This window comes from Pedobacter sp. BS3 (assembly GCF_008274585.1).
GTDB lineage: Bacteria > Bacteroidota > Bacteroidia > Sphingobacteriales > Sphingobacteriaceae > Hufsiella_A.
Window position 1 is genome coordinate 57,672 of record NZ_VTRT01000004.1, and the last position, 230,686, is coordinate 288,357.

Genomic DNA, 230,686 nt, shown 5'->3' on the forward strand with positions numbered 1-230,686 from the left:
AGCAGGTTGACAGCCAGTTGCTGGTTGAGAATGTCGTCATCTTCATCCAGCAATGTTGCCGGAACATACATTCCCGCGTTATTTATCAAAACATCCACCTGCTTAAAATGTTGTTGTACCAGGTTTACAAACTGCTCCAATTGTTGTTTTTTAGCACAATCGGCCGGAAAGCCAATTACTGTTGCCTGATTATTTATGGATAAAAGTTCATCCTTTAGCCTTGCAATTTCTGCCTCGTTCCGGGCACAAAAAGCCAGGTCATATCCTTGTCGTGCCAATTTTACGGCAATGGCCCTGCCCATACCTTTGGTTGCCCCTGTAATAACCGCGTTCATAAAAATTCAATTTATATACTATCAAAAACTTATTTTTACCAAACTAATGTTAAGTCAAAATTCAAAATTAAAAATTAAAAAATCCGGCAAGGGGTTTATTGATGTATTGATGAAAATTAAAAATATATTAATAATCCGGTCGACAGGCCAACCTGTATTTTTGAACGTTTGAATAAATATTATTTTGTTGACATTACACTAAAAAAAGATGTTTTACAATTTCGGAAGATATATTCTTTTACTCAAATCTGTTTTCAGGAAGCCTGAAAAGTGGAAAATTTACTGGAAGCAGATCATCAGCCAGATGAATTACATTGGTGTAGGTTCGCTGGGGCTTATTGCCATTATATCTACATTCATCGGGGCGGTTATGACCCTGCAAATTGCGTTTCAGTTAGTTAGCGATTTTATACCGAAAACGATAATCGGCTCGGTAAACCGCGACTCTACCATCCTGGAACTGAGCCCTACCATCAGCGCTATTGTGCTTGCCGGTAAGATCGGTTCGTCCATTTCATCAGAGATTGGAACCATGCGAGTTTCAGAGCAGATCGATGCCCTGGAAATTATGGGCATCAATGCGCCGGGATACCTCATTCTGCCTAAAATTATCAGCGGGGTCACCATGGTTCCCTTGCTGGTTATTTTTGCCATGTTCCTGAGCATTACCGGCGGTTACCTGGGCGGTACTATTTCCGGCGCTGTTACTCCCGCAGAATATATGCAGGGTATTACCACCGATTTTAATCCGTATACCATTAACGTAGCTTTGGTAAAGGCGGTTGTATTCGGGTTTTTGATCACATCGGTATCAGCATATCATGGCTTTTACGTTAAAGGAGGCGCATTGGAAGTGGCCCAGGCAAGTACCAAAGCCGTTGTAATTAACTGTATCTCTATTTTAGCTGCCGACTACGTAATTACGCAATTGATGTTATGATTGAGATTAAAGATATTTACAAATCATTTGACGACCATGAGGTGCTGAAAGGTATTTCGGGGAAATTCGAAGCAGGCATAACCAATCTCATTATTGGCGGTTCCGGTTCGGGAAAAACCACTTTACTGAAATGTATGGTTGGTTTACATGCGCCTACACATGGTACGGTTCTTTACGATGGCCGCGATTTTACCCGGATGAATTTTGAGCAGCGCATCGATATCCGTAAAGAAATCGGGATGCTTTTCCAGGGGTCGGCGCTGTTTGATTCCATGACGGTTGAGGAAAATGTGATGTTCCCTCTTAATATGTTCACCGAACAAAAGCATAAGGAAAAGCTTGACCGTGTAAATTTTTGTTTAGAGCGGGTTAACCTGGAAGGTAAGAATAAGCTTTATCCTGCCGAATTATCTGGCGGGATGAAAAAGCGGGTAGGTATTGCACGGGCCATCGCCATGAATCCCAAATATCTGTTTTGCGATGAGCCAAACTCCGGGCTTGACCCTAAAACATCTATTGTGATCGATGAGCTGATCAAGGAAATTACCGAAGAATATAACACCACTACCATTGTGGTTACCCACGATATGAACTCGGTAATGGGCATTGGCGATTATATCATCTTTTTACACGAGGGTAAAAAATATTGGGAAGGCTCAAACAAGGAAATTGCTCATACAGATAATAAAGAGCTCAATGACTTTGTATTTGCCAGCCGGTTTATGAAAGCTGCAAAAGAGAAGTTTTAGAATTAAACGATCATATTAAAAGCTATCCTTCGCTCAACTTATTGTAATATATAAATGATTCAACTGCTTACGCCACAACACTGGAAAGATTACGAACTGATTGATTGTGGAGATTTTGAAAAACTGGAACGTTTTGGCCATATCATTCTTATCCGGCCCGAACCGCAGGCAGTCTGGGGCAAACAACTATCCGAAAGTGAATGGCAGCGCTTGCATCATATCCGGTTTAAAGGCCGTTCGGCAACAGCGGGCGACTGGATAAAGAAAAATCCGAAAACTCCCGATCGCTGGCATATTTCCTATCGTAACAACGATGTTGAGATACGTTTCAGGCTGGCGCTAACATCCTTTAAACACGTGGGCATTTTTCCGGAGCAGGCCGTTAACTGGGATTATATTTTGTCCTGCATCAAAACGTTTAAAACATCGCAGCCGCGGGTGCTGAACCTGTTTGCCTATACGGGTGGCGCTTCGCTCATTGCCCGTGCTGCCGGAGCCGATACCACGCATGTTGACTCCATTAAACAGGTAGTGACCTGGGCCAATGAGAATCAGGAATTATCCGGCTTAAAAGATATTCGCTGGGTAGTTGAGGATGCCCTGAAATTTGTAAAACGGGAGCTGAAACGTGGTAAAACCTATCATGGCATCATCCTCGATCCGCCTGCATACGGACACGGGCCTAACGGCGAAAAATGGAAGCTGGAAGACAATATCCGCGAAATGATGCAGGATGTAGTACAGTTGCTTGACCGTGAAGAGCACTTCCTCATATTAAACACCTATTCCTTAGGATTTTCGTCGGTTATTGTTGAAAATCTTATCCGGCAGGCTCAGCCACAAGCTGATCAGTTAGAAACCGGGGAGCTGTATTTACAGGCAAAAGCCGGCAGTAAATTACCGCTTGGCGTATTCGGAAAATTCTGTAAAACGGGCAGTAAATAGATGAATTTTTTATCGTAAACTTGCCGGTTAATAACAACATCGTTACAATAGCAATAAACAGCATGATCAGGACTAAACGGTTACTAAAAAATATCATTTTAGCAACAGTCGCAATTGTACTTTTTACCAATTGCAAGGGCAATAATACGGCAAAATCTGCCGGAAAAGTTAAAAATTCTGCCGATAGTACCAAAGCAGATACCGTACAGGCTGCTGCACCGGCAAATTATCCGCCTATTGACACTGCCGATTATAATAAACGGGTTAAGGCCCTGGCTAACGGCGATACTACCGGAAAATGGCCCGTAAAAAATCAGCCATACCCGCTTCCGGGCGCTATACTTCCGTTTAAACGGATTGTTGCCTATTACGGAAACCTGTACTCCAAGCGTATGGGTATTTTAGGAGAGCTTCCGCCTACAGAGATGCTCGCAAAATTGAAGACTGAAATAAGGAGATGGGAGAAAGACGATCCGCAAACACCAGTGCAGCCTGCATTGCACTATATTGCCGTAGTGGCGCAGGGCGATCCCGGCAAAGATGGCAAGCACCGTTTCCGCATGCCCGATAAGCAGGTAGATTCTGTGCTTTCGATAGCTAAGCGTATCAATGCTATTGTGTTTCTGGATATACAGGTGGCGCTTAGTAACATTCATACCGAATTACCACTGTTAGAAAAATATCTGAAATTACCCAATGTGCATTTAGGCATAGACCCTGAATTTTCGATGAAAGACGGTACGCTGCCCGGTAAAAAAATCGGGACGTATGATGCGGCTGATGTAAACTATTGTTCTAATTACCTGGTAAACCTGGTAAAAAAATACAACCTTCCGCCAAAAGTTTTTGTGGTTCACCGGTTTACCAAAAAAATGCTTACCAATGCCGAGAATATCAAGCTGCATCCTGAAGTGCAGATGGTGATAAATATGGATGGCTGGGGCGAGCCTGATCTGAAAAAGGGAAGCTACCGCTATTTTGTACGCGATCATCCGGTGCAATTCACCGGGTTCAAGCTTTTTTATAAAAATGATCTGAAGAAAGCACCTAACCGGATGATGACTCCCGAAGAACTGTTAAAACTTACACCAAAACCGATTTACATTCAATATCAATAGTTCAATAGACCCGTCAAAAACCAATGGCGGGTTTATTCGTTTTTACAGGGATATGGAAATGCAGAGAGCAACATTTGGAGCAGGCTGCTTCTGGTGCACCGAAGCTGTTTTTCAAACGTTAAAAGGTGTGGAAAAAGTTGTTTCGGGGTATATGGGCGGTCATAAAGAAAACCCGACATACCCGGAAGTATGTACCGGAGATACCGGCCATGCAGAAGTGATAGATATAACATTTGATCCCCAGGTGATCAGCTATGAGGAGCTTTTGCTGATATTCTTTAAAACCCATAATCCAACCACGCTTAACCGGCAGGGTAATGATGTGGGTACGCAGTATCGCTCGGTAATATTCTATTATTCCGATGAGCAAAAACAGCAGGCTGAGGATATGATAGCGCAATTAGAACAGGCGCACGTATTCGATCAGCCCATTATGACCCAAATAGAGCCTGCAAGTATATTTTATAAAGCCGAGGATTATCATCAGAATTATTTTAACGATAATGCCGATAAGCCCTACTGCTCGTTTGTTATCCAGCCTAAGCTTAACAAGTTTGCCCGCGAGTTTGCCGACAAAATAAAGCCGGAATTATTGTAAATTTCAATCAGGCCGTACCAGTTATAATTTTTGTCTTTGTTTTTGATAATTGTAGCAGAAACTGGTTACAAAATTGTTGAGGAAATTAATACCGGCAGTTTCAATTAACTATGCCAACTGCCGGTTATTTTAGATTTAAGCATGCTGCTCCGCATGCACGCCTTCGGCGAATTCCTCGCACATCTTTCTGTTAAAAGCCGGTAAGTCTGCCGGAGTTCTGCTGGTAACCAGGCCGTGATCGGTCACCACTTCCTCATCAGTCCAGGTTGCACCGGCATTAATGAGGTCTGGTTTGATCGATGGATATGAGGTTACACGACGTCCGTGCAATACATCCGCAGTAATTAACGTTTGCGGGCCATGACAGATGGCTGCAACCGGTTTTCCACTTTCAAAAAACTCACGTACAAAGCGTACAGCATCCTCATTTAGCCGCAACTGATCCGGGTTCATTACTCCTCCCGGAAGCATTAAGCCGTCATATTCGCTGGCGCTAACTTCGGAGATATGCCGGTCTACCGGAACTTCAACAGACCAGTTGTGATTTTTCATTGCCCTTATTTTATCCCGTTGGGGAGATACCACCTGAACGGTAGCGCCTGCCTGTTCCAGCGCTTCTTTCGGGCTGGTAAGTTCATCTTCTTCAAATCCGTTTTCAGACAGAATTGCAATTTTCTTTCCACTCAGCTTTTCCATGTTTTTCAATTATTAAGGTATATAGAATAATAATACAACTGCATGAAATTTGTTTAAGGATTTATAAAATAGGAGCAATTTGGCGGTATTACTGCGCCGGAATTGTACCAATGTAACAAAAACAATATATTTGGACAAAGGAGGTTAAAGTTTGAAAAAGAGGATAGCCATATTCGCGTCGGGTTCGGGGTCTAATGCCCAAAAAATTATGGAATATTTTAAGCGGCATCATGAAGGTGAGGTTGTTATTGTTTTAAGCAACAATCCCGATGCCTATGTATTGCAGCGTGCCGATAATTTTGAGATACCCTCGCATGTGTTCGACCGGCAAGAGTTTTATCATACCGATAACATTGTTAACCTCCTTAAAAACCTGCAGGTTGATATTGTAGTGCTGGCCGGATTTTTATGGCTGGTTCCCGATAATCTTTTAAAAGCATATCCAAATAAAATCATCAATATTCATCCGGCATTGTTGCCTAAATATGGCGGCAAAGGCATGTATGGCGACCATGTACATAAGGCAGTGCTGGCTAACAATGAAGAAGAAACAGGCATTACCATTCATTTTGTGAATGAAAATTTTGATGAAGGTGAGTTTATTCATCAGTCGCGATGCAAAATTGATAAAACTGACGACCTGGAAATGGTGAAGTTTAAAATTCAGCAGTTGGAACATACGCATTACCCCAAAGTGGTGGAGTCGCTGCTGAAGAAAATGAAGAGTTAGAGTCATATCAGAATAATCTACCCACTCTAAGATTACTTACCTAACAGTTACAAATTATGGAGTATTAGTAACAATAACAGTATATTTTCGTCAAATAGCCATCATAAAACAGTCACGTTATTTTAAATGTTAATCGTTTGATTAATTTTGTGACGTTAAATTTTTGTTAACAAATGGCTATAAAACTTACCCCCATCGATGTAGTTGATGACATAAGTCGCGAAGATTTCATAAAAAACTACCTGAACCCACGCAGACCTTTAGTTATCCGGAAAATGGCCCAGAAATGGCCGGCTTTTGAAAAATGGACATTCGATTACCTGAAGGAAGTAGTTGGCGACAAAACGGTGCCATTATACGATAGTTCTAAAGCTGACCCGTCTAAACCTATTAACGCATCGGCGGCCGAAATGAAGTTTGCCGATTACATCGACCTGATACAAAAAGAACCAACTGATCTCCGGATATTTCTATTTGACCCGATAAAACACGCTCCACGGTTACTGGAAGATTACCGGGCGCCTAAAGAATTGATGGGCGGTTTTTTAGACAGCTATCCGAATATGTTTTTTGGCGGACAGGGGTCGGTAACATTTTTGCACTATGATATTGACCTGGCGCATATTTTTCACACGCACTTTCATGGGCGCAAGCACATCATGTTGTTTGATTACAAATGGCGTGAACGTTTATACTGCATTCCCTTTGCAACGTATGCCCTGGAAGATTATGATATTGAAAAACCTGATTTTGATAAATTCCCGGCATTAGATGGTATTGAAGGCGTAGAGGCATTTTTAGAGCATGGCGATACCCTGTTTATGCCTACCGGGATGTGGCACTGGATGAAATACCTGGATGGTTCGTTCTCTATTTCATTACGGGCCTGGGATAAATCGCTGGCAGTAAAAGCCAAAAGCCTGTACAACCTTACGGTACAACGCAAGTTCGACGACATCATGAAGAAGAACTTCAGTGTGAAATATATGAACTGGAAAGAACAACTGGCAATAAAGCGGGCAGAAAAAGCAATGAGATTAGGTAAGCCATAAATAAATATGGCAAAGCATTGTCAATATTTACAAACTTAATATTACCTTGGTGCATTGGTTAAACCACACTGAGTGTACAGTATAGTATAATTGCCATAGTAATGCATGGGTTTCAAACTAAGCCCGGTTGATGTAGTAGATACCATCAGCCAGTCAGATTTCATTCAGAATTATCTTAAACCGCGTCGTCCGGTTGTAATTAAAGGACTAACCCGCAATTGGCCTGCCCGTGAAAAATGGACACCCGACTATCTCAAACAAGTGGTTGGCGATAAGACCGTCCCATTATATGATAACTCAAAAGCCGATCCGGCAAAGCCCATAAACGCAGCCGCGGCACACATGCTTTTTAGCGAATACATGGATCTGATTCGTAAAGAGCCCACCGAACTGCGGATATTTTTCTTTAATATTTTTAAACAGGCTCCCGAACTTTTGAACGATATAATGCTGCCAAAAGATTTGATGGGCGGTTTCCTGGAAAGTATGCCGGCTATGTTTTTTGGAGGCTCAAACTCAGTTACGTTTTACATTACGATATCGACCTGCCGCACATTTTTCATACCCATTTTATTGGCCGTAAACACATCATTCTGTTTGACAATAAGTGGAAAAAACGTCTTTATTGCATTCCAAATGCCACCTATGCGTTAGAAGATTATGATGTTTCAAAACCCGACATCACCCGTTTTCCTTCGTTGAACGGGATAGAAGGTTATGAAGTATTTCTGGAACATGGCGACACGCTGTTTATGCCTACCGGGATGTGGCATTGGATGAAATATCTGGATGGCTCGTTCTCGCTGAGTCTGCGTGCCTGGGATGCATCCTGGAGCCGGAAAGCCCAGTCGTTATACAATCTGGCTGTAAAAGGAGGAGTAGACAGCATGTTAAAAATGGCATTTAAAAGTAACTATGCACAGTATCGCGAAAAGCTGGCTGTTAAACGTGCAGAGCGAGCGTTTGCGAAGGGAGAGCCTAGATAGTTTTTCATACTCGATGGCGCTAAGCTCCGGCTTAGTGCTTTAGCTCTCAAGTCTCCGGCTTGCTAAGTAAATTATTTATCTTTACTTACCATGTCAGAGAAATACAAAATAGCCTCATCAGAAGGGTTATATTTTGTAACCCTAACCGTTGTAGGATGGATAGATCTATTCACCCGGAAAGAATATGCAGATATCGTTATCCGGAATCTGAACTATTGTACGCAATATAAAAACTTACGGATATATGCTTTTTGTATCATGCCCAGTCATATCCACATGATTGCGGATGTATCGACCGGTCATCTTTCAGACGTATTGCGGGATTTTAAAAGTTATTCAGCAAAAGAAATTTATCAGGAAATAAAGGATAATCTGCAAGAAAGCAGAAAAGATTGGTTGATCTACCAGCTACAGTATTTCGCAAAATATAAAGCAAGTAACAAGGAATTTCAGTTATGGCAGCATCGAAATCACCCGTTAGAACTTGTGAGTAATAAATGGATAGATCAGAAAATACAATATATTCACAATAATCCTGTAGCTGCCGGTATGGTGACCGAACCAGAGTATGATGTATACAGTAGTGCTAATCAGTTCACAGCCTTAAAATTGTATGAGTTGTAAGCCCCGAGGCTTAATAGTTTCCGGACGAAGCTGGAGCTTCGCCCGATCGATTCGATGGCGCTAAGCTCCAGCTTAGTGCTTTTACCCTTAAGCCTCCGGCTTATTAACTAAATAATTAAATTTATCTTAATTTTTCCTGATGCTGTATGAATAACTGTAACACTACTTTAAAACGCCTATTTTTATACCTGATATTAATCATTCCGTTAATGGGATCGGCACAAACCCGCACTGATAAAAAACTGCAAACCGCCCTGGAAGCACTGGTGAAGAACTTTCATGGTGATGTGGGCATTTACGTAAAAAATTTAAAAACGGGCAGTATTGCTGCTATACATGCCAACACGATTTTCCCAACGGCCAGCATGATCAAGGTTCCCATTATGATCGGTATTGCCGATAAGATTGAACGCGGTGAATTGCATTATAACGATAAGCTGCTTTATCGCGATAGCCTGAGCTATAACAAAGATGATATTATCGGGTGCCTGGCCGACAGCACCTTTATTGATCTGAGCAAGGTACAGTTGCTAAGTATTACCACCAGCGATAATACCGCAAGCCTGTGGTTACAACAGTTGGCCGGCAGTGACAATATTAACAACTGGCTGGCAGCGCATGGATATGAACATACACGTGTTAATTCTCATGCTACAGGAAGAGAGCAATACCGTGAAAAATATGGATGGGGACAGTCTACACCCCGCGAAATGGCCGGCCTGTTTGAACAGATACGCAACGGTCACGTGGTTAGTCCGGCTGCCAGTGAGCGAATGTACCGTAACCTGATACGTATTTACTGGGATGGCATTGCCCTGTCGCAGATTCCGCCATACATCCAGGCAGCATCGAAGCAGGGTGCTATCAATGCATCCCGGTCAGAAACGGTATTGGTTAATGCACCTCACGGCGATTATGTGTTTAGTGTCATCACTAAAAACCTTCAGGATCAGTCATGGCACGCAGCTAATGAGGGCTGGCAGCTTATTCGTGATGTTTCAGCATTATTATGGCATTATTTTGAACCAGATTCCAACTGGAAACCTTCGGCCGGCATGGAGAAATTTTCGGTGTATGATGTGCCGTAAAAGGATAAAAGTAGAAACTGATAGCGTGTTACAAATCCAGCACAATTCTGATATTATTTTTGAGCGTTTGAATTTGTTCTCTGGTTAACCGGCCCAGTTTCTCTATCAGCCGTTTATTATCAATAGCACGAATCTGGTCAACAAGAATGTCACTTGGTTTATCAAGTTGATTTTTCTCCAGGTTTACCCGTAATAATTGGATATCGGGGTTTACATTCGATGTAACCGGACATACCAAGGTTGAAGGATGAAATTCATTTAAGAGGTCGGTTTGGATGATAACCACAGGCCTTGCTTTACCTGGTTCGGTACCTCTGCTTGGGTTCAGGTTGGCAAGCCAGATATCGTGCTGCTTTAATGTTCATCAATTAAACTTTCAAACTCATACAATACATCCATGGCATCTTTGCCGGTCAATTTTGATTCCCTGGCAAGTTGCTTTTTTAAAAGTTTCCGTTTATTAAAAAGATTATACATATTAACCGCTTCGTTAATATACCGGTTCCTGGCAAGCTTTAGTTGTGATATAATCTCTTCGGTTTCATCAAAAATCTTATCGTCAAGTTTTAATGATAGCGTTTTCATTATACATCTTTTTTACAAAAGTATATGTAAATAGTATATACCTCAGAGCAGCTTTACCGGTGCTCCGTTACACCTACCTGCCGGCAGTATTCTAACACCGGGCAAACAGAGCACTGTGGTAACCTGCCGGTACAAATATGTTTACCAAAAGGCATAAGCAGGCGGTTAATATCGATCCATCTGTTTTCAGGAATAATTTGCTCCAATTGTATTAACGTCTGTTCAGGCTGCCGGGTGTGTACCAGTCCCCAGCGGTTTACCACCCGGTGAACGTGGACATCCACACTGATGGCCGCCTTGCCCGAAACAATGCCCAGCGCCAGGTTAGCGCATTTAGGGCCAACGCCTCTTAGCGCTGTAAGTTGTGCAAAATCATCCGGTAATTTACCATGATAGCGTTCTTCTGCAATACGGGCAATAGTCAGTATTGTATGTGATTTTTGTTCGGCAAAAGTAGAACGGGAGATAATACGCTCTAAATGAGCCGGTGCAAGTTTAGCAATTGTATCAGGAGTGCGGGCGAGCGAAAATAATTGTTCGGCTACCGGGATAGTTGTTTCATCCAGTGTGCGGATGGAAATAATGCATGCAATCAGTTGCTCAAACAGGCTGGTATAACCCCGTTCATAAAGCTCAAACATAGCAGCCCTGGGATAAACGGCCATCGTTTGGGCAATGCGGTTCAATACGGTAGCGAGGTCGAACGGATATTTCATCACTATCCGGATAACCTGAAATAACCCGGATATGTTTGATATTACAGAGCGGGGTATAACAATATTTATAACCAGAACAGGCAGATCATGTTTAGGAAACAACCGGAAGCTCCCGGTAAGCAAATGAAAAGTTAGGTGTTAATAATTTTACTGCTGAATACTAACCTGCGTTGGGAACGCAAAATCAGAACCGCGTTTTTTAACCGTTTCTATGATCTGGTAATTGATCTCCTCCCTGATCTTCATGTGTTCGGCATAGTCTAAGATATCCGTATGGTAAAGCACCTGCAGGTTTAACGACCAGTCGCCAAAATTATCGAAATTAACCAGGGCATCATTACCCGTTTGGGGATGCTGGTTGATTTTTTCAACCAACTCACTGCATATTTGCTGGATGGTCTCAGGCGGCGTATCGTACGTTAAGCCGATGAAAAATTTAACCCGGCGGGCATTGCGCAATGTTTGGTTTTCAAGCGCCGAATCGATCATCCGCTTGTTAGGCAGCGATATAATTGTTTTTTCGGATGTACGAATTTGGGTGCTTCTGAAGCCTACTTTCTCAACTGTGCCTTCAATGCTGTCAACCTTAATATAATCGCCCACAATAAACGGCTTATCTATAAAAATGGTGAACGAGCCCAGCAGGTTCTCAAGCGTTTCTTTAGCAGCCAGTGCAATGGCAATACCGCCTATGCCCAGACCGGCAATAAGCGTGGCCACATTCAGGTTAAATACAGAACCCAGGATCACAAATATCCCGATAATGCAGGTTACGATCTTAACCAGTTCTTTCAGGTATTGTATCAGCTGGCTTTCTGCCCTTGAGCCGGATTGTGCGGCCCTGTTGGCAAATACGTGTGCAATAAAATCAATAATGCGCAGAATGATCCAGAACAGCGAAACAATAATGAGAAACAGGAAAAGCTTGTCAATAACATCAATAAGGGTTACCGAGTAGGTGATGGTTTTCTTATCAACAACCGTGTGCCGGCGGAATATGATTTCGTCCAGCGGATAGCTGAGCTGGTTGATGGCCAGGTAAATAACATCCAGCAGGATAAATAATTCGATAGGTTTTAGCAGCAGCGATACAAAAGTTTGTGCTTTAACTCCTTCTTTAAAACGCCCGAACAACCGGTAGAGCAGCTTGCTGATGAGCCTTGAGAATATGCGTTTAAGAATAATTCCTACCAGGAGGATGCTCAAAAACAGCACGTAGCTTTTCAGGGAGTTCCCCCAGATTTCATGCTGCCAGAATGTGTTGTCTAAACGGAACATAAACAAAAAAACCTCCTACAGGATAACTATAGGAGGCTGCAATATAAAAAATTATCTTATACTCTTTTTGATTTGATACGGGCCGCTTTACCGGTAAGGTCACGCAGGTAGAACAGTTTTGCACGACGAACTTTACCGTAGCTGTTCACTTGTATTTTATCAATATTGGGCGAATTTACCGGGAAGATACGCTCAACACCAATTCCGTTTGATACTTTGCGCACAGTAAATGTTTCTGTAGCGCCAGCGCCGTTACGTTGAATAACAACACCTTGATATATCTGAATACGTTCCTTGTTTCCTTCGCGTATTTTATAATGAACGCTGATCGTATCGCCCGCTTTAAATGCCGGAACTTCCTTTTTTTCGATAGCCTGTTCTTCAACAAATTTTACTAAATCCATGATTTTAAGCAATTAAACTGATTTTTAACCCGTAAAAATCGGATTGCAATATTAGGCAATATTTTTGGCAATAAAAAACCTTTTTTATTTTTTCCGGGGGCGCTTTCTGAGATGCTGTACGCTTTATTGCCGGATTACAATTGCAGGTGTATGTACTGGTTTACATCAAGCCATTTATATCCCGGATTGCGGGGGATCCGTCTTGCTCAACTTTCAACCCCGACTGGTCGGAGGGGGGACGCTGTGCTTAACTTTCAACTTTAACCTTTTAATTTCAACTTCCTAAGGGTAGCATAAAATAAAAAGAAGAACCTTGCTGATCATTGCTTTCGGCCCAGATTTTACCATCGTACTGTTGCAGGCAATTGTGGCACAATAGTAATCCTAATCCGGCACCTTTACCCATACCGTTTTTTTGCTTGTTTATCGAATTAAACAATTGCTCAATTTCATGAGCAGACATGCCTATGCCATTATCGCTAACGCAGATGCGGATGGTTTTTTTATGGCAGCTGGCAGAAACTTCTACACGCACAGGCGGCTTATTGAACTTAATGGCATTGAATAATAAATTGCGCAACACAAACTCAAAAACCGGTAAGTTCAGCTTAACCCGCATGTTATGATCAATACGGTTCTCAATAACCGATTCATTATCAATGAACAGTTGCTTAACCGAAATAATGATCAGATCGGCCTGAAGCTTTAGCAGTACAGATTGGCTAACCTGGGGTAATTTTTGGGTAAGCTGCAGGTTTACCCATCCCAGCATGGTATCTAACAACGCACCCGATGAGTTGATGTGCGCATTTAATACCCCCACAATATCCCGGCACGTTTCGTTCAAATCATCAGCCTTTAATGTTTCAAGATAAACAGCAAGCTGGTTAAGTGGCGCTTTAATATCGTGTGCGATCATGCCAAGCAGCAGCATGTTTATATCGGGCCCTGAAGAACGTTTTTTATGGAAGTTAATCATGATTCTCGTCGTTAAATTCATTAAGAAGCTGGCGCAGCGTTTTATTGCTGGTATCAAAATTGTCCAGCCCGCCCGGCGCCAGGCCGAATATCCGTTCAAGCTGAACAACTTTCTGGTGAGGAATGTCGCGGGATTCCGTTATCCTGATATTGCGGTAATTAGCAAATGTATTTGCCGATACCCCGATTACTTTGGGGATTATTTTCAGTGCTTTATGGTAATCTTTCATGGGAAGATTGGAGAGTAAAGCGTTAATGCGGTATTTATTCATAAGCACAAAATTTTGTATTATTACCATAGAATTTTGGGAAACTACAACAAATTTTTGTAATATAAATACAATTGTATGTAAAGTTTACCAACAAAAATAAATATTACAATCATATAAAGAATTTATTTCTATTTATTTATGCCGCTCAAGGACCTTATAGACGAAATACTTAAAGAAAAAAACCGCTCGCTAAGCTGGCTTGCATCCGAAATGGGTAAAACTTTTGATGGATTAAAACGCAGCCTGGTGAGAGAATCTATTAAGTATGCCGACCTGAAACGTATGGCCGAAATATTAGAAATATCGCCCAGAAGCTTCTTCCCGGATGTAACCGAAACACCCCAGCACGTGGTTGCCGAGGAATATGTACCTTATTCGAATCTGAGGAATGAGTTGGTATCGTACCAGGAGTTGGTAAAAATGTTGAAAAGCCAGGTTCAGGATAAAGAGCGGATCATAGAGCTGCTTACCCGCTCAAAATAATTATCCGGCAGGGAAGGCGGGAATTTCTCAATCCAGCAAATCCGGACGGCGGATGCGGGTGCGTTCAAGCGCCTGTTCATAGCGCCAGTTGTCAATAGCAGCCTGGTTGCCGCTTAGTAAAATATCAGGCACTTTATGTCCGTTCCAATCGGCAGGACGGGTGTAAACCGGGGCATCCAGCAATTCCCCCTGAAAAGAATCAGATAAGGCGGATGTTTCATCAGATAACACACCGGGGATAAGGCGTACAACGGCATCAACCAGAACTGCGGCAGGCAATTCGCCGCCAGAGAGCACATAATCGCCAATAGAAATTTCGCGGGTCACAAATATATCACGTATGCGCTGGTCAATGCCCTTGTAATGGCCGCATAAAATGATGATATTTTTCGCAATGGAGAGGCTGTTGGCAATGCTTTGATTCAGCGTTTCGCCATCAGGTGTCATAAAAATTACGTCGCTGTAGTTTCTTTCTGCTTTAAGCGATTCTATACACCGGGCAAATGGCTCGATGGCCATCACCATGCCACTGCCGCCACCGTACGGATAATCGTCCACGCTTTTGTGCTTGTTAAAGGCATAATCGCGAAGGTTATGTACGCAAATCTCAACCAGCCCCTTTTTTTGTGCACGCTGCAAAATAGAATGAGCAAACGGACTTTCGAGCAGGCCAGGTAAAACGGATATAATGTCAAAACGCATAGAAGCGGTTGTTAGTTGGTTTATTTGTTATACTGTTGCGTGTTGTGAGTTACGGGTTATGGGTCTGGTAATCTCGTAACCCGTAACATATAACTCGTAACTCATTCAGCTTCCCAAATACACATCCAGTAGGCCATCGGGTAAATTTACGTGTAAAATACCGGCTTCTTCATCAATCTCATCGATAAAATCATTGTTTAACGGAAACATGATTTCACGGAACTGGTATGCTACCACAGCTACAAGCTGCTGCGGATATTCATGTATGGCAATAATTTCGCCTAATTCGCCGTGGTTGGCATCATGTACTATAAAACCTTCCAGATCGGTATAGCGAAACTCATCGGCGTTACGTTGCGGCTTTTTTGAATTGGGCAGGTAAATGCTTTTTTTTACCAGTTGTGCGGCTTGGTCAATTGTCGTAATATCCTCTAAATATAGATAGGCGGTTTTATTGGCCTGCATTTTAACGGCTGACGTAAAAAATGGAACGAGCTTGCCATTTATCTCTACAAAAATAGTATCGAGCTCCAACTCTTCCGGCTCGTCATATTCAAAGTAAGCTTGTACCTCGCCTTTCAGCCCGCGTGTTTTGGTAATATAACCAATGTAAAAACTGTCTTCTGTTTTCATTCGCTTTTAATCGATGAAGCCATTATCAATGGCCTTAAACAATAATAGCGAAGGTCTTTTGAAAGAACTTCGCTATTATATGTAAAAGAATACGCTGTTATTCAGCGGTCTCTTCGCCTGCTTCGGCAGCCGGAGCTTCCTGGGCTTCTGCTGCAGGGGCTTCGCCTTCTGCAACTTCTTCCTCAGCAGGAGCTTCAGCTTCCTCTGCCGGAGGTGTATTTTTAGCAGCTATGGCAGCAGCTTTTTCTTCTTTCTTTTTGGCTTCAGCAGCTAAAGCAGCTTTTTTGGTTTCTTCTTTCGATTTAACCAAACCGTCTTTTTTGCTGTTGATGCGACCTTCTTTAGCAGAAAGCCATTCGTTGAATTTTGCTTCGGCCTGCTCTGCAGTTAAAGCGCCTTTTTTAACGCCGCCTTCTAAGTGTTTTTTGTATAAAACACCTTTGTATGATAAAATAGCACGGGCTGTATCGGTAGGCTGTGCGCCGTTATTTACCCATTGCAATGCTTTATCAAAGTTAAGGTCAATGGTAGCCGGATTGGTGTTTGGGTTGTATGAACCTAAGCGCTCAATAAAACGACCATCTCTTGGAGCACGTGAATCTGCTACCACTACATGGTAAAAAGGCTTCCCTTTTTTACCGAATCTTTGCAATCTGATTTTAGTTGCCATTCTTTTTTAATGATTTATGTATCCAACATAGTTCCCGGAGCACATGCTGCGGGGCTGCAAAGATATAAAAAAATTACTATTAAAAAGCCAATTGCCTATTTTTGCCGGCATGTCTCAGGAGAAGCTCAGAATCGCCATTGATATGGACGAGGTAATTGCCGATGTTATCAATAAATTTTTAAGACTTTATAACCGTGATTATAATGTACCGCTGGATATCAAGTTAGTTCCCGGCAAGGAATTTTACGAAATATTACCCGAAGAGATCAATCAGAAATACTACGAGTATATTCATGAGAAAGGATTCTTCCGCGATCTTGAACTGTTTCCGGATGCTTATGATGTGATTAAGGCGCTTCACGATAAGTACGAGGTGTATATTGTTTCTGCCGCCATGGAATTCAGGAACTCGCTGGAAGATAAATTTGACTGGCTGGCCGAGCATCTTCCTTTTATTGACTGGAAGCATATTGTGTTTTGCGGCAATAAAATTGTTGATGCCGATATTATGATTGACGACCGTATTAAAAACTTTATTGATTTTAAGGGCCGGAAGCTATTGTTTACATCACCGCATAACATGCTTATTTCACATTATGAGCGTGTGAATAACTGGAAAGAAGTGGCTGCGAAATTGCTGTAAAGCTGTTCGTTTAGCGTATCGCCAGCAACATAATCGACATAAATTCGATTACCTTATTAGTATCCATATTAAGATTGCTTCACTCTACCACGATCCTATACTTCAGTTCGCAACGGCGAAAATAGCGGCGTCATTGCGAGCGCAGCGAAGCAATCTTTATATTGTTTATCGAATCCGTATTAATCAGCAATTAACGCTTTTTTGCGGTAGCAACAACGGCAATGCCGGCTATTAAAACCACAGCGCCGGCGTAAGGCGGCCAGTTTACTGTTTTCTGCTTATCAGCCGAAACTTCGAGCGGGCCGGCATCAATCACTTTTTCTTTTTTGGTATAGGTAAATCCACCCCAGATCAGCATGACTATGCCAATTACAATTAATACAACTCCAAATGTTCTCATAATTTTCAGGTTTATTGTAACTATTAAGCACGCAAAGCGAAGTTTTGTTTGATTTAATATAAAACCAGCATCAATTAGAAATCAAATTGTACTGTTTCCTGAACGTTATTGTTTCAACTTTCCGGATTGATAAACGGCCTCACCATTCACAATCTTCCAGGTCAGGTATAGCTTTTCGCCCCGGTATTTGTTGGGATTACCTGCAATTTCGCGAATCAGGTCATCGTCGTCAGGTATCAGAACCGGTGCCCGGTAAGCGTTAATTTCTTTCCGGCTTAATATCAGGTAGCGGGCTTTGGGATATTCTGTAATTCCTTCGAAAAATAAATCGAATTTTCCGCGTTGGTTCAGGGCATCCTCATAGCGTGCAAGCCTGGTTTGCGATTGAGCTGTCGCGACGTTGGTTTCTGTAAAAGGCAGCGAAGCGATATCCTGTTCTGTACCTTGCTTCTCCTCGGCATAAAACATGACATCATTCCGGTAATATTCTTTTATGATGCGGTATGGCTTGTCAGATGGGGTTGCCTTGCTGTTTTCTGAGTAAAATATTACCCGGTTATCTTTTAAATAATAACGCCTTTTGCTATAACCGAGCTCTGCTTTATCACATGTTTCCTCGTATAAAACAGGCGCATTATTGTAGGTATAACGCGTAACGTAAAACGACGAATCTCCTAATGTGTACACTAAACTGGAAGTTTTTTCGGCCTGGTTTAATGTAGCGTTTACAGAATCTACATAGGTATTTATAGTTGCTTCGTTAAGGCTTTCGTTGGCTTGTAACTCTGCCTGCGGATGATTAGGCTTAAAGTACTTGCAGGATAGCCCCAAAAACAAAACGATACATCCTGTTAACCATTTTATAGTAATATGCGTAGAGTGTTGCTTCATTGCCAAATATATTTCTAACAATAAAATATAAGAAAAAGTTATGCCATTTTTTAGGGTGGAAGGCGGAGGGCGTGAAGGTGTAAGGTTTTTAGGGGCGAAGCAGGTTATAAGTTGTAGGTTATACATTTTACATTGTAGGCTGATAACAAGCGACAATATAACAATGCAACAATCAGACAATCTTAATACTTGATTCTACAAATCCACAATATCAGATACCTTGCCTTTTGTGCCAGAGCTTTGCGTTGGCGGGAGCGCCTTTTCCGGGCTAAGCTCATCTTCCTTTTTCATCATATCCCAGATACTGGTATCGCCTAAAATTTTAAGGGTAGCATCACGAACTTCACGCATTACATCGCGTATGCCGCAATAATCTTCGGTGCATTCCTCGCAACGTTCATAAAAGTTTAAGCTTACACAGGGTAGCAGGGCAATGGGCCCGTCAATAACGCGGATAATGGCCGACATTTTAATTTCCTGCGCAGGTTTCATCAGGTAATATCCGCCGCCGGCGCCTTTTTTACTTCCTAAAAAACCACTGCGTTTTAGCTCAAGCAATATGGCTTCAAGGAATTTTTTAGGCAGCTGCTCCTGTTCTGCTATATCTGATATCAGCATGGGCCGGTTACCTTCGTTCCGGGCCAATGCTATGAGGGCCTTAAATGCGTATTTTGCTTTCTTGGTTAACAACTTTCAAACGGTTTAATAGTTAAAATTAGGAAATAAACGTGAAATAAAAATACCGGGAGTGTCAGAAATCTGATGAGGAGCGGTTGACCTCGCTGTTTTTTGAGGCAACCAGCACTTCTGTGATCTTGTTAAGCTGCTGTACTTTTTGTTGAAAATCGCCTGATAATTGTTCGCGGATGGCGGCGAGGTTAGCTAAAACATCGTCAATTTCATCGGGAAAAGCTTTGGTTAACACCTCTTTAACGCGTTTTGCTATGGTGGGTGATTTCCCATTGGTTGAAATGGCAATTTTTAAATCACCTTTCTGAACTACCGAGCTTAAATAAAAATCGCATAGATCGGGAGTGTCGGCAACATTGGTAAGAATGTTATGATGCCGGCAGCATATTTTTATCTGCCGGCTTGCATTTTTATCATTCACGGCTACAATAACCAGGTTCACATCCTGCAGATCCTGTTCTGAAAATGATTTTTCAGCGTATGGGATCTGCCTTGACCGGAGAAACTGCAAGGTTGCCGGTGCTATTTTTCCGGCCACCAGCTTTACGGTTGCTGCCGGCGAATTGCTGAATATGGCTTGTAATTTTTCCAGTGCCACATTGCCTCCGCCCACAATTAAAAACCGGATATTTTCCGGCTTTAAAAAAACGGGGAACAGCGTATTTTTATGCAGGGCGTCTTTGTTCATCACCCTTTGTATGTTTAGCTTACTGCCAATTGTGCCTGCCGGTATTCAACAGCCTGTTTCTTAAACAGCCCGGCTTGTTCCAGGTAATATGTTGCAAACTCTTTAGAGGGTTCATTTTCATTGATCTGGTAAACCATCTTGCTGAATGAAACGGGCGAAGATATCTTGCCGGTGGCTATCAGTTGTTCATCGTAATCTTTAATAATACCGGCCTGTGTATTGGTTTTAATGCCTTCGGCAGTTAATATGGCTTTAGCGCAATGAATAAATGCGGCATAGCTGTAGTAAATGGAATCGGCATAATCTCCAGCCTCAAGACTTTCTTTGGCGTTAGTTAATTTGTCTTCAGCGTCGTAAAGCAGGGTAGCAATCAGGTCGATCATTACACCGGCACATTCTCCTACACCAATTTCGGGTTTGTAGGCTTCGGTATGGCCCCAGTCAATAAAATCGTCGGCTGTAACGGTTTCCTGGTTTGCCAGCGGGGTCAACAAATCGTAAAAATAAATTTTGCCCTGCCGCTGATAGTATTGATTGAATAATTCGTTTTCGTAAGCGTTAGCCTGGTAATCGTCTAAAATAGTACGCAATGCATGAGGCCCGCGTTTACTTGGTAATTTGATCACTTTATCGGCAGCTACACCATGTCCGTCGCCGGTAGAGCCGCCGCCCAGCAAAACCTGTAAGGCCGGCGCTATCATTTTACCTATTTTCATGCTCGAACCATGAAACCCGATGGAGGCCAGGGCATGCTGTCCGCAAGCATTGATACAGCCGCTTATCTTAATGGTAATATCCCTGTTATAGATCAGGTCGGGATATTCTTCGAGAATAACCCGCTCAAGCTCACGGGTAATGCCGGTACTGTTTGAAATACCCAGGTTACAGGTATCGGTTCCGGGGCATGAAGTAACATCGGCTACGCTTTCAAAGCCCGGATTTGCCAATCCCAGCTTATTCAGCTCTTCAAACACATACAGCAGGTTTTCTGTGCGTACATATTTCAGTAAAATGCCCTGCGAGTGTGTAAAGCGTATATCGTCTGCCGCTACATGACGTACCAGGTTGCCCAATTTGCGTGCAATAGGGGTTTTGATGTCACCGTTTTGGATCTTTAATCCAATGGCGTGATAACCTTCCTGCTTTTGTGCAAAAACATTGGTTTTTAGCCACAATTCATATTTCAGCGGATCGCTGCATTGGGCTTCGTATATAGTTTCCGGCGGAAGTTTTACAGGCGCTGTTTCACGGTTAATTTTGTAAACTTTACTTTTTAATGCCAGGCGCTCGCCTTCGGCCAGGCGTAACAGCTCTTCTATGCCAATATCCTGTATAAGGTATTTTAAACGGGCTTTATTACGTTTGGTACGCTCGCCATAACGGTCAAATACACGGATAATAGATTCTGCGAACGGAATGATCAGGTCTTCGTGCATAAACTCGCTCACCAGGTTGGCAATGTACGGCTGTGCGCCCAAGCTTCCGCCCACAAAAACTTTAAAGCCGCGTACTTCCTGACCGTTTTCTATCTTAACTTTCGGGATGAAACCGATATCGTTGGCATAAACAAACGAAGTATCTTTAGAAGACGATGAGAATGTAATTTTAAATTTACGTCCCATTTCCTGGCATATCGGGTTACGCACCAGGTACTCGAAAAAGCCCTGGGCGTAAGGGGTTACATCAAACGGCTCGTCGGGGTCAATACCAGCCATCGGCGATGCCGTAATATTTCTAACGGTATTGCCGCAGGCTTCCCGTAAGGTAATACCATCCTGTGCCAATTCTGCCCATAATTGTGGTGTACGGGCTAAGCTTACAAAGTGTATCTGTATATCCTGGCGGGTAGTGATGTGCAGATTTCCGGTAGCATAGCTATCAGAAACATCACATATACGACCCAATTGATTAACATTAACCTGGCCATGTGGTAATTTGATGCGAACCATTTGTACGCCGGGTTGGCGCTGACCATAAATACCACGGGCTAAACGTAAACTGCGGAATTTGTCATTATCTATCTTGCCATCCTGGAAGAGACGTATATTTCTTTCAAGGGCAATGATCTCTTTTTCAACTATCGGGTTTTCTAATTCCGTTCTGAAACTTTGCATTTTCTATAGAATTACTATTGTAATAGGATGCAAAGCTACATATTAATCATATTTTATGAAAATATAATCTGCTATTTTAAAATAAAATGATCGTGGTCACTATAAATATAAGTGGCTGTAAATCAATGGTTAATATTCATTTTTTGACCGGGTAAATATTTTTTTGACAAAATATTGTAGATTCGGTTGAAATTAAATTGACTGAACAATGGCGGCATCTGTAAACATTCCACGTCTTAACCTGGACGATTATATTAAAGGCACTCCGGCGCAGAAGAAGCAGTTTTCTGACGATATTGGCAAGGCATTTACCGAAATAGGGTTTGTAACCATTGCTAATCATGGGTTGCCTCAGCAGTTGCTGGATGATCTATACGATCAGGTGAAGAAGTTTTTTGCGTTACCGGATGAGGTAAAGCGTTCGTACGAAAAACCTGAATTGGCCGGTCAGCGAGGGTATACCAGCAAAGGACGGGAAAAAGCAAAGGATGCCAAAATACCGGATCTGAAAGAATTCTGGCAACGGGGACAAACAGTTAAAGATAACGACCCGGTTAAAGATGAATATCCAGATAACATTCTTGTTGCCGAGCTGCCGCGTTTTAACGAGGTTACCCAGGAAGTTTATGAGCGTTTGGAATATGCCGGTATCCATTTGCTGCGGGCTATTGCGGTTTACCTGGGACTTGATGAGCATTATTTTGACGATAAGGTACATAACGGGAACTCTATTTTGCGGGGTATCCATTACTTCCCGATAGAAGATCCGGATGCTTTACCTCCGGATGCGGTGCGTGCCGGTGCGCATGAAGATATCAACCTGATTACACTGCTTATTGGTGCAAGCGCTGATGGTTTGGAGGTGCTTACGGTTGACGGGCAATGGTATCCCGTTAAGGCTAAGGTAGAGGATATTGTGGTTAATGTGGGTGATATGTTGCAGCGTCTTACCAATAACAAGCTGAAGTCCACCACGCACCGGGTGGTAAATCCGCCGCGTGATCTGATGAAAACTTCCCGTTATTCCGTTCCGTTCTTTCTGCATCCCAAAGCCAAGATGGAGCTAACTTCGTTAAGCTCGTGCATTGATGAACAGCATCCTAAATTATACACCGATATGACTGCCGGAGAATACCTGGATGAACGATTAAGAGAGATTGGGTTGAAGATGTAGTGTTCTGAGTTGAAAGTGGTAATGGGTTGAAAATGCTTGCCGAAGATGGTAAAATATGTTTTACCGATATAGCTGCCACCGAGCAGCTTTTTCGCTTGAACAATGGTGATAAAACAGGTAAAGAAGTAAAACAGTCCTGGTGTATATTTGTAGAAATTAAATATATCATAAAGATGGAGACACTTTTGTTGCAGACAGAATCAAAAAAAGACCTGAAGGTATTGGCTGACCTTGCAAAAAAAATTGGTATTAAAACCAAAGTGCTCACTAATGAGGATTTAGAGGATATTGGCTTAGCTAATGCGATGAAGCAAGGACGCACAAAGCAATATATTGATACAGAAGAATACCTGAAAAAGCTTAAATCTAAATGAATCTGAAGATTGACAGACGCTTTGAAAAGGATACGGATAAAATAAAAGATTCTAAAATTTTAAGCAGGATTGCTGTATGTATTGAGCAGGTGTCTCAAGCTAGTTCTATAAGTGATATTCCGAGCGTTAAAAAACTGACAGGTTTTAAAAATCATTATCGAATAAAAATTGGTGATTATCGTGCGGGTATTTTAATCAGCGATGACGAAGTATTGTTTGAGCGCTTTCTTCATAGAAAAGATATTTACAAATATTATCCATAGTTTTAGTTGCTCTTTTTAATATGCTAAACCATGAAGCTCTCAGTACTGGTACTCATTAATGCGCTTACAGTAGCCATATCGCTGGCTATTGTGAATTTTTATTTTCAGCATAGCTGGTATTACCTGCTTATTACGTTCTCGATAAGCCTGGTGAGCAGCTTCATTGTGTTCTACTATTTAATAGAACGGTACATTTATAGTAAAATAAAGCTGATCTACAAGCTGATACATAATCTTAAACTGGGCAAAGACCTGAAAGATGCGCTGGGCGATTATGTGGCGGGAAGCACTGATCCGCTGAATGATGTACAGCAGGAAGTAAAGGAATGGGCCAGGGATAAAAAATCTGAAATTGAGGCACTCAAAAACCAGGAGCAGTTCAGGCGTGAGTTCTTGTCTAACATATCGCACGAATTTAAAACGCCTTTGTTTGCTATCCAGGGCTATATTGAGGCCTTGCAGGAAGATGGTTTTGCAGACGAGGAACAATCAAAGCAGTTTCTGGAGAAGGCTTCCCGTAACCTGGATCGCTTGAGCTTCCTGATCAAAGACCTGGATGCTATCTCGAAGCTGGAAAGCGGTGAGATCCCGATCAATTACGAAAAATTTGACCTGGTGGTTCTCATTAAGGAAGTCATTGAATCAATGGAGAGAAGCGCCAGCGAGCATAAGATCTCACTTGTTTTTAAGGATAAGTATCAATATCCTACGCTGGTTCATGCCGACAGGGAAAAAATACGCCAGGTGCTGGTAAATCTTATAGATAATTCGTTTAAATACGGTAAGGAGAATGGCTCAACATTCATAAAAATTTTTGAGCTGCATGATCAGATCCTGGTTGAGGTTACCGATAACGGCTCGGGAATTGAAGAGAAATATTTGCCCCGTTTATTTGAACGTTTTTACCGTACCGAGAAAAGCCGCTCGCGGCAAATTGGCGGCTCAGGACTTGGCTTAGCCATTGTTAAACATATCATTGAAGCGCATCAGCAAACTATTTCGGTTAGAAGCACCGAAGGTGTAGGTTCTACATTTGGTTTTACGCTTGAGCGTGTTATGCAGCCGTTTCCTATTAACTAAGAAACGTGTTTAAATTTCATGTATGTGGTTATTGTGGATGGACGGTGGAGACACCGTCCATGGCCTCAGCCGGGGCTGGTGTCCCCACCAGCAGCAATAAAACATTGATTTATGAAATTTAAACACAATAAGCATCTGTTGAGAGTTTTTAAAGCTAAAAAAAACAGATTTCCATTCTGCCAACAGTTGGACAAAATATGATTTTTATATATTTATGGTCGAACGCATGTTAAGTTAATATTAACTTAACATTGGGATTGTACTTTTGTCCGGATAGATTAATCAGATATTATGTCGTTAAATAGCATCTTTCAATATTTTGTTCCTAAGGACAGGGTATTTTTCCCCTTATTTGAGCAGGCCAGCAGCAATCTTATTCGTTTAGGCGAAACATTGCAGGAAGCCGTTACTGCAAAAGACCATGCACATCGTATCGAGTGCATCAGGCGTATTGAAGATCTGGAGCATAAAGGCGATGATATCACCCACCAGATACACCTGGAATTAGGTAAAAATTTTATTACTCCTTTTGACCGTGAGGATATTCATGCCCTGGCCTCGGCTATAGATGATGTTGCTGATTATATCCACGGTTCGGCCAACCGCATTGAGCTGTACAACGTCACGGAGATGACCGAGCCGATCATTAAAATTGCAGAGCTGATTTTACAGGGCTGTGTTGATATTGACAAGGCTGTACGTGAGCTGAAGAATTTTAAAAATATACGCATAATTACCGATTCATGCGTCCGTATAAACAGTATGGAAAACCAGGCGGATTATATTTTTGATCGTGCAGTGGCTCAATTGTTTGATTACGAGGAGGATGCTAAGGTTATCATTAAATATAAAGAGTTGCTGGCTGCCATGGAAACAGCTACCGATAAATGCGAAGATGCCGCGAATGTACTGGAATCTATCCTGGTTAAAAACGCATAACCCTCGTTAACGTATGGTCACTTCTTTACTGGTAATTGTTATTATACTGGCTGTTGCATTTGATTATATTAACGGCTTTCACGATGCGGCAAACTCCATAGCAACCATTGTTTCTACCAAGGTTTTAACACCGTTTCAGGCTGTTTTGTGGGCAGCCGTTTTCAATTTCGCCGCTTATTTTTATTTCACCGATCATAAGGTAGCCAATACCATTGCTAAAACCGTTATAGAGCATTACATCACGCTTCACGTTATACTGGCCGGATTAATTGCTGCCATAACTTGGAACCTGTTTACCTGGTATTATGGCATTCCGTCCAGCTCATCGCATACGCTTATTGGCGGTTTTGGCGGAGCAGGTATTGCCCATGCTATTATATTGGGCGATAGTGGCCTGGATGCTGTAAATATGGGCTATGTAGTGAAGATCGTATCGTTTATTGTGCTGGCGCCCTTTATCGGGATGTTTATATCGGTAATTATTACACTTATTATCATTAACATTTCTAAAAATGCCCGCCCGGCAACGGCCGAAAAATGGTTCAGGCGCCTGCAGCTGCTTTCTTCGGCAGCATTAAGCTTTACCCACGGTGGTAACGATGCCCAGAAGGTAATGGGTATTATTTATGTATCGATGATAGCCTCTAAAGTTATTACGGCTAATGCCCCTATGCCTGAGTGGATACCGATAGTGTGTTACGGAGCTATAGCAGCAGGAACGATGACCGGCGGATGGCGTATTGTGAAAACTATGGGTTCGCGTATTACCAAGGTTACCCCACTGGAAGGAGTGAGCGCCGAAACGGCCGGAGCTATAACCCTGGGTATTACCGAACACTTTGCTATACCCGTATCCACTACACACACCATAACCGGTTCTATTATCGGGGTAGGTTTAACCAAAAGGGTTTCGGCAGTGCGATGGGGAGTTACCATAAACCTGTTGTGGGCCTGGGTGCTTACTATACCGGTGTCCGCTTTGCTGGCAGGTATTATGTATTTCTTTATGAACCTGTTTATCTGAGAGATTACTACGGGGCTGACCAAAAATCAAAAAGCAGCGTCATTTCGGCGATCCCGAAGTCTCGTATTCGCGTCAATTTAAGGGTAAATCCTCCCCCTGCCCCTTCCGCCAACTGGCGGAGGGATATACAAGCGCCTTAACCTGCCTAACTTTTGTAAAATTAGTATCGAACTGTGCCTGTCCTCCGCCAGTTGGCGGAGGGCGTGTTAGCAATGTGCGCAGGAAGGGGGAGGTACTTTTGCCATTATTGAACGTGTTTCTTTCTTAACTTAACGCCTATGCGAAGTCTCGGGAGAGGAGACCACGAAGTAGCTGCGAAGCAAAATCTTCTTCCTAAGCGCTTCTGGCAGAGATCCCTCTCCCCGATCCCGTATGTACGGGAGGGGTCGGGATGACGAGAGCTCTTGGTCAGCCCCGCCTTGAATACTTACTTCTTAGCTGCAGCCTTATTGGCTTTATAGCGCATATCTGGTGTTCCGTCTTTTTTAGCCGGGCCGGTTGTCGCAGCCTGTTTGTTTGCTTTGTAGCGTTTGTCTGGCGTGCCATCTTTTTTTAGCGGGCCTGCTGCGGTTGTTTTGGTTGTAGTGGTAGTTGTTGTTTTAACCGCGGTAGCAGGGGCCTTTTTGCTGGCAGTTGTTGTTGATTTTTTAGTAGTTGTTACCTTTTTTACTTCCTTTTTGGCAGTTGGTGCTGTTTGTGCAAATGTTGTAGAAAATGCAATAGCCGTAACAGCAATTAAGCTTAATAACTTTTTCATATTGATTTTATTTAAATAGTTGATCCAATTTAAGCTGCTTATATGAAGAATGTATGAATTTTATAAACCGCTCCCTGACTTTGAGTTAAATGGTAAATCCGTTGGGAATGACCGCCATTTTTTTAACAACCACAATTCCGTCCTGGACTACGTATTTTTCGTAGTCGCCGTTTGCTAAATGAGGGCCTCCTTTAATGGTTACATCGTTGCCGATAGCGCAATTTTTATCCAGGAGGGCATTTTCAATATAACACCGTTCTCCCACACCAATAATGGGCACATTATCGTGCTGCGCTTGTTGTAGCTGCTCTAAAGTTTGATAATAATCGCTTCCCATAACATAGCTGGCAATAATAGTGCTTTCTTTACCAATGCGTGTGCGAATACCGATCACGCTGCGTTCTACCCGGCTGGCATTGATAATACAACCATCGGCTATTAAGGCCTTATCTACAATAGTGCCCGATATTTTAGAGGGCGGAAGCATGCGTGCCCTTGAAAATATGGTATGTTTATCAAACAGGTTAAAGCTGGGGATATCATCGGTTAAACCGATATTGGCCTCGTAAAACGATGGGATCGTTCCAATATCCGTCCAGTAACCATCGTACTGGTAGCTGATTACCTTATGGGTATTAATGGCCGATGGGATGATCTCCTTGCCAAAATCGGTATGCGGATCGTTAGTGAGCATATCATACAATACATCGCGGTTAAAGATGTATATTCCCATTGAAGCCTGGTAAATGCGTCCCTGTGCCTGAAGCTCTTCATTTACTTCCGAAGCCAGGTATTCGAATCCGGATTTTGGCTTCTCTACAAAAGCGGTAATAATATGGTTCTCATCACTTTTCATGATGCCGAATCCCGGAACGTCGCGTGCTGTAACAGGAATGGTGGCTACCGAAACATCGGCTTTATTCTGCTCGTGGAAATTCATCATATCGGTAAAATCCATCTGGTACAGCTGGTCTCCCGAAAGGATAAGCACATATTCAAAATCAAAGGGCGCCAGGTGATGCAGCGATCGTCGCACGGCATCGGCTGTTCCCTGGAACCAGTTGGTGCTTTGCGGTGTTTGCTCGGCGGCAAGGATATCTACAAAGGCGCTGCCAAAAATGCTGAAATGATAGGTGTTTTTTATGTGCTTGTTTAATGATGCCGAATTGAACTGTGTAAGCACAAATATGCGGTCTATGCCCGAATTTAAGCAGTTGGATATCGGTATATCTACCAGGCGGTATTTTCCCGCTATAGATACGGCTGGTTTTGAACGGGTAGCGGTTAGCGGATAAAGGCGGGTTCCCTGGCCTCCGCCCAGGATTACTGAAATTACCTTTGACGTCATACTATTTAGATTTAAAAGATTGATATAATTGGATATATTGGTTTGCAGAGCGTTTCCACGAATAATCTAAGCCCATCATTTTACGACGAAGCAATTGCATTTTAGGATGGTCGGCATGCACTACAACCGCACGGTCTATGGCATAGCATACGCTTTGTACCGAAGCATCGTCAAAACAAATTCCGTAGCCATCATCCAGCTGCATATCAATAACGGTATCTTTCAGGCCGCCGGTGCTCCGTACTACCGGCACGGTTCCGTACCGGAGGGCATATAACTGGTTTAGTCCGCAGGGCTCAACCCGCGAGGGCATCAGTAAAAAATCGGCGCCGGCATATATCTGATGCGAAAGCGCTTCGTTATAACCAATGTAGACGTTATAATGTTTGGTGAACTTTTGGGCCAGCTGCAGCAGGTTGTGCTCAATGTGTTGCTCGCCGGAACCCAATACCAAGAAATTAACTTCGCCGGGGTATTTTGTCAGGCTGCTGAAGATGATCTCGGGCAGCAGATCGGCGCCTTTTTCACCAACCAGCCGGCCTATAAAGGTTATTAACGGTTTATCGGCATCCAGGTTAAACTGGCTGCATAAAGCTTGCTTGTTTGCCGTTTTGCCGCTTAAAACGGTTCGCTGATTATATTTTTTTACAATCATGGTATCCGTTTGCGGATTCCATACATCGGTATCAATACCATTAAGGATACCGTAGCCCTTCTGACCTTCGAGCTCGAATAAAAATTCCAGGCCGTTAGAATGATGATGAAGCTCCTGCAAATAACTTTCGGATACTGTTGTATATGCCCAGCAGCATTTTATAGATGCCGCAAGCGGATTGATGCAGCCGCCCCAATCTAATAAGCCGGTTTTGCTCAGATCGATATCGGGCAGGTAATGTAATTTATCCCAACCCATCCAGCCCTGGTATTGTCCGTTGTGGATGGTGCAAATGGTGGGAATGGTTTTTAGGCGTTCGTATGGCTTCGAGTAGCTTGCCAGAAAGGGAATAAGTCCGCTATGATGGTCGTGGCAGTGGAGTATGTCCGGCAGTTCCTGGCGCTTGCTAAGCCATTGAAGCGCTGCCAACTGGAAGGCGACAAATTGCTCCGTTTCATCGGGATAACCATATACTTCGGTACGGTCTAATAAGCCTGGAATATGTACCACGTATAATTCAAAGCCCAATTTGTTTTCGCGTTCTTTTAGAATGTGAAAAGTGTAAGGCGTATTACCGAGGGATATCTGATCTTCATAAGCAACATCAAATGTTCCGGATTGCACAAAGCTGCGTTCGTAATAGGGCATTACCACGCGGGCATCAATGCCGAGTAAACATTGGTATTTGGGCAGTGCGCCTACCACATCACCTAATCCGCCTACTTTTGCCACCGGGTAGCACTCTGCGCTAAAATGAATAACCTCCATAATTATTGGAACATGCTTATTGGCGTATAAGTTAGTAACAATTAAAACTAAATGGCAAATTATTCGGTGGTTTTTTTAACTATAGAGCTTTTACATCAACCGCTTTATAATGTAGCCGTTATCAATTTTTTGAAATCCAACTTTTGGATAATAATCTATAGCTGATGGTGCGGCAAGCAAAATAAGCGTAGTTTGATCGCCGATTTTTTTTCTTGTTATAGCGATCAATTGTTTACCGATACCTTCTTTCTGGTATTCTTTTCTCACTGCAAGATCAGAGAGATAGCAGCAATAACAATAATCGGTTAATGAGCGTGATATGCCCACAAGCATATTATTATGCCAGGCTGTTACAACCAGGTTTGAGTTTTCATACATGCGGGCTATCCGTTTTTTGTCATCGGTAGGCCGGTTAATACCTGAGCTGTTGTACACGTCAATGATTTCGTTGATATCGGGTGTTATATCGGTTTTATAAGTTATCTCCATGTTATTTTTCTATCAGTTTTTTAACAGATAGCGTATGCTTATCGGTCAGATCCCATCGCTGGATTTCCTGGTTTACCAGTGCGGGATATTTTTTGCGGATATCACGCAATGCATTTCCAACCGTCTTACGCAGATATTCACTATTGCTGGTTTTATGCGGACTGATCAGCGCAATAGCTACTTGGGGATTATCTTTAAAATACGGGCGATTGGTCCAGATACGCAAGCCTTCAATTACAGCCCGGTTCGTGTTTGGATTTGGGGGAGCAAGCCAGTGCTTGATTACCGGCAGGGATTTTTCATAACCTGTAACACGGCAATAATGGTCGATAGCTTTGGCCAGCATTTCCTGTACCCGCCAGTTTTCGTCTTTGCTTACCGTATGGTACAATATATCTAAAGCTTTTGTATGCTGTACAGAAAGTTGTCCCAGGAGATAAGTGCCCAGCATACGGGTTTGATAACTTTCATCCTGTAAGAAGGTTTTGGCCAGGTCAAAGTGACTGAGGCTCTGATCTGCCAATAACTGGTTGCCGGCCTCAACAATGTGTTTAAAGCCATGCTCAGTTTGTTTTAACCGGTCAAGAAGCTGCTTCATTTACGGCAGGGTAAGATCGTCAATAAGAATTTTCGAATGAGGATATTGCTGTAATAAACTTTCCTTTCCGGCCAGTTCAAAATCTGCAAAGTCAAATCCCGGCGCTACGGTACAGCTTACCAACGCATAACCGTTGGCGTGTTTTAACCGTGCGGCAAACCAGGTATTGGCAGGTATTATGACTTGTGGAACCTCGCCTTGTTCCAGGTTGTTGCCTAATAATATGCTTGTTGACTGACCATCCGTCAACATGATAATTTCCACTGTTGCACCCTGGTGGAAAAACCATAATTCATCGGATTGAATGCGATGAAAGTGTGATCTGTCAGCATTCTCAAGCAAGTAGTAAATGGCGGTACTTACGTTCCGTGTTTTGTTACTACTGGTCAATGTATCGCTACATCGATAAGTTTCCCGGTAGAAACCACCCTCGGGATGTTTTTGAAGCTGTAACTGTTGGATTAGGGTTTGGGCGCTCATTGGTTGAGTTTTATTGATTTAATGCGCTTCCAGCCAGTTGTTTCCCTGGCCAATTTCAACCAGTATGGGTACTGTAGTTTCAATGGCCGTTTTCATACGGTATTCAATAATTACCTTCATGATCTCAATTTCACTTTCAGGAACATCGAAAACCAACTCGTCATGCACCTGCATGGTCATACGCGAATCGAGCTTTTTATCGGCAATGTCCTGGTGAATTTTAATCATGGCAATTTTAATCATATCAGCAGCCGAACCCTGTATCGGTGCATTAATGGCATTTCGTTCCGCAAACCCACGGACTGTTGCATTGGCCGAATTGATATCCCGCACATAGCGGCGACGTCCACGAATGGTTTCTACATAGCCGTTCTCCCGGGCAAAGTTCATCGTATCAGACATATATTGCTTAATGCCGGCGTACTGGGCAAAATAGCTTTCTATGATCTCGGCGGCTTCCTTGCGGGGTATGCCCAGGTTTTGCGAAAGTCCGAACGCCGATTGTCCGTAAATGATACCGAAGTTCACTGCTTTGGCGTTACGGCGCATTTCAGGAGTCACCTCCTCTAAAGGGATATTGTAAACCCGTGCGGCGGTGGCTGTATGGATATCCAGGTTTTTCATGAAGGCATCCATCATGTTCTCATCGCGGCTTATTTCGGCGATCAGGCGAAGCTCAATCTGCGAATAATCTGCCGAAAGAATAACATGCCTTTCATCGCGGGGAATAAAGGCTTTGCGCACTTCGCGTCCGCGGGCTGTACGTATCGGGATATTTTGCAGGTTGGGATTATTGGAGCTTAACCGCCCGGTTGAGGCTACCGCCTGGTTGTACGAGGTATGTACCCGCCCGGTTTTCCGGTTGATCATCGCCGGAAGGGCATCTACATACGTGGATTTTAATTTTTGCAGCTGCCTGAATTCAAGAATATCCTGAACAATATCGCTTTTATGAGCCAGCGCCAGCAATACATCTTCGCCGGTTTGGTACTGGCCAGTCTTGGTCTTGCGGGCGTTCGGGTTTAGCTTTAGTTTATCGAATAGCACTTCGCCCAATTGTCGTGGCGATGCAATGTTGAACCGGACGCCGGCCTTTTCGTAAATGGTTTGTTCCAGCTGGGCGCTGTCGCGTTCCAGCTCTTTGGATAGATCCCGTAAGGTTGGCTCATCTATTTTTACACCTTCGTATTCCATATCGGCCAGCACATAGATCAGCGGATTTTCTATTTCTTCAGCCAGCTTATCGGCTTTTGCAGCTTGCAGCATAGGGACGAATACCTGGTGCAATTGTAGGGTGATATCTGCATCTTCGGCGGCGTACTCCTTTATTTTTTCCAGCTCCACATCACGCATGTTGCCCTGGTTCTTGCCTTTGGCTCCAATCAATTCAGTGATAGAAACCGGCGTATAGCCCAGGTAGTTTTCAGACAGGATATCCATGTTATGCCGGGTATCGGGGTCGATGAGATAATGTGCCAGCATGGTATCAAACAGCTGGCCCTGAACTTCAATACCGTACCATTTCAGCGCCAAAATATCAAACTTGAGATTTTGCCCTATTTTTTTGATAGCCGGATTTTCGAACAAGGCTTTAAATTCTTTCACGATGTCGCTGCATTGCTGCTGGTCGGCCGGAGTGGGCACGTACCATCCTTCACCCGGACGGATGGAAAAGGATAAGCCCACCAATTCGCAGTCGTTGACATCGGTTCCTGTAGTTTCGGTGTCAAAACAGAAGGATGGTTGTGCGCTCAGTAGATCTATCAGCACCTTACGTTTTTCAGCAGTATCAACCAGCGAATAATTATGCGGTGTGTTGTTTATGTTTTTGCCGGCAACGGGCTCGGCAACAATGGTTTCTGTTTGTATGGTAACTTCGGCCGGACTGCCAAACAAATCCATCTGGCCGGTAACCTGGTTTACCCTGACCTCGGTAACGTTAAATTCTTCGCCAAATACCCTGCGGCCAATAGTTCTGAATTCCAGCTCGGCAAATAAGGGTTCCAGCAGTTCACGGCTGGGCTCTTTCAGACTTAGCAGGTCTTCATCGAACATTACTGGTACATCCAGTAAAATGGTGGCCAGCTTTTTTGAAACTAATCCCTGTTCGGCGTACGTTTCTACGTTTTCACGCATTTTACCTTTCAGTTCATGGCTGTTGGCTATTACATTCTCTACCGAGCCATAGGTTTTTATGAGTTGCTTAGCGGTTTTTTCGCCAATGCCGGGTATTCCGGGAATGTTGTCTACCGCATCGCCCCAAAGGCCGAGGATGTCAATAACCTGGTCTACGCGTTCAATCTCCCATTTGGTCAGCACTTCGGGTACGCCGAGAATTTCAACGCCGTTGCCCATACGTGCGGGTTTATAGATAAAGATATTGTCTGAAACCAGTTGTGCAAAATCCTTATCGGGAGTCATGCAATAAACGGTATAACCGGCTTGTTCCGCTTTCTTTGCCAATGTACCGATGATATCGTCGGCCTCGTAACCATCAGAAACGATAACCGGTATCTGGAAGCCTTCAATAAGTCGCACCACGTAAGGTAAGGCTTTGGAGAGGTCTTCGGGCATGGCCTCGCGGTGGGCTTTATAACCGGTAAAATCAGTATGGCGTTCGGTAGGCGCTTCGGTGTCAAACACTACCGCCATGTGGGTTGGTTTTTCTTTGCGGATGACTTCAAGCAGGGTATTGGTAAAGCCCATCACGGCAGAAGTATTTAATCCGCCTGATGTAAAGCGTGGATTTTTACTTAATGCAAAATGCGCCCGGTAAATCAGCGCCATTCCATCTAACAAAAAAAGTTTCTTCATGTGTTTTCGTTGCTTGCAGCAGAATGGATAGGGGATAAGCCCTTATATTCCCTGCTTACTGTATTTTCAAAGGTAATTAAATCAGTTTACCGGGAAAATCTTCTTTTGAAGATTTTAGCTGTGAGGTATGAGATACGAAGCCGGAGCTTAGCTCAATTAGGTCTAAAAAGCCAGGAAACATTGTCAGGGGCTGACTAAAGTCTTTTTAAACAGCCCGTTGATTGTTCTTAATGGAACCTTCCTGTAATCTGGTATCTCCCTTCGCCAATCACCCTCACATCCTGTTCTTTTTGTATGCTATACAACGAATCAGGGTAATAATCCAATGTTTCGTTTGAGGAATACAACAGGTTTTTTACTACATTCCGGATGGATATGTGTGTGATTTTGCCGCTGTTTCTGGAAATAATAACTTTCCGGGTACTGAGATCATCATTTAAGGCAGTGTATGTAACCTGGTGGTCGGCTGAATCAACACGGTACTCACCCCGCCAGGCCGGTTTGTTAATGTCAGACTGGCTGAATAATTCCAGCTCTGTTGCCCAGTTGCGAATATGCAGTTCCTTTTGTTCCGCTTCTTCGTTACGTAAAACGCTTTTGGTTACTAACGGATTGGCCGCGTTTAGTCGTGTTACTTCCTTATCGAAATAATCTTTCAGGCTGAAATATAGATCAGGCATCGTGCCGGCCTGCTTTTCTTCAGGCTGGCACGATGCAGCTATAAAAATCAGTATACTGGTTATAAACTGCGGAACGTATTTCATTAAACTAAGACATTACCCGACATTTTTTCGGGTACAGGTACATGAAGCAACTTTAGAACGGTTGGTGCAATATCACCTAATTTCCCGTCTTTTATAGCGTGGTATTCGCTGTCAATCAAAATACAGGGAACCAGGTTGGTAGTGTGCGCCGTGTTTGGCGAACCGTCGTCATTAATCATATAATCAGCGTTGCCGTGGTCGGCCAGGATTATAAATGAATATCCCTGCTCTATACCGCATTCTACCACCTGTTGTGCGCAACGGTCAACTTTTTCTACCGCTTTAACCACAGCGTCGAACACGCCGGTGTGCCCTACCATATCCGGGTTGGCAAAGTTCAGGCAGACAAAATCCGGTTTCCCTGTTTTAAGCTCTTCACAAATCGCATCAGCAATTCCCTGGGCGCTCATTTCCGGCTGTAAATCGTAGGTAGCTACTTTAGGAGACGGTATCAGGATGCGTTTTTCGCCGTTAAACTCTTTTTCGCGGCCACCCGAAAAGAAGAAAGTAACATGCGGATATTTTTCAGTCTCGGCAATACGAACCTGAGTTTTGTTGTTTTTCTCTAATACTTCTCCTAAAGTTTCGGTAAGGTCGTCCTTGGTAAATACTACCTGCACGTTTTTGAAGGTTTCATCGTAGGTAGTCATGGTAATATAGTGCAGATCCAGCGGCTCCATCTGGTATTCGGGAAATGCCTTTTGGGTAAGCGCTATGGTGATTTCCCGGCCACGGTCTGTACGGAAGTTGAAGCAGATCACTACATCGCCCGGCTGTATCACGGCTACTGGTTTACCATCGGTACCGGTTTTTACAATAGGTTTCACAAACTCGTCTGTAACGCCTTCCTCGTAAGATTGCTGAATAGCTAACGCGATATTTTGGGTGGGCTTTCCTGTGCCGTGAACCAATAGATCATAAGCCTGCTTAACGCGTTCCCAGCGGTTATCGCGATCCATGGCATAATAACGGCCAATGGCCGATGCCAGTGTGCCGGTAGCATGTTGCAGATGTTCTTCCAGCGAATTGATATAACCTAAACCAGAGTTGGGATCCGTGTCACGACCATCTAAAAAGGCATGGATAAAAAGCTTATCAACGCCTTTTGCTTTAGCGGCATCGCATAAGCCGAATATGTGTTTAATGTGCGAGTGTACACCCCCATCAGACACGAGGCCGATCAGGTGCACCTGCTTATTATTCGCTTTAGCGTAATCAAAGGCATCATTCAATGTTTTGTTGGCAACCAGCTCGCCGTCGTCTACGGCTTTATGTATACGGCCCAATTCCTGGTAAACCACCCTGCCGGCGCCCAGGTTCATGTGGCCGACCTCAGAATTGCCCATTTGTCCGGCCGGAAGCCCCACGGCTTCGCCCGATGCTTCGAGTTTTGAGTTGGGATATGTTTTTAGTAAATGTTCAAAAAAAGGAGTATTTGCTTTTTGTATAGCGTTTGAGTTATCGTTTTTGCCATATCCCCAGCCATCGAGGATCATGAGCATGACTTTCTTATTTTCCACAGCGCAAATATAACATCTATTTGGCAGATGCTGATAGCCGGGCCAGGTTATGGTGCCGATGCGAAACGGATCACAACCGAATTTTACTTATTCGGTACAATAAGCACTGGGCATTTGGCATGGCGTGAAACGCTTTCGGATACGCTGCCGGTAATAAAATGATCGAACCCGGTACGCCCGTGAGTGCCTAAGATGATCAGGTCGGCGTTACACTCATCGGCCATATTCAGTATCTCATCCCTGGTATTACCCAGCTTTCGGAACGTTGATATCTGCAAATTTTCATCCCTGTATTTTTCGGCCATTCTATCCAGCAGTTTCTGACTGCTTTCTTCCTGTGCAGTGATCAGCTCAGGCATGATCATGCCTGGCTCATTCAGAAGCGGATCGCCTACATTCATCACCGGTGTCTGCACCTCGTTTACGTGTAATAAAACCACATCGGCATGTACCATTGTGGCCAGTGCAAAGCCATACGCGGCTGCTTTTTCTGAATAGGGGCTGTCTTCAACCGCTATCAGAATTTTTTTGATATGCAATCTATTATCCATGATCAGGAAACAATTAATCAGATAATTAAGTTTTTAAAGAACGCGTAAACTGCGTTTTTTTCTGTTTTTTTGTAATTCAGGCTTATTCAATGGAAACAGTATATGGTGTATGCAACCTGGCCGTAGTTCCGGTGCGGGCACAACCTTCTGACCGCAGTGAAATGACTACTCAATTACTTTTTGGCGATTGCTTCCAGGTTATTGAACAAACGGATAAATGGGCATATATTCAGCATGCGTATGACGATTATACCGGCTGGATAGACCGGAAACAGTTTGTTACCGTTAATTTACATGAATATATGCAATGGAAAACCTGTGAATCTGTTACCGGCCTGTTCCGGGAACAACATCTTCAAACGGTAAAAGGCCGGTTACAACTTGTGCCCGGATGTACGTTGCCGTATGATGATTTTAAACTGGGTGAGCAATCTTACAGCTACAGCCGGGAACTGGTTTTGCCATCAACGGAATTATTTGCTGAAAAGATAGAAGAATATTCTGCCTTTTACCTGAACTCGCCTTATTTGTGGGGTGGTCGCTCGCCTTTTGGTATTGATTGTTCCGGGTTTACGCAGGTAATATTTAAGCTGTTAGGTATCAGGGTAAAACGTGATGCAAGCCAACAAGCGGAGCAAGGTGAAACAGTAGATTTTCTTTCGGCTGCCCGAACCGGAGACCTCGCCTTTTTTGATAACGATGAAGGCCGCATTGTTCATGTAGGCATCATGTTAGGTAATTCAGCCATCATACATGCGTCGGGCAGGGTGAGAATAGACGCCATTGATAACCAGGGAATCTATAACGATGAGTTAAACCGGCATACGCATAAATTACGGATTATTAAACGGTTTTGCTAACAGATAATTGACAATTGACAATTGATAATTGACAGTTGATAGTGGAGAGTTGACAATGGACAATGGATAATGCTTGGATGGTTATAGCTTATAGCAACTCCGGGGCAGTTTAACAATATAACAATTTTAGCCATTTAACAATCTTACATCTAAAATCTCATGTCTCACATCTCAATGTCAATTAAACGTTTTTTCCCGCAGGACGTCTTATGTAAAAATGCAATTGATTATGAATTTGAAAGGCTTACTTATCGTTCTGTTTACTTTTGGGGGATTACTTGCTGAAGCACAGCAAACCATATCGCCGGTAAAAATGCAGTGGAAAGTGGGAGATACTACCCGCGAAGCGCTGGTCTATCTTCCTCCTGATGCTAAAACAAAGCCTTCCGCGTTAATTTTTGATTTTCATGGTCATGGCGGGACAATGGCGTTCGCCTACAGGAAATTTAGCATACAAAAAGTGTGGCCTGAAGCTATTCTGGTTTGTCCGCAGGGGTTAAATACACCGGGACAGTTAACCGATAAAGAAGGGGAAAAGCCAGGCTGGCAGAAAGGGAAAGGCGACATGGGCGATCGTGACCTGAAATTTTTTGATGTAATGCTGGCTTCGCTTAAAAAGGATTATAAGGTTGATGATAAACGTATTTATGTAACCGGACACTCGAACGGCGGTCACTTTACATATTTGCTCTGGGCCGAACGTGGCGATGTATTCGCTGCTGTAGCTCCCTGTGCTGCCGCCGCTATGGGGTTGGTTCGTAGCCTGAAACCTAAACCCTGTTTTCATCTGATGGGTGAAAAAGATCCTCTGGTAAAACCGGAGTGGCAAAAAATTACCATTAACGCCGTTTTGAGGCTAAATAGTTGTGCCGATAAAGGTGTACCGACCGGAAAATATACTACCTGGTATAAGTCGGCTACGGGTAATCCCGTGGTTTTATATGTTCATCCCGGTGGCCATGAATACCCGGTTGGCGCCAGCCAGGCCATTACTGATTTCTTTAAACAGTGCAGTAAATAGAAAATAAAAGAACACAGGATATCAAAGCCATCGATTCATAGTCACGCTGACCCTTGAGGTTAGCGCTGTAGCCACAAAGAGCCAATTCTTCGACAAGCTACCATTGACGCTTTTTGTAACATTCTGATTATAAGATTTCTGCACTCGTTCCGAGAGCTCGAGAACGAAAAACAGAAGCGTCATTGCGAGGAGGTACGACGAAGCAATCTTTTCTGTAATGTCATTTCATAGTGATTTATATGAAATATATTACTCTTAAGAATGGCTATAGCAGACTTTTCAGATACCCTGCTTGCTGTTTAATTACTGCTACCGCTATTATGGATATTTATAATCTGTGCGGCTTTAGCATTCTGGCAGGCAGTTACAAAATCATTCCGTTCTTTATAATCAACCACCACCCGGTTATTGTTTGTCAGGTAAGTAGCAAAATTACTTTCGGTACGGTTAATGGGTTCGATAGAAGTGCCGTCGTCAAATTTGATGATTGTGCCGCAGCCGGCTGAGTTATTGATGACCATAACGGTTCCCTGCTTACCCGTAAAGGTTTCGCCGGTTTTCTTACAGGTAGAAAATGCCAGGAGGACGGCTGCGCCCAAAAAATAAACTGATGTTTTCATAATAGTGCATGTTAAAAATTAAAAAGTTAAAATTCAAAATTCAAAAATCCCAAAAAGGACTTATGAAATTTCAAACCGGGAAATTGCCAGTTTGTGTTATGTCAACAAATGAAGGTGTCAATAACCTCTTGTAGTTTTTTAATTTTAACCTAACACTGCCTGGACTTCCCAGATGATTACTTTTTTATCATCACTAACGGAAACAAGCTGGGTTTTATTGGATGTCCACAGCAATTTATTTACAGAGTGGGTATGCGAAGGGTATCCTTTTTCTATGCTGATCACTTTTTTCAGCCTTAATTCGGTATCCCATATTTTGATGGATTTATCGCGGCTGGCTGTGGCAAACAGGGGCAGGGCGGGGTGAAATTTAATATCGTAAATGGCAAACAGGTGTGCCGGTATGTCTTGTAAAAGCGAAAAGCTGGCTGTATCCCACAGCTTGAGGTGCGCATCGCGGCTGCCTGAGATCAGGGTTGTACCGTCGGGAGAAAATGCAAGTGACGTTACTGGTAAGGTATGTTCTTTCAGCTCGCAAACCAGGCTGTAATCTTCGGTCTGGTAAATGCGGATATAATTATCCTTACAGCCTAAGGCAATCCACTTTTCATCAGAACTTATGGCGATGGTGCGGATAGTATCGGAGCTTGCAGCAAACTGATACAGCAATTGGTAGTTTTCCAGGCTCCATACAGTTACTGTTCCGTCCTCAGAAGCTGCCAGAAATTCGTTTTTGTAATTGATAGACCGGATATCGAATACCGGGAGAGCATGCCGTTTTAAGGTCATGCCGGGTTTGCTATCTTCAAAATTATAAATCTGTATGCTTCCGCTGCGTTCTCCTACCAGAAGAACAGGTTTATTTGCCGGTGCATGGAGCGCATATACTGAACTTTGAACGGGCATCAGTACCCTGGAGAAACCCGGTGTGTCCAGGTTCCACTCTACAATACCTTTATCGTTGCCCGCGGTATAAAAAACATGCTGATTGTGTGCCTGTTCCACAGTATAAACCGGGTTCTGATGTCCCGGCAACGTAGCGATACAGTTTACATCAACAATCATTTAACGGTGACGTTTTTCGAGATTTTCGGCAATGGTTCTCAGGCTGATATTTTTTTCGCGGAGCAAAACAATCAGGTGAAAAACCAGGTCTGAGGCTTCATTGATAAAATCGGTCTCGGTTTCGTTAAGCGCTGCAATAACCGTTTCAACACCTTCTTCGCCAACTTTCTGGGCTATTTTATTGAGGCCTTTTGTGCGAAGCTTATTGACATACGAGCCTTCCTGCGGATGCTCATATCGACTGTTGACAATCTGCTCAAGCTCGAAAATAAAGTTCTGGTTATACTCTGTTTTGAAACAGCTGCGTGAGCCCGTGTGGCAAGTCGGCCCGATTGGGTCAACTTTAATGAGCAGCGTATCGTTGTCGCAATCAATGCTGATACTTTTTACGTAAAGAAAATTGCCGCTTTCTTCGCCCTTTGTCCACAAACGGTTTTTAGTACGTGAAAAGAACGTTACCTTGCTTTCTGCCCTGGTTTTTTCGTAAGCCTCGCTGTTCATATAACCCAGCATCAGCACTTCAAGGGTTTGCTCGTTTTGTATGATTACCGGAACAAGTCCGTCGTTATTTTTGTTGAAATCAATTTTCATGAATGGTAAATTCAAAAGTAAAAATTAAAAATTCAAAAGTCGGGCAAAGCGGAATTTCGGCTACTTAAAGTTCAAAAGTTAAAAACCTAAATCCGCACCTGTATGCCATTCGCTTTTAATTCTGCTTTCAGGTCGGGAATTAATATTTCGCCATAGTGAAACACAGAAGCTGCCAGTGCCGCATCTACATTTGTTTCGCGGAACACGTCTGTAAAATGCTGGCTATTACCGGCTCCGCCGGATGCAATAAGCGGAATGGATATTGCATCATTTATTTTTTTTAATAGTGGATTGTCAAACCCCGCTTTTGTGCCATCATGGTCCATCGAAGTGAGCAAGATTTCCCCGGCTCCGCGTTCTTCGGCTTCTTTTATCCAATGCTCTGTTTCAAGTTCGGTGGCAATTCGTCCGCCGTTAAGGTGAACAAGATTTTTTCCATCCACGTGTTTCGTATCCACCGCAACTACAACAAATTGCTTACCGAATGCCGCAGCCAGTTCGTTAATCAGGTTGGGATTACGTACCGCTGCGGAATTGATGGAAATTTTATCAGCACCTGAATTAAGCAGGACATCGGCATCACTTATTTCGTTAATGCCGCCTCCAATAGTAAACGGGATATTAACATTGCGGGCTACTGCCTTTACCAGCTCCACCATCGTCTTGCGGCGTTCGTGGGTGGCGGTGATGTCCAGAAAAACCAGCTCGTCGGCGCCTTGCTGCGAATACTGCCAGGCCAGTTCAACCGGGTCGCCGGCATCACGCAACTCCACAAAGTTCACTCCTTTAACAGTACGGCCTTCTTTAACATCCAGGCAGGGGATGATACGTTTTGCGAGCATCTTTTTATAGCTTGTGATTAGACCAGCTTCCGACACGCTCAGCCATCGGCCCAAAATCACAAATTTATGTTAGAAACTGATCAATGATTTCAGGTTCCAGTCTTTAATTTCCTCAATGGTTATGCGGTTCTCGTAAATGGCTTTGCCAACCACACAGGCTTCTACTTTTATTTTTTGCAGGGCCTTAATATCTTTCATGGAGCTGATACCACCAGACGCAATCAGCTTGATAAACGGAGAATGGTCTAACAGCTTCTGGTACAGCTCAACGCCTGCACCGCCCAGCTTTCCATCTTTATTGATGTCGGTGCACAGGAACCTGAAAAAGCCCAGGTTCAGGCAGCGGTCAACATAATCCATCAACTTAATAGGCGAGCTTTCCATCCATCCGGAATATTTGATGACTTCGTCGAGCACATCGATAGCAATAACCACACGGTCAGAGCATTTGTATTCATCGCAAACCGCGTCGCTCAGCTCATCCAGGAAAGCAGGATTGGTAATGGCCTGTGTGCCTACAATTACGCGGTGTATGCCCGAATCAATCAGCTCTTTTACCTTGTCAATACTTCTCACGCCACCGCCATATTGTACCTTCATTTCGGTTTTATGGATGATATCAAACAGGTAATCCTGGTTGCTGAAATCGCCTTTGGCGCCGTTCAGGTCAATGATGTGTACAAATTCAGTCCCGTTAGACTGGTACTTTTCAATCATTTCTTCCAGGGTTACATCGTAAAATGTAACCTGGTCATAATCTCCTTCACGAAGCCGTACGACTTTTTTGTCAAGGATGTCAATTGCTGGAATGATATACATAATTGCCTTTATATGTTTTCAAAATTTTTAAGCAGCGTTTCTCCGGCCTCGCCCGATTTCTCCGGGTGAAACTGAACGCCGTAAAAGTTATCTTTTTGTATTGCTGCAGAAAATGGTATCCCATAATCTGCATCTGCAATAGTAAAATTAGGATTAAATTCTATAAAATAGGAATGCACGAAATAAAAGTACGTTCCGGGTGCAATATTACTAAATAAAGCGCTTGCTTTTGGATAATGCACCTTATTCCAACCCATGTGTGGCACTTTTAGTTTTATTTTTTCGCTGAAATGCAGTGTGTTAAGCGGTATAATTCCGGTGAGCCTGGAGTTACCTTCTTCCGAAAAATCGGTAAGTAACTGCATACCCACGCAAATACCAAGTACCGGCTTATCAAGCTGTTTGATATATGGAATAATGCCGGTTGTTTCCAGCTTGTGCATCGCGGCTCCGGCATGACCTACTCCGGGAATAATGTAACGATCATATCCCTGTAATTCTTCGGGACGGTTAATCATGCCATACGCAATGCCCAACCGTTGCAATGCCGCGGTTAATGAGAAAATATTCCCGGCTCCGTAATTGATAATGCCTGTCATTTCTTTTTAAGTATTGCGTATTGAGATGTGAGACATGAGATTTTAGATGTGAGATTGTTGAATTAATTCAGGTTGCTATTAGCTATCAGCCATTAACCATTAACCATTAACCATTAACCATTAACCTTTAGCCATAAACTATAACCATCCAAAGATTGTCCATTATCCATTTTCAACTATCCATTGTCCACTGTCAATTATCAAAGCTTCCACCTTTTACAAAACTCCCTTCGTACTGGGTAACTGCATGTTATTTACATCACGCTTTACCGACATTTTTATTGCTTTGGCGAAGGCTTTAAATATGGCTTCAATTTTATGATGCTCATTCTGTCCTTCGGCCTTGATGTTCAGGTTTGAACGCGATGCGTCTGAAAATGATTTAAAAAAGTGAAAAAACATTTCAGTGGGCATTTCGCCGATTTTTTCGCGTTTAAATTCGGCATCCCACACTATCCAGTTGCGCCCGCCGAAGTCGATAGCTACCTGCGCCAGGCAATCGTCCATGGGCAGGCAGAAGCCGTAACGCTCTATGCCACGTTTATCGCCCAATGCCAGAGAGAACGCTTCGCCTAAAGCAATGCCGGTATCTTCAATGGTGTGGTGCTCATCGATGTGTAAATCACCGTTTACACGGATATCTAAATCAATACTACCGTGACGGGCAATCTGGTCGAGCATGTGGTCAAAGAAATGAATACCGGTAGAAATATTGGCTTTCCCTGAACCGTCCAGGTTGAGCTTAATGGCAATCTGGGTTTCTTTGGTGTTCCGCTGGTGCTCAACAGAGCGGTTGCCGCCCTTTAAAAACTCGTAAATCTTTTTCCAGTCGGTGGTTTCTAACGCGATAATATCTTCGGTAATGTCCTGACCTGTAAACTCATAGGCGCCCAAATCGCTTTGTTTGAGCCAGATAGCTTTTGCACCTAAATTTTTAGCCAGTATCACATCATTCATGCGGTCGCCAAGCACAAATGAGTTGGCGAGGTCGTAAGCCTCGTTGTCCAAATAGTTGGTCAGAAGCGCTGTGCCCGGTTTGCGGGTAGGCGCTTGTTCGTGCGCAAACGTCCGGTCGATAATGATATCCGAGAATATTGCACCTTCGTTCTCAAACGTTTTTACGATGAAGTTGTGCACCGGCCAGAAATTCTCTTCGGGATGCGAGTCGGTGCCCAGGCCATCCTGGTTGGTAACCATCACCAGCGTAAAATCAAGCTCGTGTGCAATTTTTGGCAAATACTGTAAGGCGCCGGGATAAAATTCCAGCTTGGCGAACGAGTCGACCTGCTCGTCTTCCGGTTCTTTTACCAGCGTGCCGTCGCGGTCTATGAATAGTACTTTTTGCATTGCTTTTCTTTTAAAGCGACAGGTTTTTTAGTGTATTAATGAGCGTGTCGTTTTCTGCCGGAGTGCCCACGGTAATCCGCAGACTTCCTTCGCATAGCGTTACTTTAGACCTGTCGCGTACAATAATGCCGTTACTCACCAGGTAATCATAAATTGCCTTTGCATCGGTGGTTTTTACAAGTATAAAGTTAGCATCCGATGGGTAAATATGCTGCACTATATTCAATTTTGACAATTCTAAAGCTAATCGCTCACGCTCGCTCACCGTTGTTTTTATCCATTGGTTCACCTGCTCAATATTGTCTAAGGCTTCGAGTGCGAGTTTTTGCGATGCCAGGTTAATGTTATACGGTGGTTTTACCTTATTGAAAACTTCAATGATTTCTTCGCTGGCGAAGGCCATTCCCAGGCGCAATCCAGCCAGTCCCCATGCTTTGGATAAGGTTTGTAATACCACCAGATTGGCATATTCGGTGAGTTCCTGGATGAAGGTTTTTTGCCGGGAATAATTGATGTATGCTTCATCAATTACTACGATACCATTGAAGTTGGCCAGTATGGTTTCAATATCTTCACGGTCTATTGAATTTCCGGTGGGATTATTGGGCGAGCAAATAAATATCAGTTTAGTATTAGCATCGATAGTCTCCGCAATGGCTTCTAAGTTGAGCTGGTAATCGGCCGTAAGGCTTACTTTCCTAACCTCAACATCGTTAATGTTGGCCGAAACTTCGTACATACCGTAAGTGGGTGGTACGGTTATCACATTGTCAATTCCCGGACGGCAAAAGGCTCTGAACAGGATGTCGATGGCTTCATCGCTGCCGTTGCCCAGGAAAATATTACGGGGCGGAACACCTTTTATCTTGCTGATTTTTTGCTTTACTTCCAGTTGCAATGGATCGGGATAACGGTTATAGGCATCCGGCAGGGGAGAGCCAAAGCTGTTTTCGTTGGCATCGAGATAAACGGATGCCTCGCCCTGGAACTCGTCGCGGGCGGATGAATACGGGACAAGCTTTTTGATGTTGTCTCGTAAAATGTTATTTATATCGAATGACATTTTTTCTTTTTTAATGGGTTCTTATGATTCCGGCGTGGACAGACGGATGCTTACCGCGTTTTTATGCGCCTGCAAGCCTTCCAGCCCGGCCAGGATTTCTACGGTTGGCCCGATGTTCTTAATGCCATCGGCGGTAATGTGCTGAAACGTAATCTTTTTCAGGAATGAATCAACCGAAACGCCTGAATAGGAGCGGGCATAAGCGCTTGTGGGCAAGGTATGGTTTGTGCCCGAGGCGTAATCACCGGCGCTTTCCGGCGTAAGATGTCCTAAAAATACAGAGCCGGCATTGGTGATTTTTCCGGTAAGCTGCTGCCACTTGTCGGTTGCCAGAATGAGGTGTTCGGGAGCATAGGCATTACTGAAATCCATTGCTTCATCCAACGTAGCGGTAATTACAGCATACGAATTTTGAATTGCTTTAGCGGCCACATCCCGGCGGGGAAGCGTTTGCAATTGCTTCTCCAATTCCGGTTGTACCCGGTCTAAAAGCTGTTGCGATGTAGTGACCAGCACAGCCTGGCTATCGACACCGTGTTCGGCTTGTGCCAGCAAGTCGGCAGCTACGTAAGCCGGATTGGCCTGTTCATCGGCTAAAACCAATACTTCTGACGGGCCGGCTGGCATATCAATAGCGGTATGCGTTTGAATAATGGTTTTGGCCATGGTAACGTACTGGTTTCCGGGGCCGAAAACCTTATCCACTTTGGGAATGCTTTGCGTTCCGTAAGCCATCGCGGCCACGGCTTGCGCTCCGCCAGCCAGGTAAATGCGTTCAATGTCAAGCAACTGTGCGCAGTAGGCGATAAATCCGTTTACCAAACCATCTTTTTGCGGCGGCGAGCACACGATGATTTCCCTGCATCCTGCAATGCGTGCCGGAATGCCGAGCATTAAGAAGGTGCTGGGCAGTACGGCGCTACCGCCGGGAATGTATAAACCTACCCGCTCTATGGCCCGGGTTTCACGCCAGCAGGTTACACCGGGCATTGTTTCTACCGGATTTTCCCTAAGCAACTGGCTTTGGTGAAATTTCAGGATATTCGAATAAGCGATTTTCAGCGCTTGTTTCTGCTGTTCTGAAACCGTGGCGGCCAAACGGTCAAGCGTATCCCGGTCAAGGTATAATTGCTGTAATTCGATGCCGTCAAACTGCCGGGCGAAGTCTTTTAGCGCATTATCGCCCTGTTGTTTTACAGTAGCAATAATCTGTTCTACGCGGCTGCGGATATCATTATTTTCGTCCGTATTGCGTGCGGTAAGCTGTTGTATATCCTGCGCAGACAGGTTGTTATATAAATAGCTTGTCAGCATGGCTTTACAGGATTATTTTTTCGATGGGCATTACCACGATGCCTTGTGCCCCGGCATTTTTCAGGCTGCTGATGCGCTCCCAGAAATCCTTTTCGGGAATAACGGTGTGCACGGCGCTCCAGCCTTCTTCGGCCAGTGGGACAACTGTTGGACTTTTAATGCCGGGCAACAGCGTTTTAATGGTATCCAGGTTTTTATTTTCGGCATTGAGTACCACGTACTTGGTTTCTTTGGCCCGTAATACCGATTGTACACGCTGGATAAGCTCCTGCGTAAGCGGATTATTTTCTTCGCCTTTACGGCCAATCAGTATGGCTTCTGATTTCAGTACATCCGCAAAGGCTTGTAATCCGTTGCTTTTTAACGTGCCGCCAGTTGATACCAAATCGCAAATGGCGTTGCTCATGCCTAATCCGGGAGCAATTTCTACCGAGCCGGAAATGGTACGGATATCGGCTGTTATGTTATTCTTCGCCAGGAATCTTTTAAGTATCGATGGGTACGAGGTGGCAATGGCCTTACCGTTCAGGTCGGCTATGGTTTTGATATCGCTGTTAACCGGTATCGCCAGCTTTAATGAGCATTTGCCGTAGCCCAGCCGTTGCAGGTAGGCTACATCCACTTCGGTTTCTTCAATAACGTTTTCGCCTACGATTCCCAAATCGGCAATGCCATCCTGAACGTATTCCGGGATATCGTCATCGCGAAGAAAAAGAATTTCTAACGGGAAATTAGATACAGGAGATATCAGCGAGCTTTTATAGTTTTCAAAGCTAAGACCGCAGTTTTTTAGAAGTTCCACCGATTTTTCATTTAATCTGCCGGACTTCTGAATAGCTATTTTTAATGTTTTCAATGTGTTTTATTTAATCAGACCAATAATTTATTACATACTCTTGCTTCACGTAGAAACATACAATTTTACCTATCGCCCACCGGGCGATGATGAAAATGTACGTGATGTGTGAACAGTACTGGCATGTTATTTGGTTCCTGATTCAATGTCGGGAGCGCAAATATACGCCCACGCCATCCAAAAACAAAATTAATTTTAGAATAACCCTGTACAAAACACAAAAAGTGTCCATGAAAAAGAACATCCTGATTTTATTTGCCGCCTTTGCCTTGCTGGCAATAGTAGCTTCCTGTAAAAAGCCCAAATCTGATATTGGCGGTATTTTGTTCAAAGAAAGCCGAAATAAGATTTTTAAACGTGTTGATTTGGATGATTATGCTGCTGTGTTCGACAGCGTGTTAAAAGCGGAGAAAAAAAATCTTACCAATCCAGTTACTATCCGTAAGTTCTACCAGGATAATGAGAACGATGCGTATTTTATTGCGCATTTTGCTCCGAAAGAGCATTTAAAAACTTTGCTGGATTATTATGCGAAGGCTCCCGAACATGGTTTGAGCCCGGATTATTTCAATTACACTGAATTGAAACCCCTGATAGACAAATTGTATGATAAGCATGCTATTAAAACCGTGAATGAAGCTTACCGGGTTATTGCCCACACGGAATTATTGGTAGCTAACTCGCTGCTCAATTACTCATCGGCAATACAATTTGGTGTGGTAAACCCGCGAAAAACGTTTTCACGATATTATATGAAGACCGCCCGTCCCGACAGTGCGTTTTATCAGCAGGTATTTACCGTTCAGGATGTAAAATCATACCTGGATAGTATTCAGCCGAAAAGCTCAGCGTATATAAAAATACAGGACGCGTTGAAGAATAATACCGTTTATCAGGGGCTTACTGCTGAAGAAACACGTAAAACGTTCGAATTGGCGCTTGAGCGGTTGCGTTGGCGTAATAAACCTTCGGCCAAACGTTATGTGTGGGTAAATATTGCCGATTTTACCCTGCACTATTTTGAAAACGGTGCGGAGAAATTATCGATGAAAGTATGCGCAGGCAAAGGGCCTGACCAGGAAGACGGTCCGCATAATCACCAAACCCCGCAACTAAGCAGCGAAATTTATAATGCGCAGGTAAACCCGGTATGGAATATTCCGCAAAGTATTGCCAAGAATGAAATCCTGGAGCATGTGAAGGCCGACCCGTATTACCTGGTAAACAACGGCATTAATGTGTATGCTAAAAGCGGCGAAAAACTGGATGCGGAATCGATAGACTGGTCGTCGGTCTCAGCTTCGGATATGCCATACAAGTTTAAGCAGGCGCCGGGCAATGAAAATTCGCTGGGACGAATTAAGTTTCAGTTTCCTAACGGAAGCAGCGTTTACCTGCACGATACTCCGGCGCAGGAACCGTTTAAAATGCAGGTACGGGCGGTAAGTCATGGGTGTGTGCGGGTTGAAAAACCGCTGGAGCTGGCACGGGCATTATACGGTGATGGTAAGAAATTTCAACTTATTGAGAAGGAAATGAACGAAGATATTCCTACCGTTAACGATATCGCTTTAACGCCCAAAGTCCCGGTTTACCTGGATTATATGCCGTGTTTTGTGGATAGCCGGGGAAATATCAGGATTGTGCCTGATGTGTACAAGCTGGATGCCATTTTATATAACCGAATGAAGCAAGTGCTTTATTAGTCAGTATTAAATAGTGAAATTTGCGAATGGAATCGCAAAATTTATATTAAATTTGCGAATGGAATCGCAAATGTTATGATAAAGAGAACGCTTGAAGCTAGCCTGACAGAAAGACTGAACGATGAAAAAGCCATTATTATACTTGGCGCACGGCAGGTAGGCAAAAGTACCCTGGTTAATGATTTTCGTGATAAAATGGCTTCTCCGGTAATGTATTGGACGGGTGATGATGCCGACATTCGTCAAATGCTGAAGGAGCCGACATCTGCCCGGCTGAAACAACTGATTGGAAAAGCCGCGACTTTAATCATTGACGAGGCTCAGCGAATAGAAAATATCGGGGTATGTATTAAGTTGATTATAGATAATATCAAAAATATTAAGGTAATTGCTACCGGCTCATCCTCGTTTGATTTGGCTAACAGGATTAATGAACCATTAACCGGAAGGAAATGGGAATACCGATTGTATCCCTTATCATTTTCAGAGATGGTTAATCATCACGGTTTATTGGAAGAAAGAAGAATGTTAAATCATCGTTTGGTTTACGGCTATTATCCTGAAATTGTGAATAATCCCGGCGATGAGATGCCCCGGCTGAGACAGTTGGCAGACAGCTACCTGTATAAGGATATTCTTACCTGGGAGCGGCTGCTTAAGCCGGAAAAGCTGGAGCGTTTGATACAGGCGTTGGCCTATCAATTGGGTAGTGAGGTATCTTATAATGAGCTCGGCCAGCTTTGCGGCCTGGACAACCAAACCGTTGAGAAATATATCCAGCTGCTGGAAAAAGCCTATATTATTTATCGTTTACCTTCATTTAACCGGAATTTACGTAATGAACTGAAAAAGAGCCGGAAAATATATTTTTATGATAACGGTATCAGAAACGCAGTTATAAACCAGTTTAGTGCGATAGAAACCCGTCAGGACACCGGCGTTTTGTGGGAAAACTTTATAATGAACGAACGATTAAAGTATATTGATTATCATGCTGTTTATTGCAACCGGTATTTCTGGCGTACGCATGCCCAGCAGGAAATAGATTATGTTGAAGACCGGAACGGAAAGCTGTACGCTTATGAGTTTAAATGGAATGCCGGGGCAAAAACGAAGTTTCCGGGTTCTTTCATGTCAGCATACCAGCCTGCTGAAGCATTAGTAATCACTCCCGATAATTTTGTTGACTTTGTAAGCAATGGAGGTTGAGAATTGTATTTTCTTTATTAATATAATGATAACATCAACTTTATCTGATGGTAGCTAATTTGCGAATATTTGAAGTTGATAAGTTTTCTACCTGTAATTTTAATATTTTTGAATTGCCTGTTTTTAATAACGCTGAGTAGTTGACGCTTTTCACTGGAATGGCAGCAAAAAATATATGGAATCAAAAGCACACACAGATTTGTGGAATTTATTCATCGATGGCGATGATAAGGCTTACTCACAGCTATATCTGCATTTTGCTGACGTATTATTTGCTTTTGGTTCAAGATACAGCTTTGATAAGGAACTGGTGAAAGATAGCATTCATGATGTATTTGTTGATTTATACAGATACCGGAAAAATCTGTCGATAAATGTTAATGTAAAATCGTACCTTCTTACATCGTTAAAGCGGAAAATCGCTTACCTGTTAAAGAAGCAGGCAGGCAGCGATTATAACGAAAATGCGTTTTTAATTACTTTCTCTGTAGAGGATAAAATTATTGACAACGAAAGACAGCGTGAAATACTCTTGAAAGTGAAAAAAGAACTGGATCAACTTCCCGACAGGCAAAAGGAAGCGCTTTACCTTCGATATAATACAGAACTGGAGTATGAAGAAATAGCCGGAATCATGGATATATCGGTTGCAACCTGCCGCACCATGGTATACCGGGCATTGAAACAACTTCGCGAACGTATGGAAAACGTTGGAGGTTATCACATGTTGCTGTTTTTATTGAGAACCTGTTGTCCTAAGAATTAATCTTCCGTCTGCCGGACAGCTACGTCAAGTAATTCTCTCCCAATTAATATATTTTCAATTCACTGAAGGCGCTCTGCCTGGAGAATTGCAGGTATTAGCATTAAATTTCAAATTATTTTGAAATTTAAGCGCTCTAAAGTCTATAAATTACAATCCCGGTACTTTGTGAGGTTAAAATAGATGTATGAAGTCAGGCGAGAAGAAGGCAGAAGATATACTAACAGGTAATATTACTCCCGGCGATCAGGTTTCACCACGTCAGCAGGAAATAGCATCCGGTATTCAAACCGTATTAAAATACGCCGGTACAGAGAAATTAACATCTCAGGAAAAGCAGCTTTTATGGAACAGTATAGAACGTAGAACCCAAGGTTTGAGCAAGTCGCTATATACTGTTTGGGTAAAAGTGGCAGCCGTGGTTTTACTGGTTTTAGGTATAGGATTATGGCAGTACGCTGAACGCTCCGGCAATAAACAACATGTGGTTCAAACGGCAGATACTATAAAACCAGGTGGCAATAGAGCCCTGCTCACACTTTCTGACGGAACCCGGATTGCCCTGAATGACCTGAAGGATGGCGTTGTAAAGCATGAAAAAGGAGTAAGGATTATAAAAGTTAAAGGCCAGGTGAAGTATGAAATTATTCCCGAAGAAATAAATGAACCAGCTACCTATAATACAATAACTACACCGCTTGGAGGACAATTTAGCGTAAAGCTACCGGATGGTACTCAGGTATGGCTTAATGCGTCGTCGTCTTTACGTTACCCCACACGGTTTAGTGCAAATAATCGTACAGTAAACTTGCAGGGCGAAGGATATTTCGAGGTAGCAAAAGATAAATTTCGCCCATTCAGGGTAGAAACATCGAGACAGACGATAGAAGTACTGGGTACGCATTTTAATGTACAGGCTTATACCAACGAGGAAATAACCAGAACTACCTTAATAGAAGGCTCTGTAAAAGTTTTAGTTACAGAGGCCGGAAATCATTCTTCATTTCTCTTAAAACCAGGCCAACAGGCAAACCTTGGTAAAACAATGTCAATTGCGGCAACAGATACAGTTGAAGCTATTTCCTGGAAAAATGGCCGGTTTTATTTTAATAGCAGCACTTTACCGGAGGTGATGCGGCAACTTGAACGCTGGTATAATGTTGAGGTTGATTACACACAGGCGCCTGCCATACACTTTAACGGCGTGATATCACGTTATGCCGACCTGGGTAGTGTATTAAATATGCTGGAATTTACCGGCGGGATAAAGTTTGAGGTGCATAACAGAAAAATCAGGATAATAAACCCAATTAATAACCCTTAAAAATAGCAGCTATGGAAGAAAAATACATGTAAGTCTATGATGCCAATAAGCCGGAAGTGTCGCATACTTCCGGCTCTGTAAGGCCCTGACGATAATAAACGATTAGAGTTAATTAACAAATTCAATAACCTTAATTCTTACAAATCTATGCATTTTGATGTTCACTGTCAAAGCAGGAACCGACTTCCTGTTTGTGAAAGAACACGTGGAATTTCTGTAAAAACCAAAGTGTTTTTAATTATGAAATTAACAGTTATCTATTTAACCATTCTGGGTTTGCAGGTTAGTGCCGCAGCTTATTCGCAAAAAATAACCATCAACGCAGAAAACGCATCGTTAGAATCTGTATTAAAGGATGTAAAGCGACAGAGCGGCTACTTTCTACTGTACAAAATGGAGCTGATGCAGCATACCAGGCCAGTATCAGTGTCGTTTAAAGATCTGCCGGTAGAGCAGGCATTAAAGCAAATATTTTCCGGACAGCCATTAGAATTTTCTGTGAGCCAAAAGACCATATTGGTAAAATCAGCGGAGGCTAACCTGGCGGAATCTCTGCAAAAAAGTATTCGGGGAAAAGTAACTGATGAAAAAGGTGATCCTCTGGTTGGGGTATCGGTAAAACAGAAAAGCGCCAATCGGAGTACTTACACGAATGCTAATGGTGAGTTTCAGCTCAGTAATATTAATGATGATGCCATACTTATTTTTACGATGATTGGCTATAAAGCCCGTGAAGTTACAGTAGGAGCACAGCAAATGCTGAATGTTGTTCTGGCTGCCGAATCGCAGGCACTTGAACAGGTAGTTGTAGTAGGTTACGGTGAAGTAAAACGCCGAGATCTTACTGGTGCTGTAAGTATTATCAAACCTGAAGATTTTGCCGATTTGCCAGGAGTGCGGGTTGATAACTTATTGCAGGGTAAAATAGCTGGTGCCGATATTATTTCGTCAGACGGCGAGCCCGGTTCCGGTACAACAGTGCGCATCCGCGGGACCCGCTCTATTAATGCTGATAATGAACCCTTGTACGTAATAGACGGTATTATTGATGCTGGTGATCTGAATGACCTTAACCCGGATGATATCGCATCAATTGAGGTATTAAAAGACGCTTCATCTACTGCCATTTATGGTTCAAGAGGGGCCAATGGCGTGATACTGATAACAACTAAACAAGGAAAGGTTGGTAAGGATGTGGTAACATTCAGGACAGACGTGGGTATGGCGCAACTACCCAAATTCCTGGATGTAATGAATGCCTGGCAATGGGCAGATATGGTGAACGAAAATGCCCGTCTGGCTAACCCAACAAACCCTAACCTGCGTTATGATCTGGACACCATTCAAAATACAAACTGGGTAAAAGAGATTACACGTACGGCTGTATATAATACCAATACAGTTACAGCGTCTGGTGGCAGCGATAAACTTCGTTATTACTTTTCGGGTAACTATGCCAACCAGCAGGGTATTATCAAATCATCGGGATTAGAGCGTTACCAGGTCCGTTTAAATCTGGATAAGGATTTTTCCAAGCGTTTTCGTGGCGGATTGCGCATCAATTATTCAAATATTGCACGGGCGCTCAACTCCATTGATATTGGCTCAAACTCGGGTTATAGTTTGTCTGCATTGACCATGCCTCCGGTTATGACAGTATATAATGATGATGGCGATTTTGAAGCCTGGAATCCGGCATATGGAAATTACGTTAACTCACCGGTATCTATTGTAGATATGGTGAAAAATCAGTTGAAGCAAAAAAGCTTCTGGGGTAATATGTTCCTGGAATATGATATTGCAAAAAATCTGAAACTCAGAACAGCGTTCAGCGCAACTTCTGCTGATACACGCATTAATAAATATGAGCCGGGAGCATTGCCCGCCCGTAATGCTACCAATAGTGGTGGCCGGGCTACAAAAACCTCAACCGGCGATCAGCAGATACTTAGCGAAACCACACTTACCTTTGATAAACGCTGGCAACAACACCATGTAAATCTGATGGGAGGATGGACTTATCAAAGTCGCGTTACTGAGCGCATGTATGCCCAGGGACAGGGATATTTTGTAGATGCCCTTGAAGATAATAGTTTACAATCGGCCGATAAAGCCAATACATCCATTACTTCAGATCTGGTAGATCGCAAAATGCTGTCAGCCATAGGACGGATTAACTATGACTTTAACCGGAAATATTATATCACAGTTACCGGGCGGGCCGATGGAGCCTCAAACTTTGCTGCCGAGCATAAATGGGCATTTTTCCCTTCTGCCGCAGTAAAATGGAATATGGCAGAAGAACCCTGGATGCGGAATCTTAAAAATGTACTCAGCCAAACATCTTTCAGGTTAAGCTACGGAGCCTCAGGTAATCAGGGAATAGCCCCTTATCAGTCATTGGCAAGTCTGAATGTAGAAAATAACGGCTACATTTTTGATGGCTCGCTACCTATTGCTTACCAGTTTGGTAACCTGACCAACAGCGGTCTTACCTGGGAAACTTCGAGGGAATGGAATGCCGGACTGGATTTAAGTTTTTTAAATAATCGCATTAATCTTACTGCCGATGCGTATCGTACCACCACTAAAAATCTGCTGCTTGAAGTTCAAATGCCTCAGCAAACTGGTTATACATCGCGGCTGGTAAACATCGGTAAAACTCAAAATAAAGGTCTTGAGTTTTTACTTAATACGGTAAATCTTAACAAAGGAGTGTTCCGATGGGAAACTACCATAACTACTGCCTTTAATCAACAGAAAGTACTTGATTTAGGTCCTTTGGTGCGGGTAACCACGCTGGTTAACTATACCGCTAAACAATGGCCAATGTATGCTTACCAGGTTGGTATGCCGGTATCGTCATTATTTGGGGCTGTATATGCCGGTGTATGGCATTCGCAGGACGAAATTGAGCAAAATAAAACGGATAAACAGTATGTTTCTGCCACTACGGCTTATTATGCGCTGGGTCGTCAACGGTATGTGGACCAGAACCATAACGGGCAGCTAGATGATGGTGACATGGTGTACCTGGGACATGCTGAACCAACCATGTATGGTGGGTTTAATAACAGCTTCAGCTATAAAGGTGTATCGTTGGATGTTTATTTTACTTATCAAACAGGGGCTAAAATGTACAATGCCACCGAATTCAATATGGGTACGGGCACTATTCTTACCAATCAGTATACCTACATGCTTAACCGTTGGCATCCGGAGAATAATCCGAATTCAGATCTGCCGCGTGTAAACTCAAAAGATCATATACCCAACAGCCGTTTTGTGCACGATGCATCATATTTGCGCTTTAAATCCTTCAGGGTGGGATATACCTTTAATACTAAAAATATGCCTGTTAAAGGATTTAAGGGACTAAGTTGCTATCTGACGGGTACTAACCTGTTATTATGGACAAAATATAATGGTTATGACCCGGATGTAAGCGCTACAGTTAAATCCAGCGCAGCAACTACAGCAACCAATAATTCTACCGTGCGGCGTAATGATGACGGGGCTTATCCCAACAATCGCACACTGGCATTAACTGTATCGGTAAAACTCTAATGCAACAATCATGAAAAAGATATTTTATGTATTCATATCCATCCTTACAACAGGTTTGATCTCATGTAAAAATACGCTGATAGAAAATCCCAAGGGCTTTGTGTCGCCTGTTAATTTCTTTAACAGCGAAAAAGAATGTCAGGCTGCCGTTAACGGTATATATGACCGGCTTTATGATATTTATGGCAATCTGGCTGTATTTACAGCCCTGGAAGTAGCTTCGGATTTAAGTGTGAGAAAAGTTTCAACCAATAACGAGGACGGAACTTTCACTTATACACCTAATGTACCCGGTGCCGGTGCTATTGTATGGCAGTATGCCTATAACGGTATCATGTATGCTAATAATACCATTTCCGGAATAAAGCGGGCACCCATATCAGATCAGGCTAAAAGCAGATATATTGGCGAGGCTATATTTCTACGGAGTTTGTACTATTATACATTAACCAGCATGTTTAGTGATGTGCCGTATATTGATTTTGCGTTAGAATCTGAAGAACTGGTAAGTAAAGCCGGGACTATGAAACGTACAAATGCTGATTCTATCCGCACGGCTCTCATGGCTGACTTAGAGCATTATGCTCCGTCGCTTCTGCCAACAGTTTCAGGTGCCGATCTGGGCCGTGCGACACAGGGAGCCGCCTATACTTTATTAAGTCATATAGCGTTGTTCAATAGAAATTGGAAAAAGGCAGAATGGGCTTGTCAGCAGGTAATAGATAGCAAAAAATATAAATTGGTAAATAACTGGGGAGATATTGATTCCATAGCCAATAATCCGGAGTCAATTTTCGAAATACAATTTACCTATAGCGCTACAGGGCTTAAACGTACGCACAGCATTTACAACTCATTCATGCCTTATCCACGTAGCGGTAGTACCAGTAAATACGACGGTGTTGATATGGGAAGCAATACACCTACAACCTATGGTCACATTGTGCCCACCCAACGCCTGATATCCTATTATTCTGCTAACGATAAACGTAAAGACCATATATTGGCCTATAAGTATAAAGGTGTAGAGTTTAACCGTTCGAAAAGCAGTGCTCACCTTCCCTGGTTTGGTCCAAGATTTTGGGATTTTAAGGCTGTAGCCAGTGTTGGCGGACGCAATATGATTATGTTCCGTTATGCCGATGTACTGTTAATGCAGGCCGAGGCACAGATTGAACTGGATGAGTTTGATGATGCTAAGAAGAACCTGAAACTGATTCAGGATAGGGCAAATATCAGCGATATTACAGCGTCGGATAAGCCGGGTTTGAGAGAGCAGTTACGCAGGGAACGTGCCCGTGAACTGGTTGGCGAATATGGCCGGAGGATAGATTTAGTGCGTTGGGATATCTTTTTAGAATCTATTAAGTCCGTAAAAGATGATTATGCCGATCCGGCCAATTATGTAGAACAATACAAGCAATATTATCCCATACCGGCCCAGGAAGTTGTTAAAAATCCTAACTTAGAGCAGTACGGGCCTTATAAACAATAGTTATGATTAGAATCCTTCGTGTATTTATTCTTTTAACGGGTTTATTGTTCTTTGGTACCGTTAACGTAAGCGCACAACAAAAACCTCTTAAAATAGTAGATTATAACGTATTAACCGGGTTCCAGAAAAATCCCGCCCAGGCAGCAGTTTTTGTTGCCTGGGTAAAGACCATACAGCCGGATATTGTTGCTATGGAAGAGCTGAGTACGTTTACCCAGGATTCGCTGGAACGGATGGCAAACCGATACGGGCATCCGTATGCCGTTTTACTGGCCAAAGAAAAAGCCGCTCCGATAGGCATTACCTCTAAATATCCGATTGTGAATGTGCAGAAAGTTACCGATAACATGCATCACGGGTATATTTATGCGCAGGTAAAAGATTATCATCTGTTGGTTACGCATCTTTCGCCGTTCTCTTATGAGAAATGTAAACAGGAAATCAGTACTATCATCGTGAAAGCAAACGCATTGCCTCAGAAAGATAAGATCCTGATTATGGGCGACCTGAACTCATTTGCGGCAACAGACAGCGTTGCCTATAAGGAGAAAGGTTATAAACGCAGGTATGGTGTAATACAGCTACTCTTAGAGGCCGGTTACACCGATGCGTATCATGCGAAGCATCCGGCTACGGCGTTCAGCTATCCCACTAAAAAATATACCGGCGGCAAAAAGCAATTTTGCCGTATCGATTATATCTTCTTAAATAAAGCTGCCCGAAAAAAGTGCCTGGATATTCAGATTGTTAAAGATGCCGTTACCGATAGCCTGTCAGACCATTATCCTTTGCTGATGGATATGAAACCCTAACGAAACCGCTGAACTAATGCGGCAGCTTTTCCCTGATTAGACCATATACCCAGGTTCCGGCAATGGCACTTAACAGCGTAACAATAACTACTGTTGCGCCTGTGCCAATCTGGGCGAAGATCGGCCCGGGACAGGCCCCGGTAAGTGCCCAGCCAAAGCCGAACAGCAGTCCGCCATATACCTGACCTTTATCAAATTTTTTGGGATGAAAGGTTACCGGCTCGCCATAGATGGTTTTGACCTTAAATTTTTTGATCAGCCACACGGAGATCATCCCGGTAATTACAGCGCTGCCAATTACGCCGTACATGTGGAACGACTGTAGCCGGAACATTTCCTGTATGCGGAACCAACTGATCACTTCGGCTTTGACGAGTATAATGCCGAAAAAAATTCCGGCAATCAGATATTTCAGGAGGTGATACCATTTGTGTTCCAACTGGCTTTCGTTGATACACATGGCATCCAATGAGCGCACGTCTTTTTCAGATGACAGCTGAGAGTTGACAGATGACAATTGAGAGTTGACAGATGACAGTTGAGAATTGATAGTGGATAACGATTGATTTCTCATAATTATTTACTTTTATTATTTCGTTACTAAATTTTTAATGTCGTGTCTAAAGGTGTCTTAAATTCAAAATCTTATGCTTTTGCTTTAGATGTAATCAGGTTTTATAAGTTTTTAACTTCTGAAAAGAGAGAGTTTGTTCTGTCCAGGCAATTGCTGCGTAGCGGCACTGCTATCGGGGCATTGATCCGTGAGGCTGAACATGCCCAAAGCAGAAAAGATTTTCTCAATAAAATAAACATCTCTTTGAAAGAAGCTAATGAAACTGAATATTGGATTGACTTACTAAAAGACTCAGAACTTATATTATTAGAAGAATATGCCGACATTTCTCAAAAAATTAAAGAGATACTTAGATTATTAATCAGTACGGTAAAAACCACAAAGCAAAACTTAGACAGGTGACAGATGACAGTTGACAGATGATAGATGACAGTTGACAGATGATAGATGACAGTTGACAGGTGACAGTTATCCATTGTCCATTATCAGTTGTCCTCTGTCCATTATCCATTATCCATTATCCTCTGTCAGTTGTCCACTCTCCACTCTCCACTCAAAGAGAAAGTATTAACGGCAAGATCAGATTGGCCACGATGAAGCCACCGATCATAAAGCAGCAGGTGGCAATGAACGAAGGCCATTGAAGCATCGATAATCCTATAATAGAATGACCGCTGGTGCACCCACCTGCGTAACGTGTTCCAAAGCCTACCAGGAAACCGCCTGCTATCATCAGCAGAAAGCCTTTTAATGTAAAAATGGTCTGCCAATTCATAAGATCCAATGGCACCAGGTTACTATGATTGGTAATGCCGTAACCGGAAAGCTCGGCGTTTAGCTTAGGGTTTATCCTGACAGGATCCGGATCATTGAGATAATGTGCAGCCAGAAATCCGCCGACCAGGACACCGCTCACAAAAAACAGGTTCCAAGCCTCTTTTTTCCAATCGTATTTAAAAAAAGGGATGTTGGCAGGCAGACAAGCCGCACAGATATGCCGGAGCGATGAGCTGATACCGAACGCTTTATTCCCAAGAATTAATAAGGCAGGAACTATTAAGCCAATTAGCGGGCCGGCAATATACCAGGGCCAGGGTTGTTTGATGATGTCTAACATTTTTAGGAAGTCAAAATTCAAAATTCAAAAGTTAAAAGGCTGTACGCGAAGCCAGTCTGTAACTGAATAATTAAAAAGATAAAATTAAAAAATAAAAAACCATTTTAGCTTGACGGTCTTTATAACCCGTAATATATAGCCTGACGGAAAGCTAAGCAGCTTTTTAGTTTGTGTGACTTCACTTCATTCAAAACTTTCAACCTTCTGGTAAGGCACACACCCGGTATCTGTACAGCTACTTTAGTAAGGTAATTTTATTCCTGCCGAGTTTGGTTACACCGGTTTCTTCCAGTTGTTTCAGCAGGCGTGAAACTACTACACGTGCCGTACCCAGCTCGTTGGCCAGCTGTTCGTGGGTAATGTAAATGGTTGTGCTTCCTGTAAGCTCTTCTTTCTTCTTCAATAGAGTAAGCAGGCGTTCGTCAACCTTTTTAAAGGCAATGGCATTGACAATATCCAGCAATTCTTCAAACCGTTTATGGTACAGCCTGAAAATGTAATCCAGCCATTGCGGGTATTCGCGGATAAATAACGTTACTTTTTCTATGGGCAGGAAAAGGATCTCGGCATCTTCCTCCACTTCGGCCTTTACTTTACTGGTCTCGTTATGTAACCCGCCCAGGAAAGACATGATGCAGCTTTCGCCGGCTTTAATATAATAGAGCAGTATTTCTCGGCCGTCTTCTTCGGTACGGATTACGCGGATAATACCCCTGGTTACAATGGGAATGGAGCGAATGTGCGCATGCTCGTTCAGGATGACATCACCTGCCTTATAATTTTTACGGATGCCGTTGGCATATAGTTTTTCAATCAGCTCAGGTGAGAATTGCGCTCCGGGAATATCGTTTAAATATGCCATTTTACAAAGTTAGCACATATTGTCTTGCGAAGTGTTGACTTATTCTACACAAAGTAGAAGTTGTCCGCATGCATTACAATGCGATTTGTTTTTATATGGTTGATTTGTAGTTGTTTATGTTGGTTTTCTCTTTTTGGTACGGTTATTTAACAATGTAGGATAATTATTAAGTACATAAAAATCCTATTAAGATGAAAAAAGTAATTTTAGCGGCTATCGCATTGACATTTGCAGGGTTAACAACCACATACGCACAAACACCGGATAATCCGGCAACAGATAACGGAACCATGCAGCAGCCCCCTGCTGACCAGCAGCCAACCACACAACCGCCAACTCTTCCCCCTGCTGATACAGCTCAACCGCCTGCCGGTCAACAGGCAACACCTCCGGCTACCCAGCAGGATGTAAGAACACCGGTTGACCTGGCTGCCCTGCCCGATGGTGTGAAAAAGACCCTGACCAACGACCTGTTCAAGGAATGGGTTCCTTCGGCCGCCTATAACGTTAAAACAGCCGATGGTAAAGAGTACTATTATATTGAGGTTAAAAAAGGTAACGATACCAAGAGCATTAACCTGGATAAAGATGGTAAAGTTGTAAAATAAGCCCAGCAAAAAGCCGTTGTGATATAAATATAAACGGCAATTGTATTAAATAAAATACACGATATAAAAGCCGGAGATATCTCCGGCTTTTATATTTTTGTACTCTTACCCTGAAACGCTATGGCAAACATCCTGCTGGTTGAAGACGATACTACTTTTGTTAAAATACTGGAAGGTTTTTTGCAAAAGCACGGCCATAGCGTACACACGCAAACAACGGTTAAAGGGGCGTTGGCTTCGCTCTCATCTGCCGATTACCAGTTGCTGTTATTAGATTACCGCCTTACGGACGGTACGGGTCTCGACGTGCTTCATGCGGCACAGGAAAAGGCGCTTCATTTGCCCGCTATTATCATGACCAGCTTTAACGATGTGCGTATAGCTGTAAAAGCAATGCGGTCGGGTGCTTTTGATTACATCACCAAACCGGTAAATCCGGATGAACTGCTAATGGTGCTTAATGATGCATTGAACAAGAAAGAATCCAGCATTGTTAAGAGAGCTCAGGCAAAAGGCCCTGATTTTATTGAAGGCGAGAGCCGGGCATCGAAGAAATTCTACGAATACATACGTTTGGTGGCGCCCACCAATATGTCTGTGCTGCTTCAGGGCGAAAGCGGAACCGGTAAGGAGTACGCGGCATCGTGTATCCATCGCTTCAGCGAGCGGGCTTCGGGGCCATTTGTTGCTATAGATTGTGGGGCTTTATCAAAAGAGCTTGGCGGAAGCGGGCTTTTCGGCCATGCCAAAGGTGCTTTTACCGGTGCTATAAGCGATAAAAAAGGTCAGTTTGAAGCCGCAAATGGCGGAACATTGTTCCTGGATGAAATTGGAAACCTGTCGTACGATGTGCAGGTAAAGCTGCTGCGGGCCTTGCAGGAAAAGGTAATACAACCTATCGGCAGCCTCAGGCAGGTTAAGGTAGATGTTCGCATTATAGCCGCTACTAATGATGATTTGCTCAGCAGCGTAGCTGCCGGGAGCTTCAGGGAGGATCTATACCATCGCTTAAATGAATTTAAAATACAGGTTCCGCCACTGCGAAACCGTGAAAGCGACCTGATGCTTTTTTGCGAACATTTTATCAGGCAGGCTAATGCCGAACTGAAACGTCATATCAAGCGGCTTTCGCCGGAAGTTATTAACGTATTCAAAAATTACGACTGGCCGGGCAATCTCCGTGAGCTGCGTAACGTAATTAAACGCATGGTGCTGCTGTCGCCCGGAGACGAAGCCGGTATAGAAAGCCTTCCGGATGAGATGATACTCGCTTTAAAAAAGGAGCCAAAACCCGACGGCTCTGACCTGAAAGCCATTAATGAAGCTAATGAGAAGGAATTAATTCTGAAAGTACTGCACGAAGTGCGGTATAATAAAAGCAAGGCTGCCCAGAAACTGAACATCGACCGCAAAACGCTTTACAGTAAAATGGCTAAATATGAAATAGAGTAAGCAAATTGCCAATCTGTTGATCTCTTTTCCCCGGCCTGTCCCCCGACAGGCCGGAACGAATAAATGTTGGTCTGTCGGGGGACAGACCAAGGGGCAAGATGTCTTCCCCGTCTATTAATTAAACTGTTATTAAAAAGAACAGAAGCTAACTGTTTTCAGCTTAGCTTTGTAACGCTTACTCTGGCAAGCTCTTTCATGCCAAATCTGCTTACTATTTAGCCGTTATTCCTGATACTTTGTACAACGGAAGCAGCTATCTTCAATCTGAAAAACAACCGGTTGCGTAAACCCCTTTAACTAACCTTTATGAATAAAAAAATGAACCGAATCAAACATTTTGCGACCTGTGGCATTGCTTGCCTCGTCGCGTTAGCATTATCTAACTGTAAAAAAGGAAATGATGCTTCAACTGCCGAAATTGTCAATCCATCGCTGAAAAGCGGTAACGAAACCAAATCCGTTTTATTTAATGGCGATGCTGCTAACGGATCAAGCAATGTCTGGAAGGATATCAATATTGAAGGAACAGGATCTGTAACTACCATTAATGATGAGACCGGAACATTGTGCTGGAAATTTCTGAAACCAGCCGATTCACACCGGACAGAAGGCCACGGCGCTAAAAATTACCAGGCTGATGAGGACGATGTGATCTATATTGGCTGGACAAGTAAATTATACATGCCGCTAACATTGCAAACAGACGCTGTGTTTCAATGGAAATCGTACCCTACGGCTGGTGCGCAGGCCAATCACCCCATCATGCTGCGAACCAAGAACGGCAATCTGGAGCTACAGTATTTTGATATTAATCATAATGCAACAGTGCTTTGGTCAACATCGCTATCAACAAGTACCTGGCTGAAATTTGTTATCCGGATGAAAATCTCATACGATGATTCAGTCGGTTACGTAGAATTCTGGTATAATGGAGTGAAACAAACGCTGTCTAACGGTAATCAGCGGGTGTACTGCCGTACACTTGACAGCGATTATTGCGATCCCAAATGGGGTGTTTATGGTGGCGACGCATCGCAGGTAACTAACATTGTAAAGAAAATACGCATTGGCACATCGTATTCCGACGTAGCGCAATAAAAATTTCAATGCAAACCGGTTGGCAATAACTATCCCGCAAGGGCTTCTTATTAAAAGAACAAACGGTTGGAACAGGTATAGATAGCCTTTCCAGCCGTTTTGTGTTATCTTCGGGCGCTCAAAATGCAGACCGGTCTGCGTGTAGCTTTTGAATTTTTACTTTTGAATTCTCTGTTTTTTTACTTAGTAAAATGCCAATAGAAGATGCATTTTGTTGATTACTTTTGACTATTGTTGCACTTTATACTGTTTTCTTTAATGAATATTACTGTTTTTTCGGGCCTGAGAATATTTTTTATTTTGATTATCGTTGTCTGCTCGCAGCAATTACATGCACAAACCCGTTCTATTTATCACAAAGGCTGGATAGACTTTAACAAGAATGGCAGGAAAGATGCTTTTGAAGATCCAACGCTGCCTGTTGACCGGCGGGTAGATGATCTTCTCTCGCAAATGACACTGGAAGAGAAAACCTGTCAGATGGCTACCTTGTACGGTTACGGACGGGTGCTAAAAGATGAAATGCCTGCCGCCGATTGGAAAAATGCCGTTTGGAAGGATGGCATAGCCAATATTGATGAAGAATTAAACAGTGTTCCCAACAATAAAAAAGCGGCTACAGCTTACTCCTATCCTTTTAGTAAACACGCTGCGGCTATCAATACCGTGCAAAAATGGTTTGTAGAGCAAACCCGTTTAGGCATCCCGGTAGATTTTACTAACGAAGGTATTCATGGCCTGTGCCATGAAAAAGCCACGCCGCTTTGCGCCCCCATTGGCATTGGCAGTACCTGGAATAAAAGCCTGGTGAACCAGGCCGGGATTATTGTGGGGCGTGAGGCAAAGGCGTTGGGTTATACCAATGTGTATACACCTATACTCGATCCTGCCCGCGATCCGCGTTGGGGAAGGGTGGTAGAGTGCTATGGCGAAGACCCTTTCCTGGTTGCCGAGTTAGGTAAACAGATGGTATTGGGTGTTCAAAGCCAGGGCGTGGCGTCCACCCTAAAACATTATGCCGTGTACAGTGTGCCCAAAGGTGGTCGCGATGGTAATGCCCGTACCGATCCGCATGTGGCTCCGCGAGAGATGCACCAGATCTATCTCTATCCGTTCAAACGGGTTGTACAGGAGGCGCATCCATTGGGTGTAATGAGCAGCTATAACGATTGGGATGGCATTCCCATAACAGGAAGTCATTATTTTCTTACGGATTTGCTGCGTAACCAGTTTGGATTTAATGGTTATGTCGTTTCAGATAGCAAAGCCGTAGAATTTATCGCTTCCAAGCATCACGTGGCTGCCGATTTTAAAGGCGCTATTGAACAGGCTGTCAATGCGGGATTAGATGTATGGACGAATTTCAGGCAGCCCGAAGATTATATTCTTCCCTTACGGGAGCTGGTTAAAGAAGGTAAAGTATCCCAGGAAACGCTTAACAAACGGGTAAAAGAAGTATTAACGGTTAAATTCAAATTGGGATTGTTTGATCGTCCTTTTGTTGAAGATCCGCAGCAGGCTGATAAAACAGTTCACACCAAAGCCGATGATGATTTTGCCTTGCAGCTGAACCGGGAATCGCTGGTATTGCTGAAAAACGAAAAGAATATATTACCTCTTAACAAGCAGCAAACCCGGAAAATACTGGTAACAGGTCCGTTGGCGGCAGAAACCAGCTACATGGTTAGCCGGTACGGTCCGGGTAATAATCCGTCTACGTCCATATTAGAAGGTATAAAACAATATGGAGGAAATCATATCAGGGTAGATTATGCCAAAGGTTGCGATATTGTAAACCCCGGCTGGCCCGGAACGGAAATTATACCAACTGCATTGACAACTTCGGAACAAGCTTCCATAAACGAGGCGGTAGCCAAAGCCAAACAATCAGATATCGTGATCGCTGTGGTAGGTGAGGATGAAAAGCGGGTGGGAGAAAGCCTTTCGCGTACCAGCCTTGATCTGCCTGGCAGGCAACAACAGCTTTTACAGGCGCTTTACGAAACCGGTAAACCGGTAATTCTCGTACTGGTAAACGGCAGGCCTCTAACTATAAACTGGGCAAACCAGTACTTGCCGGCTATCCTCGAATCCTGGTTTTTAGGCCCGTCGGGAGGAAAGGCTGTTGCCGAAGCGATTTTTGGCGATTACAATCCCGGCGGAAAACTTCCGGTTACCTTTCCCAAAACTACGGGAGAACTGGAGTTTAATTTCCCGTTTAAGCCTGGTTCGCATGCCGATCAGCCATCATCTGGCGAAGACGGATATGGCTCAACACGGGTTAACGGGGCGCTTTATCCCTTTGGCTACGGCCTGAGCTATACCACATTTCAGTACAAAAACCTGAAAGTGACTCCCGAAAAACAAACCCCAACCGGCAATGTACAGGTTTCGGTTGAGGTAACCAATACCGGCAGCCGTAAAGGCGATGAAGTAGTGCAGCTATACATTCGCGATAAGCTGAGCAGCGTAATTGTCTACGATTCACAGTTACGCGGCTTTGAACGCATCACGCTGCAACCCGGCGAAACCAAAACCGTAACGTTTACCATTCATCCCGAACACCTGATGCTGCTTAACCGCGATATGCAATGGGTAGTAGAACCGGGCGAATTTGAAGCGTTAATAGGAAGCTCTTCCGAGGATATCCGGCAGAAGCAAACTTTTGTTATTACAGGTAAATAAACAGTAATGCATCAGGTTGTGTATATTTAAATTTCTTTGCAAATGCGATGAAGAAGTATGCTGGTAATAAGGTAATTACAATAAGCGATATCGCTAAAGAGCTGTCTGTGTCCAAATCAACGGTATCCCGGGCATTGCAGGATCATCATTCTATCAGCGATGCAACGAAACAGGCGGTAAAGCGGCTTGCGAAGCAATACAATTACCACCCTAATGCCATTGCATCAAGCCTGTTTAAAAAATCAACCAAAACCATTGGTGTTATCGTTCCTATTATATCGCATTACTTTTTTTCCACAGTTATATCGGGTATCGAAGATGTGGCGTACAAAGCCGGGTACAAGGTTATTATCTGCCAGTCCAATGAATCGTATAAACGTGAGGTTGATTTAGTAAAGACATTGTTGTCTGCTCATGTTGACGGTCTGATTGTTTCGGTTTCCCGCGAAACAAAAAATGCAGGTCACTTCCAGCTTTTTTTAGATAAGGGGATACCGCTGGTGTTTTTTGACCGGCTTCCTGTAGGTATTAAAAGCAACAGCGTTTCGGTTGACGATTATCAGGGAGCATACCATCTTGTAGAGCACCTGATCAAACAAGGTTTTAAAAAAATAGCACATTTTGCAGGTCCGCAGCATGTTATTGTGGCCAAAAACCGCTTCCTCGGCTATAAAGCCGCCTTGCAGAAACACCATATCCCATTTGACGAAAACCTGGTTTTTGAAACCGGCTTCGAGCGAAAACATGGCGCCAAAGCTGCTGAGCTGCTGCTATCCCGCGATACCCTTCCTGATGCGGTGTTTGCAGTTTGCGATCCGGTAGCAATCGGGTTGATGTTTGTGCTAAAACAACATGGAATAAAAATACCCGGTGATATGGCAGTCGCCGGGTTTAACGATGAGCCGATCGCTACCGTAATTGAGCCGCAGCTTACCACGGTAGTGCAGCCGGCTTTTGACATGGGTGTTTCGGCAGCAACCATTTTTCTCAAAAAAGTAACAGAAGATGCGGATGCTGATTTCATTGAAAAAGTACATCACACCGCATTAAGGATACGCAATTCGAGCTTGCGGCTAACTCCAAATCCCTCCTGAGATAGCGCTCGTTCAAAAAAGTGTGACCCCAGCTTGTATATCGCATTAAGATACCGGATTCCCGAGTACTCCTAGGATGTACCGACATCTTTAACAATAGACCCATTGACTTTTCAGCCCTTATCTGCACTATACGTTGTCCTCTCACTGCCTTTGTTAATCATGGAGGTGGATTTACCTTAACTGCCTATGTGGGTATTTGGAATAAAGTGTAGAACAGGCTTATATTGACCTTGTACCGGATGATGTATATTTTGAGCTTTTTAATAATCTAGTAAGATCATTCAGCTTTTTGCAACCGGTTGTAAAAAAACTTAAAATTTATCCAAATAAACCCAAGAAGATTTATTATTCAATCATATATACATTATATGTGAATATACACGGCAGATAATGCTAAAATAGCTGAATACTTCGCCAATTGATAAAAATAACAATTGCCGATTATTTGCTCAATTGCGATAACCAATTAACACACGTTTTCACCAATTAAAAAATGTTAACTAATGATGAGAAAATTGACGCTTTTTCATAGATGAAGAATGAGCATCTGGGATTTTAATTTTAGTAGAAATCAACCGGTTGCGTTAGCAGTCGGGTAAAACCAATTAATTAAATTAATATGAATAAAAAATTTACACGAGCTTTTTTGCCACCAGAGAAAGCTTTTGCATTGAATGCCGGAAGGCTAAGGATCTTCCTGCTTATGGCGGTATTGCAACTGCTTATTACGGCAGTTTATGCCCAGTCAACTATTAAAGTTACCGGAACTGTAACTGATTCTAAAGGCGAACCGCTGCCCGGGGTTAGTATAAAGGTAAAAGGCACACCTGCCGGTACTTCAACAAACGCTAACGGTAAGTATACCATTACAGTTCCCGATGCTAAATCGGTACTCACCTTTACCTATGTTGGTTTTGTAACTAAAGAAGAAAGTGTAGGCAGCCGTACCGTTATTAATATTAAACTAAGCGAAAATGTAAGCGATCTGGATGAAGTTGTAGTAACGGGCTACGGTAGCGCTGTAAGAAAACGCGACCTGACCGGCGCCATTGCTTCGGTATCATCAAAAGATATCCAGGAGCGGCAGCCTGTAACCTTATATGATGCCCTTCAGGGACAGGTAGCAGGCGCCCTGGTAATGAACGATAATGGTGATCCAACCGGCGAAGGAACCATCCAGATCCGGGGAGCGTCAACCATCAATGCATCTGGTACCGGCCCATTATATGTTATTGATGGAGTAATAAGCGATGACGCCAATTTTGTAAATCCGGCTGATATTGAAAGCTTTGAAGTGTTAAAAGATGCTTCTTCTGCTGCTATTTACGGTGCACGTGGAGCTAATGGGGTTATTATTATAACTACAAAAAGAGGCCAGGAAGGCAAGCCCAGTATAACAGTGCAATATACCCATACCCTGGGCGAATTGGCTCATAAATTACCTGCTGTTACGGCGGCAGATTTACGTTATTACCGGGCGCATCGCGACAATAAAACGACCGGTGCAGTGGCTGACTCGGTAAACCATTACATGAACCAGGATAATGATTTTCAGGACGAGATGCTGAGAACAGCGCACAAGCAGGTTGCTTCGCTGACATTACGGGGTGGGCAAAAAGGCTTAACCTATTATAGCGGTGTAAATTATACAGACGACCGTTCTATTGTTATTAATAGCTGGGCTAAAATGCTGCAGACCAAGCTTAACGTAGATTATCAAGCCTCGCCGAAGCTGAAGATCAGCAATAATTTAGCCTTTGCTTATCAGAGTGGTAACGATATCCCGGTGGGTACTTCTGTTAACGTGCTGTTTGACCGTAACCCCTGGACCAGCTTGTACAACCCTGACGGCTCGATGTCAAGTTATGTAGAATCCAAACGGAATCCTGTGGCGTATGCGTTATATGAAATTCATAAGCGTAACTACTTAACGGCGCAGTACAACATACAGCTTAATTATAAGATATATAAGGATCTGCAATTCACCACGTTGTTTAATGCTAAGGCCAGGAATAATCAATATACCAATTTCTCGCCCAAGTGGTTAACGTCAAAGGGCGAAGGTAATGCAAGCGGTACGAATGAACTTAGCAAAGATTTCAATTGGGAATACCAGGCATTCTTTAACTATAATAAAACCCTTGCCGGAAGCCATAATATAACCGGTATGTTGGGCTTCAGTGCTGACAGGCGGCGTTACGATGATTTCTATTTTGCCATGTCGCAATACCTGAACGAAACCATTTACACCTCAAATGCCGCGGGTCTGCTGGACCTGGCTAAGACCACTACATTTGCTACTGCCAATTCAGATGCATCGCTCTTTGGCCGCTTAGGTTATAATTATAAAGGCCGCTACTTGGTTGAGGGTACATACCGTCGTGACGGTTCTTCCCGTTTCGGTTCCAATAATAAATACGGAAATTTCTTCTCAGGATCCGCCGCATGGCGTTTCTCTGACGAAACATTTATGAAATGGTCTAAATCATTCCTGGAAGATGGTAAGTTGCGCTACAGCGTTGGACAAACCGGTAATGATGCTATTAATGATTACGGTTCTGTATCGCTCATCAATTTTGGCGATGAGTTTTATAACCTGGTAAGCATGGGAGCATTAAGTACTACCATGGGAAACACCAATATTAAATGGGAATCAACAACACAACAAAATCTTGGTCTTGACCTTAGTTTGTTCAAAGGCAAGGTGAGCGTATCAGTAGATGCATACAAAAAAGTTACTTCTAATTTGTTGTATGACAAAAAGTTACCTGCTGAGACAGGGTTTGTCAGTACTTTTATTAATTTAGGTACTATTACCAATAAAGGATTGGAGATAGCCATTGGCGGAACACCTGTAAGTAAGAAAGATTTCCAGTGGAGCACCAATGTCAACGCATCGTTTCAGCAGGGCAAAATTACTAAGCTGGCTGACAATAGCTCCTTTTTATCGGGTGATAAATGGCTGATACAAGAAGGCGGTAATATCGGTGATATGTACATGTTCAAAAATCTGGGTGTGTATCAATACGATGTGTCTAACGCCTACGATGAACATTGGAACCTGCTAACCCCCGTAGGCGTATCAAGCGATGGCAAAGCGGCAGAAGGTTACCTGCTTAACGGACAACCTTATACCGGTGTCGTGCAGCAAATGAAAGATGGAAGCTCCGGTCGGGTATTAACTGGTGGTAATACCATCTGGCAGGATACCGACCATAACGGGGTAATTGATAATAATGATAAAGCCATTTTAGGTAATGGTGTGCCTAAATACTACTTCGGGTTTGTCAATAATTTCAGGTACAAACAGTTTTCGCTCAATGTTATTTTTAACGGCAGCTTAGGTTACCAGGTATACAATAAGGTAGCTAATGGACAGAACAGGAACAGTTCAACCTATTCGCCGCCGACACCAGATGCCATTTACAATTCCTGGCAAAAGCAGGGCGATATTGCTAAATATCCTTACTTCCCGAATAAAGACACTTATGGCGACATGCGTTATGGCATAAACAGCTTATATCTCGAAGATGGTGATTTTATCCGCCTGAGCAGCGCTAAGCTGACCTATACGCTGGATAATAAAATTGCCAAAAGATTTAAGGCAAAATCTGCTAATGTATACGTTTTTGGCCAGAACCTGGCTACCTGGACAAACTACAGCTGGTTTGACCCCGAGTTTAGCTCTAAAGGTTTAAACATTGGTGAGGATAGCGGTAAATATCCCAAAAGAAGAGAAATTGGTTTAGGTGTCCAGTTAATTTTTTAAAGTATTTGATATGAAAAAGATAATATTCGGGACTGCCATCTGCAGTATGTTAATTGTACTGGGCAGTTGTAAAAAATTTTTAGACGAGAAGCCGTTAAGTGCGGTTTCACTCGAACAATATTTCCGGTCGGCACAGGATATTACCTCATCGGTAGCCGGTGTATATGCTGCCTTTCAGCAGGAAATGACCGGCGATGGTGATAATAAATCAAAAATATCAACGTATGGTGGTAAATATCATTATTGGGGAGAATCCCGCTCAGATGATTTTGAGCGCAATGGCTATTACAGCACGCTTGACGTAGAAACTACGTTAAACCAGCTCACCTCCGATAATGATATGGCCGATTGGACAGGTTTGTATATTACTATAGGTCGGGCCAATACCTGTATCAAATACATTCCTGGAGTCCCTAAGTACGATGCTACCGTTTCGCCAGTAACTGTAAATAACAGCCTGGCGCAATGCTATGCCATGCGGGCCATGTGCTATTTTTACATCGTACGGCTCTGGGGCGATGCGCCGATCTGGCTGGAACCTTACGAAGACCAGGCTGAAAATCCGGAAAAACCGAGGGAGAGTAAAGACAAGATCCTGGATGAAGTGATTTTGCCCGATCTTCAGAAAGCGTATGAATTGATTCAGAAAAATCAGACAGCTAATGTATGGTATATTAATGAGCCTGCTATTTGTGCCATGCTGGCCGACGTATACATGTGGAAGAGAGATTTCCCGAATGCGAAAGCCTGGATGGATAAGCTGTTCGCGACTAAAGGCCCGCAAGGAACAGTTTATGGTACGACCGGTGCTACGCTGGAACCGCAGGCAACCTGGAAAAAGCTGTTCACTGCACCTAATACAACAAACGAGAATATCTGGAGCATTAACTGGGATTTTACTTCAAACGGATGCGCTTGTATACCAGTATCTATTCAGCTGAGTAATAATCACCAGAAAATAGACTCGGTACTTCACACTACCTGGAAAAAGAACCTGGTTGATACACGTGTAACCAAGTCCATGGATACGTTACAGGGAAATGGTCACTGGGATAAAGTGCTTAAATATTATGACCCGGTAACAAATGGTACAAAATTTCCGGCAACTGCCGATAAGATGAACGTTTACCTGGTAATGTACCGCTTAGGCGATATCTATTTGCTCTATGCCGAAGCATTGAACCAACTTGATAAACCCGGGGATGCCATTACTTTCTTAAATTTCATCCGAAAAAGGGCTATCCTTGCTTCAAATTATGTACCTTATACAACGGCCGATTTTGCAACCAAAGAAGATTTGGAAGATGCTATACTGAAAGAACGTCAATATGAATTACTGGGCGAAGGTAAGCGTTGGTTCGACTTGATACGTACCAACCACGTTGAAAAAGTAATGGATCCTATCTTATCTTTACGGCAGCAAAAATACGGTGTACCTGTAGTTGGTTTTGGTACCGATACCAGGAGGTATTTGTGGCCCTTATCTAAAGACGTGCTTAACGCCAATTCATTGTTAACCCAAAATAAACCCTACAATTAAAAGCAAAAGCATTATGAAAAAGTTACCAGTTTTATTGATCGCTGCTTATGCAATGGTGTTAGCAGGATGTTCGTTATTCGGGTTGGATGTGCAGAAAGATGCCAAACACCCAAAAGCAGATACTATTGATGCCCATTTATATAAAAACGCCTGGGAGTATATCAAATCAAGAAGTATTGAATCAGCTACAGATACGCTTTTTAAACCGTTTTATACTGGTATTATTTACAGCGGTATAGATACCAATGAATACAAAAAAGAAAACAGGACATATATCTTGTTGAACAGTGAAGCTGTATACAAAAAGAACAGTGCGTTGTCATTTTTTAACAATGTTCCGGGAAAAACCGGTTTGACAGGCAAAAACGATTGGCGTAATTACGATAAAGATGTGGTTAAGGCATATTTACAGTACCTCATTATAGAAGGGCAGTATGCACACGAAAATATACCCATCACCAGGCTTGATGTAAAAACCACCTGTCCGGCAGGAACATACCCGTCAAACCCCAATTCAATTATGAATCTCAGGGTGTACAATGGCGAGTACCCAGGTGCAAACCAGCAGGATTCGCCGATAATTATTAATGAGAATCTTGCGGCACCGACTAATTTCGTGATTACATCCGATTTACGCCCGACTAATGGTATCATCCAGGTAGTCAGGTGCTGGGTAGATCCCAATGCCCCAGTAATTGAGTAATTGTTTTAGGTGTTGATAAGATACCTAAAAACCGATCGTCATTGCGAACCGAAGGGCTGCTTGAGAAATGGCGTGAAGCAATCTTGAGAGTATTAATAGATTGCTTCCTCACTTCACTGCGTTTCGTTCCTCGCAATGACGATATTTTTAATTTAGTAAAGTGTATTATAAAGTGCCATGAAATTTATTTATTGCGTGTTGCTATGTGTCGGTGTTTTACTATCAAATGTATTTTGTAAGAAAAGCAAAGGTACCGGACAGGAGAATGGAGTTGATAATTCTGAAACGCCGATCCCTCCGAAAAGTACAGCTTTGGTTTACATCGGCTCAAACCAAAAGCTGGCATACAACACTTACGCCAATGAGGGCGAAACAAACAGTGTAAATACTGTTCCGGACTTTTCACATGCCGGTTACAAGGATGGTGGTGTTTCGTTGCCCGATATTCCGGTAAAGAAAACAATTAGCGCCATTTCCGGCGATAATCTGCAGCATATCCAGGATGCGATAAATGAAGTGCAAGATCTTCCTGCCGATGCCAATGGCTTTCGCGGAGCCGTTTTGTTGCAGGCTGGTACGTACAATGTAGAAGGAACGCTGGTCATCAGCAAAAGCGGTGTAGTGCTGCGGGGTGCGGGTCAGGGTGCTGCAGGAACAATTATAAAAGCTACCCAAAAAGCGCAGCATACCCTCATCCAGCTTAAGGGTTCGGGCTCCGGCTTAGCAGAAGTAAGCGGAACGCGTAAAAAGATAACCACAGATTATGTCCCTACAGGAGCAATCAGCTTTGCTGTAGAATCAGCTGCCGGTTTTGCCGTTGGCGATCACATTGCCGTATATCGTGTACCTAACCAGGCATGGATTGATGATCTGCAAATGGCGCAATATGGCTGGGTGACAAAAGATTATGATATCAGTTTTGAACGCAAAATAGCTGCCGTTAATGGAAATATCATTACCATTGATGCGCCGGTAGTTGACCCTATTCAATCCAAATATGGCGGCGGATATGTTTATAAAACCAACATCAACGGCAGAATCAGTAATTCTGGCATTGAAAACCTGCGGCTGGTTTCATATTACGATGGCGACGAGGACGAAAATCACGGCTGGAAGGGTATCGAGCTGATCCGTGCCGAGAATTGCTGGGTGAAACAGGTAACCGCCCAGTATTTCGGTTATGCCTGTGTTTCCATCAGCAAAGAATCGGTGCACAATACCGTAGAAGAATGCGCTATGCTCGATCCAAAGTCTATAACAACCGGTGGACGGAAATACTCATTTAACCTGGAGGCGGGAGCGTCGTTTAACCTGTTTCAGCGTTGCTTCACACGTGGAGGCAGGCATGATTTCGTAACCGGCTCACGCGTACCTGGCCCTAATGTGTTTTTAGATTGCTATGCTACCGATACACAATCGGATATTGGGCCGCATCACCGCTGGGCGACCGGTGTGCTGTTTGATAATATATATGGGGGACAAATTCATGTGCAGAACCGAAAGGCAATGGGATCTGGTCATGGTTGGGCCGGTGCGCAAATCCTATTCTGGAATTGTGCGTCCTATAAAAATGATATTAAGGTAGAAAGCCCTAAAGGAGCCCGTAATTGGGGCATTGGCTGTACAGGGCTTCAAAAAAATGGAGCCGGATATTGGGAAAGCTGGAATACTAATGTGCTGCCTCGAAGCCTGTACCTGGCACAACTCAAAGACCGTTTGGGCGAAAGCGCCGTAAATAAAATAACGATAGCAGCCCAACGCAGCGGAAATATTTATAATTTATTAAAATCATGGGCTGGGGAAGGTAAATTGTCCAATTAGAAATAACGTTTATAGCGTACATTTGAGTTTGTCTAAAAGTTCCCGTCATCCCGAGGCATAGCTGAGGGATCTCCGTCAGAAGTGCTTAGGAAAGAGATTTTGCTTCGCAGCTACTTCGTGGTCTCCTCCTAAGGTCGTCGAAATGACGGTGCTTCCTGACTTTTTAGACATCCTCATTAATTTTAAGTAAATCCATTTTGATACATGCGTAAATTTCAGATTATCAGCTTTATTTTCGTTTTAACAATACAAACGCTTTTTGCCCAGCAAAGCCGGCGGTTAATACATAATTGGCAATTCCTCAGGCAGGATCTGGGCGGTATTTGGGAGGCAGTGCGTCCTGTTGGATCGGGAAACCCGGAAAGTGTTCCGCTGTGGCAGGATGTTACCTTGCCGCATTGTTTTAATGCTACCGACGCCGTTGATCCCGATGTAAATTATTACCAGGGCCCAGGCTGGTATCGTACTGGCTTGACAGTAAATAATCCGTATTCTGGCGGGCGTACCTTACTGCACTTTGAAGGTGCCGGACAAAAAACAGAAGTGTACATCTACACTACCAAAGTAGGATCGCACGTTGGCGGATATGATGAATGGACAGTAGACATTACCGATGCTGTAGAAGCGTTCAAAAAAACGGATGTTTATCAGAAGCAGTTTAAAGGCAAAATTCCCTTATCCATTCGCTGCGATAACTCCCGCGATCTGGAAATGATTCCGTCAGACCTTTCTGATTTTAACCTGTACGGAGGCTTATACCGTTACCTCAACCTGGTGTATGTGCCGTCCTTGTCGTTTGATAAGCTGTTTGTACATGCCGAAACCGATGCTGCGGGGAAAAATGGCAGCTTGTCAGTCAGAGCCCGCTTTTACAATCCGCTGAATGCGAAAAGTGCTCATGTTGCCATTCATGTTATTGACCCAAATGGGAAAACAGTGGCTGTTTCAGAAAATACCCTCGACAATCTTTCGGGAGATATAACACTGAAAAATATCGCAATCAAGAAACCGGCATTGTGGCATCCCGACCACCCGGAATTGTATACCGTTGAAGCCCGTCTTTCTGCTGCATCCGGTGAGGTCACCCAACGGGAGAAAATCGGTTTTCGCAATTTTCAATTTGTGGATTATGGTCCGTTTATGCTGAATGGTAAGCGTTTGCTGCTTCGCGGAACACACCGGCACGAAGACCACGCAGGAGTGGCTGCCGCTATGACCGAAGATATGATACGCACCGAAATGAAGATGATGAAGGAGATGGGCGTTAATTTTATCAGGCTGGCACATTACCAGCAATCGCCCATTGTGCTTAATCTATGCGATAGTTTAGGCATATTAGTTTGGGAAGAAGAACCCTGGTGCCGGGGTGGTTTAGGTGGCGACGTTTACAAAAATCAGGCCCGTAGGATGCTCACCAACATGATAGAGCAGCATTACAACCATCCATCAGTAATTATCTGGGGATTAGGTAATGAGAACGATTGGCCGGGAGATTTTCCGGAATTTGATAAAGAGAAGATACGGACCTTTATGAAAGAGCAGAATGATTTAGCTCACCGGCTTGACCCATCCCGTAAAACGGCCATTCGCCGCTGCGATTTCTGCAAAGATATTGTCGATGTATATTCCCCGTCCATCTGGGCCGGCTGGTATCGCGGCATTTATACCGAATACAAAGAAGTTTCAGAGCAGGAATTTAAAACCGTAAAGCACTTTCTGCACGTGGAGTGGGGCGGTGACAGTCATGCCCGCCGCCATTCCGAAAATCCCGATAAGGCATTAATGAATATTAAATCCGGTGACGGGGCAGATGAACGTGCGGGAGATGCCTCTTTATATGGCGGTGCTGCCCGTGTTTCAAAAGATGGCGATTGGAGCGAAAGTTACATCTGCAACCTAATAGACTGGCATTTGAAAGAACAGGAAACCATGCCCTGGCTTACCGGCTCAGCCTACTGGCCGTTTAAAGATTTTTCAACGCCGGTACGTCCCGATAACCCCGTTCCGTATGTAAACCAGAAAGGCGTTATTGAACGCGATTTCACCAAAAAGGAAGCATATTACGTATTCCAGTCATACTGGACAGATAAGCTGATGGCGCACATTTACGGGCATACCTGGCCGGTACGCTGGGGCGATGCCGGTGAAGAGAAATTGATTAAAGTTTACTCCAATTGTACCGAGGCAGAGCTGTTTTTAAACGGCAAAAGTTGTGGGATAAAAAAGCGTAACAGCCAGGATTATCCGGCTGCAGGCTTACGCTGGAACCTGGTGTTTAACCCTGGCGAGAATCACGTAAAAGTTGTAGCTAAAAAAGGCAAAACAGTGGTTCAGGATGAAATAACATTCAGGTATCAAACCGAAAAATGGGGAAAACCGGCTAAAATGACCTTACAGAAAATCGCTGATGAGAACGGCATTGCCACAGTAGAGGTAAAGCTGTTTGATGCCAATGCTGTTCAATGCCTGGATGCCACCAACTGGGTACGGTTCGGTTTGGCCGGAGACGGTAGCTTGATTGATGACCAGGGCACTTCGGATGGCTCACGGAAAGTGCAGTTGTATAATGGACGTGCAATTATCCGTGTAAAAACCAATGGTGGAAGAAGTACAGTGAGTGTGCAGTCGGAAGGTATTCCAACTGCGTTTGTGAATTTGTAATCCAAACAAACTTCATAGGTTTAAAATTATTGCGATGAGTGAAGCCACGGAAGATACCAACAAAACAATGAACAACCTGAAAATTACCCTGCTCAGTATTTTTCTCCTTACGGGATACCGGGCGATGTGCCAGGCAGATGATTCTGCGCTAAAACTTTGGTACACAAAACCGGCCACGGCCTGGGAGGAGGCATTGCCGTTGGGTAACGGTAAAACCGGTGTTATGGTGTTTGGAGGAATTTCTAAAGAGAGGTTCCAGCTAAACGATGCGACCCTGTGGTCCGGTTATCCGGCTTCGGGGAATAACCCCGATGGCCCGGTTGTTTTGCCGCAGGTAAGGCAGGCTGTAGCCGATGGCGATTATGACAAGGCCGCCATATTATGGAAGAAGATGCAGGGGCCTTATTCCGCACGTTACCTGCCTTTAGGCGATTTGTGGCTGTCATTTCATCTTCCCGATACAACCGTTACGTCCTACTACCGCGATTTAAACCTGAACAATGCGCTTGCTACGGTAAGGTATACAGCGAACGGCATTACCTATACCCGTGAAACGTTTATCAGCTATCCCGGTAAGGTAATGGCTATACGTATCACGGCCAGTAAAAAAGAAGCATTGAATTTTACCATCGGTTTAACCAGCAAGCTACACTTTACTACCTCAGCTGTCGGAAACGATTACCTGGTATTGAAAGGTAAAGCGCCCAAATTCGTAGCCAACCGCGACTACGAGCCTTTCCAGGTAGTATACGATAAAGACAATGGCGAAGGCATGAACTTTCAAATTCACGTTAAGGTTAAAACCGAGGGCGGGAGTATGCAGGCTGCCGATAGTACGCTAAACATACAAAATGCCAGTGCCGTTACACTTTACCTGGCCGAAGCCACCAGCTTTAACGGGTTTGATAAGTCTCCCGGTTTTCAGGGGAAAGACCCGGCCCTTGAAGCAAAAGCCAATTTGAATCAGGCTGTCGCGAAATCTTTTGAACAACTAAAAACCGGTCACGTTACCGATTACCAGAAGTTATTTAAGCGGGTGATCTTTAAGCTCGATGCCGATAAGCAGGCGATGAATCTGCCGGTTAATGAGCGCTTGTTAAGGTTCAAAGAGCATCCTTCCGATCACCAGTTACAGGTATTGTATTACCAGTTCGGGCGTTACCTGATGATTGCCAGTTCGCGTCCCGGTTCGCGGCCTACCAATTTGCAGGGCATCTGGAATGACCATGTACAGCCGCCCTGGGGTAGTAATTATACGACCAATATCAATACCGAAATGAATTACTGGCCGGCCGAAAATACCAACCTTTCAGAATGCCATCAGCCTTTGTTTGACTTTATGAAAGAGCTGGCAGTGAACGGAGCTAAGACAGCAAAAGTAAATTACAACATCAGCGAAGGCTGGGTGGTACACCATAACTCTGATCTGTGGGCTAAAACTTCGCCTCCCGGAGGTTACGATTGGGATCCTAAGGGAAGTCCAAAATGGTCGGCCTGGCCTATGGCTGGTGCCTGGCTTAGTACCCATTTGTGGGAGCATTACCGTTTTACGGGAGATACAGCATTTCTGAAAAACGAAGCCTACCCGCTCATGAAAGGTGCTGCACAGTTTATGCTGCACTGGCTGGTGAACGATTCTAAAAGCGGGTATCTGGTAACCAATCCCTCTACATCGCCGGAAAATACCATAAAAATTAAGGGTAAAGAATACCAGCTTAGTATGGCTACCACGATGGATATGGCTATTATCCGTGAGCTGTTTAACGATTGTATAGCGGCTGCTAAAGTATTAAATAATGATACTGATTTTAGCGGGCAACTGGCAAAGGCCAAAAGCAGGTTATACCCCTATCATATCGGCCGGTACGGACAAATACAGGAATGGTACCAGGATTGGGATGATCCCAAAGATACGCACCGGCACATTTCACAGCTTTTCGGACTTTATCCCGGTACACAGATTTCGGTATTTAATACGCCGGAGCTGGCCGCCGCGGCTAAACAAACGCTGATACATCGCGGCGATGTCAGCACAGGCTGGTCTATGGCCTGGAAAATAAACTGGTGGGCACGTATGCAGGATGGGAATCATGCTTATAAGATATTGAGCGCCGCATTTAATTATGTCGATCCGCACCAAACGCATGGCAATATGAGCGGGGGAGGTACCTATCCCAATTTGTTTGATGCTCACCCGCCGTTCCAGATTGACGGTAACTTCGGCGGGACAGCCGGTATCACGGAAATGTTGCTGCAAAGCCATGAGGGTGAGTTAAACCTGCTGCCGGCCCTGCCGGATGCCTGGTCAAACGGCTCTATTGCCGGCATTAAGGCACGGGGGAATTTTACGGTGGACATCGCCTGGGCAAAAGGAAAGCTGGTAAAAGCAAAAATTTATTCCGCTAACGGAGGCGATTGCCGGTTAAGAACAGCTATTCCGGTAAAAGTCAAAGAAGTTAGCACACTTCAACGCGATGCAGGTGCGCTTAACGCAGCTGTTGAAGTTCCGCCGTATCAAAAAAATCCATCGGCAAAGCTCCTGCAACTGGATGTCCGCAAAGGTTATGTCATTGATTTTAAAACCGAAAAAGGAAAGTCGTATACCATTGTTCCGCTATAATCTTAGGCTCACTTAGGCTCATCCGGATTTGCAATCCGGATGCCAATAACTGCGGATTTGTAATCCGCTTAAAAAATTAAATGAGCGCCATGAGTAACTTGATATATCAATTATTGTATACTTCGGCCAAGCTTCGTGAATACACGAAGCTTCCCTTATACCGGTTCGTGAGGACACGAACCGGGGCGTTGGCTCATCCGGATTTGCAATCCGGATGCCAATAATTGCGGATTTGCAATCCGCTTAAAAAATGAAACAAGCGCTTATGAGAAAATTGCAGCTTCATATATCGATTATTGTATTCCTGCTTGCCCAGGCTTTAAGCGGTTGGGCACAGCCCATAAACTGGACGGAAGTTGCTCCGGGTATATGGAAAGGCGTTGTTGGAACGCCCGAAACATTCAACCTGCTAACCGCTTCGGGCGCAAAGCCCAATGTCGAAGCGTTGAAGAAGCTTGGCGAAGCGGCCTTCCCATTGCCGCAAAACGATATCGCGGCCCAGGTAACCGATGGAAAAACGTATGTACGTTTCCCCCTCGAAAAAAATGAGCAATTGTTTGGTTTTGGCCTGAATTTCCAGACCGTATACCAACGTGGCAAGGTGCTGGAGCTGCATGTAGACCATTACGGCGGTAAAGATAATGGGCGCACCCATGCACCGGTTCCGTTTTATGTATCGTCAAACGGGTATGGCGTATTTATAAATGCTGCACGGTATATCAAAGTTTGGGCCGGTACGGGAGTCCGCAAAGACAGCCCGAACTTTCCGGAGCCTAAAGACCGTACAACAGATAAAAGCTGGAAATCAAGGCCGTATTCGGATGCGGTTGAAATGCTGATACCCGCAGCAGGTACAGAAATTTATGTATTCGCGGGCCCCAAGCCTCTGGATGCGGTGAGGCGGTACAATTTATTTAATGGCGGAGGCTGTCTTCCCCCGCGTTGGGGATTGGGTTTTGTACAGCGTATGATGACCCGTTATACTGCGGCGGACGTTGAAAATGAAGTAAACGCATTTGCCGAAAAAGGTTATCCGCTGGATGTGGTAGGTCTTGAGCCGGGCTGGCAAAGCAAGGCTTACCCCGGTACCTTTCAATGGGATACTACCCGCTTTCCACAGCCGGCTGCGTTTATAGGCAACCTGCTTAAAAAAGGCATCCGCTTAAACCTATGGATAAACCCATACATTTCGCCTGACGCACCGTTTTATAAAGAAATCCGTCCGTTTACGGCCTCGCATACCGTTTGGTTAGGCTTAGTGCCCGATTTTACCATGCCGCAAGCCCGGAAACCTTTTTTCTCGCAATTGCAGAAAGACCAGGTAAACATCGGCGTAAGCGGTTATAAAATAGACGAGGTAGACGGTTACGATTATTACTTGTGGCCCGATGTTGCCATGTTTCCGTCCGGAAACAGCGCCGAGCAGATGCGGCAAACTTATGGCTTGCTGTTGCAACGCTACAGCACAGAGATGATCAGGCAACGTAACCAGCGGACGTACGGCCTGGTTCGGGCATCCAATGGCGGCGGCACCTCGTTTCCCTATGTAATCTACAACGATTACTATAACCACGAGGACTTCATCACCGCCTTAATTAACAGCGGCTTCTGCGGCGTATTGTGGACTCCTGAAGTACGTGCATCCAAAACCGGCGAAGAATGGTTGCGCCGCATCCAGTCGAACGTATTTTCGCCCATGGCCATGATTAATGCCTGGTCAAGCGGCACCAAACCCTGGACATATCCCGAAGTAGAAAAACAGGTAAAAGCCTTCGCCTTGCTGCGGATGCGGATGATGCCCTATTGGTACAGCGAGTTTGCGAAATATCATTTCGAAGGTACGCCGCCATTCCGGGCGATGAATCTGGAAGACGGGTTTATGCAGCGTCCGCAGTCGGAAACATCCGGGAAGGTAAACCTGGAAGAGAACCCGTATGCCGAAGCCGCCACTAAAGAAATTAAAGACCAGTACATGGCCGGCGAATACCTGCTTGTTGCCCCGATGTTTGCCGGGCAAACCAGCCGGAAGGTCGTTCTCCCCAAAGGGAAATGGTATGATTTTTATACCGGGGCCTTTGCCGGCGACGGTGAAGTAATAACTGTTACGCCGGGTTTGGATAGAATACCGGTTTTTGTGAAAGATGGCGGTATTATTCCCATGATGCCCCCTGTATTGCATGCACCTAAAGCCGGGCAAAAAGTGGATATAGAAATTCGCTATTACGGCGAAAAACCGGGCGTATACCGTTTATACGATGATGACGGTGAAACGTTCGATTATGAAAAAGGGCAATACAACTGGCGTGAAGTTAAGGTACGGCGGATTGGAAATGCCATACAGGGAAGCATATCTCCGGCCGTAGGCGGCAAGCCCAATACCATTGGTAAAGTTACATGGACATTAATGACAAAGTAAGATGAAGTATTTTTTTGCAATTATAAGTTTGATGGTTTTCGCCGGAGGTTTAAATCCGGTCGATGCAAAATCGTATGAGCCGAAAGTAGCCGGTGTATTGCGTAAACAGATATTGGAAGAAGCAGCCTGGGCCTTAATGCAGCAGCCGGTTACCGTAACAGCACAAACATCGCCACGGAGTGCCGGCGGCAAGCACGATTTCTTTTCGGAAGGCGATTACTGGTGGCCCGACCCGCAGAACCCTTCAGGGCCTTATATCCAGAAAGACGGGATGACCAATCCGGATAATTTTGTAGCTCACCGGCAGGCCATGATTCGTTTCAGCCGGATTATCGGAGCGCTGGCATCGGCCTACAAGCTTACCGGCGATAAAAAGTATGCTCTCCATGCTTTGGTGCATTTAAAAGCCTGGTTTATTAACCCCGAAACCCTGATGAATCCCAACCTGGCCTTTGCCCAGGCCATACAGGGAAGGTTTACTGGTCGCGGAATCGGTATTATTGACACCATTCAGCTGATGGAAGTGGCGCAGGGTGTGCTGGTAATGCAGGCAGCTTTCAATACATCCGATTTAAACGGCATAAAAAAATGGTTTGCCGATTATCTCACCTGGCTTACCACGCATCCCTACGGAAAGGATGAGATGAATGCCAAAAACAATCACGGCACGTGCTGGGTAATGCAGGTTGCCGCTTTCGCGAAGCTGACCGCTAATAAAGCATTGCTCGATTTTTGTCGTGAAAGATATAAAACCGTGCTGTTGCCTGATCAAATGGCGGCGGACGGAAGCTTTCCTTTAGAGCTTGCCCGTACCAAGCCTTACGGCTATTCCATATTTAACCTGGACGCTATGGCGACGATTTGTCAAATACTTTCAGATAAGCAGGAAAACCTGTGGAATTATACAACCACGGATGGCAAAACCATAAAAAAAGGTATTGAATTTCTTTATCCATACATTGCCGATAAAAGCAAATGGCCGTTTAAGCACGATGTGATGTACTGGGAAAACTGGCCTGTGGCACAGCCATCGCTGGTGTTTGGCGCTAATGCCTTTCATAACGGGCAATGGTTTAAAACCTGGGCAAGGTTGGATCATGATCCTCAGGTAGAAGAAGTTATCCGGAATTTACCGGTAAGGCATCCGCTGATATGGTTTTATTAGTGCTCATTCGGATTTGTAATCCGGATGGTAATAACAGCGGATTTATAATCCGCATAAAAAATCTTCAATGAAAAATACAATACGGCTTTTAGTTTTAGTATTACTGCTGAGTTCGGGATTTACCTGCTTTGCCCAGGTAAAAGGCGATGAAGATGCTGAAATGTTTAACAAGGCCAAAGTTCGTGATCAAAAAGCAATTGATGAGGCAGAGGATGGTTGGTGGACAGCATCGATGAAAACTCATGATGAGCGCATCCAGTGGTGGCGTGAAGCCCGTTTCGGGATGTTTATTCACTGGGGCGTTTATTCATTGCCGGCCGGCGAATGGAAGGGCAAAAAGGTAAACGGTTATGCTGAACACCTGATGCGGAAAGAAAAGATATCCCGTGAGGAATACCTGAGCCTGGCGCATCAATTTGATCCGGTGAAATTTAATGCTGACGAATGGGTGAAGGAAGCCAAAAAAGCAGGGATGCGGTATCTGATCATTACAGCTAAACATCACGATGGCTTTGCGATGTATAATTCTTCGGTATCTGATTTTAATGTGGTTAAGCAAACCGCCTGGCACCATGACCCGATGGTGGATTTATCGGCAGCCTGCAAAAAATACGGTATCAAATTTGGCTTTTATTATTCGCATGCGTTTGACTGGGAGCATCCCGATGCGCCGGGAAATGATTGGGAATACAAAAATCCGGGCGGCGATTTGGGTTTATACGGTGGCACAAACTGGTATGATGTTCACCCGGAATTGTTAGCTAAAGCACAGCGTTACGTCGACCAAAAGGCCATCCCCCAGATCAGGGAACTGCTAACCCGGTATCATCCTGATATTTTATGGTTTGATACCCCGCAAAAATTGCCGCTGTCCGAAAATATCCGCATTCTGAAAGCCATTCGTGAAACTGATCCTAACGTGGTGGTTAACGGACGTTTGGTGCGAAGCGCCACGGCAAATTTTGGCGATTATAAGAATACGGCCGATCGTCCGGCAGAATTTTACCCGGTTAAAGGCGACTGGGAAGCCATTCCTACCACCAACGAATCGTATGGCTATTCAAAATATGATAATTCGCATAAGCCGGCCTCGTTCTTCATTCAACTGCTTGCCAAATCGGTGGCGAAAGGCGGTAACCTGCTCCTAAATATCGGCCCGAAAGGCGATGGTGAATTTGATTCGAAAGATACCCGTATATTAGATAGTATCGGGCTGTGGATGAGCAAAAACAGCAGCAGTATTTATGGTGCTGGAAAATCGCCCTTACCGTTACAAAATTGGGGAGTAACCACGCTGAAGGGTAATAAATTATACCTGCATATATTTAACTGGCCGGTCGATGGTAAATTGTATGTCGGCGGATTAAAGACAGTGATATCAAAAGCCTATTTACTGGAAGATGAAAAGAAAAAGCCGCTTATACTGAGCCGCTCGGGGGAAATAGACTGGCAGATCACGGTGCCCAAACAAGCGCCCGACCAGATAAATACCGTTATTGTCGCCAAACTGCAGGCTCCCGTCCAAACAGATTCACTGCTGTATGTTGCGCCCAATGTTCCGGTAACCCGTTTGCTGGCATTTGACGCCCAACTGAGCAAAGGTTTTAAATTTGGTGACGGTAAAGCCAGCCGTTATTATGTTGAAAATTGGCAAAATACCGGTCAAACCGTTCAGTGGCATTTCAGGACAATCCAGCCACAACGATTTAAGGTGATGATAAAATACCTTGCGGGAGGCGATGCCGGAGGAACATATCGCTTAAGCTTAGGTGATTTAAAAGCCAGTAAAGTTGTATCGCAAACACATAATGGCAGTGCGATCATAACAGATCCGGTTGGCCGGGTATCGCTCAAAGCGGGAGTACATACCCTGCTCATCAAACCTGAGCAGATTACGGGAAAAGAGTTAATGAAATTGCTGGAAGTTCAGTTAATTCCGGTTAACGGCGCTAGGGCTGACTAAAAAGTTCTCGTCATCCCGAAACGTAGCTGAGGGATCTCCGCCAGAAGTGCTTAGGAAGAAGATTTTGCTTCGCAGCTACTTCGTGGTCTCCTCCTAAGGTCGTCGAAATGACGCTGCTTTTTGACTTTTTGGTCGGCCACGTAATAACCCGTGGATCCGCTTGAATAAATTAAAATTATATTTACGCTCATCAGGATAATAATAACAGTGGATTTGAACTAAATTAGAAAATTAAAACAAACACATATATGAACACCAAAATCGCTTATATCAGCATTATTTTATTCTTTTCCGGGTTCGTTTCCTTTGCTCAGAAGATCAACATCAAAAAGGCTTTTGAGCATGCCGAAAAACAAACTTCGCTGATGCTGCAGGAAATTGAGCAAGTAAAAAAGAGTGCTAAAACCGGACTGGTATCGCCACGTACCCTGGAAAATGGCGAATTAAAGCTGGTGGCTTCCAAAGACTGGACCAGTGGATTTTTCCCCGGCGAATTGTGGTATTTGTATGAATATAACCAGCAAACAAAATGGCTGGATGAGGCTAAAAAATTTACGGCCAATATTGAAAAAGAAAAAACCAACGGAACCACGCATGATATGGGCTTTAAGGTGTACTGCAGTGTGGGCAATGGCTATCGTTTAACGCACGATGCGCATTACCGGGATGTGCTTATTCAATCGGCAAAAACATTATCTACGCGTTTTAATCCAAAGACGGGAGTGATACGCTCCTGGGATCACAATCGTGATAAATGGGTGAACCCGGTTATCATTGATAACATGATGAATCTGGAACTGCTGTTTGAAGCCACTAAGCTCACCGGAGATTCTTCGTTTTACCGGATAGCGGTAAGTCACGCCAATACAACCATGAAGAATCATTTCCGGGCCGATTACAGCTCGTACCATGTGGTAGATTATGACCCGCAAACCGGTGCAGTATTGAAGAGAGGAACTCATCAGGGCTATAGCGATGAATCGGCCTGGGCACGCGGACAAGCCTGGGCGTTATACGGTTACACCATGTGCTACCGGTACACTAAAGATCCGGCTTATCTTAGCCAGGCGGAGCATGTAGCCAACTTTATCCTGAACCATCCCAATATGCCTGCTGATCTGGTACCTTATTATGATTTTAATGCTCCCGGTATTCCGGATGAACCGCGTGATGCTTCTGCAGCGGCCGTCATAGCATCCGGTTTATACGAGCTGAGTGCATACAGTAAACAGGGTAAATTTTTTAGCGGGAAAGCTGATAAAATGCTATATTCTCTTACGACTAAATACACAGCTCCGGCTGGGTCAGCTAAGGGATTTATATTGCTACATAGTACAGGTTCTAAACCTGGTAATTCTGAAATTGATGTTCCGTTAAGCTACGCCGATTATTATTACCTGGAAGCGTTACTGCGGAAAAAGAACCTGCAGAAATAAGATTGAAGCCGCATTGCCGGTTATGAAGTGCGCTGGAGCGAAGCTCCGCCTTCGTTCAGATATGTTTAACCTCCAGGTTTTTACAATTTCAACGCAATCAACGTCCGGAGTGCTGTTGGTGTTAAACCTCTTTTCCGTCAGCCCCGGCGTTACAAACGCCGGATAATGATGCACTCGTTATTGTAAACGAGCGCAATTGTGCCTTACAGGTAAAAAGCACTAATCCATTCTTCATTCTCCATTGTCCATTCTCCCTTGTCCACTGTCCACTATCCATTCTCCATTCTCCCTTGTCAGTTGTCCACTGTCCATTCTCCACTGTCCATTCTCCACTGTCCATTCTCCACTGTCCATTCTCCACTGTCCACTATCCATTCTCCATTGTCCATTCTCCACTGTCCACTAATCCATTGTCCATTGTCAGTTGTCCACTGTCAGTTGTCCACTGTCCCTTGCTCACCGACCATTTACGTTAAAATAACTTATCGATATACCAAATAGGTAAAATTTTCGGCCTTTTTATTTGCTGATCTTTAGGTACTTATTAACCATTTAAATTAAACGCACAATGAAAAAACTGTTACTTCTATTAAGCGTGGTTGTGTGCTGGAAAGCCTCAACGGCGCAGGCAACCTTCAGTGAAGATTTTGAAAGTTATACTACCAATGCCGCCCTGGACGGGCAGGGCAATTGGGTGACAAATCCTAAGTATACAGGGGCAGCATCAATCAAAGTAGATGCTCCGGGACTTACGGGAACCCGGGCTGTATACATAAACCCTGGTGGCAGTGCTGGCGATGGTCCAGTAATACCATTCAATAATAGCAGTCTGAATTTGGCTAAAAATGGGACAGGAACAATCTACGTCTCTTTTTTAGTAAAGTTCAACGCGTTGCCTGGAAACGCCAACGGCAGTTATTTCTTTTATTTGGCCGATTTTACTGCTGATCCACTTAATACTGATGGTAGAGGCAGGATATATGTAAAACCTGATCCTAATCCTACGAATAAATTTGCCTTTGGGGCAATTGCAAGTAGTAATGAAGTGGCTGATATAACGTTTACTTCGTACAGTTATGAGGTTGGAAAAACTTATCTGATTATTGAAAAATATGAAAAGGGATCTTCAGCCAGTGTAGCAGATAAAGTAAGTTTATGGATTTATGGTGCGAATGACACCCAAAGCAGTTCAGAATCAACTCCTACTGTTTCTAACGCAACCGAAGCTAAAATTACTAAAAAAGATATTCAAGGTGTAGGATTCAGAACGATGGAGAGTTCGTATAATATTATTGTTGATGATATTAAGGCGGATCAGGATTGGAGCTTTGTACGGACTCCTGTTCCCCTGCCCGTTAAGCTAACCTCATTTACTGCAACACCGCAAAATAATGCCGTAAAGCTGAGCTGGACAACCGCTTCTGAGCAAAATAATTCGCACTTTGATGTGTTGCGGTGGACAGATGATGGCAGCACTGAGGTGATTGCAACCATACCCGGTAATGGTACAACAAACAGCATATCACAATACAGCTTTACCGATGCGAATCCGCTGCCCGGAACCAATTATTACCAGCTGCAACAGGTAGATTTTAACGGCCGGTCAGAAAAATCGGAGGTTGCTTACGCGAAAATAGCATTTAGACAAACTGCACTTAATATATTCGCTTCCGGTCAGGATACAAAAGCTACGGTTTATTCAAATTCAGCTGATAAAGCTACTTTATATGTTTACACAACCGCTGGCTTACGAATTATTACGCAACCAGTTGTGTTGCAAAGGGGCTATAATACCATACCATTAAACGCATCGCTTAGTAACGGGGTGTATGTGGCAACGCTGGTATCCGGAACAGAAAAAATAAGCACCAAATTTATTTCGCAATAAAACCATATACGTTCAATTTATAGATAAAGATGAAGACAACAAACTGTTCCATGCTACTATCGCTTGCATTTGCAACGCTTATATCATTTAGTGCGTGTAAAAAAGGCGGAGGCTCAAACAATACTAACCCTGATCCAACGCCTGACCCTCCGGTAGATAAGCCGGTCTGTACATCCTGCAAAAGTATTTCTTCGGCAGCAGAGCTTTCTGCACTAACCTTGCAGGCGGGCGATACGGTTATGATGAAATCCGGTACCTGGACTGACCAGCGGTTGGTGTTTAAAGGTACGGGTACAGCGCAAAAGCCTATTGTATTGATTGCAGAAAAAGCCGGAAAAGTTAACCTGAAAGGAGCTTCATCGTTATCAATAGACGGTCAGTGGCTGGTAGCCGATGGATTGAGCTTTAGTAATGGCAACTTAGGAGTTTCAAAGCTGAACGTAGTTGATTTTACATCGGCTTCACGCAACTGCCGGTTAACCAACACGTCTATTGTAGATTATAACCCGACAGATCCTACCATTGACTATCGTTGGGTATCTGTTAACGGGAAAAATAACCGGGTAGACCACTGCTACCTGAAAGGTAAGCAACACCAGGGGCCTACTATGGTAATATGGGGCATGAGCAGCGCCATATCGCACCGGATAGATCATAACTATTTTGGCTCCAGACCCGATCTGGGCAATAATGGCGGTGAATCGATCCGCGTAGGTACAAGCGATTATTATCTTAGTGAGGCCCTGGTGGTGGTTGAAGAGAATGTTTTTGAGCACTGCAACGGTGAAACGGAGATCATTTCCAATAAGATGAGTAAGGATACTATCCGCAATAATTTCTTTTTTGAAAGCCGGGGTTCGTTAAGCCTGCGTCATGGCAATGGATCATCCGTATATGGTAATTACATCATCGGTAATAACGTAAGCAGTGTGGGAGGAATACGTATCGTGGGAGAGAGTCACATGGTGTATAATAATTATATCCAGGGCGTGGCATCTACCGGGCAAACCTGTGCCATTGCCGTTCTGGATGGCGTTCCAAATTCGCCGGCAAGCGGATATTTCCAGGTTAAAAATGCCAAAATAGTAGGCAATACGATGGTAGCTTGCGCCCAGGGCTTTGATATCGGGGCTGGTAAAGGTGGCAATGACCGTACTGTTCCGCCGGCCGACTGTGTTATTGCCAATAACCTGGTTTCGTCAAGAAGCGGTATTGCCATCGCCTATACAGATCCGCCGCAAAATTTTACGTATCAGGGAAATATTGCCTATGGCATGGGTAATGGGCAAACATTGGCCCTGCCGCAGGGTATACAGCAAACAGATCCCAAAATGACGCTGGTTAGCGAATTTAATACGTACGTACCCGGCGCAAATAGTCCCGCTATAGGTGGGTTCCAGGGAAGCTATTCCTTTTTTCAATCGGCAAATATCGGTGCAAATCCATTGGATGACCTGCATAAATCGTTGCTGAAAATCCAGGGAATTGGCCCTTCATGGATGACCTTTCCGGCGTTGGTTATTAAAAATTAAGGAATAATCAATCGAATAAAGAAAGGAGGAGAGTGTCTAAAAAGCTAAAAACACCGTCAATTTTGATTCCCAAGTCCGGGTTATCAGCAATATTACCGCGAAAAAGCAGTTCCCCAGTTAAAAGAATTAATGACAAATTACGGTCCATTGGGCATTTTATGGTTCGATACGCCTGGTGGCATGTCAAAGGAACAAACACAGGCATTGGTCAATGAGCTTAGACAGTTACAACCTCAATGTTTGTTTAGCAGCCGCGTTGGGCAGGGTTTGGGTGATTATCGTGACTATGGAGATTCGGAAGTGCCTCCAGCTCCGATAAGAGGAGCATGGGAATCTATTTATACACATAATGATTCATGGGGATATATCAAGCACGACATGAATTTCAAAACACCGGCAGAGATCATTCATTTATTGGCTGATGTAGCTTCAAAAGGCGGTAACCTGATGCTGAACATAGGGTCCGGACGGAGAGGGTAATATTCCCGGATATTCGGTCAAATTTCTTCGGGAGACCGGAAAATGGCTGGACAAGAACGGCGAAAGTATTTACGGAACAACTTACGGCCTTATTCCACCCCAGCCTTGGGGGGTAAGTACAACCAAACCCGGAAAGCAGTTCTTACATGTCTGGCGAAGACCGGAAGATGGCCGGTTAATGATTCCCGGAATTAAAAATATCCGGGTAAATAAAGTATATACCCTGGTTGGCGGGCAAATGCTGCAAATACACCGGGAGGACGATAGACTGTTCATCAATATGCCCTTAAACCATGATTTTGCAGACGAGGTGATCGTGATGGAATATCAGGGCACCCTTCCTGATTATTCATTAAGCAATCCTGTAACCGTAAGTGCTCAATATGCGGATAATAGGATTGATGCGGTGTTTGCCAAAACGTCCGGTAATGCCACCATTAAAAGTTTTACCTATAGTCATTACTTTGGCGACTGGAAACATACTACCTGCGTTACCGGATTGAAAGATAGTACAGATGCCGTGAAGTTTAATCTATATATAGACAGCCCGGGAGATTACCAGGTACAACTTGACTATCAGTGCGGTAAAGAGAGCGCTATGCAGCAGGGCTGTGTAATAGTTGATGGTAAAAACTTTTATTTCAGGATATTACAGACCGCGGATTTTGATAAGCATGCCCCCATGCAGTTTATCAGGCAAATGGTAGCCACCATATCAGTTACGGGTGCGGGCAATTACAAAATAGTTATAAAACCCTTGCAAAATGGAAAAGATCTGTTCAATCTGAAAGCGCTTTATATACTTCCCGTACATTAACTTAACGGGTTTGTCTTGGCGCTCAGCTGCTTGTACAATATAGCTTAGTAGTTAGCTAAATGCTATGAATAATCTACTGATTAATCTGTCTTTTTTTACAACACGCAATAACAATAACCAATTTAACCCTTTATGGGGTATTAAAACCTATTTTATGAAACAAATTTACTGTCAACATTTTAAGGAGATGAAAAAAACTATTTGGCGGACCATTTGCATGTCTTTAATCTTTTTAGCTGGATTTATGATGCAGGCGCATCATAGCATGGCGCAATCTATGGTGCTTGATGGTGCCACTGGTTCTGTTACCCAAAATGAGATTGATAAATTTAAGGCTTATATGCAGGCCAAAGTATCTGCGCCAGACTACAATGGAGGAAATATCTGGGTGTATGGAAACTCAGGAAAGGCGCTTGAGGCCTGCGGTTTAATGTATGAAACTACAAATGATATAGACATCCTGAACCGGATGATCTATTATGCAGACGCTGCACTGGCTGGAAGGAACGACCTGGCATCTGCGGTAAACGGCGGACAAAAGGTAACCTGGACAGGCGCTATAGATCCCATCTGGCCGTCCGGCGCTGTTGATGTTAGTCCGGCAGGAGCTGGAGTAGAGCAGGGCGAAGTGCTTTCACACATGCTTTATTGCGCTAAGCTTATTTTACAGAATCCATCCATCTGGAATATAATAGTACCGGATAGCGACCCTAATGGGTTTGGAAGCACCTACAAGCAACGGGCAGTAAAGTATGTAACCGAAGCGGATTATGTGATGGACAATTAGATACTTCCCCGCTTTATTAAAACCAGCGAGAATAACCATTTTTATTTCCCCGGATCTCCCAATACCTATAAGCCTAATGATCCTGCACCCTGGAACCAGCTTTTTATGCTTACCGATGGCTTTATCCGCCTGATACAATGTCACGTATTATTAAACGACAATCCCTCAAGGGTCGCTCAGTTTGATAGTATCGTCCAATCGAATATAGACTGGTTTTTTCAGAATGCATCAGATCAGGTATCACCTGGCGGCTCTGCTATCAAACTATGGTTGTACGCGATAGGCGGAAGCGTGGAAGATGCCAATCATTTTGCGTACGAAGCGCAAGGCTTGTGGATTGCCTATGAAAGCGGAAGATATGGCGTGAAATTTAAAGATATTGTGCCCTTTGCCAATACTTATGTAGATATGATACTGGGCATATACGATAGCAGTACAGGTAAATATGCCGGCAAAGTTGACGGAACAACCGGTTCCGGAAATTCCGGAGGTGATAACTACGTACGTGATGAATACATTTACCTCACGGAGTTCAGGCCCGATCAGTTTACCCGGTTTGCAACCATTAACAGCGGTAAAATAGCATCTTCGCATCAAATAACGGCCCGCCTGTTGTGGGAAAAGAATCGCCGATATCAGGCACAAGCTAACCAGGTGGATTTGCCGGCACAGGCATGCGTAGTAACACCGGGCCATAAAAGTACCCAAGTGGTTTTTGGCGATGTCACACTCCAATGGACCGGTAGTATCAATACCGCATCCTATAACGTGTATGTTGGAACCAGCCCGGATAATTTGCAATACCAGGACGAAGTTACAGGGACAAGCCTGGTTATTCCGTCATTACCTGCCAATACAAAATATTACTGGCGGGTGGATGCCATAAATAACATGGGTGAAGTTACAGGGGAAGTGTATTATTTTACCACGTATGATCCTGATAATATACCTCCTGATCCCACTCCCGATCAGATCAGGGTAACGGGTAATGGCGGTACCATGACGGCTCAGTATGGCTCATCGTCGGTACCAGCGGGGACAGCATTGCCGGTTTTGCATGATCTGGATATTGCGACCAAATTTTTTATAGCTGGTAAAACTGCTCTATGGATACAATATGAATCTACAGTTCCCGCGGCCTTATCTACGTATGTTATCGTATCCGGGAATGACCGCCCTGCACGTGATCCTAAAAGCTGGACTGTGAAAGGATCTAATGACCTGGTTACATGGGTTACCCTTGATGAACGCGAAAATGAATCCTTCAATGCCCGGGGGCAGGCAAATTATTACATCGTCAATGATGAAACAAAATACAAATACTTTAGGCTATATATTACCGAGAACGCCGGTGAGGAGAATACCCAACTGGCAGAATGGAATATTTATCAATCTAAAACCCTGCCGGTAGAGCTGCTCACATTCAATGCTAGAAAGCAGCAAAATGGTGTGCTTTTGAGTTGGCAAACAGCTTCCGAAGCAAATAATGATCAGTTTATACTCTATCGTTCGGGTGATGGTAAACAATTCTCTCCGATAGACACCATTTCTGGCGCAACATATTCCGCTCAAATGCTTAGCTACTCATTTCTGGATAAGGATCCGCTTGCAGGTAATAATTATTACCGTTTAGTACAGTACGACCTGAACGGCAGCGTAACAGATTTAGGAACGCGGGTAATTTCATTCGGTATCAAAGATGCCCGGCTGGTGGTTTATCCCAACCCTTTCAATGGGAGCCGGTTAAAATTCCGATATAAAGCCGTAGATGCACATTTAACAGTCAGGCTTACCGATCTGACCGGTAAAATAGTTTACAGAAAGATCATTCCGGTAAACGATCTGGAAGAGTATGTAATCGATTTTCCTGTGCAACTGGCTGCCGGCTTCTACATTTTAAACCTGCAGGATGAGCATGGTGACTTCGGTGAACAAGCACAGGTAATTGTACAAAGGTAAAATATAAAAGGCCTCTGAAAAACAAAGAAAGGTGCCTCCTACATTTGTCTTCGACAAACATAGGAGGCACCCTCTTCATTAAGGCTTCGTAGCTTCACTATTCGGCGGCAGCCTGTTCATTAACAAAGCCTTCTGCTACTTTGGTTAAAGCCACATCCGTTTCTTTTTCATTATCCAGCGTTTGCTGTAATAAGGAAGCAACTTCGGTATGGCCCATGGTATCGGCAAACGTTTTCAGCGTGCCGTATGTAGCAATTTCATAATGCTCGGCCTTTTGTGCAGCCAGAATAAGCCCGGCGTCGCGTACCATGGTACCTCTTTCGGTATCTTCCATAATGCTTTTGGCTTCTTCAATGAGTCCTTCCATTGCATCGCATTTTTTTGCCACAGCTTTTTCACCCAGCAAAGAAAAAATCTGTTCCAGGGTATCAATATGGGTTTGCGTTTCGCCCGTATGCTTTTCAAATGCTGCGGCCAGCTCTTCGCTGGTAGCCGCTTTCTGCATTTTGGGTAATGCCTTTACCAGGTGCTTTTCTGCCCAGTAGATATCCTTTAGCTCGTCTACAAAAAATTTGTGAAATTCAGAATCCATGTGTTCTGCCGAGGCCTGGCCTCTTTGTTTACTTTTAGTTTCCATATAGTGAGATGTTTTGTGATAATAAAACTCTCTTGGCGGCAATTTGTTCTGTCAAAGAAGTTATTATTCTTACTTTTATAACATGGACGAAACCCAGCCGGCAAACCTTACTACTGAAAATATGCCCTCAATTTCCGGTAACGAGATACATTCCAGGCTTTATGATCATTTGCCGGTGGCCGTTTATACCTGTAATCGTTTAGGATATATTACGTTCTTTAACAAAGCGGCCGAAAGGTTATGGGGCCGGACTCCCGAAATTGGTCGTGATTTGTGGTGCGGCTCCTGGAAAATATACACAACGGAAGGAATACCCATATCGCTGGACAATTGCCCGATGGCTGTAGCACTAAAAAAAGGTATTCCCCTTGAGGGCGAGCAGATCATTATAGAGCGTCCAGACGGTGTGCGGGTTAAGGTCAGGCCGTACCCGGTTCCGGTTTTTGATGATCATGGCGAATTGACCGGAGCGGTAAATACCTTAATTGATGTAACCGAACTGGTGGATAACGAGGGCAAACAGGCGGTGCTGGCAGCTATCGTCAACACGTCTGATGATGCCATTATCAGCAAAACGCTTCAGGGAAACATTATAAGCTGGAACAGGGGGGCAGAGCAAATATTTGGTTATACGGAAGCCGAAGTGTTAGGCAAGCACATTTCCATACTGATTCCTGAGAATCGTTTGCAGGAGGAAGATGTTATTATAGGCCGCATTGCGCAAGGCAAAAAGGTAGATCATTTTGAAACCATACGTCTCACCAAAGCAGGGCGGGAAATTCCGGTATCGCTTTCTGTATCGCCTATTATGGATCGTAGTGGTAAAATTATAGGTGCCTCTAAAATTGCACGCGATATCAGTGTTCAGAAGTCGGCGCAGGAAGCCGCCGAACGCCATATAAAAAACCTGAGGACCATTAATGCGATGGCTAAAATGGTATCGGAAGAGCTCAACCTGAAACAATTGCTGCAAAAAGTTACCGATGCTACCACACAACTTATCGGGGCAGCTTATGGCGTGTTTTTTTATAAAGCTGTCGATACCGCCGGCGAATCGTCTGTATTATATTCTTTATCCGGTGTGCCGGTACCTGCCGTTAAAAAACTCGATCTTCCGGTGAGCATGGAATTTCTTCAGGATATATTTCCGGATGAGACCGTTGTGCGGATAAATGATATCACCAAAATAGTACCAAATGGGCGTAATGCCTCTTATTACGATATGCTTAGCGGGCAGCTGCAGATTGCCAGTTACCTGGCTGTGCCGGTTGCAGACCGGTTAGGTACGATAGTTGGCGGTTTGCTATTTGGTCATCCCGATGCCGGTGTATTTACCAAAGAGCATGAGATGATGGTCACCGCTATTGCCTCGCATGCCGCTATTGGTATTGATAATGCCCGGCTTTACGAAGAAGTGAAAGCGTTAAACGAGAAGAAGAATGAGTTTATAGGCCTGGCCAGTCACGAATTAAAAACACCTTTAACAAGCATCAGCGGTTACCTGCAAATACTGGAGCGCCAGAATACAGATGTGTTGGGTAAAAATTTCATGTCGAAGGCCATGCAGCAGATCAGGAAGCTGACAGCCCTCATATCCGATTTGCTGGACGTGTCTAAAATAGAAGCCGGTAAATTACGTTTATCCAAAGAACGTTTTGATATCAGAAGTTTGCTGGAAGATACCATCGATCTGGTACAATATACTCAAAACAGCCATAAGATTACGCTGGATACAACCGTAGAAAAAACGATACTATATGCCGATGCCCAGCGTATAGAACAGGTTGTGGTTAACCTGTTAACCAATGCCATTAAATATGCCCCGGCGGCAACTCATATCACGGTACTGCTGGAGCGCCAGGATCAGGAGGTCAAGGTAGGCGTTAAAGATGCGGGCCCCGGTATTGCACCCGATCAGTTGAGTTTGATATTCTCCCGTTTTTACCGGGTAGAAAATTCCAATGCTACGGTCTCAGGTCTGGGCATAGGATTGTATCTTTCCCATGAAATTATAGAGCGTCACCAGGGCCGGATCTGGGTAGAAAGTGAGCTGGGTAAAGGCAGTACATTCTGGTTTGCTTTGCCTGCTTAAGTAAGCTGTTACAAGCACAAATGCACGACAAATTTCTATAATAGAAACGCCTTTGTCCTGCCCCCCCCGTATGTACGGGAGAAAGATCTATAGTGTTAACCTATTTAAAATGGCTCTCCTCGTTCTCCATAATAGTATCTGGTATATCTTCAAAAACAAAAGGTGTAAGTGGGGGTTCTTACTTAAAAGTTTTTTAGCAAATGAAATTTGAGTGCAGACAAGGTTGTATGCCTAACCAGCGGGACATTATTTACGACAGGAAAACCAGCCTGCAGATACAGGTATTTAACCAGCGGGATGAGTTGTTTGTTCCAGGGAAAAATGAAGTGCATTTTTATGGCGACAATTTCGGGGATATACTGGCATTTGAAACCATAGGATACCGTAATGAGAGTGAGGCATTGATCAGGGATGCTATTAAATGGTATGCAGCCTATCTGGGGTGCCCCGGGATGATAATTTATGCAGCCAATCCGTTATATTAATAAAGCGGCTACAGGGATTCTGTCTCTACGTCGATACCGGAATATCAATGGGTTCTCTCCGGCAGCTGCACGTCATTTTTCTTTTTCTCCGGCGGGGTAGAGGTAATTTCGCCGAACTCATTCACATAAGCCAGCATGTTTTCAAGACTGCCGTCTTTGGCATTTTTCTTACGTTCTTCCTTACGCTGCTGTTTTTCTTCTTTCTTTTTCTGTTTGTTCTTTTCTAACTGTTTTTTCATGAAGGTAGCTTGCGATTTGGCCATAATAATAATTTTGTGTCATGTTAAATAGCACGCCGGATGCTTCTTTTAGCTGCATCAGGTTGTGCTGTTACCGGTGTATAATAAATAAAAAGCATTTCCCTGAAAAGAGAAATGCTCACGATTAATAAGATATAGTTGATTAAGCTACCTTTACATTTACCGCATTTGGGCCTTTACGGCCTTGTTCTACTTCAAACTTAACCGAATCATTCTCACGAATGTTATCGATCAGGCCTGATGAATGAACAAAGATTTCTTTGTCACCATTTTCAGGTGTAATAAATCCGAAACCTTTGGTTTCATTGAAAAATTTTACTGTTCCTTTTTGCATTATATATTATTTTAATAGTTATAAAGGTAAGTTAAATTACAGACAAACAGCACTATATTTTAATAAATATTTTCAGGGTACCATAAAAGGATACTGATATGACAAGCTGCCGCCTTGCCTGTTATGCTTTTTTTAACCTGATCACACCGGTACAGTGCAGCAATTTCAGCACCGGGTATACCGGATCGAACTCGAACCACCGGTGAGCAAAATTAGCACTGTTAGGATGCCGGTGATGGTTATTCTGAAACAGTTCGCCCAGCATCAGGAACCCCAGGGGACTGGTGTTCTTTGAATGATCGTCATTATTGAAATTTGAATAACCATATTTATGACCGCACCAGTTTACAATAGCTCCGTGCAAAGGCCCCATCAGGAAATGAATAGGCAAGAGCAAAAACATCCACCAGTAACCCGCAAAAGCTATATAAAAGCAGGTGTAGGCTGCTCCAAATATAATTCGCGATGGAATACTTGAGCCTATCCGGTCAATCAAACGCCACTGCGGATAATTCCCCGCAAGTTTTATGGCTGGATTTAATGAGCGCTGCATGTGATCGCGGAATGTAAGTACCGTTGCCCTGGTCATTTGGAAAACATCCCTGAAGAAGTGAGGTGAGTGCGGATCTTTTTCGGTATCGCTAAAAGCATGGTGATCCCGGTGCATGGTTGCATAGGCAAAAGGCTTAAGAAATGAAGAACCCTGGAACAGGTAGGTGAGTAGATAAAAGGTTTTTTCCCAGAAGGTGTTCATGCTGAAAACTTTATGGGAAGCATACCGGTGAAGAAAAAATGTCTGTACAAATAACGACAGAAACCAATGCCCGATGAAGAAAATAAGAATATACATACTAATAAAACGGGAAATAAATGATGAATTACAGAAAATGGGGCTGACTTTTTGGTCAGCCCCATCTTACCGGATGAGCTTTAATATGCAGCGGCAAAATTCCGCCGCTTATGTTTAAAATTCTTTTTAAAAGCCGGTTGAGTTGCATGCTGAGGTTTTGCCGGCGTTCTAAAAGGCAGCAGGTAAGGATGCTCGTTTACTACGGGGATATTCTGAGCCGTTAATTTGTTAATATCCCTGAGATATTCCTGTTCTTCCTGGTCGCAGAATGAGAGCGCTGTTCCATTATTTCCGGCCCTTCCGGTTCGCCCGATACGGTGAACATACGTTTCGGGCAGGTTAGGCAATTCAAAATTAATCACATATTGCAGTTCCTCCACGTCAATGCCCCGGGCCGCAATATCGGTAGCTACCAACACCCTGATGGTGCCATCCTTGAAGTTTTTTAACGCCTTTTGACGGGCATTTTGTGATTTATTCCCGTGAATGGCATCTGCACCGATTGCCGACCGGTTTAAGAGCTTAGCCAGCTTATCGGCCCCGAATTTAGTGCGGGTAAATACCAAAACGCTTTTCATTTCCCTGTTTCCCAGCAAATGGATGAGCAACGCCGCCTTGTCCTTTTTTTCTACCGGGTAAATAGCCTGTTTAATGCTTTCGGCAGTAGACGACACCGGAGTTACCTTAACTTCCACTGGGTTACGGAGTATGGCATTGGCAAGTCCGGCAATTTCATTGGGCATGGTTGCCGAGAAAAATAAGGTTTGCCTGCTGTGCGGGAGCTTGCTAATAACCTTTTTAACATCATGGATAAAGCCCATGTCAAGCATGCGGTCGGCTTCATCCAGTACAAAAAGCTGGATATGCTGCAGGTTTACTACGTTTTGGGATAACAGGTCGAGCAGTCTGCCCGGCGTAGCAACCAGGATATCGGTGCCGGCCTTGAGTGCCGTTATTTGTGAATGTGCCGATACGCCTCCAAAAACAACCTGGTGTTTCAGTCCGGTATGCTTTCCGTACGACGCGAAGCTTTCGCTGATCTGGATGGCCAGTTCGCGGGTAGGGGTTAAAATCAGCGCAGCAATTTTCCGTTGATGCGCCGGTACAGCAGCTTTTGATTCGAGCAGGTGCAATATCGGGAGTGCAAAGGCGGCGGTTTTACCGGTTCCGGTTTGTGCGCAGCCTAACAGATCTTTTTTAGTTAAAATTACCGGGATAGCGGCTTTCTGGATAGGGGTAGGATGTACATATCCTTCGGTCTTGAGTGCCTTCAGTATGGAAGCACTAAGATTTAAATTTTCAAATGACAAATTATTCGTATTAAGTTAAAAATGCTAACTACCGGATGATATGATACATGAGGGAGTTAATTATTGACTTCCTTATGAAAGCCGGTAAAGGGATAGAAGAATCGACTTCTGCTAAACATTTATTGCCAAAGGTAAACTTAAATAGTTGTAATACTGCACAATTGGTGATTTTTATTTTCAATCAGCCCTTTAAGAGTTGAAAGTTTAAAGTGTAGATAATGACGGGATGAACGAGCGGCAGTGCCCGGAATGTCTACGTTGCTCTATACATAACTAATCGATGAAATACAGGGCTTGCCAGGTGCGCTGTGCTTGTCGGCTTGTCTGTAACGTTGATGAGCTTATAAGTTGATGGGGTTATGGCTGTACGCTAGCCTATAACCAAGCTCAACTTATTATTGATACTAATTCTGAATTGGTTTTATTATCCCGAAAACTGAATTAACTGGATTTTTGCATCCTCAAGAATGACTTTAATAGCACTAATTTCTTCTTACCCTCTTGTTTTATAGCCTGGAATATGAAGGGGAGTGATTCTTTCCAGATCTTTAGACATATCGGTGAACCTGCTTGCAGGGACAGTTCGCAATAAAGTGCTTTTTACCTTAAGAAGTTGAGCCTTTGAAGTTGCCGTCCTCTTTCCCATCTTGCTTTCAGTTAGTCTCTGCGAAAATCTTTTCATAGCTCTTTACAATTTTAATATGTTCTTTTTCTCTTTCAACAGGTATAACAAATATAACGCTATTTCTTCTATTACCAAAAACAGTATATCGCTCTTTAAATGATCTTCTTAGTATTTCCTTTGATATCTGATAACGTTTGTTGTTTTCATTATTTGTTTCATATAAAAGATTAGCAGCCACAAATCCCCAGGTATTTATATTAAAACGCTGTCGAACATCTACCATAATGTCCAGTATAGTGCCTCCGATAGAACTAAAAGCATTCTGTTTGGTAAGCGTTCTGTACCTTAAGTCCTGTATGCTATCTGCTGAGTTAATTTTGGGTGTCAGCTTTATTTTAGGATAGTAATCAAGAGTAAGTAATCTATTAGGATATTCTTTTACAGATACAATGTATTTTATGCAGCAACGGCTGTTATGGGAGTAAAATTTATAAATCAATTCTTTTATAAACGACTCGTGGATATTATACTTATTTCTGCGGATTTGTATTAATTGGAAGCCGAGGCTGCTGTCAAACATGCTCTAATCTACATATTTAATTTCATTTATAAACTTATAACCCTATAACCTGCTCAACTTTCTCCTCAGCCTGAATAGTTGAAAATTTAAGGTCAAAAGTTTAAAGTGCAGATAGTGCAAGATGAGTCAGAAGCTATGATTATACTTCATCTATAAACTTATAACCTTATAAACTTCTCAACCTTATCCCCAGCAGCCTCGCAATGATGCGGAGAATGAGTAGCAGTGCGTGTAAAGTTAATGAGGTTATGGTCGGTACATCAACTTATAACCCTATAACCTTCTCAACCTCAACCTTGTCCTTAGCCTTATCCTCAACCGGCCAATAACAAAAAATAGTAGGTAAAACTTACCTAAAGTAGTATGGTTTTTAATCCGTTTTTATATATTTGTTTTATAAACCTCCTCATGCTCTTATATCAAATCCTATAGCGACCATGAACTGTTAGGCTTATTAAAGTCGGGAGACAAGCTTGCGCTGGACGAGATCTACAAGCGTTATCATGGCATTCTCTACAGCCATACCTACCGGCGTTTTCCCGACAGGGAAGAGGCCCGCGACCTGGTGCAGGAGCTGTTTATCTACCTTTGGAATAACCGGGAAAGCCTGCATATTACCACCAGCTTATCATCCTACCTCTATACCTCAGTACGCAACCGTATTCTTAACGCTTACCGCAACCAGAAAGTCCGGGAGGCCTATATTCATTCCCTGCAGGACTTTATAGCTGCCGGCGAGAATATCACCGAAGAAGCGGTACGCCATAAAGAGCTGATCCGGCTGGTAGAGCAGGAAGTTGCCGCTTTGCCGCCTCAAATGCGCCTGATCTTTGAGATGAGCCGCAACCGCGAGATGAGCCATCAGCAGATTGCTGAGGAATTGAATATCAGTCCGCAAACGGTGCGTACGCAGGTGAGAAACGCCTTGCGTATCCTGCGTGTAAAGCTGGGCGTACATATTTTTTTAATTTTTTTCTGATAGCCTATACCCCCTCCGCTTACCTGGCGTGTCATAGTAGTATAAAGCCGATATAAACCTTATGATGCAGGACGCAGAAGAGCTATTGAACAAATACAATTCCGGGCAGGCAACCGAGGCCGAGCGGGCCCTGGTGGAAAGCTGGTACCTGCATTATAAAACAGGCCCTTCTGACCTGACACCCGAACAGCTTCAGCAGGAGCATGAAGCCGGTTTGCGGGCGCTGAATGCCCGGCTGCACCGGCAGCAGACGGCTCGTTTATGGCCTCGTATTGCTGCAGCCGCTACGATCCTGCTGGGCATAGTCTGGGGATGGCAACATTATCGTCCGGTTGATAAACCCGTTGTTGGTCATCCGGTGCAAACCGCTGCAATTAAACCCGGCAGCAATAAAGCGATCCTGACCTTAAGCGATGGCAGTACGATCAGCCTGACCGATGCCGGCAACGGAGAACTGGCAGAACAAGCCGGCACCAAAATTATCAAGCAAGCCGACGGGCAGCTATTTTATAAAACGGATAAGGCGGCTCTCACTCCCTCGGAGAGGGCGGGAGGTGAGGCTTCAATACGCAATATCCTGACGATTCCCCGTGGCGGGCAATACCAGCTCCAACTCCCGGATGGTACTAAAGTTTGGTTGAATTCTGCTTCGTCATTGCGCTATCCGTCTAAGTTTGACAATAGCGAGCGCCGTGTGGAATTAAGCGGTGAGGCTTACTTTGAGGTGGCTAAGAAGGTGGAAGGTAGTAAGGCAGAAGGGAGGAAGGTTCCGTTTATCGTAGTGACAGAAAACCAGGAAGTAGAGGTGCTGGGTACGCATTTTAATATCCATGCTTACCCGGATGAGGAAAAAGCAAGCACAACCCTGCTTGAAGGTAGTGTAAGGGTGCGTGTACGGCATACAGCATATTCCGGTTTGCTCAGGCCCGGGCAGCAGGCGCAGGTAAAACCTTCAGAACCTGTTCAGATCCGGTCTGTCAATACCGATGATGCTATTGCCTGGAAGGAAGGCTACTTCGTTTTCGAGGACGCAGATATCAGGACGATTATGAATAACCTGGCCCGCTGGTATGACGTGGAGGTGGTGTACCAGGGCGTAGTTACCAACCAGACCTTTGGTGGGGCTTTTCCCCGCTCGGCGGCGCTTGGCGATTTGCTGAAATACCTGGAAACGTACGGGAATATCCATTTTGCTATCGAAGGAAGGAGGGTACGGGTAATGCCTTAACTTCTACATTTCTCTTTACCTGAAAGCCGGGAGCGTTGGCCCGCCCCCGGTCAGCCGTCATCTTCAGACGGTGCCAGGTAATTTCTCAGTTGAGTGAAACAACCAATTTTTGATTAAACCTGACGTTCAAATGTATAAAAAATTTACTGCATTCGGTTGCAGCTGTTTTTCGTATGCTTCATTAAAAATTTTACTAAAAGTGAAGTTAATAACTATTATCCTGCTCAGCGCTTTTCTACAGGTACAGGCATCCGGCTATGCCCAGACGGTAAGCCTCTCGGTAAACAAAGTGAACCTGAAAGAAGTATTCCGGCAATTGCGTAAGCAAACCGGCTATGGTTTCCTGTACCGGGAAGCCGATCTGAAAGATACCCGGCCGGTGAGCCTGGAGCTGAGAAATGCGCCTTTAGATGAGGTGCTGGAACGCTGCCTGGCTAACCAGCCTTTAACCTATCATATCGAGAAGAATTTTGTAATGATCCGGCGCAAGCCGGATTTGGGTAGTGCTGTTACTGTACCAGGTATTATTATACAAGGGAAGGTTACGGATGAGAAGGGTGAACCGCTTGCAGGTGTTAGCATACGAGTAAAAAATATCCGACAAAGCACAGTTTCTAATACAAAGGGCGAATATAAGATCAATGTCCCCAATGAAGATGCGGTTTTAGTATTCAGCTATATAGGGTTCGAAGTACAAGAAAGAAAAGTGTTAAAAAGCACGGTTATAAACGTTTCTTTAAAGGAAAAGAATACCGGGTTAAATGAAGTAGTCGTTACGGCTTTGAATATCAGCAGGGAACAGCGTTCGCTGGGTTACTCTGCCCAGGTGATAGATAGTGTCGCGTTAAATGTAGCTCCTACAGATAACTGGCTGAATGCATTAGAAGGAAAAGTAGCTGGATTGACCTTAAACAGGGCAGACGGGCCCATGGGTAGTTCGGATATTATCCTGAGGGGCGATAAGTCGTTGCAATTAGGAAACAGCGGAGCGTTAGTGGTAATAGATGGAGTCCCCGTCAGCAACAAGATTACAGCCTCCGGAGCGGGAGCCTATGTCTCAGACAATGCTCCTATAGATATGGGAACCGGCATAGGAGATGTAAATCCCGAGGATATAGCCTCCGTTTCTGTACTGAAGGGAGCGGCGGCAACGGCGTTGTATGGTTCAAGAGGGGCCAATGGAGCAATAGTTATTGTGACCAAGTCAGGAAGCTCACAAAAAGGTTTGGGAATATCATTTAGTTCCAGTACTGCTATAGAAAATGTCAACAGGCTTCCTGACTATCAGTATGAGTATGGAGCTGGTGCCAATTCAGGAATAGATTATTACTCTTATGGAACTTCCGACAGTGGTGCAAACACTTCAAATGCCAATGCCTCATGGGGCCCCAAGTTAAATACCGGTGTAAAATATTACCAGTACGATCCTGCAACGCAGGGGCAGGGAGCGGAACCAACTGACTGGATAGCCTATCCTGATAACAGGAAGAATTTTTTTCGTACCGGGTTCAAAACCAGTAATACTATCTCAATAGAAGGAGGAAGTAAGACCACTAAGGCAAGGTTCTCTGTTGCCAACCAGCAGAATACGTACATATTGGAGAATGTAGGCTATCAAAGAACGAGCGTGAATTTATCGCTGGACCAGCAGATCAACAAAGACATGAAGATTGCTACCAAGGTAAATTATTACAATAAATCTTCAGATAACCTGCCAACAACGGGCTATAGCAATAAATCGGCTTCTTATTTTTTACTGTGGACAACCCCCAACGTAGACACAGAGTGGTACAGGGATTACTGGAAGATAACAAACGGCATTAGGCAGGTGGATATAGAGCAGAACAGGCCCTTCAATAAAAATCCTGATAACCCGTATTTTGCTCTTTACGAGATACTAAACCCCATGAAGCGGAATGGACTGTTCGGGAATATCAATTTCAGTTATAAGATATCTCCCTTCCTGAATTTTACCGCTAAAACTGCTATAGATATGTACGATGACGTATTATCTAACAGGTTTCCCAAAAGTAGTGATTCATATTCACAAGGCTTTTACCGGGAGCAAAATGTGATCAGGTATGAACGGAATTCGGATTTCCTGTTGAGTTATAACAGACCGTTCAACAGAGATGTTAAGTTCGGGTTATCCGTTGGCGGAAATAGCATGAGCTCTTCTTATAATAGAACAAGAGCCTACGTAAACCGTTTGCTAATACCAGGACAATATACACTGGCAAACAGGGTAGACAGACCTGTTATAGATGCATATAAGGAAAATAAGGCTATCAATAGCCTATATGCTTTTACCAACCTGTCGTATAAAGAATATATATTCCTGGAGCTAACGGCAAGAAACGATTGGTCAAGTGTTTTTGCATCAAATAATAATTCTTATTTCTATCCTTCTGCCAATTTGAGTCTTGTGCTGAGCGATATGTTCAAGGTCAACTCATCGGTATTGTCTTTTGCCAAATTGAGGCTTTCTTATGCAGAGGTAGGAAGTGATACAAATCCTTACCGGATAGAGAAGTTCTATTCGGCAAGTAATTTTTCTTCCAGTATAACCAATCCTACCAGCCTGCCTAATTATGAACTAAAGCCAGAACGAACAAAAAGTTATGAGACAGGTTTAGAAGCAAGGTTCTTAAGAAACAGGATAGGCTTAGATTTAACCTGCTATCTGGCTGATACCTATGATCAAATTTTGAGTGTTCCGGTTGAGCCTGCCAGCGGCTACTACTATTACTACATGAATGCTGGTACGGTACGTAACAATGGTGTGGAGGTGCAACTATGGGGCAAACTTTTGGAAAGCAAGAAGGGGTTGTCCTGGAAAATTAATTTTAATGGGGCCATAAATCGCGGAAAGATACTGGAACTTAAAGAGGAGATCGAATCATTAGGACTTTATGCAATGGGATCTACAGGTGTTTCTTTACAAGCGGTAAAAGGCGGTTCTATAGGCGATATTTATGGACTGGCTTACCAGCGAAATGAGAATGGCGATATTGTATATGCGAACGGTGTACCCCAGCTAACTACAGAAATACAGAAAGTAGGTAATGCCGTACCTAAATTTAAAGGAGGTATAGGACAGGAGTTCAGGTATAAAAGCTGGACCATGAATATCCTTTTTGATGGCGAGTTCGGACACCAGAAATACAGTCTCTCAAACTCAATGTTGATGGCGAGAGGAAACTCAAAAGCGACCTTGCCAGGAAGAGAAGAAGGAGGGATTTTGGGTAAAGGTGTGGTACAAAATGATGATGGAACATGGCGACCGAACGACATTGTGGTGTCGCCATCGGTTTATTATGCTGCTCATTATGACAGGACCAACGCCGAAGCCAATGTTTTTGATGCCTCCTATATAAAATTCAGGGAGTTCAGGATAGACAAATCCTTCAGCTCCAAAAGCCTGCAAAAAGTAGGATTTAAAAAAGCTTCCATAGGCTTATATGGCCGCGATCTGTTTGTATGGACTAAATGGCCGGGTTTTGATCCGCAAAACGGCACACTTAACGATGGAACGATTGTACAGGGAATAGAGATTGGGCAGTTACCATCTACCCGAAATATGGGTGTGAACATCAGGTTCTCATTATAACAAATTCAAAACAGAGAAGGCTAATAAAAAATATATGAAAAAGGTAATATATGCAGGAATAGCGATACTGATATTAAGCTACGGATGTACAAAGGATTTCGATAAATTGAGCCAGAATCCCAATGCGATTAAGCAAGGGTCGGCGGCAACTCTGCTGTCGCAGACAATTTACAACGGATTGATTTCCCGTATACGGGCTGCGAGAGCTGTGGGTAATGAGCTGATGGGTTATACTGTTTATAAAAATGAAAGGGCATATACCCAAAGGTTCGATATCAGAAATACGTTGGGCAACGACCTGTGGAACAGGCATTATACTACACTTACCAACTTAGAGGACATGTACAACAGGGGCATGGCCGAAGGTAATGCAAATTATCAGGCAGTGGCACTAACGTTGAAGGCATGGCTGGTATCGGAACTGACAGACACCTTTAGGGATATTCCTTATTTTGAAGCAAGTAAAGGAGATAGTCTGAATTTCCTGCCGGCATACAATACCCAGGAAGAAATATACAAAGATTTGCTTGAAAACCTGGATAAGGCCGCTCTGATGTTCGACAACAGTAAAACCATGTCGGCCGAAGGCGATATCCTTTACGGCTCAAAAGGCAGCAATGCTTTACAGGTAACGGCATGGCGTAAATTCTGCAACTCTTTGAGGTTGCGTTTGTACTTAAGGGTAAGTAATGCACCCGAATTTGACGGCCCTGCAAAAATCAATGAAATTGTAAGCAACTCTTCTGTATTTCCCATCTTTACCACTGCGGCAGATCAGGCGTACATTCCGTTTACCAACCAAGAGCCTTTGTACAATCCTTATTATAATGCTACCAGTGGCGATTTTGGCGTACTCTATGCTCCGAGTACTACTATTTTACAAATGATGCAGGATACCGCCGACCCTCGCCTTTCGCAATATTACACCAGGGCTGTAAGCACATGGACCGGGATAAAAAGCGGTTTCCCATCGGGAGTTTTAGGCCAGGTTACTGAGGGCGGTACATCTTACGTGAATTACAATCTGCACGACTCACCAAGATTTGGCGTAATTATGAACTACGATGAAGTTCAGTTCATTTTGGCCGAGGCAGCTTTAAAAGGCTGAATAAATACCGGCACATCGGCCGAAACGTATTATCTGCAGGGCATTCGCAGCAATTTTGAGTTTTGGGGATTGACACCGTCCTCTACCTATCTTAACGGTTCGGGCGTAGCATTTGATAATACCCTGGAGATCATTATGAAGCAAAAATACCTGGCTTCGTTCTACAGGGGATTAGAAGCTTGGTTTGAATACCGCAGAACAGGCTTCCCGAATCTGATCATAGACCCACGGGCAGATAATAATGCTGTTGTTCCAAGCAGGCTGGTATATCCTGCGGTTACGCAGATGTATAATCCTACCAACTATAGAAAAGCGGTAGAAAGAATGGGAGGAGATAATATTAACATCAAATCGTTCTGGGAAAAACCATAAACGAAGATTGGTGAAGTACGAAGAATAATTAACAACCAAAAGATTATGAAAACTATCCATTACCTATTATTAGCATTACTGTTACTGGCAATATCATCATGCTTTAAAGAAAAGGATACATTACTGGGAGTACCTACAAAAAATATGTCGATACATATTTTAAGACAAATGGATGATGGGGGAGAAATATTGCTTACAAAAGATAATGTTGGGGCAGCACCCTTATCAGGCACGGTGATATCCGATGCGCAGGCCGGTAATATAGAAAAAGGAAAATTTGTAATTGTGCAGAATAAAGAAGGTGTAACTGCCGGTATAACTGTTTCTTTACAGGGAATGCCAGATGTAACATATATCCCTGGCGACTCATTAGTTCTCGATGTTTTGGGCAGCACATTAAAAAGAGTAGGCGGGCAACTGGAAATTACCAATGTTCCCCTTGCAAAAATCTCTAAAGTAGCTGCCGGAAAAACAGTTAGTCCTCTATTAGTCTCATTAGATGAGTTGGCTCGTAATTTTAACCAATATGAAAGTATGCTGGTTACCGTGGCAGGGGCGGATATTGTGTTAGATGCAGGAGAGCCTCAAACTTATGCCGGAACCAAAAAAATGGATGATTCTTCTAATGAACCAGGAACAGTTAACCTGAATACGTTAAGTACAGCAGTTTTTGCAACAGAAGAAATACCCTTGGTGGCCAATTTTACCGGTATAGCCGTTCGGATTAACAATACGCTTAATATGAGGATGAGAAGCTTGGGAGATGTGAATGTGCCAAACGGGCAAAAGCAAGAGACGAAACTTATCATAACAGGCTATGTAACCAATCCGTCGGGAAGCGACGCTAATAACGAATATGTACAGCTGATGGCAACAGAGGATATTAATTTTGCGGAAACCCCTTATGCTGTTATTAGCTGTTATACTTCATATACGGGAACCTGGGAAACCAGCGCTCCCGTAAAGGGATGGGTCACCGGCACGGTGGACAGTAAAAAAGCAGGAGACCCTACTTCCCAAACTACTAAATTTAATATTACAAGCGGAGAAGTTAAGGCAGGTCAATTTTTCTATGTGGGCGGTGCGGTAAAGAAAATCAATGGCAGTAGCTCTACCGATATTAGCGAAACCGCAGTAGTAGAGGCCAATCGGGCAAAATGGATGAGGGTATTAAGTTATGGGTCAACCCCTTGGGTGGGTGATGATGGTGTTGGAGGAGGCATATTTGGTGCTTTGTGGGGCAATAGTGAAGCTCCGCAGGGCATAGCCGTTTTTAATACCACCAATGTAACCTCGGCCACCGTACCTGTCGATGTAGTTTTCTTCGGTACTTTCCCCACCAGCAGTACAGACCAAAAACGGCTTTATGACAATTCGGGCAGTACCGAACTTGGTTACCGCATTTGCAATACCGACAGGTATTCAGTAGCAAATGGCGAGTTTTTCGCCAAAGGCGGCAACACCTATCTATATGCCCCTGCCACCAGTGCCGATGCAACGGCAACCGCTAAATTTTACCGGTTAGGAGGAGTTTATGACAGGGTATTTAAAATGTGGATAATGCCAAGAGAGGTTACCGAAATTACCATGACTACTTCTTCGTCACTGTCGTTGATAGAGACAGGCACAGGATTAACCACTCTTTTATCGAAGTAAAAAAGTAAACCATGAAAACAAACGGTCTAATTGTGAGCCTTTTAATTGGTATTCACTTAGCTGCCTGTGCCAAACATGCACAAACGCTGGAAACAGATCAAAAAGGAGAAAAGGCAGAAGCTGTTCCGGAATTTTTTTATGAAGCTCATCGTGGCGGGAGGGGATTGCTGCCAGAGAACACCATCATCGCGATGAAACATGCTGTTGATTTGAATGTGACGACACTGGAGATGGATTTGGTGATCTCCAAAGACAAAAAAGTGGTCGTATCACACAATCTGTACTTTAGCGCTGATTTCACTACAACGCCCGAAGGCAACGCCATAACTGCCGCCGATGGTCGGAGCCGTCTGTTATACAATATGCCTTACGACAGCATCAGAAAATATGATGTTGGATTAAAGCAGGATCCCCGATTTCCAAACCGTAAATGCGTAGCGGCAAAGATACCTTTGCTTGCCGATCTGATAACCGAAGTAGAAGCTTATGCAGCAAGCAAAGGCAAAAAAATGTTCTATGATATGGAAATCAAGTCTTCCGAAGCCGGGGATAACATTAAACATCCGGCGCCGCAGGAGTTTGTTGATCTGGTTATGGCGGTAGTTCGTGATAAAAAAATTACAGAGCGTACTGTTATTCAGTCATTTGATATCAGGCCCTTAAAATTATTAAAGGAACACTATCCCCAGATCAAACTGTCATGTCTGGTAAATAAGTCGAACGCTACAGATGTAGACAAACGTTTACAGGAACTGGGCTTTAATCCCGATTTCTATAGCGCCGACTATACCACCATTACAGCCGATATGGTAAAAACCTGTCATGACAAGGGTATGAAAGTGATAGCGTGGACAGTAGATACCGAACAGGATATTAACCGGTTAAAAGCATTAGGAGTTAACAGTATTATAACGGATTATCCAAATCTGTTTAAGCTGGTGGATGTAAGTGTTCCGAAAGGGCAAAAGCATAATACTAAAGTTATTATTACGGGATATATAAGCAATCCGGCCGGGGCCGATGCCAATAACGAGTATGTACAGCTGATGGCAACGGAGCATATCAATTTTGCGCTTACGCCTTATGCCGTAATTACTGCCTACAGTTCGTCATCTGGAAACTATGCAACCAGTGCTCCCGCAAAGGGTTGGATTACCGGTAAAGTACCGAGCAAAACTACAGAAGACGACCCTACCTCCCAAACTACCAAATTTAATTTAACAAAAGGAGAAGTTCAGGCCGGAGAGTTTTTTTATGTTGGAGGGGCAAATAAGAAGATCAATGGATCGGCTTCTACAAATATTGATCAGGCCAGATGGATAAGGACATTAAACTATCAGCAAAAAACAACCTGGTCTGGTGATGATGATGTTGGAGGGGGTAAATTCGGAGCGCTGTTCAGTAACGGAGCTATGCCACAAGGCATAGCCGTTTTTAATACCACAAACGTTACCGAAGCAACCGTACCTGTTGATGTGGTGTTTTTCGGGACTTTTCCAACAAGCGAAAAAGACCTGAAGCGGCTTTATGATAATTTGGATGGTAAAGCGCTGGGATACAGGATCTGTAATACAGACAGGTACTCCACAACAAATGGTGAGTTCTTTGGCAAAGGTGACAATATCTACACGTTCAGCCCTGCAAGTAATGCCGATGCATCGGCTCAGGGTAAATTTTACCGCTTAGGAGGGATCTATGATCTAACAACCAGGGAATGGACAAAGCCAAGAGAAGCCATAGAAATTATTATGGAAAACACATCGCCACTTTCATTAATAGAAACCGGGGCAGGGTTAACCACTCTTTTAACTAAATAAAAAATGAACGCTGGCGGGTTATAGATCTGGTTTACCCCTATAGCCCTGTCAGCGTTTCACAGGCCAATATTTTAGATTTTGTTGTGCACAAGATGAAGTAGAGCACTATCAATAGATCAATTCACATTTAACCGTTAAGAATCATGAAAAAGAACCTGTTTTCATTGCTGCTCATTTTAGCAATGACCATCGTAACGAAAGCACAACCGCAGGATACAAAAGTTATCATCACAGGGTACGTAACTAATCCGGCCGGGGCTGATGCAAACCGCGAATATGTACAGCTCATGGCAACCGAAGACATTAATTTTGCCGAAACTCCTTACTCGGTTATTACTTGTTATACTTCGTACTCCGGAACTTGGGAAACCTTTGCTCCTGTACGTGGATGGGTTACGGGCAAAATAGATAGTAAAAAAGCTAATGATCCAACCTCACAAACCACCAAATTTAATCTCACAAAAGGAAAAGTTAAGGCAGGCGAATTTTTCTATGCGGGGGGAGCAGGCAAAAAGATTAACGGGGCAGCCTCTACCGATATTAGCGAAAAAGCACCCGTAGCCGCCAATCAGGCAAAATGGATAAGAACATTAACCTATGGCGCAAAAACATGGTCTGGCGATGATGGTATTGGAGGCGGGATATTTGGAGCCTTGTTTGGCAATAGCGAAGCTCCGCAGGGCATAGTCGTTTTTAATACTACCAATGTTACCGAGGCAACTATACCTGTCGATGTGGTTTTCTTCGGTACTTTTCCCTTAAATAAAGTTAACCAAAAGAAACTTTATGAGCGTATTGGAGGCAAGGAGCTTGGATACAGGATTTGCAATACAGACAGGTATTCCGTTTCAAAAGCCGGTTTTTTTGCCAAAGGCAATAATACATATCTATTCCCCCCGGCAAGCAGCTCCAATGCGGCCGCACAGGGCAATTTCTATAAGCTGGGCGGAGTTTACGATATAAAATCGAAGAGGTGGACAGACCCAAGGAATGGAGCGGTTATAGTTGCAATGACCAATGATACACAGCTTGCAGAAATAGAAAAAGGCAAAGGCACAACAGAGATCAGGGGCTTGGGGAAATAGATTAATATTTCGCTTTATAAATTAATTTTCATTCACTTTAAATTAAAAAATTATGAAAAAACTATTATTTTCTTTATCGCTTCTTATAGTAATGGCAGCTGTATTGAAAGCGCAGCCACAAGACACAAAGGTTATTATTACGGGCTATGTAGTAAATGCCAGCGGGAGCGATCCCAGTAATGAGTATGTACAGTTGATGGCAACAGAACATATTAATTTTGCCGAGACTCCCTATGCCGTTATTACCTGTTATACCTCATTTTCGGGAAATTACGAAACCAAAGCTCCTGTGCATGGTTGGGTTACGGGCTTAATACCAAGTAAAAGTACAGGTAAGAAAGACGCCAATGGTAACCCGGTCGAAGACCCTACTTCCCAAACCACTAAGTTCAATTTAACAAGCGGAGAAGTGCAGCCCGGTGAGTTTTTCTATGTAGGTGGGGCAAATAAGAGAATTAACGGCAGCAGTTCTACAGATATTAGTGAAACAGCCGCAATTGAAGCTAACCGGGCAAAATGGATCAGGGTATTGCCTTATCATAATACATCAACATTACCCCCCTGGTCGGGTGATGATGGCGTTGGTGGAGGTATATTTGGCGCATTGTTTGGCGATAGTGATGCGCCTCAGGGTATAGCTGTTTTTAATACCACAAGTGTTGATGAAACAACCGTACCTGTTGATGTAGTGTTCTTTGGAACTTGGCCTACGGCAGAGGCAGATCAAAAGAAACTTTACGATAATTCGGGCAGTACCGAGCTTGGATACAGAATTTGTAATACAGATAGGTATTCAACCGCAGATGGCGCATTTTTTGGCAAAGGAAATAATAAATATCTATTTGGTTCAGACGGTACGGTCAACAAATTTTATCAATTAAAGGGAGTTTACAATGTAGCTACCAAATCATGGACAACGCCAAGAGCGCTCAACACCATTACCATGACAACCACCTCCCCACTTTCGCTGATAGAAACCGGCTCAACAACGTTACCTGTAAACATTGTTTCCGTTAAGGCAGAAGTTTTGGCAAAAGCTGTGCGCCTGCATTGGACTACCGCCTCCGAAACCAACAACGCCTACTTTGAAGTTTTGCGTTCCAACAACCAGACAGATTTTGTGAGTATAGGCAAGGTAACGGGCAACAATGCCGCCCACGATTATGTGTTTACAGATTACAGTCCACTGCCCGGTACGGCTTACTATAAATTACGGCAGGTAGATTTAGATGGAACGGCAATAGAGTTCGATATCATAGCCGTTAAGAATGGCCTAAATCCCGATAAGTTAAATATGGCGGTGAACGTTGGCGGCAATACGCTCAGGGTGTTTACCCAATCAGTCGAAAATACCGAAGCACTATTGACCGTTACCGATATCTCCGGCAAAAAAGTGTTGGAAAAGAAAATCCGTTTGGTTAACGGCAATGCAGTTTACCAGGAGCCATTTAACCAACCACAAGGCATATACGTTGTTTCATTGAAAACCAGCAAAGAACAAGCGGTACTGAAATTTGGTAAATAAGAATACCATAGACTTACGAAGTTTTTTAAACTTCGTAAGTCTAACCTATCCAATAGCTGTATTTTTTTACTTAAACAGATGCTGGCCTTTACTTGGGCTCGTTATGGTCGTAATAACATCTTTCTGATCAGCTCTTTTTAAAATCAATAATCTTCATTTAAAAGAGAAGAACACCAGTTGTAATTTAATGAATTCTACAATGATAAAAATTAAAAAAATAATTCTGCCTCTATTGTTTCTTGGTTGTTCGGGGGCAATAAAAGCTCAGTTTTTAAGTCCCGATGCCAGCTTTGCCACAGGAACCGGCTTTAACGGAACGGTATGGGAACTCTCAAAACAGTCGGATGGAAAAATTATTGCCTCCGGGGAGTTTACGAGTTATAACGGAACTACTGTAAACAAGTTGACCAGGCTGGCTGATAATGGCAGTCTTGATGCCATCTTTAACACCAATCTTGGCACCGGCTTCAACAATACCGTTTATACCCACTTGTTACAGTCTGACGGGAAAATTGTGGTAGCTGGCGATTTTACCGCTTTCAATGGCAATACCAGGAACAGGATTGTCCGTTTAAACGCCAATGGCACTATCGATAACACATTCAGCATCGGCACAGGCTTGGATGCCGAAGTGCTGAAAGTAGCGCTTCAGAGTGATGGGAAAATCCTCGCTGCAGGCAGTTTTACCACTGCTAACGGCGTATCTTCTTCTGGTATTGTGCGGCTGAATACCAATGGAAGCAGAGATAACACTTTTTCGGTGGGTAGCGGCTTCAATGTAAATGACGGGGGCATTGGTAACCGCCCGGTAAGGGATATCGCCCTACAATCTGACGGCAAAATAATAGTGGCAGGGGAATTTACCAGCTATAATGGAACGTCCGTTAATCGTTTGGTACGCCTAAACACCGATGGCAGTATAGACAATACGTTCACATCAAAGATAAAGTTCGACGATGTGGTATATGGCGTTAAGGTACAGCCCGATGGCAAAATACTGGCTGTTGGCGCTTTTTCAACCTGCAATAGCGAACATGCCAGTTACAAAATAGCGAGAATTAATACAGACGGAACACTGGATGTTGATTTCAACACCAATATAGGTACGGGGTTTTATGCCCGGATAGGGGCAGGAACGGGTACAGGCTTTTTTAAAGACGAAGAAAATCCGAGAACCATCGTCCTGCAAGCCGATGGCAAAATACTCATAGGAGGCGATTTTGTATATTTAGATGGCGTAAACAGCAGGCATTTTGTTCGGTTAAATGCAGATGGTACTTTGGGTACTCCCAACACAAATCCGTCGGGTTTTACCCTGTACCAATTAAAAATACAGGCCAACACCATAGGCAATTCCTATATTATAAAAACCAGTAATGGAAAATTAATTGTAATGGATGGCGGCTATGAGGCTGAAGAAACGTACCTCCGTAATTTTATAAACAGTCTTGGGGGTAAGGTTGAAGCTTGGTTTCTGTCGCACCCGCACCAAGACCATGCAGGCGCTTTTAACGAGATACTAAAGAACCTGCAGGGCATAGAAATTAAAAACATATACCATTCAAAACCACCTGCAAGCTGGGTAACATCGGCATTCTACCAGGATTTGTACAACTCCATAGACAATGCGGCGCAAAATGGTGTCAACGTAGTAAACTATACTACAATTCCCAATGAGGTGATAACTATAGACCAGGTAAATTTTAGGATACTTAGCGTGGCCAATCCAGAGTTGAGCACAGCGTCCACAAGAATTAACAATTCATCAATGGCCATAAGGGTATGGGATGAGCAAAAATCTATTGTGTTTTTGGCCGACTTGCAGTTGGAAGGAGGAAACAAGCTGTTGAACAGCCCACAGCGCCAATATTTGGACTGCGATTACTTGCAGATGTCCCATCATGGCAATGACGGGGTAGGCAAAGCGTTTTACCGTTCCGTTAGGTTTAAGGCTTGTTTGTGGCCTACCCCCGGATGGTTGTGGGACAATCAGGCCGGTAGTGCAGGGTTTAACACCGGAGGCTACGATACGCTGGAACAAAGAGAGATAGTAGATAATGAACTTGGCATACGGCGCAACTATATAGGTTCCAAAGGATTGAATATAATCAAGTGATTGTCTTATAAATGATATAGAGTATGAAAAAGAATATAGTATTGATGGTGTGCTTTTGTTTGCTGGTGTATGGAAGGTTACATGCGCAACAATCGGGATTTAACAATAGCGTATATACTATTGTTGCAAACGGAAACAAGCCTATTGTTGGTGGCAAATTTACAAGTGTAAGAGAAGAGGAGCATAACCGTATTGTTCGTTTGCAAGAAGATAACACACCATGGGACAATACAAGAAAGCAGGATACAAAAGTTATCATTACAGGGTACGTAACTAACCCGGCTGGTGCTGATGCCAACCGCGAATATGTGCAGTTGATGGCTACCGAATACATCAACTTTGCGGCAACGCCCTATTCCGTTATCACGTGTTATACCTCTTATTCCGGAAACTGGACAACCAAAGCTCCGGCGCAGGGCTGGGTTACAGGCACCATACCAAGTACACAAGCGCCGCCAAAAGATGTCAATGACCCCACCTCGCAAACCACTAAATTTAATATAACAAGTGGGGAAGTTCAGGCAGGTGATTTTTTCTATATTGGAGGGTCAAACAAGAGAATTAATGGGGGCAGTTCTACCGATATCAGCGAAACAGCCACCGTTGTAGCCAACCGGGCAAAATGGGGCAGGGTAATCACCTATGGTTCAACGCCATGGACAGGTGATGACGGTGTTGGAGGAGGTATATTTGGAGCATTGTTCGGCAATAGTGAAGCGCCGCAGGGCGTGGCCGTTTTTAATACCACAAACGTTACCGAAGCAACTATGCCCATTGATGTGGTGTTTTTTGGCACTTCGCCCACAACTGAGACCAACCAAAAGAAACTTTACGATAATTCGGGCAGTACCGAGCTTGGGTATAGAATATGTAATACAGACAGGTATTCGACCGAAAATGGCGAATTCTTTCTCAAAGGCAGCAATACGTACCTGTTTGGCCCCGAAACCAGTGCCGATGCAACGGCACAAGGTAAATTTTATCAGCTAAGAGGAACTTACGATGCAATAGCAAAAAAATGGATAGAGCCAAGGATAGTTACAGAAATTACCATGACAACTACTTCCCCGCTTTCGCTGATAGAAACAGGATATACATACACAACGTTACCTGTAAACATTGTTTCCGTTAAGGCAGAAGTTTTGGCAAAAGCTGTGCGCCTGCATTGGACTACCGCCTCCGAAACCAACAACGCCTACTTTGAAGTGCTGCGTTCCAACAACCAGGCAGATTTTGCAAGCATAGGCAAGATAACGGGCAACAATGCCGCCCATGATTATGTGTTTACAGATTACAGTCCGCTGCCCGGTACGGCCTACTATAAATTACGGCAGGTAGATTTAGATGGAACGGCAATAGAGTTCAATGTTATAGCTGTTAAGAGTGGTCTAAATCCGGATAAGTTAAATATGGCGGTGAATGTTGGCGATAATATGCTCAGATTATTTACCCAATCGGCCGAGAACACCGAAGCGTTATTGACCGTTACCGATATCTCCGGCAAAAAAGTGTTGGAAAAGAAAATCAACCTGATCAATGGCAATGCTGTTTATCAGGAGCCATTTGACCAGCCGAAAGGAATATATGTAATTTCGCTAAAAACTAATAAAGAACGGGCAGTATTAAAATTTGGAAAGTGATTTTAGGTACTATTGACAAAAGAATTTATAGTTTTTTTCCGAAACGGTATCACACTGCGGTTCCGTTTCTATTATAACCATGCTCAATGCACTGTATTATTAATCGACCTCAGGAGATGAAAGCTAATTAAGACAACTATTGTACGATGTAAGTTTGCTGCATTTGTTAGTAAAAAGATATTGAAATGACTACATCTAAGCCATATTCTCAACCCGGTGATGAACCTATGGTCCGCTTATTTAGTGATATTGATTTATCGCTAACATAAAGTTAATGACAACCGGCAATAAGATAAGCACAGAGATCCTGCCCGGCTTTGAATTAAGGTGCAATGAAGTTTTTGCAGATTAACTGATTATAAGGGCCGCTCTTTCCTTATCTTTGGACTGTGTCGCATCCGCTTATTGAGCTTCAGAATGTTACCCGGCAATATACTCCCGAAATTCCATCAGGAGTAAAAAATGTATCTGTTGCTGTCCGGAAAGGCGGTGTAACCGCTATTATCGGTGAAAGTGGAAGCGGGAAAAGTACATTGCTAAAGCTGATATATGGTCTGTTGGCTCCCGATGAGGGTGATCTCCTGTATGAAGGCGCTCACATCAAAGGTCCGCATGAAAAGCTGATACCCGGGCACGATGCCATGAAAATGGTAAGCCAGGATTTTAGTCTGAACATTTACGCCAAAGCTTACGACAATATTGCGGCTTTGCTGCCCAATACAGATGTGCCTGCTAAACAGCAACGCACCTTAGAGGTAATGGAGCTGCTACGTATTGATCATCTACGGAACAAGCGTGCCGTTGATTTAAGCGGGGGAGAGCAGCAACGTGTGGCCATTGCCCGTGCCGTAATAACCCGACCGGAAGTGATTCTGCTCGACGAGCCGTTTAGCCAGGTTGATGCCATACTAAAAAGCCAGTTACGTGCCGATATTAAAAGCCTTTCGGCGCAGTTAGGCATAACCATTATTATGGTAACCCACGATCCTGCCGATGCGCTTTCCATGGCCGATGAGCTATGGATATTAAAGGATGGACGTTTACTTGAATCAGGCGCTCCGAAACAGTTATATTATCATCCGCAGAACAGCTACACAGCCAGGCTTTTAGCCGGAAGTAATATCCTCAATCAGAAGCAGGCAGCTTCTGTTGGTATTGATACACATTCAGCAGAGATCAGTATCCGTCCCGATCAGGTTGTATTGGGTGATGATACATCATCAGAAAACCTGTTTACCGTCAGGCAGCAACTGTTTAAGGGTTTCTATTATGAGCTGCTGCTTGAAAATTCAATGTGCCGGCTCAGGGCTATATCCTTAAATGAAATAACTGTGGGAGCGCCTGTATCTATAATTATAAACGGCTATACGGAATATAACTGATTCTGCCTGCGCTCGTTTGCAAAACGAGTGCATAAATCTATGGCGTTTGTAACGCCTGTAAGTGCCTAAAAAATTCCAATTAGCGAAGTTTGAGCGAGGCTGAACAACGAAAGGCGAACAACGATAAACGAATAACAATCACACCAGGTATTCAAACAAGGTCTGATCCTGGTTTATTTCCTTAAACTCAAATTTATGGGTACTCATCCGTTCAATCAGGGATGTATAATCCGCGGCAGATTTAAGTTCAATTCCCACCAGTGCCGGGCCACGTTCGCGTTCTGTTTTTTTAATAAATTCAAAGCGGGTAATATCGTCTTGTGGCCCCAATACCTCGTTTACAAATAATTTGAGCGCACCGGGACGTTGCGGAAAACGGATAATGAAATAGTGTTTCAGTCCTTCGTACAGTAGCGAAAGCTCTTTGATTTCCTGCATCCGGTCGATATCATTATTGCCTCCGCTGATAACACAAACCACATTTTTACCCTTTATTTTATCCCGGAAAATGTCCAAGGCGCTAACGGATAGCGCTCCTGCCGGTTCGGCAACAATGGCATCTTCGTTGTAGAGCTTTAATATGGTAGTACACACTTTCCCTTCGGGAATTAGGGCGATATCGTCCAGCAGGTTTTTACAAAAATCAAATGTCAGTGACCCGATGCGCTTTACCGCCGCTCCGTCTACAAAACGGTTAATGGATTCCAGTGTAACCGGTCCGCCTACTTCCAACGCCCGTTTTAGCGATGGAGCGCCTTCCGGCTCAACGCCCAGAATTTTTATATCAGGTTTTACCTGCTTGAGGTAGCTGCTCACTCCGGCAGCTAAACCGCCGCCGCCAACCGGCACAATAACAATGTCCGTTTCCGGTAAATCTTCAATGATTTCTATACCAACCGTACCCTGACCTTCGATGATGCGATAATCATCGAAAGGAGGGATGAACGTCATACTGTTGGCGCTGGTATATTCCAGTGCATCTTGCAGACAATCGTCAAACGTGTCGCCGGTAAGGATAATTTCAATATGATCGCCACCAAACATTTCGGTTTGGGTAACCTTTTGCCGGGGCGTGATAGTAGGCATAAATATAATGCCTTTAATACCCATCTGTTTGCAGGAGAAAGCTACTCCCTGGGCATGATTGCCGGCGCTGGCACATACCACGCCATTAGCAAGTTGTTCCTGACCAAGCTGGCTGATCATGTTATAAGCTCCCCGTAGCTTATAGGATCGTACAACCTGTAGATCTTCACGTTTCAGGTAAACTTTACAGTTATATTTTTCAGACAGCCTGGGGTTATAAATTAACGGTGTATGTTTAACCACTTCTTTTAACCTTTCTGCCGCTGCCGGGATGTTTAGTTTTTGCTGCATGGGGGCCTGTTTCAACGCAGACAGCGTTCAAAACGCTGTCTGCGTTAAGTGTTATATATTCTTTGCCAGCCAGTCGCCAACTTCGCTGGTTTTGTAGGCTTTGTTTTTACCGGCAAGGTCTTCGGTTACAATACCTTCGGCCAGCGATTTGTTCACTACCTGCCTGATGGCTTCTGCTTCTTCTTTTAAGCCGAATGCGTCCTCAAACATCATAGCAGCAGAAAGTACGGTTGCCAGCGGATTGGCAATGTCTTTTCCGGCAGCCTGCGGATATGAACCGTGGATCGGCTCATAAAGCGAGGTGTGAACACCTACAGAAGCGGATGGCATTAAGCCCATGGAGCCTGAAATCACCGAAGCTTCATCGGTTAAAATATCACCAAACAGGTTTTCGGTAATAATGACATCGTAAGCGCTTGGCCATTGTACTAAGCGCATGGCTACAGCATCAACAAATTCATAGCTTACTTCAACTTCGGGATAATCTTTTTCCATGCTTTGAACGGTTTCACGCCATAAGCGGGAACTTTCAAGCACGTTAGCTTTATCTACACAACATAATTTTTTACGACGGGTTAACGCCATCTCGAAACCTAATTTAGCTAAGCGTTTTACTTCCTCGCGGGTATAGGTACAGGTATCGAAAGCGGTGTTGCCGTCATCTTTCCTGCCGCGTTCTCCAAAGTAAATCCCACCGGTAAGCTCACGTAAAATAATCAGGTCTGTACCTTCAATGCGTTCTCTTTTTAACGGGGAGTTATCAATCAAAGAGGGGAATGTAAATGTGGGACGAACGTTGGCAAACAAACCCAGCTTTTTACGCATTTTTAATAGTCCCTGCTCCGGACGTACAGTGGCTTTAGGGTCGTTGTCAAAACGGGGATGGCCAATGGCTCCGAATAAAACGGCATCGGCAGCCATACATACCTCGTGGGTTTCATCGGGATAAGGCTCGCCTACGGCATCAATCGCGGCAGCGCCGGTCAATGCAGATGTCCAGTTAATTTCGTGATTGAATTTTTTTGCTACGGCATTTGAAACCTTTACGGCCTGGTCAATAACCTCGGGGCCTATGCCATCGCCTGCTAAAAGCGCAATGTTTAACTTCATTTTGATTGTTTTGTATGATGTTTAAATAATATTCAGCATTTTTTGGGTGGATTTGATAGCCGAGACCGTTTGATCTGAATCCAGTCCACGGGTAATAAAGGTGCGGTTGCCCGTTTCCCAGGTAATAATGGTTTCACATAAGGCATCGGTGGCGCTTCCGGGCGCTATTCTGACCATATAGTCAACCAGTTTAGGTAAACTACGTCCTTTTTGGTTATATACCTTGCCTAAAGCGTTCATAAAGGCATCGAACTGGCCGTCGCCCTGGGCGTGCTCTTCGGTAATTTTGCCGTCTATCTTTACAGAGATTGTCGCGGATGGGCGTAGCCCCTTGGCATGGGTAAGCACGTACGATTCTACACTGACTTTTTCCTCGTATAAACTGCTATCCAGCACATCTGATATGATGTAAGGCAAATCTTCCTTGGTTACCGTTTCTTTCTTATCCCCCAGCTCGATAACCCGTTGTGTAACTTTTTTCAAATCTTCTTCATTCAGCTTCAGGCCAAGCTCCTGCAGGTTTTTTTCAATATTTGCCTTGCCGGATGTTTTTCCGAGGGCATATTTACGTTTCCGCCCGAAGCGTTCGGGTAGTAGATCATTGAAATACAGGTTTTTTTTATTGTCGCCATCGGCATGAATACCGGCCGTTTGGGTAAACACGTTATCGCCCACAATGGGTTTGTTGGCCGGGATCCGTATTCCCGAAAAGGTTTCAACCAGCTTGCTGACCTTGTAAATGGATGATTCCCTGATGCCGGTTTTTACTTCAGGTAGAAAATCATTAATGGCGGCTACAACACTGGCCATTGGCGCATTGCCCGCCCGCTCGCCCATGCCGTTAATGGTTAAATGCAGGCCGTTTGCACCGGCTTTAACCGCTTCCAGCACGTTGGCAGTACCCAGGTCGTAATCGTTATGGGCATGAAAATCTAAATGAAATAGGGGATATGCTGTACGTAATTGTGAAATATAGTCGGATGTTTCGGATGGTGTTAATACACCCAGTGTATCGGGCAATAATACTTTACCGATGGGTTGCGTTGCCAGGAAGTCGAGATATTGCCTTACATACTCCGGCGAGTTACGCATGCCGTTGCTCCAATCTTCGAGATAGACGTTGGTGGCAATCCGATGCTGTTGCGCCAGCTTAATTACCTGTGCAATCTCCTCAAAGTGTTGCTCCGGTGTTTTTTTGAGCTGATGTGTAAGGTGGTTGAGCGAACCCTTCGTGAGCAGGTTTTGTACGCGTACGCCGGCATTGACCATCCAGTCGATGGAAACGCCTTTATCTACGAACGAAAGTACTTCGAGGCGGTCGGTATAGCCGTGTTCTGCGGCCCATTTCATAATGGTTTTTACGGCTTCAAATTCGCCTGCCGATACCCGGGCCGAAGCAATTTCTACACGGTCTACACCCAATTCCTCCAGCAATAGCTGGGTAATGGTTAGCTTTTCTGAAATGGAAAATGATACGCCCGACGTTTGCTCTCCATCGCGGAGCGTCGTATCCATAATTTCAATTTTCCGTTTTTCCATGAGCCTGGTTTGTTGTCTGTAAATTATACCATAAAAGCGTTCCGGCATTTTGAAACGCTTTTAGGATGATGAAAGAAAGGGATAATTCGCCTGCTGCTGTTAGATGGGCAGGTGTGAGGCGAACTCCTGTATTTCTGATTTGATATTCTGCAAATAGTCGATATCATCAAACCCGTTCATCATATTTTCTTTTTTATAGCTGTTAATATCGAATGATTCGGATTCTCCCGTGGCAAGAAGCGTGATTTTTTGCTCCGGAAGATTAACCTCGATCTCCGTTTTCGGATCGTCATAAACAGCTTTGAAGATTTTTTCCAGAAATCCGGCGCTTACCTGTACGGGAAGCACGCCCACGTTGAGGCAGTTATTCCTGAAAATATCTGCGAAAAAGCTGGATACTACGCAACGGAAACCGTAATCGTAAACCGCCCAGGCGGCATGCTCCCTGGATGAGCCGGAACCAAAGTTCTTTCCGCCAACCAGTATCTTTCCGCTGTATACGGGATTGTTCAGCACGAAATCTTCTTTCGGCGTATTGTCCGGGTTATACCGCCAGTCGCGGAATAAGTTGTCGCCAAAACCAACGCGTTCAGTTGCTTTTAAGAAACGGGCCGGGATAATCTGGTCGGTATCCACGTTCTCAATCGGTAATGGAACCGCCGTGCTTGTTAATATTGTGAATTTATCGTATGCCATAATAAGCCTCACCCTAAATCCCTCTCCCAAGGAGAGGGACTTTCCGGGATTATATTTTAATGTTAATGATTATGTTACTAACTTTAGCTATCTATAACGCTTTGAGCTTTTTGCTTTCCGCTTTTTATTATACTAATTCTCCTTCTTCCATTAATTCCCTTGGGTCGGTTACTTTGCCGGTTACGGCAGCAGCAGCGGCAACCAACGGACTTGCCAGCATGGTGCGGGCTCCGGGGCCCTGGCGTCCTTCAAAGTTACGGTTTGAGGTGCTTACCGCGTATTTTCCGGCAGGAATTTTATCATCGTTCATGGCCAGGCAGGCTGAGCATCCGGGCTGGCGAAGCGTAAACCCGGCCTCGGTAAGAATATCCAGTAAACCTTCGTCCTTGATTTGTTGTTCAACAATATGAGAGCCGGGAACCAGCCAAACGGTTACATTATCAGCTTTCTTTCTGCCTTTAACCAGCGATGCAAATGCCCTGAAATCTTCGATACGGCCATTGGTACAGCTACCCACAAACACGTAATCTACTTTTTTGCCGATCATGGCATCGCCCTCGTGGAAGCCCATATAACCTAACGATTTTTCGTAGGTAGCGGCTCCGCCTTCTACTTCTTCGGCTTTAGGAATATGATGCGAAATGCCCATCCCCATACCCGGATTGGTTCCGTAGGTGATCATCGGTTCAATGTCGGCGCCGTCAAAAACAAACTCCTTGTCAAAAACAGCATCGTCATCGGTTTTCAGGGTTTTCCAGTATGCCATCGCTTTATCCCAGGCTTCGCCTTTAGGCGCAAATTCACGACCTTTTACATAATCAAATGTAGTTTGGTCGGGAGCGATCATGCCGCCGCGTGCACCCATCTCAATGCTCAGGTTACAAACCGTCATACGGCCTTCCATGCTCATATTACGAAATACCTCGCCCGCATATTCTACAAAATAGCCGGTTGCCCCGGAGGTAGTAAGCCTGGAGATGATGTATAATGCAACATCTTTTGGTGTAACGCCTTTGCTTAACGAGCCATTAACCGTAATGCGCATTTTTTTTGGTTTGGGTTGCATGATACATTGCGCTGAAAGTACCATTTCAACCTCAGAGGTTCCGATACCGAACGCTATGGCGCCAAATGCCCCATGCGTAGAAGTATGCGAATCGCCGCAGACTATGGTTACGCCGGGCAGTGTAATGCCGTTTTCGGGGCCTATAACGTGCACAATACCGTTTTTAAAGTGCCCCAATCCCCAATGCATGATGCCGTATTCTTTGGAGTTTTCTTCCAGCGCTTTCAGCTGGTTGGCAGAAAGCGGATCCTGGACCGGTAAATGCTGATTCTGAGTAGGCGTATTATGGTCGGCAGTAGCAAATGTACGTTCCGGATATAATACCTTAATACCCCTGGTTTTTAACCCCAGGAAAGCAACCGGGCTGGTTACTTCGTGAATTAAATGACGGTCTATAAATAATACGTCGGGGCCTCCCTCTATTTTACGCACCACATGCGCATCCCACACCTTATCAAATAACGTCTTGCTCATTTTTGTTATATTTCTCTATTGTTGTTAATGCTTATTGTTAAGTCAAAAGTAAAAAGTCAAAATTAAAAACAGGTAACACGTTTAAAACCAGATATATCAAAAATGTACTAATCAGACAATTTATAATTGACTTAGAGCCGGTTTAAATTTCATATAAAGATTTTACAGGCTTTAATTAATGGACGGTGAAGACACCGTCCATGGCTTCCTGCCGCTGCTGGTGGCGACTACCAGCAGCTCCGTATATCTTAACTTTTTCATTTTTAAACAGGCTCTTAATACTATTATATAAATTTGTTTACCGCGTCTAAGTAGGCTTGCGCCGATGCCTGTACAATATCGGTATGGAAACCATAGCCTAAATAGGTTTTTTCGTTGTAAACCAGTGTCATGGTTACTTTACAGTTATCGGTGCTGCCGCCATGTATGGAGTCGATATGCAATTCTTTGAGATTAATATCTTTCCCGATAATGGCATTTACGGCATTGATAGTAGCGTTTACCGGCCCGTTACCGGTTGCCGACGCTTCCTTTACCTCATTTTTATATTCTATCCGGATGGTTGATGTTGGAACTAACGGATGCCCGCATTGCACCTGTAAAAGCTTAATGTGGATTCCATCCTTATAGTTGTTAGTACCTTCGCCCATCAACGATAACAGATCATCATCGTTAATCTCTTTCTTTTTGTCTGCAAGAATAAGGAATCTTTCGTAAACCTCGTCTAAATTAATTTTATCCGGTACATAACCTAAACGCTCTAAATGGTGTTTCAGTGCGTGGCGGCCACTTCTGGCAGTCAGGATAATTTCAGACTGGTCAATGCCCACATCTTCGGGGTTAATGATCTCATAGTTTTCCCTGAATTTTAATACACCGTCCTGGTGGATGCCCGAGCTGTGCGCAAAAGCGTTTTTACCTACAATGGCTTTGTTGGGCTGAACAGGCATACGCATCATGCGGCTTACCATGCCGCTTAGCTGGTGGAATTTTTTGCTGTTGATGTTAGTGTATTTACCCAGCGTAGTGTGGGTTTTTAATATCATGGCAACTTCTTCCAGCGACGTGTTACCAGCCCGCTCACCGATGCCGTTTATGGTACACTCAACCTGACGGGCGCCGTTCTGGATGCCGGCAATGGTGTTCGCGGTAGCTAAACCTAAATCGTTATGACAGTGAACAGAAATAATGGCTTTGTCGATATTCTTAACATTATCCATTAAGAACTTGATTTTTGCGCCATACTGATCGGGCAGGCAGTAACCGTTCGTGTCGGGAATATTTACTACTGTTGCTCCCGCGGCAATAACGGCTTCAACCATTTTTGCCAGAAATTCGATATCCGCCCGGCCCGCATCTTCTGCATAGAACTCAATATCCTCAACAAACTTCTTGGCATATTTTACCGCATCAACACCCCGTTGCAGGATTTCTTCGCGGGTACTGTTGAATTTGTATTTAATGTGCATGTCCGATGAGCCGATACCGGTGTGTATCCGTGGTCTTTTGGCGTATTTAAGCGATTCCACAGCAGCGTCGATATCTTTGGTATTGGCTCTTGTCAAAGCGCAGATAACAGGCTCACTTACCGCTTTAGACAATTCTACCACGCTTTGGAAATCTCCCGGACTAGAAATAGGAAATCCTGCCTCAATAACATCAACACCCAGCAGTTCAAGCTCTTTTGCTATTTCAATCTTTTCGCTTGTGGTTAACTGGCAACCAGGTACCTGCTCGCCATCTCTTAACGTGGTGTCAAATACATAAATACGGTTCGGATCGTGTATCATAGTTCTGTTTGTATTTTTAAGGCCCAGGGCCGGTTTTTATACTTTATTCAGAAGTCGCTTGTTAAACGCGACCTGTTTGTTTCAATGTTAATTTACCTGCTGAAAATCTGCCGGTTCTGTTTCCGGTACGTTGATATCTTCAATTATTTTTACTGTTCCTTTTTCCAGCACAATTCTTTTTTCCAGTGTGTCCGGCAAAGCCGATTCATAGTGACCTACGTAAATCAGGGTCATGCCATTGCTGCACAGCTCGTCGACCAATTGGTTGAAGTATCGGGTTTGCTGCTGGTCTAATCCCTGGCAGGGCTCATCTAAAATCAGTAATTCCGGATCTTTGATAATGGTTCTTGCCAGCAGTGTCAGACGTTGTTTTCCTAAAGGCAAGGTGCCTAAAATTTCGTTTTTGATATCTGTAAGTCCGAAATAAGCTACCAGCTCATCTACTTTCTGGGCTTTACTGTAAGGTAATTCCAGCGTTAAGCCAAAATTATCGTACAGGCCGGATGCAATGCTTTGCCATACGGTGGAAGATGAGTCAAAGTACCAGTGAAACTCGGGGGAAATCAGGCCGATACGTTGTTTGATATCCCAGATACTTTCCCCGCTTCCTCTCGGCTTACCAAAAAGATAAAGCCCATCGGTATAAGCCTGCGGATGATCACCGTTCAACAGGCTTAACAGGGTTGACTTCCCGGAACCATTATGACCTTGTAAAAGCCATTTTTCTCCTTTGTTTACCTCCCAATTGATATTCTTTAACACTTGCTTTTCACCATAACTAATGTTGATGTTCACCATCTTAACAATATGGTCTGATGAATAATTAGGCGGTACTTTTAAGAAACCGGGAATCTCACGCAATGGCTGGTCGGCTTCTAATTGTAATTCTTCTGCCGAAGCGACTTCAACTAAGGTTCCTTCTAACAAGGCAAAACGATTTATCGCCGAAGGTGCATGCTCATCGTTGGAAATCAATATCAGCGTAACGCCTTCCGCGGCCGCCTCATCTAACAGTCTATTCAGAACTTTACGGGAGTTTACGTCTAAACCGGTGTAAGGCTGATCGATGATAAGCAATTGTGGTTTTAGCCATAACGCTTTTATCAATTGGAGTTTTTTATGCTCGCCGCTTGATAGCTCAATCAGTTGTGAATCCCGTTGTCCGGAATAGCCCAGGGCATCTATCAATACTTCCGCCTCTGTAAAATCAAGATTATTTTCTTTGCCAAAAAGTTTTAATTCGGCTTTTACCGTTAGCGTTTCTTTAAACTGGAGATTGGTGTAACGCTGCTGATAATAGAAATTGGCAACGCCTTCTAAATTTTTGAACTGATACCAGCTTTCTACATAAAGTACGCGGGCCGGAAGCTTGCTTGTGGTATCAAAGTTAATGTCGATTTCTCCAACTGCACTTTGCTGCCCCGCAATGATTTTAGCTAACGATGTTTTACCGCTTCCGCTGATACCGTTTAATAACCAATTGTCTCCACGATTAATGGTCCAATTCAAATCCTTTAATACAACGTTGTTTTTGTATTTCAGGTTTAAATGCCGGATATGGACGACGGGTTGTTTCATGGCCTCACCCCTAAATCCCCTCTCCAAAAGAGAGGGGACTTTTAGAAGAATAAATTTAATTTATTACATTAATTAATACATAGCGCTCTCGTTACTCCCTCTCCCTTGGAGAGGTTCGGGGAGAGGCCTTTAAACTGTTTTTATCGCTTTCATGGCAGTCATGGCTTTACGCAGCTTTCTGCCTACAATTTCTACCGGATGCTCACGTAAAACCTCGTTAATGGCCACTAATTCTGCATTATCAACAGAACCGTCTTTACCTTCGTTATAGTTTTTGCCTACTAAATCGGTATCAACAGTTTTCATGAAATCTGCCAACAAAGGTTTACAAGCCTGATCGAATAAATAACAACCATATTCAGCTGTATCAGAAATTACCCGGTTCATTTCGAATAATTTTTTACGTGCAATGGTGTTGGCGATAAGCGGGGTTTCGTGCAGCGATTCGTAGTAAGCGGATTCTGCTTTGATGCCGGCCTCAACCATGGTTTCAAAAGCTAATTCAACACCGGCTCTGATAAAGGCAACCATTAACAGGTAATTGTCGAAATATTCCTGCTCGCCAATTTTAACATCGCCTGCCGGAGTTTTTTCAAAAGCGGTTTCGCCTGTTTCAGCCCGCCATTTTAACAAATTAGCATCGCCATTGGCCCAGTCTTCCATCATGGTTTTGCTGAACTCGCCCGACATGATATCGTCCTGGTGCTTTTGAAACAGCGGGCGCATGATGTCTTTCAGCTCTTCAGAAATTTTAAATGCTTTGATCTTTGCAGGATTACTTAAACGATCCATCATGCCGCTTACGCCGCCGTGCTTTAAGGCTTCGGTAATTACTTCAACGCCATACTGAACCAATTTAGAGGCATAACCCGGATCAATTCCTTTTTCAATCATCTTATCGAAAGAAAGGATGGAGCCTGTTTGCAGTAAACCGCAAAGGATGGTTTGCTCGCCCATTAAGTCGGACTTTACCTCGGCTACAAAAGATGATCTCAGCACACCTGCCCGGTGACCGCCGGTTCCTACACAATACGCTTTTGCCTGAGCCAGGCCTTTTCCTTCCGGATCATTTTCGGGGTGAACGGCAATTAATGTAGGTACACCAAATCCTCTTAAATACTCTGATCTAACCTCAGAACCGGGGCTTTTAGGGGCAACCATAATTACGGTAATATCCTTACGGATCTGCATGCCTTCTTCTACAATGTTAAAGCCATGAGAATACAGCAGGGTAGAGCCCTGTTTCATAAAAGGCATTATGGCATTAACTACAGCAGTATGTTGTTTGTCGGGAGTTAAATTTACAACCAGGTCGGCCGTAGGGATCAGCTCCTCGTAAGTGCCTACCTTAAAGTTATTGCTGGTAGCGTTTTTCCATGAATCTCTTTTGCCTTCGATAGCTTCCTTACGCAGTGCGTACGAAACGTCCAGTCCGCTATCTCTTAAGTTTAAACCCTGGTTCAAACCTTGAGCACCGCATCCAACGATCACAATTTTTTTACCTTTTAAAGCGTTTACGCCGTCTGCAAATTCTGAGTTTTCCATGAACTCGCACACGCCTAACTGGTTTAATTGCTCTCTTAAGGGTAAGGTGTTAAAATAATTTGCCATTTTCTTAATTATGTTCTGTTTTTATGTTACTGTTTAAATCTTAATTACATTGTGAATACCTTATCCCGTTTATTTAAGTATTCATTTTCTATAACCTCTTCGCCGGGCTCACGTTGCTCAAATTCACGGAGCTTCTGGTTGAAGCCCTCGCTGTCTTTAATAATAGCTACACGGGCGCTACGCACAAACTCTATCAATCCATAGGGTTGTAATACCTCAATTAAGGTATCTGTTTCTTCGCGATGGCCGGTAGTTTCAAAAACGGTATAATCTTTACGGATAACCACCGCCCGGGCCCCATGCTCACGCAACAGGCGCTCAACGCTGGCTTTTTCGGCGATAGCCTCGGTTGGGACTTTGTATAAAGCCATTTCCTGCCAGATGATGTCATCGTTGGTATTGTAATATACCTTTAACACTTCAACCTGCTTCTCTATCTGCCGGGCCAGCTTGCGTACAACATCTTCGGTTTCATCAATAACAATGTTGAACCGGTGAATTCCCTCAATTTCAGAAGGCGATGTATTTAAACTATCGATATTAATTTTTCGGCGTGTAAATATAATAGCTATCCGGTTAAGTAAACCAATTTGGTTTTCAGTATAAACGGTGATATTAAATTCCTTCTTTTCCGGATGTTTATGATTTGTTTCCATCTTGTTTGCGTTTATTTTAACCTGATCTCACTTACGCTGCATCCCTGTGGCACCATCGGGAAAACATTATTTTCTTTGGTAACAGTTACTTCGAGCAGGTAAGAGCCCTGATGATTTAACATGGTCTGCAATGCTGCTTCGAGATCTTTGCGATCTGAAATGCTGTTACCGTCAATTTTGTATGCTTTTGCCAGGGCTACAAAATCAGGACTTTCGATATCTACAAATGAATACCGGCGATCGTTGAACAGCTCCTGCCATTGCCGTACCATGCCCAGGAAGTGATTATTGAGGATAAGTATTTTCACATCGATGCCGGTTTGCATGATGGTTCCAAGTTCCTGTAAAGTCATCTGGAAGCCACCGTCGCCAATTACAGCGACTACCGTACGGTTAGGTGCGCCGAACTTAGCGCCGATAGCCGCCGGAAGTGCAAAGCCCATTGTGCCTAATCCGCCGCTGGTAACATTGCTGCGGGTTTGATTAAATTTGGCATAGCGGCAGGCCACCATCTGGTGCTGGCCAACATCGGTTACAATCACAGCATCGCCTTTGGTCAATTTGTTGAGCTTGTCAATCACTTCGCCCATGGTCATCTCCCCGGTTTGCGGATGCAATTCCTTCCGGATAACCGCCTCAATTTCCTGCTGCTCATAATCCCTGAACTTTTGTAGCCATTCGGGATGTTCTTTTTTCTCAACCAGCCTGGTCAGCAAAGGCAGTGTTTCCTTGCAATCGCCCCATACCGGAACGGTTGTTTGTACGTTTTTGTCGATCTCCGCCGGATCAATATCCAGGTGGATCACCTGTGCCTGCCTGGCGTATTTGTCTAAACGGCCTGTTACACGGTCGTCAAAACGCATGCCTACGGCTATCAGCACGTCGCATTCGTTGGTCAAAACGTTAGGGCCGTAGTTACCGTGCATGCCCAGCATGCCCACGTTTAACGGATGGCCGGTTGGCAAAGCGCCTGCGCCCAGAACCGTCCAGGCTGAAGGAATACCGCTTTTTTCTACAAAGGCTTTGAACTCGGCTTCGGCGCCGCCTAAAATAACCCCCTGGCCAAACAACACGAACGGTTTCTTTGCTGCGTTGATCAGCTCGGCGGCACGCTCAATATATTCTTCGCGTACGTTGGGCTTTGGCCGGTAGCTGCGTATGTGATTACAAGGCGTATATCCTTTATAGTTAAATTTCTGAACCTGGGCGTTCTTGGTAATATCGATCAATACCGGCCCGGGACGGCCGCTGCGGGCGATGTAGAATGCCTTGGCTATGGCTTCGGGAATTTCGCAGGCATCGGTTACCTGGTAATTCCATTTGGTTACCGGAGTGGTGATGTTGATAACATCCGTTTCCTGGAAAGCATCGGTTCCCAGCAGGTGCGCAAACACTTGTCCGGTAATACATACTACCGGCGTGCTGTCTATCTGCGCATCGGCTAAACCGGTAACCAGGTTGGTTGCCCCGGGGCCGCTGGTGGCAAATACCACGCCTACCTTGCCGGAAGTACGGGCATATCCCTGACCGGCATGGATGCCTCCCTGTTCATGACGGACTAAGATGTGGTTCACCTTATCACGATAATCGTAAAGCGCATCATAAATTGGCATAATAGCACCGCCGGGATAGCCAAAAATAGTATCTGTCCCTTCAGCAAGAAGACACTCAATTACTGCCTGGCTGCCAGTCATCGTTTGAGCTTGTTCGGGCTGTGTTGAGGCTTCTTCTTTTTGTAATTCAAGGGTATTCATAACTTAATGTTTTTATTATTGTTTTATAATTTGAAACCGATTCTTTCGGCCCCCTCCAACTCCCCCTTAAGGGGAGGGTTTTAGGCCGCTGCTTTTTCACCCGGTATATTTTCGAGTGCCTTGTAAACCTGGATGGGTTGTATATCATGGCTACAGACTCGGTCTTTTAGCTCTTTCAATTGCTCTTTTAAATCACTTTGCTGTAACAATACTCTTCTTACTTCCACAAATGCCCGCATAATTGTAACCCCTATCTTCAAAGGAGGAGCTTTAGTAGCTGTTGTATGTGTGATTTTCTCGCTCAATGAATACAATTTAAATTATTTACGCAATTATAATCCCTCCCTTTGGGAGGGTTGGGTGGGCCTATTCATCGGTTACGCATCCTTCAGAAGCATCTTTTACAAATTTTGCGTATTTGTAAAGAACACCGCGGCTAACCTTTAGCGCCGGTTTTTGCCAGGCAGCACGGCGTTTCGCAATTTCTTCCTCTGATACTTTTAAATTGATGGTATTATTTACAGCGTCTATTTCAATAACATCATCATCTTTTACGAGGCCTATCAAGCCGCCTTCAAAAGCTTCGGGTGTAATGTGCCCTACCACAAATCCGTGGGTGCCTCCGCTAAACCGTCCGTCGGTAATTAAGGCTACAGATTTTCCAAGTCCGGCGCCAATAATAGCAGAAGTTGGTTTCAGCATTTCGGGCATACCTGGTGCGCCCTTAGGCCCTTCATTCTTAATTACCACCACGTCTCCGGATTTTACTTTACCTTCTGCCAGCCCGGCAATGAGTTTCTTCTCCCCGTCAAACACCCGAGCGGTACCGGTGAATTTTTCACCTTCTTTACCGCTGATTTTCGCTACGCTTCCTTTTTCTGCCAGGTTGCCGTATAATATTTGTAAATGCCCTGTTTTTTTGATGGGGTTTTCAAGCGGATGAATAATGTCCTGGGTTTCAAAATTTAAATCAGGAACATCTGCCAGATTCTCTGCCAGTGTTTTTCCGGTTACTGTCAGGCAATCGCCATGCAATAATCCTTTCTGTAATAAATATTTTAAAACAGCCGGAGTACCGCCATTTTTATGCAGGTCTTCCATCATGTATTTCCCGCTGGGCTTAAAGTCTGCCAGCACAGGAATCCGGTCGCTTATAGCCTGAAAATCGTCTAAGGTTAAAGGAATATCCACACTTTTAGCCATAGCTATTAAATGCAGTACAGCGTTGGTGCTTCCACCCAATACCATAATGGTGACGATAGCGTTTTCAAATGCTTCGCGGGTCATGATATCGCGGGGCTTGATATCTTTTTCAAGCAGAATACGGATATATTTTCCGGCTTCAACGCATTCTTTTCGTTTTTCTTCGCCTCTTGCCGGGTTGCTGCTTGAGTAGGGGAGGCTCATTCCCATAGCCTCGATGGCTGAGGCCATTGTATTAGCGGTATACATACCACCACATGCGCCGGGGCCAATGCAGCTTCTTTTGATAATTTCCTTGAAATCTATCTCATCTATATTGTCGGCAATTTTTTGGCCTAATGCTTCAAATACAGAAACAATGTTCAGATCGTCTTTATCTTTATAATGCCCCGGTGCTATCGTTCCGCCGTATACCATGATGGAGGGGCGGTTAAGCCGGCCCATTGCCATTATTGAGCCGGGCATGTTTTTATCACAACCGGGTATGGTTATCAGCCCGTCGTAGTATTGTCCGCCACACACGGTTTCGATAGAATCAGCAATAAGATCGCGGCTAACCAGCGAATAGCGCATGCCATCTGTTCCGTTGGTCATGCCGTCACTTATGCCGATGGTATTAAAAATAAGGCCCACCAGGTTATTATCCCAGACGCCTTTTTTTACATCTTGTGCTAAGTCGTTCAGGTGCATGTTACACGGATTCCCGTCATATCCCATACTGGCAATGCCTACCTGCGCTTTGTCCAGATCTTCATCAGTAAGCCCGATGCCATAGAGTTGTGATTGTGCGGCCGGTTGGGTCGGATCCTGGGTAAGTGTTCTGCTGTAGCGGTTTAATACTGTCTTTTCTGCTGTTTCCATATTATATGATTACTTCATAATTTTCTTTTTCAAGAACCAGGTTCCTGTAAAATCGTTTAATTGTTGCTCCTATTGAATCTTCCCAATCGGTTTCAAAGGTTATATGATCAATGCTGCCTACGCCTACAATTTCTGTAGCAGTGCCGCACAGAAAGGCGCTTGTGCCGTTTCTGACATCGTTCAGCGTAAGTTGTTTTTCTACCAGCTCTATGCCTAACTGCCTGCAAATACCGATAACGGTTTGCCGGGTGATGCCTGGAAAAATATTACCTGTAGCCGGCGTAAACAGTTTGCCATTGCGTTCTAAAAAGAAATTGGCTCCGGATGTTTGGGCGATATATTGCTGATGGTCGAGCAGCAAGGCTTCGTCGTATCCTCGTTGCTTTGCATCGTTCGAGGCAAGGATAGAGGTAACGTAATGCCCTGTTACTTTTGCTTCTGTATGAATGGAGTTAGGATTATGCCGTTGATAGTTTGAGGTGCACAGGCGCAAAAGCCGCTCGCCTAAAACCGCCGACCACTCCCAGGCCGCAATCATTAAATGAGGCTCGCCGGGATGGCTAAGCTTCATATTGGGGCCGCAATAAACCAGCGGCCGGATATAGGCGTTGCGTAAGTGGTTTAGCTCCAGTAAATGATAAGTGTCTTCTATTAAGCGCCGGTTATTCCATTTGTAATCAATAGATAAGGCTCTGCACGATTGCTGAAGACGGTCAAAATGCTCTTCGGCCTTGAATATGCGAACACCGTTGTGGGTGTTGTATGCCCGGAGTCCTTCAAATACACCATAACCATAATGCAGCGTTTGGCTGAACAAATCGACACCTGTATCGGCAGCGTAAACAAATTTGCCGTTAAGGTATACCTGTGTTTTATGGTTATAATATTGCATCTGATTTTATAAAAAAAGCGTCGGCCGTATTAAGGGCAGGCGCCACAACTTTTATAATTAAGTTGCAAATCCAAGGTAGGTAGTTCAATTAATAGTGTCAATAGCTTGTATAAAATAATTGAAATTAGAATTTTATTTTGCTATATGCTGATTTATCCAAATTATTAAGTGAATATGTCGTGGTTTTTAAAAATATAAATATATTGATTGTATACCAAAGTTCAAAACGGTATACGGTTCAAATTTAATGATGAAGGTAAGATGATGCCTGTTTTCTGCGTAAAAATGAAATTTCTGCAAGAAAATTTAAAAAAAAGGCCGGCTGAATCTGTTCAGCCGGCCTTTTTTTTGCCTGATTTTGTGTTATTGATTAATGCCTTCGGCAAGCACTACAATAGAGTTACGTAATGCCTCAATAACGCCTCCTTTTATAAACAAGGATTGTGAGTCTTTGCCATTTCTGATGATCACCTGGCCATCGTCAAGTGTAGAGATAATAGGCGCATGATCTTTCAGTATTTCAAAAGATCCGGCACTTCCCGGTACGGTGATCGAAGTGATCTCGCCTTCAAAAACGGTTTTATCAGGTGTTAATATTTCTAATTTCATTGCCCCTCTCTTATCTCCCCAAAGGGGAGAGGATTAAAATAGTTATTTATAAGCCTTTCCTTTTCCTCCATTTTGGGGAGGCCGGTGGGGCTATGCGTTTGCTTCAGCTAATATTTTCTTACCTTTTTCAATAGCATCTTCAATGGTACCAACCAGGTTGAAAGCTGCTTCAGGGTATTCGTCAACTTCACCGTCAATGATCATATTGAAACCTTTGATGGTATCTTTAATGTCAACCAATACACCTTTCAGTCCGGTAAACTGCTCGGCTACGTGGAATGGCTGAGACAGGAAGCGTTGTACACGACGTGCCCGGCTAACTACCAGCTTATCTTCTTCAGACAGCTCGTCCATACCCAGGATGGCGATGATATCCTGAAGCTCTTTATAGCGTTGCAGGATTTGTTTTACACGTTGTGCGGTGTTGTAATGCTCATCGCCTAAAACCATCGGGCTTAATATTCGTGAAGTAGAGTCCAGGGGATCTACCGCAGGATAAATACCCAGCTCGGCAATTTTACGTGATAATACGGTTGTTGCATCCAAGTGGGCGAATGTAGTAGCAGGAGCAGGGTCGGTCAAGTCATCGGCAGGTACGTATACCGCTTGTACCGATGTAATTGAACCGCGTTTGGTTGATGTGATACGCTCCTGCATCAAACCCATTTCTGTGGCCAGCGTTGGCTGGTAACCTACGGCTGATGGCATACGGCCTAACAGCGCTGATACTTCAGAACCGGCCTGGGTGAAACGGAAGATGTTATCAATAAAGAACAGGATATCACGTCCTGCACCCTGACCGTCGCCATCGCGGAAATATTCTGCAATGGTAAGGCCGGATAAGGCTACACGGGCACGTGCGCCGGGAGGCTCATTCATCTGACCGAATACGAAAGTTGCCTTAGAATCTCTCAGTTCTTCCTGGTTCACTTTATCCAGGTTCCATTCGCCTTTCTCCATACCGTGCATGAAGTCTTCACCATATTTAATGATACCAGATTCAAGCATTTCACGCAGTAAGTCGTTTCCTTCACGGGTACGCTCGCCTACGCCGGCAAATACAGATAATCCGGAATATGCTTTCGCGATGTTATTAATCAGCTCCTGGATTAATACGGTTTTACCTACACCGGCACCACCGAACAGACCGATCTTTCCACCTTTTGCATAAGGCTCAAGCAGGTCAATTACCTTGATCCCGGTAAATAACACTTCGGTTTCGGTAGACAGATCCTCAAATTTAGGAGGCGTGTTGTGAATGGGACGCCCGTTTGATTTATCAAGGTTAGGAATACCATCAATTGCATCGCCAACCACATTGAATACACGGCCTTTAATTGCATCACCAACAGGCATTTTGATCGGGGCGGCAGTGTCTTCAACTTTCATTCCGCGAACTAATCCGTCGGTAGAGTCCATTGCAATAGCCCGTACCCGGTCTTCTCCAAGGTGCTGCTGAACTTCAAGGACAATTTTTTGTCCGTTGGATTTGGTGATCTCTAAGGCATCGTATATTTTAGGTAAATGAGCATCGTCAGCAAAGCTAACGTCAACTACCGGTCCGATGATTTGTGCTATTTTTCCAATGTTTGGCATACAAGTATGGTAAAATTTTTATAAATCAACTGTTTATCCCCTTCAAATGGGCGTATTTTTTGGTCTGCAAAAATATGCTTTATTCACAACAACTCAAACATCTAAATGCAGAAATTTATTTTTTGTGTAAAAAGCGAAAACTTGTCACGACATCAAGTGTTAATCAGAAGAAATACAGTTGGAAATGAAGTGCTGGGGTAACTATAAAAAAACGCTTTTATTCGCCGTTCTGGGAATATTAATGAGCCAATCGGCCTGGGCTATGGATGTCATGGATGATGTATCTGTAGTTAAGCACTGGTACACTCAACCTTTTATCGGATGCCTGGTTGTGCTCTTGTTAATATTTGTGCTGGTCTGGTGCAATGATTCCAAACATCATGACGGGCAGAAGGAGGGAAGATTTAAGGTATAAGGTTTATAGCCTATAGTCCGGAAAGTCGGAAAGTCGGAAAGTCGGAAAGTCCGGAAGTCGGAAAGTCCGGAAAGTCGGAAAAGACAAGAAAGTTTTAAGTTGTAAGTTTTACGTAGTACGTTTTAGGTAGAGAGCTAATAGAAACAAGAGTAAAGAAGCAAGAGACAAGAAAGGCTGGAAGGAGTAAAGTTTAGGGCTTAGGGTAGCTAATGGCTTATGGTTCATGGTTCATAGTCCGGAAAGTCCGAAAGACAGAAAAGACCGGAAGCGAGAAAGGTGGAAGGCAGAAGGTTTGAGGGCGTAAGGCGAACAATCCCGGGATTTCACTTTGCTCAACGACACCGGCAAGACAAACTAACCAACTAATCATTACCTTTAAGCCATGAAACGCATACTGGTAACGGGCAGCAACGGCTTATTGGGGCAAAAACTCACAGAACTTTTAGTAAAGCAACCTGATATCGTATTGATTGCTACATCCAAAGGCGAAGATCGTTATCCTGATCAGGATGGGTATTTGTACCGTTCACTTGATATTTCTGACGAGGCTGCCATTCGCCGGGTTGTTGCAGAAACCAATCCCGATGTGATCATCCATACAGCCGCAGTGACCAATGTTGATGTGTGCGAAGTGGATAAGCAGCAGTGTTATCATTTAAATGTACAGGTTGTGGCTAACCTGGCTGCCATTTGTTATGAGCACGATATTCACCTGATCCATCTTTCTACTGATTTTGTTTTTGACGGTGAAAACGGCCCTTACCGGGAAGATGATTTGCCTAATCCCTTGAGCTATTACGGTTATACCAAGTACGAGGCGGAGAAAGTTTTGCAGAATGCTCCATGCCGGTGGACCATTGTGCGTACGATATTGGTTTATGGTATTTTGCAGGATATGAGCCGCAGCAATATTATTTTGTGGGCAAAGGGGGCGCTGGAAAAGCAGCAGCCTATCCGGGTGGTGAATGATCAGTGGCGAATGCCTACCCTTGCTGAAGACCTGGCGATGGCCTGCTTACTGATAGCTCAAAAAGAAGCGTATGGAATTTACCATATATCAGGCAAGGATATGATGAGTATTTTTGAGCTGGTTAACCGGGTTGCTGCCTTCTGGAAGCTCGATCAGTCATTGATTATACCGGTTTCATCAGATGAATTGAACCAGACGGCAAACCGTCCGGCAAAAACCGGGTTTATTCTGGATAAGGCAATTGCCGGTTTGAATTACCAGCCGCATAGCTTTGCAGAAGGATTAAGCGAGGTTGACCGGCAACTGAGCAGCCGGATAGCACAACGTGAAATTAATATTAAACACTAACACATAAATTAAATATCATGGCACTAAAAAAAGGCGATAAAGCTCCTGCTTTTACATTAATTAGTTCTGAACTTAAAGAAGTCTCCCTGGATGATTACAAGGGTCGCAAGCTGGTTATCCACTTTTTCCCGATGGCCTTTACCGGCGTTTGCACCACGCAGCTTTGTACCATGCGTGATGATTTTGGTTATTATGAGGGTATAGGAGCGGGCATTATTGGTATTTCGGTGGATTCTCCTTTTACGTTGGCCAAGTTTAAAGCTGAGAATAATTACCAGTTCCCGTTGCTGTCTGATTTTAATAAAGAGGTTTCTAAGGCGTATGGTGCTTTTTATGATGAATTTGTTTTCGGATTGAAGGGTGTTGCTAAACGTGCAGCTTTTGTGGTAGACGAAAATCAGCAGATTGCTTATGCCGAAGTGTTGGATAATGCGGGCGATCTGCCGGATTTTGAAGCCATCAAAGCATCGCTGGGATAGTTTTCTGCCGGTTTTGAGAACATTTGTTCCGTAATTTGTTATTGGAGATATGACAGATACGGAACAACTGCTCCAGGAGAATCATCTGATTTATCAAACCGATGCCACGCCTGGCATAAGTCGTAAAAAATCAGGTAAAAACTTTATTTATATTGATGCCAAAGGAAACAAGGTTACCGATGAGAGAACGTTGTTGCGGATAAAGCAACTGGTTTTGCCGCCGGCCTGGACCAATGTATGGATATCGCCCAAAGCGAATGCCCATTTGCAGGCAACCGGTGTGGATGCTGCGGGCCGGAAACAGTACCGGTATCATACCGACTGGTGTAAATCGCGTAATCAGAATAAATTTTATCGCCTGCTTGAGTTCGGAACCAAGCTCCCTGAATTCAGGCGAAATCTGCGTAAAGACCTTCGCCGTCATCAGCTTGATGAGCGGAAGGTGCTGGCTATATCGGTAAGCCTCATGCAAAAAACGTTTATCCGTATTGGTAACGAATCATACAAGCAACTGTATGGAAGCTATGGGCTGAGCACACTTCGCGATAAGCATGTAAAAATAAACGGCAGCCGGATGAAACTGGCTTTTAAAGGAAAGAAAGGTGTTTTTCATGAGATTGAATTTTCTGACCGGACACTGGCCCGTTTGGTGAAGAAATGCCGCGATATCCCGGGGCAGGAACTGTTTCAATACTATACGGATAACGGTGAACGGCGCTCTATTGGCTCGGGGGCCATCAATAATTATATTAAAGAAATAACCTGTTGCGATTTTACGGCTAAAGATTTCAGAACCTGGTACGGCACGCTCGAAGCGCTGAAATGTTATGCAGGTTTTGAGGCGCCGGGAAGTCAGACGCTATCGCGGAAGATAACTAATACCATGCTGGACGAAGTGTCGGCAAAATTGGGTAACACCCGCAGTGTGTGTAAGAAATATTATGTTTTTCCGCCCCTGATCGAAGCTTATGAAGCAGGCAGGCTGCAACCGTATCTGAAAAAGCTGCATAACGATACGATCTCATCTACAGAAACGGGGCTGACGACGGATGAAAAAGTGCTGCTCAGCTTTTTAAAAGCTGAACGGAAACTGGAGGGTAAAAAGAAATGACACTGTTTTCCTTACTTAGTTGATGCTACTTTTGTTAATAAAAGGATTACCCTCCTTAAATACAGGTGAAGAAAGGTGTTATGCTAACTATCTCCATGGCTGCTGTTTTAAGCAACGGATCATTGTCAATAATTTCTGTCAGATGCTCATCCGACGAAACTTGTAAAATAATATACAGCCCGGTATCATTTAAGGTGTTGCCGTAAAACAATACACTGTTTTGCTTTTTCAGGCGATGGTAATAGGACTGATGAAGATTTCTATTCTTTTTATTGCCATTTTGTAGCTGCGCCTGCTCATCCATTGTTAAAACCAATGCAACATAATGCGGTTTAGAAAAATCGGTTGCCATCTGTTGTTTCTTTTTAACGTTCAAGTGCACAAAAGTGGATGAATAAAGCGGGACAGTTTTTATATCAAAAGGATGTTTTTTTATACCAAAAGGATTTTTAACACAAATTTTAAAATCATTTCCATTTTAATTGCCAATTTGCCCGTATGGGTATGAATATTCGCGATAACTCCGGAATCTGGCAGGAAATAGGCGCCAGTTTTGACCTGTTCCTTATGCAAGCGCCGCTGGTGGCAGAACGGCGGGAGAAGTACAGCTTTTCCTTCGGGGATGCAGAGCTGGTACAGATCTCTATGCCGGATATTTTCATCGTATATGGCGATATTCTGTTCAAGCATAGTCAATTGCATTTCCGCTCAACCGATATTCCGGATATGGTTGAACTGCACTTTGCCTTGTCCGGTAACGGAACGATGTATAATTATATTGACCAGAGAAGATATTTTTTCGAGCCCAACCAGCACAATATTATTTATACACCGGAACTGGATGGTGTTGGAGAATATGATACCAAATGCAATTACCGTTTTTTCGAGGTCCATTTTACCAAAGAGCGATTTCTGCAACTGGCAAAAGATTCGTGTAAAGCCCTCCAGGAATTTGCAGAACATGTGGCTTCCGGACGCTATACACAGATAGCAGAGCGAAGTCTTCCTGTCTCCCTGGTCATGCATAACTGTATCCGGGATATTATGAACTGTGATCATACCGCTGGTTTAAAACTGTTGTTCCTCCAGGCAAAGTGTATTGAATTGCTTGTTCTCCAGGCCGAGGCTTTTGAAAAGGCTGTTTCAAGAAAGCAGTCCCGGATATTGAAATCTGCATACGACAGAGACTGTATCTTCTACGCACGGGACTACCTGCTTCAGCATATTCACCAGCCACCCTCCATTGCACAACTGGCAAAAGTATGCGGGATCAATGAATTTAAGCTAAAGCAGGGATTTAAGGAGGTGTTTGACAGCAGCATATATGGTTATCTGAATAATCATAAACTTGATCATGCTAAAGACCTGCTACTGGCAGGCAAGCCGATAAAGTCGGTTGCAGCAGAACTGGGATATTCGTCTGTTCAGCACTTTAATACCGCCTTCCGGAAGAAGTTTGCTGTTTCTCCGGGTAAAGTGAAATCATAAAGCGGATGTATGTTTAAAGCGGTCAGATAACTGGCTTATCGGCAGATAAGTTACCGCTTTTGCTTGGTAATTTAACGGTAAACCGGCTTCCTTTGTCAAACTCACTTTGTACCTCAATACTACACTCTTTCTGTTCCGAACAGTCCCAACAATGGTTTTTCAGTGCTGGAAAGAATGAGCTGTTGCAGCTTGCCTTCAGAAATGCCACGAACCCTGGCAATACGTTTTACCTGTACTTTGGCTGCCTGTACGGAAATGTGCGGATCTAAACCACTGCCACTGGCTGTAACTAAATCGGAGGGAATATCCGGTTTATTGACGCCGGGATTGTGTGCTAAAAATGTATCAATTCTTGCCTGTACCGTTTTTAAGTAATCAGGATTGGTGGAGCCTTTGTTGCTGCCTGCCGAACCTGCGGCATTGTAATCTGTTGCAGAAGGACGGGAATAAAAATAATTGTCGTTTGTGAATTTTTGTCCGACGTTAGCATAATAAGTTTTACCGTTATGGATAATTACTTCGCCCTTACCCCTGTTATCTGCAAATTGTGCAACACCCAATACAATCAGGGTGTAAATACCTGAGAAAAATAAAAAGCAAACTATGGCTCACGCCTCATCAATCTGGGCAAAACCGAATCATACGGGTTTGAATTTACCCTTTCGGGCGATGTAATACGTTCCAAAAATTTTACCTGGAACTCTACATTTACATTATCAACCAACCGGCAAACGGTATTAGATATTGGCCCTTTGGTTAAAGTATCTATTGATAATAACGGCTATAGCGCTAATACCAACTATCTGGTTGTGGGCGTACCAATAGGGGCCAATTTTGGTGTAGACTATGCAGGGGTATGGCATAACCAGGCCGAAATTGATGCCGAACTGGCCAAACCTGCCGGGCAGCGCACCATGGTATCGCCATCAGGTTTTTATAAACCTGGTAAGCCACGTTATGGTGATTATAACCACGATGGTAATCTTAATGCTGATGATTATCATTATCTGGGCACACCAAACCCAACTTTATATGGCGGTTTTGGTAACAGGTTCGCCTACAAAAATCTATCGCTTGATTTTTTCTTCCAGTATAACCATGGCGCTACTATGTACAATGCCATCGAGTTCTTTATGGGCGCAGGTGCTGAGTATACTAACCAGTTTGCTTACATGGTTAACCGCTGGACACCGTCAAACCCGACATCGGATATACCTGCGGTAAACTCACGGGATAATGTGCCAAGCTCTCGTTTTTTGCATGATGCTTCATTGATCCGTTTAAAAACCGTGCAGCTTAATTATACCCTTAAAAAGGGATTGCCAAAAATCTTCAGGCAGGTTGATGTATTTTTTACTGCATCAAACCTTTTCCTGATAACTAAATACAACGGTTTTGATCCTGAAGTAAATAAAGGAGGCACCAACTCGCTTATCAGGGCTAAAGATGATGGGACTTATCCAAATGCCCGCGTATTTGCATTTGGTGTTAATGTTGGATTTTAATGAAACAAAGACAATGAAAAAGCAAGTAAAACTATTATATATATTATCAACTGCATTGCTGCTATCGGCCTGTAGCAAAAACCTGGTCGAAACACCTAAAGATGCCATTTCGCCCGATCAGTTTTTACCACTGAGGCGCAATGCATACAAGGCGTAAACGGTGTTTATTCCGGTCTGAATGATTTATTTGGCCAGGAAGATCTGTGGAAATCAATAGAAGAAGGTACCGATGTGGTAATGTATCTGCCAACTAATGATGGCAACCAGGAATATACGCTGTCACCTGGTGCGCCTGGTAACATATCAGGCGTATGGACCAAATGCTACAAGGCCATAACCCAGGCTAATCTGGTAATAAACCGAGTTGGTAAGGCACCCATTGGCGCTGCGCTAAAAAGCCGCCTTATTGGCGAGTGTAAGTATTTGCGTGCCTTACATTATTATATCCTTAGTAACTCATTCGGTGCAGTACCATTATGGACAGATGAGCTTGATGTAACGGTGGTAAGCAGTTTACCCCGCACTCCGCTGGCAGACGTTCGCAAGCAGATCAAGGCCGACCTGACCGATGCCGCGGCAGATCTGCCAACATCATATCCCGCTACGGATGTTGGCCGGGCTACCAGGGGGGCCGCTCTGGCCTTACTGGCAAAGGTTTACCTTTTTGATAAAGATTGGGCAAATGCTCAGAAATATGCACAGCAGGTGGTTGATCTTAACCAATATCAGCTGGTTAATTTTGCCAATCTGTTTGATATCAATAATGGTTTCAAGAATAATAAAGAGTCTATTTTTGAAATTCAGTTTAAACGTGATAATGCAACTAATACTAATGTAAAGGTGAACTATTATTACACCTGGTTTTTTCCGTTAAAAGATAGCAATAACAGAACCTATGCCGGGGTTGATTTCGGTTCGACCGTTTTACGCGGATATGAGAACTTTTACCCATCGGCCGTTTTTGTGAACATGTTTGATAATGCTGATAAGCGCAAAGCCGTAACATTGGCTACCGGTTATAACGGTCAGAATTTTACACGCTTTATAAAACCCGGGCGGCCATGGTTTGGCGCCAAATTCTGGGATTTACAGGCAAACGACAGAAATAGCGGTAAGGATATTTACTTTCAGCGTTATGCAGATGTATTGCTGATACTGGCCGAGGCCGAAAATGAGCAGAACAATACAACAGGTGCGCTTACCTGGATAAATAAAGTCAGGCTGGAGCATGGGGGCTTAACTACGCCGCTTTCGGGTTTAACGCAGGCCGATATACGAAATGTGTTATTTACAGAACGTGCCATTGAGTTTGCCGGCGAGTTTCAACGTAAATGGGATCTGGCACGTTGGGGTAAATTAGTTGATGCTGTAAGATCAGTAGCTGCAGATAACCCTAAGGGAGCTGCAAATATTAAGGCCGAATATGCACTGTTCCCGGTACCCGATGCTGAAATAGTTAAAGACCCGAATTTGAAACCGCAGAACCCCGGGTATTGATAAAGAAGCTCTGAACCTAATTTAACCCTTAAATTTTTTAAGTATGAAAAATGTACTATGGATTGCTTGTGCCGTAATTTTCCTGGGTGCATGTACAAAAAAGGAAAACATAAACGAGTTCAATTCATCACCCGGATCGTCAGAAACCGGCAAACTTATATCCAATGCGTCTGATGACTGGGTATGGATAACTAACGAGCAACAGGTTGAGGTCTTTAACCCGGCTACTACTACCTGGAATGGATCGCCCATTTGGCAATGGAAGCCCGAGGCGGCCAAATCATATACTCCCTATGCCATATCAAAATGGGATGGTGCCACTGATTTTAAGTTGCGCAATGTAACGCGGTGGGGTGGTAACTGTTTTGTATCCTGTTCTGTACAAGGTTTGGCCACAATTGCCACCTATCCTTCAGGTACTAAGCAATGGGCTTATTCGGTGGGCAACAAAGTTTATCCGCATTCGGTTGAATTGCTGCCAGATGGAAATATCGCGGTTGCCGCTGCTGCTGGTAACTGGGTAAAAGTGTATACATCATCAACTACCCATGTTGATGATACGACTAACTGCAAATTCAATTTGATTGGTGCGCATAGTGTATTATGGGATCCGACAATTTCACGTTTGTGGTGTATTGGGAATGATTACCTGAAGGCATTGATAGTAGGCGGTACATCGTCGGCACCAACACTTACTGAAGATATCAATTATACAGTTAGTTTGAGTGCTTCAGCAACTATCTACGGACATGATATTTCACCAGATCTGAATGATCATAACATCATCTGGTTTAGTACCAATCATGGTGTTTACTCTTATAATAAAAGTACGCATACGGTGGCTACTGCACCCGGGTCGCTCGGGGGCAAATGGTTTGTAAAGGGTATTAGCCGTCAAAATTCGGGCATATTTGTGGTTACACAGGCCGATTCGTTTAAATCACCTTTCCCAAGTGGCGGTATAGATAACAATAATGATACACGCTGGGTTGACTTTTATACCCAGGCAGGGGCATTCTCTTATTCAAGAACACGCACTAACGCCGTAATTTATAAAGGCAAGCTTTTCAGATCATCTTACAATTGATTATTCTTGCCAAATTTTTATTGATAAAAAGCTGAACCCGTAAGGTAATATTGATCATAGAGAAATATCAGGGCTGTTTAAACTTCTGAAAGTTGAGCCTGTTGACGCGAATGCGGAACTTCGGGATCGGGATGACGAGAACTTTTTAATCAGTCCCTAATTAAAGCCTGTGAGATCTTTATATGAAATTTAACAGGCCCTTAGTTTTATAATCACACTTTGTCTGTACTTCGGCAGGTTCTCTTTGCCGGGGGCAGGCAAAGGCTTTTTATATAGGTTTGATCCTTTTATACATTTTGTACATTGCCCGGAGCATTTCTAACTCAAAACCAGTGCCATGTCAGTGGAATAATGTCCTATTCAGACGTTCAAAAATTAAGGTTAGCCCGTGTGTGGCTTTTTTACTTTTTTACTTAACACCAGGAACAAATGCCGTAATTTACCACGGTAAAATTTTATTAATTGCTATATAACTTATCATGAAACAGGTTCTCTGCATTGCCCTCATCGTTCTGTTTAATACATTTTGTTATGCTCAAAGTGGTGTTCCGGCCATTATACCCACACCATCATCGGTTAAAATGCAAAGCGGTAATTTTATCTTTAGTGCAAATACTGTTATCAGGGCCGATGCAGCGGAACAAAAAACGGTAGCCTTTTTTACCGGTTATTTGCTGAATACCTGGAAATTTAAAAACAGCGTGATTACCGGTAACGGAAAAAGCGTACTGAAGCAGTCTGTTGTTTCTATTACAACAGCAGGTTCAGAGCAACTCCCTGCCGATGGCTATAAACTGTCTGTAACACCTGCTGCTATAACGCTTGTAGGAAAAGATGCCGGGCTGTTTTATGGTATACAAACATTGATCCAGCTGTTTCCTGTTAACGTACAGGGAACGGCTGTTTTACCCTGCCTTACTATTGAAGATAGTCCCAGGTTTGCTTACAGGGGGCTAATGCTGGATGTATCGCGGCATTTTTTTACCATTGAGCAAATTAAAGATCTGCTTGATCTGATGGCCCATTATAAGCTGAACCGTTTTCACTGGCATTTAACCGATGATCAGGGCTGGCGACTGGAGATCAAAAGCTACCCAAAGCTTACGCAGGTAGGAGCCTGGCGTGTGCCGCGTATAGAGTTTGGAGGCAATACCTTGCCGCCGCAGCCCGGAGAAAAAGCCACAGATGGAGGCTTTTACACACAGCAGCAGGTAAAAGATATTATCCGCTATGCAGCCCGGCGGCATATTGAGGTACTGCCTGAAATTGATGTTCCGGGACACGCTATGGCGGCAATTGCCGCTTATCCCCAATTATGTGTTACCCAAAACCCTGACATCCGGGTAAATCCGGGCAGTAGCTTTGCCAGGTGGTTTCCGCAGGGTGGGTTTGAAATGTACATAGACAATACCCTCAATCCCACCAATGAATATGTTTACCAGTTCCTGGATAAAGTGTTTACCGAAGTGGCGACCCTGTTCCCTTACAAATACATACATATAGGTGGAGATGAATGTTATAAGGGTTTTTGGGCGAAAGACCCCGGCGTGCAGAACTTTATGCAGCAGCACGAAATAAAAGATATGCATGCCTTACAGGGCTACTTTATTTCAAGGCTTAATAAGATCATTCGGGCTAAAGGCAAAAAGCTGATCGGCTGGGATGAAATATTGGAAGGTGATCTGACCGATGATGTAACCGTAATGAACCGTTTTGGCGAAAAAGGCGCTAAAGAGCAGATCGGCAAAGGTTTAGACATTGTGCTGGCGCCCGGTAGCAATGGTTTTTATTTTGATTATGCTCAAAGCAGATCAGATATGGAGCCATCCAGCCATGGCGGAAATGCGCCCTTATGGCAATCGTTTAGCTATGATCCTGAATATCCGGAATTATCTCCCGAAGAAAAAAAGCATATTTTAGGCGTTGAAGCCTGTATCTGGACGGAGCATATAGCTACCTCTGCCAAACTTTATTATATGCTGCTTCCGCGAATGCTGGGGCTGGCCGAAACGGCATGGTCATTACAGGCTAATAAGCAATACAGGCAATTTACCGATGATATTTTGCCTGTGCATTTGCTGAAGTTTGACAGATCAGGCATTAACTATCGTGTGCCAACGGCATTAGAAACTATCGACACCACTATCACTGCCACCTCTTATAAACTTACAGCTAAGATACCGTTTGAGGGGGCAAAAGTTTATTACACTTTGAATAATAGGTTTCCCGGCGAGGCTGATCATGAATACACGCAGCCCGTGCTGTTGAACATTCCCGAAAATAAAAAAATGGTGCTGAAAACCATAGTTGTTACGCCGGCAGGCAGGCGAAGCGTAGTTACAAGCACTACTATTATCAATAAAAAGTGAAGTGTGTTGAGGAAGCTCCTGTATCAGATCTCCCTGTTGAATTTTTGATTGAGCCAGATCACCGCTTCGTTCGGTTACTTTTGCGACTCCGGAGATTGCCAGGGAAGAATCTTGCTGGTGAAGACACCGGCCTCAAAGCAGAACGAACGTAAGAAAAGCTCCAAAACTTTCCTGTTATTCTTTGAGGCTTAAGTTAGTCCATTCCCTGCTAAAACTTAAGCCGGATCGGGGTGGGAATATTTTGCACAGAATGAAGTTAGCTAAACCGGATGAAAGCGGATACCGGCCTGTGACTAAGGCCCCCACGAGGTTTCGGGGCAGGTTGCAGGCGTATGAGCGCACAGCCGGACTACCGGAGCCAAAGTGATGCCGGCCCTGCTTTTCAACATAACATTTGCTTTAACCGGCCTTAACGGGATATGATGCTTATTGCTTATTACAAGCCTGCAGATTTTTCCGTATATACTAAAACAGTTTCCAAGTAGTGAATTTTTAATAATTTAGCGTACTGATAATTAATAATTATTCAAAATACACGTATTTTTATTTAGACATTGGCTGGCGGTGTTAACATTATAGAACGCAATACAATATCGATATCCTCTTTTTGTGTTTGATCTTTACGCGGTATATTTCTGAAAATCAGGAAATTATCATCATTAATTAAGTATACATGACTAAAATTTACCTATTAACATCTTTAAAAAAAACGAATATTTGGCGCATATTAATTGGCTTGCTGTTAGTTGTGCCAGCTTTTGTTAATGCGCAAACCACCATTTTGTCGGGCAATGTAACCGATATGCTTACCCGGAAGGGCATTGCCGGTGTGTCCCTGTTGGTTAAAGGATCATCCGCGGGTACATCCACAGATGCCAATGGAGATTTTAAGCTGACCGTTAAACGGAAATCGCCTTTGGTGTTGGTGGTTTCGGCCATTGGATATAGTATGAAGGAGGTTCATGTTGACGGCTCTGCGGCTAATTTGACCATTGCCCTTGAAACAGAGCATATCCTTGCGGATGAGGTTGTGGTGTCTGCTTCGCGTGTGCAGGAGCGCATGATAGAGTCGCCTGTAGCTATTGAACGGATGGGCCCGGAAAGCATCCGGATGTCCGCAGCAAACTCATTTTACGATGCGCTGGCTAATCTGAAAGGCGTAGAGCAGAGCATCCAGAGCTTTACATTTACTTCCATTAATACCCGTGGATTTAATGCAAATGGTAATGTGCGCTTTAACCAGTTTATAGACGGAATGGATAACCAGGCGCCCGGCCTGAACTTCGCGGTGGGCAATATTGTCGGTATATCTGATCTTGACCTGGAAAGTGCGGAGCTTTTGCCCGGTTCTTCTTCTGCTTTGTATGGCGCCGGAGGTATTAACGGTACATTGCTGCTCAATTCAAAAGATCCGTTCCGTTACCAGGGCCTAAGTTTTCAATTAAAAACAGGGGTAAGTCATTTTAATGATGAAATCCAAAAGCCCGGCTCCTGGAATGACGTGCAGCTGCGGTACGCTAAAGCATGGAATAATAAACTGGCATTTAAAGTGAACCTGTCGTACATTAAAGCGAATGACTGGCGTGCCCGCGATTATTCAAATTTTGATCGTACCAAACAAATGGCAAAAGCCGGTAACAGGGACACCGATCCGGCGTATGATGGTGTGAATGTTTATGGCGACGAAATAAAAGCGAATATGCGCATGGTGGCGCAATCGGTAATTACTGCGGGAAGAAGCGCATATATTAGCCAGTACCAGGCAGCAACAGGAGGTATGACTCCTTCGGAAACACAAATACAAATATTTTTGGCAACCAACCCGCAAACCAGTCCGTTTTACCAGGGTTTACAGGCCGGCATTATTCCTGATCAGGATGTGTCAAGAACGGGATATAAGGAAGCTGACCTGTTTGATGCTGGTACAGAGGCGCTTCGTACCAGTATTTCGCTGAATTACAAAATTACGCCGGGCATTGAGGCTGTTGCACAGGCCTACTGGGGAACGGGTACATCGGCATATACCGGCGCCGATCGTTTTTCGCTGAACAATTTTAATTTAGGTCAGTATAAGCTGGAACTGAAAGGCAGGAACTTCTTTTTAAGAGGATATACTACGCAGGAACGCTCGGGCGATACGTATGATGCGGTAGCGCTTGCCTCGTACATGAATGAAGCCTCCAAAGCAAGCACGGTATGGTTTCCGCAATATGTGGGCACGTATGTGGGCGCTATAGCTGCCGGTGCAAACGATGCGCAGGCAAACCAGGCGGCAAGAGCCGCCGCCGATCAGGGTCATTACCAGCCGGGCTCATCCGAATTTAATACCACGAAAGCCGCGATTGTTTCGCAAACTATTGGAGCGGGGCCGGGAGCAAAGTTTAACGATAAAACAAACCTGTATCATTATGAGGGGATGTACAACTTTTCTGACCTGCTGCCCGAAACAGAGCTGCTGGCCGGGGCCTCATACCGTCTGTATGACCTGAATTCTGGCGGGACTATTTTCGATGACCTGAACAGGAAGCTTACCATCAGGGAATACGGTGCTTATGCCCAGGCTGCAAGGAAACTATTTAAAGAACGGTTGAAGCTTCAGCTGGCGCTGCGGTATGATAAAAATGAGAACTTCGCCGGAAGGCTTACGCCCCGGATCTCCGGTGTGATTACCGTGGCAAAAAATAACACGCTACGCTTATCGTACCAAACAGGCTACCGCAACCCGACAGCACAGGGGCAATACATTGATATACTGGTGCGGGCCGGTTCGCGATTGGTGGGCGCTCTGCCTCAAATGCTTGATAAATATAACCTGCGCACCAATAAACCATACACTGATGAAAGCTACCAGGCTTTTATTGCCGGTGGCGGCGCAGATCCGTCTGTGCTGCAGTCCTATACGTTTAACCAGTTCAAACCGGAAAGCGTACAATCGTACGAGGCCGGTTACCGGAGCCTGGTAGGCGATAAGCTGTTTTTAGATACATATTACTACTACAACGTATTTCATAATTACCTGGCAGGTGTTGTGGTATGGCAAAATCCAACACCCGGCGATTTATCGGGAATGGCGATGCCGACCCGGTACGAGATGTCGGCTAACAGTACCGAAAAAGTAATAACACACGGCTGGGGATTAGGCCTGGAGTATAAATTAGGTAAATTTACGTGGAGTGGAAATGTTTCGCACGATAAGCTGACAGGGTTGCCCAAACAATTTCTGAATATGTATAATACTCCGGAATACCGCTTTAATATAGGTATAAGAAATGAACAACTGCTGAAAAATATCGGCTTTAACGTGGTTTACCGCTGGCAGGATCAGTTCAGGTGGCTGTCTACGTTTGTAGAAGGCCAGGTTCCGGCCTATGGTTCGTTAGACGGACAGCTTAGCTTTAAGTTGCCGCAATACCAGTCTGTAGTAAAGATCGGCGGCTCCAACCTGCTCAACCGTTATTACCGTACCTCTTATGGAAACCCGGCAATAGGAGCAGCGTATTATGTGTCGCTGGTGTTTAACCAGTAGAGGTGAAAAGGTGGAAGGCGGAAGGTTTAAGGCGTGAGGTAGCTGATGGCTGATGGTTCATAGTTCATAGTCCCGAAGTCGGGAAAGTTGAGCGCAGCGAAATCCCGATTATTCGGGGTCAGAAAAGACCGGGAGCGGGAAAGGTAGGAGGCGGAAGGTTTAAGGTGATTTACGAGTTACGATTTTAGATTTACGAATTTTAGAGACGAGAACATAGAAGCAAGAAACAAGATAAAGAGCACAAGCTGCTCCCTCTTCCGCCAACTGGCGGAGCTGGGGTGAGGCTATAAAGCAACTAACCAACTAACAACTAACCACCATTTACCGTGATATAAAAGTGTTTGGTGTCGGGGATGATTTTGGTTCCGGCGTTTTCGGGCTTTATTGTTTGCCAGCTTGTGGTTGGATAGATCCAATGCCAGTTGCCACTGGTTAAGTATTTAACTTTTATTGGCATATTAAAATCAGCGACGTCGACTTTCCACCTGACAGTGAATGTGCCGTTTTTAGCTTTCCGGATTTGCAGATCGGGGATGCGGGTGTATCGCAGGTATTGGTCAAAAATGTTAGTGAGGTTTTTCCCCGCAAGCCGGTTGATAAAGGCTATAACTTCTGCCGTAGTAGTGGTTTTATGTCCGAACTGTTGGTTTAGTCCGCGTAAAATAGCCAGCCACTTGCTATCATCGTTAATAACAGACCGGATAGTTTGCAGCATGTTGGCTCCTTTGTAGTACATATCCGATGAACCTTCGGTATTTACCCCATAAGGGCCGATAATTGGCTTATCGTTTAAAACATTTTTCCGCAATCCTGCGATATAAGCTGCGCCAGCCTCTTTGCCTTTGTTACATTCTACAAAAAGACCTTCGGCATACATGGTAAAGGCTTCGTGTATCCACATATCGGCAATATCTTTTGCCGTAATGCTGTTGCCGAACCATTCGTGCCCCGATTCGTGGATAATGATATAATCCCATGAAAGACCTAATCCTGTCCCCGACAGGTCTGAACCCCGGTACCCATTTTTATAGTCGTTACCATAAGCTACGGCGCTCTGGTGTTCCATGCCGAAGTAAGGGGCGTCAACCAGTTTATAACCATCCTTGTAAAAGGGATAAGCCCCAAACCAATGCTCAAAACAACGCAGCATGGGGTTTACGTTAGCCGAAAATTGCTTTTTCGCTTTCGCGAGATTTTCTTTTAAAACGTAATAATCCAGTGTAAGCGGTCCGTTAACTCCCTGATACACATCATTAAAATGAATATAATCACCGATGTAAAATGTTACGTCGTAATTGTTTATCGGGTTGGAAACAAACCAGTTGTGTTTGGTCAGGCCATGGTCTGTTATCGCAGAACGTAATCTTCCGTTACTGATTACCGAAAGGTTTTGCGGAGCGGTAATGCTGATGAGCATGCTGTCCGCTTCATCGGCCTGCTGGTCTTTGTTAGGCCACCAGCAGCTGGCGCCAAATCCCTGGCAAGCTACGCTGACCCAGGGCTTTCCCGCGGCATCTTTAGAAAAAACCAGGCCGCCATCCCAGGGAGGGCTTTTAGCTTCAACCGGCTGACCGTGATAAAATACGGTAAACTGCTGCATTGAACCGTTAGGTATTTGTCCGGGAAATTCAATAAAAACCGCATTATACTCACGCTTAACCGGCAGATGTGTATGTTGATACACAACACTGTCTATTTCGAGGTTGCTGAACAAATCAAATTGCAGGCGGTTAAAATCCCGCGTAGCGGTAAGCTGGAAAAGATTCGAGCCTGTAATTGTTTTCCGGTTGATGTCAAGCTGCACATCCAGATGATAATAAGTGATGTCGTAGCAGGTTCGCTCCGGCGATTGTGCACCGCGTAAGGTGTCAGCACGGGTAAACGTTCCGGTTTCGCTTTGCGCAGAAGCAATAACAGGCGCCAGGAGAAATCCCATAAGGAAAAGTTCCCGGATAAGTTTTCCTGTCCTGTAATGTGCAGCCATGATACCTGCGAATATAGTGGTAAAAAATAACCGGATATTGGATAATGATGCTATTCTGTGAAAATAGTACAATGAATATACACAAAAATATGCCTAAAGCCGCGGTAACTCTTGTATTTTTGTAATACAGCCAACACGTGTTAACTGACAATGAGTATACCCCAACTGCTGGAAAGCATATTGCCGCCCGAAAGGATAAAAAGCCGTTTGATAGATATTGCTGCTTATGCGCCCGATGCCGGGTTTTATTATATGCAGCCCAAGGCGGTTGTGCGTCCCGTTTCGGAAGATGAAGTGCGGGCGCTTTTTGCGTTTTCGCATCAGCATAAGGTTCCGTTAACTTTCCGTACGGCAGGAACCAGCCTGTCCGGGCAAGCCATATCCAGCGGTATTCTGGTTGATTTGAGCCAGTTCTGGAATCGTATCACTATTGAAAAAGATGGACAGCAGGTGCGGGTTCAGCCGGGCATAACCGGAGCCATTGTTAATGCGCATCTGAAAAAATACCGTAAAAAAATCGGCCCCGACCCGGCAAGCATCAATTCGGCCATGATGGGCGGTATATTGTCTAACAATGCCAGCGGCATGTGCTGTAGTGTGAGTAAGAACTCGTATCATACGGTACAATATATTCGTTTTATGCTGCCGGATGGGAACGTTTTTTCTACCGAGAATACTGCGGATTATGCCCGGTTTGAAGCGGAATGTCCCGGGATTTATCAGCAGATAATTGCTTTGCGCAACCAGATCATGGCCAGCCCGGAGCTGTATAGCCGCATCCGGAGTAAATACCAGACTAAAAATACGGTTGGCTATTCGGTAAACGCGTTTATCGATTATGAGCAGCCGCTGGATATTCTTGCCCATTTACTGGTCGGCGCTGAAGGTACGCTTGGTTTTATTTCAGAGGCTGTTATGCGTACCATTCCCGATTACCCGGTTAAGTCTACGGCCTTACTATATTTCCCGGACATTTATGCCGCATGCCGGGCTATAAAACCGCTTAACGATGCCGGTGCCGAAGCCGTAGAGCTGATGGACAGGGCTTCATTGCGCTCTATTGAGCATATTGCCGGTGTACCGGATGTTATCAAAACATTACCGGAACAGGCGGCAGCGCTGCTGGTAGAATTTCAGGGTAATGAATTAGCGGAAGTAAGACAGAAAATAAACAATTTTTTGGCTGTCTCGGCTACGCTTTCGCTATACTTGGAGCCGGAGTTTACCGAAGACCCGGTGAAGCAGGCTTTTTTGTGGAAAGTCCGTAAAGGGATGTTCCCGGCAGTGGGAGCCGTGCGGGCCAGTGGTACAACGGTTATCCTGGAAGATATTGCTTTCCCGGTAGTGCAGTTGGGAGATGCCATATTGGATTTGCAGCAACTGTTCAGGAAATACCGGTACGGTAATGCTATTATTTTCGGTCATGCCAAAGATGGAAATATCCACTTTGTAGTTACACAAGCGTTTAATACACCTGAAGAAACGGAACGTTACAGTCGCTTTCTGAACGAAGTTGTAGAGCTTGTTGTAAAGAAATATGATGGCGCTTTGAAGGCTGAGCACGGCACCGGCCGTAACATGGCTCCCTTTGTGGAAACCGAATGGGGTGGTGAGATTTATGGTATCATGAAAGCGTTGAAGCAGGTGGTTGACCCTGAAAACCTGCTGAATCCGGGAGTGATTATTAACGAGGATAAGGAAGCGCATATTCATCATCTTAAGGATTTGCCTCAGGTAGAGGAGGAGGTTGACAAATGTATGGAGTGCGGTTTTTGCGAGCATCGTTGTCCCAGCCGGAATATCACCCTTACACCGCGTCAGCGTATTGTTATACGCCGCTCGTTGGTTACCCTGAAAAACGAAGGTAAAACCGCACAATACAAAGAGCTTTTGCATCAGTACCAGTACGATGGCATGGATACCTGTGCGGTAGACGGTTTATGCGCCATTGCCTGTCCGGTAGATATTAATACAGGCAAGCTGATTAAGCGTCTGCGTCGCGAGAACCATAACGAATGGGCCAACCGGTTCGCTCTTGTGCTTGCCAGGAATTTTAAGCTGGTTGCATTTTCGGTGAAAACGGGTTTGCGTGCCGGCGTACTTCTTAACCGGGTGTTCGGGCAAAATACGATGCATAACCTGACAAAAGCGCTCAAAAAGCTGATTCCGGCTGTGCCTTTGTGGTCGAACCAGCTAAAACCTGCGGACAGTATTTCGGCATATAAAGCATTGCCCGGAGCTTTTAATACGGATACGGCAGTGGTTTACTTCCCTACCTGCATTTCACGTGTGATGGGCGCTTCTGTGGAAGGAAAGAAAAGCATTGCGGAAACGTTTATGAGCGTTTCGGCTAAAGCTGGTATTCCTTTTTTGATTCACCCGGATATTGGCGGAAGCTGCTGCGGTCAGCCTTTTTCGTCTAAAGGTTTCGGTCCGGCCTTTCAATATACGGCTAACGAAACGGTGGGCAAACTCTGGCAATGGACGAATGGGGGTAAGCTGCCGGTTGTGCTTGATATTACATCGTGCACACATACCTTACAGGATTGCCGCCCGGTACTTACCGATGAAAATAAACAGCGATTTGACCAATTAACCATCATAGACAGTGTGGATTACCTGTCTGATTATGTGCTGCCCAAAGTACAGGTATCAAAGAAGCAGAAACGTGTGGTGCTGCATCCGGTGTGTTCATTGCAGCACATGAACCTGGAGAACAGGTTTGTAGCGATAGCCCGTCAGCTGGCCGAAGATGTTACCGTGCCCATGCATGCGGGTTGCTGCGGTATGGCCGGTGACCGGGGATTTCTGTTCCCGGAATTAACGCAATCTGCTACTTTACCCGAAGCCATGGAAGTTAAACAGTGCAGTTATGATGGCTATTATTCGTCTGCCAAAACCTGTGAAATGGCCATGTCTGATGCGGTGGGCAAAAACTACGAGTCTATTGTGTATCTGCTGGATGAGTGTTTGTAGTGCCTAAGTTAAAAGTAAAAAGTAAAAACCCGGCACAGGCTCGCCGGAATCTGGCTTAAGTTTTAGTGTGGATTGTGTGTTGCGCCTAACTTAAGCCTTCAAATAGCATGAAGTTTATCAACTTCAATATAAAAATTCAATATCTATTTTTCCCTTACTGCCTGCGTGGTCAATGGCGCTGCTGTAGCAATAATGTTCCGGTGCATATACCAGGCCTTCTTTTACCGGATTGGCATGAATATATTCCAGCCGTTGCCTTGCCATTTCCGGCGTGCTTAGTTGTATAGGCCGGTTATCCTGTTGCCAGAGCTGGAAGTCTTTATTCTTCGGGTTCCTTTTGCCAGCCGTATCCATAGCATCTGAAGGCTTTGCGAAGTGGCAAACTTTTATATGAGCTTTCAATCGAAGCTCTTTGTCTTCATTCCACAAAATTCTTCTTGCTATATACTAACACCCCCATCGGTAGGATTTTATTTTACTACAAATATGATATCCGTTAAAGCTGTAAATATTTGCGATTTTCCTTTGTAGCCAAACATAACTTTCAAGTCGTCGATTTTTTTGTTCTTGAAATTGTCTAAATAGTTCATAATTGTTGGCTTCAAAAGCTCAAGATTTCTTTTCAGCTTCCAGGAATTGTTAAAGTTGTCTGTATCAACAAGCACAAGGAACAAACGGTTTTCTGAACCGAAACGCATTTCGCCCTGATTTTCGTAAAGCCATTTTGCCAATATTTTTGGGTTGTCTTGCACTTCTTTCAGAATCTCAAGTTTCTCGTTTTTCAACGTCGTCAAAATGCTATTACAAAACTCGTCATTCTTATCCTTCATCTTTTCAACAATTTCATAAAAGATGTCCGTGTCTTTCGCTTTTTTATCAAACGTTATTTTTGCTTCTGTCGCTTTACTTTTCAGAAAAGTAAGTTCAACAGGCAATCCTCTTTCTTTCCGTTTAAACTTAATGTATTCGGCAGGTAAATACGTTACTTTCAAATCAAAAGGAACATTGCTGATGAAGAAATCAACGCTTTTGATTTGTCCGACTGTTGGCAAAACCGTTGGGTGCGATTTGAAGATATGTTCAATCAAAATACTGCTCCAATGGTTATACCAGCTATTTAAAACATATCCCTGAACAGCAACGTGAATTTCCGTTTCAAACTTTGAAACGAGTGTGTCGTAAGATTTATGAACTTTTACGTAGCGACTTACCAAATACTTATCCAATGAGTTTTGATAGTCGCCACCCCAATCAAAGTTTTTCAACTTATACAATTCCGAAACCAATTGCTCGGTATTGAGTTTTGAAGCCTGGATTTTGTTTTTCTCTTGGATGTAAGCATTTAAAAGCTGGTGAGAATTACCTGCATTTTCACAAAGCAAATCAAAGAGCTCAATAAACTGTTTTTCCAAAGCAGTTTATTTGAGTGTGATATTATTTTGTAAAACAAACTCCGCTATTAATTCTTTACGAATAATTGATTTTGCTTTCAGCCACAATAAGCCAATATTGTCTGTGCTAAATTCTTCAAGTTGTTCACTTTCGTGCAGTCGCTTCCAATAATTAAAATCTTTCATTCACGGCTTCTTGTTCTGTTGTTGGGATAAAGTGTTTTTTCTTCGGTTTGCACACAAATAAAACTTCATGACTTCCGGCCACACTTCCCTTACCACCTCTGCCATTGTGATACGCTTTTGCTTCAATGGTTACTGCCCTGTATTTTGAAATTATCTTTGATAATGCTTCCACACTCGGATAACTTCTGTCGTTGTAGCTGATTAACCAATGCGGAATTTCCTGCGAATACTCAAATAGTTTTTCAAACGATGAAATAACATCACGTTTTTTGTCAAAGCCACTGAAACGTTGCGGTTCGTAACGTTTAATTCCGTTGACAAATTCTTTGTCTTTCCAATATTCCGTAAAGGTTTCCAGCAAATGATAGAAACTTTGATAATCAGCGTGGCTGTCGCAATAAGGCGGGTCAAAATATGCCAGATCAACGTTTTCAAGTGTCGGCAACAAATCAAGAATATTTTGATTGTAGCTTCGGTTGTCTTGCTTGTTGTCAAACACCGCATCATTGTATTTTGGCAATAAATCTTCAAAAATTTCTTTGATTGGTCTTATCAAACTTCTGTTGCGTTTAATGCGTTCGGGGTCGCTTGCGTATTTCAACGCTTGTGTATGTCCGAAATGCCCCATTGTTACTTTTCGTGTCATACTTCTGTTAATGATCGCGTAAGCCAGCGCCTGTTTGTGTAGCGTGCTCAACAAAGGAATGTTTGCCCGGAAATTGTCTAAAAACTCCGTTTCGGTTTCTTCAAAAAACACGTTTGTAAAAACGGATTTCATCAGTTGAAAAACTTCTTTATTTTTTGCAGATTGAAACAAAACTTCTAAATCTTCTTTTGTAATTTTTTCGCTTCTGTTTTCAACCAATGCCAAACCAATTTGATTATTGAAATTCAAAAAGTCGTTTGTAATGGTTTGTAATCCCATTTGTTTAAATAAAAACGCAACCGACTGCGAACCTGCGAAAGCGTCCAAAGCCACATTTACATTTTCGGGAACAAACTTTTTAATCCATGCCAAATGCATGTGCTTTGCTCCCAAATATTGCGGTTCTGGAAATTTATGATTGAAATATGTGTATTCTTCAAATAGCATTGTCAAGAATTTGTTTATCCAACTTGAGATTCGGAATATTATCCTCTAATGTTAGCGTTAAAATACTTTCCAATTGGATCGGCATTTCGCATATCATAATAAATACTTTTAGGAACGTCGTAATACTGCCAAACAGCACTACTATTGAACTCGACTTCCAATGTTGAAGTGTTGGAATCGTAACACAAACTTCTTATTATACTTGACTGAACGCTTTCTTTTTCCATTTCTCACAGTTTTTACATTGTATCGCTTAAGTCATTCTTTTGGATGGACTATATGTGTCAAAAATGCAAAACAAATCCTCAAGTCGTTTTGAATGTTTCAATGAAGTTTTCAACATGTTAAGAAACCGTCAAGTTTCTATTATGAAACATTACTCATGATAATATCTTTATACTCAGGTCTGCTCAAGGCGTCAACCCATTGCACCGTTGCAAAGGTTATAAAATGTATATCCTGATGGTCTGATATTTTATATTTTGAGGACAATTGGTTTTGTTTTGTGGAAAGAAAGTTACTAAAACTTTCTTGTATAACAGGCTTAAGTTGGGCCCGCCACAGACCCCTCACTGAAACTTAAGCCAGGTAAATGCCAGATAAATGGTTTGTAGGGTGAACTTGTTTCGCTGCCATAATCGCCTTACATTTGTTTGCATTAGTATCGATTTCTATGAGTTGTAAACGATTATTATCTTCAGCAGTTGTTGCGTTTATTTTACTGGCTTCGTGTCAGCGGGTAAAATCCCAGCAAAATAACCAGACACAGCCTGCTACCATGCCCGAATTTTTGTTCTCGAAAATGGATGGTGCTCCTTTCCGTAAAGAAAATATCGCGACCGATAAAAGCAACCTGATTATATTTTTCGATGCCAGTTGTGAGCACTGCCAGCGTGAAGTGTCGGCTATCAATAAAAATCTTTCTTCGTTTAAGCATGTGAATTTTTACATGGTTTCGCTGGATGAACGTCCCGAGATGATCAAATTTATGGAGAAGTATGGCCCCGAACTTTACCGGCGAAAGAATGTAACATTGTTATGGGATAAAAACCGCATATTCATTCCAACGTTTATGCCTACACGATACCCGGCCATGTACCTGTATTCTAAAAATAAAGAGCTCATTAAATACTGGGGTGGCGATAAAGACATGAAAGAGCTGATTGCCACAGTGAACGGGCGGTAAAACTTTAAATTAAGCAGATGCGGATCAGATTAGGTATTATTTTATTTTTAGTTGCAGGAGCGCTTGTAAATTCCTGCTACGCACAGGATTTTTCTAAAGCAATTATTAAGCTATCGGGCTCGTATACAAACCTGAAAAGCATCACGCTGTTATTTGATGATGCTTCCATAAAGTTAGATGGGGATGGGAATATATCATCTTTTAACCTATTGAATAAAGGTGAGACTGGTTTTAACGGGGAGAGCATTATGTATTATGACCAGTTTGCAAACAGGAGTAAAATTGGCAAGCTGAAATCGGTGAATAGTGTAAATATAGATTATTACGATATTTTTGACGGTGACGACCTTGATGGCAAGGTAAAATCAGTAGGTAATACGGTCATTAAATATTATGACCGGTTCGACAGAAAAGAGGATCTTGGGAAGATCAAGTCGTTAGGCAATGTGAATATTACATATTACGATCAGTTTGAGCTTAGCGAAAGAACAGGGAAACTGAAAACCATTGGTAACACAACTATTGATTACTATGATCGTTTTGATATTGACCGGAGGCCCGGGCGTGTTAAATCAATAGAGGGTAAAACGGATGGCGTTGTTATTATTGCCGGAAATATGTTGTAGTAACAGGGATGTGTATCACGTCTGGATCACTTTATAAGTAAAGTATTCGGGTTAAGCTCTGTTTATCCGGTTGGAACGTAAGTCGTATACGTCCCCAACATCGTCTGTCATGTAACCTATTTGAATATTAATCTTCAATTTTATACATGCGAGCATTATTTACCGTCGCCCTGCTATTGGTATCCAACACATTTATGACCCTGGCCTGGTACGGCCACCTGAAATTTAAGGATATGGACTGGAGCCGAAGCCTGGGGCTGGTCGCCATTATTTTGATCAGCTGGGCCATCGCTTTCTTTGAATATGTGTTCCAGGTTCCGGCCAACCGGTTCGGGTTTAAAGAAAATGGCGGGCCGTTTAACCTCCTGCAGCTTAAAGTATTGCAGGAAGCCATTTCCATTACCGTGTTCCTGATCTTTACTGTGCTGGTTTTTAAAACCGAAAAGATCGCCTGGAATCACCTGGTAGGCTTTACACTGATCATCCTGGCGGTGTTTTTTATTTTTAAGAAGTGGTGAAAAAAGTTGAAAGGGTGTTAAGCTGAAGCGATCTTAGTAAATTTTATCCTGATTTTCTTCGATCTGTTCCTGGTGAGTGAGCAGGGAGTGAGTTGTATGTGCCTTGTTTTATCCTACCTTGAATAGATTTTCATAAAAGTGATTTTTCTGGCAGGGCTCATTGCCTGGTGGGGATGGGTGGTAATTTTTATACTATCCACAGTTACTTAGAGATAAGAAAATAGCAACTATCCTGATTGTCAAAAACTGTTATATTTAGTTTCGGGAGATTAATTTTATCTTAGAAGCTGTTAAAAATGAAAAAGATAAGTTATACGGCGCTGCTGGTGGTGACAGCAGCGGCAGGAAGCTATGGACGGTGTCTTCACCGTCCATTAATTAAACCTGTAAAACCTTTATATAAAACTTAACAGCTTCTTAGAGCATTGTAAATTAACCATGCACCTAAAGCACATCCTTTCAATAAGTTTTCTGGCCGTCATGTTTAAGATGATGTCGGCACAGGCCGCAGATATTAAAAGTATCGGCGTACCGTATGTGCAGAATTACACCAAAGCAGTTTACCAGTCCGGTAACCAGAACTGGTCGGTAAGTAAGGATGAGCGGGGAGTGCTTTATTTTGGTAATGCCGAAGGTTTGCTGTCGTTTGACGGACGTTACTGGCAGCTGTATAAAATGCCGAACCGGCTCATTGTGCGTGCCGTGGCTGCCGACGGAAAGGGGAAAGTTTATGTAGGCGGATTCGGCGAGCTGGGTTATTGGGCCTATGACAATCACGGGATATTCCGGTATTATTCGCTGGTGAACCTCATTCCCGCAAAGGATAAGCCTAATGACGAGATCTGGAAAATTTATACCGATGGCGGGCGGATCATTTTTCAATCATTTGCCGCGATATACAGTTATGAACATGGTAAAATGCAGGTTATCCGGGCCGGCAGTCCTTTCCTGTTTTTGCTCAAAGCCGGCAACCGCTTTTTCGCCGAGGTTATTGGTAAAGGCCTGTTCGAGCTTAAAGGAACATCGTTAAGTTTTATTCGCGGAAGTGAGCTATTGGGCAATAGCGGTGTGCTCTCCATTCTCCCGGACAATACCGGTTTCATTATCGGCACGGCAAAAAACGGATTGTTTCTGTACGATGGTACAAGCATACGTCCCTGGAAAACCCAGGCCGATAGTTTCCTGCGCACCTACCAGCTTAATAATGGTACGGTTGTTCTTGATAAATATTTTGCTTTTGGAACTATCCTGAACGGAATAATTATTATTGACCGGCAGGGAAATGTTGTGCAGCGTATTAATAAGGAAAGTGGCCTGCAGAATAACACGGTGCTGAGCCTGTTTACCGATAATGGTCAAAATATCTGGGCGGGCCTGGATAATGGTGTAGACCGCATCGAAGCTAATTCGTCCCTGTATTACTACTTTGATAAAACCGGCCGGTTCGGCACGGTTTATTCCAGCATCATTTACAAAAACAATATTTACCTGGGCACCAATCAGGGATTGTTTTACAGTGCCATAAATCCGGGGCAGCAATCCCTGTTCCAGTCGTTTGACTTCAGGCTGATTGAGAATTCCCAGGGACAGGTATGGGATCTCTCCCTGCTCGACGGACAACTGTTTTGCGGTCACAACAACGGAACGTACAAGGTAACGGGTAACTCCATCACCAGGATATCTGATGTAAATGGTGGCTGGGTGATCAAAAAGCTGTACTTGCATCCCGATCTGCTTATACAGGGAACCTATAACGGCCTGGTGATCTATAAAAAAGACAAAGCCGGAAGCTGGATATTCTCCCATAAAGTAGCGGGATTTAACCAGCCATCGCGATATGTGGAGCAGGACAGCAAGGGACAAATATGGGTGGGACACGCCTATAAAGGCATTTTCAAGCTCACGCTGAATGAAGATTTCAGCCGGGTAAAAAGCGTAAAATATTACGATGAGCATTATGGGTTGCCCGGCAGCTATAACATCAACATTTTTAGCCTTGAAGGCCGTATTGTGTTCTCTTCGGATGCCGGTTTTTACGTGTACGATGAAATTAACGACCGTTTCTATCCTTATACTTCGCTGAACAGGAAACTGGGCTCCTTTGCATCATCCAATAAAATTATACCTGCCACGCCACGCAAATACTGGTTCATTAATCATGGTAAAGTGGCTCTGGCCGATATCGGTAATCCCGGTAAATTCTCTATGGATTCTGTGCGTTTCAGCATGCTTGAAAACAGGATGGTGCAGTATTATGAGAATATCAGCCGCATTAATAACTCCCTATATCTCATCAGCGTGGATGATGGGTTTGTGATTTTCAATGCCAGCGATACCGGCGAGCAAAAGCTGCAATTACCGGCCGTATTGATACGCAAAATAGAAAATACTACCGGCAGAAATACCCTGATCAGCGAAAACGGAGCCGGCGACAGGCTCCGGAATATCCGGTTTGCAGAAAATAACATCCGGATACAGTACGCATTGCCTTATTACCGGCAATCAACCGTAAAGTACCAGTACTTTCTGGAAGGTTACTCGCAGCAATGGTCTGAATGGAGCTCGCAATCGCAAAAAGAATTTACCAACCTGGGCCGGGGCAATTATGTCTTTAAGGTGAGAGCAAAAGTAAACGATAGTATATTGTCGGGTATTTCAACCGTTGCCTTTACCATATTGCCACCCTGGTATGCTACCGTATGGGCCTGGCTGGCTTACCTGGTTTTAATTGTGGTGCTGTTGCTGGTGTTCAGGCGGGTTTACTATGCCAAGCTTCATCAGCACCAGCAGGAAATTCAGCGAAAATTGATTATTGAGCAGGAAGAGTACCTGAAGCGTGAAGCCATTTTGAATGAGCAGAAAATTATGCACCTTAAAAATGAGCAGCTGCAGGCCGACCTGGCATCAAAAAACCGGGAGATAGCCAATTCGGCAATGAATATTGCATCTAAAAATGAGTTGCTGCATAAAATAAAAAATGAGCTTCATAACATAAAGGCCGAAAGCAAAGGAAAGCTGTCAGATAATGAGCTCCGGAAAATTCACAAAGTAATTGATGAAGGCCTGAATGACAAACGCGACTGGAACCTGTTTGAAAAAAGCTTTAACGAAGCCCACGAAAATTTCTTCAAAAAACTCAAAGCCGGTCACCCCGACCTGGTGCCGAACGACTTAAAGCTATGCGCTTACCTGCGAATGAACATGAGCAGTAAAGAAATAGCATCGCTGCTGAACATTACAGTCCGCGGAGTAGAAATACGGCGTTACCGTTTACGGAAAAAGCTCAACCTGGAGCATGATAAGAACCTGGTAGAGTTTCTCATAGAGCTATAAGCACTACATCATTACCTCTCATAGCGGTCCCTCCGTGTATATTCCAATATATCATTCAGATTGAACTTTTTACTCGTTTAAAAATGGCTTATTAGGCCTTTAAAAGGCTTTTTTCATGTTTTGAAACATAGTGTTTCAGGTACACAAGTTGCAATTTGATGTAGTAAAGATGAGGCTTACAGGTACTACAAGCGTCAACTTTTTACTTCAACTTCGGTTTTGATTTTAAAAACCAATTAAAGCCATTATTATGAGAAAATTTTTTACTAACCTGACAGCTTTGCTGGTACTTTCAGTGCTGGTAGTTAGCCTGTCATACGGTCAGCAGAACCTGACTGTAAGGGGAACAGTAACTGATGCCGGTACCAATGAAACCTTGATTGGCGTAAGCGTCCGGGTAAAAGATGGTACCACCGGAACATCCACCAGTCCCGATGGTACGTATACCATCACGGTACCCGGAAATGCCACACTGGTGTTTAGTTACATTGGTTATGCTTCGCAGGAGATCGCTGTGAACAACCAGACAACGCTGAACGTTGCCCTCCATACTTCGGCTACCAGCCTGGAGCAGGTGGTGGTAGTAGGTTATGGAACACAAAAACGCAAGGACTTAACCGGTACCATAGCCAGCGTACAGGGAGAAGAGATTGAGCGTTTTACCACCACAAATCCTGTTGCTGCCTTACAAGGAAAAGTTCCGGGTATGACCATAACCAATGCAGGGTCGCCTGGCTCGAAGCCTACCGTACGTTTGAGGGGTATTTCCAGTACCAAGTATGCGGATCCCCTGTATGTAGTAGACGGGATCCTTTAGGATAATATCGATTATCTGAATCCGGCAGACATTGAAACCATCGATGTGCTGAAAGATGCCTCATCTACAGCGATTTACGGTATGCGGGGCGCTAATGGCGTAATTGCCATTACTACCAAACGGGCAGCAAGAGGAAAAACTACCGTTACCTTACAAAGCACGGCAGGTGTACAGCACGTTGATAAGCTGATCGATGTGGTAGACGCCGAAGGCTTTAAAAAGCTCTATTCGGCAGCATTAGCCAATGCCGGTTCCGCTCCGTTTGATTTTACCAACTATAACGGCAATACCAACTGGCAGAAAGAAATACTGAGGGATGCGGCCATCACCACCAATTCACTAACTATTTCTAACAGTAACGATAAAAGTACTACACTGGTCAATATCGGCTATAATGACCAGGACGGTGTAGTGAAATACAATAATTATAAAAAGTATATCGCCCGCTTAAGCGAGGAGATCAGGATCAATGATAACATTAAAGTAGGAGGTAATCTTACCGGTTATCACTGGCGTAATGAGCCTACCGCTGCCAACCTGAATACAGCCATTTACGCGGCGCCCATTGTGCCTGTAAAAAATGAAAATGGACTGTACTATACCATGCCTTCGTTTCAGCGGGCGCAGGTTGGCAACGTGGTATATGCTATTGATCGTAACCGCAATACCGCTATTGACCGCGGCTACCGTTTTAACGGAAGCCTGTTTGCCGAAATTAAATTCTTAAAAGATTTTACATGGCGCTCAACCGTTTATACCGATCTGGGCTTCAACAATAACCGCAATTATACACCTTTGCCTTATACGGTTGTAAATATTGGCGAGGGAGCTACTCCGACAGAAACTTATTTTGATAATTCGGCCCGGACATCCGTAAGCCAGACCGCGTTCGAAAGCAGGAAATATCAGCAGGATCATACCTTAACGTATGATAAGGTAATTAACGATGATCACCGTCTAACCGCCATGGTTGGCTTTACCACCCTGTATACCTCGAGTACAAATTTAACCGGCTCAAGAACCGACTCGGTATTGAAAGTACCGCGGGATCCTGACCTTTGGTACCTGGACATCATTTCAAAAGACAACATTACCTCAAACGGTGGCACCGGTGCCGAGGAATCAAACGTGGGTATGTTTGGCCGTGTTAGTTATGCGTATAAAAATAAATACCTGCTTAACGCAACCATCCGCCACGACGGTAGCTCCAGGTTTGCACCCGAAAACCGCTGGGGAACGTTTGGAAGCGTTGGTTTAGGATGGGTAGCCAGCGAGGAAAGCTTCTTTAAGGATAATATCAAATTTATTGATTTCCTGAAATTGCGTACAGCCTGGGGCCGGTTAGGCAATGCCAACGGTGTGGATGCCAACTTATACCAGCAAACTATTTCCCAGTCTTCTGCAGCCGTGTTTGGTGAAAATGTGTTCCCTTCGGTTACTTACACGTATATACCTGACTCTGCGCTGCATTGGGAAGTGGTACAGGGTTTTGATATTGGTATGGATGTGCGGGCGCTAAACAGCCGGTTGAGTGTTGAAGTGAACTACTATAACAAAACAACTGATGGCATTTTAACCAGCTTTACATTGCCCAACACTCAGGTAACTTATTTTACCAACTTAGGTAAACTAACCAATAAAGGAATAGAAGCTTCATTAGGCTGGAGCGATAAAATAGGGAAAGACTTTAGCTATAGCCTTTCGGGAAGCTTCAGCTATAATAAGAACATTGTCAATTCAGTAGGAAATAACAGTGCTTTTCAGATCACAAATAATGGTAGTATAAATATTACCGAGACCGGTAAATCGGTAGGCTATTTTTACGGGTATGTGCAAACCGGTATCTACCAGTCAACAGCAGATCTGGATAAGACCCCGCACATGACTACTTCTTTGCCCGGCGATATCTCGTATGCCGATATAGATGGTAACGGGGAGATCACCCCTGCCGACCGTACTTACCTGGGTACGCCATTCCCTCCATATAGCTATGGCCTTAACCTTTCGGTAGCCTACAAGTCTTTTGACCTGAACGTATATGGACAGGGGGTTGCCGGTAATAAAATATACCTGCAGCGCAGAACAGCCAGCTTTGCGCCTTTAAGCTATGAAAGTAACCGCTTAAACGCATGGACAGGCCCCGGTTCTACCAATATCGAGCCTATTATTAACGCAAGAGGTAATAACCTGCTCTTTAGCACCTATTACCTGGAATCAGGCAGCTATTTCCGCCTGCGTAATGTTCAGTTAGGCTATACCTTTAACCGGGCGATGATCTCTAAAATAGGTATTCAGGCCTTGCGGATTTATGTTAGCGGCCAGAATATAAAAACCTGGAGCCGGGTAAGCGGCTACACGCCCGAGGCCCAGATATCCAACATATTGGCCAGCGGTGCCGATAACGGCATCTATCCTATACCTGCTGTTTATTCGGTTGGCCTGAACGTAACTTTCTAACGAACATTCTTTAAAATCTGAATAAGATGAAAAAAATATTTAAAACTGAAAAGGTTATCCTGGTAGCATTAAGCATGATGCTGATGTTTTCTTTCACTGCATGCAAGAAATTCCTGGATACAGAAAGACAGGGCGTATATACCGTAGATAATTACCCTTATCCGGGCGGTTCCGGCCCTTACGATGTATATTTATACTCTGCGTATGATGATTTGCGCTCTTATGATGTGCATTGCACCGCTTTCTTCCTGGCAACCAGCGTACGCGGCGATGATGCCGATAAGGGCAGCGTTTCTACCGATAACCCGGCCAATGGCGATCCCTTTGATTTTTTCCCGGTGCAGGCCAGCAATTCGTTTCTTAACGGCATGTGGACTGGTTATTACAATTTAATAACCAAATGTAACAGGGTGATAGACCAGGTAAGGAATAATACGACCATTGTGGCTACCGATCTTCAAAAAACGCAGTCTATGGCAGAAGCCCGTTTTTTACGGGGATACGCTTATTTTAACCTGGTTCGTTTGTGGGGACGCGTTCCGTTAATTGATACCTTATTATCAGTTGATCAGATCAACGTTCCGCAAAGCTCACCGGCACAGATCTATGCCTTTATTGAGAACGACCTGCGGTTTGCCGCTACCAACCTGCCGCCAAGCTGGGATAAGAAATTTATTGGACGGCTTACCAGCGGCGCAGCAAACGGCTTATTGGCTAAAGTGTACCTCACCCAGCAAAAATGGGCCGCTGCAATGAATGCAGCTAACCTGGTCATGACCTCGGGACAATATGATCTAAGCACGTCATACGATAAGATATTTGGTGAATCCGGCGAAAACAGTAAGGAGTCTGTTTTTGAAGTTCAGGCAACGGCGAGTGCACAGGAACCTACCAAAAATGGCGCTGAAATTACCCAGTGGCAGGGTGTACGGGCATCGGGCGACTGGAATTTAGGCTACGGTTGGAATGTACCGAACACTTATCTTGAAAATGCGTACGAGGCCAATGATCCGCGTAAGGCCCGGACACTTTTGTATAGAAGCACGGCTACTACAACCTATAAAACCGTATATGGGGAGATTACGCCAACAACCTGGACTAATCCGATTTATAATCACAAAGCCTATACCAATCCGGCTTACCGGGCCGCTTATAATAATAAGGCCGGCAGGTGGATGAATATCCGCTTGTTGCGCTACGCCGATGTGGTGCTGATGTATGCCGAGGCTGCAAATGAAGTGGGCGGTACGGATAATATTACCGCTGCACGGAATGCCTTAAACAGTGTTCGGGCAAGGGCCAGGATCGGAGCTGTGGCTGGCACCTTGCCTGATATTACTACAACAGACCAGGGCGCTTTACGCGATGCCATACGCCGTGAACGTCACGTTGAGCTGGCCATGGAGTACGATCGCTTTTTTGACCTGGTGCGCTGGGGCATTGCTACCGAAGTATTGCACGCCGCCGGAAGACCGAACTTTACCGCTCCGCGGGATAACCTGTTGCCCATTCCGCAAACCCAGATCGATTTAAGCAAAGGCGTATTAACACAGAATTTTGGCTATTAATTCTAAAAATGGTATAACATGAAACGTTTAAATTCATATATCGGGCGTTTGGCATACAGCACTGCCGTTTGCGCCCTCCTCTTTTCTTCCTGTAAGAAAAGCGATAATCCCAATAATCTGCCTGGTGTAGATCCTGCCGCCTACGAAGGGAAAGTTGACGGTTATGATAACTCAGAGCAAATATATCCTGGCCATTTAAAGGCTTACTGGTCGTTTGATGATACTAAAAATGAGATCAAATCAGGCACTGCACCTACGCAAACCGCCAACGATGCATTTATTACCGGTGTAAGAGGAAAGGCGATCAAGCTGAGCGCCGGCTACCTGTATTATGCAAAACAATTCGGAGCATTTAAAACCGATTCGCTGAAAAATTTTACCATAAGTGTCTGGATACAGATCACCAATAACGGGTCGAAGAAAACTATGGTAATGCAGTTAGCACGGCCCGGTATTTTTGACGGCAGCCTGGATTTCAGGCTGAACACCAACAGCTATCCCGCCTCAAATACCGATATTTTAAAGGTTGCACCCAGGTTTACTACCGTTGGCGGTGGCTCCCAGGATAACCTGAATGCCACACTTTCGCCAAAGATCGGGGCGAACGTATGGACACACCTGGTATTGACTTATGACAGCACTTCGGGTACATTTAAAGAGTGGGCAAATGGCGTTGACATTGGTTCTTACAACAGCCGGGGCACAGGAAATAATCTGTTCAAAGCATACGAGCCCGGCGAATTTATTATTGGCGGGAATTACAATGTAATTCCGGGTAAAGCTGTAAGTACTAACGCCGATTTTGCTGCTATGACCGGTAGCATTGATGAGATAAGAATATATGACATGGTGCTGCCTGATGCCCACATAAAAGCGTTATACAATTTAGGGCTGGCAGGTAAATAAAGGGTGTCTGAAAAGTCGCAACCAGCATGCTTGGAGATTGCTTCGTCGTTCCTCCTCGCAATGACGATAATAGGAGCGTCATTGCGAGCACAGCGAAGCAATCTTATTCAGTGTAACTGTAAATACAGTCCTGTTGCCTTTTAGACACCTTTTATCCAGGCATTGATAGAATTAAACACATAATAATACATAATGAAAATAACCCTATCCCTTTTTGTTGCTTTTACAGTCACGGCGTTTACAGCCTGTAGCCGCTCATCTGTAAAACAGGATGCTGTTGATACAGGGATTAAAAAAGGTTTGAGCGATGAACAACTGCTTGACCTGGTGCAAAAGCAAACATTTCAGTATTTCTGGGATGGCGCCGAACCTAATTCGGGAGCAGCCCGCGAACGCATTCATATCGATGGAAATTATCCTCAAAATGACGCGAATGTAGTTGCTGCCGGAGCTACAGGTTTTGGCATTATGGCCATGATCAGCGCTATCGACAGAAATTATATCAGCAGGGATGAAGGTGTTGCCCGCCTGGCTAAAATTATGGATTTCCTGGGCAAAGCCGATCGCTTTCATGGCGCCTGGCCGCACTGGATGTATGGTGAAACCGGTAAAGTAAAACCCTTTTCTGCAAAAGATGACGGCGGCGACCTGGTAGAAAGCTCGTTTGTAGCGCAGGCGCTTATTTGCGTACGGCAATATTTTGCCAACGGCACAGCGGCAGAAAAGTCGCTGGCCGCTAAAGCCGACCAGCTCTGGCAGGCTATTGATTTCAGCTGGTATCGTAACGGGCAAAACATCCTGTACTGGCACTGGTCGCCAAATTACGACTGGCAGATGAACTTCCCCGTAAAGGGATATAACGAGTGTCTCATTATGTACGTGCTGGCCGCTTCATCGCCAAAATATGGCGTTCCGGCCGAAGTATACCACGAAGGCTGGGCCCGTAACGGGGATATTAAAACAGACTTTGAGCTGTACGGGCATCGCATCACATTAGACCACCAGGGCGCAAAAGGCTCCGTTGGCCCTTTGTTCTGGGCACATTATTCGTACCTGGGTTTAAACCCCAAAGGACTTAAAGACCGCTATGCCGATTACTGGGAGCACAACCGGAATCACACGCTCATTGTACATGCCTATTGCGTGTCTAATCCCAAAGGCTATAAAGGGTACGGCGTAAACGAATGGGGATTAACGGCCAGCTATTCGGTAAACGGGTATGCCGGGCACAGCATAAATCGCGATTTGGGTGTGATATCGCCTACGGCAGCCATCTCATCCATTCCGTACACGCCGGAAGAAGCCATGAAGGTTATCAGGCATTTGTATGAAGATATGGGTGATAAGGTATGGGGAAAATACGGCTTTTACGATGCGTTTAGCGAAACCGATAACTGGTACCCGAAAAGATACCTGGGCATTGACCAGGGGCCTATGGTAGTAATGATAGAAAACCATCGCAGCGGCCTGTTATGGAAACTGTTTATGAGCGCACCCGAAGTAAAGCAGGGCTTAACGAAGCTGGGTTTCCAGAGCCCGGAGATTTAAAAAAGTCTTTGGTTACGGGTTGTGTGTTACGGGTTATGGGCAGTCAAACTCGTAACATATAACTCGCAGCCTGTAACATTAAAAACATGAAATATACATCCATCCTGACCTGTTTGCTGGGTTGTGTTAGCCTGGGTTATGCGCAAAATAAAATGCCGCAGGCAGAAGAAAAGAAGATGCAGGTATTCATCAGCAACCTGATGGGTAAAATGACCGTCGACGAAAAGATCGGGCAGCTTAACCTGCCATCCGTAGGTTTTGATGTAACCGGCCCGATACTGAGCCAGGGCGTTGATGAGAAAATTGAAAAAGGACTGGTTGGCGGAGTGTTCAATACCTATACTCCGCAGGCGGTACGTAAGTTACAGGACATTGCGGTTAAACAATCGCGGCTAAAAATTCCCTTGCTGTTTGGTTACGACGTAGTGCATGGGCATAAAACCATCTTTCCTATCCCGCTTGGGTTAAGCTGTACCTGGGATATGAGCCTGATCGAGAAAAGCGCCCGTATTGCAGCAAAAGAAGCCAGCGCCGACGGTCTGAGCTGGACATTCTCGCCCATGGTGGATATTACCCGTGATCCGCGTTGGGGACGTATGTCCGAAGGTTCGGGCGAAGACCCTTACCTGGGTTCGTTAATTGCCAAAGCTATGGTAAAAGGTTACCAGACCAATAGTCTGACCCGTAAAGATGCCATACTGGCCTGTGTGAAACATTTTGCTTTGTACGGTGCGGCTGAATCCGGTCGTGATTACAATACTACAGACATGAGCCTGAACCGGATGTACAACGAGTATCTGCCGCCTTACAGAGCCGCTGTTAACGCGGGAGTAGCCAGTGTGATGAGCTCGTTCAACGATATTAACGGTGTTCCGGCAACAGCCAATAAGTGGCTGCTTACCGATGTGCTTAGAAAACAATGGGGCTTTAGCGGTTTTGTGGTGAGCGATTATACCGGCATTAACGAGCTGGTTCCGCATGGACTGGGTAATTTACAGCAGGTAAGCGTACTGGCGCTTAAAGCTGGTGTGGATATGGATATGGTGGGCGAAGGTTTTCTGACCACATTAAAGCAGTCGCTTAACGAGAAGAAGATCAGCATAGCCGATATTGACCGGGCCTGTCGCCGGATATTGGAAGCCAAATATAAGCTGGGCTTGTTCAGTGATCCTTATAAATATATTAATGAGCAACGTGCCGCAACCGAAATTCTGACACCGCAAAATCGTGCGGATGCCCGGATGATCGCCGAACGTTCGCTGGTTTTGCTTAAAAACGATAAGCAGGTATTGCCGTTAAAAAAATCGGCCAGGATAGCGCTGATAGGGCCTTTGGCAGATAACCGCCGTGATATGATCGGTAACTGGAGTGCTGCCGGCGACTGGCAAAAAGCCGTAAGCATTCTGGAAGGCTTAAAAAATGTGGCTCCGCAACTGGATATTACTTATGCGAAGGGTGCAAACCTGGTTGATGATCCGCTGATCCTGAAACAGATCAACCATAACGGCGCTGATATTGTTCCCGACAAAAGATCACCGGAAGAATTGATCCGGGATGCTGTTTCAGCTACAAAGAAAGCCGATGTCGCGGTGGTTGTATTGGGAGAGAGTGCCCTGATGGGAGGCGAGGCTACCAGTCGCACCAGCCTCGATCTGTTACCCAACCAAAAAGAATTGCTCAAAGCCGTTACCGCTACCGGAAAACCGGTTGTATTGGTGCTCATGAACAGCCGGCCTTTAACGCTGGAATGGGAAGATGCCAACGTATCAGCCATTCTTGAAACCTGGTTTGCCGGAACTGAAGCCGGTAACGCCATAGCCAACGTACTTACCGGCAATTATAATCCCTCAGGTAAATTAACTGCCACGTTTCCACATAACGTGGGCCAAATTCCCATTTACTACAATCATAAAAATACCGGCCGGCCTTATTCCGGCGATCTTATGGATAAGTACAAATCACGGTATATCGATAGTCCGAATGAACCTTTATACCCGTTCGGTTATGGCTTAAGCTATACTACCTTTATATATTCGCCGGTAACGCTGAGTGCTGCAACACTTACCGGTACGCAAACCTTGCAGGCAAGCGTAACCGTTACCAATACCGGTAATTTTGATGGCGAAGAAGTGGTTCAGTTATACATTCGCGATATGGTAGGAAGCATTACCCGTCCGGTAAAGGAACTTAAAGGCTTTGAAAAGATCTTCCTGAAAAAAGGCGAAAGCAGGAAAGTAACGTTTAATATCAGTGTTAACGATTTAAAGTTTTATAATAATAGCTTGAACTATGTAGCCGAACCCGGCGATTTTAAGATATTTATCGGAACAAATAGCAGGGATGTGCAGGAAGCCTCGTTTACATTGAAATAAACTTGGTTTTAGATGTTGTTATCTTTTCACGAAGTTTCGCATAGATGTTACGTTAAGAAGCTAAAAAGCCCCTGCCTAATTAACAGTAATGCAACTAAAATCATTTTCTATTCTTTTATTCATTGCAGCCGGTTTGCTGAATGCGGTCAATGCCCAGAACCGGGATTTTTATGAGAAAAGCACATTCGTATCCGGTAAAGATACATTGCCTTACAGGATATTGTTTCCACGGCATTTTGACGCGAATCGCAAATATCCCTTACTGGTATTCTTGCATGGCCGCGGAGAAAGCGGTACCGATAATCAATCGCAGCTGGTACACGGAGCCGACCTGTTTCTCAGGGATTCGATACGAGCCAATTACCCGGCCATTATCGTATTTCCCCAATGTCCTAAAACCAGTTACTGGTCTAATGTGCATATCACTACCGATAGTGCCGGCAAGCGATATTTTGACTTCCGGAAAGGCGGACCGCCAACATCAGCCATGAAGCTGGTTTTAAAGCTTATGAAGCAATTACGGGATAAACCTTTCGTGGATAAGTCCCGCGTGTACGCCGGCGGCTTATCGATGGGCGGTATGGGAACATTTGAGCTATTGAGGCGGAAACCCTATTGGTTTGCATCTGCCTTTGCCATTTGCGGCGGCGATAACCCGGCGAACGTCCGCCGGTACCGGAAAGTTCCTTTATGGATATTTCATGGTGCAAAAGATGATATTGTGCCGCCGGCAGCTTCGCGGGCCGTGGTTGATCAACTGAAACAATACAGTGAGCCGGTTAAGTATACCGTTTACCCGAATGCCAATCATAACAGTTGGGATGCGGCTCTTGCCGAGCCGGATTTGCTGCATTGGTTATTTTCGCACTGATCATTTAGATGTAACGATAATATATCTTTAATTTCTTTAATTGGCTTTTAACCGGGCGTGAGCTCATCGGAGGTAATTCTTAATTATAATATCAGGAAGAACGCATGTGCCGTAGGCACAACCGCTTTGTAAGTGCGTGTAAACCTATATTTTGCCCTCAGGGGCAACCCATTGGTATTGCTTCTTAATAGTGCCATAGGTACGCACCTTATAGTGGCGTATCCGGGCAATTGCCAGGTGTTTCAAAAAAAATAATTTTCATTCCACCCTTTTTTCAGTTTAAGGTTTCTTAATAGTATTACGCATGGATAAGAATAAAGAAGCGCTTGAAAAAGCAGGATTAATACTAAAGCGGTTACAAAACGAGCCGTTATCGCCTCAGGAAGAAGCGGCATTGGATGCGTGGCTTGCAGAAAATCCGCAGCATGCGGAGTTATTTGATACACTCCAGGACAAGAGGAAATTGCAGGATGAGCTACGCTTTTTTTCTGACGTAGATACCGGGGCGGCACTAACAAAATTAAAAAATACCATAAAACCGGCTTCAGCCCGCAGACTAAATCTTTTAAAATATGCTGCCACTGTTGCCTTATTTCTGGTTGCGGGATATGCTGCATTGATCGTCAAGCGCAAACAGCAGCAGCGCTTAGCAGCAAATACCTACCGGGATATTAAGCCGGGTGGAAACAGGGCTATGCTTACACTTTCTGATGGTTCTGTAATTACATTAGATCAGCAGGCAAACGGGTTAATAAAACAAGAGTATAACGCCCGTATTACCAAAAAAGATGGTCAGGTACTATACCAGCTCAATCCGGCAAAAAGTTCTGTATCCGTAAAGTATAACACCGTTACAACACCAACCGGAGGCGAATACCAGGTTGTTTTGCCCGATGGTACAAAGGTTTGGCTTAATGCGATGTCATCATTACGTTTCCCAACCTCATTCCCCGGTAAAGAACGTATAGTAGAGCTTACCGGCGAAGCCTATTTTGAGGTAGCTAAAAAGGTGGAAGGTGGTAAGGCCGAAGGTAAAAGAGTTCCCTTCATTGTAAAGGCTAATGGCCAGCAGGTAGAAGTATTAGGCACACACTTCAACATCAATGCTTATCCTGATGAGGAAGTTATAAAAACAACGCTGTTGGAAGGAAGTGTAAAAGTCTCAAATCTCAAGCCTCTCCAAAAGAATGCTATGGGACAAGTCTCAAATCTCAAATCTCAAATCTCAAATCTTGATGATGGGGTGAGGCTTAAACCCGGACAACAGTCAACCTATAACCCTGTATCGGGAAATATAGCCTTAAAAAATGTAGATACCGATGAGGCTGTGGCCTGGAAGAACGGGTATTTCCTGTTTAACGACGAAAATATTGAAAGCATTATGCGCAAAATTGCCCGTTGGTATGATGTTGATGTGCAATACAGCGAAGGCGTTAGCTCAAAGCTCACGTTTAACGGAAGCGTATCGCGTTTTGAAAAAGTTTCAGAAGTGCTCAAAATTATGGAGCTGACCGATGTGGTTCATTTTAAAATAGAAGGGAGGAAGATTATGGTAATGAAATAGAACCAGCCAGCATAACAGGAGCATAAAAAATAAACAAGGGAGCGCTGCCACGCTCCCCGGAAAAATTTGAGCCTGTTTACAGTATAAGCAATTCATAGCATTATAAACTTAACCCAAATTATTCAAATGTATGAAAATTTACACGCATTGTAAATGTGGTTTATGGAATGATAAACTAAACAAAACACTGCTGATTATGAAATTAACCTTTGTTTTTATGGTCGCAGTATTCTTACAGGCAAATGCCATAGGATATGCTCAGAAGCTTTCAATAACGGCAAAAAATGCCCCGCTTGAAAAAATATTCAAAGAAATAAAAAAACAGGGAGGCTACAGTTTCTTTTACAACATTCAAATGATTAAAGAAGCGCAGCCCGTTACCGTATCATTAAACAACGCCAGTATAGAAGAAGTGCTGGATAAATGTTTTACCGGTCAGCCGCTTACGTATGTAGTTTCAAACCGTACCGTAGTAGTTAAGCGAAATGATGAATTACAGAAGCGTGGTAAAAATCTTTTTCCTGTACCAGAGCGGTTGTTTATTGATATAAGAGGCAAGGTGGTCGATAAGCAGGGCCAGCCGCTTGCCGGGGCCAGCGTACGGGTAAAGGGCAGCAATAATGCCACCCAAACGGATGTGAACGGCATGTTTCGTCTATCGGGTGTGAGTGCTGGCGATGTACTGCAAATAACCTATATTGGTTTTAAAGCAAAAGAGGTCACGGTAGGTAACAGTACGAATATCAGTATCCCGCTTGAAGAAGATGTACAGGCCATCAGCGAAGTAGTAGTTACCGCTTTGGGTATTAAACGCGAAGAAAAAGCGCTGGGATATGCCATTACCAAAATAGACAGCACACAGCTTACCGATGCTGTTTCCGGGAACTGGATTGACGCCCTTTCCGGAAAAGTGGCCGGATTAAATATGATACGGTCGAATGGCGGTCCAACAGGCTCAAATAAGATCATCTTACGTGGACAAAATAATCTTGACGAACGGGAAAATGAGGCGCTGATTGTTGTTGACGGAGTTGTTCTTAACAGTAGTAGCGGACGCCGTACTGCCACCGGCGGCGGTGATGCCGGTTTAGCCGATGCTACGGGTGTTATGCCAACCGATTTTGGCAGCAGCATAAACGATATCAATCCTGAAGATATAGAAAGTGTTACCGTGTTAAAAGGGCCCGGAGCCGCAGCCTTGTATGGACAGCGTGGTGCTAACGGTGCGGTAATTATAACCACCAAATCAGGCGGTGCTAAGAAGAAAGGTGTCAAGATCACGGTAACCTCAAACGGCTCGCTTGAAAGCGTGAACCGCTGGCCCGATATGCAATACGAGTATGGAGGAGGATTAAACGGGGAAGAAACCTATACCTATAACACAACCCTCGGCTCTAACACCAGTGCAGCCTATGGGCCTCGTTTTAACGGACAGTCTTTTTATCAGTACGATCCGGTTACCGGAACAAAGGGTACCGAGCCAACACCCTGGGTTCCTTATACCAACTCATTCCGTGATTTTTTTAACACCGGTAAAACATTAACCAACTCCATCAGCCTTAACGGCGGTTTTAAAACCACCAGCTACCGCTTGTCGGCAACACATGCCGATAATTCGTGGATCATTCCCAATACCGGATATGATCGTACCAATTTTTCATTATCAACCAATACCAAGATCACCAAAAAACTTAGCCTGGCAATTAAGGCCAATTACACCAATAAGCATAGCGATAACCTGCCAGCTATGGGATATGGCAACCAGTCGGTAATGTATGCGTTCATTTATCAGTTACCCAATGCCGATGTTAACTGGTATCGCAATTACTGGGTGCCTGGTCAGGAATACATGGCGTTAAAAGATATCTTTACAACGGCTCCCGAAAATCCTTATGCCATATCGTATGAGTTTATAAATGGTACGAACCGTAACGGACTTACCGGGAACGCCCAGGTAAACTACAGCTTTACAAAAGCATTAAGCCTGCAACTTAGAGCTTCGTTAGATTACGCGAAAGATAACCGCTGGCAACAACGTCCCTGGACGGCAAGTAATCTTCCTACCGGAGCTTATCGTACGCAGGATATCAGGGCCAAGGAATATACAGGAGATTTTTTGCTGAAGTATGATAAAAAGCTGAGCAAGGATTTCCAGCTCACGGCTTCTGTTGGCGGCAGCATGCTGAAAAACCGCTATAATAAGCAGGAACTCCAGGCCAATGGCTTAACCATACCCAACATCTATAGCTTTGATAATGCTACCAACGCTTTGATATCTATCCCAGACACCAGCCGGTTTAGCATTAACAGTCTTTATGGGTTATTTTCAGGAAGCTATAAAAATTACCTCTACCTGGATATTACCGGCCGGCAAGACTGGAGCAGTGTATTGGCAACACCGTACCGTACCGATAATGTTGGGTTTTTCTATCCCTCGGCAAGTTTGAGCTTTATCGCGTCAGAGTATTTTAAGCTGCCTAAAGCGGTTGATCTGGCAAAGCTCAGGTTCTCGGCTTCGCAGGTAGGTAGCGGCGGCACTACGCCGTATCGTACCGCTTACCTGTATCAGCTGGCTGCAAAAAATACAACGCCATATCCGGACGGTTCGTTACAAAATCCGACAATTATCCCCAATCCCGACCTTAAACCGTTAAAAACAACAACATACGAGGTAGGAGCAGACCTGCGATTTTTCAAAAACCGCTTAGGTGCTGATGTGGCCTGGTACACCGGCAATACCAAGAACCAGATACTGGAGCGTATTGTCGATCGTTCATCGGGCTATACCCGGCAAATCATCAACGCGGGGCAGATTGATAACAAGGGTTTTGAGGTTGCTCTTAACGGAACCCCGGTGAGCACCAAAAACTTTAAGTGGACCATGTTTATGACCTTCTCCACCAATAAAAATAAGATCGTTGCCCTGTCTAACGACAAAGATACCACGGTAGTATTGCGTACAGGTGCAGGCGGAACCACCATTGTGGCCAAGGTTGGCGGCAGCATGGGAGATATGTATGGTATAGGTTACCAGCGGTCTCCCGATGGGCAGGTGATCTACGATGCTGCTACAGGTTTTCCCCTGCTTACCACCACACAGGTGTACCTCGGCAATACCATACCAAAATATAAGGGAAGCATTGGCAGTGAATTTAAGTACAAGCAATTCAGGCTCAATGTATTGTTTGATGGTCAGTACGGCGCTGTAGGGCACTCCTATACCCATGCCCGCCTGGCCGATCTGGGAAAACTTTCCGCTACCCTGCCGGGAAGGTATAGCGGCATTACCGGTAACGGCGTGGTACAAAACCCGGATGGTTCGTTTAGCCCCAATACTACCATGGCCATGGATATCAGGAATTTCTATGTTAACATGATGGGTATTGCAAACGGAGAGGGAGCTACCTATAAAACCGATTTTATTAAATTCAGAGAAGCCAGCCTGAGCTATACATTCAAGCCAAAATGGCTTTATGATACCGGCCTGTCTTCTTTAACCCTGGGCGTATATGGCCGTAACCTCTTTATCTGGTCTAAGTGGCCAATGTTCGATCCGGAATTTGGTACGCTTAACGGTACTGATATTGTACAAGGCATGGAAGTTGGCCAGCTCCCATCAACCCGTACCTATGGTTTTAACTTAGTAATAGGCGTTAATTAAGCAAAAGCATGAAGCCGGCATGATTAAAACAAACACAGGACAGTGTTGATTTTAAACATTAACGGTTCCATCTGACCATTAAAAATTAAACAATAACCAGATGAAAAAGATTTTAACGACTGTGCTGATACTATCCGTTGTGTTCAGCTTTACAGCGTGCGATAAAGGATTTGAGAAGGAGAATACCGATCCGATCGGTATCATCAGTTCGCCTCCGGAAAAATTGTTGGCACCGGCATTGGTAAACCTGCTGAAAACGAACCTTGTTCGTAACCGTACATTTAGCAATGAGTTGATGCAGGTTACCGTTACCATGAGCGATGATGAAAATGCGGTGTTCCGGTATGATTTCAGGCCCAGCTATGCCGATTATACCTGGAATGGCTGGTATTCTGAGCTTACCAATATCAAGGATATATATGATATTGCGTCTACACCCGAGCATCAGAATGATTCTTATAAAGGTATTTCCCGGATATTAGAATCGTGGGTATTTTCCTTACTGACCGATTCTTATGGCGATGTACCCTTCACGGAGGCCAACCAGGGCAAAACCGGTTTAGTAGAACCTGTTTTTGATAGTCAGAAAGATATTTACAAAGCTTTATTCAGCAAGCTGGAAGAAGCCAATACCTTATTATCCGGAAGTACCGCGGCAGTAGTACCGTCAAGCGACCCGGTTTATCATGGCGATATCAGTTTATGGCGGAAATTTGGTAACAGCTTGTATCTCAGGCTGCTTTTACGGGTGTCTGCAAAAGCAGAGGTTTCATCAGAAGTAATAGCCAAAATAAAGGAGATCATACAGGATAATCCTTCAAAATACCCGGTGTTCACTTCCAATAATGAGTCCGCCGTTCTTAAATGGACAGGAGGAACGAATGTCCAGGATCCCTTTACCAATCCCTATGTGATGCAGTACAAGGAAGCGGATTTTCCCCTGGTAGCATTAGCTTACTTCTTCATGCAGAAGCTAAATGAGTGGCATGACCCGAGGATAGACCTGACAAACCAATACGGGCATAATTCCCGCAACAGGTTAGGCATTGCCCCGGGAGGAAATGGCCTGGTAGGTATAGAAAGCGGATACGTGCCCGGAACAGTAGATATGCGGCAATCCTATTTCTATTCCAGCAGCAATTCTGAATTTTCTTTGCAGACAAGCCCTTTGACCGGTATTCTCATGACCTGTGCCGAAGTAGAATTTATAAAGGCCGAAGCTATAGCGAAAGGCTGGGTTAGCGGTTCGGCGTCAGAACATTATTATAAAGGTATTGCCAATGCCATCAATTACTGGGTTCCCAATTTTAGCACCAACATAACAGGTGCGGAGTTTACCAGCTATATTTCCAATGCGGGTCTTGAGTGGAATGATGCCTTGCCGTTAGATGCAACCACCGGGGATAGTAAAATGGAGCGTATCCTGCTGCCAAAGTATTTTTGCCTGTTTATTACAGATTTTCAGCAATGGTTTGAGTACCGCCGTACCGGACACCCCATTTTACCAAAGGGCGCCGGCTTGCAAAATGGCGGTAAAATGCCCGCCCGCTTAAATTACCCTACTTATTTACAGTCGGCTAACCCCACAAATTACAGTAAAGCGGCAGCTAATATGGGCGGCGATAATATCAATAGCCTGGTTTGGTGGCAAAAACCTTAATGAATTAAATAGTCATTTTAAAATATTAACACAATGAAAAGGTTAATACTAAATACCATATCGCTGATAGCCGTTATCATCATTTTTGGCGGATGCGATAAAACAGGGAATTTTCCCGGAGCGGAAGTTAACCCCAATATTGCCATATACGATTTGAGAAGTTTCTATAAAGGCACTGATTATCCTTTAACAAAGAAATCCATGCTGGGGTCTGTAGGCATTACAGGAGTTGTAGTTTCTGACCATAGCGGCAAAAATTTACCGGCCGGTTTATTGATGGTACAGAATAAGGTGCGTTTAAATGCGCTTCGGGGTATTGCCATTAATATTGGTGCTGCTGCCGGACAGTTCGTGCCCGGAGATTCTGTCATAGTACATCTGGAAGGCGGAGTGTTGACACGTATTGACGGATTATTGCAGGTAACCGGCTTAGATGCTTCGGCAGTTACCAGGGTGGCATCGGGCGTAAATATACCGGTTAACCGGGTGCCCAGCAGCTACATCCTGGCAGAACCCGATAAATACGAGAGCACCGAGCTGGTTATTGTAAAAGCCGGGTTTGACCCGCTGCCTCAGCCAACAGATACCTACAGTGGCGATAAAATGGTTAACGATGGTTTTGCCTCCCTTACCGTGCATACGGAGCCTGGGGCTACCTTTGCCAATAATTCATTACCCGGTATGGCCAACTTTTTTGGCGTGATAGCGTATAGTAAAGACGGCAATGGCAAGTATGTGCCCCATTTGCGCATTCGCAGACCTGAAGATATCACCGTATTAAGCTCTACCATCACACAGGCGGCAATTGTTATTTCCGGTTATATCGGCGATGTGAAAGGCACCGACCTGGATGGAGAATATATGCAGTTTCTGGCCACTAAGGATATCGATTTTTCAGTAACGCCTTATTCCGTAGTAACACATAATACAAGCAGCGGTTACTCACCAACCGGGGTTCCGGTTAATGGCTGGGCAACAGGTGGCAAACGGGATTATAAATTTGACCTTAAGAGTGGTACGGTTAAAAAGGGTGAATACTTCTACGTGGGTAACTCCGCGAAGCTGATCAATGGGGTGGGTTCTACATCCATAGCGCAGGGCAAGTGGATCGTATCAAGGAAAACTAACACAACTGCCGGAGATGGTATCGGAGATGCAAGCTCAGACTTATTCCTTAACGCCACCAGTGCGTTTACCGATGGTATAGCCGTATTTGAAGGAACCACGGTTACTAAAAACTCGGTGCCCATAGATGTTATTATAACAGGTTATAACGGGGCCATCCTGAATGTTGCACAAGGAGCAGGTTTACGCATAGCCAATACCGATTGGTACGATATTGTAAACCCGGTTACATTAGAGGAACAGCCGTTCTATAAACAGGGGTCTAACACGCTTTATATAACCCGTAAGGGCGAAGGTTATTTTTATAAGCTGGGAGGTCAGTATAATACCCGTTTGGGCCGTTGGGTGCAAGCCAGGTTTGACAGGGCGCTGCTTTTGAGCACAACGTCTACATTAGATGAGCTTGAAAAAGAATACCCGGTAGCCAATGGCTCTACAGACGGATGGTTCCCCACTAAGCTTGTAGAATAATCTGTAAGATTATCTTAATAAGGTACGGTTCCGGTAAAAGGAATCGTACCTTTTATAAATGCCCCATCAAAGGTGCGCAGGCTTATGTTTGCCTTTTTTTGACTTTTAACTTTTGAATTATTTTATGTTCAGAACGATTTTTTTAATTGCTTTATTCCTTCAGCTATCCTTTCAAAAGGACATGTTCGGCCAGAATGCTGACTCCCCGCAAAAGGTAGTGCGCATCATGAGCTATAATACCCATCACGCCAATCCGCCATCAAAGCCCGATTTTATAGATATCGATGCCATTGCACGTGTAATTAATGAAGCCAGGGCAGATATAGTCGCTTTGCAGGAAATTGATAAGAACACAAAGCGTAGCGGCAATATCGATGAAGCCAGACTAATTGCAGAAAAAACAGGAATGCATTATCATTTCTTCAAAGCCATTGATTACGATGGCGGAGATTATGGGATTGCTATCCTGAGCCGTTATCCCTTAAAAAAGGTAAAATTATTGCCCTTGCCTCAGCAAATAAAAACCGAAGGCAGGGTGCTTAGTTATGCCACAGTTAAAGTTGGCAGGCAAAAAATCATATTTGCCAATACGCACCTGGATGCTTTGCGGACTGATGAGAACCGTAATGTGCAAATGCAGTTTATACTGAAACAGTTTGAAAATTCCAGCCTGCCAGTAATATTATGCGGTGATCTGAACAGTGTAGCAGGGTCTGAGGCAATCAATATGCTGGATAAGCAATTTAAGCGTACCTGCATAGACAATTGTCCCGGTACAGTACCACAAACCAAGCCCCGTCGTACCATAGATTTTATTGCAACCAAAGGGCTGAGCTGGCCATTATCAGAATATAAAGTGATCGAAGAAACCTATGCATCAGACCACCGGCCAATAATGGCAACATTCAACCTGGAATAAAATAAAATATATAGTATATCAACAGAAATTACTTTTTAACGGCTTAAATGCGGAAGTTCATTCCTTCGGGCTATATTTATAGCTCATTAAAACATAAACAGATGAAAATCATTTGCTCCTACTGTATAGCAGCTTTATTATTACTCGCTTCCTGTTCGCATAAAGTTATCACGGCAGGTAAAACAGGCAGCACTGCTGCCAATGCTGACCAGCTCAAAGTGCTTACATACAATATCCATCATGCCAATCCGCCGTCAAAGCCCGGTTTTATTGACCTGGATGCGGTGGCACAGGTTATTAAAAATGCAGATGCTGATCTGATCGCATTGCAGGAAGTCGATAAATTCACCAAACGTTCGGAAGGGGTAGACGAGGCAAAAGTCATTGCCGAAAAAACCGGGCTTAACTATCAGTTCTTTAAAGCCATTGACTACGATGGTGGCGAATATGGACTGGCGATATTAAGCAAACAACCGTTAGAAGATACAAAACAAATAGCGCTTCCAAAAGCACAGGAAAAAGCTGAAAACCGTATTCTGGCTTACGCCGATATTAGCCTGCCGGGAAATAAGAAAATCACATTTGCCTGCACCCATCTGGATGTACAAAGCGATGCCAGCCGGGTGATGCAGGTAAAAACCATTTTGAACGAATTTAAAGAAGCAAAACACCCGGTAATCCTCTGCGGCGATTTGAATAGCGTAGCCAATACAGAGGCCATCCGTTTATTAGACGGGCAATTTAAACGTACCTGCATTGAGAATTGCCCCGGCACTATCCCGGCAACCAGACCTAATCGTACCATTGATTATATCGCCGTTAAAAATGCCGGTTGGGAGATTAGCGAATACCGTGTCGTTGAGGAAACGTATGCTTCAGATCACCGGCCTGTATTAACGATTTTTAAAACCAAGTGATGTTTGCCGGGAAATTGAAAAAATTACTGAAAAATAGTCTATGTTTTGCCGGTATCCGGCTTTAGTATTGAACTGATGTTAAGTCAAAAGTGAAAATAGTCAACAGATTTAAATCAACAACATAAGAATGTATTGTGTGCCAGTTTATAATGGACTTGACACTAATTACAGATTGACTTTCAACTTTTTACTTAATATACAGGTATACAGATAATTTTAAATTTAAGAAATGAGAATAAGACTGCTCACATTTTTGCTTATACTAGGCTTTATCCGGGTTAATGCGGAAAGCAGGTTTGAGTTAACCTATACGGCTGATGATCAGCGTATCACCGAACCCGCCCGTGGCGTTATAAAACGGTTAATAGGCCCACGGGCCGATGATATTAAGCTGGCCGTCATACCTTCTGCCAGCGGCTATGATACCTTTGAGATAGAGGCCGCAAGCAACACACTTACCATAAAAGGAAACAGCCCCGTTGCCATTTGCTCCGGATTTTATACTTACCTGAAAAAAGGCTGCAACGGGATGGTAAGCTGGAGCGGTAACCATATCCCGGACTTGTCCGTATGGCCCGATTATAAAAAAGAGCGGGTAACCTCACCCTACCAATATCGTTACTTTTTAAATGTAGTAACATACGGCTATACCATGCCGTATTGGACATGGGAACGCTGGCAGAAAGAAATTGACTGGATGGCGTTGCATGGCATCAATATGCCGTTGGCCTTAGTGGCGCATGAAGCGATAGCCTTACGCGTATGGCAAAAATTAGGATTGAAAAAAGACGATGTGAACCGGTTCTTTACCGGCCCCGCCTATTTGCCCTGGCACCGGATGGGAAATATAAACAGCTGGTCGGGGCCGTTAACCGATGCCTGGCATAACGATCAGCTCAAGCTGGAGCATCAGATCCTGAACCGGATGAAAGAGCTTGATTTTTCGCCCATTGTTCCCGCTTTTGCGGGATTTGTACCTTTGGAGTTCAGGGAAAAATATCCCGATGTAAAATTGAGTGAGCTTAGCTGGGGCGGATTCCCGAAAGAAAATCATGCCTTTGTGCTTTCGCCCGATTCGCCCTGGTTTAAAAAGATCGGTCAGTTGTTTATCCAGGAGTGGGAGAAAGAGTTTGGTAAATGCAAATTCTACCTGTCGGATACCTTTAACGAAATGGATGTGCCCGTTCCGGCAAATAACCCGGCAAAGAAATACGAAATACTGGCCGGTTATGGCAAATCTGTTTACGAATCCATCAAAGCCGGTAACCCGGATGCCGTCTGGGTAACCCAGGGCTGGACGTTTGGCTGGATGCATAAATTCTGGGATAAACCTTCGCTCAAGGCGATGCTGGGCGCTATCCCGAACGATAAAATGATGATCATCGATTTAGCCTGCGAGTACCCCGATTACGTATGGCACATTAACCCGGTGTGGCAAACTCACGAAGGCTTTTACGGTAAAGACTGGGTATACAGTTTTGTACCCAATTTCGGCGGCAAAACAGCGCTTACCGGTGTGCTGAAATTCTATGCCGAAAATCCCGCGAAAGCGCTGGCATCGCCGTACAGGAAAACCCTGAAAGGATTTGGTTCTGCGCCCGAAGGCATTGAAAATAACGAAGTGGTTTATGAGCTGCTGTCGGATCTCGGCTGGACAGATAAAGCGATTGATATCGATAGCTGGATAAACAATTACGCGTTATGCCGTTACGGAAACGTTCCTGCTAATATGAAAACCTCGTGGACAGAGTTGTTACAATCCTGTTATAACACCTTTGGCTCATATCCCCGTTTTGTATGGCAAACCATGGCCGAAGATACCCGCCGGAAAGGTAAGATCAACGACGACCCTAAGTTCCTGGATGCAGTGAAGCAGTTTTTAAGCTGTGCAGATTCGTTAAAGAATAACGCCCTGTATCGAAATGACGCCATTCAGTTATCCGCCATGTTTTTAGGTATCAAAGCCGATGAATTTTACCGTGTTGCCTTAATGGCCGATAAGAACAATGATGAGGTGCTTAAAAAAGCGAGCTTTGAAAAATCGGTTTACTTATTACAGCAGGTAGATCGGTTGCTGGCCTCGCATCCGTTGGACAGGTTAGAACCCTGGGTAACTTATGCCCGGGCCCACGGCCAAAACACCGCACAAAAAAATACTTATGAGGTCGATGCCAAACGTTTAATCACCATTTGGGGCGGACAGGTTGAAGATTACGCCGCCCGTGTATGGAGCGGACTGATCAGCGATTACTATATTCCGCGAATGCAGCACTATTTGTATGGCGACAGGGCAACGCTTAACCAGTGGAAAGAAAATTGGATAGAAAAACCATATACTAATAACGTAAAACCATTTGATGATCCGTTGCAGGAGGCGGCCCGGTTAGTGAACCAGTACGCATTACCCGTAGCGCAGTAAATGCTTAAATAAAATGAATTGCTTTGCTCGGCGGGATTTGCAATCCCGCCGGTGATAATCCCGGATTTATAATCCGTTAATTAATTCAATAAAAACCATGCAAAAATTACGATATATAGCGTTCATCACTTGCCTGCTCATCCATTTGCCGGGTGTTAAGGCACAAAATAATACGGTTAAACCCGATTTAACAGAAGCCGACAAGCTGATCCGGCGTATTTTAAAAGAAAGATCAGCTGCCTTTACTACGGCGTGGATCCCGCAGGAGAATGGAAAAGATGTGTTTGAGCTTGAAGCCAAAAACAATAAAATTGAGCTTCGCGGAAGCAATGCCCTTTCGGTGGCCAGCGCCCTGAATTATTATCTCAAATACATCGCCCATTGCGATATTACCTGGAACGGCACCAATCTAAACCTGCCAAATCCACTTCCGCTTCCCGCCGGTCTGGTGAGGAAAAGCACACCTTACCAATACCGGTATTACCTGAATTATTGCACCTTCAACTATACCATGAGCTGGTGGAACTGGGAGCGTTGGGAAAGGGAAATAGACTGGATGGCCCTGAATGGTATCAATATGCCGCTGGCATTAACCGGTCAGAATGCTATCTGGGATAAAGTGTACAAAAGCCTGGGCTTTACCGACGAAGATTTAAAAGGCTTTTTCAGCGGCCCTGCATATTTCAACTGGTTCTGGATGGGTAATTTAGACGGTTGGGGAGGCCCTTTACCGCAAAGCTGGATGAAAAGTCATCAGGAGCTGCAGAAAAAAATTCTCGAAAGAGAACGGGCCTTTGGTATGACGCCGGTGCTTCCGGCCTTTACCGGGCACGTGCCGCCATCGTTTAAAGATAAATTTCCACAGGTGAAGCTGAAGAAAACCAGCTGGGTAGGTTTTCCTGACGTATATATCCTCGATCCCAACGAGCCGATGTTTACAGAAATAGGCCGGAAATTTATTGAAGAAGAAACCAAAGTTTACGGAACCAACCATCTGTATTCAGCCGACACCTTCAACGAAAATACGCCGCCTGTCAACGATTCCATCTATCTGAATGATGTAAGTAAAAAAGTGTACCAGGCTATGGCCCTGGCCGACCCAAAAGCCACCTGGATCATGCAGGGATGGCTGTTTTACCACGGGGCGAAATTCTGGAAAGAAAAGCAGATAAAGGCCCTGCTGAATGCCGTTCCGAACGATAAAATGATTATCCTGGATTTATGGAGCGAACGCTATCCCGTATGGAGCCGTACCGAAGCCTATTACGGCAAACCCTGGATATGGTGCATGCTGCATAACTTTGGGCAAAATGTGAATATGTACGGTTTAATGGATCGGGTTGCACAGCATCCTGCAGAGGCATTGCACAACCCGGCCGCAGGAAAATTATCAGGCATAGGTCTTACCATGGAAGGTATAGAGCAGAACCCGGTAATGTACGAGCTGATGCTGGAAAATGTGTGGAACGATCAGCCGGTAAACCTGGACGAATGGCTGAAAGGATACGTGCACCGGAGGTATGGTCAACCCAATGAAAACGCCGATAAAGCCTGGAGCATACTTCGCAGAACCGCGTATGCCGATACCGTAACTTCCGGCGGCCCCGAATCTATAGTTACCGCACGTCCCACATTCAAAGCCAATCCCGGAGGAACCACCACCACTAAGCTGGCCTATGATCCTGCCGAACTGTTAACAGCCTGGCAAAACCTGGTAGCCGCTGCCCCGGAGCTGAAAAACAGTGACGGTTTCCAGTATGATTTGGTCGACCTTACCCGGCAGGTGCTGGCCAACTATGCCAGCGTGTTACAGCAGCAGTTTGCGGCAGATTATCAGAAAAAGAATACCCGCGATTTTAAAACCCACAGTCAGCAATTTTTAACCCTGATCAGCGATATGGATAAGCTGCTGGCTACCCGGAAAGATTTCCTGTTAGGTAACTGGCTGAATGCCGCAAAATCCTGGGGAACAAGCCCGGAAGAAACCGCATTGTATGAAAAAAACGCCCGTAATCTCATCACCTTATGGGGAGATAAAGACAGCCGCTTACACGAATACGCCTGTAAACAGTGGAGCGGAATGCTTAATGGTTTTTATAGACCCCGTTGGCAGCAGTTTTTTGTTATGGTTAACAAGGCCCTTGAACAGGGTAAAGAAGCCGATTTAAAGGCATTTGAAAAAGATATTAAAACCTGGGAATGGAATTGGGTGAATGGAAAGGAAACATACGCGACCGTTCCCAATGGTAATGCTGTAACTATAGCTACCGCGATGTATAAAAAGTACTATCCGGTAATTGAAAGAGCATATCAGGAGAGTAAGAAGTAATACAAACAGTGAAGTTATTTGAGCTTTTAGAATGTAGCGTTAAACTGCATTTGTCTGTGTTTCGACAGGCTCAACATGACTAATGCGGTCAGCCTGAGCTCTGTCGAAGGCTATTTATGTGAAAAAATAAAAAGTTCAGATAACTTCAGTAACTATATTTGATATAATCAATAATTAAAAACCAACTTTAAGTTTTAAACCTTTGACTTTCAACTTTCTATATCTGTTATGCTGCCTGTTGGCCGGTATTGGAATTATTGTACTGCTCACTACCAGGTACAGGATAACCGCCTTTTTCGCTTTGATCATAGCTTCGTTTGTAGTAGGACTGGGTATGGGTATGCCCTTAGCCGGAGTGCTGCAAACGGTAAAGGATGGTTTCGGAAATATCCTGAAATCGCTGGCGCTGATTATTATCCTGGGAACAGTACTCGGAACTCTGCTTGAATATACCGGCAGTACCCGTGTGATGGCATCGTACATTCTGCGAAAAGTAGGCGAGCGGCGGTCGGCGCTGGCTATGAGCCTTACGGGATTTATTGTCGGTCTGCCCATTTTCTGCGATTCGGGATATATTGTGCTGAGTGGTCTTAATAATTCACTGGCTAAAAGAACAGGTATTTCCATTGCGGTAATGGCCGTTTCACTGGCTACAGGCTTATATGCTATTCACTGTATGATACCGCCGCATCCCGGAGCGGCCGCCGCAGCGGGCATTATACAGGTGGATGTAGGCCGGTTGGTTTTATTCGGGATTGTAGTTGCTGTTCCCGCAATGATTGCGGGACATTTATGGGCAAATTATGCCGGCAAAAAAGCGAATGTAATTGCCGATGATACAAATCATATAGAAGTGACCGATAACCAATCTGGTCCCTCCGTAATACGAGCCTTCATGCCTATATTGATCCCTATACTGCTGATAGCAATCAAATCCTTCTTTACAGTAGATCCCCTTGTAACCGGTAAATGGATCCAAGTCGTATTGATGGCAGGGGATCCGGTAATTGCCTTAACCATCGGTATCTTACTGGCTTTTAACAGCAAACGTGGCTGGAAAAAAGACACCGTAAGTAAACTATTGCATGACGGTGTGGAAAAGGCAGGCAGTATCTTGCTCATTATCGGTTCAGGCGGTGCTTTTGGCGCTGTGCTGGCCGCTGCTAAAATCGGTGAGCAATTTAGTGAGGCCTTGCCATTGGCAAGCCTGGGTTTATTGTTCCCTTTTTTAATTACATTTATTATAAAAACAGCGCAAGGTTCGTCTACGGTGGCTATTATAACTGCCGCATCCATCGTTCTGCCCTTGTTGCCTGCCCTGGGAATGGACAACGAAAGAGGTCATTTGCTGAGTGTACTGGCTATGGGCGCCGGTTCCATGATGATCTCTCATGCCAATGACGCCTATTTCTGGGTAATTGCCAAATTCTCGGGATTGGATATGCGGACCATGCTCAGGGTGTATTCCACGGCTACGCTGGTAATGGGGCTCACCTCGCTGCTGGTAGTCTATGTATTGTCGTTATTGCTATGATGATACGACTAAATGTAAAAAGGTATATTGCTTAAATAAATAATATAAAATCAGTACAAGTCCCTCTCCTAAGGAGAGGGATTTAGGGAGAGGCTTTATGCACATACTCATAGCACCAAACGCGTATAAAAACAGCCTTACAGCGATAGAAGCTGCCGAAGCCATTCGTTTAGGTCTGGAACAAAGTGATCTGAACTGTACCAGCGAATGCTTCCCAGTAGGAGATGGCGGTGATGGAACAGGTAGCCTTATTGTGAGGCAATGCAGAGGTAAGGACATCCGGGTAACCGTACCCGATCCTTTTGGAAGAATGATTGAATCGTCATTCGGTCTGATTGATAACGAACAAACAGCGGTCATAGAAATGGCCAATGCTTCCGGATTGCGACTATTGGCACAACACGAGCTTAATCCCTTGCGGGCATCATCAGCCGGAACAGGAGAGCTTATTCGTGCGGCGTTGGATAGGGGAGTGAAACGTATTGTTATCGGGATGGGTGGCTCGGCAACCGTAGACGGTGGTACAGGCATATTACAGGCGCTCGGTATCCGTTTTTTGGATGACCGGGGACAGGTTTTATCCGGGATGCCCGAAAGTCTCGTCCGGCTGAATAAGGTTGATGCTTCCGGCCTGGATCCGAGGGTTGGGGAATGCGAATTTGTGGTGCTTTGCGATGTAGATAATCCCTTGCTGGGAAAGCAGGGGGCTGCAGCAGTTTTCGGGCCCCAAAAGGGAGCCAATCCCGATGATGTACAAAAGCTGGACGCTGCCCTTACGGTTTTCAGCGAGGTAACGTTAAAACAAACCGGTCGGGATATGGCGACGCTTATGTATGGCGGCACTGCCGGTGGGGCTGCTGCCGGGTTATGCGCCTGGCTCAATGCGAACCTGGTAAACGGCATTGACTATTTCTTGCAGCTTACCGGTTTTGATGCAGCGCTGCAACGAAGCGGCCTGCTGATTACCGGCGAAGGCAGCATCGATCTGCAAACGCTACAAGGAAAGGCTCCTGCCGGTGTGGCACGCAAAGCGAAAGAGCGGGGTCTTCCTGTTATAGCGTTTTCCGGCAGGGTTGAATTAGATAATCATGATCGCTTGAAACAGTGCTTTGATGTGGTGCTACCTATCGGAAACGAACCTTGCGATCTTCAGCAAGCAATGCGTTTAACCTCGGCTAACTTAACCCGCACCGCACGTGAACTTGGCAATTTGCTGGCATTGAATCCGGCCCGGTAAACGGCTAAAGCCTATCGTAGTTGTTTGAACGTAGCAATGCATCTGCAAGTTAAAGCGATACAATCGCTATTTCATTTCATCCGCGTTACAAACGCGGACGATCCAAGTACTTTAAACTTATCACAGATGCACGCTCATCCTCAACTTCAGTACTTGGGTTCGTTAAATAAGTAAAATACCAGAATTGTTGCAGTTTGCTCGTATGGATTCCGGGGCACATGCGGAATATTACCATCAAAAAACAGCGAATCGCCCTCATTCATATAGAATGTTTTATCGCCCAATACATATTCAATGCTGCCCGATATCAGGTAAATATATTCAAAGGCAAGTGTGCTTACCGTTTTGCGTTTTGCATCGGGCTCCAGGTGAAGCAATGAGATTTGCAGCGAGGAACCCTCTACCCGGTGTTCCAGGATAGAAAAATAATGGAACCCCTTGGCATTCTCTTCCTTGACAAAATGGGTGTATTCGGCCTTGGGGATAAAGATATAACCCGGAAAAGAATCCTGTTCGCCAAGCTCGCTGAAAAAAGCGTCCGGTGTAACGCCCAGCGCCCCGATGATGGCAAATAAGGTAGGTATGGTCGGGATCATCCGGCCGTTTTCAATTTTAGAGAGCATAGCTATGCTCACGCCTGATGTAGTGGCCAGTCCGGTTAGGCGCAGCTTTTTGCTTTTCCGGTATTTCCGGATAATCGCACCGATCTCATTATAGCTAAGTTTCTTTTCCAAGGATATACCATTTGATAGTGCAAAAATAGATTCAAATGTAAAAGTTGGAGAGAATATTGATAGAAAAATAAAAATGTATTAAAGAAGATTGGATGATTCGCAATAAAATTACAAGGCTGATACATCCCATGTTACAAACTCGGACAGTTATGAGTCTTTTTTGATATTGAAATCAGTGGGTAATTTATCTAAAACCGTGGTTTTAATATAACAGCTATTTCATAGTATTCCCGGGCTTCAGCTGGTTCTGCGGCAATATAGTCATGAGGATAGCGGGCCCGTACGGCATAGAGATTTATATTTTTCATATCTATACCGGTAAAGTCTTTGTCTAACTGGGAGCATAATTGCATCAGGTAATCCAGGTTATGCGTGAATATAAAATCCTGGTCATGATAAATCAAGAATGCTTTTAGGTATTATTCAATTGCCTGCTGGCAATGAAAACAGGCGATATCAAGTATAAGTGGATCAGCTTCGATCAGAATATCTGCTGCAATTAAATCGTGCTCTGCTTTAGTTAGCCATTGTAAAAGAATTTCCCCTTCTTCTTTTGTCATAATTCTATGGTATCCTTTAGTGCATGGTAGATAATAAAACCTTTGGCCTGTTTTTTTAAGTTAGCTTCTCCCTGGCTGTGGAGAAGAATATCAAAAGGGATATGGAGCGTGTAAACTAACGATTTGCTGATTTTACTTTCCATATCCATTTTTTCTTTAGGAGGAATAGGGTCCTTTGTAATTACCAGTACATCAAAGTCGCTGTTTTTGTGAAAATCACCACGGGCTTGTGATCCAAAAAGCAAAACTCTGGCATCCGGTAAAAAGAATGTATAGTGGTTTTAATTGTAGTTAAAACAGCATTATCATGCATAACCCCTGTCTTTAATCACTCAAAGATAACATATTTTGATTTTAATTTTATTTGGTTCCTTCTGTTGCCTGGAATTCATGTCATAGGTATAGCCCTTTACCTTTTCCCCTGTAATTCCAACGGTAATAGCAGGTATATTTTTTTAGCACTTATTTTACAGCTTTATTTTCATATTGAGAAAATATTAATATTGCATTTTGTGGTTTTTTGGTCATATTAAATGTTTTTATTTTATTTATTTTTCATATTGAGAAAAATAAGTATATTTACACCCACCAATAAGAAACCAGCCGGATAGCCGGTCCAAGTCAATAGAGTTATGAAAAAATTAAGTATTTTCTTTTTAATGATTGCGGGCATGCAGGTAATGGCCCAGCAGCAAAAAACAAAGAACCTGGTGGTTGTCACACTGGATGGTTACCGGTGGAAAGAGCTTTTTACCGGGGCCGATGAAGAGCTGATTAACAATAAGGCCTTTATCAAGCAAAAAGACGTTAAAGATAAATATTGGCGCAATACGCCCGAAGAGCGCCGCAAAGTGCTGATGCCGTTTTTCTGGAGCACGATTGCAGCAAAGGGGCAATTGTATGGAAACCGGACCGTAGGCAACAACATGAACGTGAAGAACCCGTACTGGTTCTCATATCCCGGTTATAACGAAATGTTTACCGGTTATCCCGACACAATCGTTAATTCTAACGATTATCCGCCAAACCCGAATGTCAATGTGTTCGAGTTTATCAATAAGCAGCCTGCATACCAGGGTAAGGTGGCTGTTTTTGCCGGCTGGAATGCCTATTACCGTATTCTCAATGAAAAGCGAAGCGGTCTGCCTATCAATGCCGGCTGGACGGAATTTAAAGGGCCGAATATCACTGAAACACAAAAATTCCTGAACTGGCAGCAGCAGTTTGTTCCGCAAATTTATGGCCCGGATGAGCGTATTGATGCGGTTACTTATCCCATGGCCAAAGAATACCTCAAACAAAATCATCCCAAAGTATTGTACCTGGCATTTATCGATACCGATGCCTTTGGGCATCAGGGTAAATATGATCTGTATCTGGATGCTGCACATCGTACAGATACCTTTATTGGTGATTTGTGGAATTACCTGCAAAGCGATCCCTTCTACAAAGACCAAACAACCCTGCTGGTTACTACAGATCATGGCCGTGGCGATGGCGCTTCATGGAAATCGCATAAGCGGAGTATCCCGCATTGCGACGAAGTATGGCTGGCAGCTATTGGGCCGGATAGCAAAGCACTGGGTGAGGTGCGGCAATCCGGACAGCTTTACCAGAACCAGATCGCAAAAACCATCGGCAGATTAATTGGCCTTGATTTTACCACCAAAAACCCAATGGGCGAACCTATTGAAAGCATCTTAAAAAAATAGAATAACTATAACTATGAGAACCGGGAAACTGATTGCCTTTAACGGAAGCGGGCAGCCATTAGAATTAAAAGAATATCCGGTAGGGCCGTTGAAGACCGGGGAAATTTTGGTAAAAAATCGATATACCACCCTTTGTGGAAGTGATATCCATACCTATTGCGGGGTGCGGCAGGAAGCATGTCCTACCGTGCTAGGGCACGAAATTGTTGGCGAGATCATAGAGATCGCTCCCGGGCATCCCGGTACAGATTATAATGGCGATAAGCTCCAGCCCGGCGATATCATCACCTGGTCTATCTTTTCCAGTGACCCCAACTCGACATTTTCCCTGGAAGGTATCCCGCAGAAAGGCGATAAGCTGTTTAAATACGGACATGCCCTCATTCGTGAAAACGATCCTTTTCATGGTGGTTTGGCCGAATATTGTGTGTTGCGTGCCGATACAGGCATCCTGAAAATACCGGCCTCGTTGCCCTTGCCTATTGCTGCAACACTTAATTGTGCAGTAGCTACGGTTGCCGGCGCCTTGCGGACAGCCGGCGGTCTGACCGGTAAAAATGTGCTCATTTTTGGTATGGGCATGCTGGGCGTAAGCTGTGCCGCCATGTGTAAGGAAGCCGGTGCGGCCTGGGTTGGCGCTGCCGATGTATCGGATAAGCGCCTGGAAGATGCATTAGCCTTTGGAGCCGACGAATTGATCAAGATGCATGAAGATAATACCGATGTGGTAGAATTACTGAAAAGTAAATTTCCTAAAAAGGGAGCCGACGTGGTTTTTGATATGAGCGGTTCGCCAGATGCCATGGAATTGGGTATGGATGTGCTGGCTATCGGCGGCTGCGCTGTATGGATCGGTGCGGTATTCAAAAACCGGAAGGTAGCGCTCGATGCCGAAAAAATAATACGTAACCTGCACACCATCAAAGGGCTTCACAATTACAATTTCGACGATTTTAAATACGCTCTTGATTTCCTGGAAAAAAGCTGGCAGAAATACCCGTTTGATACAGTAGTAGATGAAGAGTTTTCCCTGGAGGATGCGCAACAAGCCTTTGAATATGCCATTGCCTGCAAACCGCTTCGCGTAGGTATCAGAATTTAAACTATCCTAAAACCAACCTCATACACCTGAACGAAATGAATACCAAAAACTTCCGGAAAGATCAGTGGCTTATGCTGCTTGTTACCATGTTCTGTTACCTGTTTTTCTATACCGGCCGGCACAATTTCGGTTGGGCAGCAAAAGATATGGCAGCAGAGCTTCAGGTACCTTACACTACCATTGGCTGGATCAGCTTTTCCATGCTCATCGGCTATGCCATCGGGCAATTGGTAAACGGTAACCTCGCCGATCATTTCGGCGCCCGCAGGATGGTTCCGTTGGGAGCATTGCTTTCTATCAGCGCTAATATTGGTATCAGCTATGCCACTAACATTTATGTGGTGTTTGTGCTTTGGGCCATGAACGGCTATTTCCAGTCTATGGCCTGGGCGCCCGGTAGCCGGCTTATTTCCAACTGGTGGAGCGCCAACGAAAGAGGAAAGGCATTTGGCCTTTATACTATGGCTGCGGGCTGCTCTTCGGTAATTACCTACCTGCTTTCTATCATCCTGTTGCAGCAGGATATGTCGTGGCGGTATTTGTTCCGCCTGCCCGTATTATTATTACTGGTTGCAGCCACCATATTCTTTATTATAGCCCGTAACACACCGGCAGATAAAGGCTATGAAAATCTTTCGGATGATACCGCTAAGCTGGAAAAAACATCCTGGCAGGAGCGGTATAAGGTAGTGCTCCGTAACCGGGGATTTCTTACGGCTTCGCTTGCCATCGGTTTTCAGAATATGGCACGTTACGGACTGATATTCTGGGTTCCGGTACATTTCCTTGGGCAGAACTGGAAAGATTCGCCGGAATACTTATGGGTTACCTTCCTGATGCCTATCGGTATGGCCATTGGTGCATTAACCTTTGGCAATATTTCCGATAGTATCTTCAAAGGCAACCGGCCGGCATCCATCGCAACCGGTATGTCGGTAAGCGCTGTTATTGCCCTGCTGATATTTTTTACCCATTCGCACAGTATTGTGGTAAACGGCATACTGATGTTCAGCGCCGGTTTTTTCGTATATGGCGTACAGGCCAATTTCTGGCCCATGAGTCCCGAATTACTGGGCGAAAAATACGTAGGAACAGGCATCGGTATTATGAATATGTGCGCTTACCTGTTTGCCGCTATGGGTGAGCCGTTGTTGGGCAGGGTGATTGATGTCACCCACAATACCCGTTACGTGTTTCTTGCCATCGCCATCATATCCTTTACCTGTGCGCTGATCATCTCATCGATCAAGTATAAGCATCATGTATCCTTACAAGTTTCAAATACATAATTTATATGAACTCAATATCCACAAACAGTTTTAAAGCGAATAATAAAACGTATTCTCCTTCGGCTAATCCCATTGTAGTTATCTGTATTGATGGCTCGGCCGATGACTATTTAGATGTTACGGCCGCTCATGGGCGTTTGCCTAACCTGGAGAAAATGAGCCGTACGGGTTACCGCGGAATGGTTCGGGGCGCATTGCCATCGTTTACCAATGTAAATAACTCATCCATTGTAACCGGTGTAGCTCCCGCGATACACGGCATATCGGGCAACTTTTTTTACGACACGGCCAAAGACGAGGAAGTAATGATGAATTCGTCGGCTTACCTGCGGGCAGAAACCATACTGGCGGCCGCGGCCAATGCAGGGCGCAAGGTAGCGGTAGTAACGGCTAAGGAAAAGCTGCGGGATATTTTATCGCATAAACTTACGGGTATAGCCATTTCTGCGGAGAAAGCTAACCAGGCAGTCAAAGAAACACACGGTATTGATGAGGTGGAAAAAGTAGTGGGTTATCCTACGCCAACCATCTACAGCGCCGATGCCAGCCTGTTTGTGCTGCGTGCCGGAACGGCATTGATACAGCAGGGACTGGCCGATTTTCTGTACCTGTCGTTAACCGATTATATGCAGCACACTTATGCCCCTGATTCAGAAGAATCGCTGGCATTTTATGAAGAGATGGATAAGGAGATCGGTAAGATGCTGGCCCTCGGAGCGGTTATTGGTGCAACAGCCGATCATGGTATGAATGCTAAGATCAAAGCGGACGGAACACCAAATGTGCTGTTTGTTGAAGATATGCTCGAAGCGCAGTTCGGCGCCGGTTTCCGGGTGATCTGTCCCATTACCGATCCCTATGTGAAGCATCATGGCGCTTTAGGTTCGTATGTCGTGGTGCATGTGGACGACAAATCCCGCATAACAGAAGTGAAAAACTGGCTGGCTTTACAGTCCGGAATTACCGAAGTACACGATAAGGAGTCGGCGGTGCGTTTGCTGGAACAGCCGGAAGATCGCACCGGTGACCTGGTAGTAATGTCAGGGCGGGACGTAGTAGTGGGTCGTAGGCCGCAGTATCATGACTTGTCGGCTTTAGACGGAACGTTACGTTCGCATGGTGGCCGGTATGAGGAAATGGTTCCGATGGTGCTTTCACATCCGCTGAATGAAACTTACCGGATGAAGGCTGCCGGAGATCCCCGCAATTTTGACATTTTTGATTTTACCGTTAACGGAACACACTAAACGATGTACGATTTTAGATTGACGAATTACGGTTGGGGGCCGCTGCCGGTTCAGGTGCTGGTCTGTCACGTAAATCTTAAATCGTAATTCGTAAATATTCACATATATGTTATGAAAGAACAAATAATAGAAGAGGAAATAATCAATGCTACCTGTTATGTGGCCGGGGAACCGGTGCAGGGAAATAATAAGCTGGAAGTAAGGAGCCCATATAATAAGCGGCTGGTTGGAACGGTTGCTCTGGCAGATGCTAACGATACAGAGGCTGCCGTGCGGGCGGCATTAAATAATAAACCGGTTTTGTCCAAGTATGAGCGTTACGCTATATTAGATAAAGCCCGGAACCTGCTGATGGAGCGGAAAGAGGAGTTTGCGCAAACCATCAGCGCCGAATCCGGTCTTGCCATCCGCGAAGCGTATTACGAAACCGGGCGGGCGCATGATGTACTGTTTTTTGCAGCTATGGAATGCCTGAAAGACGACGGACAGATTTTCTCCTGCGACATATCGCCGCAAGGCAAAGCCCGCAAAATATTTACCCAGCGTGAATCGCTGAACCTGGCGGTATGCATTACGCCGTTCAATCACCCGCTGAACCAGGTGGTGCACAAAATAGCGCCTGCCATAGCGGCCGGAACGCCGGTTATCCTGAAACCGTCGGAGAAAACACCGCTTACTGCCATTAAAATAGTTGAGGTACTGTACGAAGCCGGTTTGCCTCCAAATATGATAAGCGTGTTGCTGGGCTCTACAGCAGAAGTGGCCGAACCGTTGGTTAAAGATTCGCGGGTGGATATTGTATCGTTTACCGGAAGCGTGGCTGTAGGTAAAAAGATTGCTTCAACGGCCGGATACAAAAAAGTTATCCTGGAGCTGGGCGGTAATGACCCGCTGATCATTATGGAAGATGCCGATTTGGATACAGCAGTTTACCTGGCGGCCGAAGGCTCGTTCCGCAACAGCGGACAACGTTGTACGGCTGTAAAACGTATTTTGGTGCACGAGAAGATTAAACCAGCGTTTGTTGAAAAGCTGGTAGCAAAGGCCCGTGAATATACCTGTGGTAATCCTGCCGACCCGGAAACACGGGTGGGAACAGTGATAGATGAAGCTGCGGCTATTTACCTGGAAGATGTGGTGAAAAAAGCGGTAGCCCAGGGCGCTAAGGTATTGCTGGGCGGAAAACGTAACGGCGCTTTGTTAGAGCCAACAGTAATTGACAATGTGCCCCGCAATGCTGATATGGTTGTTCATGAATCGTTCGGACCGCTGGCGCCGGTACTCACGTTTAAGGATATTGACGATGCTATTGCTTTATCCAACTCAACCGCTTACGGTTTGTCATCAGGCATTGTAACCAATAATATGCAATACGCTACCCGCTTTATCAAAGAGCTTAAAGTGGGCACGGTGAATATCAATGAGGTTCCGGGTTATCGTATAGAAAGCTCGCCTTTCGGCGGAATTAAGGATTCTGGCCTCGGAATAAAGGAAGGCGTTATCGAAGCAATCAAGTGTTTTACTTTTGTGAAGACCTTTTCGATGCCGTGGTAGCATCATCCAGACTTTCGAAGTCTGTCTTTTAATATCAGTTTACCGGAATATCACCATAGTATATTCCGGTAAATGATAGCTTTCGGTACAATTACAGCTTTAATTTAATGCCACCGTTGATCAAAAATCCGTCAAGGGGAGCGTAAATATCCCTGAATACAGGATGGGTTATGGTACCTCTGTAAATGGAATCGAACCGTGTTTGCCGGGCATCCAGGAAGTTCTCGAAATTGATGTATACCGAAAATTTATCCCACAGTTTTTCCAGCATAAAGCCGCAAAGTACGTATGATCTGCCGGTTGTGCCATCGGTTAGATGCTGCCTGCTGAAAAAATAGGCTTCCAGTCCGGCTTTCCATTTGTCTTCAACCTCATACATCAGTACGGAATTGATCCGGTGTTTGGGAGTAAGCGGTGCCGTTGTCATCAAATCGTTTTGATGTAAACGGGCATCGGTAAATGTGTAACCCAGAAACAATTTGAAATCCTCATAACCAAACTTGGCATTTGTTTCAGTTCCCCGCGTATCGATATGGCCACCGGTGTTAATAAATTGATACCATCCATTGGGCTGGGCATTCAACAAAAGCGGATTATCTAACCGGGTGTAAAAGAAAAGCTGGTTGATGCTAAACGTTAGCTTTTCGCCAAAGACCGTGCGGTAATTGAAATCGATATTGCCGCCGTAACTGCGCTCGAGCTTATTCCGGTTTTTGTCAATGGGCAATACATCCCGGTATTGTATACGTTCGCTTTCCTCGGTAAAAATGGTCGGCGTTTTATAGCCGAATCCGCCGCCAAGGCGTGAGGAAAATTTGTCGCTTATTTTGAATAAGGCCGAAACTCTGGGTAAAAGGGCAAAGCCGTAATCCATAACATAGTCTGTTCTGAAGCCGGTTTCCAGGTTGAGCCAGGGCGTGGTTTTCCAGGTGTTCTGAACGAAGGCGCCGAAAATGAGCTGACTATAATTTCTTAACGGAAACGTACTAAGCCGGGCTTCGCGGAAGTCATCCGTCCAGAGATTAACACCCATAATCCACTCGGATTGTTCTTTGGATGTGACATAACTTGCTTCGCTGAAAGTAGCGGTTTGTGTACCATTGAATTGGTAGCCCGGAATACTGATTTTCCTGTTAAAGTAACTTACGCTGTTCTTAAAATGGAATGCGTTACTGTTATTCAGAATGTGGTCAGCCGCCAGTTGCGTAGAGTAGCGTTGGGTTTGGTTTTTTTCAAAATAGCTGTGGGTAGCATCGCCCTGACCCTGTATGTAATGAATATCGCCGCCAATACGGTTTTCAACAGTTGTGTTTACCCCGAAGTTGAGTTTGGTTTTATCACTGAAGTAAACAAATATTTTGGGGTTGAAAACGTATCGTTCAAACCTGGGAATGGCGGTAAGATCAATATTTGCCGGATCGTAGGCCCAGTTGCGACTATGCGATGCAAAAATGGTTGTGCCTGTTTTGTTAAACTTCTGACTATAAAAGCCATTTAGGTCAAATCCTTTGCCCGAGCTGCCGTTCAGGTGAAAGCTGAGCTCCCGTTCCGGCCCCGGTGTTTTTGAGATCAGGTTTACCAGCCCGGCAATTGCTCCGCCGCCGTAAAGGGTAGAGGCGGAACCTTTAATTACTTCCACTTGTTTTAAATCCAGCGGAGGTGTTTGCAGCAGTCCCAAGCCGCTTGCCGCTCCCGCATACAGCGGGAATCCGTCTTTAAGAATCTGGGTATAGCGTCCGTCAAGTCCCTGAATGCGGATGGACGCGTTGGCCGATGTAGCCGACGTTTGCTGGGTTTGTATGCCCGTACTTTCGCTCAAAAGCATACGGATGTCACCGGCTTTCATATTGGCTTTTTCTTCTAATTCTTCACCGGCAATAAATTCAACCCTGGTGGGAATGTCCTTAATGGTTCTTGAGCTCCGCGTAGACGAAATAACGATCTCGTCCAGTTCGCCGGCCTGCGGTGTGAGCAAAATCTCAACCGGTATGGCATTAGCCAATGGAAATAAGAACGTATCTTTCCGGGTTTCATAACCTACATAACGGAACTCGATAACTTGTTTGCCACCCGGGATATTGGCTAAGGTAACCAGTCCGTTTGTATCGGTGCTTGAGCCTTTGGTGGTTCCGGTTAAAATAGCTGTTACCCCGACCAATGGTTCACGGGTTTTACTGTCTTTTACAAATGCTTTAAATAGATGTTGTCCTGATACCGTATGTATCTGCAATGCGGCCATGAATAGCAGCATGAAGCGTAATTTCATGTTTAAATAATTTTGTTAATATCTACATTAAATGAAAGCGGATGTGCGACAGCACATCATGGAATAAAGAGATATTAGCTTATTTTGGGAGGCTGCCAGATGGAAGGTGAAAATTCTGTGATAAAGCTTTTCTGCCAGGTTACAGGCCTGCTGTTGATGGAGTTATGAAAGGGTTGCGTGATATAGCAGCCGGCCAGGCAAACAAACCCATTACAGGTATGACAGTTTAAAAACGGCGAGCAGCAATTCCGGCAATCCGCGTTACTTTGATTGGTGTGATTTTGCTTGGTATATGCTATTTCGTTAATACAATTGTCTTTTAAATAGCCGGGAGCTGTTGCCAAAAACAGTACGTATAAGCTAAGTATGCACGACAAGTATTTCACAGGGCAAAGGTAGTAAATGTTGGATAATTGCAATATATGTGGTATTTGTGAATGGCGATACAATCGCTATTTCACTTCATCCGGGTTACAAACGCGGACGATCATTGCTTGCCACTTAACCCGATATCGCTAAGCTCCGGCTTAGTGCTATTGTTACAGCTTTAATTGAATGTATACAGGTGAACAAACGGTTGAATCAGGCGTTATAGCTACTGTAATTTTCCTGGGCATTTCTTTTATATTCAGACGGAGTTACTTTAAAGAACTCTTTAAAGCACTCCCGGAAATACTTTAAATCATTAAACCCAACTTCGTACGCAATCTGGGAGACATTCATGTTTGTTTGCGTTATCATCAGACCGGCTTTCTTTAGTCTGATAGTTCTGATGAATGTAGACAGGTTTTGTCCTGTTAGTGCTTTAAGCTTGGTGTAAACTACCGTGCGGCTCATGTTCATCTGATCTATGAACATGCCTGCATTAAAATCGGGATTGGTAATATTTTGCTCAACCATATTAATTGCTTTTTCCAAAAAGATCTCGTCCGGAGATGTTATTGTTAGTTTCTTAGGCTCCAAAATGGTATCCTGTTTAAACTTGCGGATCAAGCTGGCCCTGGTTTTTAATAAGTTATCTACCCTGATTTCTAAAATGGACGCGTTAAACGGTTTGGTAATGTAGGCATCTGCTCCCGTGTAGTATCCTTTTTCCTGATGTATTGAGGATGTTTTTGCGGTGAGTAAAATAACGGGAATATGGCTGGTTAATAAAGTGGTTTTAATGTGATGGCATAGCTCAAAACCGTCCATAACGGGCATTTGTATGTCGCTGATAATTAAATCAATGGCATTTTGATGGGCTATGGTAATTGCCTGTTCCCCGTTGCCGGCAACAAAGACATTGTATTTATCTATAAATATTTCTTTAATGAAACGCTGCAGGTCTGCATTGTCTTCTACGATCAATAAGCTTTGAATGTCTTCCCTATATGTATTTACGGATGATATGCTTTGCCCGGTTTCAGGCTGGTTATCAGATGCTGTATCTATCTGAAACACATTGTCTTCGTCAACAAATTCAGGTTCATTGATACATTCGCCGGCAGAAAGATGTTCATTACCTAATCTAAGCAGGATACTGAAACGGGTTCCCTTTGCTTCAGAGCTTTTTGCCGTAATCTTGCCTTTATGGAGCTCTACCAATCGTTTGGTTAAAGAGAGGCCTATCCCGGAACCTAAGCTCTTCTTTTTATTATCCAGCTGATAAAACTGGTCAAATATAAGGTGGATGTGTTCTTCGGGAATAACGCTGCCAAAATTGACAACGCTTATTTTGACGTAATTTACAAGCTTTGAATTGATTTTTTTTGAGGTAGTGGAAATTGTGATCGTAACCTCGCTATCATCATCACTAAACTTAAATGCGTTAGATAACAGGTTGAACAAAATGTTTTTTAGCTTCGGTTTATCAAACCACACCTGAATATTTTCATGGTTGGTAATGAGCTGGTATTTGATATTCTTCTTTTCGGCTAACGCATCAAAGGACCTCTTGATCTCTTTTGTAAATAAAACAATATTGTTTTTTGACGCCTGAAGGGTAAGCTTGCCGGATTCACTTTTTCTGAAATCGAGAATTTGATTAACCAGTTGAAGCAGCATCCGGGCATTTTTTAACATGATCTCGTGCTGTTGCCTGATGTAACTATTGCCAAGATTTTCACGGATCATTTTTTCAAGCGGACCAATGATCAATGTTAATGGCGTACGAAAATCATGAGATACATCTGTAAATAGCTGTAATCTTAACTGGTTGATCTGTTCTGACTTTTCTTTTTCTTTCCTTTCTTTTATTCTTAACAGGATGAGTTTTCTGATGTAAAGAAATATGCCACCGCATACTGTGAGATAGATAAGATATGCCCACCAGGTTCTCCACGGGGCGGGTAATACTTTTATATGTATAGCATCTCCTGTCTCGTTCCATACACCATCGTTGTTCGTTCCTTTTACCTTAAAGACGTAGTTTCCTGCTTTTATATTGGTGTATACTGCCTTTCTCTGGGTTCCTACATAATTCCATTTTTTATCATTGCCTTCCAATATGTAGGCGAACTCATTTTTTTCAGGATGCATGTAGCTTAAAGCCGTAAAGTCTATGCTGAAATTGTTCTCATTATAGTTTAGGGTGATGGTTGAGACTGAGTCTGTAATTTTTGTGTAGGGTGTATTATTGACTTCGATATTGGTTATATCAATTTGGGGTACGAATGCGTTTTTCCTGATATCGTTAGGATTAAAGTATGTTAACCCGTTAGTACCTCCAAAAAACAGCTTTTTGTCCCTGGTTTTAAAAAAAGAACCGTAATTAAACTCGTTTCCCTGGAGCCCGTCGAATTGATTGTAATTTTTTATGCTGTTCGATTCGACATTTAGTCTGCTGATACCATTGTTGGTGCTGATCCAGATATTCCCATTATTATCAGCTAAAATACCGTATATGATATCGTTTGGTAATCCTTCCTTAATTCCATAAGTTTTTGTTTTTCTATGTTTAGGATCGTACATGTAAACGCCCTCGCCCTCGGTGCCAACCCAGTAATTGTTAAAGTTGTCTACAAAAATGCAGTTTACGTATGGAGGCGGATTATCCTTCGACGTTTTTTTTAGCGTGATCTTATTTCTTGTTTTAGTATGTATGTTTACAGTCTCCAGCCCGCTGTCTCCGCCAATAAGCAATATATCCGGATCTTCAGTTTGCACAATGCTCATAATGCTTTTGATATCTTTATCTATTTTAGATAAGAGTTGCTGACGAACATCGTAAAAAATGAGCCCTCCGGTTAATGTTCCGATCCAGATATTCCCGTTTTTATCTTCTAATAATGTTAAAACTTTATACTCCTTTAACGGAACATTACTTGCTTTGGGAAAGTCGATTTTTTTGAATTCAAAAGGTTTTTTGCCGGGGTTTAAGAAGTTTAGGCCTCCGTCGTGAATTCCGATCCAGATATTCTGGTTATGATCTATAATTACTGATTTTACGTTATTTGCACTTAAGCTGTTGCTGTTGTTCGGATCATTTTTATAGTAGGTCAATCGTTGAGTTTTTCTGTTATAGAAATTCAGCCCGCCTCCTTCAGTACCTATCCATAAATTTCCATTCAGATCCTCTGCCATACCGCTAACCACCCTATAGTTTAACTTATTATCGGTATTGCCAAAAGAAATGGTCTTAAAGGCTTCGTTGTCTCTGTTATAATAATTGAGACCGTCTGCCCAGGTACCCAGCCACATATCGCCCCTGGAATCGCGGATAATTTTATAGATGGAGTTTTGACTTAAACTGTTTGAATTGTTATCGTCGTGCACCAGGTGTTTTAATTCGGAATGTTCAGGGTTTAATATGTAAAGTCCCGAATAACTTCCTATCCATAAGTTTCCCGAAAGGTCTTCGCAGATACTCCGCACGGCGGTGGTAATTGCTTTTTCGCCCTTGAATTTGAAGTCTACAAAACTCCGGGTTTGGTTATCATATAAGGCCAATCCCTGTTCATAGCCTAACCATATCGTATTTTTCTGGTCTACGTATAGTGTAGGCAAATCATTGAGATGAATATTATTGTTTTCCTCAGGGTAATTCAGGTGCCTGAAAGTTTTGTTATTCGGGTTGTAGATATCGATATACCTTGTGCTGCATATCCAAATGTTATTGTCCCTGGTTTTCAGAAAGTAACGGGTTTTATCATCGCTTAACGAGTTGGAATTATTGCTTTGATGCTTTATCCGCTTAATTTCATTGGTCTTGATGTTGATTTGAATAATACCATTATTGGTTGCAGCCCATAGCAGGTTGTTGTTAATCTGCATTATTCCCCGTATAATATTGTCTGTAATGTTATTCTGTCCGTCCGAGTGTTTATACCGGATGAACTTATCAGTCTTGGGATTGTATTTATTTAAGCCGATCTGGGTGCCTATCCATAAATTACCATAGCTGTCTTCATAAATAGCATGAATGTTGTTGTTGCTTAAACTTTCAGGATCGCTTAAAATATGTTTATAGACTATAAATTTATTGCCATCAAATTTGTTAAGTCCGTCTCTGGTGCCAAACCATAAATAGCCTTTTTTATCCTGAAGAATAGCCATTACAGAACGTTGGGATAGTCCGTTGGCTGATGTAAAGTGTTGAAATTTAAAGTCGTTCTGTATACTCGCTATATCCTGGGCTAATAGGCATGGAATACCCCCTAAGATAAATAGAACACAAAAAATGAAACGAGCTTTCATTGGTTAAAGTAGTTCACCAAATTTAATAAAATATGTTCCTCTGTATGGTTGCTGCCGATTTAAATTTATTGGATAGTGCTGTTGCGATAAAAAGATTTTTAGTTGGTTTTTGACAAGTGAAGCGCTTATAGAATGATATTGAATAGACGCTATGAGAGTTGGGTCTGACAAAAAGTCAAAGGCACCGTCCTTAAATGGTCGCATACGCGTCAAGTTCAGAGCTAAAAAAACCTGGCCGTCATTCCGCCCCGAGTACTCGGGTATCCGGAAGTCCCTAAATAGTAGTATAAACGTCGCTTTAAGACCCTGAAATAAATTCAGGGTGACGGGGTTCCGGGCTTTTTAGTTCCGTTTGTACTTTTTTTAATGCATCATAAATATTTAATTGTCATTTTGTTATATAAAGTTTAGTTTGACTTGATGCGAAGAACTGGGCTTTTTCCATACATACGGCATTCAACTTTTGACTTTATACTTTGAACTTTATACTTTGAACTTAACACTACAACCCTTTCTCTTTTAAGCGTGTAAGTGCTTCAATATAATAATAATCGGCATAGTTTAAAGGTACGTTTATTTCATTTCCGTGGGGGAGGCTTCCAACGCTGTGCATTAATATAAAATTTCCGTTTTCTCTGGGTTTGGCAGTATAGGCATCGCCTGACAGTGAGTTTAAAATATGTGTTGCGTTGTGCAGGTATTTATTGCCGGTATAATTGCTTAGCTCCAGCAGTGCTGATGCTATGATGGCCCCGGAGGAAGCGTCCCTGGGTTCATTCGGAATATTTGGCGCATTGAAATCCCAGTACGGAACCCCGTCTTCCGGATAGTTAGGATGGTTCAGGATAAAGTTTGCAATCTTTTCAGCGAAATCAAGATACTTTTTATCTTTTGTGTACCTGTAGCACATGGTATAGGCATATAAGCCCCAGGCCTGGCCGCGGGACCAGGCACTTTCATCGGCATAGCCTTGTGCCGTGACCTTGCTCACAACTTCACCGGTTTCAGGGTTGTAATCCAATACATGATAAGAGCTGCCATCCGGCCTGAAATGATTCCTCATGGTAGTATTGGCATGAGTTATGGCAATGTTTCTATAAATGCTGTCTCCGGTAATGTTTGATACTTCGAATAATAGTTCCAGGTTCATCATGTTGTCTATAATTACAGGAAACTTCCAGCCCCGTTCCGCCTGCCAGTTACCCACCACGTCCCAGCTTTGGATGCAGCCTACGTTTTTATTAAAGCGTGTGATCAATGAATTTGCTGCGTCTATCATTACCTGTTTGTACTCATTTTCCCCGGTTATTCTGTAGGCTTTTCCATAAGAATTGTTGAAAATGAATCCCAGGTCATGGTCGTTTGTGAGATTTTTATGGTGTTTAAATATTTTCTGCATGGTAATAGCCGCTTCTTTCCATTTCTCATCCTTTGTTCTTTCGTATATCATCCAGCAGGTTCCCGGCCAGAAGCCTTCTGTCCAGTCATACGGAGTTTCTATCCAGCGGATTGCTCCGTTTTTGTCAACGCTTCTGGGGATGTTGTTTGCTTTCATTGAAAGTGTACGCAGGCCGGTCAATTGTCGCTCACTTTTTTCTAATCGTATTTCGCTGTCGGTTTTTGATTTACAAGCTAAAATGGTTAGGGAAAGTAATAGTAAGGTGGATTTAATAATGTTCATTGCAATAGCTATGTATAATGTATGTTGTTTTGTGTTTAATTATTTGAGGAGCGATACTTTGACTGATATTTTATTGTTTTATTAATTTTTTTGTAGTTGTAATTCCGTTGCTGTTGGTAACCTGAATGATATATACACCTGTTTTCACCTGTTGTAAATCCAGGGTAATGGTAGCCGTTTTGTAGGTTTTATCTAAAATGCAGGTCCCGGTGCTGTTGTATAGTTTAAGGTTTGCCGCCTCCTGGGCCGGGTTAATATTTTGTAAGGTAAGCGTTTCTGTAAAAGGGTTAGGGTATATGATAGCTTGCCGCCCTGTTTTTGGCATTGCCTTTTCAGTGCTTTCGGGATATTGAATGGAAAGCGGTTGTTCGGTATAGATCACCTTGAACACAAAACCGGTAACCCTGATGTTCCCCGAACTTCCGCTGTTGAATACGGAAGCCAGGTCGTCATCCGTTTGGCCGCCAGGTAAGATGATATTAAGGTCTTCAACGTTTACAAAGCCCGAGCCTGAAGAAAGGATTACATTGGCGGAAGAACTTGGACCACCAAATGTTTTTTTCTTCGAGGTGTCATTCCTGTTTACAACGGTGCCTATCCTGTTGCCGGTGGCTAAGTTTACCTTTATTTTTGCCAGTTGCATATCCACTGTCTCAGGCAAGTACAGCGTGTTTAATCCTAAGCGGTATCCTTCATTAGGGTCTATACCGTTACTGGCGCCGCCCCTGATACCAAGTTCTCCGGTAGCGCTTCTGTCTATGCCTGCCGCAGTAAGCAAATTACCATAATTCGCACCCGTGGTAGTATTGGTAGTTCCCATTCCCGCCCATTTGAAATAGAATTTTTTGTTCATGGCGGTGGCGATATCTGTTCCACCGTACACGTTCCACGCGTACTCGGTAGAAATACCGCCTATGCTGGCCTTTCCCGAAGCGTCTGTATGTAATTCTGAAGTATCGTAGTACAAGGCATCGCCTTCTTTGCCCGTAACCGGATTAGGCAGTTCCAGCAGGATGTAATTGACCGGCTCTACAGATGATGGAGGTACTTCGGCACCATCTGTTAGCTTTACGGTAAAAGTTACGGTTTGGTTAGCAGGTATGGTGGCCTCAAACCCAACCATTACTGAGCCTGGATTTTTGCGTTCGTAAGTGGCAGATGGAAAGTACGTTACAGGGTCTGTTGAGCGGTTGGCAGCCAGGGTAAACGTAACCGCCGGGTTGGAGCAAAGCACCTCCAGCTCTACCGTTTTACCACCTTGCGTAAGTTTTAATTTAGATGAGCTCAGGGTTTCAACCAGTGCAGTTGTTGCCATATTCCAATACAGGTTTATGGGTTGTGCGCCATTATCAATATGGTCTTTGATCTCCAGGTATGCGTTATTTACAAGGTAAATGCTTCTGTCTATGGCATTTAATTCATTGTTTAATCCTATCAGACCTTTTAAATCCAGTTTAGCGCCCCGTTTTGCATCAGTATCGTAAGTTTCTGTTATAACAGCTTTACCGTTGGCCTTGTGGTGCTGCCAGGTGCTTTCTGTAGTTTTTTTAATAGACAGGGTGTTGTGGCTCAGGTTGCTTATCCTGAAAATATTCCACCTGGCCGAATTTTGAGAAAAGTCATTATCGGCGCCCGGAGGAGTTATGCCTGCTTTTATCGCATCGTAATCTTCTTTTCCAAAATCTGTTGTCCAGCGTAACCCTTGCGAATCATATACAAAAGATCCCCCGTCCATGTGGGCATGACTGTAGTTAGGAGTGCCCGCCTTTACACCCATGTATTTTCCATTGGAACCTTGCCACGCTGTACGAACTAATGCTACCGGTTGGGTTCCATACCCGTACCATAATTTTGATTGGGGAGATGCCAGGTTATCCAGGCTGATATCTTTTCCATAGATCAGGGTTATGGGCAGAAACCGGGAATCCTCTGAAAAATCGCTGGCATATCGCCCGCTTTGCATAAGCTCTTTTTCTGTAGACAGAATAGATGGGTTGTTCAGTTTTTTTGCCATCCATAGCGTGGGAGGGAGAGGAGTACGTTTGTCTGTACAATCACTGTAGTTGAAATATAAGGATGACGTACCTGTTACGTATTGCATGTATTCTGCAGACTCTAAGAAACCGGGTGTGTATGTTAACCGCTTGATGCCTTCATGATTCTGGCCATAAATTCTCTCAAGCGCCGATAGCATCAAAACTTCGTAGGTAGTGCCATAAGACCAATACATGGCGCCTTCCTGATAATTACCATTGGCATAGGTATCCATAGCATTAGGGTTTTTTATCAGGATCCTGTTAAGGATATATTTTGCTTCGGTATCCATTTGCGTTGTTCCATCGCCTAAAATGGCCAATGCCCCATACGTTAGTCCGCTAATACACACCTGGTTCCAATTGGAAGTCATATCCCAAAATGCACTTGTTTTTTGGGTAAGGAAAGCATAGTTCAGTATTTTTTCACGGGCTTTTTGCCGTGTAGTTGCCGATAGATCGTTGTACAGCCAATCGTACCCGATAGAAACGGCAAAGCACATTTCTGCAACATCTAAACTATAGGTTACCCAATCCGGAAAATTGCAAACGGTGTTTATTACACTTTCAGCTTTGGTTAGATACGAAGTATTATGCGTCATCCTGTAAGCATAAGACAAATAGAATATCTGTTTAATTGCATCTCTGGAAGTTTCCAGTATCCTGTTGCTGCTGTTGGGACTGTACACCAGCGTAGGTGCCGATAAAAAAGCGCTGGCTTGCGCCATAATATAAGCATGAACGGAGCTATACTCGGGTGATTGGGCTATAAGCGTCTGGATAGCTGTTTCTTCCCCCTGCTTAAGTAATAGTCTTGGGTGAGACAGATTAGTAATAACAGCGGGATTGAAAATATTGGTCAGTACTTTCAGCTCTACCTGTGTAATTCTGAAGCCACTGGGAATGGTTGAATTACCAAAGACTGATACAATGGCATCGTTAACCTCTCCGCCGGTAACGTACAGGTTAAAAGAGGATACATCAATAATCCCGGCACCACTTGTAAGAGCGTAATCTATTCCCGGGATTCCGGAATTGCCGAAAATAATCCGTTTGGAAGGATTTAACCGGCTCACGATCATCCCTGTTTCATTGGCCGCATTCAGATCGGTTACTCCGATTTTAGTAATTTGTATAGCCGCTGTAGAATTCAGGTTGGTTAAGTCGAGCCCGAAATAAAAACCTTCGCCCGGATCTATGCCGTTGCCTCCTCCTCCGCGTATTCCTAACTGGCCGCCAGCGGCTCTGTCTATTCCCGCGGGAGAAAGCATTTTTCCAAAGTCATTGCCTTCAGTAGTATTAACACTGGCCATGCCTCCAAACGTTATTGCAAACGTTTTGTTCAATGCGCCTGTTGGGGTAACCGTAGATGCCGCGACACTCCAATCATCGCTGCTATTGCTATTGTAATAAGAAGTATTACCCGAAGCGTCTATCTGGAGTACAGAAGCATCGGTATACCAGGAGTCTCCCTCAGACCCTCCGGGTAAAGGCGTAAGCGTAATGGTGTTTTGCGCATATCCTGTACAAATAAGCAGAAAGAAGAAAAACATCGTCATTAACAGATATTTTTCTTCAAGACTGTTGGTAATGTTCTTTTTCATGGTGTTTATTTTTTTGGCTAGTGCGGTAAGGAATATTATCCGGTTTTCTACAGGAAGGATGTCTAAATGATCACGTTTTAGACATCCTCTTTGAGCTTAGCTACCTCTTAATTAGCTTATGAACTTCAGAAACGCCTTCTCCCTGCAGTTTAACCAGGTAAATGCCAGGTGTATAATGGCGTAAATTGATTGTTCCTTGGGTGGCATTTTGATCCACCGGAGTAGTTTGTAATAGTTTACCCTGCATATTTGTTAAAGCAAGTGTATGGTAAATACCTTCTTGGAATAGTACGTTTACCTCGTTATCAGTTGGGTTAGGAAATATGTTGAAAGTTGAGGTTTGAACGTTAAACGTTGCCGTTTTGACGCCTAATTCTGTTTGTTTGCCATCGTTATCAACCTGTACCAGCTTGTAATAATTAATGCCGTTTAGCGCCTTTCGGTCGTAAAATCCGTATGATTTCGGTGTGTTGCTGCTGCCTGCGCCCGGTAAGGTCGCAATGGAAGTAAATGTGCTGCCATCGCTGCTGCGCAACACCGTAAATTCTTTGTTGTTTTGTTCAGATAGCGTTTCCCACTGTAGCTTAACGCCCTGTGCCTGGGTAGTTGCTGTAAAGCTGGCAAGGCCAACAGGAAGCGAGCTTAGGGCTACTACCTTTAGTTCCAGCTTTGTAATTCGCCAATTGCTGGCCAATTCTGCTGGCGTATTATTAAATACCGAGACAATAGCGCTATTAGCGCTTCCGCCTGCTACGTACAGGTGTAACGAGGATACATCCAGCGTTCCTGCACCACCTGTAAGGGTGCTGTTTCCAAAATTAATCCGCTGAGCAGGATCTAACAGGCTTACCACGATGCCTGTTTCGCCGCTCGCCGCCAACTGTGCTACTGAAATTTTGGTAATCTGTACGGCAACGTCGGCGCCCAGGTTACTTAGATCAAACCCGAAATAATAGCCTTCGTTATTGTCTATGCCATTAGTTGTGCCGCGTATTCCCAACAAGCCACTCCCGTCTCTGTCTATGCCTCCGGCGGTAAGCATTTTGCCATAGTTACTGCCCTCGGTGGTATTAACCGTTGCCATGCCTCCCCAATTAATTGTAAAGGTTTTATTCAGCGCACCGGTCTGGGTAATGGTTTCGGCCGATACAGTCCAATCATCGCTGCCACTGCTGTTATAGTAAGAAACCACACCCGAAGCATTTACCTGAAGTGTGGAAGCATCGGTATAAAGGGCGTCGGCTTCTGAACCTGTAGCTGAAGGTGTAAGCGTAATGGTCTGGGCATTACTTTGAGCTATGCCGCTAAAAAGAAAAGCAATAGCAACAATTAGTTTTGGTGTGTAGTTTTTTTTCATATCCTTTAGGTTTAATATTTGGTTAAGCGTCTGCTGTATTCACAAAGTTTTCAGCAGATTATTCTACGCAAAGTAGTATGTTTCCCAAAGCTAAAGCGGGGAATAAGCGTCTAAATGTGGGGTGTAGAATGTCTGATTAAATAGTTGTTGATGTAGCGTTTCAGGCGTTCTTTATAAATTTGGGCTTTTAAGTTGAAAGGATAGCTTTATTCAAAATACCCCCTTAATTAAGACGCTTATTCCCCTTATTTAAAGTTCTCATATTTTGATTTTTGTGTAAACGCATAATTATAAACCTAAAAGCCATAACCAGGGCTTTACCTTATTAAATGATGAAGTATGAAAAATAAACAGCTACTTTTATTACTATTTTGTTACCTGGCAATAGTTTCATGTAAAGATGCTCTTAAAGCAGATTTAGAGAGTATTCGTAATCCCTCAGATTTAAAATATGTAGAGATTACTGATGCAAGAGAAAGCAGAGCGATTACTACCGCTGCCCCTACCGTTCAAACCGGCGGGCTTATTCCCACATTCGAATTAGTTAGTATTGTTAAAAGCGATGGTACGGTGCTGGATCAATCGTATTTACAGTATGTAACTATCGGACAAGCCACCACTAAAAGCATAGCGGTTGATGAGGGAATGGTAGATGCCAATGGAAACCCGTTAACCTCGGTAAATGTAACCAACTCGGCCAGTAACGGCATTATTACCATTGCCGCCGGGCATAATTTTACTGCGGGCGATTATTACTTTACCATTAAGGTTACTACCCAGGCCAATGGGCAGGTATATTCAACCGTATTTGACAAAGCCTTTCATTTACATATTGGCCCGCTGTTGCCCTCTAACTTAATTTATTCCCCCAAAAACCAAAACCTGGTGTATGGCGCAGGCAGTAAAACAAGCGCTCCGATACTGCCCAACTCAAACCCCGATGTATACTTTGAACTTGGAAATTATACGGATAAGCTAAGCATTGATAAACAAACGGGCGTTATTTCGCTTGCCTCAAACTATGTATATACTGCCCGCGAAGTTTTACAACCAACAGTAAGAGTGGTAAGCAATATAAGCGGCGAGGCCATTGCGTTTGAAAACAAGTTAACCGTGGTAATTACTGATACACCAGAGGTAATGCCTGTAGAAACCATTTATGTTTTCTATCCTACGCTTAATGTAAACGCGGCATATCCCACCGGCGGTGTTGGCTATACAGTACAAACAGATATCGCGGGTCTGTCAACAAGAATCTGGGGCAATAGAACCAATTCAATTGCTTCTTATTTAGTAGCGCCTACAGAACGGCCTGCCACTAACACCGGGCAAACTATTCTGGAAACATGTACTTTCTCATCGGCATCAGCTACTAACCCCGTCAGTGCCTGGATGGTAACCACTACGCAGGATCTCACTCCTTATCAATACGGCTATCAGTTGTCTTTTAACTATTATTATATGCCTGCTTACCAAACCTATATGGCAGACGGACGTACACCAACAGATCTGGAGGTGTATATATCAACTGATTATACCGGTGGTGATATCCAGGATGCGAATGGTAACTGGCTAAACGGTACATGGACGAAAGTAAATGCCAGTATGAAATGTCAGCGGTCAGAAGGTCGTAGCGGTAGCAACTCGATAGGCGCTCCCTGGGGCACTGAATTTATAGGAACACCTTACCCCGGCGACCAGAAAGGCGCTGATCCTGATGGCAGAAAAAATCTTGCTGCCGGAACATTCTATAATATATGGGTAAAATGCTCTTACGATATCAGTGTCTCCCAGCTTTCAAAAAACTTTACAGTAGCATTTAAAGTGGCGTCTTATTTTGAGGGAGGCCTGCTGAATAATACAACAGCACCCGGAAGAGGAGGGTCTTATTTCATTTCAGATTTTTATTATAAAGCGGTTGAACATTAAGCGTCTTTCATGATCAGGATACTGATCCTGAAAAGTTCAATGATGGATTAATCCACTTCGGCAATATACCAAACAGATATTGTCGAAGCAGGATTAACTGAGAAAGTAATATATAAATAAACGTTTAGACAGGTAAAGAAGCCTGCAGATTTAGTAAAATCTAATTTTAGAAGTATGAAATTTATCAAATTATTATTGCTCTTATTCTTTATTTCCACATTGCCAGCTCTTGCACAGAAAAGTGTAAAAGGTAATGTTAAAGACGCTGAAGGTGTGCCTCTTGCCGGTGTTAATGTTACGGTAAAAGGTACTGCCCGGGGAACCTCGACCAATGGGGACGGAAATTATGTGATTAATAATGTAAAGCCATCTGATATTCTGGTGTTCTCTTACCTTGGGTTTCAAACCCTTGAAAAGATGGTGATAGAACAACAAACAATTAACGTTACGCTTAAAATGGAAGATGTAAAGCTGGGAGAGGTTGTTGTTGTTGGATACGATGTTGTTAGAAAAAGCGATTTGACAGGCGCTGTATCTGTAGTAAACCCGAAAGATCTGGCTGCTACGGCTACGGCTAACTTTGACCAGGCTCTGGCGGGCAGGGTTGCCGGTGTACAGGTTACATCGAGCGACGGCACGCCCGGAAGCCCTCTTAATATTGTGATCAGGGGTGGAAACTCTATAACGGGCGATAACTCGCCATTATATGTTGTTGATGGAGTTCCTCTTGAGGATTTTGATCCGTCAAGTATCAATACACGTGATATTAAGACCTTTGATATTTTAAAGGATGCCTCGGCAACAGCCATTTACGGGTCTCGCGGTGCTAACGGTGTGGTGGTAATTACTACCCAGGGCGGCCGGAATGACGGGAAAACAGACATCAATGTAGGTGTATCATCCTGGATACAAACAATTCCAAACAGGCTGGAAGTAATGACCCCTTACCAGTACGTAAAATATCAGCAAACGCTGGCTTATGCTAACGATAGCTATGTACCTGCTACCAATGTGGGTTTGTTTGCCAATAAATGGGGCGACCCTGAACTATACAGAAACGCTGCCGGTATCAATTGGCAGGATGAGATTTTTCAGACAGCCCTTGCAAACAATTATGTAGCTTCTTTGAGGGCAGGCAATAAAAAAACTACTCTGTTTTATAGCGGTAACTATCTGAAACAGGAAGGAACGCTTATCACCACCGATTTTAGAAAGATAAATAACAGGCTGAAATTTACCCATAAACTTAACGATAATTTAGAAGCCAATGGTCAGGTAGAATACAGCCATAACAATTACAACGGTTTGGTGGTCTCGGGTAATACCAGAAATTCTGTTATCAGGGATGCCGTATCTTTCAGACCGGTAAATCCTGTAAACTGGAGCGCCGATGATGAGGATGAAGACGAAGAATTAATCTCCAGTCAGGATCCCTATTTGTATGACCCGGTAAAAACATTAACCAACACCGACCGTACACGTACAGACGACATACTTTCAGGAACGTTGGGGTTGAATTATAAGTTTCTGAAGAAATTCGATTTGAGCGTAATGGGGAATTATAGAACATCAATGACAGAAAGTACGCTCTTCTATAAACAAAATACACAGGAGGCTACCAGAACGAACAGGGGGATAAACGGCTCAATAACTGATACCAGATATAATATTTTATCTACCTCTAACACCTTACGGTTCAAAGACCAGAAAGGTAAACATAATTACAGCGCTTTGGTAGGGTTTGAAGCTCAATACAGAGGGTTTAGAGCTTCTTCATTACAAAATACCAATTTACCAACCGACGAATTTGGTGTTGATAACCTTGGTATTGCAACAACATCTACCATAGCAACTTCCAATGCTTCAAGAAACTCTCTATTGTCCTTTTTTGGAAGAGTGAACTATACATACAACGATCGGTATTTAGCAACTGTCAACTTTAGGGCTGATGGATCTTCTAAATTTAGAAAAGAGAACCGGTGGGGATATTTTCCATCGTTCTCATTTGCCTGGAGACTGTCGGAAGAAGATTTTTTAAAACCGGTTAACGCGATCTCTGATCTGAAGTTAAGAGCGGGCTGGGGAATGACCGGAAATAACCGTATTGGTGATTTTGACGCGTATAATTTATTTACGGTTAATTCAACAAGTGGATATGTTTTAGGCGAGAACCAGACCTATTCGCCGGGAGCTTATCAAAGCAATATGGCTGTGCCTGATTTACGCTGGGAAACTACAGCTCAGACTAACGTAGGATTAGATTTAGAGTTGCTCAAACGGTTTAACCTTACCGTAGATTACTACAACAAAAACACAAAAGATCTCCTGTTAAATGCTGAGATGGCACCAAGTACAGGTTTTGACAGGGTACAACAGAACGTAGGAAAAGTCTCCAATCGAGGTATGGAATTCACTTTTACTTCTCAGAACATCAAAAACAAAAATTTCGGATGGACTACTAATTTTAATATTTCCTTCAACAAAACAAAAACCCTCAAATTAAACAGCGGTCAAACGGAAATGCTGACAGACCCGGGATGGGATCTACAGTTTATGCAAACGGAGTACCAGTATGTTACAAGGGTAGGACAGCCTGTTGGTATGATGTATGGTTTGGTGTTTGATGGTATTTACCAATTGGATGATTTTGTACAGGCAAATGGTGTTTACCAATTAAAAGACGGTGTGCCTTCCTATCAGACGACAATGAGACCCGGAATGGTGAAGTTTAAGGATATTTCGGGGCCAAACGGCGTTCCCGATGGTCTGATAAACAATTATGATCGCACTATTATCGGTAACCCATACCCGAAACACACCGGGGGCTTGTTCAACACGTTCAGGTATAAATCCTTTGATTTTCAGTTTTTGCTACAATGGGCGTATGATTTTGATATCCTGAACGGCAATAAATCAGAATTTGGAAATATTTATCAGCAAGGCCGGAACGGATTAACCTCACTCGCCAGCATTTGGACACCCACCAATACCGAAACCTCTGTCGGTGGCATGCGGTATGATGGCGTTAACTTATTAACACCCTTTGGTTACAGATTAGATTCACGCGATATTGATGATGGCTCATATCTGAAGCTGAAAACGGTAGTTTTAGGGTACAATTTACCTGGCAAATTGTTGAGGAAGCTTAACCTCAAAAAATGCAGGTTATTTGTCTCTGCCCAGAACCTGTATACCTGGACAAAATACGAAGGATATGATCCGGATGTTTCTGTTGGAAGGTACGGCGCATTAACCCCCAGGTTAGATTATTCCGCATACCCGCAAAGCTTAACGGTATCCGGGGGAATAGACGTTACATTTTAAAAAAAGCATTCGTTTTTAAATTATAATTACAATGAAAAAAGAGAATCTATATATCGCGGCAGCTTTTTTAATCATTTTTACTTTGGCTGGCTGTAATAAATTTTTGGAGTTAGACCCGCAATCTTCCTGGAAAGATGAGTCTTTTTATGCTACTAAAGCGCAGGCAAATTTAGCTTTATCGGGAATTTATAACCAATTGGCTAAGACGGATGGTATATATGCGTACAAGTTCAACGTAACTTTAGAAGGCGGAACAGATGAATGCTATACCAATGATCCGGGTACAAGCTGGAACTCGGCAAAATACATGTATACTTCTTCGAGCGATGAAATTAAAATTACGTGGTTGGGATTTTATAGCTGCATTCAATTAGTTAATCAGTTTGAGAAAAATCTGAAACCGGGTATTTTTACCACAGAAGAATATAATAAGCTGTTAGCCAAGGCCCGTTTTATGAGAGCTTTCGCCTATTTTAATCTGGCTAACTGGTTTGGGCCTGTTCCTTTAAGGTTAACCCCAAGCTCTTCACAGGAAGATAATAATCTGGCGCCGTCTCCGGTTTTTGACGTTTACAAGCAGGTAGAAAAAGATTTTTTATTTGCGGCAGAACATTTAAGCCATTCAAAAGATGCTGATTATATACCCGGCGAACCTAATAAAATGGCAGCACATGGTTTGTTAGCCCGTCTTTATTTAAAAATGGGCGGATATCAGCCATATTTATCGAATAATGAGGCTGCCTGTTATTTCGAGAACCCTCAGCAATATTTTGATAAAGCCAGAGAGCAGTGTGAGATCATTATAAACGATGGCTGGCATCATATTGTGCCTTACGCTACAGACCCGAACAGCTACAGGAACCATTTTTTATCCTACTTGCAAGACAAATACGATTTAAGAGAGTCGCTGTATGAAATTTCATTTGGAAACTTATACAGCTCAGGGATACAGGTTAGCGGTAGGTTAGGCAATATCAATGGCGTCGAGTTTGTAGGCACAGCAGGTATTCCCAGAGGCTTTGCTAATTTTAATGTGGGACTTCCGGTGTATCAGGTCTACTCGCTGGAAGATGCCAGAAGAACGTGGAGTATTGCAGGCTATAAGAATAATTATACCTCTGCTACAGCACAGTTTACCATGAAGTACATCTTCGATAATCCTTTAGACCAGGAATATGGCATTGGAAAATTCAGGAGATGGGAACCCACAGATATTGCTACCTTAAAATCAAAGGGAAGTATCGTGAATGCAGGCTACACCATTCTTAACAATACATCAGGGTCTGATACCGATCCTAATTTTACCAGCATTAATTTCCCGATTTTAAGATATTCGGATGTATTGTTGATGCACGCGGAAGCAATCATCGGCGGCAGGTTTGGTACCGCCGATGCCAACGGGGAGGCGGTAAATAGCCTTAATATTGTAAGGGAGAGAGCCGGGTTAGATCCTTACAGTGGCAGTCTGAGCCATAATGATTTCTTTAAAGAACTTGTGGATGAGCGGTTGAGAGAGCTTTGTTTTGAAGGGCTTCGGAAGCAGGATCTGATCAGGTGGGATTTGCTGGAGGATAAATTACAGGAAACCAATGCTGCCATTAAAGGTTTCGCTACATATATTCCTACCAGTCAGTATCATCAAACATATTTAACGCCCGGAAATAATTTTGACAGGTCAAAGCACTTACAATTACCTTATCCTTTACAGGAAACACAAATAAACACCAGTCTTCATCAAAGAACAGGCTCGGGCTGGTAACCATATAAAAAAACAAATTGAAATGATAGATATTCCGTCAAAAAAACAAAGAATACAACGTGTGGTAAAATATGCTTTCATTATAGGTGTCTCGCTATGCTGCATCCGGGTAAATGCGCAAACTGCCGCCGTTACACAGTCATATAATTATTCAAAAATAGCAGCGCATCCCAGGCTTTTATTAAGCAAAGGAGAGGAAAAGGATATCAAAGCGTCGATTCAAAGAAACCCGGAGTTTAAAAAAATAGATACTTATATCATGCAGGTATCCGATCAGTTGCTCTCCGAACCGCCTTTGGTATATAAAAAAGAGGGCAAAAGACTGCTCGCTGTATCCAGGAAAGCGCTTACAAGGCTATACTATTTATCATACAGCTATCGGATGACCGGGGATAAAAAATATCTCGACCGGGCAGAACAGGAACTGAACGCCGTATGTGCGTTTGAGAACTGGAACCCATCGCACTTTTTAGACGTGGGAGAGATGTGTATGGCGGTTTCCATCGCTTATGACTGGCTGTATGATGATTTAAAGGAAACCACCCGGAAAAATGTTCGCAAAGCGATTATAGAAAAGGCCTTTGCCCCATCGTATGATCCAAAGGATGCTAATGGGCAGCAAGCGGAAATTGCGGCGAAGTATTTACACGGCAATAACGATAACTGGTTTCTGGAAGCGCACAACAATTGGAACTCGGTTTGTAACGCGGGTTTGGCAGTAGGCGCATTAGCCATTCTGGAAGATGATAAACAGGAATCCATTGCCATTATTGAGCGGACGTTAAAATCCAACCAGTTAGCGTTAAAGTCGTATGCCCCCAACGGAAACTACCCGGAAGGGCCGGGGTACTGGAACTATGGCACTTCATTCCAGGTAATGCTTATCGCGGCGTTAGAAAGCGCCCTGGGTTCTGACAACGGGCTGTCGAAATCGCCGGGCTTTATGGAATCTGCCAATTACATGACGTTTGCTGCCGGCATATCGGGGAAATATTTCAATTATTACGATTGTGGGTCATCTGCCGAGCCAAGTTCATCCATGTTCTGGTTTGCAAATAAAATGCATGATCCATCTTTGGTATTTTTAGAAATTCCGATGATCGATAAAGGAGCCTATACGCGGCATGACGCTTCTGATGCAGAAAGGTTTTTGCCCGGTACACTTGTTTTTGGCAAAGACCTCACACTATCTAAAACCCAGTCTCCAACTAAAAAAGTATTTACAGGCAAGGGAATTACACCGGTATGTATTGTCCGCACAAGCTGGAAAGCAGGCGAAGGCCAATATTTTGGGATAAAAGGCGGAATGGCCGGTGATCCGCATGGCCACATGGATGCGGGAACTTTTGTATATGATACCGGGAACCTGAGATGGGCTATGGATTTTGGTATGCAAAGCTACTCTACGTTGGAATCTAAAGGCGTAGATTTATGGAACATGGATCAAAATTCTCAAAGATGGGATATTTTCAGGTATAATAACCTGAACCATAATACGCTAACAATAAATAATCAACGGTATAACGTTAAAGGGAAAGCGGAGATTATAGAAACCTTTGACAGCAAAAAAGAAACAGGCGCCAAAGTCGACCTTAAACCGGTTTTAAACCTTGCCGACGAGTTAAAAACGGCGACCAGGAAAGCGGTGATAGTAGAAGATGCTTATCTTAAAATAGAGGATTTTATTGAAACTAATGCTAAGCCTGTTGATTTAAGGTGGAACATGGTTACGCCGGCCTCCGCAGAGATTGTAGATAAAAACACCATCAGGCTTTCCCAGCAGGGCAAAACCATGTTGTTGAAATTTAACTCCGATATTCCGTTTAAACTGGTTATAAGACCCTCGGAAAACCCTAAAGAGTATAAATGCGAATATGGTAATTATAAATACGGCGATTATAACCTGCCAAACAAAGGGACTGTAATGGTAGGCTTTGACGCTAAAATTCCGGCAAACAAAGCCGGAAAATTTACGGTGACTTTTGCAGAAGGTAAACAAGAGCTATTATTAAATAAAAATACATTTATTCTTGATGCTCCCAACCCAAGCTCAGCATCAGAAGGCGATCAGGTATTTCATGATATTTCACCAATAGGCATTAGTAGTTCAGGCGTTTTATTTCCCCTTGAAAACCCGGATTGGATTCCTTATGGAGAGACAACCATCAAAAAACTGTTAGATAAATCATTTAAGTTCAGGATTGATGCTAAGAGGATAACCCCAACAGGCCTGGCAGATGCCGGTATAGACAGGTCTGCTGACGGGCAGTTAGGCGTTAGGGGAGGAGAAAGTAGTGGGATAGATAAAAATGAAGGATATATATTAGGCCTGGATTTAACAGGATTAGATCCGTCTGTACAATTCGGGCTTACAAAGGTGGCCTTCACTTTTTTAGATGCGGAGGAATCATGTACCCTTGTGAATCGCCAGGTTCCGGGGAAGATGATGATCTATAAAGGAAGTGATAAAAAGGTAACTCAGGAAGTTAAGATGACTTCAAATAATAGCAGGCAGTTTGTTGATGTTTCAAGCTTAGGTATTTCCCTTAAAGGAGGAAAAAACTACACTGAGATTTTGTCTTTATTTAATACGAGTGCGGGTGGCAGCTTTAGAATTGCCGGTTTTGAGCTTGTTGCGAAATAAATTAACGTGAGTTTGGGTTAAGGCGCAGGCTCGTCCCGATTTGCAATCGGGATGCCATGAAACGGCGTTTGCAACGCCGCAATATTGCTTAAGACAATCAAAGGCAGCTATTATCGGCGTTACAAACGCCGGAGATTGATGCACTCGTTTTGCAAACGAGCGCAAACAGGTTGTGCGTTTCCTATCCCAAGCTCACGTTAAGTTATAATTTTTGCCTGAAGTTTTTCCGGTAAGCAAGTGGGCTGATCTTCATTTTAGCCCGGAACAGCTTATGGAAATGAGAGACGTCCGAGAATCCACTGTCAAAGCAAATTTGCGATACAGGCTTGTTGCTGTAAGCCAGTTGCTGCGAAGCATAATTAATTCTATAATCAATGACCATTTCCATGAAGGTTTTCCGGGTGGCCTTCTTAAAGTATTTGCAAAAAGCATTTGGAGACATATTGGCAACTGCAGCAGCTTCATTTAAAGAAACCCGCTGCCTGAAATGTTCAACCAGGTAAGCAAATACCCGGTTAATTCTTTGTTGCTCCTCGGGCGACTGTTGCGCCGTGTAAGTATAGTTATTCAACACCACAACAGAATCGGAGACCGCTAACGAATGTAAAATCTCCAGTAAAGAGATAAGCCGTTTAAAGTTATCATTTTCCGTTGCCAGGGTCATCATTTTATCGCAAACCAACTCCTGCGTTTTATTGGTGAACCGTAATCCACCGGCGCTGCGCAGTAAAAGATGGTTAATAGATAGACATTCCGGTTTAGACAAAAAATGCTCGCCTAAGAAATTATCCTGAAATTGTACAACAACCGAGTGGGCATTAATCTCACCCTCAATAGCATCCTCTGTTTTCCAGCAATGAGGTAAGTTGGCCCCTAACAGCACCAGGTCTCCACTCTGGTAATTTTCCATATTGCTGCCTACAAAACGTTTTCCCATTCCTTTTACAATAAAAGTCAGTTCATACTCCGGATGAAAGTGATAGGGGGCACTAAAAGCATGTTCTTTAAAATCCCTTAAAAGAAATGAATGATTTCCAGGCGTTCCTAATGCTTCAAAAGAAGGTTTGATCATTGTTTATTTTAATATGAAAATCAAATTTATGCCTTATTATGGATAAAATACTCCCTGAAATGGTTAAGTTATTCATTTTTTGAAGAATGTAAACAACCTAATATTGAGTAACAAAACCAATATATAAATATGGAAAAGCTAATGGAAAAATTGCCGGTCTTAGATGATAGTTTCACAGCATTGTCCCATGAGCAGGTAAATGAATTTCGAAAAAACGGGCATACACTCATTCAGGGCCTGTTACATGCCGATGAAGTAGCCGCGTATCGCCGTGTCATAACCCATGCCGCAGAAAAGTACAATACAGAAAAACGTAAGCTGGAAGACCGGGATACTTATGGAAAAGCATTTCTGCAAATTATGAATTTGTGGCGTTCAGACAACCTGGTACAGCAATTTGTTATGAGTAAGCGTTTTGCCCGGGTAGCAGCAGATTTGCTGGGTGTAGAGAATGTCCGGATTTATCACGATCAGGCACTGTTTAAAGAGCCGGGAGGCGGTCCGACACCCTGGCATCAGGATCAGTACTACTGGCCGGTTGATACACATCATACCGTAACAATGTGGATGCCCTTAGTTGATATTGACGCCGCTATGGGCATGCTTACCTTTGCCTCCGGGTCGCATAAAAAAGGATATGTGTTTAA

Annotated in this window: 181 protein-coding genes and 4 pseudogenes (2 of these 185 only partly in view); 105 read left to right on the top strand and 80 right to left on the bottom strand. The window is 43.9% G+C overall.

Annotated elements, in window-relative coordinates; translation table 11 throughout:
• A protein-coding gene (locus tag FW774_RS12020) for an SDR family oxidoreductase (protein WP_149348450.1) crosses the window boundary here: on the bottom strand, positions 1 to 335 show its beginning. 367 nt of this gene lie to the left of the window's left edge; 335 of the gene's 702 nt are visible here — the first part of the coding sequence; the start codon lies at positions 333 to 335; the stop codon falls past the left edge of the window.
• Between the two features lie 208 nt (positions 336 to 543).
• Between FW774_RS12020 and FW774_RS12025 the strand changes: the two genes are divergently transcribed.
• The 5 genes from FW774_RS12025 (at position 544) to msrA (ending at position 4,685) form a co-directional block, all read left to right on the top strand.
• A complete protein-coding gene (locus FW774_RS12025) occupies positions 544 to 1,275 on the top strand; it encodes an MlaE family ABC transporter permease (protein WP_149348451.1) in 732 nt (243 codons plus the stop codon).
• The gene (locus FW774_RS12030) at positions 1,272 to 2,024 is read left to right on the top strand and encodes an ABC transporter ATP-binding protein (protein ID WP_149348452.1); all 753 of its coding nucleotides are present in this window, start codon (positions 1,272 to 1,274) and stop codon (positions 2,022 to 2,024) included. Before FW774_RS12025 ends, FW774_RS12030 begins: the two co-directional genes overlap by 4 nt.
• A 54-nt stretch (positions 2,025 to 2,078) precedes the next feature.
• Positions 2,079 to 2,969 (top strand): class I SAM-dependent methyltransferase, encoded by an 891-nt coding sequence (locus tag FW774_RS12035; RefSeq protein ID WP_149348453.1) that lies wholly within the window; start codon positions 2,079 to 2,081, stop codon positions 2,967 to 2,969.
• Positions 2,970 to 3,031: 62 nt separating this feature from the next.
• Positions 3,032 to 4,087 carry a hypothetical protein gene (locus tag FW774_RS12040; RefSeq protein WP_149348454.1) on the top strand — a complete coding sequence of 352 codons (1,056 nt, stop codon included), beginning with the start codon at positions 3,032 to 3,034 and terminating at the stop codon, positions 4,085 to 4,087.
• Between the two features lie 58 nt (positions 4,088 to 4,145).
• The gene (gene msrA, locus FW774_RS12045) at positions 4,146 to 4,685 is read left to right on the top strand and encodes a peptide-methionine (S)-S-oxide reductase MsrA (RefSeq protein WP_317132762.1); all 540 of its coding nucleotides are present in this window, start codon (positions 4,146 to 4,148) and stop codon (positions 4,683 to 4,685) included.
• A 135-nt stretch (positions 4,686 to 4,820) separates the two neighbouring features.
• Here the strand turns inward: msrA and FW774_RS12050 are convergent, their stop codons facing one another.
• Positions 4,821 to 5,381, bottom strand: a complete 561-nt coding sequence (locus FW774_RS12050) for a type 1 glutamine amidotransferase domain-containing protein (protein ID WP_149348456.1) — start codon at positions 5,379 to 5,381, stop codon at positions 4,821 to 4,823.
• A 151-nt stretch (positions 5,382 to 5,532) separates the two neighbouring features.
• Here FW774_RS12050 and purN point away from each other — a divergent pair, with 151 nt between their 5' ends.
• The 5 genes and pseudogenes from purN to FW774_RS12075 all read left to right on the top strand — a co-directional run bounded on the left by purN (position 5,533) and on the right by FW774_RS12075 (position 9,861).
• On the top strand, positions 5,533 to 6,111 hold the full coding sequence (gene purN, locus FW774_RS12055; RefSeq protein ID WP_149348457.1) for a phosphoribosylglycinamide formyltransferase: 579 nt from the start codon (positions 5,533 to 5,535) through the stop codon (positions 6,109 to 6,111).
• Positions 6,112 to 6,284: 173 nt separating this feature from the next.
• Positions 6,285 to 7,163 carry a cupin-like domain-containing protein gene (locus tag FW774_RS12060; protein WP_149348458.1) on the top strand — a complete coding sequence of 293 codons (879 nt, stop codon included), beginning with the start codon at positions 6,285 to 6,287 and terminating at the stop codon, positions 7,161 to 7,163.
• 105 nt (positions 7,164 to 7,268) lie between these two features.
• Positions 7,269 to 8,149 (top strand): annotated as a pseudogene (locus tag FW774_RS12065) (cupin-like domain-containing protein).
• A 90-nt stretch (positions 8,150 to 8,239) separates the two neighbouring features.
• Positions 8,240 to 8,773 carry an REP-associated tyrosine transposase gene (locus FW774_RS12070; RefSeq protein WP_149348459.1) on the top strand — a complete coding sequence of 178 codons (534 nt, stop codon included), beginning with the start codon at positions 8,240 to 8,242 and terminating at the stop codon, positions 8,771 to 8,773.
• A 146-nt stretch (positions 8,774 to 8,919) separates the two neighbouring features.
• Positions 8,920 to 9,861 carry a serine hydrolase gene (locus FW774_RS12075; RefSeq protein WP_149348460.1) on the top strand — a complete coding sequence of 314 codons (942 nt, stop codon included), beginning with the start codon at positions 8,920 to 8,922 and terminating at the stop codon, positions 9,859 to 9,861.
• Between the two features lie 28 nt (positions 9,862 to 9,889).
• Here FW774_RS12075 and FW774_RS12080 read toward each other — a convergent pair whose 3' ends face one another.
• The 7 genes from FW774_RS12080 to FW774_RS12110 all read right to left on the bottom strand — a co-directional run bounded on the left by FW774_RS12080 (position 9,890) and on the right by FW774_RS12110 (position 14,094).
• Positions 9,890 to 10,204, bottom strand: a complete 315-nt coding sequence (locus FW774_RS12080) for a type II toxin-antitoxin system PemK/MazF family toxin (RefSeq protein WP_149348461.1) — start codon at positions 10,202 to 10,204, stop codon at positions 9,890 to 9,892.
• 11 nt (positions 10,205 to 10,215) lie between these two features.
• Complete coding sequence (locus FW774_RS12085) at positions 10,216 to 10,446, bottom strand: hypothetical protein (protein ID WP_149348462.1); 231 nt, start codon at positions 10,444 to 10,446, stop codon at positions 10,216 to 10,218.
• Between the two features lie 53 nt (positions 10,447 to 10,499).
• Positions 10,500 to 11,162, bottom strand: coding sequence for an endonuclease III domain-containing protein (locus FW774_RS12090; RefSeq protein ID WP_149348463.1), 663 nt, complete (start codon positions 11,160 to 11,162; stop codon positions 10,500 to 10,502).
• A 147-nt stretch (positions 11,163 to 11,309) separates the two neighbouring features.
• Positions 11,310 to 12,440, bottom strand: coding sequence for a mechanosensitive ion channel family protein (locus tag FW774_RS12095; RefSeq protein WP_149348464.1), 1,131 nt, complete (start codon positions 12,438 to 12,440; stop codon positions 11,310 to 11,312).
• Positions 12,441 to 12,496: 56 nt separating this feature from the next.
• The gene (gene rplS, locus FW774_RS12100) at positions 12,497 to 12,844 is read right to left on the bottom strand and encodes a 50S ribosomal protein L19 (RefSeq protein WP_149348465.1); all 348 of its coding nucleotides are present in this window, start codon (positions 12,842 to 12,844) and stop codon (positions 12,497 to 12,499) included.
• A 274-nt stretch (positions 12,845 to 13,118) separates the two neighbouring features.
• On the bottom strand, positions 13,119 to 13,823 hold the full coding sequence (locus FW774_RS12105) for a sensor histidine kinase (protein ID WP_187774886.1): 705 nt from the start codon (positions 13,821 to 13,823) through the stop codon (positions 13,119 to 13,121).
• Positions 13,816 to 14,094: a hypothetical protein gene (locus FW774_RS12110; protein ID WP_149348467.1), complete on the bottom strand. Its 279-nt coding sequence runs from the start codon at positions 14,092 to 14,094 to the stop codon at positions 13,816 to 13,818. Before FW774_RS12110 ends, FW774_RS12105 begins: the two co-directional genes overlap by 8 nt.
• Positions 14,095 to 14,232: 138 nt before the next feature.
• Here FW774_RS12110 and FW774_RS12115 point away from each other — a divergent pair, with 138 nt between their 5' ends.
• Positions 14,233 to 14,577: a hypothetical protein gene (locus FW774_RS12115; protein WP_149348468.1), complete on the top strand. Its 345-nt coding sequence runs from the start codon at positions 14,233 to 14,235 to the stop codon at positions 14,575 to 14,577.
• Between the two features lie 27 nt (positions 14,578 to 14,604).
• Here the strand turns inward: FW774_RS12115 and trmD are convergent, their stop codons facing one another.
• The 3 genes from trmD to FW774_RS12130 form a co-directional block, all read right to left on the bottom strand.
• The gene (gene trmD / locus FW774_RS12120; protein WP_149348469.1) at positions 14,605 to 15,279 is read right to left on the bottom strand and encodes a tRNA (guanosine(37)-N1)-methyltransferase TrmD; all 675 of its coding nucleotides are present in this window, start codon (positions 15,277 to 15,279) and stop codon (positions 14,605 to 14,607) included.
• Between the two features lie 105 nt (positions 15,280 to 15,384).
• A complete protein-coding gene (gene rimM / locus FW774_RS12125) occupies positions 15,385 to 15,912 on the bottom strand; it encodes a ribosome maturation factor RimM (protein ID WP_149348470.1) in 528 nt (175 codons plus the stop codon).
• A gap of 97 nt (positions 15,913 to 16,009) precedes the next feature.
• Positions 16,010 to 16,582: a 30S ribosomal protein S16 gene (locus FW774_RS12130; protein ID WP_149348471.1), complete on the bottom strand. Its 573-nt coding sequence runs from the start codon at positions 16,580 to 16,582 to the stop codon at positions 16,010 to 16,012.
• 109 nt (positions 16,583 to 16,691) lie between these two features.
• Between FW774_RS12130 and FW774_RS12135 the strand changes: the two genes are divergently transcribed.
• The gene (locus FW774_RS12135; protein ID WP_242457809.1) at positions 16,692 to 17,225 is read left to right on the top strand and encodes a 5' nucleotidase, NT5C type; all 534 of its coding nucleotides are present in this window, start codon (positions 16,692 to 16,694) and stop codon (positions 17,223 to 17,225) included.
• A gap of 190 nt (positions 17,226 to 17,415) precedes the next feature.
• Here the strand turns inward: FW774_RS12135 and FW774_RS12140 are convergent, their stop codons facing one another.
• The 5 genes from FW774_RS12140 to FW774_RS12160 all read right to left on the bottom strand — a co-directional run bounded on the left by FW774_RS12140 (position 17,416) and on the right by FW774_RS12160 (position 22,008).
• Positions 17,416 to 17,625 (bottom strand): hypothetical protein, encoded by a 210-nt coding sequence (locus tag FW774_RS12140; protein WP_149348472.1) that lies wholly within the window; start codon positions 17,623 to 17,625, stop codon positions 17,416 to 17,418.
• Positions 17,626 to 17,730: 105 nt separating this feature from the next.
• Positions 17,731 to 18,516: a hypothetical protein gene (locus FW774_RS12145; RefSeq protein ID WP_149348473.1), complete on the bottom strand. Its 786-nt coding sequence runs from the start codon at positions 18,514 to 18,516 to the stop codon at positions 17,731 to 17,733.
• A 195-nt stretch (positions 18,517 to 18,711) separates the two neighbouring features.
• Positions 18,712 to 19,206, bottom strand: coding sequence for an RrF2 family transcriptional regulator (locus FW774_RS12150; RefSeq protein ID WP_149348474.1), 495 nt, complete (start codon positions 19,204 to 19,206; stop codon positions 18,712 to 18,714).
• Between the two features lie 61 nt (positions 19,207 to 19,267).
• The gene (locus FW774_RS12155) at positions 19,268 to 19,894 is read right to left on the bottom strand and encodes a bifunctional precorrin-2 dehydrogenase/sirohydrochlorin ferrochelatase (RefSeq protein WP_149348475.1); all 627 of its coding nucleotides are present in this window, start codon (positions 19,892 to 19,894) and stop codon (positions 19,268 to 19,270) included.
• 14 nt (positions 19,895 to 19,908) lie between these two features.
• The gene (locus FW774_RS12160; RefSeq protein WP_149348476.1) at positions 19,909 to 22,008 is read right to left on the bottom strand and encodes a HEPN domain-containing protein; all 2,100 of its coding nucleotides are present in this window, start codon (positions 22,006 to 22,008) and stop codon (positions 19,909 to 19,911) included.
• A 208-nt stretch (positions 22,009 to 22,216) separates the two neighbouring features.
• On the opposite strand from FW774_RS12160, the gene FW774_RS12165 reads away from it, so the two are divergent.
• From FW774_RS12165 to FW774_RS12190, 6 genes are all read left to right on the top strand, one after another.
• Complete coding sequence (locus FW774_RS12165) at positions 22,217 to 23,182, top strand: isopenicillin N synthase family dioxygenase (RefSeq protein ID WP_149348477.1); 966 nt, start codon at positions 22,217 to 22,219, stop codon at positions 23,180 to 23,182.
• A gap of 32 nt (positions 23,183 to 23,214) precedes the next feature.
• Positions 23,215 to 23,556, top strand: coding sequence for a hypothetical protein (locus tag FW774_RS12170; RefSeq protein ID WP_149348478.1), 342 nt, complete (start codon positions 23,215 to 23,217; stop codon positions 23,554 to 23,556).
• Positions 23,553 to 23,819 (top strand): type II toxin-antitoxin system RelE family toxin, encoded by a 267-nt coding sequence (locus FW774_RS12175; RefSeq protein ID WP_149348479.1) that lies wholly within the window; start codon positions 23,553 to 23,555, stop codon positions 23,817 to 23,819. The genes FW774_RS12170 and FW774_RS12175 overlap by 4 nt, the downstream gene beginning before the upstream one ends.
• Positions 23,820 to 23,849: 30 nt before the next feature.
• Positions 23,850 to 24,899: a sensor histidine kinase gene (locus tag FW774_RS12180; protein WP_149348480.1), complete on the top strand. Its 1,050-nt coding sequence runs from the start codon at positions 23,850 to 23,852 to the stop codon at positions 24,897 to 24,899.
• 291 nt (positions 24,900 to 25,190) lie between these two features.
• Complete coding sequence (locus tag FW774_RS12185) at positions 25,191 to 25,838, top strand: DUF47 domain-containing protein (RefSeq protein WP_149348481.1); 648 nt, start codon at positions 25,191 to 25,193, stop codon at positions 25,836 to 25,838.
• A gap of 13 nt (positions 25,839 to 25,851) precedes the next feature.
• Positions 25,852 to 26,862 carry an inorganic phosphate transporter gene (locus FW774_RS12190; protein WP_149348482.1) on the top strand — a complete coding sequence of 337 codons (1,011 nt, stop codon included), beginning with the start codon at positions 25,852 to 25,854 and terminating at the stop codon, positions 26,860 to 26,862.
• 427 nt (positions 26,863 to 27,289) lie between these two features.
• On the opposite strand, the gene FW774_RS12195 is transcribed toward FW774_RS12190, so the two are convergent.
• The 10 genes from FW774_RS12195 to FW774_RS12240 all read right to left on the bottom strand — a co-directional run bounded on the left by FW774_RS12195 (position 27,290) and on the right by FW774_RS12240 (position 37,606).
• Entirely contained in the window at positions 27,290 to 27,619 is a 330-nt protein-coding gene (locus FW774_RS12195) for a hypothetical protein (RefSeq protein ID WP_149348483.1), read from the bottom strand.
• Between the two features lie 85 nt (positions 27,620 to 27,704).
• Positions 27,705 to 28,967, bottom strand: coding sequence for a glucose-1-phosphate adenylyltransferase (locus FW774_RS12200; protein ID WP_149348484.1), 1,263 nt, complete (start codon positions 28,965 to 28,967; stop codon positions 27,705 to 27,707).
• A gap of 1 nt (position 28,968) precedes the next feature.
• Complete coding sequence (locus FW774_RS12205) at positions 28,969 to 30,390, bottom strand: glycogen synthase (protein ID WP_149348485.1); 1,422 nt, start codon at positions 30,388 to 30,390, stop codon at positions 28,969 to 28,971.
• Between the two features lie 90 nt (positions 30,391 to 30,480).
• Positions 30,481 to 30,879: a GNAT family N-acetyltransferase gene (locus FW774_RS12210; RefSeq protein WP_149348486.1), complete on the bottom strand. Its 399-nt coding sequence runs from the start codon at positions 30,877 to 30,879 to the stop codon at positions 30,481 to 30,483.
• A gap of 1 nt (position 30,880) precedes the next feature.
• On the bottom strand, positions 30,881 to 31,477 hold the full coding sequence (locus FW774_RS12215) for a DNA alkylation repair protein (RefSeq protein WP_149348487.1): 597 nt from the start codon (positions 31,475 to 31,477) through the stop codon (positions 30,881 to 30,883).
• The gene (locus FW774_RS12220; RefSeq protein ID WP_149348488.1) at positions 31,478 to 31,957 is read right to left on the bottom strand and encodes a cupin domain-containing protein; all 480 of its coding nucleotides are present in this window, start codon (positions 31,955 to 31,957) and stop codon (positions 31,478 to 31,480) included.
• 18 nt (positions 31,958 to 31,975) lie between these two features.
• Complete coding sequence (gene polA / locus FW774_RS12225) at positions 31,976 to 34,771, bottom strand: DNA polymerase I (protein ID WP_149348489.1); 2,796 nt, start codon at positions 34,769 to 34,771, stop codon at positions 31,976 to 31,978.
• 227 nt (positions 34,772 to 34,998) lie between these two features.
• The gene (locus FW774_RS12230) at positions 34,999 to 35,535 is read right to left on the bottom strand and encodes a hypothetical protein (protein WP_149348490.1); all 537 of its coding nucleotides are present in this window, start codon (positions 35,533 to 35,535) and stop codon (positions 34,999 to 35,001) included.
• Positions 35,535 to 37,055, bottom strand: a complete 1,521-nt coding sequence (gpmI, locus tag FW774_RS12235) for a 2,3-bisphosphoglycerate-independent phosphoglycerate mutase (RefSeq protein ID WP_242457810.1) — start codon at positions 37,053 to 37,055, stop codon at positions 35,535 to 35,537. Before gpmI ends, FW774_RS12230 begins: the two co-directional genes overlap by 1 nt.
• 83 nt (positions 37,056 to 37,138) lie before the next feature.
• Complete coding sequence (locus tag FW774_RS12240; protein WP_149348491.1) at positions 37,139 to 37,606, bottom strand: universal stress protein; 468 nt, start codon at positions 37,604 to 37,606, stop codon at positions 37,139 to 37,141.
• An 89-nt stretch (positions 37,607 to 37,695) separates the two neighbouring features.
• Here FW774_RS12240 and FW774_RS12245 point away from each other — a divergent pair, with 89 nt between their 5' ends.
• Both FW774_RS12245 and FW774_RS12250 read left to right on the top strand, forming a co-directional pair.
• Positions 37,696 to 38,466, top strand: a complete 771-nt coding sequence (locus FW774_RS12245; RefSeq protein WP_149348492.1) for a C40 family peptidase — start codon at positions 37,696 to 37,698, stop codon at positions 38,464 to 38,466.
• Between the two features lie 229 nt (positions 38,467 to 38,695).
• Positions 38,696 to 39,487 (top strand): alpha/beta hydrolase family esterase, encoded by a 792-nt coding sequence (locus FW774_RS12250; RefSeq protein ID WP_197739856.1) that lies wholly within the window; start codon positions 38,696 to 38,698, stop codon positions 39,485 to 39,487.
• Positions 39,488 to 39,786: 299 nt separating this feature from the next.
• On the opposite strand, the gene FW774_RS12255 is transcribed toward FW774_RS12250, so the two are convergent.
• The 10 genes from FW774_RS12255 to hisG form a co-directional block, all read right to left on the bottom strand.
• Positions 39,787 to 40,107 carry a hypothetical protein gene (locus FW774_RS12255; protein WP_149348494.1) on the bottom strand — a complete coding sequence of 107 codons (321 nt, stop codon included), beginning with the start codon at positions 40,105 to 40,107 and terminating at the stop codon, positions 39,787 to 39,789.
• A gap of 144 nt (positions 40,108 to 40,251) precedes the next feature.
• Positions 40,252 to 41,172 carry a WD40 repeat domain-containing protein gene (locus tag FW774_RS12260; protein WP_149348495.1) on the bottom strand — a complete coding sequence of 307 codons (921 nt, stop codon included), beginning with the start codon at positions 41,170 to 41,172 and terminating at the stop codon, positions 40,252 to 40,254.
• Positions 41,173 to 41,763, bottom strand: a complete 591-nt coding sequence (gene hisIE, locus FW774_RS12265; protein ID WP_149348496.1) for a bifunctional phosphoribosyl-AMP cyclohydrolase/phosphoribosyl-ATP diphosphatase HisIE — start codon at positions 41,761 to 41,763, stop codon at positions 41,173 to 41,175. It lies immediately after the preceding gene.
• An 86-nt stretch (positions 41,764 to 41,849) separates the two neighbouring features.
• Positions 41,850 to 42,605 (bottom strand): imidazole glycerol phosphate synthase subunit HisF, encoded by a 756-nt coding sequence (gene hisF / locus FW774_RS12270; RefSeq protein ID WP_149348497.1) that lies wholly within the window; start codon positions 42,603 to 42,605, stop codon positions 41,850 to 41,852.
• A 69-nt stretch (positions 42,606 to 42,674) separates the two neighbouring features.
• Positions 42,675 to 43,424, bottom strand: a complete 750-nt coding sequence (locus tag FW774_RS12275; protein ID WP_149348498.1) for a HisA/HisF-related TIM barrel protein — start codon at positions 43,422 to 43,424, stop codon at positions 42,675 to 42,677.
• Between the two features lie 8 nt (positions 43,425 to 43,432).
• Positions 43,433 to 44,023 (bottom strand): imidazole glycerol phosphate synthase subunit HisH, encoded by a 591-nt coding sequence (gene hisH, locus FW774_RS12280; protein ID WP_149348499.1) that lies wholly within the window; start codon positions 44,021 to 44,023, stop codon positions 43,433 to 43,435.
• A gap of 216 nt (positions 44,024 to 44,239) precedes the next feature.
• Positions 44,240 to 45,370: a bifunctional histidinol-phosphatase/imidazoleglycerol-phosphate dehydratase HisB gene (hisB, locus tag FW774_RS12285; RefSeq protein ID WP_149348500.1), complete on the bottom strand. Its 1,131-nt coding sequence runs from the start codon at positions 45,368 to 45,370 to the stop codon at positions 44,240 to 44,242.
• Between the two features lie 10 nt (positions 45,371 to 45,380).
• The gene (gene hisC / locus FW774_RS12290; protein ID WP_149348501.1) at positions 45,381 to 46,433 is read right to left on the bottom strand and encodes a histidinol-phosphate transaminase; all 1,053 of its coding nucleotides are present in this window, start codon (positions 46,431 to 46,433) and stop codon (positions 45,381 to 45,383) included.
• A 21-nt stretch (positions 46,434 to 46,454) separates the two neighbouring features.
• A complete protein-coding gene (hisD, locus tag FW774_RS12295) occupies positions 46,455 to 47,747 on the bottom strand; it encodes a histidinol dehydrogenase (protein ID WP_149348502.1) in 1,293 nt (430 codons plus the stop codon).
• Positions 47,748 to 47,751: 4 nt separating this feature from the next.
• Entirely contained in the window at positions 47,752 to 48,603 is an 852-nt protein-coding gene (gene hisG, locus FW774_RS12300) for an ATP phosphoribosyltransferase (RefSeq protein WP_149348503.1), read from the bottom strand.
• 230 nt (positions 48,604 to 48,833) lie between these two features.
• On the opposite strand from hisG, the gene FW774_RS12305 reads away from it, so the two are divergent.
• The 7 genes from FW774_RS12305 (at position 48,834) to FW774_RS12335 (ending at position 59,479) form a co-directional block, all read left to right on the top strand.
• Positions 48,834 to 50,309 (top strand): L,D-transpeptidase family protein, encoded by a 1,476-nt coding sequence (locus FW774_RS12305; RefSeq protein WP_187774887.1) that lies wholly within the window; start codon positions 48,834 to 48,836, stop codon positions 50,307 to 50,309.
• A gap of 75 nt (positions 50,310 to 50,384) precedes the next feature.
• Positions 50,385 to 51,518 (top strand): ATP-binding protein, encoded by a 1,134-nt coding sequence (locus FW774_RS12310; protein WP_149348505.1) that lies wholly within the window; start codon positions 50,385 to 50,387, stop codon positions 51,516 to 51,518.
• A 175-nt stretch (positions 51,519 to 51,693) separates the two neighbouring features.
• Positions 51,694 to 52,284, top strand: a complete 591-nt coding sequence (locus FW774_RS12315; RefSeq protein WP_149348506.1) for an RNA polymerase sigma factor — start codon at positions 51,694 to 51,696, stop codon at positions 52,282 to 52,284.
• A gap of 184 nt (positions 52,285 to 52,468) precedes the next feature.
• Positions 52,469 to 53,605: a FecR family protein gene (locus FW774_RS12320; protein WP_149348507.1), complete on the top strand. Its 1,137-nt coding sequence runs from the start codon at positions 52,469 to 52,471 to the stop codon at positions 53,603 to 53,605.
• Positions 53,606 to 53,845: 240 nt separating this feature from the next.
• Positions 53,846 to 57,172: a TonB-dependent receptor gene (locus tag FW774_RS12325; protein ID WP_187774888.1), complete on the top strand. Its 3,327-nt coding sequence runs from the start codon at positions 53,846 to 53,848 to the stop codon at positions 57,170 to 57,172.
• Positions 57,173 to 57,182: 10 nt separating this feature from the next.
• Positions 57,183 to 58,667 carry a RagB/SusD family nutrient uptake outer membrane protein gene (locus FW774_RS12330; RefSeq protein ID WP_149348509.1) on the top strand — a complete coding sequence of 495 codons (1,485 nt, stop codon included), beginning with the start codon at positions 57,183 to 57,185 and terminating at the stop codon, positions 58,665 to 58,667.
• Between the two features lie 2 nt (positions 58,668 to 58,669).
• Positions 58,670 to 59,479: an endonuclease/exonuclease/phosphatase family protein gene (locus FW774_RS12335; RefSeq protein WP_149348510.1), complete on the top strand. Its 810-nt coding sequence runs from the start codon at positions 58,670 to 58,672 to the stop codon at positions 59,477 to 59,479.
• 13 nt (positions 59,480 to 59,492) lie between these two features.
• Here the strand turns inward: FW774_RS12335 and FW774_RS12340 are convergent, their stop codons facing one another.
• Positions 59,493 to 59,939 carry a DUF6691 family protein gene (locus tag FW774_RS12340; protein ID WP_197739862.1) on the bottom strand — a complete coding sequence of 149 codons (447 nt, stop codon included), beginning with the start codon at positions 59,937 to 59,939 and terminating at the stop codon, positions 59,493 to 59,495.
• Positions 59,940 to 60,095: 156 nt separating this feature from the next.
• On the opposite strand from FW774_RS12340, the gene FW774_RS12345 reads away from it, so the two are divergent.
• The gene (locus tag FW774_RS12345) at positions 60,096 to 60,455 is read left to right on the top strand and encodes a four helix bundle protein (protein WP_149348512.1); all 360 of its coding nucleotides are present in this window, start codon (positions 60,096 to 60,098) and stop codon (positions 60,453 to 60,455) included.
• A 151-nt stretch (positions 60,456 to 60,606) separates the two neighbouring features.
• Here the strand turns inward: FW774_RS12345 and FW774_RS12350 are convergent, their stop codons facing one another.
• Positions 60,607 to 61,191 carry a YeeE/YedE family protein gene (locus FW774_RS12350; protein ID WP_242457811.1) on the bottom strand — a complete coding sequence of 195 codons (585 nt, stop codon included), beginning with the start codon at positions 61,189 to 61,191 and terminating at the stop codon, positions 60,607 to 60,609.
• 214 nt (positions 61,192 to 61,405) lie between these two features.
• A complete protein-coding gene (locus tag FW774_RS12355; protein WP_149348514.1) occupies positions 61,406 to 62,032 on the bottom strand; it encodes a Crp/Fnr family transcriptional regulator in 627 nt (208 codons plus the stop codon).
• Between the two features lie 191 nt (positions 62,033 to 62,223).
• Here FW774_RS12355 and FW774_RS12360 point away from each other — a divergent pair, with 191 nt between their 5' ends.
• The 15 genes from FW774_RS12360 to FW774_RS12430 all read left to right on the top strand — a co-directional run bounded on the left by FW774_RS12360 (position 62,224) and on the right by FW774_RS12430 (position 89,066).
• A complete protein-coding gene (locus FW774_RS12360) occupies positions 62,224 to 62,640 on the top strand; it encodes a hypothetical protein (RefSeq protein ID WP_149348515.1) in 417 nt (138 codons plus the stop codon).
• Between the two features lie 120 nt (positions 62,641 to 62,760).
• Positions 62,761 to 64,092, top strand: a complete 1,332-nt coding sequence (locus tag FW774_RS12365) for a sigma-54-dependent transcriptional regulator (protein WP_149348516.1) — start codon at positions 62,761 to 62,763, stop codon at positions 64,090 to 64,092.
• 318 nt (positions 64,093 to 64,410) lie between these two features.
• The gene (locus tag FW774_RS12370; RefSeq protein WP_149348517.1) at positions 64,411 to 65,190 is read left to right on the top strand and encodes a heparin lyase I family protein; all 780 of its coding nucleotides are present in this window, start codon (positions 64,411 to 64,413) and stop codon (positions 65,188 to 65,190) included.
• Positions 65,191 to 65,448: 258 nt separating this feature from the next.
• On the top strand, positions 65,449 to 67,875 hold the full coding sequence (locus tag FW774_RS12375) for a glycoside hydrolase family 3 C-terminal domain-containing protein (protein ID WP_149348518.1): 2,427 nt from the start codon (positions 65,449 to 65,451) through the stop codon (positions 67,873 to 67,875).
• A 47-nt stretch (positions 67,876 to 67,922) separates the two neighbouring features.
• The gene (locus FW774_RS12380; RefSeq protein ID WP_149348519.1) at positions 67,923 to 68,969 is read left to right on the top strand and encodes a LacI family DNA-binding transcriptional regulator; all 1,047 of its coding nucleotides are present in this window, start codon (positions 67,923 to 67,925) and stop codon (positions 68,967 to 68,969) included.
• A gap of 622 nt (positions 68,970 to 69,591) precedes the next feature.
• The gene (locus tag FW774_RS12385) at positions 69,592 to 72,741 is read left to right on the top strand and encodes a SusC/RagA family TonB-linked outer membrane protein (protein WP_149348520.1); all 3,150 of its coding nucleotides are present in this window, start codon (positions 69,592 to 69,594) and stop codon (positions 72,739 to 72,741) included.
• Between the two features lie 10 nt (positions 72,742 to 72,751).
• On the top strand, positions 72,752 to 74,281 hold the full coding sequence (locus tag FW774_RS12390) for a RagB/SusD family nutrient uptake outer membrane protein (protein ID WP_149348521.1): 1,530 nt from the start codon (positions 72,752 to 72,754) through the stop codon (positions 74,279 to 74,281).
• Positions 74,282 to 74,294: 13 nt separating this feature from the next.
• Positions 74,295 to 74,984: a hypothetical protein gene (locus FW774_RS12395; RefSeq protein WP_149348522.1), complete on the top strand. Its 690-nt coding sequence runs from the start codon at positions 74,295 to 74,297 to the stop codon at positions 74,982 to 74,984.
• Between the two features lie 177 nt (positions 74,985 to 75,161).
• Positions 75,162 to 76,805, top strand: a complete 1,644-nt coding sequence (locus FW774_RS12400) for a hypothetical protein (RefSeq protein WP_149348523.1) — start codon at positions 75,162 to 75,164, stop codon at positions 76,803 to 76,805.
• Positions 76,806 to 77,009: 204 nt separating this feature from the next.
• On the top strand, positions 77,010 to 79,466 hold the full coding sequence (locus tag FW774_RS12405; protein WP_149348524.1) for a glycoside hydrolase family 2 TIM barrel-domain containing protein: 2,457 nt from the start codon (positions 77,010 to 77,012) through the stop codon (positions 79,464 to 79,466).
• Positions 79,467 to 79,500: 34 nt separating this feature from the next.
• A complete protein-coding gene (locus FW774_RS12410; RefSeq protein WP_242457812.1) occupies positions 79,501 to 82,086 on the top strand; it encodes a glycosyl hydrolase family 95 catalytic domain-containing protein in 2,586 nt (861 codons plus the stop codon).
• Between the two features lie 250 nt (positions 82,087 to 82,336).
• Complete coding sequence (locus tag FW774_RS12415; RefSeq protein WP_242457813.1) at positions 82,337 to 84,502, top strand: TIM-barrel domain-containing protein; 2,166 nt, start codon at positions 82,337 to 82,339, stop codon at positions 84,500 to 84,502.
• Between the two features lies 1 nt (position 84,503).
• Positions 84,504 to 85,667 (top strand): alginate lyase family protein, encoded by a 1,164-nt coding sequence (locus FW774_RS12420; RefSeq protein ID WP_149348525.1) that lies wholly within the window; start codon positions 84,504 to 84,506, stop codon positions 85,665 to 85,667.
• A gap of 67 nt (positions 85,668 to 85,734) precedes the next feature.
• Positions 85,735 to 87,630: an alpha-L-fucosidase gene (locus FW774_RS12425; protein WP_149348526.1), complete on the top strand. Its 1,896-nt coding sequence runs from the start codon at positions 85,735 to 85,737 to the stop codon at positions 87,628 to 87,630.
• A gap of 248 nt (positions 87,631 to 87,878) precedes the next feature.
• On the top strand, positions 87,879 to 89,066 hold the full coding sequence (locus FW774_RS12430) for a glycoside hydrolase family 88 protein (RefSeq protein WP_149348527.1): 1,188 nt from the start codon (positions 87,879 to 87,881) through the stop codon (positions 89,064 to 89,066).
• Positions 89,067 to 89,187: 121 nt separating this feature from the next.
• On the opposite strand, the gene FW774_RS20430 is transcribed toward FW774_RS12430, so the two are convergent.
• On the bottom strand, positions 89,188 to 89,406 hold the full coding sequence (locus tag FW774_RS20430; protein WP_187774901.1) for a hypothetical protein: 219 nt from the start codon (positions 89,404 to 89,406) through the stop codon (positions 89,188 to 89,190).
• Positions 89,407 to 89,634: 228 nt separating this feature from the next.
• Between FW774_RS20430 and FW774_RS12435 the strand changes: the two genes are divergently transcribed.
• The 6 genes from FW774_RS12435 to FW774_RS12455 all read left to right on the top strand — a co-directional run bounded on the left by FW774_RS12435 (position 89,635) and on the right by FW774_RS12455 (position 96,529).
• Positions 89,635 to 90,954 carry a T9SS type A sorting domain-containing protein gene (locus tag FW774_RS12435; protein WP_149348528.1) on the top strand — a complete coding sequence of 440 codons (1,320 nt, stop codon included), beginning with the start codon at positions 89,635 to 89,637 and terminating at the stop codon, positions 90,952 to 90,954.
• 29 nt (positions 90,955 to 90,983) lie between these two features.
• Complete coding sequence (locus FW774_RS12440) at positions 90,984 to 92,486, top strand: polysaccharide lyase 6 family protein (protein WP_149348529.1); 1,503 nt, start codon at positions 90,984 to 90,986, stop codon at positions 92,484 to 92,486.
• Positions 92,487 to 92,615: 129 nt separating this feature from the next.
• Positions 92,616 to 92,966, top strand: coding sequence for an alpha-L-fucosidase (locus tag FW774_RS20520; protein ID WP_197739863.1), 351 nt, complete (start codon positions 92,616 to 92,618; stop codon positions 92,964 to 92,966).
• Positions 92,967 to 93,144: 178 nt separating this feature from the next.
• Positions 93,145 to 93,783 (top strand): hypothetical protein, encoded by a 639-nt coding sequence (locus FW774_RS20525; RefSeq protein WP_197739857.1) that lies wholly within the window; start codon positions 93,145 to 93,147, stop codon positions 93,781 to 93,783.
• Positions 93,784 to 93,970: 187 nt separating this feature from the next.
• Entirely contained in the window at positions 93,971 to 94,570 is a 600-nt protein-coding gene (locus FW774_RS12450) for a hypothetical protein (RefSeq protein ID WP_149348530.1), read from the top strand.
• Positions 94,571 to 94,675: 105 nt separating this feature from the next.
• The gene (locus FW774_RS12455) at positions 94,676 to 96,529 is read left to right on the top strand and encodes a T9SS type A sorting domain-containing protein (RefSeq protein ID WP_149348531.1); all 1,854 of its coding nucleotides are present in this window, start codon (positions 94,676 to 94,678) and stop codon (positions 96,527 to 96,529) included.
• 97 nt (positions 96,530 to 96,626) lie between these two features.
• On the opposite strand, the gene FW774_RS12460 is transcribed toward FW774_RS12455, so the two are convergent.
• Positions 96,627 to 97,166: a ferritin-like domain-containing protein gene (locus FW774_RS12460; protein ID WP_149348532.1), complete on the bottom strand. Its 540-nt coding sequence runs from the start codon at positions 97,164 to 97,166 to the stop codon at positions 96,627 to 96,629.
• Positions 97,167 to 97,248: 82 nt separating this feature from the next.
• Here FW774_RS12460 and FW774_RS12465 point away from each other — a divergent pair, with 82 nt between their 5' ends.
• The gene (locus FW774_RS12465) at positions 97,249 to 99,258 is read left to right on the top strand and encodes a PAS domain S-box protein (RefSeq protein ID WP_149348533.1); all 2,010 of its coding nucleotides are present in this window, start codon (positions 97,249 to 97,251) and stop codon (positions 99,256 to 99,258) included.
• A 200-nt stretch (positions 99,259 to 99,458) separates the two neighbouring features.
• Positions 99,459 to 99,743 (top strand): hypothetical protein, encoded by a 285-nt coding sequence (locus FW774_RS12470; protein ID WP_149348534.1) that lies wholly within the window; start codon positions 99,459 to 99,461, stop codon positions 99,741 to 99,743.
• Between the two features lie 44 nt (positions 99,744 to 99,787).
• On the opposite strand, the gene FW774_RS12475 is transcribed toward FW774_RS12470, so the two are convergent.
• The 5 genes from FW774_RS12475 to FW774_RS12495 all read right to left on the bottom strand — a co-directional run bounded on the left by FW774_RS12475 (position 99,788) and on the right by FW774_RS12495 (position 103,702).
• A complete protein-coding gene (locus FW774_RS12475; protein WP_242457814.1) occupies positions 99,788 to 99,982 on the bottom strand; it encodes a hypothetical protein in 195 nt (64 codons plus the stop codon).
• A gap of 163 nt (positions 99,983 to 100,145) precedes the next feature.
• Positions 100,146 to 100,337, bottom strand: a complete 192-nt coding sequence (locus tag FW774_RS12480) for a cold-shock protein (RefSeq protein ID WP_149348536.1) — start codon at positions 100,335 to 100,337, stop codon at positions 100,146 to 100,148.
• A 121-nt stretch (positions 100,338 to 100,458) separates the two neighbouring features.
• Entirely contained in the window at positions 100,459 to 101,187 is a 729-nt protein-coding gene (locus FW774_RS12485; RefSeq protein WP_149348537.1) for an acyl-CoA desaturase, read from the bottom strand.
• Positions 101,188 to 101,267: 80 nt separating this feature from the next.
• Entirely contained in the window at positions 101,268 to 102,497 is a 1,230-nt protein-coding gene (locus FW774_RS12490) for a DEAD/DEAH box helicase (protein ID WP_149348538.1), read from the bottom strand.
• A 653-nt stretch (positions 102,498 to 103,150) separates the two neighbouring features.
• Positions 103,151 to 103,702 (bottom strand): hypothetical protein, encoded by a 552-nt coding sequence (locus FW774_RS12495; RefSeq protein WP_149348539.1) that lies wholly within the window; start codon positions 103,700 to 103,702, stop codon positions 103,151 to 103,153.
• A gap of 487 nt (positions 103,703 to 104,189) precedes the next feature.
• Between FW774_RS12495 and FW774_RS12500 the strand changes: the two genes are divergently transcribed.
• The 11 genes and pseudogenes from FW774_RS12500 to FW774_RS12555 all read left to right on the top strand — a co-directional run bounded on the left by FW774_RS12500 (position 104,190) and on the right by FW774_RS12555 (position 122,220).
• Entirely contained in the window at positions 104,190 to 104,681 is a 492-nt protein-coding gene (locus FW774_RS12500; protein WP_262714441.1) for an RNA polymerase sigma-70 factor, read from the top strand.
• A gap of 61 nt (positions 104,682 to 104,742) precedes the next feature.
• Entirely contained in the window at positions 104,743 to 105,909 is a 1,167-nt protein-coding gene (locus FW774_RS12505) for a FecR family protein (RefSeq protein ID WP_149348541.1), read from the top strand.
• Positions 105,910 to 106,108: 199 nt separating this feature from the next.
• Entirely contained in the window at positions 106,109 to 109,519 is a 3,411-nt protein-coding gene (locus FW774_RS12510; RefSeq protein ID WP_187774889.1) for a SusC/RagA family TonB-linked outer membrane protein, read from the top strand.
• Positions 109,520 to 109,553: 34 nt separating this feature from the next.
• Positions 109,554 to 110,999 (top strand): annotated as a pseudogene (locus tag FW774_RS12515) (SusD/RagB family nutrient-binding outer membrane lipoprotein).
• 45 nt (positions 111,000 to 111,044) lie between these two features.
• Positions 111,045 to 112,655: a DUF5689 domain-containing protein gene (locus tag FW774_RS12525; RefSeq protein WP_149348545.1), complete on the top strand. Its 1,611-nt coding sequence runs from the start codon at positions 111,045 to 111,047 to the stop codon at positions 112,653 to 112,655.
• Between the two features lie 11 nt (positions 112,656 to 112,666).
• Positions 112,667 to 114,472, top strand: a complete 1,806-nt coding sequence (locus FW774_RS20530; RefSeq protein ID WP_197739858.1) for a glycerophosphodiester phosphodiesterase family protein — start codon at positions 112,667 to 112,669, stop codon at positions 114,470 to 114,472.
• Positions 114,473 to 114,615: 143 nt separating this feature from the next.
• Complete coding sequence (locus FW774_RS12535) at positions 114,616 to 115,557, top strand: hypothetical protein (RefSeq protein ID WP_149348546.1); 942 nt, start codon at positions 114,616 to 114,618, stop codon at positions 115,555 to 115,557.
• A 52-nt stretch (positions 115,558 to 115,609) separates the two neighbouring features.
• Positions 115,610 to 117,082 (top strand): T9SS type A sorting domain-containing protein, encoded by a 1,473-nt coding sequence (locus FW774_RS12540; protein ID WP_149348547.1) that lies wholly within the window; start codon positions 115,610 to 115,612, stop codon positions 117,080 to 117,082.
• Between the two features lie 199 nt (positions 117,083 to 117,281).
• Complete coding sequence (locus tag FW774_RS12545) at positions 117,282 to 119,198, top strand: MBL fold metallo-hydrolase (protein WP_187774890.1); 1,917 nt, start codon at positions 117,282 to 117,284, stop codon at positions 119,196 to 119,198.
• 23 nt (positions 119,199 to 119,221) lie between these two features.
• A complete protein-coding gene (locus FW774_RS12550; RefSeq protein ID WP_149348549.1) occupies positions 119,222 to 120,838 on the top strand; it encodes a T9SS type A sorting domain-containing protein in 1,617 nt (538 codons plus the stop codon).
• Positions 120,839 to 121,227: 389 nt separating this feature from the next.
• A complete protein-coding gene (locus FW774_RS12555; protein ID WP_149348550.1) occupies positions 121,228 to 122,220 on the top strand; it encodes an ABC transporter ATP-binding protein in 993 nt (330 codons plus the stop codon).
• A gap of 138 nt (positions 122,221 to 122,358) precedes the next feature.
• On the opposite strand, the gene ilvA is transcribed toward FW774_RS12555, so the two are convergent.
• The 15 genes from ilvA to atpD form a co-directional block, all read right to left on the bottom strand.
• A complete protein-coding gene (gene ilvA / locus FW774_RS12560) occupies positions 122,359 to 123,597 on the bottom strand; it encodes a threonine ammonia-lyase IlvA (protein WP_149348551.1) in 1,239 nt (412 codons plus the stop codon).
• Between the two features lie 51 nt (positions 123,598 to 123,648).
• On the bottom strand, positions 123,649 to 124,707 hold the full coding sequence (gene leuB, locus FW774_RS12565; RefSeq protein ID WP_149348552.1) for a 3-isopropylmalate dehydrogenase: 1,059 nt from the start codon (positions 124,705 to 124,707) through the stop codon (positions 123,649 to 123,651).
• Between the two features lie 21 nt (positions 124,708 to 124,728).
• Positions 124,729 to 126,246 (bottom strand): alpha-isopropylmalate synthase regulatory domain-containing protein, encoded by a 1,518-nt coding sequence (locus FW774_RS12570; RefSeq protein ID WP_149348553.1) that lies wholly within the window; start codon positions 126,244 to 126,246, stop codon positions 124,729 to 124,731.
• A 99-nt stretch (positions 126,247 to 126,345) separates the two neighbouring features.
• Positions 126,346 to 126,942: a 3-isopropylmalate dehydratase small subunit gene (gene leuD / locus FW774_RS12575; protein ID WP_149348554.1), complete on the bottom strand. Its 597-nt coding sequence runs from the start codon at positions 126,940 to 126,942 to the stop codon at positions 126,346 to 126,348.
• A 127-nt stretch (positions 126,943 to 127,069) separates the two neighbouring features.
• Positions 127,070 to 128,482: a 3-isopropylmalate dehydratase large subunit gene (gene leuC / locus FW774_RS12580; RefSeq protein WP_149348555.1), complete on the bottom strand. Its 1,413-nt coding sequence runs from the start codon at positions 128,480 to 128,482 to the stop codon at positions 127,070 to 127,072.
• Positions 128,483 to 128,766: 284 nt separating this feature from the next.
• Positions 128,767 to 130,272 carry a 2-isopropylmalate synthase gene (locus FW774_RS12585; RefSeq protein WP_149348556.1) on the bottom strand — a complete coding sequence of 502 codons (1,506 nt, stop codon included), beginning with the start codon at positions 130,270 to 130,272 and terminating at the stop codon, positions 128,767 to 128,769.
• A gap of 87 nt (positions 130,273 to 130,359) precedes the next feature.
• A complete protein-coding gene (locus FW774_RS12590) occupies positions 130,360 to 131,850 on the bottom strand; it encodes an ATP-binding cassette domain-containing protein (RefSeq protein ID WP_149348557.1) in 1,491 nt (496 codons plus the stop codon).
• A gap of 129 nt (positions 131,851 to 131,979) precedes the next feature.
• Positions 131,980 to 133,461, bottom strand: coding sequence for a ketol-acid reductoisomerase (gene ilvC / locus FW774_RS12595; protein ID WP_149348558.1), 1,482 nt, complete (start codon positions 133,459 to 133,461; stop codon positions 131,980 to 131,982).
• 44 nt (positions 133,462 to 133,505) lie between these two features.
• Positions 133,506 to 134,117: an acetolactate synthase small subunit gene (gene ilvN / locus FW774_RS12600; protein ID WP_149348559.1), complete on the bottom strand. Its 612-nt coding sequence runs from the start codon at positions 134,115 to 134,117 to the stop codon at positions 133,506 to 133,508.
• A gap of 11 nt (positions 134,118 to 134,128) precedes the next feature.
• Positions 134,129 to 135,811 carry a biosynthetic-type acetolactate synthase large subunit gene (gene ilvB, locus FW774_RS12605; protein WP_410522739.1) on the bottom strand — a complete coding sequence of 561 codons (1,683 nt, stop codon included), beginning with the start codon at positions 135,809 to 135,811 and terminating at the stop codon, positions 134,129 to 134,131.
• A 140-nt stretch (positions 135,812 to 135,951) separates the two neighbouring features.
• On the bottom strand, positions 135,952 to 136,176 hold the full coding sequence (locus FW774_RS12610; protein WP_149348561.1) for a hypothetical protein: 225 nt from the start codon (positions 136,174 to 136,176) through the stop codon (positions 135,952 to 135,954).
• A gap of 61 nt (positions 136,177 to 136,237) precedes the next feature.
• Positions 136,238 to 137,935 carry a dihydroxy-acid dehydratase gene (ilvD, locus tag FW774_RS12615; protein WP_149348562.1) on the bottom strand — a complete coding sequence of 566 codons (1,698 nt, stop codon included), beginning with the start codon at positions 137,933 to 137,935 and terminating at the stop codon, positions 136,238 to 136,240.
• A gap of 1 nt (position 137,936) precedes the next feature.
• Complete coding sequence (gene ilvE, locus FW774_RS12620) at positions 137,937 to 138,827, bottom strand: branched-chain-amino-acid transaminase (protein ID WP_149348563.1); 891 nt, start codon at positions 138,825 to 138,827, stop codon at positions 137,937 to 137,939.
• Positions 138,828 to 139,190: 363 nt separating this feature from the next.
• Positions 139,191 to 139,436 (bottom strand): ATP synthase F1 subunit epsilon, encoded by a 246-nt coding sequence (gene atpC / locus FW774_RS12625; RefSeq protein WP_149348564.1) that lies wholly within the window; start codon positions 139,434 to 139,436, stop codon positions 139,191 to 139,193.
• Positions 139,437 to 139,526: 90 nt separating this feature from the next.
• Entirely contained in the window at positions 139,527 to 141,032 is a 1,506-nt protein-coding gene (gene atpD, locus FW774_RS12630) for a F0F1 ATP synthase subunit beta (RefSeq protein ID WP_149348565.1), read from the bottom strand.
• Positions 141,033 to 141,210: 178 nt separating this feature from the next.
• Between atpD and FW774_RS12635 the strand changes: the two genes are divergently transcribed.
• The 4 genes from FW774_RS12635 to FW774_RS12650 all read left to right on the top strand — a co-directional run bounded on the left by FW774_RS12635 (position 141,211) and on the right by FW774_RS12650 (position 144,355).
• Positions 141,211 to 141,447, top strand: a complete 237-nt coding sequence (locus FW774_RS12635; RefSeq protein ID WP_149348566.1) for a hypothetical protein — start codon at positions 141,211 to 141,213, stop codon at positions 141,445 to 141,447.
• 382 nt (positions 141,448 to 141,829) lie between these two features.
• Positions 141,830 to 142,765, top strand: coding sequence for a dTDP-4-dehydrorhamnose reductase (gene rfbD / locus FW774_RS12640; protein WP_149348567.1), 936 nt, complete (start codon positions 141,830 to 141,832; stop codon positions 142,763 to 142,765).
• Positions 142,766 to 142,782: 17 nt separating this feature from the next.
• The gene (locus tag FW774_RS12645) at positions 142,783 to 143,244 is read left to right on the top strand and encodes a redoxin domain-containing protein (protein ID WP_149348568.1); all 462 of its coding nucleotides are present in this window, start codon (positions 142,783 to 142,785) and stop codon (positions 143,242 to 143,244) included.
• Positions 143,245 to 143,293: 49 nt separating this feature from the next.
• Positions 143,294 to 144,355, top strand: coding sequence for a DNA topoisomerase IB (locus FW774_RS12650; protein WP_149348569.1), 1,062 nt, complete (start codon positions 143,294 to 143,296; stop codon positions 144,353 to 144,355).
• A gap of 55 nt (positions 144,356 to 144,410) precedes the next feature.
• Here the strand turns inward: FW774_RS12650 and FW774_RS12655 are convergent, their stop codons facing one another.
• Positions 144,411 to 144,707, bottom strand: a complete 297-nt coding sequence (locus FW774_RS12655; RefSeq protein ID WP_149348570.1) for a YciI family protein — start codon at positions 144,705 to 144,707, stop codon at positions 144,411 to 144,413.
• A gap of 146 nt (positions 144,708 to 144,853) precedes the next feature.
• Here FW774_RS12655 and FW774_RS12660 point away from each other — a divergent pair, with 146 nt between their 5' ends.
• The gene (locus FW774_RS12660) at positions 144,854 to 145,843 is read left to right on the top strand and encodes a helix-turn-helix transcriptional regulator (protein WP_149348571.1); all 990 of its coding nucleotides are present in this window, start codon (positions 144,854 to 144,856) and stop codon (positions 145,841 to 145,843) included.
• 119 nt (positions 145,844 to 145,962) lie between these two features.
• Here FW774_RS12660 and FW774_RS12665 read toward each other — a convergent pair whose 3' ends face one another.
• Complete coding sequence (locus tag FW774_RS12665) at positions 145,963 to 146,448, bottom strand: potassium-transporting ATPase subunit C (RefSeq protein ID WP_410522740.1); 486 nt, start codon at positions 146,446 to 146,448, stop codon at positions 145,963 to 145,965.
• Between the two features lie 147 nt (positions 146,449 to 146,595).
• Between FW774_RS12665 and FW774_RS12670 the strand changes: the two genes are divergently transcribed.
• From FW774_RS12670 to FW774_RS12690, 6 genes are all read left to right on the top strand, one after another.
• The gene (locus FW774_RS12670) at positions 146,596 to 147,348 is read left to right on the top strand and encodes a hypothetical protein (RefSeq protein WP_149348572.1); all 753 of its coding nucleotides are present in this window, start codon (positions 146,596 to 146,598) and stop codon (positions 147,346 to 147,348) included.
• 13 nt (positions 147,349 to 147,361) lie between these two features.
• A complete protein-coding gene (locus FW774_RS20435; RefSeq protein ID WP_187774891.1) occupies positions 147,362 to 147,505 on the top strand; it encodes a hypothetical protein in 144 nt (47 codons plus the stop codon).
• A gap of 17 nt (positions 147,506 to 147,522) precedes the next feature.
• On the top strand, positions 147,523 to 148,845 hold the full coding sequence (locus FW774_RS12675; protein WP_410522741.1) for a RagB/SusD family nutrient uptake outer membrane protein: 1,323 nt from the start codon (positions 147,523 to 147,525) through the stop codon (positions 148,843 to 148,845).
• Between the two features lie 43 nt (positions 148,846 to 148,888).
• The gene (locus tag FW774_RS12680) at positions 148,889 to 149,932 is read left to right on the top strand and encodes a DUF6528 family protein (RefSeq protein ID WP_149348574.1); all 1,044 of its coding nucleotides are present in this window, start codon (positions 148,889 to 148,891) and stop codon (positions 149,930 to 149,932) included.
• A gap of 479 nt (positions 149,933 to 150,411) precedes the next feature.
• Positions 150,412 to 152,301, top strand: a complete 1,890-nt coding sequence (locus FW774_RS12685; RefSeq protein ID WP_149348575.1) for a beta-N-acetylhexosaminidase — start codon at positions 150,412 to 150,414, stop codon at positions 152,299 to 152,301.
• A 673-nt stretch (positions 152,302 to 152,974) separates the two neighbouring features.
• Positions 152,975 to 155,827, top strand: coding sequence for a TonB-dependent receptor (locus FW774_RS12690; RefSeq protein ID WP_149348576.1), 2,853 nt, complete (start codon positions 152,975 to 152,977; stop codon positions 155,825 to 155,827).
• A 310-nt stretch (positions 155,828 to 156,137) separates the two neighbouring features.
• Here FW774_RS12690 and FW774_RS12695 read toward each other — a convergent pair whose 3' ends face one another.
• Complete coding sequence (locus FW774_RS12695; RefSeq protein ID WP_242457816.1) at positions 156,138 to 157,811, bottom strand: M1 family metallopeptidase; 1,674 nt, start codon at positions 157,809 to 157,811, stop codon at positions 156,138 to 156,140.
• A gap of 150 nt (positions 157,812 to 157,961) precedes the next feature.
• Between FW774_RS12695 and FW774_RS12700 the strand changes: the two genes are divergently transcribed.
• The gene (locus FW774_RS12700; protein ID WP_149348577.1) at positions 157,962 to 160,787 is read left to right on the top strand and encodes an FAD-binding and (Fe-S)-binding domain-containing protein; all 2,826 of its coding nucleotides are present in this window, start codon (positions 157,962 to 157,964) and stop codon (positions 160,785 to 160,787) included.
• A 123-nt stretch (positions 160,788 to 160,910) separates the two neighbouring features.
• Here FW774_RS12700 and FW774_RS12705 read toward each other — a convergent pair whose 3' ends face one another.
• The 5 genes from FW774_RS12705 to FW774_RS20890 all read right to left on the bottom strand — a co-directional run bounded on the left by FW774_RS12705 (position 160,911) and on the right by FW774_RS20890 (position 163,684).
• Entirely contained in the window at positions 160,911 to 161,141 is a 231-nt protein-coding gene (locus tag FW774_RS12705; protein ID WP_149348578.1) for a hypothetical protein, read from the bottom strand.
• A 116-nt stretch (positions 161,142 to 161,257) separates the two neighbouring features.
• Complete coding sequence (locus tag FW774_RS12710) at positions 161,258 to 162,199, bottom strand: hypothetical protein (RefSeq protein WP_197739859.1); 942 nt, start codon at positions 162,197 to 162,199, stop codon at positions 161,258 to 161,260.
• A 6-nt stretch (positions 162,200 to 162,205) separates the two neighbouring features.
• On the bottom strand, positions 162,206 to 162,364 hold the full coding sequence (locus FW774_RS20535) for a hypothetical protein (RefSeq protein ID WP_197739860.1): 159 nt from the start codon (positions 162,362 to 162,364) through the stop codon (positions 162,206 to 162,208).
• Positions 162,351 to 163,457 carry a DNA adenine methylase gene (locus tag FW774_RS12715; RefSeq protein ID WP_149348579.1) on the bottom strand — a complete coding sequence of 369 codons (1,107 nt, stop codon included), beginning with the start codon at positions 163,455 to 163,457 and terminating at the stop codon, positions 162,351 to 162,353. The genes FW774_RS20535 and FW774_RS12715 overlap by 14 nt, the downstream gene beginning before the upstream one ends.
• A gap of 38 nt (positions 163,458 to 163,495) precedes the next feature.
• On the bottom strand, positions 163,496 to 163,684 hold the full coding sequence (locus FW774_RS20890; protein ID WP_149348580.1) for a KTSC domain-containing protein: 189 nt from the start codon (positions 163,682 to 163,684) through the stop codon (positions 163,496 to 163,498).
• A gap of 446 nt (positions 163,685 to 164,130) precedes the next feature.
• Here FW774_RS20890 and FW774_RS12730 point away from each other — a divergent pair, with 446 nt between their 5' ends.
• The 21 genes from FW774_RS12730 (at position 164,131) to FW774_RS12825 (ending at position 197,495) form a co-directional block, all read left to right on the top strand.
• Entirely contained in the window at positions 164,131 to 164,643 is a 513-nt protein-coding gene (locus FW774_RS12730; RefSeq protein ID WP_149348581.1) for a peroxiredoxin family protein, read from the top strand.
• 17 nt (positions 164,644 to 164,660) lie between these two features.
• On the top strand, positions 164,661 to 165,269 hold the full coding sequence (locus FW774_RS12735) for a hypothetical protein (protein ID WP_149348582.1): 609 nt from the start codon (positions 164,661 to 164,663) through the stop codon (positions 165,267 to 165,269).
• Between the two features lie 146 nt (positions 165,270 to 165,415).
• Positions 165,416 to 165,787: a DMT family protein gene (locus FW774_RS12740; RefSeq protein WP_149348583.1), complete on the top strand. Its 372-nt coding sequence runs from the start codon at positions 165,416 to 165,418 to the stop codon at positions 165,785 to 165,787.
• Between the two features lie 438 nt (positions 165,788 to 166,225).
• On the top strand, positions 166,226 to 169,120 hold the full coding sequence (locus FW774_RS12745; RefSeq protein WP_149348584.1) for a triple tyrosine motif-containing protein: 2,895 nt from the start codon (positions 166,226 to 166,228) through the stop codon (positions 169,118 to 169,120).
• A 250-nt stretch (positions 169,121 to 169,370) separates the two neighbouring features.
• Positions 169,371 to 169,937, top strand: a complete 567-nt coding sequence (locus FW774_RS20665; protein ID WP_242457817.1) for a carboxypeptidase-like regulatory domain-containing protein — start codon at positions 169,371 to 169,373, stop codon at positions 169,935 to 169,937.
• 15 nt (positions 169,938 to 169,952) lie between these two features.
• Positions 169,953 to 172,394, top strand: a complete 2,442-nt coding sequence (locus FW774_RS12750) for a SusC/RagA family TonB-linked outer membrane protein (RefSeq protein ID WP_262714442.1) — start codon at positions 169,953 to 169,955, stop codon at positions 172,392 to 172,394.
• A 26-nt stretch (positions 172,395 to 172,420) separates the two neighbouring features.
• Positions 172,421 to 173,962, top strand: coding sequence for a RagB/SusD family nutrient uptake outer membrane protein (locus tag FW774_RS12755; RefSeq protein ID WP_149348585.1), 1,542 nt, complete (start codon positions 172,421 to 172,423; stop codon positions 173,960 to 173,962).
• Between the two features lie 18 nt (positions 173,963 to 173,980).
• The gene (locus tag FW774_RS12760) at positions 173,981 to 174,868 is read left to right on the top strand and encodes a LamG domain-containing protein (RefSeq protein ID WP_149348586.1); all 888 of its coding nucleotides are present in this window, start codon (positions 173,981 to 173,983) and stop codon (positions 174,866 to 174,868) included.
• A gap of 192 nt (positions 174,869 to 175,060) precedes the next feature.
• A complete protein-coding gene (locus FW774_RS12765; protein ID WP_149348587.1) occupies positions 175,061 to 176,416 on the top strand; it encodes a glucoamylase family protein in 1,356 nt (451 codons plus the stop codon).
• Positions 176,417 to 176,502: 86 nt separating this feature from the next.
• Positions 176,503 to 178,788, top strand: a complete 2,286-nt coding sequence (gene bglX / locus FW774_RS12770) for a beta-glucosidase BglX (protein WP_149348588.1) — start codon at positions 176,503 to 176,505, stop codon at positions 178,786 to 178,788.
• Between the two features lie 88 nt (positions 178,789 to 178,876).
• Entirely contained in the window at positions 178,877 to 179,659 is a 783-nt protein-coding gene (locus FW774_RS12775) for a prolyl oligopeptidase family serine peptidase (RefSeq protein ID WP_149348589.1), read from the top strand.
• A 304-nt stretch (positions 179,660 to 179,963) separates the two neighbouring features.
• Positions 179,964 to 181,223 (top strand): FecR family protein, encoded by a 1,260-nt coding sequence (locus FW774_RS12780; RefSeq protein ID WP_149348590.1) that lies wholly within the window; start codon positions 179,964 to 179,966, stop codon positions 181,221 to 181,223.
• Positions 181,224 to 181,419: 196 nt separating this feature from the next.
• Positions 181,420 to 184,884 (top strand): SusC/RagA family TonB-linked outer membrane protein, encoded by a 3,465-nt coding sequence (locus FW774_RS12785; RefSeq protein WP_242457819.1) that lies wholly within the window; start codon positions 181,420 to 181,422, stop codon positions 184,882 to 184,884.
• A gap of 100 nt (positions 184,885 to 184,984) precedes the next feature.
• On the top strand, positions 184,985 to 186,544 hold the full coding sequence (locus FW774_RS12790) for a SusD/RagB family nutrient-binding outer membrane lipoprotein (protein ID WP_149348592.1): 1,560 nt from the start codon (positions 184,985 to 184,987) through the stop codon (positions 186,542 to 186,544).
• 33 nt (positions 186,545 to 186,577) lie between these two features.
• A complete protein-coding gene (locus FW774_RS12795; RefSeq protein WP_149348593.1) occupies positions 186,578 to 188,140 on the top strand; it encodes a DUF5689 domain-containing protein in 1,563 nt (520 codons plus the stop codon).
• Between the two features lie 124 nt (positions 188,141 to 188,264).
• Complete coding sequence (locus FW774_RS12800) at positions 188,265 to 189,059, top strand: endonuclease/exonuclease/phosphatase family protein (RefSeq protein ID WP_149348594.1); 795 nt, start codon at positions 188,265 to 188,267, stop codon at positions 189,057 to 189,059.
• Positions 189,060 to 189,160: 101 nt separating this feature from the next.
• Positions 189,161 to 189,976 (top strand): endonuclease/exonuclease/phosphatase family protein, encoded by an 816-nt coding sequence (locus tag FW774_RS12805; protein ID WP_187774892.1) that lies wholly within the window; start codon positions 189,161 to 189,163, stop codon positions 189,974 to 189,976.
• Positions 189,977 to 190,205: 229 nt separating this feature from the next.
• Positions 190,206 to 192,395, top strand: a complete 2,190-nt coding sequence (locus tag FW774_RS12810) for an alpha-N-acetylglucosaminidase (RefSeq protein ID WP_149348596.1) — start codon at positions 190,206 to 190,208, stop codon at positions 192,393 to 192,395.
• Positions 192,396 to 192,492: 97 nt separating this feature from the next.
• The gene (locus FW774_RS12815; protein WP_149348597.1) at positions 192,493 to 194,724 is read left to right on the top strand and encodes an alpha-N-acetylglucosaminidase; all 2,232 of its coding nucleotides are present in this window, start codon (positions 192,493 to 192,495) and stop codon (positions 194,722 to 194,724) included.
• Positions 194,725 to 194,926: 202 nt separating this feature from the next.
• Positions 194,927 to 196,258 carry a GntP family permease gene (locus FW774_RS12820; protein WP_149348598.1) on the top strand — a complete coding sequence of 444 codons (1,332 nt, stop codon included), beginning with the start codon at positions 194,927 to 194,929 and terminating at the stop codon, positions 196,256 to 196,258.
• A gap of 97 nt (positions 196,259 to 196,355) precedes the next feature.
• Positions 196,356 to 197,495 (top strand): glycerate kinase, encoded by a 1,140-nt coding sequence (locus FW774_RS12825; protein ID WP_149348599.1) that lies wholly within the window; start codon positions 196,356 to 196,358, stop codon positions 197,493 to 197,495.
• A gap of 146 nt (positions 197,496 to 197,641) precedes the next feature.
• Here FW774_RS12825 and FW774_RS12830 read toward each other — a convergent pair whose 3' ends face one another.
• From FW774_RS12830 to FW774_RS12845, 3 genes and pseudogenes are all read right to left on the bottom strand, one after another.
• On the bottom strand, positions 197,642 to 198,229 hold the full coding sequence (locus FW774_RS12830; protein ID WP_197739861.1) for a helix-turn-helix domain-containing protein: 588 nt from the start codon (positions 198,227 to 198,229) through the stop codon (positions 197,642 to 197,644).
• A gap of 188 nt (positions 198,230 to 198,417) precedes the next feature.
• Positions 198,418 to 198,789 (bottom strand): annotated as a pseudogene (locus FW774_RS20670) (HEPN domain-containing protein).
• Positions 198,786 to 199,037 (bottom strand): annotated as a pseudogene (locus tag FW774_RS12845) (nucleotidyltransferase domain-containing protein); the annotation flags it as partial. The pseudogenes FW774_RS20670 and FW774_RS12845, both read right to left, overlap by 4 nt.
• A gap of 384 nt (positions 199,038 to 199,421) precedes the next feature.
• On the opposite strand from FW774_RS12845, the gene FW774_RS12850 reads away from it, so the two are divergent.
• The 5 genes from FW774_RS12850 to phnY all read left to right on the top strand — a co-directional run bounded on the left by FW774_RS12850 (position 199,422) and on the right by phnY (position 205,693).
• On the top strand, positions 199,422 to 200,501 hold the full coding sequence (locus FW774_RS12850) for an alkaline phosphatase family protein (protein WP_149348603.1): 1,080 nt from the start codon (positions 199,422 to 199,424) through the stop codon (positions 200,499 to 200,501).
• A gap of 13 nt (positions 200,502 to 200,514) precedes the next feature.
• Entirely contained in the window at positions 200,515 to 201,603 is a 1,089-nt protein-coding gene (locus FW774_RS12855; protein ID WP_149348604.1) for a zinc-binding dehydrogenase, read from the top strand.
• 35 nt (positions 201,604 to 201,638) lie between these two features.
• Positions 201,639 to 202,892, top strand: coding sequence for an MFS transporter (locus FW774_RS12860; RefSeq protein WP_242457820.1), 1,254 nt, complete (start codon positions 201,639 to 201,641; stop codon positions 202,890 to 202,892).
• A 5-nt stretch (positions 202,893 to 202,897) separates the two neighbouring features.
• The gene (phnA, locus tag FW774_RS12865; RefSeq protein ID WP_149348605.1) at positions 202,898 to 204,139 is read left to right on the top strand and encodes a phosphonoacetate hydrolase; all 1,242 of its coding nucleotides are present in this window, start codon (positions 202,898 to 202,900) and stop codon (positions 204,137 to 204,139) included.
• 111 nt (positions 204,140 to 204,250) lie between these two features.
• A complete protein-coding gene (gene phnY, locus FW774_RS12870) occupies positions 204,251 to 205,693 on the top strand; it encodes a phosphonoacetaldehyde dehydrogenase (protein WP_149348606.1) in 1,443 nt (480 codons plus the stop codon).
• A gap of 91 nt (positions 205,694 to 205,784) precedes the next feature.
• Here phnY and FW774_RS12875 read toward each other — a convergent pair whose 3' ends face one another.
• From FW774_RS12875 to FW774_RS12900, 6 genes are all read right to left on the bottom strand, one after another.
• The gene (locus FW774_RS12875) at positions 205,785 to 207,959 is read right to left on the bottom strand and encodes a TonB-dependent receptor (protein ID WP_149348607.1); all 2,175 of its coding nucleotides are present in this window, start codon (positions 207,957 to 207,959) and stop codon (positions 205,785 to 205,787) included.
• A gap of 74 nt (positions 207,960 to 208,033) precedes the next feature.
• Entirely contained in the window at positions 208,034 to 208,345 is a 312-nt protein-coding gene (locus tag FW774_RS12880; RefSeq protein WP_149348608.1) for a DUF6660 family protein, read from the bottom strand.
• Between the two features lie 196 nt (positions 208,346 to 208,541).
• On the bottom strand, positions 208,542 to 212,636 hold the full coding sequence (locus FW774_RS12885) for a hybrid sensor histidine kinase/response regulator transcription factor (RefSeq protein ID WP_149348609.1): 4,095 nt from the start codon (positions 212,634 to 212,636) through the stop codon (positions 208,542 to 208,544).
• A gap of 502 nt (positions 212,637 to 213,138) precedes the next feature.
• Entirely contained in the window at positions 213,139 to 214,317 is a 1,179-nt protein-coding gene (locus tag FW774_RS12890; protein ID WP_149348610.1) for a glycoside hydrolase family 88 protein, read from the bottom strand.
• Positions 214,318 to 214,387: 70 nt separating this feature from the next.
• Positions 214,388 to 217,954 carry a T9SS type A sorting domain-containing protein gene (locus FW774_RS12895; protein WP_242457822.1) on the bottom strand — a complete coding sequence of 1,189 codons (3,567 nt, stop codon included), beginning with the start codon at positions 217,952 to 217,954 and terminating at the stop codon, positions 214,388 to 214,390.
• Between the two features lie 100 nt (positions 217,955 to 218,054).
• Entirely contained in the window at positions 218,055 to 219,311 is a 1,257-nt protein-coding gene (locus tag FW774_RS12900) for a T9SS type A sorting domain-containing protein (RefSeq protein WP_149348611.1), read from the bottom strand.
• Between the two features lie 339 nt (positions 219,312 to 219,650).
• Here FW774_RS12900 and FW774_RS12905 point away from each other — a divergent pair, with 339 nt between their 5' ends.
• The 4 genes from FW774_RS12905 (at position 219,651) to FW774_RS12920 (ending at position 228,967) form a co-directional block, all read left to right on the top strand.
• Complete coding sequence (locus FW774_RS12905) at positions 219,651 to 221,240, top strand: hypothetical protein (RefSeq protein WP_149348612.1); 1,590 nt, start codon at positions 219,651 to 219,653, stop codon at positions 221,238 to 221,240.
• Between the two features lie 174 nt (positions 221,241 to 221,414).
• Positions 221,415 to 224,564, top strand: a complete 3,150-nt coding sequence (locus FW774_RS12910; RefSeq protein WP_149348613.1) for a SusC/RagA family TonB-linked outer membrane protein — start codon at positions 221,415 to 221,417, stop codon at positions 224,562 to 224,564.
• Between the two features lie 31 nt (positions 224,565 to 224,595).
• A complete protein-coding gene (locus FW774_RS12915) occupies positions 224,596 to 226,323 on the top strand; it encodes a RagB/SusD family nutrient uptake outer membrane protein (RefSeq protein WP_149348614.1) in 1,728 nt (575 codons plus the stop codon).
• Between the two features lie 22 nt (positions 226,324 to 226,345).
• Positions 226,346 to 228,967: a heparinase II/III family protein gene (locus FW774_RS12920; RefSeq protein ID WP_149348615.1), complete on the top strand. Its 2,622-nt coding sequence runs from the start codon at positions 226,346 to 226,348 to the stop codon at positions 228,965 to 228,967.
• A 202-nt stretch (positions 228,968 to 229,169) separates the two neighbouring features.
• Here FW774_RS12920 and FW774_RS12925 read toward each other — a convergent pair whose 3' ends face one another.
• A complete protein-coding gene (locus FW774_RS12925) occupies positions 229,170 to 230,039 on the bottom strand; it encodes an AraC family transcriptional regulator (RefSeq protein WP_149348616.1) in 870 nt (289 codons plus the stop codon).
• A gap of 129 nt (positions 230,040 to 230,168) precedes the next feature.
• Between FW774_RS12925 and FW774_RS12930 the strand changes: the two genes are divergently transcribed.
• Positions 230,169 to 230,686 carry the 5' portion of a phytanoyl-CoA dioxygenase family protein gene (locus FW774_RS12930; protein WP_149348617.1) on the top strand. It continues 307 nt past the right edge of the window, so the window shows 518 of its 825 coding nt (coding positions 1-518); its start codon is at positions 230,169 to 230,171; its stop codon lies off the right edge, out of view.

Coding starts and splice junctions, on each gene's coding strand:
- FW774_RS12095 (WP_149348464.1), bottom strand. CDS start 12,440: ATGTTCCGTTTAGACAACACATTCTGGCAGCATGAAATCTGGGGGAAC.
- FW774_RS12570 (WP_149348553.1), bottom strand. CDS start 126,246: ATGGAAAAACGGAAAATTGAAATTATGGATACGACGCTCCGCGATGGA.
- FW774_RS12160 (WP_149348476.1), bottom strand. CDS start 22,008: ATGCAAAGTTTCAGAACGGAATTAGAAAACCCGATAGTTGAAAAAGAG.
- FW774_RS12105 (WP_187774886.1), bottom strand. CDS start 13,823: ATGATTAACTTCCATAAAAAACGTTCTTCAGGGCCCGATATAAACATG.
- FW774_RS12410 (WP_242457812.1), top strand. CDS start 79,501: ATGAGTGAAGCCACGGAAGATACCAACAAAACAATGAACAACCTGAAA.
- FW774_RS12375 (WP_149348518.1), top strand. CDS start 65,449: ATGAATATTACTGTTTTTTCGGGCCTGAGAATATTTTTTATTTTGATT.
- FW774_RS12485 (WP_149348537.1), bottom strand. CDS start 101,187: ATGTATATTCTTATTTTCTTCATCGGGCATTGGTTTCTGTCGTTATTT.
- FW774_RS12685 (WP_149348575.1), top strand. CDS start 150,412: ATGAAACAGGTTCTCTGCATTGCCCTCATCGTTCTGTTTAATACATTT.
- FW774_RS12275 (WP_149348498.1), bottom strand. CDS start 43,424: ATGTATATCATTCCAGCAATTGACATCCTTGACAAAAAAGTCGTACGG.
- ilvN (WP_149348559.1), bottom strand. CDS start 134,117: ATGGAAACAAATCATAAACATCCGGAAAAGAAGGAATTTAATATCACC.
- FW774_RS12695 (WP_242457816.1), bottom strand. CDS start 157,811: ATGGCTGCACATTACAGGACAGGAAAACTTATCCGGGAACTTTTCCTT.
- FW774_RS12740 (WP_149348583.1), top strand. CDS start 165,416: ATGCGAGCATTATTTACCGTCGCCCTGCTATTGGTATCCAACACATTT.
- FW774_RS12205 (WP_149348485.1), bottom strand. CDS start 30,390: ATGGAGGTTATTCATTTTAGCGCAGAGTGCTACCCGGTGGCAAAAGTA.
- FW774_RS12875 (WP_149348607.1), bottom strand. CDS start 207,959: ATGAAATTACGCTTCATGCTGCTATTCATGGCCGCATTGCAGATACAT.
- FW774_RS12700 (WP_149348577.1), top strand. CDS start 157,962: ATGAGTATACCCCAACTGCTGGAAAGCATATTGCCGCCCGAAAGGATA.
- FW774_RS12810 (WP_149348596.1), top strand. CDS start 190,206: ATGAGAATAAGACTGCTCACATTTTTGCTTATACTAGGCTTTATCCGG.
- hisD (WP_149348502.1), bottom strand. CDS start 47,747: ATGCTGACAAGCTATTTATATAACAACCTGTCTGCGCAGGATATACAA.
- FW774_RS12705 (WP_149348578.1), bottom strand. CDS start 161,141: ATGGATACGGCTGGCAAAAGGAACCCGAAGAATAAAGACTTCCAGCTC.
- FW774_RS12545 (WP_187774890.1), top strand. CDS start 117,282: ATGATAAAAATTAAAAAAATAATTCTGCCTCTATTGTTTCTTGGTTGT.
- ilvE (WP_149348563.1), bottom strand. CDS start 138,827: ATGCAATATTATAACCATAAAACACAGGTATACCTTAACGGCAAATTT.
- FW774_RS12030 (WP_149348452.1), top strand. CDS start 1,272: ATGATTGAGATTAAAGATATTTACAAATCATTTGACGACCATGAGGTG.
- FW774_RS12380 (WP_149348519.1), top strand. CDS start 67,923: ATGAAGAAGTATGCTGGTAATAAGGTAATTACAATAAGCGATATCGCT.
- FW774_RS12645 (WP_149348568.1), top strand. CDS start 142,783: ATGGCACTAAAAAAAGGCGATAAAGCTCCTGCTTTTACATTAATTAGT.
- FW774_RS12655 (WP_149348570.1), bottom strand. CDS start 144,707: ATGGCAACCGATTTTTCTAAACCGCATTATGTTGCATTGGTTTTAACA.
- FW774_RS12070 (WP_149348459.1), top strand. CDS start 8,240: ATGTCAGAGAAATACAAAATAGCCTCATCAGAAGGGTTATATTTTGTA.
- FW774_RS12340 (WP_197739862.1), bottom strand. CDS start 59,939: ATGTGTATCAACGAAAGCCAGTTGGAACACAAATGGTATCACCTCCTG.
- hisF (WP_149348497.1), bottom strand. CDS start 42,605: ATGCTCGCAAAACGTATCATCCCCTGCCTGGATGTTAAAGAAGGCCGT.
- FW774_RS12525 (WP_149348545.1), top strand. CDS start 111,045: ATGAAAACTATCCATTACCTATTATTAGCATTACTGTTACTGGCAATA.
- FW774_RS12245 (WP_149348492.1), top strand. CDS start 37,696: ATGGAAACAGTATATGGTGTATGCAACCTGGCCGTAGTTCCGGTGCGG.
- FW774_RS12320 (WP_149348507.1), top strand. CDS start 52,469: ATGAAGTCAGGCGAGAAGAAGGCAGAAGATATACTAACAGGTAATATT.
- FW774_RS12790 (WP_149348592.1), top strand. CDS start 184,985: ATGAAAAAGATTTTAACGACTGTGCTGATACTATCCGTTGTGTTCAGC.
- FW774_RS12140 (WP_149348472.1), bottom strand. CDS start 17,625: ATGAGAACATTTGGAGTTGTATTAATTGTAATTGGCATAGTCATGCTG.
- FW774_RS12915 (WP_149348614.1), top strand. CDS start 224,596: ATGAAAAAAGAGAATCTATATATCGCGGCAGCTTTTTTAATCATTTTT.
- FW774_RS12800 (WP_149348594.1), top strand. CDS start 188,265: ATGTTCAGAACGATTTTTTTAATTGCTTTATTCCTTCAGCTATCCTTT.
- FW774_RS20525 (WP_197739857.1), top strand. CDS start 93,145: ATGATTCCCGGAATTAAAAATATCCGGGTAAATAAAGTATATACCCTG.
- FW774_RS12325 (WP_187774888.1), top strand. CDS start 53,846: ATGAAATTAACAGTTATCTATTTAACCATTCTGGGTTTGCAGGTTAGT.
- FW774_RS12900 (WP_149348611.1), bottom strand. CDS start 219,311: ATGAAAAAAAACTACACACCAAAACTAATTGTTGCTATTGCTTTTCTT.
- FW774_RS12765 (WP_149348587.1), top strand. CDS start 175,061: ATGAAAATAACCCTATCCCTTTTTGTTGCTTTTACAGTCACGGCGTTT.
- FW774_RS20530 (WP_197739858.1), top strand. CDS start 112,667: ATGAAAACAAACGGTCTAATTGTGAGCCTTTTAATTGGTATTCACTTA.
- FW774_RS12355 (WP_149348514.1), bottom strand. CDS start 62,032: ATGGCATATTTAAACGATATTCCCGGAGCGCAATTCTCACCTGAGCTG.
- FW774_RS20430 (WP_187774901.1), bottom strand. CDS start 89,406: ATGGACAGTGGAGAATGGACAGTGGAGAATGGACAGTGGACAACTGAC.
- FW774_RS12470 (WP_149348534.1), top strand. CDS start 99,459: ATGAAATTTGAGTGCAGACAAGGTTGTATGCCTAACCAGCGGGACATT.
- hisH (WP_149348499.1), bottom strand. CDS start 44,023: ATGACAGGCATTATCAATTACGGAGCCGGGAATATTTTCTCATTAACC.
- phnA (WP_149348605.1), top strand. CDS start 202,898: ATGAACTCAATATCCACAAACAGTTTTAAAGCGAATAATAAAACGTAT.
- FW774_RS12540 (WP_149348547.1), top strand. CDS start 115,610: ATGAAAAAACTATTATTTTCTTTATCGCTTCTTATAGTAATGGCAGCT.
- rimM (WP_149348470.1), bottom strand. CDS start 15,912: ATGAAAACAGAAGACAGTTTTTACATTGGTTATATTACCAAAACACGC.
- FW774_RS12390 (WP_149348521.1), top strand. CDS start 72,752: ATGAAAAAGATAATATTCGGGACTGCCATCTGCAGTATGTTAATTGTA.
- FW774_RS12110 (WP_149348467.1), bottom strand. CDS start 14,094: ATGAATAAATACCGCATTAACGCTTTACTCTCCAATCTTCCCATGAAA.
- FW774_RS12465 (WP_149348533.1), top strand. CDS start 97,249: ATGGACGAAACCCAGCCGGCAAACCTTACTACTGAAAATATGCCCTCA.
- FW774_RS12925 (WP_149348616.1), bottom strand. CDS start 230,039: ATGATCAAACCTTCTTTTGAAGCATTAGGAACGCCTGGAAATCATTCA.
- FW774_RS12170 (WP_149348478.1), top strand. CDS start 23,215: ATGCTTGCCGAAGATGGTAAAATATGTTTTACCGATATAGCTGCCACC.
- FW774_RS12230 (WP_149348490.1), bottom strand. CDS start 35,535: ATGAAATACGTTCCGCAGTTTATAACCAGTATACTGATTTTTATAGCT.
- FW774_RS12145 (WP_149348473.1), bottom strand. CDS start 18,516: ATGAAGCAACACTCTACGCATATTACTATAAAATGGTTAACAGGATGT.
- leuD (WP_149348554.1), bottom strand. CDS start 126,942: ATGGCATACGATAAATTCACAATATTAACAAGCACGGCGGTTCCATTA.
- FW774_RS12255 (WP_149348494.1), bottom strand. CDS start 40,107: ATGAAAACATCAGTTTATTTTTTGGGCGCAGCCGTCCTCCTGGCATTT.
- FW774_RS12220 (WP_149348488.1), bottom strand. CDS start 31,957: ATGAGCGCCCAAACCCTAATCCAACAGTTACAGCTTCAAAAACATCCC.
- FW774_RS12075 (WP_149348460.1), top strand. CDS start 8,920: ATGAATAACTGTAACACTACTTTAAAACGCCTATTTTTATACCTGATA.
- FW774_RS12175 (WP_149348479.1), top strand. CDS start 23,553: ATGAATCTGAAGATTGACAGACGCTTTGAAAAGGATACGGATAAAATA.
- FW774_RS12690 (WP_149348576.1), top strand. CDS start 152,975: ATGACTAAAATTTACCTATTAACATCTTTAAAAAAAACGAATATTTGG.
- FW774_RS12135 (WP_242457809.1), top strand. CDS start 16,692: ATGTCTCAGGAGAAGCTCAGAATCGCCATTGATATGGACGAGGTAATT.
- FW774_RS20435 (WP_187774891.1), top strand. CDS start 147,362: ATGAAAAAGCAAGTAAAACTATTATATATATTATCAACTGCATTGCTG.
- FW774_RS12735 (WP_149348582.1), top strand. CDS start 164,661: ATGCGGATCAGATTAGGTATTATTTTATTTTTAGTTGCAGGAGCGCTT.
- FW774_RS12025 (WP_149348451.1), top strand. CDS start 544: ATGTTTTACAATTTCGGAAGATATATTCTTTTACTCAAATCTGTTTTC.
- FW774_RS12430 (WP_149348527.1), top strand. CDS start 87,879: ATGAACACCAAAATCGCTTATATCAGCATTATTTTATTCTTTTCCGGG.
- FW774_RS12895 (WP_242457822.1), bottom strand. CDS start 217,954: ATGAAAAAGAACATTACCAACAGTCTTGAAGAAAAATATCTGTTAATG.
- FW774_RS12165 (WP_149348477.1), top strand. CDS start 22,217: ATGGCGGCATCTGTAAACATTCCACGTCTTAACCTGGACGATTATATT.
- FW774_RS12180 (WP_149348480.1), top strand. CDS start 23,850: ATGAAGCTCTCAGTACTGGTACTCATTAATGCGCTTACAGTAGCCATA.
- FW774_RS12440 (WP_149348529.1), top strand. CDS start 90,984: ATGAAGACAACAAACTGTTCCATGCTACTATCGCTTGCATTTGCAACG.
- FW774_RS12860 (WP_242457820.1), top strand. CDS start 201,639: ATGAATACCAAAAACTTCCGGAAAGATCAGTGGCTTATGCTGCTTGTT.
- FW774_RS12155 (WP_149348475.1), bottom strand. CDS start 19,894: ATGAACAAAGACGCCCTGCATAAAAATACGCTGTTCCCCGTTTTTTTA.
- FW774_RS12805 (WP_187774892.1), top strand. CDS start 189,161: ATGAAAATCATTTGCTCCTACTGTATAGCAGCTTTATTATTACTCGCT.
- FW774_RS12775 (WP_149348589.1), top strand. CDS start 178,877: ATGCAACTAAAATCATTTTCTATTCTTTTATTCATTGCAGCCGGTTTG.
- bglX (WP_149348588.1), top strand. CDS start 176,503: ATGAAATATACATCCATCCTGACCTGTTTGCTGGGTTGTGTTAGCCTG.
- FW774_RS12450 (WP_149348530.1), top strand. CDS start 93,971: ATGAAAAAAACTATTTGGCGGACCATTTGCATGTCTTTAATCTTTTTA.
- FW774_RS12815 (WP_149348597.1), top strand. CDS start 192,493: ATGCAAAAATTACGATATATAGCGTTCATCACTTGCCTGCTCATCCAT.
- FW774_RS12585 (WP_149348556.1), bottom strand. CDS start 130,272: ATGATACACGATCCGAACCGTATTTATGTATTTGACACCACGTTAAGA.
- rplS (WP_149348465.1), bottom strand. CDS start 12,844: ATGGATTTAGTAAAATTTGTTGAAGAACAGGCTATCGAAAAAAAGGAA.
- hisB (WP_149348500.1), bottom strand. CDS start 45,370: ATGCAAAAAGTACTATTCATAGACCGCGACGGCACGCTGGTAAAAGAA.
- FW774_RS12905 (WP_149348612.1), top strand. CDS start 219,651: ATGAAAAATAAACAGCTACTTTTATTACTATTTTGTTACCTGGCAATA.
- trmD (WP_149348469.1), bottom strand. CDS start 15,279: ATGCGTTTTGACATTATATCCGTTTTACCTGGCCTGCTCGAAAGTCCG.
- FW774_RS12495 (WP_149348539.1), bottom strand. CDS start 103,702: ATGTTTGACAGCAGCCTCGGCTTCCAATTAATACAAATCCGCAGAAAT.
- FW774_RS12190 (WP_149348482.1), top strand. CDS start 25,852: ATGGTCACTTCTTTACTGGTAATTGTTATTATACTGGCTGTTGCATTT.
- ilvD (WP_149348562.1), bottom strand. CDS start 137,935: ATGGAAACAGCAGAAAAGACAGTATTAAACCGCTACAGCAGAACACTT.
- FW774_RS12730 (WP_149348581.1), top strand. CDS start 164,131: ATGAGTTGTAAACGATTATTATCTTCAGCAGTTGTTGCGTTTATTTTA.
- FW774_RS12755 (WP_149348585.1), top strand. CDS start 172,421: ATGAAAAAAATATTTAAAACTGAAAAGGTTATCCTGGTAGCATTAAGC.
- hisIE (WP_149348496.1), bottom strand. CDS start 41,763: ATGAAAATTGATTTCAACAAAAATAACGACGGACTTGTTCCGGTAATC.
- FW774_RS12795 (WP_149348593.1), top strand. CDS start 186,578: ATGAAAAGGTTAATACTAAATACCATATCGCTGATAGCCGTTATCATC.
- FW774_RS12360 (WP_149348515.1), top strand. CDS start 62,224: ATGAAAAAAGTAATTTTAGCGGCTATCGCATTGACATTTGCAGGGTTA.
- FW774_RS12590 (WP_149348557.1), bottom strand. CDS start 131,850: ATGAAACAACCCGTCGTCCATATCCGGCATTTAAACCTGAAATACAAA.
- FW774_RS12910 (WP_149348613.1), top strand. CDS start 221,415: ATGAAATTTATCAAATTATTATTGCTCTTATTCTTTATTTCCACATTG.
- FW774_RS12855 (WP_149348604.1), top strand. CDS start 200,515: ATGAGAACCGGGAAACTGATTGCCTTTAACGGAAGCGGGCAGCCATTA.
- FW774_RS12535 (WP_149348546.1), top strand. CDS start 114,616: ATGAAAAAGAACCTGTTTTCATTGCTGCTCATTTTAGCAATGACCATC.
- FW774_RS12890 (WP_149348610.1), bottom strand. CDS start 214,317: ATGAACATTATTAAATCCACCTTACTATTACTTTCCCTAACCATTTTA.
- FW774_RS20535 (WP_197739860.1), bottom strand. CDS start 162,364: ATGAAAGATTTTAATTATTGGAAGCGACTGCACGAAAGTGAACAACTT.
- leuB (WP_149348552.1), bottom strand. CDS start 124,707: ATGAAGTTAAACATTGCGCTTTTAGCAGGCGATGGCATAGGCCCCGAG.
- FW774_RS12050 (WP_149348456.1), bottom strand. CDS start 5,381: ATGGAAAAGCTGAGTGGAAAGAAAATTGCAATTCTGTCTGAAAACGGA.
- leuC (WP_149348555.1), bottom strand. CDS start 128,482: ATGAGCAAGACGTTATTTGATAAGGTGTGGGATGCGCATGTGGTGCGT.
- FW774_RS12210 (WP_149348486.1), bottom strand. CDS start 30,879: ATGGAGATAACTTATAAAACCGATATAACACCCGATATCAACGAAATC.
- ilvC (WP_149348558.1), bottom strand. CDS start 133,461: ATGGCAAATTATTTTAACACCTTACCCTTAAGAGAGCAATTAAACCAG.
- FW774_RS12035 (WP_149348453.1), top strand. CDS start 2,079: ATGATTCAACTGCTTACGCCACAACACTGGAAAGATTACGAACTGATT.
- FW774_RS12250 (WP_197739856.1), top strand. CDS start 38,696: ATGAATTTGAAAGGCTTACTTATCGTTCTGTTTACTTTTGGGGGATTA.
- FW774_RS20520 (WP_197739863.1), top strand. CDS start 92,616: ATGACAAATTACGGTCCATTGGGCATTTTATGGTTCGATACGCCTGGT.
- FW774_RS12310 (WP_149348505.1), top strand. CDS start 50,385: ATGATAAAGAGAACGCTTGAAGCTAGCCTGACAGAAAGACTGAACGAT.
- FW774_RS12505 (WP_149348541.1), top strand. CDS start 104,743: ATGATGCAGGACGCAGAAGAGCTATTGAACAAATACAATTCCGGGCAG.
- hisC (WP_149348501.1), bottom strand. CDS start 46,433: ATGTCATTCGATATAAATAACATTTTACGAGACAACATCAAAAAGCTT.
- FW774_RS12185 (WP_149348481.1), top strand. CDS start 25,191: ATGTCGTTAAATAGCATCTTTCAATATTTTGTTCCTAAGGACAGGGTA.
- FW774_RS20665 (WP_242457817.1), top strand. CDS start 169,371: ATGAGAAAATTTTTTACTAACCTGACAGCTTTGCTGGTACTTTCAGTG.
- FW774_RS12420 (WP_149348525.1), top strand. CDS start 84,504: ATGAAGTATTTTTTTGCAATTATAAGTTTGATGGTTTTCGCCGGAGGT.
- ilvA (WP_149348551.1), bottom strand. CDS start 123,597: ATGCAGCAAAAACTAAACATCCCGGCAGCGGCAGAAAGGTTAAAAGAA.
- FW774_RS12215 (WP_149348487.1), bottom strand. CDS start 31,477: ATGAAGCAGCTTCTTGACCGGTTAAAACAAACTGAGCATGGCTTTAAA.
- FW774_RS12455 (WP_149348531.1), top strand. CDS start 94,676: ATGCTTACCGATGGCTTTATCCGCCTGATACAATGTCACGTATTATTA.
- FW774_RS12240 (WP_149348491.1), bottom strand. CDS start 37,606: ATGGATAATAGATTGCATATCAAAAAAATTCTGATAGCGGTTGAAGAC.
- FW774_RS12760 (WP_149348586.1), top strand. CDS start 173,981: ATGAAACGTTTAAATTCATATATCGGGCGTTTGGCATACAGCACTGCC.
- atpC (WP_149348564.1), bottom strand. CDS start 139,436: ATGAAATTAGAAATATTAACACCTGATAAAACCGTTTTTGAAGGCGAG.
- FW774_RS12085 (WP_149348462.1), bottom strand. CDS start 10,446: ATGAAAACGCTATCATTAAAACTTGACGATAAGATTTTTGATGAAACC.
- FW774_RS12315 (WP_149348506.1), top strand. CDS start 51,694: ATGGAATCAAAAGCACACACAGATTTGTGGAATTTATTCATCGATGGC.
- FW774_RS12365 (WP_149348516.1), top strand. CDS start 62,761: ATGGCAAACATCCTGCTGGTTGAAGACGATACTACTTTTGTTAAAATA.
- FW774_RS12435 (WP_149348528.1), top strand. CDS start 89,635: ATGAAAAAACTGTTACTTCTATTAAGCGTGGTTGTGTGCTGGAAAGCC.
- ilvB (WP_410522739.1), bottom strand. CDS start 135,811: ATGACTGGCAGCCAGGCAGTAATTGAGTGTCTTCTTGCTGAAGGGACA.
- polA (WP_149348489.1), bottom strand. CDS start 34,771: ATGAAGAAACTTTTTTTGTTAGATGGAATGGCGCTGATTTACCGGGCG.
- atpD (WP_149348565.1), bottom strand. CDS start 141,032: ATGCCAAACATTGGAAAAATAGCACAAATCATCGGACCGGTAGTTGAC.
- FW774_RS12115 (WP_149348468.1), top strand. CDS start 14,233: ATGCCGCTCAAGGACCTTATAGACGAAATACTTAAAGAAAAAAACCGC.
- FW774_RS12130 (WP_149348471.1), bottom strand. CDS start 16,582: ATGGCAACTAAAATCAGATTGCAAAGATTCGGTAAAAAAGGGAAGCCT.
- FW774_RS12780 (WP_149348590.1), top strand. CDS start 179,964: ATGGATAAGAATAAAGAAGCGCTTGAAAAAGCAGGATTAATACTAAAG.
- FW774_RS12480 (WP_149348536.1), bottom strand. CDS start 100,337: ATGCAAAAAGGAACAGTAAAATTTTTCAATGAAACCAAAGGTTTCGGA.
- FW774_RS12680 (WP_149348574.1), top strand. CDS start 148,889: ATGAAAAATGTACTATGGATTGCTTGTGCCGTAATTTTCCTGGGTGCA.
- rfbD (WP_149348567.1), top strand. CDS start 141,830: ATGAAACGCATACTGGTAACGGGCAGCAACGGCTTATTGGGGCAAAAA.
- msrA (WP_317132762.1), top strand. CDS start 4,146: ATGCAGAGAGCAACATTTGGAGCAGGCTGCTTCTGGTGCACCGAAGCT.
- FW774_RS12395 (WP_149348522.1), top strand. CDS start 74,295: ATGAAAAAGTTACCAGTTTTATTGATCGCTGCTTATGCAATGGTGTTA.
- FW774_RS12650 (WP_149348569.1), top strand. CDS start 143,294: ATGACAGATACGGAACAACTGCTCCAGGAGAATCATCTGATTTATCAA.
- FW774_RS12660 (WP_149348571.1), top strand. CDS start 144,854: ATGGGTATGAATATTCGCGATAACTCCGGAATCTGGCAGGAAATAGGC.
- FW774_RS20890 (WP_149348580.1), bottom strand. CDS start 163,684: ATGGAAAAAGAAAGCGTTCAGTCAAGTATAATAAGAAGTTTGTGTTAC.
- FW774_RS12400 (WP_149348523.1), top strand. CDS start 75,162: ATGAAATTTATTTATTGCGTGTTGCTATGTGTCGGTGTTTTACTATCA.
- FW774_RS12090 (WP_149348463.1), bottom strand. CDS start 11,162: ATGAAATATCCGTTCGACCTCGCTACCGTATTGAACCGCATTGCCCAA.
- FW774_RS12195 (WP_149348483.1), bottom strand. CDS start 27,619: ATGAAAAAGTTATTAAGCTTAATTGCTGTTACGGCTATTGCATTTTCT.
- FW774_RS12475 (WP_242457814.1), bottom strand. CDS start 99,982: ATGAAAAAACAGTTAGAAAAGAACAAACAGAAAAAGAAAGAAGAAAAA.
- FW774_RS12850 (WP_149348603.1), top strand. CDS start 199,422: ATGAAAAAATTAAGTATTTTCTTTTTAATGATTGCGGGCATGCAGGTA.
- phnY (WP_149348606.1), top strand. CDS start 204,251: ATGAAAGAACAAATAATAGAAGAGGAAATAATCAATGCTACCTGTTAT.
- FW774_RS12260 (WP_149348495.1), bottom strand. CDS start 41,172: ATGATTGTTGATGTAAACTGTATCGCTACGTTGCCGGGACATCAGAAC.
- FW774_RS12460 (WP_149348532.1), bottom strand. CDS start 97,166: ATGGAAACTAAAAGTAAACAAAGAGGCCAGGCCTCGGCAGAACACATG.
- FW774_RS12715 (WP_149348579.1), bottom strand. CDS start 163,457: ATGCTATTTGAAGAATACACATATTTCAATCATAAATTTCCAGAACCG.
- FW774_RS12040 (WP_149348454.1), top strand. CDS start 3,032: ATGATCAGGACTAAACGGTTACTAAAAAATATCATTTTAGCAACAGTC.
- FW774_RS12550 (WP_149348549.1), top strand. CDS start 119,222: ATGAAAAAGAATATAGTATTGATGGTGTGCTTTTGTTTGCTGGTGTAT.
- FW774_RS12370 (WP_149348517.1), top strand. CDS start 64,411: ATGAACCGAATCAAACATTTTGCGACCTGTGGCATTGCTTGCCTCGTC.
- FW774_RS12920 (WP_149348615.1), top strand. CDS start 226,346: ATGATAGATATTCCGTCAAAAAAACAAAGAATACAACGTGTGGTAAAA.
- FW774_RS12405 (WP_149348524.1), top strand. CDS start 77,010: ATGCGTAAATTTCAGATTATCAGCTTTATTTTCGTTTTAACAATACAA.
- FW774_RS12385 (WP_149348520.1), top strand. CDS start 69,592: ATGAATAAAAAATTTACACGAGCTTTTTTGCCACCAGAGAAAGCTTTT.
- FW774_RS12200 (WP_149348484.1), bottom strand. CDS start 28,967: ATGACGTCAAAGGTAATTTCAGTAATCCTGGGCGGAGGCCAGGGAACC.
- FW774_RS12785 (WP_242457819.1), top strand. CDS start 181,420: ATGAAATTAACCTTTGTTTTTATGGTCGCAGTATTCTTACAGGCAAAT.
- FW774_RS12305 (WP_187774887.1), top strand. CDS start 48,834: ATGAAAAAGAACATCCTGATTTTATTTGCCGCCTTTGCCTTGCTGGCA.
- FW774_RS12425 (WP_149348526.1), top strand. CDS start 85,735: ATGAAAAATACAATACGGCTTTTAGTTTTAGTATTACTGCTGAGTTCG.
- FW774_RS12330 (WP_149348509.1), top strand. CDS start 57,183: ATGAAAAAGATATTTTATGTATTCATATCCATCCTTACAACAGGTTTG.
- FW774_RS12415 (WP_242457813.1), top strand. CDS start 82,337: ATGAAACAAGCGCTTATGAGAAAATTGCAGCTTCATATATCGATTATT.
- FW774_RS12335 (WP_149348510.1), top strand. CDS start 58,670: ATGATTAGAATCCTTCGTGTATTTATTCTTTTAACGGGTTTATTGTTC.
- FW774_RS12825 (WP_149348599.1), top strand. CDS start 196,356: ATGCACATACTCATAGCACCAAACGCGTATAAAAACAGCCTTACAGCG.
- FW774_RS12060 (WP_149348458.1), top strand. CDS start 6,285: ATGGCTATAAAACTTACCCCCATCGATGTAGTTGATGACATAAGTCGC.
- FW774_RS12745 (WP_149348584.1), top strand. CDS start 166,226: ATGCACCTAAAGCACATCCTTTCAATAAGTTTTCTGGCCGTCATGTTT.
- FW774_RS12885 (WP_149348609.1), bottom strand. CDS start 212,636: ATGAAAGCTCGTTTCATTTTTTGTGTTCTATTTATCTTAGGGGGTATT.